Genomic DNA, 230,686 nt, shown 5'->3' with positions numbered 1-230,686 from the left:
AGGCGGGCGGCGCGCTGAAGATCCGCTCATCGGAGGAGATGCGCCGCTCGGCCGAGGCCAACGGCTACGGCGTGCCGGACCTGATCATCGACGGCGAGGTGCTGGAGGCCGACGCGCCCCGCAAGCTGGTCACGACGTGGCGGATGCTGATGGATCCGACCATGGCGGAAGAGGGGTTCACGACGCTGACCCACGAGATCGCCGAGCTGCAGGGCGGCTACTGCTCTCTCACCCTGGTCCACGACCTGACCGGCGCGCCCGGACTGGCCGCGATGGTGGCGGGCGGCGACGCCGACCCGAACCAGGGCGGCGGCGGGTGGCCGTGGGTGCTCAGCGACCTCAAGTCGCTGCTGGAGACCGGCAAGGCGCTGGCGGGCTGAGCCCGCGGCTGGGTCTGGGTGGCCCCCGGGTCCACCCAGACCCACCGGTCAGCCCAGTTTCGCGCGCAGCGCGGCCAGTTGGTCGGCGTCGAGTTCGATGCCGAACCCGGGCAGGATCTCGTCGAGCTGGTCGAGCCCGAACGGCGTGGTGCTCGTGCGGCCGTCGGCGTGCACGACCGTCAGCTCGTCACCGATCAGCCGCCTGCTGATGCCCGGTTCGAGCTGCTTGACGATCAGCTTGCCGGGGAACGGCGATTTCGCGCCGGTGGCGGCGTAGTGGTTGCCGACCTCGAAGTCCGCGGGCTGCATCGGCAGGTCCTCGAACTCGTGGTCGGGCATCCACTCGCCGTCGTCGCCGTGTGTCCACAGTGTCCACCCGATCTCGGTCGGGGTGAGCTTGCGCGGCCAGCCCGCCTGGTCGACCTCGGCACCGTCGACCAGCGGCATCGGCTGCCACATCTGCGCGCCCCAGCCGACATCGACCAGATGGTCGGCGCCGTCGATGGTGGCGACGAGCATCATGTGGGTGCGGGGCCCGCCGCGGTGCGGGGAGACCCGGGCGATCCTGCGCCGGATGGCGTACCCGAGCTGTTCGGCGGCGGCGGCGAACAAGGTGGCGTGCTCGAAGCAGTACCCGCCGCGCCGCTGTCCGACGAGCTTGTCCGCCACCGCCTTGACGGTGATTTCGGGCGTGCCGTCGAGCAGAACGGTGATGTTCTCGAACGGGATGGCCCGCACGTGGGCGCTGTGCAGGGTGCGCAGCGCCGCCAACGTGGGCGCCACCTTCGGGTGGTCGACGCGCGCGAGGTAGCTGTCGAGGTCTAAGTCCTCGACACCCCAGTCCGGCGTGGGGGTTGTGGTCATGCCGCTATGGCATCACCTCCACCGCACTGGAGGTCAAGCGACTTTCGGCGCCACCGCCCGACCGGCGATGGCGATCAGCAGCCGCTTGGGGATCAACCGGGTCAGCCGGGCCAGGGCCGAGTTCGCCGCGCCGTCGATCACGCTCGGCGCGCCGCGGCGCAGTCCGCGCAGGGTGGTCGCCACGACCTGCTCAGTGGTGCGGCGCGGGCCGACCGCGGCGTCGTCGGTGCCGACGACCTCGAAGAACTCGGTCTGGGTCGCCCCCGGGCACACCGCGATCACCCGCACGCCCTTGGGCCGCGTCTCGGCCCACAATGCCTCGCTGAACGACAGGACGAACGCCTTGGTCGCCCCATAGACGGCCATGTGCGGTATCGGCTGGAACGCCGCGGTGCTGGCGACGTTGATCACAGTGCCCCGGCCGCGCGCGGTCATGCCCGGCAGGAACCGCCGGGTCAGGTCGACCACAGCGACGCAGTTGAGCTGGATCTGCTCGACGAGCCGGTCCGGGTCGGCCGCGGCGAGCGCGCCGTGAGTGGCGAAGCCCGCGTTGTTGACCAGGATGTCCACCGTCCGCCCGAGCGCCTCGACGCGCGCGGCCACGTCGCGGCCCACGTCGGGCAGCGACAGGTCCGCGGCCACGACGTCGACCTGTCGGCCGTGCGCGGAACGCAGCTCGGCGGCCAACTCCGCCAGCTTGTCCTCGCGGCGGGCCACCAGGATCAGGTCGGCGCCCTGGGCGGCGAACGCGCGGGCGTAGTCGGCGCCGATGCCGCTGGACGCGCCGGTAACGAGAGCGGTCTGACCATTCATAGGGGTGAACTCCTTCACGCGACAGGGGCGGGGGACTTGGAGGGCCGGGCGACTCGCCCGGCGACGGCGATCGACACGCGGCGCGGCAGCACGCGGGGGAGCAGCGCGAGCAGGGCGTTGACGGTGCCGTCGACGACGCTGGGGCGGCCTCGGCGAAGGCCCGCGCGGGTGGACTTCACGACCTGCTCGGGCGTGCGGATCCCGGTGGCGGTGACGACCTCGGTGCCGTTGGCCTCGAAGAACTCGGTCCGGGTCGCCCCCGGGCACACCGCGATCACCCGCACCCCGTTGGGCCGCGTCTCGGCCCACAGCGCCTCGCTGAAGGACAGCACGAACGCCTTCGTCGCGGCGTAGACCGCCAGGTGCGGCATCGGCTGGAACGCGGCGCCGCTGGCCACGTTGATGACCGTGCCGCGGCCGCGCTCGATCATGCCCGGCAGCAGCCGCCTGGTCAGGTCGACCACGGCCACGCAGTTGAGCCGCACCTGGGCGATCAGCCGGTCGGGGTCGGTGTCGGCGACGAGGCCCTGGGTGCCGATCCCGGCGTTGTTGACCAGGATGTCCACGGTCCGGCCCAGCGCGTCGACCCGCGCGACCAGGTCCCGCGCGGCGCCGTCGACGGCGAGGTCGGCCGCCAACACGTCCACCTCGCGGCCATGGGCGGCGCGTAGTTCGACGGCCAACGCCTCCAGTTTGTCCTCGCGGCGGGCGACCAGGATCAGGTCGGCGCCGCGGGCGGCGAGGTCGCGCGCGTATCCGGCGCCGATGCCCGCCGACGCGCCGGTGATGAGCGCGGTCTGTCCGGTGTGGTCCATGGATCTCCTCCTGCAAAAAACCGACCGAGCGGTTTGTTTTGAGTTCATGCGGGTGTCATGAGGGAATCGAGCGGGGTTCAGCGGAGCAGTGCGTGTTCGGCCAGGGTCATGAGGGTGGTGGCGCGGGAGGCGAACCGGTCGGGGTCGTTCGCGTAGTCCAGGACGTCGGCCAGGGACTTGAGCCCGTCGAACGCGGCGACCAGCACCTCGGCGACGGCCTCGGGGTCCACGTCCTCGCGCAGGTCGCCCTCGGCCTGGCCGCGTCGGATGATGTCGGCCACCAGCGTCACCCACGACGCCATCGGCTTGCTGATCTCGGGCAGGTCGGGATTGGCGGCGAACTCCTTGCACAGCCGCATCACGACCCACGCGTCGGGCGCTGCGGCGAACAGGTCGAGCAGCGCGGGCACGACCGCGCGCAGCTGCGCGAGCGCCGTGGGCTCGGCCAGCACCCGTTCGGTGATGTGGGCCAGCCAGCGGCCCTCCTGCTCGGCGACCACCGCCAGCGCCAAGTCGAGCTTGGACTTGAAGTAGAAGTAGAACGCGCCCTTGGTCAGCCCGGACGCGGCGATCAGGTCGCTCTGCGTGGTCCCGGCGTAGCCGTGCTCGGCGAACATCCGCGCGGCGGTGCGCAGCAGATACGCGCGCGTCGCCTCGCCCTTCGCCGTCGCCGGGACCGTCATACCGACCACGATAGCAGAAAATACCGGGCGGTCGGTTTTATGCTGGGTCAGTTGATGGGCGCCCAGGCGCCGCGCTCGATCAGCACGTCCTTGAGCACCTGCGGCCGATCGGTCATCAGCCCGTCCACACCCAGGTCGAGCAACTCGTGCATCTGCGCGGCGTCGTCGATGGTCCACACGTGCACCTCGGCGCCGCGGTGGCGGGCCACGGCGATGAGCCGCTTGTCGACCACCGTCAGCCGACCCTGCTTCACCGGCACCTGGCACACCAGCGGCCGCGCCGACTTGCGCGCCATGACCTGCGGGAGCTTCGCCGAGGCCCAGAACCCGGCCATCGCCCGCATCCCCATCGACGTCAGCACGGCCGGGCCCGCCTGCTTGCGGACCCGCTTCATCCGCGCCTCGGAGAACGACGCCAGGCACACCCGGTCGAAGGCGTCCATGCGGCGCAGCACCGCCAGCATCGGCTCGACCACGGCGTCGGACTTCAAGTCGATGTTCACCAGCGCGTCGGGCAGCTCTTCGAGGAGGTCCTCGACGCGGGACACCGGCTCCCGGCCGCCGATCCTGGCCGCGCTCACCGTCTTCCACGGCAGCAGCGCCACCGCGCCGGTCGCATCGGTGGTGCGGTCGAGCAACTCGTCGTGGTGCACCACGACAACCCCGTCGCTGGTGGCGTGGACGTCGGTCTCGACGTAGCGGTAGCCCTCGGCGATGGCGCGCTTGAACGCGGCCAGGGAGTTCTCCATGCCCGCGAGCTCGTCGTAGTGCCAGCCGCGGTGGACGAACGCCCGCGGGTACGGGCCGCTGAGGAAACCATGGTCGGAGTGCACGGCAAGAGTGTCGCACCGAGGCGCCAAACCGGCGTGGCGTGTCGGTGCACTCAGGGTGTCCAGATAGCGTCCACCGGTATGGCGGTGGTGACCCAACCGGTGGACGTGCTGCGCAGACGCGACGAACCCCGGCACTGTGGCTGGTGCGGCAGGCAACTGCCCGGCGACCCGCGCGCGGGCAGGCCCCGCCGCTACTGTGCCCAATCGTGCAGGCAGCGCGCCTATGAGCGCCGCGCCGCGGTCCAGCGCGGCGGCCTGCCCGAGGACGCGATCGTGCTCTCGGCCACCGAACTCGCCGACCTGCAAGATCGACTTTTCCAACTCAGGTGCGCCGCTGAGGACGTCGCCACCGCGGCCCAGGACGGGGCCACCGCCGCTGAGCTGCGCGGACTCGCGGAAGCGATCAAGATCAGCGCCAAGGGGCTTGAGCGCCTGCGCTGAGCCGGGTCGGTCCACTACGCTTCGTGCGCATGTCCCCACAAGAATGGGTGAGGGAGACCGGGTGACGGACCATGAGACCGCCCCCGCGGAGATCCTGTCCGCCACGGACACCGCGTTCGCGCTGACCGACCGCGCGGGCACGGTGCGCTGGGTCAACCCCGCGATGGCGATGCTGCTCGGGCTCACCGAGGCCCAAAGCGTCGGCAGGTCGCTGTGCGCGCTGCTGTCCGGCGCACCCGACGCGCCCAGCGACAACGACGTCATGATGCCGCTGCCCGGGGTCAGCGGCGGCTACCGCTGGCTGGAGGTGCGCTGCACCGCCACCGACGACGGCCTGCTCTACCGGGCCGTCGACGTCACCCGGTGGCGCACCCGGGAGCTGGACTCGGCCGCGGTGCACCAGGAGGAGCTGCTGCGCCTGGTCGACGAGGACCCGCTGACCGGGCTGCCCAACCGCCGCGCGCTGACCAGGGAACTGGAGCGCCAGCTCGCCCTCGGGGTACGCGGCGCGTTCCTGCTGCTGGACCTGGACCACTTCAAGGACGTCAACGACCTGCACGGCCACCCCACCGGCGACAAGGTCATGTGCACGCTGGCCTCGCTGCTGCGCGACCGCATCGGCGGCGGCCAGGTGCTGGGCAGGCTCTCCGGCGACGAGTTCGCCGCGGTGCTGGCCGACACCGACGAACGCGAGGCGGTGGCGGTGGCCGACCGGCTGCGCAACGCCATCGCCGCCATCCCGATGAACGGGGTCGCCGGGGCCAGCCGGATCACCGTCAGCATCGGCGTGGCCACCTTCGACTCCGGGGTGTCGTGGCAGGAGGTGCTGGCCAACGCCGACATGGCGCTCTACGCGTCGAAGGCGGCGGGCCGCAACCGCGCCACCGTCTACGAGCCCGGCCACTACCAGGACACCCAGATGCGGGTCACGGTGATCGAGCGGGTCCGCGCCGCCCTCAAGCACGGCGGGTTCGTGCTGCACGCGATGCCGATGGTCAAACTCGGCAGCGGCCGCGTCATCGGCCACGAGCTGCTGCTGCGCCTGGAGGACGGCAAGGAGCCGCGCCTTGGCCCCGGCGAGTTCCTGCTGGCCGCCGAGCGCAGCGACCTGGTGTTCGAGATCGACCGGTGGGTGGCCGACAAGGCGATCCAGACGCTGGTGGAGCACCCGTATCCGGGGCTGCGGTTCAACGTCAACGTCTCCGGCCGCACCCTGGAGGACGAGGACTTCGGCGACTTCGTCCTCGACCGGCTCACCGCCGCGGGCGTGGCCCCCGGCCGCCTGGGTTTCGAGATCACCGAGACCGCCGCGGTCACCAACCTCGACGCCGCGCGCAGCCTGGCCCAGCAGCTGCGTGCCAGCGGCTGCCGGATCACCCTGGACGACTTCGGCTCCGGGTTCGGCTCGTTCGTCCACCTCAAGGAACTGCCGATCACCGGGTTGAAGATCGACGGCGAGTTCATCCACGGCATCGACTACGGCAGCCGCGACACCGTGCTGGTGCAGGGCATCGTCGACATCGCCCGCGGCCTGGGCCTGTCGGTGGTGGCCGAGTGGGTGGAGCGCTCCACCCAGGTCGAGGCGCTGTCCCGGCTCGGGGTGCGCGTTGCCCAGGGCTTCCACCTTGGCAAACCCGAGCCGCTGGAGTCCCTGCTGGCGCGTCCGCACGGGGTGTGGATGCGGCGCCCGACGCTGATGCACGAACTGCAGCCACTGGAAACCCATCCCTGACAGAAGGTGTCAGGGATGCGTCGTAGGTTCGAGGTCATGACGGTCCTTGAGCTGCGCCAGTACACCCTGCACCCGGGCAAGCGCGACGAGCTGATCACGTTGTTCGAACGCGAGTTCGTCGACGGTCAACTCGCCGTGGGCATGACGCTGCCGGGGCTGTTCCGCGATTTGGACGACCCGGACCGGTTCGTGTGGCTGCGCGGCTTCACCGACATGGCCGCGCGCCGCGAGGCGTTGACGGCGTTCTATTCCGGCCCGGTGTGGCAGGCGCACCGCGACCAGGCCAACGCCACCATGATCGACTCGGACAACGTGCTGCTGCTGCGCCCGCTGCGCGGCTTTCCGACCGAGCCGGTGGCCGGGCCGATCAGCGCGACGATCCACTATTTCGACGCGCCGGTGTCCGATGACGTGCTGGAGAAGGCGTTGGCCGAGCCATTCCTCGCCGTCGCGGTCACCGAGCACGCCGAGAACACGTTCCCCCAGCTGCCGGTCCGTGTGGGTGAGCACGTGGTGGTGACGTTTGGCTCAGGTGTCGACCTGTCGGAACGGGTCGAACACCTGAGCCTGGAGGCCACATCATTCAGGTGACGGTGAAGTTCGCCATCATCGCCATGTCCTCGTGTTCGAGGTTGTGGCAGTGCATGACGTAGCGGCCGCGGAACCCGCTGAACCGGGTGATCACCTCGACCGCCTCACCGGGCAGCAGGTCCACGGTGTCCTTCATGCCGAGGTCCTTGGGCGGCGGGGTGCGGTTGTTGCGCGACAGCACCTGGAAGTGCGCCAGGTGCACGTGCACGGGGTGGTGAACGTCGGTGAGGAACCGCCACACCTCGACGTCGCCCAGTCTGGGGGTGGCGACGTCGCGGTCCACGGCGAAGCTCTGCCCGTTGATGGTCCAGCGGTGCGCCGGTGAGTGCGGCCCGGTGTGTGGGTCGTTCGCGGGGGCGCGGTTGAGTTGGAAGTGGAAGTCGCGGGTGGTGGTGGCCTGGGCGCGGTCCAGCGGCTCGATCGTGGCCAGCTTCTCGGGGATGTTCGTGTCGTCTTTGGCCGAGCGCGCCACGACGAACCGCATGACCTCGGCGGTGGAGTCGCCGCCGAACCCGTTGCGCACGGTCACCTGGGTGCCGACCGGGTAGCCGGAGAAGTCGACGATCACCTCGGCGCGCTCGGCGGGCGCCAGAGTGATGTCGTCCACGGCGACCGGCTTGTCAAGCAACCCGACGTCGCTGCCGATGCGGGTGAACGCCTTGCCCGACGGCGGCGGGTCGAGGGTGAGCTGGTAGCGGCGCGCGTTGGAGCCGTTGAGCAGCCGCAGCCGGTACCTCGCGGTCGACACGTCGTGCGTGGGCCACGGGACACCGTTGACCAGGATCACGTCGCCGAGGACACCACCGAGGTAGCCCTCCTCCACCCCCGCGTGTTCCTGGGCGGCGGACAGGGCGGGGTAGCGGAACTGGGCGTCGCCGTCGAAGGCGCGGTCGGTGATCACCAGCGGCAGGTCGCGGTCCTCGCGCGGCAGCGGCAGCGCGTCGTCGGCCGCGTCGCCGACGACGAAGAACCCGGCCAGCCCGGCGTAGACGTTCGGGCCGGTGAAGTCCATCGCGTGGTCGTGGTACCAGAGCGTCGCGGCGGGCTGCCGCAGCGGATAGGTGTAGGTGCGTTCGCCCACGGTGGTCTTCCCAGGCATCTGGTGTCGGGTCAGACCGGCGGTGGGCAGGATCAGGTCGGTCGGGTAGCCGTCGCTCTCGGGCGGGGTGACCCCGCCGTGCAGGTGCACCACCGTGGCCACCGACAACTCCGAACGGACACGCACCTCGAGCTGCTCACCGGAGCGGGCCTTGATCGTCGGCCCGGGGAACGTGCCGTCGTAGCCGAGGATTCTGGTGCGCCGCCCGGGAAGGATCTCCACGTCGGCGGCGCGCTGCACCAGCTCGACCCGGCCGTCGACCATCTTCGCCACGTTCGGCAGCCGCAGTGGCTGCCGGAACCGCTCCGGCAGCGGCACCTGGCTGGCCAGCAGCGTCCCGGTCTGCCCGCCAGGGTTCGACGCGAACAGCCCCAACCCGCCCGCGACACCCACGAGCGCCACCCCGCCGCCGAAGCGCAATGCCTGCCTGCGGGTGAAGTTCACGACGGGCTCCCGACCCGCTTGCGCCACGCCCACCCGGTCACCAGCAGCGAGCCGATGATCAGGGCGGTGCCCAGCGGCAGGTGCAGGGCCATCGCCCGGGAGTGACCGGCGGTCAGCTGCACCAGCTCGGCCACCAGCAGCGCCGCGGCCACCCCGATCGGCCAGCCCGCGATCCGCCCCGGCCGCCACAGCACTACGGCCGCGACGAGTTGCAGGACGCCGGTCACCATCATGATCCCGCCGCTGGAGGAATGCATGCCCAGGGCGCTGTACTGGCCGTTGAGGAACATCCCGGCGAGGATCGGCTGCATCGCCAGCTGAATGAACTGCAGCGCGCACAGCACCCGGAACACCCACAGCGTGCTCGCCCGCAGCGGCGCTTTGGTCGTCGTCGTCACGTGTCCCGAGACTAGATCATGCGCGCTCACGCGGTCGGTTGAGGACCGCACACCTGTGTCGTCGGCATGTCTGCGACCTTGGTAGCGTTCGACCTGTCCGCGATGGCCGACCCGAGGAGGTGGGAACCCATGACCGCTAGGTCAGACCGGGCGCTCTCCCTCACCGGACCCGCGGTTCGATGACCGCCTGAGCGCCCGCCTGCTTCCCCGAAAGGCGCGCTCATGTCAGTGGTCACCATCGTCAACACCCTCCGAGCGGCGGGCTGCGTGTTCGCCGAGGACGAGGCACGGCTCCTCATCGACACCGCAAGCGGACCCGCGGATCTCGACGCCATGATCGGCAGGCGGGTCGCGGGCCACCCCCTCGAACACGTCCTGGGCTGGGCCGAGTTCGCGGGCCTGCGCGTCGCCGTGGATCCCGGCGTGTTCGTGCCCCGCCGCCGCACCGAGTTCCTCGCCGACCAAGCCGCCGCCCTTGCCCACCCCGGCGCCGTGGTCGTCGACCTGTGCTGCGGCACCGGCGCGGTCGGCGCCGCCATCCACGCCGCCGTCGCCGTCGACCTGCACGCCGTCGACATCGACCCCGCCGCGGTGGGCTGCGCCCGGCGCAACGTCACCGGCCACGTCCACGAAGGCGACCTCTACGACCCGCTGCCGCCCGACCTGCGCGGCCGGGTCGACGTCCTGGTCGCCAACGCCCCCTATGTGCCCACCGACTCGATCGGCCTCATGCCGCCGGAGGCCCGCCTCCACGAACCCCGCGTCGCCCTCGACGGCGGCACCGACGGCCTGGCCATCCAGCGCCGCGTCATCGCCGCCGCCCGCACCTGGCTGGCCCCCGGCGGACACCTGCTGATCGAGACCAGCGCCCAGCAGGCCCCACACACCGCCGCCACCTACACCCGCCACGGCCTGCGCGCCCACGTCGCCACATCGGCCGAGGTGGACGCCACCGTCGTCATCGGCACCCCGACCTAGAATCCGGCCTCATGGGGACCGACGGACCAGCCCTGATCTCCGACGACACCGCCGCCGACGTCCGCGACGCCTACCGCGACGCCCTGGCCCACGGGCGCACCGACGACGACGCCGAGGCCGCGGCGCTGCGCGAGTTCGCCGACGAAGACCAGGTCGTGGTCGTGCTCGCCCTGGCCGTGACCGAGTCGACCATGGGCAGGCTCGGCGACGACCTGCGCGCGCGGGCCTTGACCATGCTCGACGCCGGAGGCGACCTGGACCGGTGGGCCGAGGCGGGCCCGGCGGCGGTTCGGCGCCGGGCCGCGGCCCTGGCGAAGGTCCGAGCGCAGATCGAGGGCCCGCAGCCGGCACGCCGCACGGTCCGCCGACGCCGGTTGCCCACGCCCACGGTCGGCGTCGGCCAGGTCCTGGCGCACCGCGACGGCCGAGGGCGGGTCCACCTGCTGCGGGTGGTCGGCGCCGCCGCGGACACCTGCGGGGCCGAGGTGCACGTGCGGGTACTCGACCACGAAGGCACCGACGTGCCCGACGACGTCACCGCGATCCCGGCCCGCACCCGCAGACCACCGTGGAAGAAGGTCCACATCAGGATCATCGACGACACCCCCGCCCGCCGCGCCGCCGCGGGCGTCGTCGAGGTGGGCCCCGCGCCCGATCCGGTCCCGGGCGCCGCGGACACCGTCGGCGCGGTGGCGATGGACTGGGCGGGCCTGGTCTCCTACCTCGACAGCAGGCCACCGACCGAGACGGACACATGAGCGAATCATTGACACAGTGGCGCGAACGCCACCGAGCGCGCGAGGTGGCCCGATGAGCACCGACTGGACCACCCGCGCCGAGACCGACGCCGACATCCCCGCCATCCGCGCCGTCGTACAGGCCGCCTTCGACACCGGCGACGAGGCCGACCTGGTCGACCGCCTGCGCACCGATCCCTCGTGGATCGAGGGACTGTCGATCGTCGCCACCGACGACTCCGGCGCCGTCGTCGGACACACCCTGCTCACCCGCTGCCACATCGGCGACACCGAGGCCCTGTGCCTGGCGCCGTGCGCGGTCGCCCCGGACCACCAGCGGACCGGGGCGGGCTCGGCGGCCATCCGCGCGGCACTGGACGCGGCCGCGGACCTGGGGGAGCGGTTCGTCGTCGTCCTGGGCCACCCGACGTACTACCCCAGGTTCGGCTTCACCCGCGCCTCCGCGCACGGGATCCGGGTGTCCATCGAGGTGCCCGACGACGCGCTGATGGCGTTGGCCCTCAAGGATGATCCGCTGCCCGGCGGCACAATCCACTACGCCGCGCCGTTCGGAATCTAGGAGAGTTCCCCGCCCTCTTCAACGTATAGCGCACAGGGGGTCTTGCGGCAAGACCCTGGTTGTGGCGCAGAATCTCCCGCCGACGCCACAACCAGGGGAAATCGGGGGATCTCATGATCGACGTGATCGTCGCGGGCGGCGGACCGACCGGCTTGATGCTGGCCTGCGAACTGCGGCTGCAAGGCGTGCACGCACTCGTGGTGGAGAAGGACCCCGAGCCGACCAAGGTCGTCCGCTCGCTCGGTCTGCACGCGCGCACTGTCGAGGTGATGGACCAGCGCGGTCTGCTGGAACGGTTCCTCGCGCTCGGCACGAAATACCCCCTCGGCGGCTTCTTCGCGGGCATCACCAAGCCCGCCCCGGAGCGGCTGGACACCACACATCCGTATGTCCTGGGCATCCCGCAGCCCAGCACCGACCGCCTGCTCACCGAGCACGCCGCCGAGGTGGGCGTCGAGATCCGGCGCGGCTGCGAGCTGGTCGGGCTGGACCAGGACGACGACGGGGTCACCGTCGAGCTGGCGGACGGCACCCGGCTGGGCGCGCGCTACCTCGTCGGCTGCGACGGCGGCCGCAGCACGGTGCGCGGGCTGCTCGGTGTCGGCTTCCCCGGTGAGCCCTCCCGGGTCGACACGCTGCTGGGCGAGATGCGGGTGACCGCGCCACCGGAGACGCTTTCCGCGGTGGTGGCCGAGGTCCGCAAGACCCAGCTCCGGTTCGGCGCCATGCCCCTCGGGGACGGGGTGTACCGCATCGGCGTGCCCGCCGAGGGGGTGGCCGAGGACCGCTCGGTCCCGCCGACATTGGAGGAATTCCGGCGGCAGCTGCGGGTGGTCGCGGGCACCGACTTCGGCGTGCACTCACCGCGCTGGCTCTCCCGCTTCGGCGACGCCACCCGGCTGGCCGAGCGCTACCGCACCGGCCGGGTGCTGCTGGCGGGCGACGCGGCGCACATCCACCCGCCGACCGGCGGGCAGGGCCTCAACCTCGGCGTCCAGGACGCGTTCAACCTGGGGTGGAAGCTGGCCGCCGAGGTCAACGGCTGGGCTCCGGAGGGCCTGTTGGACAGCTACCACACCGAACGGCACCCGGTGGCCGCCGCCGTGCTGGACAACACCCGCGCGCAGATGCAGCTGATGTCCACCGAGCCCGGTCCCCAGTCGGTGCGCCGGTTGGTGGCGGAGCTGATGGACTTCGAGGACGTGAACCGGTACCTGATCGAGAAGATCACCGCGATCGGGATCCGCTACGACTTCGGCGAGGGGCACGAGTTGCTCGGCCGCAGGCTGCGGGACGTGGGCCTGAAGCGGGGACGCCTCTACGAGCTGATGCGCGGCGGCCGCGGGCTGCTGCTCGACCAGACCGGCACGCTGTCGGTGGCGGGCTGGGCCGACCGGGTCGACCACGTGGTCGACGTCAGCGAGGAACTCGACGTGCCCGCGGCGCTGCTGCGGCCCGACGGCCACGTCGCTTGGGTCGGCGAGGACCAGCGCGACCTGCTCAGCAGGCTCCCGACGTGGTTCGGCGCGGCCGTCGACTGAAGCACGCGGTCGCGGCTTTCGGCCGACCTGAATGTTCTCCCACATTGATAGGCCGATCGGGTACCGATCCATTCGCCGCCGGATTGGCACTGGTGGACCACCTGGGACAACCGCAGGCTGATCGGGTTCGCCGAACAGGGAGATAGCGAATGAGACGTATGCAACGAATCGCCGTGACAGCCGCGGCACTCATACTTGTGCCATTGTCGCCTGCATTGTCGGCGCAGGCGGAGCCGGACGTTCGGGGCGGCCTGGCGGAGAAGCTGGTCCGAAAAGTGACGATCGGCGCCGTCCATCGGCATCTGATCGCGTTTCAGCGTATCGCGGACCGCAATGGCGGCAATCGGGCCGATCCGTCGCCGGGAGCCAGGGAAAGTCTGGATTATGTCGCGGAAAGGGTTCGTGCCGCCGGGTTCGAGGTGACGATTCAGGAATTCGGCTATGACCGGAGGGTCATCGACGCGGAGAGTCTCACCGTGGCGGCGACTCGGGTGGTGCCCGATCACATGACCGGCTCGCCGCAGACCCCGGTGGGCGGGCTCACGGCAGGCTTGGTCGTCGTGCCGGCGGACTCGACCACCGGCTGCGAGCCCGAGGACTACACCGGAATCGACGTGGCGGGCGCCATCGTTCTGATCCGTCGCGGCGGCTGTTCGTTCGTCACCAAGGAGAGAGTCGCGGCCGACGCGGGCGCGATCGCCGGGGTGGTCTACAACAACAGCCCTGGCCCGATGGGCGGCGAGGTGAATCCCGCCACCGCGCGCATTCCGATGGTCGGGCTGGTCGGGGTCGATGGCACCGCGTTGATCGCACTGGCGGGCAAGCAGGCCACGCTGGACGCGCGACATCACATCGAGCCGACCAACAGCCGCAATCTGATCGCGTCAACGCGCACCGGGCGCCGGGACAACGCCGTCATCGTGGGGGCGCACCTGGACAGCCTTCCCGCTGTTCCCGGCATCAACGAGAACGCCACCAGCGTCGCGGCCATGCTGGAGACCGCGCTGCAGCTCGGCGGTTCACCGAAAGTGAACAACTCCGTGCGGTTCATCTGGTGGGGCGGAGACTGGGACAACACAGGTTCTGATGCCTACCTGAGATCGCTCTCCTTCGAACAGCAGCTCGACATCGCGCTGCATATCGAGCTCGAAGCGATCGGCTCACCGAACGGAGGGTATTTCGTCTTCGACGGCGACGGCTCATCGACGGGTGGTTCGGGGCCGTACGGTTCCGGGCAGATCGAACAGGCTTTCGCGGACTACTACGCCTCTCGCGGAATCGCCACCGAACCCACCAAATTTCCGGGACCGGGCGCCTACTCGGACTTCATGCCCGCCGGAATACCCACCGGCGGCCTGTTCTCCGGCTTGTTCCACACCAAGACGCAGGCGCAGGCCGAGAAGTGGGGCGGCACCGCGGGCGCGCTGTTCGACCCGTGCAACCACTCGGTCTGCGACAATCTCGGAAACATCAACCGCGACCTGCTGGACAAGAACGCCGACGCCGTCGCCCACATCACCGGCAGGTTCGCGAGATCGACGCGGGATGTCAACGGCGTGGAGTCCAGGGCGCACCGAGCGTCGGTTCGCCAGGCAGCGACCAGGCAGGCAGCCGGAATATCCGTCGTAACCGAATGACCGGCGGAGACTCCGCTGTTGTGCCCCTGTGAACGAGTTCGTCAGGACACGCGCCGCGGTCTCACACGATCTCGTTCAGCTGCCCCGTGGCCACGTCGAAGAACCTTGGGCCTGGTCGGTGTGCGGGACTGACCAGGTCGCGGGCGACGGCGTCGAGCATCCTGGCCTCGTTGTTCCTCATGGGCTGAAAGTCGCGGGCCGCCGCCCTACGGGGTGGCGGCCCGTTCGATCAGCCGGGCAGGTCGGGGCCGACGACTCGCCGGAGGTGTTCCAGGTCGTCGTTGAGCGCCTGGGTGGACAGCCGCAGCGTCGTCACTTCGGCTTCGGCCCGTTCGGCGCGGTGCTTGGCGGCCCCGAGTTCCTGGTGCAGCTTCGCTTGGGTGGCCTGGTGGGCGTCGGTCGCCGCGGCGAGGCGGGTCTCGGCCCGGTCCAATGTCCGGTCGAGTTCCGCGCGGTGCTTGTCGGCGGCCTGAGCGGCTTCGGCGTTGTGGCGCTCAGCGGCGTGAGCCGCTTCCCTGCGAGTGCCTGCGAGGTCGGCGCGGGCCGCGGTGAGGTCGGCCTCGGCGCGTTCGAGCGCGCGTGCGCCGCTGGAGCGTTCGTCCACGAGCCGCTGTTCGAGCCCGGCGAGTTCGGCGCGCAGTGACGCGGTCTCCTGGCGGGCGACGGCGGCGGCCTCGGTGGCTTGGTGTTCGCGGTGGGCGGCGTCGCGGGCTCGGTGTTCGGCGTGCTCGGCCCGCTCGTGTTCGGCGTCGCGGCGGGACTCGGCGCGGGCCTGTTTGAGTTCGGCGGCTTTCATCCGGGCGAGGGCCTCGTCGCGGGAGTGTTCGGCGGCGGCCCGCGCGGCACCGTGTTCGGCGGTCAGCGCGTGGGCTTCCCGCGCGGCCCGCTCGGCTTCGGCGGCCTGACCTTCGGCGTGTTCACGCAGCCCCCGGTCCAGGGCTGCCGCTTTCTCCGCGGCGTCGACGGCCGCCAGCGCGGTGGTCACTTCCCCGTCGAGCCGGGTGACGACCTGCTCCAGCACCGCCTTGAGCGCCTCGGCGGGCCCGAGGACGCGGTCGATGTGTTCACGAACCTCCGTGGCGACCCCACCCAGCGCAGCCGTCCCCGACTCGACGCCGAGCGCGGCCCGCAGCGCGTTCTCCGCGGCGGCCAGTTGCTTGCAGGTCACGTTTCCCGGCCAGGTCCGCTCAGGACAGAACTCGTAGGGGCGTCCACCACGGGGCCCCGGCGGGGGCAGCGGGTTTCGGCACCGGCTGAACCCGCACAACGCGTTTCCGTCGACCGTCTGCTGCATGATCTAACCCTAGTCGATCGGTTATTCAACCTACAACCGAGGTTAGAAGTTATCTCTCTATAACCGCGGTTACCTACGAAACAGACCTTTCGTTGGTAAGCCGAAGCGGCCCCTGGATCGGTGGCAAGATCAGGGGAAACACGAGCGTGGGGAGTCACCGATGGCGAAATTGAGGGTCCACAACCTGGCGATGTCGCTCGACGGCTACGTCGCCGGGCCGCGGCAGAGCCTGGAGGACCCGCTGGGGGTCGACGGTGAGAAGCTGCACGAGTGGCTCTTCGCCGATGACCGCGCGAGCATCGTCGACGACCTCATCGAACGCGGTGAGAACGGGATCGGCGCCACGATCATGGGGCGCAACATGTTCGGCCCGATCCGCGGACCGTGGGGCGAGGACACCTGGACCGGCTGGTGGGGCCCGAACCCGCCCTACCACCACCCGGTGTTCGTCCTGACCCACCACCCGCACCCGCCCATCACCATGGAGGGCGCGACCACCTTCCACTTCGTCGACGGCGGCGTCGACGCCGCCCTGGCCCTGGCCGTCGACGCGGCGGGCGGGCTCGACGTGCGGCTCGGCGGGGGAGCGGCCACCGTCCGGCAGTACCTGCGGGCGGGCCTGGTCGACGAGCTCAACGTCTCCGTGGTGCCGATCCTGCTCGGCTCCGGCGAACGCGTGTTCGAGGACGGGATCACCGCCCTCGAGTGCACCGAGTCGGTCACCGTCGACCGGGTGACCCACCTGCGCCTGGTGAAGGCCGCCAGTCCTTCGTGACCCTCGCCCGTCTGGAGACTATCCCCGCGTTCAAGTGCCGTCTGGTCCGGAACACCTTGCAGCGACATGCGCACGCGAAGATCACTGCTTCTTCATAGTCCTTCGGCAGTGTTTCCAGCGTGACCTTCCTCCGCGCGGCCCTCGCCGCTCTGATTCTGGCCCTTGTGACTGTCGCGGCGCCGCAGGCGGCGGCTGGGCAGGGTGTCGGCGTCGTCCAGTACAACCTCGGCGATCAGGCGTTCCGGCATCCCGAGGTGTCCGTGCCGATGGAGTTGGCCGCCGTCGTGCACTACCCGCGCGACCTCGGCGGCCGCACGCACCCGCTGATCGTGCAGTCGCACGGCAGTTGGTGGACCTGCGTGGACCCCATCGCGAGGACGCCACACGGCCAGTGGCCCTGCGCGCGGCGGCAGCGACCGCTGCCGAGCTTTCGTGGCTACGACTACCTTGGCGAGAAGCTCGCCGAGCAGGGTTTCATCGTCGTCTCGATCAGCGCCAACGCCATCAACGCGCACCTGCTTGGCGACGAGGGCTACTACTCCCGCGCCTATCTGGTCAACAAGCACCTGGAGCTGTGGCGCGACCTCGCGCGCGGTGAGGGGCCGCTGGCGGGCGCCCTCGGGCGTTTCCGCGGGCGCGTCGACCTCACCCGCGTCGGCACGATGGGGCATTCCCGCGGTGGCAAGGCAGTGATGTGGCAGGCCTCCGACAAGCACACCGCCAAGTGGCCCGCGGGCGTCCGGATCCGCGCGGTCGTCCCGCTCGCGCCGGTCTACTTCAACTCCGACGAGGACGACAACAGCGACGTGCTGGTCACCCGGGTGCCGTTCAAGGTCGTCATCGCCGCCTGCGACGGTGACGTCGGCGATGTGGGCCTGCAGTACGTCAAGGACGTCGCGGGCAGGAACCCCGATGCGAGCTCGGTGACGATCACCGGCGCGAACCACAACTTCTTCAACACCGAATGGTCGCCCGGCAAGATCGGCGGGGAGGACGACGCGCCGGCGGACTGCGCGGGCAAGCTGACACCGGCACAGCAGCGCGGCGACGCCGCCCGCGAGATCGTCTCATTCTTCGCGAGCCGCCTGAGGTAAGGGAAGCGGCGTTGCCCGTATGCTGATCAACCCGAACACCACGAGCGGGGGAGCCGACGTGACCGACGTGCTCGTCGCCGCGGGCGAGGACATCTGGCCCGGCGTCGACGATCCCGCCCGGCTGCTGGCCATGATCGGTGACTGGCTGCTCGGCTACGCCAACCGCGCCACCCGACACAAGTACGCCGAATCCCTCGGCCTGCCGGTCAGCGCCGCGGACCTCGCCCCCTGGCGCGACCGCCCCGAACTCGCGCCCGTCGTCCACGCCTACGCCCACACCCTCGGCCTGCCCACGCGGCCACCGGCGGTCACCGCGAACCGGCCGCCACCGGCGCGGCGCGGCAGGCTGCGGCACCTGCACTGGCTGCGCTGGTGCGGCGCGCGCGGCCTGGACCCGCTGCGCGCCAACACCACCCACGTCAAGGAATGGCTCGACGACCTCACCGACCACGGCGCCGCGAAAGCCACCCGCGACCGCATGCTCGGTACCCTCAAAGCCTTCTACGGCCACCTCGCCGAGGCGGGGGAGATCGCCGCCAATCCCGCGGCCCTGTCCCGCAGGCGTCTCAACGTCGCCACCGACCATGACACCACCCGCACCGTCACCCTCACCGCCCACCAGGTCCGCGTCCTGCTCGACGCCGCCGCCGCGCCCAGACCCGGCCGCGACCGGCTCGGCACCCTGCGCGCCACCGCCGTGGTCGCCCTGTTCACCCTCGGCGTGCGCGTCTCCGAACTGTGCGACCTGACCCGCGCCGATCTGCACTCCACCCGCGGCCGCACCGCACTGCGCGTACCGGGCAAAGGCGACAAACCGCGCGTCGTCTACCTCTCCGGACTGGCCCAGGACGCACTCAACGCCTACCTGCACCACCGCGCGGGCGACACCGCCCCCGCCCTGCGCGGCCAGGTCAAGGCGGGCACCCAACCGCTGATCGGCACCCGCGACGACAAACCCATGGCCCGCGCCGACGTGTGGGCGCTGCTGCGCCGCATCGCCGCATCGGCAGGCCCCGACCTCGCCGACGTGGCCACCCGAATCCACCCGCACGCCCTGCGCCACTTCTACGTCACCGCCGCGGTCGAGGCGGGCGCCGAACTGGTCACCGTGCAGGCCGACGTCGGCCACGCCAGCGTCGACACCACCAACCGCACCTACAACTCCGCGGCCCGCGCCCCGCAGCGCAGCGCCGTCGACCTCGTCGCCGAGGCCATCACCGGGTCAGGCTGAGCAGCATCACCACCGCGAACCCGGTCATGGTCGCGGCCACCAGCGCGTCGAGCACCTTCCACGACGACGGGCGGGCGAAGAACCCGGTGAGCAGGCGTGCCCCGAACCCGAGCGCGGAGAACCAGCACACACTCGCCGCGACCGCGCCCAGCGCGAACCCCCACCGCAGCGACCCGTGCGCCGAGGCCAGCGATCCCAGCAGCAGCACGTCGACATAGACGTGCGGGTTGAGCCAGGTCAGCGCCATCGCCGTCAGCACCGCGGGCCGCGCCGACCCGCCCGCCACCACCAGCGCCGAGGGCCGCAACGCCCGACGCGCGGCGAGAGCCCCGTAGCCGAGCAGGAAAGCGGCACCGACCAGCGTCAGCACCGTCGTCGCCCCCGGCCACGCGCCCACGACCGCGCCCACCCCGGCCACCCCCAGGGTGATCAACACCGCGTCGGATCCCGCGCAGACGGCCACGACCACGGGGACCGCGTGCCGGTGGATGCCCTGGCGCAGCACGAACGCGTTCTGCGCGCCGATCGCGACGATGAGCGAGAGACCGGTGCCGAACCCCGTGGCCACGGCGAGCATGAACTGACCCATGACCCGAGGCTATGAACCCACCGGTCAACAGTCCAGTTCAAGATTTTGACGTAACATTAGCGCTCGTGATGCCCGACCTGCCGCTGGACCTGGTCCGCACCCTGCTCGCCGTCATCGACGAAGGCACCTTCGACGCCGCGGCCGCCGCCCTGCACGTGACCCCCTCCGCGGTCAGCCAGCGCGTCAAGACCCTCGAACAGCGCACCGGCCGGGTCCTGCTCCTGCGCACCAAACCCGCCACCCCCACCGCCTCCGGCGAGATCGTCGTGCGCTTCGGCCGCCAACTGCTCCAACTCGAACGCGACACCCGCGCCGACCTCGGGATGTCCGACGAAGGCGAGCCCGCGCGGCTGCCCATCGCCGTGAACGCCGACTCACTGTCAACCTGGTTCATCCCCGCGCTCACCCGCGTCCCCGACATCCACTTCGAACTGCACCGCGAGGACGAGGGCCACACCACCGCCCTGCTGCGCGAAGGACTCGTCATGGCCGCTGTCACCTCCACCCCCGACCCCGTCCAAGGCTGCCTCGTGCGACCCCTCGGCCACATGCGCTACCTGCCCACCGCCAGCCCCGACTTCCTCGCCCGCCACCTCGACGGCCCCCTGCGCGCCCACATCGCCGACGCACCCGTCGTCGTCTTCGACCGCCGCGACGACCTGCAGGACCGCTTCGCCCGCACCCGCACCGGCGGCCGCGGCGCCAGCCACCACCGCCACCACATCCCCTCCTCGGAGGGATTCGTCGACGCCGTGGCCGCCGGACTCGGCTGGGGCATGGTCCCGCAGGTCCAAGCCCGCCCCCGCATCCGCGAAGGCACCCTGGTCGACCTCGCCCCCGACCACCCCATCGACGTCCCCCTCTACTGGCAGCAGTGGAAACTCGACTCGCCCACGCTGGCCGCGGCCGCCCGCGCCATCCACGACACCGCCGCCCAAGCCCTGGACCAGACTCGGCCCTAAAGCTCAGCGGCCACCGGCGTCCGACGCAGCCAGCGGGGCAGCAGCAACGCCACGAACGCGACCAGCGCGGCCACCCCGAACACCTCACCCACCGCCCACGCCCCGTACAGGGCCACCGCCGACACCTCGACCCCGATCTCGGCCACCGACGTCACCGTCGCCCGCGCCTGCCCCTCGATGGTGTCCTGCAGCCGCGCCTCACCGACGACCAGCACCATCCGGTACAGCCCGTAGAACACCGCGACCGCGACCAGGCCGACCGGCGCGCGCAGAACCCCGGAGAACAACAGCACCAGCACCGCGGCACCCAGCACCAGCGCCAACGTCAGCGTCGTCAGCCGGTTGGCATAGCCGCCCAGCGACGCGCCCGCCGCACCCGCCAAGGGGATCGCCGCCATGGCCACCGGCACCCAGCCCGACGGCACACCCCAGTCCTGCGCCATCAGCGGGAAGTACTCCTCGAAGGCGTCCAGCCCGCCGAGCAGCGCCACCACGATCACCGCGTGCCGCACGTTGACGCTGCGCGCGGCCTCCCGGACACCGGCTCTGAGCAGGTCCACATAACCCAGCTCGTCGTCGTCCTCGTCGCGCGGCGGTTCGGGGAAACGGGAAGCGACCACCGCGCCCGCCACGCACACACCGACGCTGACCCACCCCGCCAGCTGGTAGCCACCCACCATGAACAGCACCGTCGCCAAGCCCGCCGTCGGGATCTCGGTGACCAGGTTGAGCGCCGTCACCCGCCCGTTGACCTGCGCGAACCGGGACTCCTCACCGTGGGCGGCCAACCCGTCGTAGAGCAGCGCGTCGAACGCGCCCGACTCCAGCGCGCCGCCCAGGCCCCACAACACGAACCCCGCCGCGAACCCGGCGAACCCGGGCAGCGTCACCCACACGACATAGCCGACCGCCTGCAGCAGGCTCGCCGCCACCAGCGCCGAGCGCCGCGAGAACCGGTCCGCGAGCGCACCCAGCGGCACCTCGCCGAGGATCCCGACCGCCGACCAGATCAGGAACAGCGCCGAGATCTGCGCCCCGGACAACCCGGTGTCGGAGAACAGCACGGCGTACAGCGGATAGATCGGGACCAGATAGGTGAGCACCGCCCACCACATCGACACCCGGATCAACCCGGCCGTGGACTCAGCGTGGAAACGTCAACCGAACGGCATGCCGGGAGACTAGACCGCCCGCCCGGCCCGCGCAGCCGAGTTTCCCCACTCGCCCGGGGCGTCCCACGCCGAGAGCCGCAACGCGCTCTCGAACCGGCGCGGCACCCCGCTCACCGGGTCGGTGAACTCCAGGACCTTCGCCAGCAGCTGCAGCGGCCGGGTGAAGTCGCCCAGCGGCTTCTCCGTCAACACCGGGTAGAAGTCGTCACCCAGGATCGGCACACCCAGACCGCTCATGTGCAGCCGCAGCTGGTGGGTACGCCCGGTCTCCGGCGACAGCCGATACCGCCCGACCCCGCCCCGCACCTCGACAAGCTCCACCGTCGTGCGCGCGTTGGGCTCACCGGGGACCTCCTGCGCGGTGATCACCCCGCGCTCCTTGACGATGCGGCTGACCACCGTGCGCGGCAACTCCAGCGCCGGGTCATGCCGGGCGATCGCCTCATACTGCTTGCCCACCAACCGATCGCGGAACATCGTCTGGTACTTGCCGCGCAGCTCCGGGCGCACGACGAACAGCAACAGCCCAGCCGTGACCCGGTCCAGCCGGTGCGCCGGGCTCAGCGTCGGGATGCCCAGGTCCCGCCGCAGCCGCACCAGCGCGGTCTGCACGATGTGCTGACCGCGGGGGATGGTCGCCAGGAAATGCGGCTTGTCCACGACCAGGATGTCCTCGTCGCGGTGCACGACGCCGACCTCGAACGGCACCGGCACCTCCACCGGCAGATCCCGGTGGAACCACACGAACGACCCCGGCAGATACGGCGCGTCCACCGCCACCGGCCCGTCCACCCCGACGATCCGCTCCTCCCGCAGCATCACGTCGATGCGCCCCGGGTCGACCCGGGGCAGCCGCTCCACCAGGTGATCGCGGATCGTGGCCCACTCACCCTCGTCGGGCAGCCGCAGACGCGCGGCGTCGAGGCCGTGGCGCTGCGGCAGGGGAGAGCGAAGCTTGCGTCTCATCCCGGCCAGCCTAAGGTCCGATGGCCCGACGAAGCCAAACCGGCCCCCCGCCAAACGTGAGACCCTGAAGACCTACGCGCACCCCCACACCCCGCCGACCCACGTTCGGCCAGGCCACGGGAGCGCCACTCGGCCCAGGAGCGGACGCCGCCACATCCAGGCGCGTTTCACCGCACCCGGTCATCCCGACCAGCACAAACCCCCACCGCGCCATGCCCACATCCGGGCAGACACACCCCACAAGGGAGACACTCCATCACCACCTCCGCGCCGTCACCGACGCTCGCCGCACCCCGCACCCTCACCGACATCTACGGCCCCGACATCGCCGTCTGCGCCCGCCCCGCCCAGGAAACCGCCGTCCCCTCCAGCAGACACCGCAACACCCGCGACGTCCTCACCACCCGACCCATCGCCGTCGCCGCCGACACCACCGTCATCTGCAGCGCGGGCGGCACCGAACCCGCCCTCCTCGCCGAACTCCGCCACGGCGGCCTCCCCATCGGCACCGACCTACGCGAATTCCGCACCGAAACCGAATTCACCACCCGCGTCACCGAAGCCATGAGCGACGGCCTGCTCATCTCCATGGAATACCCACAGCCCACCGCACTGTGCCCCGACGAACGCTCCCTCAAAAGCGCCGAACTCGTCGGCTACCTCAACAACAAAGCCAGCATCAGCACCTTCGTCGACCCCCGCTTCCAAGCCCGCCGCACCATCGTCACCCTCGACGACCTCACCGACGCCGCCCCCGCCGAAAAGTCCTGGGTCCTCAAAGCCGCCACCAACGCCGCCCACGGCGCCAGCCTCGACGTCTACCTCCACCAAGCGGGCCAACCCGTCACCCTGCCCGCCTTCGCCGACATCCTCACCGAATTCGTCATCGAGGAATACCTCCACATCCACCGCAACTGGGGCATCCAGCTCTACATCGCCGCCGACGCCCAAGCCCGCCTGCTCGCCGTCACCGAACAACGCGTCGACGCCGACGGCATCTACACCGGCGGCCGCTTCGGCCACGTCACCCCACTACCGGCCGAACTCCGCACCGAATGCCTCGCCATCGCCCAACGCGCCGCCGACGTCGGCTACCGCGGCCTCTGCAGCCTCGACTGCGCCCAAACCCGCGACGGCCAACTCGCCATGCTCGACCTGAACTTCCGCATCACCAGCGGATCCATCCCCCTGCTCGCCCTGCGCTCCATCCGACCCGACGCACTCGACCGGCCCGCCGAGTCCGTCAAACTCACCGCCGACACCCCGATCGCCACCCTCCTGGACGCACTGCGCCCAGCCCTGCGCGCGGGCGGACTCCTCGTCACCGGCGGCCACGACACCCGCCGCACCGACAACCCCATCAACCAGTCCACCCTGCACCTACTCGTCTACGGCGACGACCCCGCCGACGTCGCCACCCGCCGCGACGCCATCGAAACCACATTCGGACACTGACCTACAAGTCCGACAAGTCCGCCAACACCCGATAGGTCCGGTTGCTCGCCGCCGCCGCCCGGCGGTGGGCACCGGTGGCCTCGATGTAGTTCTGACTCGTGTTCAGACTCGCGTGCCCCAACAACGCCATGATCTCCACCGCGTTCGCCCCATCCTCAGCCAACCGGGTCGCGAACGTGTGCCGCAACGCGTGCAAATTCGCCCCCGCGGGCACCCGATCATGCATCCCCGCCGCCCGAAAACACGACTTCACCAAATAATCCAACGCGCCCCGCCCGATCGCAGCCCCATCCGAACCCACCAACAACGGCGACTCACCACCGAACCGGATCCCCGGGAACCGCCCGTCACACGACCCCACATACGACTCGATCACCCGCTCCATCGGCGCCTCGATCGGGATCGACCGCTCCTGATTGCCCTTCCCGTGCACGAACAACCGCCGCTCACCGGCCCGCCCCACCACCGACGACCGCACCAACGCCCGCATCTCCGAGGACCGCAACCCCGCGACCAACCCCAACGCCAACACCAACAGATCCCGCTCCGGCCACGGCACCCGAGCCCGCCGCGCCCCACCCGCGATCGCCGACAACAACTGCTCCGGCGTCGACTCACCCCGCAACGGCTTCGGCGACAGCGGAGCCGCCCGCGGCCGACCGATCGCCCCCATCGGATTCCCCGCACACAAACCATCAGCCACACAGAACTGAAAGAACTGATTCCACGTCGACCACGCCCGCGCCACCGAACTCTTCGCGTGCGTATCGGCGAACACCCCGAACGCCGCCCGCAACACCGGCGCCGACACCTCCGCCAACCCCAGCCCCGCCACCTGCCCCACACCCACCACATCGACCACACACGCCGACACCACCGCCAGATCCCGCCGATACGCCGCCGTCGTGTGCGGCGAATCCTTCCGCGCCTTCCGCGCGACGAAGAACGCGTCCTGAGCCTCGATCAACATCACCGTACGTATATAGCGGATCACACCGACAACTCCCCGACATCAGCCCGCCACCCGAAACCTGCACCAACCCACCACGCGCCGCGAACTCCCACTCCGCCTCCGTCGGCAACCTCGTCCACCCGCAATACGCCACCGCGTCCGCCCACGACACATGCACCACCGGATGACTCTGCCGCGCCGAGACCACCGACCCCGGCCCCTCCGGCCGCCGCCAGAACGCCCCCGACGTCGCCCGCCACCACGGCGTGCGCCCGGCAGCGGGGGAGCGGTCCGACCCGTCCAGATCGCGAACGGGCTCAACGTCACATCCCGCACCGGGCCCTCACCATCACCCGGATACCCGACCCCGTCGTCGGTCCCCATCAGGAACGCGCCACCGGCCAACCCCACCATCCGCTTCGACGGCACCGACCGCGCCACCACCACCGCACCACCCGGACCGCGTCCCGTTCCGGCGTACAGCAAGACATCCCGACTCCCTCCCCACGGTGTGGGCGCGGCACCCCGCGCCCACACCTGTGCCCACCAGCTCGCGCGGTCAGCGGCCAACTGGGCGGCCAACGCCGGGACACCCCACGCCTGCTCCTGCGCGGGCGTCGCCCCATGCAGCTTGTTCACCAACTGGAACGGGTCATTGACCAGGTCGTAGTACTCACGGAACCGCACCTGACCCGTACCCACCTCATTGCCACCGGCATCGGTGTGCACGTCGTAGTACTCGACGTACTGCTCGGTCTTGCTCACATACGACGCCCACGTGTCCTTCACCGACGCGCCCGAACCCTGCTTCCACCACTCGGTGAGGAGGTGGCCGCGACCCGCCGAAGACAGCAACGACTGCCCATCCGGCGAACCCGCCGGGGTGATCCCGGCCGCGTCGAGCACCGTCGGCGCGACATCGATGTTGGCCACGATCCGGTTGTCCACCGTGCCCGCGCCCAAGCCCGCCGCGGGCCACGACAGGTAGAACGGGACCTCGTGGGCGGGGGAGTAGGGCGTGGCCTTGCCGAGCAGACCATGGCCGGCCCAGTGGTACCCGTTGTCCGGCACGTAGATCACCAGCGTGTCCTGCAGCTGCCCGAGCGCGGCCAACTTGTCCTTGAACGCCTGCACCGCGTCGTCGACCGACAGCAGGCTGCGCAGCTGCCGACGCCGCTGCGCCTTGCCGTCGGCCAACGTGCTCGTCCCGTTCCGCACGTACTGCGGCTTGTCACTTCGGTCGGCCTCGGGCACCGACGGCCTGCCGTCCCACGCCGGGACCACCGTGTCGGCGTACTTCGCCTCGGACACGTTCGGCTCGTGCGACGCGTACGGGTCAAGATCGCGAACCACGGACGCGTGTCGGTCGTCGACTGGTCGATGAAGTTCAGGGTCCGGTCGCGCAGGACGTTGGTCGTGTACCCGCCGATCGTCCTGACGGTGCCGTTGTCGTTGTACTGGCCGTCGTGAACGTCGGCTTGAGCACCAGCCAGCTGTCGAAGCCGGGCGGGTTGTCGCTCAGCGTCCAGGAGTTGAGGTACTTGCCGAACAGGCCAGTGCGGTAGCCGCCCTGCCGCAGCTGACGCTGCAGCGTGGTGCTCTGCTCCAGGTTGTACGGATGCCCGTTGTCGCGCACCCCGTGGTTGTGGGCGTACTTCCCAGAGAAGACAGTCGCCGTGGTGGCCGATCAGGATCCGTGCCCGCGCCCAAGCCCGCCGCGGGCCACGACAGGTAGAACAGGACCTCGTGGGCGGGGGAGCAGGGCGGAGGTCGCGCGGGTCGGTGGTCGCTCGTCGGTGCGGGCCGGGCCGGTGCTCGGACAGGAACAGCGGGCCGTGCTCGCGTCCGGCGATCAGCCGGGGCAGCAGGTGGGCGGTGTCGGTGCCCCAGGTGATCCACATGGTGTCGCCGCCCTTGACGGTGACGCGGGCCTGTTTGTTGGGCAAGTCCAGGTCCTCGACATTCAGGGCGAGGACCGCGCTGGCGCGGCTGGCGGACTCGTAGAGCATCCGCCACAGCGTCTTCTCGCGCAGCGGGACGTCGCGGCGTCGGCACAGCCGGTCGATCCGGGGCCGCGACACGGCTTTGGTGTCGTCGTTGTTCTCGCGTCGCCGTTCGGCGGCCGCGGGCACCGTCGGCGCGGTCCAGTGCTGCTTGTCGGCGCACCAGGTCAGCCAGGAGCCGACGGCGGCGCGGTTGCGGTTCCAGGTCGCTGGCTTCGCCGTTCCCCACAGTGAGGTGAGCGCGTCGGCGATCTCGTCGTCGACGACCTCGGCCAGCGTCCGGTTCTGTCCGAACACTTCGGCGGTCCGATCGAGCACGCCTGTGTAGGCGCGCAGGGTGTTCGGGTTGTTCTTGATGTTCGGGGTGTTGAGGAAGGCGTCGGTGGCGGCGCGGACGGTCGGCCCACCGATATGGATCACTCCACCGGATAATGGCCTATTTTCCGGTGGGTTTGGCGGGCAGGAGGAACCGGTGAAGCGGACTAGCGGCATCACCAACTAGAGCAGAGGTCGTTTTCCGGGCAGAACATGACCCACACGCTGTTGTAGCCGGGCGACACGGTCACCGGATTCGGGTCGGGATCGCCGTTGAGAAAAGACCCCGGGTCGGGTGTGGCGGTCAGGGTGACGGTCGTTCCGCTTGGGAAGTTCGCGGAGCACGCGCCGGTTGGGGGCTGTTGTGGTGTGGTCCCGTCCGGGTTCCACGCCGACTGGTGGCAGTTGATCCCGGGCGGCCGGCTGGTCACGGTGCCGCCGCCCCATCCGTCGCTGATCCACGCATACAGCTGACCTGTCCGGGTTGGGTAGCCGGATTGAGCCCAAACGGGGGCGGCGGTGCTGAGCATGGCCGCGGTAGCCAGCGCGGAGATGATCACGATCGCGCGCCGTGGTGTGGTTCTGGTCATTGCCGTTCACCTTCCTCATTCAGAAACAGCTTGGTAACTGAAAGTGAAACCAGCGCCCGGCGAATCACTGCGCGAAGGTCACGCCTGCCGCACGGAATCGGGCGAGCATTGCCGCCATCAGCTCCTCCGGCGGAGGGCCGTGCGGCGGATCGGGCACCGCGAGCGTGGCTGCCGGCTCGCTGAACTCGTCGAAGGTCGTCTCGAGCCCTGCGGGTGTGACGAGGTAGACGAAGTGAGCTTTCGGGCTGTTGATCGTGAAGTGGTGCTGCAGCCCGCGGGGGAGGTAGACGAACTGCCCGTCGGTAGCGTGCATGGTCTGCTCGCCGACGTGGAAGGTGACGTCGCCGGTGATGACGAGCGCCGCTTCGTCCTCGTAGGTGTGGGTGTGTGGTGGGGGTTCGCTGCCGGGCCGGGCCCGCACGTCGAGAAGGGAGTAGGCGCCGCCGGTGTCCTCGGCCCGGGCGAGCCAGGTGAACAGCGCGCCCGGGTACCACCGGGACTGATCGAGCGCGCGGCCGCGCTGATAGGGCGTCGTGAGGATCGCGGTTGCTTCTTTGGTCGGCGGTGTGGTCACGGTGGCCTCCTAGGTTCGATGTTTCGTCGGAATTGACGCTAGGCACGGCCATGGTGGCTCAGGTATCCCGAAAACTTGGGGTTTGCGAACCACGACGGCAGGCGCACCATCGATTGGTGCATACCGAGCAAATCGATCGGACTCGTGACCGGATCCGGGATCTGGCCAGGACGGCGTCGCACGCCGAGGAATACCGCCAGGGCATGCTCCGCCTGGTCGGCGAGGTGGTGCCCTGGGATGGTGCAGTCCTTACGGCGCTCGACCCGGCCACGCACCTGGTGACCGCGGCGACGTTGCTCGACCTGGACAGCAGCCGGTGCGCCACGGCCATAGAGATCGAACTAGCGGAATGCGACGGCAATCTCTACACCGCTCTCGCCCGGCAGACGCCCGGCGTGGCGGTGCTGAGTCATGCAGTAGGGGGCGACATGGCGCGCAGCGCCCGGTACCGAGACCTGTACCGACCAGCCGGCCTACACGACGAGCTACGGGCCGTCGCCCGGGCAGGCGGATCCTGCTGGGGCGCCCTGTCACTGGCACGCCGGCCCGGTCACAACTTCACCGACGACGACATCGCCGCGCTGGCCACACTCGAAGGCGCGATCGCTGACGGCCTACGGGTCATGTTGCTGCGCGCCGTCGGCGCCGCCGCGAGCGATCGGCAGGCGGCGGGACCCGCAGTGATCGTGCTCGACTCGGCAGGCGAAGTGGAAAGCTGCACCGCCGAGGCGCTTGACCTTCTCGCCGGGCTGAGTTGGCGAGAGGTCGACCTGCCGGCGCTGCTCCTACCTGTGCGTAGTGCCGCAGCGCGACTCCGCCGCGGCTCGCGCGACGTCGCCGGCGTCCGGCTACACGCTGTCGACGGCAGCTGGCTGTTGTTGCATGCAGCACCACTCTGTTCAACCAACGGCACCTCGCGCACCGTGGTGACCATCGAGCCAGCGCGACCGCCCGAGGTCGTCTCCATCGTCGCGGCCGTCATCGGCCTGACCGCACGCGAGACCGAAGTGCTCGAACACCTGCTCGCCGGCCACACGAGTATCGAAATTGGCCGCAAGCTGTACCTCAGCCCGTACACCGTCAACGACCACGTCCAGCACATCTTCGACAAAGCTGGTGTGCGTAACCGCAAGGAACTCATGACCTGGCTCTTCTTCAGCCACTACTCCCAGGGCGCGTGATCTGCAGGCAGGGCAGCTCATGTTGCTCCGCGCGCGACCAGATGGCCATGCGCTACTAGTTGGGTCAGAAGAGGGTGTCGCGCACGCGCAGCGGCCGGTACCCGGTGGGGCCGAGCTGGGCGAGGTCTGCGCGTCACACACCTCCAGCCAGCACCCAAGTTCCCCAGCTCAGAAGCCTACTTGGCCATATCCGCCCGAAGTTTCTTAAGTACTACGGGGACCCCAACAGAGAGCGCTGGCGGTCGCGCCGAGGTCGATGTGAATTCGCGCGGTAAGGAATTGCCCGAATGCCATGCCTCCGAGGGGATTGGCGGCCACGGAATGCCCACAAGGCGCCGATCGACTCGTCCCACATGTCGATAAGTCATATTGATGCATAATAGACGTTATGCATGAAACATACGTTCGAGTGTGGGATGTGACCGTGGGGTAGTTCCTGGCTGCCCAGGACGCCTGCGACGCTCGCACGCCCCGTGGTGCGCACGCCTCCCGCATGTCCGGGCCGAGCCGCGGACTGATCGATCCGAGCGTCGGCGAGCGAACGCGACGTACCGAACGTGCCTATGAAGGCCCCGTTCAACCGCGTCCGAATCATCGTCAATAACGTCACCGTGACGCAATCATCCGGTGTCGGTGGACGTTATCCAGCTCGATCCGTAAGTTCGATAATCGACATTATGTTAAGTAACGAGGGTGAAGGGCGACATCGACACGATGTCGGTCTCGCATGGCAGCGGGCACCACTCCCGCGTCACGGTGAACCGATACGCCTGCCCCGGCTCGACGACCGCGGTGACGGCGGGTGGTCTGAACCTGGTTACGCGATGAGCCAACTGGAGGTGCCGAACAGGGCGGGTTCGACCGCGCGCGGCAAGGTCGGGGTGATGGTGATGTCCTCGTCGAGCTGGGTCATGTGCAGGCAGGCGAGGACGGGTCCGCAGGCCAGGACGCGCAGGGTGCGGTCGCGGCGGGCGCAGGCGCGGTAGGCGCGGGAGAGCACGGCGGTGCTGGCCCAGCTCAGGAAGGTGACCGCGGTGAGGTCGATGACGACCCGTTTGGTGTCGTCGTCGGAGGTGCAGGCGGTCATGATCTGGTCGTGCCAGGGTCCTTCGGTGGCCAGGTCGATGCGGCCGGTGGCGGCGACGGCGACGGTGCGGCCGGTGCGTTCGACGGTGAGGCGCAGTTCTCGTCTGGCTTGCTCGGCCGGTGTGCGGGTGAACTTCAATGCCACTGCGTGTCCCCGTTCCTGCTGGAGGCCGTTGCCCTACTCCCCCTTGATCCGGGTTGTCGGCGAAAGGTTGCCTCGGATCGGGAAATCTGAAACCAATTGTGCGCCCCGGTAGTGTCGGTTGGGTGAAGTCCCTGGTCACACTGCCGAAAGTCCACCTCCACGTCCATCTGGAAAGCACGGTGCGACCGGAGACGGCGCGGGAGCTGGCGGCGGCCAATGGTGTCCCCTCCCCCGCCTCTGGGCCGTTCGCGTTCCAGGGGTTTCGGGAGTTCGCGGACTTCAATTCGGGGGTGCGGGCGTGTTTGGTGCGGCCGGAGGACTTTCACCGGGTCGCGGTGGAGTTCTGCGCGGACGAGGCGGCTCAGGGCGCGCGGTACGCGGAGGCGATGTTCACTGCGGCGTCGCATGGCGAGCGGCTTGGTGAGCTGGAGATGCCGTTGGCGGCGGTGATGGCGGGCCTTGCTGAGGGCAGGCGCCGCTACGGGGTCGAGGTGGGCTTGTTCTTGGACCATTCACGGCGGCGATCGGTGGCGCGGGCGCGGCGGTCGGTGGAGTTGGCGGTGCGGTTCGGCGCGGTCGGGGTGGGTTTGGCCGGGGATGAGGGGTTCCCGGCGGCGCCGTTCGCGCAGGTGTTTGAGGAGGCGCGGGCGGCGGGGTTGCGGGTGGTGCACCACGCGGGTGAGTGCGCGGGTCCGGAGAGTGTGCGGGAGGCGTTGGCGACGGGGTCGGAGCGGTTGGGGCATGGTTTTCGGGTGTTGGAGGATCCCGAGTTGACCGCGCGGGTGCGGGAGTTGGGGGTCGCGCTGGAGGTGTGTCCGTCGTCGAATGTGGTGTTGGGGTTGGTGCCGTCGTTGGCTGAGCATCCGTTGCCGCGGTTGGTTGCCGCGGGGCTGGTGGTCACGTTGAACACCGATATCCCCAATGTCACGGGCATGACGTTGGTCGACGAGTTCGAGGTGGCGCGGTCGGTGTTCGGGTTCGGTGACGATGTGTTGGCGGGGTTCGCGGCGGCGTCGGTGCGGGCGTCGTTCGCGTCGGAGGGGCTCAAGCGGGAGTTGCTGGCGGGGGTGGCCGCGTGGTCGGCGGCGTGATCACGCGGCGACGAGCACCGCGGCGGTGGGGCGGTTGTGTTCGACCCAGCGGATCGCGGGGCCCATGGCCAGGGCCGCGCCGAGGAACAGGGCGCCGAGGGTGAGCCAGCCGAGTGGGCCCCAGGTGAGGATCATGGTGGTGAGCAGCAGCGGGCCGACCATGCGGGCCACTGCGAATCCGGAGCCGAAGAATCCTTGGTACCAGGCGGGCCGGGAGTACGGGCGGCGGCACTCGTTGATCGTGGAGGTCCTCGGGCGGGACTTCGCGGGGGTGGCGTCGCTGATCCCGTCGACCGCGGGGCTGCATGTGTGCGTGGAGAGCGACGCGCCGATGGCGGAGTTCGCAGCCCGGGCGCGGGAGCGAGGTATCGGGGTGAACACGATCGAGGGTCTGTCCGGACACCGGGGGCCGGTCGGGTTTCGCGCTCGGGTTCGGCGCGGTGCGGTTCGAGGACGTCGAGGAGGGTTTGGAGCTGCTGCGGGGCTGCCTCTAGGACAGAAGGTGTCCGGTACGGGTGCGACACTGGGTGGGTGTTGGAGACCTCGGCGCGGCTGCTGCGCCTGCTGTCGCTGCTGCAGACCAGGCGGGACTGGTCGGGCGCGGACTTGGCCGACCGGCTGGGCGTGACGGACCGGACCGTGCGCCGCGACGTCGACAAGCTGCGTTCCCTGGGGTATCCGGTGCACGCGGTCACCGGCACCGCGGGCGGCTACCGGCTCGGCGCCGGGGCGGACCTGCCGCCGCTGCTGCTCGACGACGACGAGGCCGTCGCCGTGGCGGTCGGGCTGCGCACCGCGTCCGGTGGCACGATCGCGGGTATCGAGGAGACGTCGGTGCGTGCGCTGGCGAAGTTGGAGCAGGTGCTGCCCTCGCGGCTGCGGCACCGGGTGCACGCGCTGCAGTCGATCACGGTGCCCATCCCGCACAGCGGGCCCACCGTGGACTCGGCGACGCTGACCGCGATCGCCAACGCCTGCCGCGACAACGAACGCCTGCGGTTCGACTACCGCGACCACGACGGCACCGAGAGCGTGCGGTCGGTGGAACCCCATCGGCTCGTGCACACCGGCCGCCGCTGGTACCTGGTGGCGTTCGACGTCGACCGTGACGACTGGCGCACCTTCCGCGTGGACCGGGTCAGCCCGCGCGTGCCGACCGGGCCGAGGTTCGTCCCGCGCGACCCGCCCGCCGAGGACATGGCCGCCTACACCGCCCACGGGCTGTCGAACCGCGCCTACCGCTACCAGGCGGTGATCACCCTGCACCTGTCGGCGCAGGAGGCCGCCGAGCACATCACCCCGACCTCGGGGATCCTCGAACCCGTCGACGAGCACACCTGCACGCTGCACGCAGGGGCCAACCACCTCGACGGGATCGCGGTGTGGATATCGCTGATCGGCTGCGAGTTCGACGTGCGCGAACCACCTGAGCTCATCGCGAAGCTGCGGGACATGGCCGGGCGGATCGGCCGCGCCGCCGACCGGGCGGGATGATCATCACCTGAACGCGTGGGGGCTGGTCATTCATTTGGCGGTACCGGCGTGAGAGTGTTGCACCGATGGCTACGACTCTGCCCGACACATCGTGCTCCGCGGTGTCCCGCGCGCTCAACGAACCACTCGCGGGCACCGCGGCGACCGCGACCACCTGGCTGTGCCTGGAACAACCCGGCCCGTGGGGCCGCGACGCCATGGTCGACAGCCACCTCGACCCCGCTGTCGGCGCCGAACTGGTCGCCCGCACCAAAGGCACCGGCGTGCGGGTCGTGCTGATCCGCCGCCCCGGCATGCACCCCGACCGGCACGTGCCCGGCCCCTCGAAGGTCTACCTGGCCCACACCGCCCCCGGCCGCACCCGGCTGCGGCGGGCGATGGTGACCGAGCCCAAGGACCTCCTCGACCTCGACTTCACCGCCCTCGGCGCCGGCGAGGTCGTCGGGTTCGGCGACCCGATCCCCGGTCCCCTGCTGCTGGTGTGCACCAACGGCCGCCGCGACGTGTGCTGCGCGGTGCGCGGCAGGCCCATCGCCGACGAACTGGCCTTCGACCACGGCGACACCGTGTGGGAGTGCACCCACATCGGCGGGCACCGCTTCGCCCCCACCGCGCTGCTGCTGCCCACCGGCTACTCCTACGGCGCCATCGACCCCGACTTCGCCCGCGGCCTGCTCACCGGCGACGTCGTCACCGACCGCTGCCGCGGCCGCTCCACCTGGCCGCCTGCCGCGCAGGCCGCCGAACTCGCCGTGCGCGCCCACTTCGACGTCACCGACCCCGACGCGCTCACCGTGCGACCCGACGCCGACGCCTGGCTCGTGTCCCACGCGCAGGGCCGCACCTGGCGGGTCGAGGTCACCGAACACGCCGCCCGCCCCGACCGCCCCGCCAGCTGCGGCGCGCTCCCCGGACCGGCCACCACCCACACGGTCGACCGAATCACCTGAACCCCATGAACATCAGCCGCGCGCAGGTCATGGCTTACCGGATCGCCCGACACGGCCTGCACCGCGACACCACGAACCGCGACACCACGAACCTGGCCGTCCTCGACCTCGGCGTGCAGGACGCGGGCAACGGCTCCCCACAGGTGGCGCTCGCCGCCCGCGTCCCCGCCGACACCCCACTCGACGACGACGCGCTCACCACCGTGTGGACTTTCCGCGGCGCCCCCCACCTGATGCGCCGCGCCGACGTCGCCGATCTGGCCGCCCGCCTGTGGCCACGCGGTGAGACCGACGCCATCGCCCGCCTCGGTGGAGCCGGGACGGTGTTCAAGAAGGCGGGCGTGTCCGGTATGTCCGCCTTCAGCGACGCGGCGCACGCCATGCACGACGTCGTCCACACCGAGCTGCCCAGGGGCGAGGTCAGCACCGAGGTCACCCGGCGGCTGCCACCGGACGACTCCTATGACTGCCGCACCTGCCAGGCCACCCACATCTACGGCAGCCTCTTCCAGCTCGTCGGCCTAGCCGCGGGGATCGAGGTCGACGGCCGGGCCCGGCCCACCCTGCTTCGCCCGCTCCCCCACCGCCATCCCGTGCCCGACGCGGGCAGCGGCGCCGCGCCCGTCATCGAGACCTACCTGCGCCTGCACGGCCCCGCCACCACCGCCGACGCCGCCGCGTTCCTGGAGACCACCAAGAAAGAGGCCGCCGCCATGTGGCCGTCGGGGCTGGCCGAGATCACCGTGGACGGCCGCGCCACATCCCTGCCCGAGTCCGAAGTGGACACCCTGCGCGCCGCGCCCGACCCGGACCTCGTGCGGCTGCTGCCGCCACTGGACCCGTTCCTGCAGGGCCGCGACCGCGACCTGCTCGTCCCCGACGCCGCCCACCGCAAAGCCCTGTGGCGCGTCATCGGCAACCCCGGCGCCGTCCTCGCGGGCGGGGAGATCGTCGGCACCTGGCGGGCGAAGGCCTCAGGCCGCAAACTCGCCATCACGGTCGAACCGTTCACCAAACTCACCCGCGCCACCACCCGCGCCGCCAAAGCAGAGTCGCAGCGTGTCGCGGCCGCGCGCGGGTTCGCCGAGGCCACATTCGCTGTCACCGACAGCTGAACGGCACGCCCAGACCCGCCCGCGCGCCGGACATGGGCTGCGACCCATGTCCGGCAACGCGACTTCCGGGGAGGCGGACCAGCTACTTCACCTACCGGATGGTCCTTGCGGCCACTGCGGCGGAGTGATCGACTGCGTCCGCTCCGAATCCAGTTGCTGCGGTTGGGCCTGCTGCGGCATCCCGGGCGGCAGGTTCGCGGGCATCGCCGGCTGCCCGGGAGTCTGCACACCTTGCTGCACTGGCGCCGCGGGCGGCAGCGCCTGCACCGCCGCGGGCGACACCGGAGCCACTGGGCTCGACGCGCCGGGCGGTGCGACTTCTTTGCGCGCCACCGCCTCGGCCGCGGCGACCGCCTCGGCGATGCGCGGGTCGGTGGAGGTGTCGAACCAGTCGGCGACCGAGGCGTCCTCGTCCTCCGGGCGGGCCAGGCCCTGCTCCGGCGCGGGCGGCTCGTAGCGGAACACACCGTCCTCGCCGGGCGCCCCCAGCATCCGCGCGAAGCCCTCCAGGGACTTGCCGAACTCGGTGGGGATCATCCACACCTTGTTCGCGTCACCCTGCGCCAGCTGCGGCAGGGTCTGCAGGTACTGGTAGGCCAGCACCTCCGGGGTCGGGCGCCCGGCCTTGATCGCGGCGAACACCTTCTCGATCGCCTTGGCCTGACCCTGCGCCTGCAGGTAACGCGCGGCCCGCTCACCCTGGGCCTTGAGGATGCGCGACTGCCGGTCGGCCTCGGCGGCCATGATCGTGGCCTGCTTGGCGCCCTCGGCCGACAGGATCTGGCTCTGCTTCTGGCCCTCAGCGGTCTTGATCGCCGCCTCCCGCTGACCCTCCGCGGTGAGGATGATCGCGCGCTTCTCCCGGTCGGCGCGCATCTGCTTCTCCATCGAGTCCTGGATGGACGGCGGCGGGTCGATCGCCTTCAGCTCCACCCGCGCCACCCGGATACCCCAGCGGCCGGTCTCCTCGTCGAGCACCCCACGCAGCTGCCCGTTGATCTGGTCACGCGAGGTCAGCGTCTCCTCCAGCGACATGCCACCGACGACGTTGCGCAGCGTCGTGATCGTCAGCTGCTCCACCGCCACGATGTAGTTCGCGATCTCATACACCGCGCGCCGCGAGTCAGTGACCTGGAAATAGATGACGGTGTCGATCGACACCGTCAGGTTGTCCTGGGTGATCACCGGCTGCGGCGGGAACGACACCACCTGCTCGCGCAGGTCGATCCGGGCCCGCACCCGGTCCAGGAACGGCACCAGGAAATTCAGCCCCGGCTCGGCCACCCCCTTGAACCGGCCCAGCCGCTCGATCACCGCCGACTGGGCCTGCGGGATCACCAGGATCGACTTGACCACGATCGTGAGCACGAACAGCACCACGACAGCGGCGACGATGACAGTCGCGCTCACCATTCCTCCAAAATTGTCCACACCTAGAGTCGCTCGGACATGACCACCGCGGTCGCGCCGGAGATCTCCACCACGGTCACGATCGTCCCCGGCTCCAGCACTTCTGTCTCGTCGAACGCGCGCGCCGACCAGTCCGACCCGTTGAGCTTGATCCGGCCACCCGCGCTGTCCACAGTGGACGTCACGGTGGCGCGGGCGCCCGCGAGGGCGGCGACGTTGTCGCGGATGTGCTCGCCGTGCATGCGGCGCTTGAGCCACGGCCGCGCCACCGTGATCAGTCCGATCGAGACCGCGGCGAACACCGCCGAGCTGACGAACACATTGCCGAAGGCGAACTCGGCGCCCGCACCTGCCAGCGCCGCCGCGCCGATCATCAACAGGACAAAGTCACCCGAGAGAACCTCCGCCAGGATGAGGACAACGCCCGCGATCAGCCAAATCAGCGCCATGCACACATCGTGACAGAAACCCGCCGGTCACATCGCCGATCGGACCAAAAGATCGCCATCAGTTACCTGGGTCGGTGACGAAGTCGATCAACCGCTCGACCGCCCCCACCAGCGCGGGCTCCAGGTCACGGAAACCCGACACCGCAGCCCGCACCCGCCGCCACCCGTCAGCCGGTTCACCCCAGCCCAGCGCCGCACACACCCCGACCTTCCACTCCGTGCCGCGCGGCACCACCGGCCACGCCTCGATACCCACCACCGACGGCTTCACCGCCTGCCACACGTCCACGAACGGGTGCCCCGTCACCACCACGTTCGGGTCCCGCAGCCCGCCGACGATCCGCGACTCCTTGCTGCCCGCCACCAGGTGGTCGACCAACACCCCCAGGCGCCTGCCCGGGCCCGTGCCGAACTCCGCGACCCGCTCGACCAGGTGATCGATACCGTCCAACGGTTCCACCACCACACCCTCGACCCGCAGGTCATGGCCCCACACCAGCTCCACCAGCTCCGCGTCGTGGATGCCCTCCACCCAGATCCGCGACTCCCGCGCCGTGCGCGCCCGCAGACCCTCCACCCGCGTCGAGCCCGACGCCGACACCGTCTTCACCGGCGCCGCCGCCACCTTGGGCCGCACCAGCGTCACCGGGGCCCCGTCGAGCAGGAACCCCGCCGGGGTCAGCGGGAACAACCGCCGCCCACCGCGCCGGTCCTCCAACACCACATTGCCGTACTCGAAGCCGACCACCGCGCCGCAGAACCCGCTGCCCGGGTCCTCCACGACAAGACCGTTCTCGGCCGCGACCTCGGGGACCTGCTTACGGGGACGCCCGGACAGGATGTCGCCGTACTCGTGGGAACGCACGGCGAAAACCTAGCGAGACCACCCGATCGGTTGGTGCCGCCACGCCGACAGCGAGAAATCTCCGGATTCGCCCGTCGGAGTTCGGTCCCCCCGGACGACGATGGGGATGTGAGCACGCAACCGGGCGTGCGGCCCGACCCGGCGTTGGGGCTGCTCTCCCGCTACGACGAGGCACTGCCACAGGTGTACGGCTACCTGCTGGCCCGCTGCCGCGTCGCCGCACTGGCCGAGGACCTCACCGCGGAGACCTTCCTGGCCGCGGTCGCCGCCCTGCGCAAACCCGGCGCCCCCGACCTCAGCGTCGCCTGGCTCATCGGCGTCGCCCGACACAAACTCGCCGACCACTGGCGCCGCGAGGAACGCGAACGCCGCGGCCTGGCCGTGCTCGACGGCGAACCAGACCCGGTCGACGACCCATGGGACGTCCACCTCGACGCGATCATCGCCCACGACGTGCTCGCCGAACTCGGCCCACACCACCGCGCCGCGCTCACCCTGCGCTACCTCGACGGACTCCCCGTCCCCGAGGTCGCCGACTGCCTCGGCCGCACCGTCCACGCCACCGAGGCACTGCTCGTGCGCGCCAGAAGCGCGTTCCGCAAGACCTACCCGGGAAAGGAGGGCTGACCCATGACCGATCCGCTCCACGCCCTCCGCGCACCGCTCACCCCGGTGTCCCCCGACCCCACATTCGCCGACGACCTGCGCGAACGACTCCACCGCGCGATCCTCGGCCCGACAGGAGCAGAGATGACCCAGACACGCACCCCCACCGTCATCCCCGAGAACGAAACGGCCTGGCCCCCGACCATCACCCCGTACATCGCCGTGTCCGACGCGCGAGCCGCGATCGCCTGGTACATCGACGTCTTCGGCGGCCACCAGCGCGGCGAGCTGTACGTCATGGACGACGGCAAGATCGGCCACGCCGAGATCGGCATCGGCGACGCCGTGCTGATGGTGTCCGAAGGCGGTTTCGAGGGCGTCCCCGTCGCCGCACCCGACACCACCGCGCCGACCACGTACAGCCAGTCCCTCCACATCCAGGTCCGCGACGTCGACGGCACCGTCCGCCGAGCCGTCGACACCGGCGCCCGCCTCGAACGCGAACCCGCCGACCAGCCCTACGGCCGCACCGCCACCCTGGTCGACCCCTACGGTCACCGGTGGCTGCTCAACACCCCACCCATGAACGCCACCCGCCACCGCCCCGGCGACGTCTCCTACGTCACGATGGTCGTGGCCGACATCGACAAGACCAAGGCGTTCTACGGCGCGGTCCTCGGCTGGACCTACGAACCGGGATATGTGGAGAACGGCTGGGGAGTGGAAGGCAAGGAAGACTTCGGCCTGTGGGGGGACAAATCCCAGAAGCCCGAGGTGCAACTCTGCTACCGAGTCACCGACATCAACACGGCACTCACCGCAGTCCGCGACAACGGCGGCCAGACCCAGGAGATCCAGAACAAGCCCTACGGGCAACTCGCCGAGTGCACCGACAACCAGGGCGCCCGCTTCCAACTCTGGCAACCATAAGAAACAAGGCCTCCACCAGCACAAACGCAACGGGCCGAACAGGCGCCAACAGTCCATGACCGCCTAGAAAATCGGCCAGGGGATCGGCCGCAGGTCCGCGTCCGGCGTCGGATAGACGGGCGCGGCCAGCAGACGGGCTACCCGGGAGCGAAGAGCCTTGACCTCCCGAACAGTCAGGTGCGCCGCCAACGTCTCCCTCAACTCGCCGTCCAGAGCCGCGCGCAGCGTCGACAGCCCGTCGACCACCTCGTCGTCCAAGGGTTCCCCGGCCCAGCCCCACAACACAGTCCGCAACTTGTTCTCACTGTGCAGGCTGATCCCATGGTCCACCCCATACACACCACCGTCGGTGCCATGCAGGACATGCCCGCCCTTGCGATCAGCGTTATTGATCACGATGTCGAGCGCAGCCAGCCGAGCCACCGCCGGATGATCCGAATGCACCACCACAGCCGGATCCCCATGCCGATCACGCGCGTGCAACACCGGCCGCCACCCAGGCGGGAACGAACGCGGCGGCAGCACGTCCACCAGGTCGTCACCCTCCTTGGTGTCGACCCACAACTGCACCATCCCCGGACCCACCGGACCATCCCGCAACACCGTCGGCGGAATCAACGGCCACCCCGCCGCGCACGCCACCAGATACGACGCCACCTCACGCCCCGCCAGCGTCCCGTCCGGAAAATCCCACAGCGGCCGCTCCCCCGCCACCGGCTTATAAACGCACTGCGCTGACACACCGTCCAACTCGATCGCGCAGAACAGGGTCGCGTTGGAGGCGTCGACCAGCCTGCCCTCGATCTCGATGTCGCCGCGCAGCAGCAACTCGGCCGCGCCCGGGTCGGTGGGGAGCACTCAGCCCTCTTCGGTGCGGCGGTACCCGTTCTGCCGGGGACACACATGGCCCTCCGGGTCCAACGGCTCAGCACACAGCGGACACGGCTTGCGACCTGCGTTGACCACGCGGTCGGCCCGCTCAGCGAACGCGCGCGCCTCCACCGGGGACAGGAACACCCGCACCGCGTCCGGGCCCTCGTCGGTGTCGTCCAGGACCACCGACTCGTCGACCTCGCCCTCGGTGACCGCCAACAGTTCGATCACCACCGCGCGCGTCTCGGCGTCCCAGCCCAGGCCCATCGTGCCCACCCGGAACTCCTCCTCCACCGGGATCTGCAGCGGATCGGCATCGAGAACCTCATCGGGGACGTCCTCGGGCAGCTCCGCGCCGAACCGGCGGTGGACCTCCTCCAGCAGCGAGCCGATGCGCTCGGCGAGCACCGCGACCTGCGCCTTCTCGATGGTCACACTGACGGTGCGGGCGCTCTCGACGGCCTGCAGATAGAACACGCGGTCGCCGGGCTGCCCGACCGTGCCTGCAACGAAGCGGTCGGGCTGACGGAAGACATGAATGACACGAGCCATGGCACCCCAAACCCTATTGCACTTCGCGGCGGCAGGCAGACCATGCCCCCGAGGACCGGGGTCACACTCACACGGTAGCCAACACCGCACCGCCGGTCGGTACTGTCTGTGCTGTGGTGAAGATCGCTTCCTACGGGACATGGACATCGCCGATCGACGCGGCCGTCGTCGCACGATCCGGGCGCAGGCCGAGCTGGACCAGCACCCACGCGGGCAGCGTGTGGTGGACCGAGAGCAGGCCGGACGAGGGCGGCAGACTCGCCCTCATGCGCCACGACGGCGCCGGGCCGGTCGAAGTGCTCGCCGCGCCCTGGAACGTGCGCACCAGAGTCCACGAATACGGCGGCACCCCCTACGTCGTGATCGGTGACCACGTCGCGTTCACCAACTGGGACGACCAGCGCGTCTACGCCATACCCGCCGACGGCGGCGAACCCACCGCGATCACCCCCGAACCCGACCGCCACCACGGCGCCCGCTACGCCGACCTCATCGCCGGCGGCAGCGATGTGTGGTGCGTCCGCGAGACCGCCACCGGCGACCGGCCCGTCGACGTCCGCCGCGACCTCGTCGCCATCCCCCTGACCGGCGAAGGCCCCCGCGTGCTCGCCGCGACCCACCACTTCATGACCGCGCCCAAACCCAGCCCCGACGGCCGCCACGCCACCTGGATCGGCTGGGAACACCCGAACATGCCGTGGGACGGCACCGAACTGTGCGTCGCCGAAGTCCTCGCCGACGGCACCTTCGGCCCCCACCGCGTCGTCGCGGGCGGCCCCCGCGAAGCCGTGTGCCAGGTCGAATGGGAGGACAACGACTCCCTGCTCGCCCTCACCGACCCCGACGGCTGGTGGAACCTGCACCGCATCGGCCTCGACGGCAAAGCCGTCAACCTCGCCCCCGTCCAACAGGAACTCGGCGGCGCCCTCTGGGTCCTCGGGTCACGCTGGTTCACCCCACTGGGCCGCGGCCGCCACGCCGTGCTCCGCGCCGGACACCTCGCCATCCTCGACGAACGCAGCGGCACCGTCACCGATGTCGACACCGACCTGCCCACCTGGGCCAGCGACCTCAGCGTCGCCGACGGCGTCCTCACCGCCACCGCGGGCGGCCCCGTCACCGAACTCGCCGTCGTCTCACTCGACCTGTCCAACGGCGAACTCACCGTCCTGTCCGAACCCTCACCCGGCATCCCCGACGAGCGCTACCTGCCCAAACCCGTCGAACGCACCTTCCGCGCCGCCGACGGCCGCGACATCCCCGCCTACGTGTTCGCACCCACCAACCCCGACTACACCGCACCAGAAGGCGAACTGCCGCCCTACCTCGTGCACGTCCACGGCGGACCGACCTCGGCGTTCACCCCACTGCTGAGCCTGAGCCTGGCCTACTTCACCAGCCGCGGCCTCGGCGTCGTCGCGGTCAACCACGGCGGCTCCACCGGCAACGGCCGCGAATTCCGCGACGTGCTGCTCGGCCAATGGGGAGTCGTGGACGTCCACGACTGCGCCACCGTCGCCGCCGCCCTCGGCGCCGAACGCACCGCCGACCCCGAACGCCTCGCCGTGCGCGGCGGCAGCGCGGGCGGCTGGACCGCCGCCGCGTCCATGACCACCGTCGACACCTACGCCTGCGGCGCCATCCACTTCCCCATCCTCGACCTCACCGGCTGGACCAGCGGCGGCGGCGAAACCCACGACTTCGAATCCCAGTACGTCGAAGGCCTCGTCGGCTCCCTGCCTGAACACGCCGACCGCTACGCCGACCGGTCCCCCATCAACCACATCGACAAACTCGCGGGCCCCGTCCTGCTCCTGCAAGGCCTCGAAGACGAGGTCTGCCCACCGGAACAGGCCGACAGGTTCGTCGCGGGCCTCGACGGCACCGGCATCCCCCACGCCTACCTGACCTTCGAAGGCGAACAACACGGCTTCCGCCGCGCCGAGTCGATCATCGCCGCGCACGAGGCCGAAGTGTCCTTCTACGGCCAGGTGTTCGGATTCGACCCGCCAGGGCTGCCCGTGCTGGAACTGCGCCGGTGACCAGACCGAACCGGCTGGCCCCCGGCTCGACCGTCGCCGTCGTCGCACCCGCGGGCCCCGTCGACCCCGACCGGCTCGACCACGGCGTGGCCGTCCTCGAATCATGGGGACTGCGCGTCACCGTCGGCAAACACGTCCACGACCGCCACCCCACCCTGCCCTACCTCGCCGGACGCGACGCCGACCGCGCCGCCGACCTGGTCCGTGCCTGGACCGACCCCGGGGTGGACGCGGTGCTTTGCGCCCGCGGCGGCTACGGCTGCCAGCGCATGGTCGACCTGCTCGACCTCGACGCCATGGCCGCGGCAGGCCCGAAGGTGTTCGCCGGATCCAGCGACGTCACCGTCCTGCACGCCGCCATCGGCGCCGAACTGGGCCAGTCGACCCTGTTCGCGCCGATGATCGCGGGCGACCTGTTCGACCACGCCGCCCAGCGGCACTTCCGGGCGACCCTGTTCGAACCCGACACCGTCCGCGAACTGATCGGCCCCAACACCGCCACCGCCGGACACGGCGTGGCCGAGGGCATCACCGTCGGCGGCACCCTGAGCCTCATCGCCGCCGACCTCGGCGCACCCGGCTCGACGCCACCGCCCGACGGGTCGATCCTGCTGCTCGAAGACGTCGCCGAAGCGCCCTACCGGATCGACCGGCTACTGACCCAACTGCTGCGCGCGGGCTGGTTCACCGGCGTGTCCGGCATCGCCCTGGGCTCCTGGGCGGACTGCGGCGACGTGCGGCCGGTGGTCGCCGACCTGCTCGCCAGCCTCGGTGTGCCGATGGTGTGGAACCTCGGATTCGGCCACTGCCCCGGCCAGCTCACCGTCCCCCTGGGCGCGGCGGCCGTCCTCGACGCCGACAACGGCACCCTCACCATGGTCGAACCCGCCCTCGCGTGACTCCCCGGGCGGTCGGCCCGGGGAGCCGCGCCGGTCAGGCCGAGTACCCGCGCGCCGCGATCCAGTGCGCCATGCGAGTCGTGTCCATCCAGTACCAGCCATAGCCGTTGGCGTCGGCCGAGTCGGCCAGCTTCACCGTCCAGCCGTTGTTGCTGTAGCCGACGATCGTCAGATAGTGCCCGCCGCTGTAGGTGTGCCAGTCGCCGTCGGTGTCCATCGCGCTGCCCACGACATTGGCGACGATCGGATAGTTGCGATCGATGTCGTAGACGACGTCCCACTGCAGCCGGTTGATCTCGGCCTGCGTCGCCGACTGACCCGGGATCCACTTGGTCTCGTAGAAGGCGGTCGCACCCAGGTTGTTGAGCACCCGGGTGGTGTCGGCGGCCGAGTTCGTGCCGTTGGTCGTGGTGCCGAGCCTGCCCGCGATATAGGACTGGGTGAAGTACTTCCCGCGCGCTGTGAGCGCCATCCTGGTCGCGGCGGGACCGCAGAAGTAGTAGTTCTCCTGCCATTGGAACTGGTAGTTGAGGACCTTCGAGGTGGCCGCACCGGCCGGGGCCGCCGTGACGACCAGACCGCTGATCATCAGCACAGCGATGGCGAACAGGCGCAGTAATCGGGACGTTCCGAGGGGCATCGCGACTCCTGAACGTTGGGGAATTGGTGACAACGTGTCAGTGCGAATGGGGATGCGGCAACCATAACCCTAGAAGTGAACATCGGTGTTCATCTTTTAGGGGGTAAGGACGTACCGGAGGAATGCAATGATCGGCTCCCGGAGACCGGGGATGTCACCGATGCGGTCCTCCGCCAGCGCAGCCATCACCATCGAGCTGACCGCGCCGCCGATCACCGCCACCGCGAAGTCGGGATCAGGCACCCCCGCCCACCCCGGATGGCCTGCGAAGGTCTCGACGATGCGCCTGCCCATCTGCGCCTGCACCGCGAACCTGATCCGCCGGGCCCGCTCCCCCGCCGCGAAACTCTCCAGGAAGTACATCTTCGCCAACGCCGACTGCGCGACGATCGTGTTCAAGTACAGCGCCATCGCCCGATCGAACTGATCCAGCGGATCAAGGTCCGGCTCGGCCAAAGGGACCTCGACGATGTTGGTCAACAACGCCGCACACCCGTCGAGCGCGGCCAGGAAGCAGTCCTCTTTGTCCGAGAAGTGCTGGTAGAACGTGTCCCGTGAGATGTGGACCCGCTTGAGGACATCAGCCACCGACGTCGCCGCGTAACCCTTCTCCGCCACCACCATCGCCATGCCGTACAGCAGTCGGCCTCGCTGCGCCGACTCCACCTGGTCACGAGTCAGGTTGTGCCTGCCCCTGGGCAGCGCCGCGAAGTCAGCCTCATCCACGCGGGGCAGGTTATCCCGCCGCCGCCCGCAACGCCGCGCCGGCGTTGCCGATCACCGGATCACCATGCCCGAAGCACGCCGTGTCGACATCGAGCGCGGCCTGCACACGGAAGGACTCACGCGCCTGGTCCGGGTCCGCGTTGAACACCCCGAGCAACACCCGCCCCTCGAACTCGGCGACCGTGTCCCCACAGAACAGCACCCCATGCTCAGGCAGATGGATCGCGACGCTGCCCGGCGTGTGCCCGGCCACCGGGATCACCCGCGCCCCACCCCCGAAGTCCAGCACCTCCCCACCGGCGAGCTCCACATCCACCACACACGGCGGCGCCGCGGCGACCCCAGGGACCACCGACTCGAACAACGGCCGCTCCCACTCCGCCAACACCGGCTCCGGCGGCCCCACCAGCCCCCTCACCAGCGGCGCGTCGGCCTGGTGGGCCAACACCGAAGCCCCATGCCAGGCCCGCACCGCCGCCGCACCACCCGCGTGGTCGTTGTGCCCATGGGTCAACACGACCCGCCGAACCGACTCCGTCGACAACCCGAGCCCACGAACAGCCGCGGCAATCGCCGCGTCGTCGCCCGCCTGCCCGGCATCGATCAAGGTCAGCTCGTCGCCGTCCCGCCACAGGTACGCCTGACTGACCCCGAACCGAACCATCGTCAGCCGCTCAGAGATCCGCATATCCCCGACCGTAGAAGCCCACCCCCACCGGGCGCCGCCCGTTTCACCCACAGCGGACCAGGCTCCCCCGTCGTTTGCTGTCTTTGTTTTCGCCAGATCAGCTGCCCAGCTGAAAATGACCGCCCATCCATTATCTTGATAGTGGATAGTTGATAATTAGATACAAGGGGAGTGGGCTGACAGCTGGAGATCAGGGGTGCGACTGTCGAAAGTGGACGAACGAGGGACGATCCGGCGGTGTCAACTCACCGCGCGGAGCCTCAGGCGTTGACGGGCTCCCGGGGAACCAGTTCTTCCCTGTCGCTGAACAGACCCAGCGGATCGTTGCGCAGCAGCGAGAAACCCGCCAGCAGCGACACCGCCACCGCACCGGCCATGAACAGCCAGTTGTAGAGCAGGTCCTCCCCCGCGGGCGAGTACGTCAGCACGAGGAACACCGCGGCGCTCACCAGGATCGCGAGTTGGCGCTTCTGCCAGCGCAGCGCGGCGGCGATCACGAAGCCCCAGGTCAGGTACCACGGCAGCGTCGCGGGCGACAGGACGGCCAGGGCGAACAGCGCGAACGCCATCCGGCGCACGGCCTCCGGCCCGCCGTCGCGGGACTGCCACCACAGGCGGATGGCGATCACGAAGAAGATGATGCCGCCGATGCCGCGGGCGATGTTGACGAACCAGCTCTTGTTGCCGTCGATGAAGATGCCCACCAGCGTATGGACGAACTCCCCCACCGCGGTCGGCAGCGACAGCCAGTTGACGATGTTGCCCGGCGCCTGGAGGCCCTTGAGCCAGCCGAGGTCGACGTCGGCGATCACCGTCGTCAAAGCGAACGTGGCGACGAAGGTGGCGAACGCGCACGCGGTGGCGCGGACGAAGTTGCGCCAGAACGTCGAACTCAGGTGCGCGGCCCACACCCACACCAGGAACGGCAGCGCCATCACCGCCGTGACCTTCACCGCGGCGCCCAGGGTCACCAGGAACACACCGAGGACATGGCGGCGTTCCAGCACGCACACGGTCCCCGCGGCGAGCAGGCCGACCATCAGCAGGTCGTTGTGCGGGCCGCCGACCAGGTGCACGACGGTCATCGGGCCCGCGATCGCCAGCCACAGGGTGACGGCTTTGTCGCCGCCGAGGTGACGGGTCAGGCGGGGCAGCGACCACAGCAGCAGCGCGATCCCGGCGAGCATCGCCACGCGCATCAGCACGACGCCCAGGATCAGCGAGCCGTCGCTGAGCCAGGCCACGCCCTTGGCGATCAGGATGAACAGCGGGCCGTAGTTGGCGGGCTGGGCCTGCCAGAACGGGTGCACGTTCTGCACGACGTCGGGCAGGTTCAGCACGTCCGGGCCGACCGCGTACGGGTCGAAGCCGAGCAGCGGCAGGGTGCCGTAGGCGAAGTACGAGTACGGGTCGCGGGTGAACAGCGGCGGCGCGAAGACGAGGGGCGCGATCCAGGCGGTGCTCGCCCACAGGACCGCGCGGGTGCCGACCCGGCCCGCCAGCACGTGCCTGCCCAGGCGCACCCACGCCCACACCACCAGCGCGAAGCCGGTGTAGAGGACGATCGTGGCGAGCATGTGGCCGTGGCCGTAGCGGATCCACGAGAGCGGGCCCCGGCCCAGCACCGGGTCGCTGACCAGCACGCTGCCCGCGCCGAACGAGGTGATCAGGATGAGCAGGCTGCCGACGGCGCCCAGCGCGATGGTCCGGATCGGCAGGGCTCGGCCGTCGCCCGCAGGCGCCGCGATGGTCGCGGCGGGCTGCTTAGGGTGCTCAGCGACCAAGGACTCGTTCACCTCTGAGGACGGTTTCGCGGGGTATCGCCACCGAGGCTTGAGATTACACAGCACGGCCGAGTCGCTCGCGCAATGGCCAAGTTAGCGCCACTGCCTAAGGCATCCGGGCGATTACCGGGGGGTTTACGGCGCGGGCGAGGAACTCGCGGGCGCGTTCGGCGTCGAGCAGAGGGGGGCCGGACCGGCGCGGGTGGACCGTTCCGATGGACAGGGCGGCGCGGATCCGGTGGCCGGGCGCGTCGGGGTGCAGCGACCACAGCAGGGCGGCGGTCGCGGCGACCACGGCGGCGGCGACCCCGTTGCCGTTGGCCGGACCGGTCGGGCCGGGGACATTCTCCCCCGGTGCCAGCAGGCCGCGGGGGTCCTCGTCGAGGTCGGCGAACCAGCTGACCCGCCCGGACGGCGCGCAGGACACCACCGGCAGCACCCACGGGTGGCTGGTGAGCGCGGTGAGGGGCCCTCCGGGTGCGATGATCAGGACGCCGCGTTCGGCGGCTCGGTCGACGGTCTCGTCGAGTCTTGGGACGCGTTCCTCGGGTCCTGAGGAGCCCAGGACGATCACTCGCGCGGGTCCGTCCAGCAGGTCGGTCAGTGGAGCGACCAGGTCATCGGCCACCGTGCGCGGCAGGACCGGACACAGCGGGCAGATCGACAGCGGGTCGGCGCTGAGGACGCCCGCGAGCGCGGTGATGTCCGCCTCGGTGGCGACGAGTCCGACCGCGATGTCGGCTGACCCGGCGCCGCGGCGCTGGACCGAGTTCAGCCGGACGAGGTCGAGCAGTGGTGAGCGCTCGCGCCTGCGGACCCCGATCATCGCCGCACCCCTACCCGGACAAGTCGGCCGCGGGGAGGTCTCCGCCCGGCAGGAGCGAACTGTAGTGGCCCGACGCCGGTGTGTGATCACTCCAAGCGAGTGAACCTCAGCCTGCGGGTGACCACACTCGGCCACCGGAGAACTGGTGCACGGCGTCGAGGATGTCGTCGCGGTCGCGGGTGAACAGCCGGGTGTCGACGGGCAGGCCGGGGCCGGAGGCGACCGGCCAGGCGTCGCGGCGGTGCAGGCCGGTGACGCCCGGGGTGTTCGGGGTGACGCCCGCGCGGAGGCGGAAGCGCAGGGTGGGGCCGTCGACGACGACCTGGCGCAGGGTGTCCCACGGCAGGAACGCCGGTCCCTGGGCGGTGGGCAGGCACACGCCGATCACGTCGACGGTCAGCGGCGACTCGCGGCGCCTGCGCCTGGCCACGTATTCGCTGAGTTTGGCCGCGGGCATGGCCAGCGCGGCGGCCAGCGCGAGTAGTCCGGCCGCGGCGGGCAGCCAGCTCGCGATCATGGCCACTATCACCACCAGCACGGCCACGCAGCCGCCGCCGACCCAGGGAACCAGTGGCCGCCGCCACGCCTCCCAGTCGACCTCGGCAATGAACGGCACCCCTGCCCCCGACGTCATCTCCCCAGTCCTCCCACCCCGTGAATCTTGTGGGCGGGACGCTACGCGACCTGCGGGTACCGGCGGGTAACAACACGCGGATCGGTCCGGATCGAGTCGGTCACGGACATGAATCGGCGGGCGTCGCTTCCTCGTCGACACCCGCCGCCGCCCATCATGCCAACTCGACCCTCGCGCGTTCCAGTCGAATCGCCGCCTACCCTTGATCAATGATCGCCGATGGCTTCCGCACGTCGTTCGAGTCCGACGATCCGGTGCCGACGTGGACCGACGCCGTCGAGGTGGGCGACGCCGGGATCCCGCTGGCCGATGGCGTCTCGCTGCGCACCCGGGTGGGTGGCGGGCCCGCCGACGCGCCGTCGGCCCGATCGGGTGTCGGGTTCACCGGATCGAGTGCCCTGCGCTATGAGGGCGAGCACACAGCGGCAGGGTTGGCGTTCCGCACGAACCGGATCTTCTGGACCGAGCTGACCGTCGAGGCGGACACCGAGCTCAGCTACGTGATCTATCCGGAGTTGACCGGTGGCGACCTGCGGTATCCGAGCACGTACGCCGCGATCGACCTGGTCTTCACCGACGGCACCTATCTCAGCGAGCTCGGCGCGGTCGACCAGCTCGGCTTTCCGCTGACCCCGCTGGGGCAGGGCGAGTCGCGGGCGCTGCTGCCGGACCAGTGGAATCACCGGGTGGTGCGGCTGGGCGAGGTCGCGCTGGGCAAGTCGGTGTCGCGGATCCTGCTGGCCTACCGGTCGCCGCACGGGCCCGCCCAGTTCGCGGGCTGGGTCGACGACGTCGTGATCGCGTCGGTCCGGCGTCCCGCGCGGGCTCCGGTCGACCGGGTGATCACCACTCGCGGCACCCATTCGTCCGGGGCGTATTCGCGCGGCAACACCTTCCCGGCGACCGCGGTGCCGCACGGGTTCAACTTCTGGACCCCGGTGACCAACGCGGCGGTGACGAACTGGTTCTACGAGTTCCACCGCGGCTCGACGCCCGCGAACCGGCCCGCGCTGGAGGCCATCGGGATCAGCCACCAGCCCAGCCCGTGGATGGGTGACCGGCACACCTTCCACCTGATGCCGACCCAGGGCACCAGCGTCGGCCACACGGCCCGCGCGCTGACCTTCAGCCACGACAACGAGACCGCCCAGCCCCACTACTACGCCGTCGACTTCGACAGCGGTGTCCGGGTCGAGATCGCGCCGACCGACCACGCCGCCGTGCTGCGGTTCACCTTCCCGCCCGGCGCGGCGAACCTCGTGCTGGACAACGTGGGCGCGGGCGCGGTCCGGGTCGGCGGGGACGGGACGATCACCGGCTACTCCGATGTCCGCAGTGGACTGTCGGCGGGCGCGGGCCGGATGTATGTGCACGCCACGGTCGACCAGCCGTTGGCAGGCGCCCAACGCCGCTTGCGCGGGCTATCGCTGACCAGGACCGCGCTGCTGCGGTTCCAGCCCGGCCAGGACGGCACCGTGGTGACCGTGCGGATCGCGACGTCGCTGATCAGCCCCGAGCAGGCGCGGCGGAACCTGGAGGCGGAGATCGCCGCCGACGACACCGTCGAGTCGGTGAGCGAACGGGCGCGGGCGCTGTGGGCGGATCTGCTGGGCCGGGTCGAGGTCGATGGCGCGACCGACGACCAGCTGACGACCCTGTACTCGTGCCTGTATCGGCTGTACCTCTATCCGAATTCCGGATATGAGATCACCGAGTCGGGGCCGCGGTACGCCAGTCCGGTGCGCCCGCCCGCGGTGGTCGACGGCAAGGTGTTCGTCAACAACGGGTTCTGGGACACCTACCGCACCTGCTGGCCCGCCTACGCGCTGCTCACCCCGACCCGCTGCGGCGAGCTGGTCGACGGGTTCCTGCAGCAGTACCGCGACGGCGGCTGGGTGTCGCGGTGGTCCTCCCCCGGCTACGCGAACCTGATGACGGGCACCAGCTCGGACGTCGCGTTCGCCGACGCCTACCTCAAGGGCGTGCCCGGGTTCGACGTCCAGGACGCCTACGCCGCGGCCCTGCGCAACGCCACGGTCACCTCGCCGGAGGAGAGCGTGGGCCGCAAAGGGCTCGACCAGTCGATCTTCCTGCACTACACGCCGACCGCCACCACGGAGGGCCTGTCGTGGGCGATGGAGGGGTGCGTCAACGACTTCGGCATCGCGCTGCTCGCCGAGGCGCTGGGCGACGAGGACAACCACCTGTACTTCCTCGACCGCGCCCGCCACTACGCCCACCTGTTCGACCAGCGCGTCGGGTTCTTCCAGGGCAAGGACGCGGCGGGCCGGTGGCGGTGGCAGCCCAAGGACTACGACCCCAGGGTGTGGGGGCACGACTACACCGAGACCAACGGCTGGACCGCCGCTTTCGCCGTCTCGCACGACGCGCCCGGCCTGGCCGAGCTGTACGGCGGCCGCGACGAACTGGCCGCCAAGCTGGACAAGTACTTCGCCACGCCGGAGACCGCGACGCTGCCCGGTTCGTACCGAAGGCCCATCCACGAGATGCTCGAGGCCCGCGATGTGCGGATGGGCCAGTTCGGGCACAGCAACCAGCCCGCCCACCACATCCCCTACCTGTACACCGAGGCCGGGGTGCCCGCGCGCACGCAGGAGAAGGTCCGCGACGTGCTCGCCCGCCTCTACCAGGGCAGCGAGATCGGCCAGGGCTATCTGGGCGACGAGGACAACGGCGAGCTGTCGGCCTGGTTCCTGTTCAGCGCCCTGGGCTTCTACCCGCTGCGCGTGGGCAGCCCGTTCTACGCGATCGGCTCGCCGCTGTTCCCGCGCGCGGTCGTGCACCTGGAGAACGGCCGCGACCTCGTGGTCACGGCGGCGAACCAGAGTCGGACCAACGTCTACGTGCAGAGCCTGCGGGTCGACGGCGAGCCATACGACCGCACCTACATCGCGCACTCGGTGCTCGCGGCGGGCGCGCGTTTGGAATTCGAGATGGGGCCCGACCCGTCTGACTGGGGCAAGTCCACTCCCCCGCCGCTGGGCACCGGGCCGACCCTGCGCGACCTCACCCGCGGCAAGCCGGGCCCGCTGTTCGACGACACCACCCGCACGGAGTCCGAAGTGGACACCCCGGTCACGGTGCGCACCGAGTTGGCCGAGGTCACCCTCTACACGATCACCTCGGGCAGCCGCGGCCCCGACCCGTCGACGTGGGTGCTGCGCGGGTCCATCGACGGTTCCCGCTGGCACGAACTCGACCGCCGCGAGGACGAGAAGTTCCCCTGGCGCAAACAGACCCGGCCCTTCAAGGTGAAGGCACCGGGTCCGTATCGGCACTACCAGCTGGCGATCGAGGGTGTGGTGACCGTCGCCCAGATCCAGCTGCTGGCTCAGTAGCGTCCGCGCTGGGCACCCATCCATCCGCCCACACTGGACACCCAGGTTTGGACGAGGCTGATCGTCGGCAGGACCGCGAAGAACACCGCGAACAAGGTGACGGCCACCCGGGCACCTTCCGGGTCCTCCGGGTCGACGTTCGGGATCGCGTTGATCAAGATCAGGTACGTCAGGCACAGACCAAGCTGCAGGACGTTGCCCACCGTCAGCGCGACGCGGTCCTTGCCCTGCAGCGCCATCACGCCACCGAAGATCAGCAGCAGGAGACCCACCAGCTGAGCCGCGGCCAGTCCGCCGACAACCGGGAAGGCGCCGTCGCGCAGGTCGACGGCGATCCCGACGACGCCCAGTGTGGAGATGGCGGTCAGACCGGCCTGGACGAACGCCAGGACAGCCGCCGACATCACCACCCCGGGCCGCGGCACCCGGACCTGACCGGGTTCGGCGGGCGCCATGGGCAGCCCGCTGAACTGCTGGTACGGCTGCTGTGGATAGCCAGGTTGCTGATAGGCAGGGAAGCCCTCGTGCGGGCCGCCCTGCCCCCATCCCTGGGTCATCAGCGCGCGCGGCGCGACTGCAGGAACTGCGTCGTGGCGCCGCCCTGCGCCTGGATCAGGCTGATCACCGGCATCACCGCGAACAGCAGCGCGATGACGATGAGCGTGGCCTTGGCGCCTTCGACGAAATCGAAGCCCTGGGACTCGATCAGGCCGAACAGGACCGCGTACGCCAGCGAGATGAGGATCTCCAGGACGTTGCCCGCGACCAGCAGGTTGCGGCTCTTGCCCTGGATCAGCTGCACGCCGCCCATGATCAGCAAGATGATTCCGACGGTCTGGGCCAGACCGAGCGCCCAGGACCGGCCCGCGTCGGTGTTGGCGGAGTTGGCGGCCCCGGCCAGCACGAGGATCGTGGTGATCGTGGTGATGCCGCCCTGGACGAAGGCCAGCACCGCGGCCGAGGTGGCCGTGCCGGGACGAGGGATCGGCCCGCCGCCGCCGTACTCGGCGGGCGCCATCGGCAGGCCGCCCGCCTGCGGATACCCGGGGGCCTGCGGGTATCCGCCCGGCTGCTGCTGATAGCCCGGCGCCTGCGGGAAGCCGCCCTGCTGGGGGTAGCCCCCTTGCTGCGGGTAACCGGGGGCCTGCGGATAACCACCCTGCTGCGGGTCCTGGCCGTAGCCACCCTGGCCTTGGCCCTGACCCCAGTCCTGTGTCATTCGAGCTCCTCATCGATGGATCAGAAGGCCGCACTATCCCACGTAGATGATAGGAACATCGTCCGATTCCGCATTACGTGACACGGTGGGGTCTTCCCCAACCCTCAACGCCCGGTCGAGCCACCCACCACGGCGTCCTCGGCGGCCACCTCGACCTCAGGTCGAGCGTTGGGTTCCGGTGGGACGACACCCGAAAGCGCACTGCCACAGTCGTTCATCCGCAGTACGAACGGCCTGGTCTCGGTGTAGCGGACCACCGACACCGACGACGGGTCGACCATGATCCGCTGGAACGAGTCCAGGTGCTGGGCCAGCGCGTCGGCGAGGATGGCCTTGATCACGTCGCCGTGGCTGCACAGCAGCCAGACCGCGTGGTCGCCGTGCTCGGCGGTGATCTTGGCGTCGTGCGCGCGGACCGCGGCGACCGCCCTGGCCTGCACGGCGGCGAGCCCTTCGCCGCCGGGGAACACCGCGGCCGACGGGTGCTGCTGCACGACCTTCCACAGCGGCTCGCCGACCAGGTCCTTGATCGCGCGGTTGGTCCAGGTCCCGTAGTCGACCTCGGCGACCGCGTCCTCGGTGACCGGGACCAGCCCGCGCGCGGCGGCCAGCGGGGCGACGGTCTCGGCGCAGCGGGTCAGCGGGGAGGACACGATCGCGGCCAGTGGCACGTCGGCCAGGCGCGCGACGAGGCCGTCGGCCTGGGTGCGGCCGGTGTCGTCGAGGTGCACCCCCTCGGCGCGGCCGGCGAGGACGCCGGAGCCGTTGGCGGTGGAGCGGGCGTGTCGGAGCAGAACGACTGTGGCCACGACCCGAGCCTAGATGGGGTCGACGACGCCCGTCGCGAGCAGGCCGCAGAGGACGGCGCCGATGGCGATGCGGTACCAGACGAAGACCATGTAGCTGTGCTTGGAGACGTACTTCAGCAGCCAGGCCACGCACGCGTAGCCGACGACGAAGGACACGGCGGTGGCCACGATCGTCTGTGGGATGGTGGCCTGGAGGCCGGGTCCGCTGCGGTCGAGGACGTCGGGGATGGAGAAGATGCCCGCGCCGAAGACCGCGGGGATGGCGAGCAGGAACGAATAGCGCGCGGCGGACTCACGGTTGAGGCCCAGGAACAGGCCCGCGGTCAGGGTGCCGCCGGAGCGGGAGACGCCGGGGATCAGCGCCATCGCCTGGGCCAGGCCCATCAGCACGCTGTCCTTCATGGTCAGCGTGTTCCGCTCGAGTTTGGCGGTCTCGTCGGCCACGGCGAGGAACACCGCGAACACCATGAGCACGATCGCGGTGATCCACAGGTTGCGCAGGCCGCTGCGGATCTCGTCTTTGAAGATCACGCCGAGCACGCTGATCGGGATCGAGCCGATGATCACGTACCAGGCGAGCTTGTAGTCGGGGTCATGACGCGTGTCGGGCTGGAACAGGCCGCGGAACCAGGCGGTGAGCAGCCGCCAGATGTCCTTGGCGAAGTAGATGATCACCGCGGCCTCGGTGCCGAGCTGGATGACCGCGGTGAACGACGCGCCCGCGTCGCCGCCGAACCAGAGTTCGGAGACGATGCGGATGTGGGCCGACGAGGAGATCGGGAGGAACTCGGTCAGACCTTGGACGATGCCGAGGACTAGGGCTTGAAACCAGGTCAACTACCGACTCCCGCGAGATCCAGAGCATCGACGGCGGTGCGCAGCGCCGCCTTGGCTTGCTCCAGATCTTGCAGGATCGGTGAAACGGTCAGTGTGGTGACCCCCGCCGCGGCCAGGGCCTGCATCTTCTCGGCGATGCGCTCCTTGGGTCCCAGCAGCGTGGTGTCGTCGATGAAGCCCAGCGGCACCTTGGCCGCGGCGCCCGCGTAGTCCTTGGCGAGGTAGAGGTCCTGGCACTCGGCCGCCTCCTTCTCGTAGCCCATGCGGCAGGCGAGCTGGTTGTAGAAGTTCTGCTCGCGGCTGCCCATACCGCCGACGTAGAGCGCGGCGTAGGGGCGCACGGTCTCGGCGGCCTGCTGCCAGTCGTCGCCGACGACGATCGGGGTGGTCGGCACGACGTCGAAGCCCTCGAGGGTCTTGCCCGCCTTGGCCCGGCCGTTGGCGATGATCTCCAGGGACTCCTTGCCGTGTTCGGGCGAGAAGAAGATGGCCAGCCAGCCGTCGGCGATCTCGCCGGTCAGCTCCAGGTTCTTCGGGCCGATGGAGGCCAGGTAGATCGGGATCTCCTCGCGCACGGGGTGCACGGTGAGCTTGAGCGGCTTGCCGGGGCCGTCCGGGATCGGCTGCAGGAAGTGCTTGCCCGCATAGCTGACACGCTCGCGGCGCAAGGCCATGCGCACGATGTCGACGTACTCGCGGGTGCGGGCCAGCGGCTTGTCGAACTTGACGCCGTACCAGCCCTCGGAGACCTGTGGCCCGGACACGCCCAGGCCAAGGCGGAACCGGCCGCCGGAGAGAGTGTCGAGGGTGGCCGCGGTCATCGCGGTCATGGTCGGGCGCCGCGCCGGGATCTGCAGGATCGCGCTGCCGACGTCGATGCGTTCGGTCTGGGCGGCGACCCAGGCCAGCACGGTCGGCGCGTCGCTGCCGTAGGCCTCGGCGACCCAGGCCACCGAGTAGCCGAGCCGGTCGGCCTCCTTGGCCAGTTCGAGATTCGCCGAGTCGTTGCCCGCACCCCAGTAACCCATGTTCAGTCCAAGTCGCACGCCGCGACATTACTTGCCAGTAGCCATTTGGGCCAGGGGAACTCCGCGAACAGCGACCTAAGGGGACCGTGATGGCAGTCGACCCGGGTAGCAGGACGACGCATGGTTGTATGACCACGGTGACCCACCGTAAGAATTCCGGGGAGGCGGGCCAGTGGAGCAACGACAGGTCGGGCGCAGTGGGCTGCGGGTGTCCCGGATGGCGCTAGGGACGATGACCTGGGGCGGGGACACCGAGCCGGATGAGGCCGCCAGCCAGCTGACCGCGTTCGTCGACGTCGGCGGCACCTTGGTCGACACCGCCGACGTCTACTGCGACGGCGAGTCCGAACGTGTCCTGGGCACCTTGCTCGATGACGTGATGCCGCGCGAAAGCGTGGTGTTGGCCACCAAGGCGGTCGCCCGCCGCACCGATGGGCCGTTCGGCGGCGGCGCGTCGCGGGGTGCGCTGCTGAGCGCGCTGGAGCAGTCGCTGATCCGGCTTGACACCGACCATGTCGACCTGTGGCAGCTGCACGCGTGGGATCCGTCGGTGCCGCTGGAGGAGACGCTGTGCGCGGTGGACGCCGCGGTGCGCAGCGGGAAGGTCCGCTACGCGGGCATCTCGAACTACACCGGCTGGCAGACCGCCACCGCAGCGAGCCGCCAGTCGGCGACGGCGGGTGCGGCGCCGCTGGTCAGCACCCAGGTCGAGTACTCGCTGCTGGAGCGCGGCATCGAGCGTGAGGTGGTCGCGGCCGCCGACCATCACGGCCTGGGCATCTTGCCGTGGGCGCCGCTGGGCCGCGGGGTTTTGACGGGCAAGTACCGCAACAGCACCCCGGCGGACTCGCGCGGCGCGTCGGCCGCGTTCGCGCCGTATGTCGACCACCACCGGACGGACCGGGCGTCGCGGATCGTGCAGGCGGTGGTCACCGCGGCCGACGGGTTGGGCACCTCGCCGCTGGCCGTGGCGCTGGCGTGGGTGCGCGACCGGCCGGGGGTGGTGGCGCCGATCGTGGGCGCGCGTGACACCGCGCAACTGCTCGGGTCGCTGGTGGCCGAGGAGCTGGAGCTGCCGCCCGCGATCCGTGCGGCGCTCGATGACGTCAGCGATGTCGAGCTCGGTTATCCGGAGCGCAGGCTCGGATGATCTGTGACCCGGATGACGGGTGACCTGCAAGGTTGGTTAGCCTATGCTCACTTGGCTGGGGACCGCTCGAAGCCAAGGATGACCAGTGGAGACAGTCAGCGCGCCTGAACGCCTCGGCGTGCCGTTCGTCCACTCGTTGGCCGACTTCGGTGACCGGATCGCGGTCGTCACCCCCTCCGGCTCGCTGACCTATCGCGCGTTGGCTTCCCGCGTGGCGTCGGTGGGCGAGGTGCTGGGATCAACCCGGCGGCTTGTGCTGGTCGCGGCGGGCAACGACCTCGACAGCGTGGTCACCTACCTGGCCGCCCTGCGCGGCGGCCATCCCGTCTTGCTGACCTCCCCCGACGGGAAGCAGCTCGACACTCTGGTCGACGCATACGACCCTGACGTCGTCCAACTCGGCGGCGAGCTTCGGGAGCGGCGGGCGGGCACCGCCCACGAGTTGCACTCGGACCTGGCGTTGCTGCTGTCGACGTCGGGGAGCACGGGTTCGCCGAAGCTGGTGCGCCTCTCGGCGTCGAACCTGCAGTCCAACGCCACCTCGATCGCCGAGTACCTCGACATCCGCGACACCGACCGCGCGGCGCTGACCCTGCCGCTGCACTACTGCTACGGCCTGTCGGTCCTCAACAGCAACCTTTCCCGCGGCGCGGCGGTGCTGCTCAGCGACCTGTCGGTGGTCGACCCGGAATTCTGGTCGATGTTCCAGGGCCACGGCGGGACCAGCCTGCACGGGGTGCCGTACACGTTCGACCTGCTCGACCGCGCGGGCTTCGCCGACCGGGACCTGCCTGCCCTGCGTTATGTCACCCAGGCGGGCGGGCGGCTCGCTCCGACCCAGGTCCGCCGCTACGCCGGGCTGGCGTCGGCGGGCGGGTGGCGGTTCTTCGTGATGTACGGCCAGACCGAGGCCACCGCCCGCATGGCCTACCTGCCCGCCGAGTTGGCCGTCACCCGCCCGGAGGCCGTCGGCATCCCCATCCCCGGCGGCTCCTTCGAGATCCACCCGGACGGCGAACTCGTCTACCGCGGCCCCAACGTCATGCTCGGCTACGCCCGCGGGCCCGCGGACTTGGCTTTGGGCGCCACCCTGGGCGACCTGCCCACCGGCGACCTGGCCCGCCGGGCGGCGGACGGCCTCTACGAGGTCATCGGCCGCAAGAGCCGCTTCGTGAAACTGTTCGGCCTGCGCGTCGACCTCGACGAGATCGAGCGCCACCTGACCCGCGCGGGCTTCACCGCCGCCGCCGCGGGCGACGACACCGCGATCACCCTTGCCATGGTCAACGGCCAGGACACCCACGCGGCGGCCACGCTGGTCGCCACCCGCGTCGGCCTGCCCGTCGACCACGTCCGGGTCCGCGAGTACGCCGAGTTCCCCCGCCTGGCCACCGGCAAAGTCGACTACGCGGGTATCCAGAGTTGTCCACAGGCACCCCCAAACCAAGATCATCCGTCGGCCGGGCCGGATAGACTGGCCAAGGGCCGTCCCCCCGGGGATGGGTGGGGGCTGCGTGCGCTGAGGTTCGGGGCGCGGGTTCCGCGGCGGTTCGGGTTTCCGGGTCAGGGCGGGCGTTCCGAGACACGGATCGTGGACGGGTCCGCGTCGTCGCCAACTTCGGTGTCCCCGCGCGGGTCCGCGTCGTCGTCAGGTTCCCTGTTCTCGCGCGGGTCCTCGGCCGGGTCTGTTCGGCAGATCTTCCAGCGCGCGCTCAACGTCGGCGACATCCCCGACGACGCGACCTTCGTCAGCCTCGGCGGCGACTCGCTCACCTACGTACGCGCGTCCATCGACCTCGAACGACTCCTCGGCGAAGTCCCCGCCGCCTGGCACACCATTCCAGTCGCCGAGCTCGAACGGGCAGGCCCCAAGCGCGGCAGGCTGCGCTCGCTGGAGACCAACATCCTCCTGCGGGCCCTGGCCATCACCCTGATCGTGTCCACCCACGTCGGCCTCACCCAGGTCTGGGGCGGCGCCCACCTGCTGCTCGTGATCGCGGGCTGGAGCTTCGCCCGGTTCGCCCTCGCCCCGGTGGCCCCTGAGCGAATGGCGAGCCGGATCGCGAAGGCGGCGGCGCGGATCGCGGTCCCGTCGGCGATCTTCCTCACCTGGCGCGCGGCGGTGTCGGACAACGTGGCCGTGACGAACGCCTTGCTGGTCAACAACTTCATCCAACACGGCACCATCTCGTACTGGTACGTCGAAGTCCTCGTGCAGATCCTGGCCGCGCTGGCTCTGCTGTTCCTGATCCCCGGGGTACGCCGCGCCGCGGTGGAGCACGGGTTCGCGCTGGCCGCCGGTGTCCTCGCGATCACCCTCATCGCGCGGATGTCAGCGGTGCACGTGCCCATGTCGTCCGGGTACTCGGCCCGCGACATGAGCATCCACGGCGTCCTGTGGCTGTTCGTCCTCGGCTGGCTGGTGCAGCGCGCGACCACGCTCCCCCAGCGCGCCGCCGCCGCGGCCATGGCGCTGGTGCTGATCCCCGGATGGTTCGACGACCCGGTCCGCGACGCCATCGTCATCGCGGGCGTGCTCCTGGTGCTGTTCGTCCCGACGGTCCGCGTCCCAGGGGCCGTGGTCCGGGTCGCGGGGCTGGTCGCGGGCGCGTCCCTCTACATCTATTTGACGCACTACATCGTGTTCATGCAGCTGCGCCCGCTGCTGCCGCTCTGGGTGGTCGTGGCGATCACCGTCGCGGTCGGCGTCATCGTGTGGCGAGCGGTGTGCGCCCTCGGCAAACTCCGCGCCCGTTTGGCCTAACCCCGTCCATCCGCGGATTCAACACGCCTCATTGACAAAACAGATTTTTACGTCAAGACTGATTTTGCCATGAGAGAAGTCCTGTACCTCGATCAGATCGAGCAGGCCGAGACCCTGCTCAAACCGCAGCGCGTCGAGATCCTGCGGCAGCTGGCCGAACCCCGCTCGTGCACCGAGGTCGCCGCGCGGCTCGACCAGACACCGCAACGCGTCTACTACCACGTGAAACGCCTGGTCGACGCCGGTCTGGTCACCCTCATCGCCGAGCGCAAGGTGCGCGGCATCCACGAAGGCGTCTACCAGGCCACGGCCCGCTCCTACTGGCTCTCGCCCCGGCTGGTCGGCCGGGTCGGCGCGAGCCGGGGCGAACGCGGCCTGGGCTACCTGCTCGACCTCATGGAGGAAGTCCAGGCCGATATCGCCGCGCTCGACCGCACGGCCCCGGACCTGCCCTCCGTGGGTGTCTCCGGGTCCATCCGGGTCGAGCCGGAACGCCGCCAGGAGTTCCTCGACGACCTGCGCACCACGCTGCAAGACCTGTTCGCCCGCTACGGCGGCACCGAGGGCGACGCGTTCAACCTGGCCGTCGCCTGCTACCCGAAAGGAGAACCCGATGACTGACATGACGCTGCGCGTGCGGGTCCCAGCCCCGGTCGACCGTGTCCACCGCGCCCTGACCGACGCCGACGAGCTGACCGCCTGGTTCGCCGAGCACGCCGAGGTATCCCTGCCCGACACCTACACCTTCTGGGGCCGCCACACCCCCGGCGGCGACCGCCCCGCCCAGCGCCTGCTGCACGTCGACGACACCAGCCTGCGCTTCACCTGGACACTCGACGACGTCGAGACCACCGTCGACATCGCGCTCGAAGCCGAGACCGCCGACACCACCGTCCTCACACTCACCCAGTCGGACATGCCGACCTGGGACGAGATGAAGCTCGAACAGGACGCGCGGTCGGCGCTGCAGACGTTCTGGGCGATGGCGGTGGCCAACCTGGTCGATCACCTCGACGACCGCGACCTCACCGCCCTGTGCGACTTCACCGACCCGGAGATGCGCGCCGTGTTCACCATCGACGCCGAGCCCGCGCGTGTCTTCCACGCGCTCGTCGACCCGCCCACCTTCTCCCGCTGGTTCGGTGCGAGGATCGAGATCGAGCCATACGTCGGGGGCCGATTCGCCATGGGCGGATTCGACAACGACGCGGAAGCCGCGAAGATCGTCGACTTCGACGAAGGCCGCTCGCTGGCATTGGCCTGGCCGGGCACCGAGGTAGCCACCTGGGAGCTGGAAGGCACCGAGGGCAAGACCCGGCTCACCTTCACCCAGACCGGCTTCGACCCCGAACACCCGCCCTACGGCTCGTGGATGGGCTGGCTCAGCGGCTTCGCCGAGTTGCGCCGGTTCTTCGAGGTGCCCGACTGGCGCACGATCTGGCTCGGCGTCGACATGCCACAGCTGCCCGAGGGCATCCTGACCATCGGCGAGTGATCAGACCCGCTCGTCCGCCTGCTCGAAGAACTCGCGCACGTCCGCCCGATAGACCAGGTGGGCGCCGAACCCGACCGCGGTCAGCATCGGCAGGACCACGACGACGTCGAACGGGCCGCTGATCAGCCCCACCGACAGCAGCGCGGACAGACCCGACACGACGACGGCCCCGGTGCGCGCCCAGTCGCGGCCATCGGTCACGCACACCGCGAACCACAGGGTGAGGGCGAGCGGAACGAAGTAGAGGGACAGATCGACACCGGTGTTCGCCCAGCTGACGGTCAGGTGCAGCACCGACAGCGCGACCTGGGTGACGAACAGTCCGCAGGCCACGCGCACCGGGGTGGGCGCGGGCGTCGGACGGGGATCGCCGAGGATGGGCAGGTGGGCCGGGTCGATCGCCATGGTCACCTCCGTGTCCACTCCGTCGACGCCCAACCCCGATTTGTTACAGATCGGTGTCCACTCGGTGTCCATGTGTGAGACACGTGTCGGCGCGGGACGTGGCTTCCCGGGCCGACGTGCGGGATGCTGGAGGCAAGACTGTTCACCGAGGTTGCCCGGAGGAAGCTTGTTGCGACGCTTTGCCGCCGCCGTCGCCATCACCGCGCTCGCCGCGGGCTGCTCGTCCGACGCGCAGCCGCAGGACGAGCTGATGGTCTCCGCCAACCCGGTCGCCGCCACCGCCGCCCGCTCCCCCGCCCCCACCGCGACGCCCGCGGGCACGGTCATGCCGCTGTCCGGGGTCACCGCCGCGGTCGTCGACGGCCGCACCCGCACGCTCGCCGTCGCCGTCGAATCAGCCCCTGGCCTGCGGCTTTACGACATCGATGCGCTCGACAGGGCGCCGCGCGCGGTCGAACTGCCCGCCATGGCCGAGACACTGACGCTGGCCAAGGAAGGCGGCCCGCTGCTCGCCGCGACCAGCAAGGGCGTCGTCCAGGTCACCCTGCCCGACGTGCGTGTGACGACCCTCGACGGCGCCGCCGCGGGCGCGGCGGGCTACGGCGACAGCACGCTGGTGGCGGTTCGCGAGACCAAGTCGGTGGCGGTGCTCGCGGGCAACGGGACCCACCGGTCCATCAGCGGCGGCCTGCTCAGCGCCGATCAGGTCTACACCGTCGGCGAGCGCGCCGCCGTGCTCGACCGGCTGCGCAACGCGGTGTTCGAGATGGACGTCGCCAAAGGCACCATCGGCGAGGGCCTGCGCGCGGGCCAGGGCGCGACCAACGGCGTCGTCGACCGGTTCGGCCGGATCTTGGTGACCGACACCCGCGGTGGCGCGCTGCTGGCGTTCTCGCTGGACCCGCTGCTGATGCGCCAGCGCTTCCCGGTCGCGGGCGGCCCGTTCGCGATCGCCTACGACCCGCGCCGCGACCTGGCGTGGGTCACCCTGACCGAGACGAACGAGGTCGTCGGCTTCCACGTCGCGGCCGAGCAACCTGAGCAGCGGTACCGGTTCCCGACCGTCGGCCAGCCCAACGCGGTGGCCGTCGACCCGGCCAGCGGGCGCGTGGTGGTGGCGTCCGCCAACGGAGGAGGTGTCCAGGTGATCGAACCATGACAGACGGGGTGATCGACGGCGACTGGGAGTACCGGCCGCTGCGGCTGCCCCCCGGGGTGTCGCGGCTGACAGCGGCCACGCAACTGTCCATCCACGCGGAGTTCGCCGGGTGGGAGCTGTCCAACGTGCGGCTCTACTCCGACGGCACCCGCAAGATCTGGCTGCGGCGCAAGCGGCGGGCGAGCCCGCTGCCCGGCCTGATCACCTGACGGGCAGCTTGTCGAACCCGTCCCACACCGCCCGCGCCCCGGCCTCGCCGACGCGGTAGACGTGCACGGTCGCGGCCACCCCGGCGCCGACCGACAGTATCGCGACGACGATGAGTGCCGCCTTGGTCCACGACGGCGGCTGCGCGCTGTTGGCCGCGCGGTGCACCAGCATCAGCCCCAGCGCGATCACGAACACCGGCACCGTGAAGTAGATCATCAGGTCGCCGAGCCGCTCGTGGGTGTTGATCAGCTCCTGCTCGGGCAGCCTGGCGGCGAGCTTCTTGCCGCTGTTCGCGGTGAACGGCGTCAGCAGCGCGGCCAACGCCGCCGCGCCGACCACGATCCAGCCCAACCGCGCCCGCGCGGCGGGCCACAACGCGATCATTATCGTGCCCAGGGCGGCCGCCGGGATCAGGATGACGACAAGGTGGACGATCAGCGGGTGCAGCGGAAGTCCGTCGACGAACTCAGGCATGTGAGCCACCTCCACGATCCGGTACGCGAGCTGTGACAGAACGGTTCACCGCCGCGACGCCGCGTGCACCAAGCCCACCAGCCGGGGCAGCACCTGGGCCACGCCTTCGAGCGGGAGCATGTGGCCCAGGCCGGGCAGGACCACCGAGGTGCCGTCCTGCACCGCGCCGGCCAGCGCCTCGGCGTGCGATTCGGGAACCAAGCGGTCCCGGTCACCGACCATCGCCACCACCGGCGTATCCGAGGCGACGGTCAGCGCGGCCTCGCGGTCATAGCGGTCGAGGGCGGGTTTGAACAGCGCGACGGTGTCCGGCCAGTGCGCGGCCACCATCTCCGCGACCAGCCGGACATCGTCGGGATCGGGGTCCTCGCCCAGCAGCAGCCAACGCAACCCGATGGTCTTGGCCTTGTCGATGCGCTGACTCACCCGGTCGATGATCTTCGCGCCGAGGATGGCCCGCAGGTCTTGGACCAGCTTGCCGACCGAACTGGGCAGCGCGGCCTCCATGGCCGAGCCCGCCGCCGTCGACAGGAACGCCAACCCCGCCACCCGCTCGGTGAACAGCGCCGGGTGGCGGGCGGTCAGCGCCATCAGCGTCAACCCGCCCATGCCGTGCCCCACCAACACGACCCGACCCCGCGGGACCGCCCCGTCGATCACCTCGGCCAGGTCGTCACCGAGGCGCTCGACGGTCGCGGTCTGCTCGTCAGCGGCGCTGGACTGGCCATGCCCGCGATGGTCGTAGGCCACCACCTGCACCGGCCAATCCCCGGCGTCGGGCAGGGTGTCGATGATCTTGTGCCAGACCCTCTGGTCCTGCGCGTAGCTGTGCGCGAGGACAACGGTCACAGCCGCGCCAGGATCGCCCGCGCGCGACAACGCGAGCTTCGCCCCGTCGGACAGGGCGAATCGCTCGGTTGTGGGCACGGGCGAATCCTGGCATGTCCTCAGCAGCTTCGCAGGAACCGATCCAACACCCGCGTCCCGAACTGCAACGCGTCGACCGGAACCCGCTCGTCAACGCCGTGGAAGAGAGCGGAGAAGTCGAGGTCGGCGGGCAACTTCAACGGGGCGAAACCGAAGCAGCGGATCCCCAACGTGTGGAACGCCTTGGCATCCGTGCCACCCGACAGCATGTAGGGGATCGCGCGGGCACCAGGATCCTCGGCCACGATCGACGCGCTCATCGCCTCGACCAGCGCACCGTCGAACGTCGTCTCGACCGGCGGAAGACTGGCGATCCACTCGCGCTCGACGTCGGGCCCGAGGATCTCGTCGAGCTCGCGCTCGAAGGCCTCCTGCCTGCCCGGCAGCACCCGGCAGTCCACGACGGCCTCGGCCACCGAGGGGATGACGTTGGCCTTGTAACCGGCAGTCAGCATCGTCGGGTTCGCGGTGTCCCGAATCGTCGCACCCACGACCCGCGCCACCGCGCCCAGCTTGGCCACGGCCCCGTCAAGGTCGGCCTCGTCGAACTCCATCCCGGTCATCTCGGTGATCGCGGCGAGGAACTCCCTCACGGAGTCGGTCAGAACGAGCGGGAACTTGTGCGTGCCCAACCGGGCCACGGCCTGAGTCAGCTTCGTGACCGCGTTGTCCTCATGAACCATCGACCCATGCCCGGCCCGCCCCCGAACCCGCAACTTCAACCAGGCGATCCCCTTCTCCGCGGTCTCGATCAGATAGGCCCGCACATCGTCCTTGACGGTGACTGAGAAGCCCCCGACCTCGGAGATCGCCTCCGTCGCCCCCTCGAACAACTCCGGCCGATTCCGCACCAACCACTGCGACCCGTAGTCCCCCGCGGCCTCCTCATCGGCAAGGAAGGCGAAAATGATGTCCCGCGGCGGCACGATGTTGTCCCGCTTCATCCGCCGAGCCGTGGCGAGCGTCATCGCCACCATGTCCTTCATGTCGACGGCCCCCCGCCCCCACACGTAGCCGTCCTGCACCGCCCCGGAGAACGGATGAACCGACCACTCCGAGGGATCAGCGGGCACCGCGTCGAGGTGCCCGTGCACCAACAACGCCCCCCGACTCGGGTCCGCACCCTCCAACCGCGCGAAAACGTTCCCCCGCCCCTTGGCCCCAGACTCGACGTAAGTGGTCTCGAACCCCACCTCAGCCAACTTCTCAGCCACAAACTCAGCCGCCACCCGCTCCCCCACCACGGTCGCCGGATCTCCGGTGTTCGTGGTGTCGATCCTGATCAAGTCACTGGTCAACTGCACCGACTCGGCCTCAGCTAGCGCCAGGGTGTCCCTCTGCTCCACGGTCACACCGCTTTCCTACCACTCCCCGTGAGGATGGGCGCCCCCGATTTGGGACCACTGCACCCCATCCGATACTCTGTGCGCACACCAGCGGGAGACCGCAAGTCCGGGTGGCGGAATGGCAGACGCGCTAGCTTGAGGTGCTAGTGCCCTTAACGGGCGTGGGGGTTCAAGTCCCCCCTCGGACACCAGAACGTGGGAATTCTCCCGCACACAGATGGCTCGTTTGTGATCACGCAGCGAGCTCGTAGGATCGCTTTTCGACCCTTTGGTCGACCCGCCCCCCTGCTCGGCGTTGGCGGGGGTGTCGACCATGAGTGACCGCCGAATCGCCGCGCTCATCCCTCCCCGAGTGACCACCACCGTGGCCGGACGAGGGCCTGTTACCCCGAGCGCTCCACTGCCGCTGGCCGAGTTGCCGCCCCTTCCCCGCGCCGGATCTCTCCGCTACGGCATGGCGCGGGTCGATTCCAAGGGCTGGGTGTCCAACGGGCCTACCGTCACTGCGCTGGGTTGGACCCACGGGGACCGCCTGCATATCTCTGTGGTCGACGCCTCGGTCGTGATACATCGCGAGCCGACAGGGGCGTTCGGCATGGGCACCAAGCCCTACGTCATGCTCCCGGCCGTCGTGCGCCACCGCGTGGGCATCGCCGCCGGAGATCAAGTCCTCCTCGTCGCCGACCCCAACTACGACGTCCTGGTCGTGCACCCACTGGCCGCGCTCGACACGATGATCACCGCCTACCACGCCACCCTCTCCCAAGGGCGTGAGTCCCGATGACCAACGAACCCGAGGTTCTCGCCGCAGCGCGGATGCTGCTGCAGCGCATGGGCGTAGACCCCTCCGACCTCATGAACGAACCCGAAGACCGCAAACCGGTGCCGACATTCGACGCCTACATCCCAGTCGTCGAAGCCGCCATGAAGGAAAACACCGCGCGCAGCTACATGACCTACTGGAAACGAATCGCGGCCAAATGGGGATCCCGCACCCTGCTCGAACCCACCCCAAGCGAGATCGCACAACTCCGCGAAGAAATCCAGGCCAACGCCATCATCCGCCGCAACTCCCGCGGCGGCCGTAACACCGCCGAGAACTTCATCGCCGCCCTGCGATGCCTCTACAAACACGCCGAGAACGACGGCCTCATCACCGAAGCCGAGAACCCCGCACGCCGCGCCGACAAACCCCGCCGACTCCCCTCCACCCGCGGCGCACTGTCCAACCACCAACTCGCCGAGATCAACCACTACGCCGCCACCACCGGCGACGAACCCGAACTCGACGCCCTCCTCGTCCGCCTCCACACCGAGACCGCCTGCCGACGAGGCGGCGCACTCGACCTACGACCACGCGACCTCAACCCCGCCCAATGCACCATCTACCTACGCGAGAAAGCCGAAACCGCCCGCTGGCAACCCGTCTCCCCCAGCCTCATGGCCCACCTGATCGACCACGCCCAACAACGCGGCGCCACCGACCCACAATCCAAACTCCTGCGCTACCGAAACGGCGCCCCCATCACCTCCCGCCGCTACGACCACCTCTGGAACCGCATCGGCCGCTACCTCCCCTGGGTCACCACGTTGAACGTCTCCACCCACTGGCTCCGCCACACCACCCTCACCTGGGTCGAACGCAACTTCGGCTACGCCGTCGCCCACGCCTACGCAGGCCACAACGACGCAACCGACCACGCAAACGCCACCATGACCTACGTCAAAGCCACCCTCAACGACGTCGCCACCGCACTCGCCACCATGACCAACGAACCCCACCCGCTCGCCAACTAATGCCGACAACGCCACATTCAGCTGGGTGGTGGACCGCACCTCCTACGTCAACAGCGGCGACGGCCGCTCGGCCCGCTGGAGGAATCCAGCGGCATGTTGGGGTGGGTGATGACCCACCGCGCCGCTCGGGTTGACCAACGCGTCGACGGTCGGCGGCGCAGGCCCGGGTGCTGACCCGCGCCTCCCGCTCGGGCAAGGCCGACGTCACCCTGGCCGCCAACGCCACCCGGCGGGTGCTCTGGCGAGCCGACGCGGTCCTCTGCCTGGGCGTCGACCCGACCGTGTGGATCGACCGGGCGCTGACGGACTTCCGCGCCGGACTCACCATCGCGGCGCCTGCGGTGGATGCGGCGATCACCGTCCGGTTTGGCATCGGCGTCGACGAGCTCGTCGAGCGCCTGGTCGATCCGGAGCACGGACTCACCGCCCACGGCAGCCGTTTCAGCACGCACGACGCCGCGGCGGCGGTGGCGGACGCGTTGCCGTTCGGCGCGAGCCTCGGCGAGGTGGAGATTCTCACCGCCGCCGCCCTGGCCCACCCCGCGGTCATCTCCCTCGCACAAGGCGACCTGGTCGCCCGCGCCACGGGGCGACCAGGCAGCTCGCCAGCCAGCGGCGAGCTCCATACGACCGCCGACGTCCCCCACGCCGAACTCAGCGACCGCCGGCTCGACGCCGCGATCACCGCCGCCGACACCGCCCTGACCACCGCGACCACCGGCCACGCCGAGACGATCGCCCGCCGCGACGAGCACCAGGCCGCCCTCGACACCGGCCGCGGCCCCGCCGAACAAGCCGTCGACTACCGACTCGCCGCCCTGCAGGCCTCAGCCTCGGCGTTGGCCGCCCGAGCCGATGCGCAGGCCGCCGTCGACGTCGCCCGCCGCGACTACCAGCGGCACATGCGCGGCATCGCCGCCCTGCAGACCACCCAACCCGCCGCCGCGTAACCAGTCCGTGCCTGCGCCCACGTCTGGTCACGTCCGCCGCTTCGGCTGATCCTCCCGAGGCAGCAACATGTGACCCAGGTCCGCATCGAGCGCGCGCAACGCCATCCCGGTGTCGCAGGTGAGAAGGGTGACCGGCGTTCCCGCGATGGCCTGCACCGCAGCCGCCCGATCAATGATCTCCTGGTCGGCGATCGCCATGCGCGTGTGCCCGACGGGGTCGTTGAACAGCACTATCTCGACCCTGGGAGTCTCGCTGAGCACGCCGCCTGACCGGATCACCCGGTCGATCGTCGCCAGCGAGTACGCAGCGCGCCAGCGCACGTCGCTGTGCTTGGTACCGTCGAGTTCGTCGACCACGATCATCGGCACGACGAGCCGCAGCCGCGGCAACTTGGCGCCCATCGCGGCCACCCAGTCGATGGCCTCCAGCTTGTCCTGATACGCGAGGTACACGCTGGTGTCGAGCACCGCTATCGGCATGCCGTCCGACCACTGGCTGATCAGTACCTCGACTGCCGCGCACGCGGCACCGAAAGTATCGTGGCGCTCGGTGATCTCGTCGCCGACCACGTCATGCAGGATGCGTTCCTGGGCGTTCCCGCCCACAGCTGCTGCCCACGCGGGCGCCATGGCCATCAGCGCCTCGTAGCCCTTCCAGTCGAGAAGCGCCGCCGCATCCTCTCGGAAGATCACGTTGGCCAGCTGACGTTCGGCCTTGCGGATCCATTCAAGGTAGGCCCACATCTTCCCCGCAGACGAGCCAGGGCCCACGCCGCCACCGGAGTGCAGGTTGTATACGCCATCGCGCAGCTGCCGCAGCACCTCAAGGGCGTCGGGAAGGGTACGGCCGGGGTTCGGAGTGATCAGCACGCGCGGATCGTGACACAGCACGAGCACCCTGGCTGATCACCACGACGTGATCGCGGGCAGGCCGAAACCGTTCGCGACAATGAGGGGACATGTTCCCGCCACCGCAGTGGGCCGACATCATAGATCAGCAATCCGCAGTGCGCCGCCCGCTCCACCGGACCCGGCCGGTCCGCCGTCGCCACGAACGGCCCGAAACCCCTGCCCCCACGAACCTGTCGACTCACCGAACAGTGGAAGGCCCGTCACAACCAAATGAGCCAACACCCTGAGGCGTCGAACCCGCCTGTACGCCCTATACGCCCTATACGCCCGTTGTCCGCTGTGAAAGTCGCCCTGGTTGCCTTGGCAGCTGTCCTGGCCGGTGTAGCAGGGACCGTGGTGCTATGGCTGGTGGGCGCGGAGGGGCTCAGACCGAGGTCAACCACGTCAACCTGCGGCGACCGTGGTGCGCTGGCAGTGGCGCCACTCGGCCCAGTTCCGTGCGGATTGAGCTGCGACGCCGGGACGGGTAGCGGCCAGGTGGGTCCACCAGCCGCCGAGGTACGCGGCGAAGGCGTCCAGCGTCGCCGGGTCGGCGTCGCGGCCGGTGGGCAGGCCGCGCGCCCACGCTTCAGCCGCGGCCGGGTCGTGTCCAGCGATGATCAGCCTCAGCGTGATCAGGGCGGTGTCCACCCACCCGGCTCCGGCGGAGACGTAGCCCCAGTCGATGACGCGCGGCCCGGCTGCGGTGATGAGGATCTGGTCGGGGTGCAGGTCGCTGTGCACGAGCCGGTCACCGTCGGCCAGCGCGGGGACCGGCGCACTCAGCCGGGTCATCTCGTCCAGGTCCCAGCCTGCGACCACGCCGGGCGAGTGCTCGGCGCAGCGCTGCCACCAGTCCGTGGCCGCCCAGCGCCGCGCCAGCGACCAGACGCCGGGCGGTGCCTCAACCGCGGCCAAGTCCTGGAGGACGCCAGCCACGATGTCCAGGTCGGGTGAGCCGGGGGCGAGGCTGGCCGGTCGGCCGTCGACGTGCTCGGTCATGACCACCAGCCACGGCGTGCCGTCCTCGTCGTCGAGGTCGACGTGGGCCAGGACTGCGGGTACCAGGTCGGGGAGCGTGGCCGCGCCGATGAGGGTTTCGTTGCGCAGCAGGCGCATCCGGAAGTCGATGCCGCGCACGGCCTTGACGAACACACGCCCCGCTGGGGTGGTGACTACCGTGGTGAGGTCTGCGCGGCTGCCCGCGGTGATGTCGTCGGCCGCGCTGACCGGCCCGAGGTGTGTGTTCACGGCGTCGAGGACCGCGTCCGGGGCATCGGTCCACTTCATCGCGACTCCCTACGGGCCCTTCTTGCGGGTCTCGGTGTTCTCGGTGCCGTCCTCGCCGCCCGAGCTGCATCCGCCTTCCTCGTGGCAGGATGTGCATCGGGCGGTAAGCGACCACAGCTCCGGGTCCACTGTGTACCCGGCGGCCGTGATCGCCTCGATCGTACGGGCCACCGCCCCGGACGGCCCGGTTCCGCCGCTGGTGCTCTCGGCCGGGTCGTCGGGCACGTGGTCCACGAACGCGCCGACGCTGGCACAGAACGCGCGATAATCCTTGGTACGCAACAGGAATTCATGCCATGCGAGGTCGATCAACGGGCTCGGTGTGAGTCGCCGCCCGGGGTCGGCGGCCGCCGTGGCGATGAACGCGGCGGCCTGGTCCACGACGCGCATGGCCACCGCGCGATCCATGTCGTGGTGCTCAGTACAGACCCGTGCTACGAGCACCTCGAACAGGTCCGGGTCCAGAAGGTCCCGCCCCCGGCGGGTGTCCACGACGGCGGTCACGCTCTCCTCCTCGGTCAGGCGGTCGGTCACGCACTCCAGCACGATACGCATCTGCGCGATGACGGACAGTGGCCGAAAGGGTGAAGGGTTACGCGCCAGGGGCGGGATACTCACTCAGTGCTTGGCGCCGTCGGCACCAGAGCGCGTGATCAGAGCGTGTCGGCGATCGCCGAGTGCAGCATCCTCAGCAGGGCGACCTCGGTGTCGTTGAGCGGGGCCACGTCGCTGTCGGAGAGGAAGACCGCGTTCCCTTTGATCGTGGTGTCCTCCGGGGCGCGCAGTCGCACGGCCATGGCGGTCGCCAACGGGTTGTCCGGGGCGGTGGGGTCGTCCAGGTACACGACGGTGAACACACCGTCCGGGCTGGGCGCGGTCACGATCAGCCGGTCACCGAAGTGACCGGACGCGGTCAGTACCTGGGTGACCTGCCCCTTGAGACCGATCTCCTCCCGGGCGTAGAGGAACGCGCTGTTCAGGACGGTGAGCTTCCCGCCGGGGGTCACCACCACAAAGTGGACGGGATCTGGCACGTGCGTCGCTCCTTCACTCGGATGTGTGCGCTGGGCGTGGGCGAACCCGAACAGGCCAGCAGCCGACGGCGTGGCCGTGCCTGGACGTGTTCACTTGCACCGACCTGGGGCGCTCCGCTGAGTCCGCTGACCGGCCGGGTGGCAGGCGAGAGGCTAGTGGCGCGACTGCCCAGGGGGCGGCGTCGACCGAGTTGGGATCCTCACGAACCGAACGCGCCGGTCCGTGCTATCCCGCCGCTAGGCGGGAGTGGCCGCACGCCGAGTTCCGGATGCGACGCGAGCCAGCATAGAACGACCGGCCGACAATCCCGGCAGGGAGTGCCCGGCTCTCCGCGGCCGGGGTAACACAGTCGTGATCGAGTTCGACGTGTTCGACACGCGTTCCCGCTGTTCGGAGGTGGCTGTGGCCGGTGTTGTCGTGCTGTCACCACGTGCCCGGGAGACCGGGCTGTTCGTCGTCTGGGCGCTGGTGATGGTGGCGATCCCGCCGGGACTGCTGCTGGTCGTCGCCGAACCCGACGGGATGCTGGTACCGATGTTGGTGCTCAGCGGCGTGATGGCGGTCCCCGTGGCGATCTTTGTCTGGTTGATCTGGTGCCACAACCGGGCGGCGACCCGGCAGATGGCCGTGCGTCACCACCAGTTGCGCGACCTTCTCCAGCGCGCCGACGGCCTGGACGTGCTCAGTTCGGGTCCCGTGGTTCTGTTGCCTCACCACGACTTCGACGTCGACGAGGGCACGGTCGAAGGGTTTCTCCGGGTCGCGGCCACCACGACGGACCCGACGGTGGTCAGCCTGGATTCCCGGCCCACACCCCGCAGCGGCGAGCTGTTCGTGGTGCAGCGCAACCGGCCCGTCGTGCACCGGCGGGTGGTCCCGGTGACGTTCACCGCGGGCGGGCGAGCGCGCACCTCACGCCAGCGTCCTCGAGAGGACCGTCGTCGACGCACCGCGCGGCAGGTCGTCGCCGACACCCTGGCCGACGCCCGGCGAGCGCGCGCGGGCACCGGGGTCGCCACACTGCGCGAACTCGACGACCTCATCGCCCAAGCCCGCGACGCCCTGAGCTGGCCCGGATCGCCGGCGACCACGCGGCAACCCGCCGACGGCACCCGAGGCTGACCTCGGCCACCTGGCGCGTTCCACCGGGTGCTCCTGCCTCGGGCACCCAACGCCGCCGCTACGACGACGTCTGATCAAGTAAGGCCCGTCTGAACAGGAGCGCGGCTCGTGGCGGCCGGGCTTCCGAACTTGCCCGCCGCCACGAGAACGGCCCCTACCCGGCGACACCAGCGAGAACCGTATGCAGTTCCCGAGGTGTGATCCCATACTCGAACGCTGTCTGGAGAAGGCGGGTCAGGTAGATGGTCGGATCGGCGGCGGCAGCGATCTTCAGAGCGAGGTTGGCCTGCAGGCCGTCGCCGGAGAGATACTGCGCGACCGCGAGCAGGAGCGCTGGACCTGACCGTTCGGGTCCGTCGGACATCGCCTGCACCAGTCGCGTCCACAGGCTGATGGACCGGACGCGGTCCTCATCCTTGACCAGGTCGAGTAGGCACCGGTCGAGGATGCTGCGGTCGGTCAGGGCGTACCCGATTCGCGCGAGGGTGTCATCGTCGAGGTCGCCGACGCCGCTGGTTCCAGTCGAGGTCGCCTCGATCGTCGTCTCGATCGACTCGTAGCCGCCGACTGGGCTTGCACCCGCGGCGCGAAGTTCGGCGATCCGACGCGCCCGTCGTTCACGGGCCTCCGGCTGGTCGTGGTCGAGCGTGGCCCGCAGCTCCGAAATGGACTTGTAGGTGGGCAATCCCCGAAACGCCCTCGTCGCGGCCGCGGTCGTGGCGGCCGGATCAGGAACGAGGCCGTCGCAGTCTCCGGCACTGCAGGTCCACCGCTCGCCCGCGGCGATAGCCGGGACCAACCAGGCCCCGCGGGTCTCGACCCCGGCGCCCTCCAGGTCGCCGATCAACCGGTCGATCAAGTCGTGTGAGGAGGTCGTGGCGTCCTCATCGTGGCGGCCGACGACAACCAGGAAGACCTTCCGCCCATGGCGGGAGACAACGTCAGTGACGTGACGGGAGAACCCGCTGTGGCCTGCGACCCCTGGCAGGTCGACACGAAGCATCGGCCCGTCCGATACATCGACGATGAGCGAGTTGGCCGGGGTGCAGCCGAGGATGGCGGGAATGGTGGCGATGAACTCCCCAGGTTCCCGAACCTGGATCGTTGCCGCGACGTCGAACGGCTCCGCGTGGCTGAGCTCCGCAGTCGTGGGCGTCGGGGCCGACCCGTGCCCATGTTGGAACTCGTCGGTGTGCTTGTTCTCGGTCATGAGGGCCTCCGAGCCTGTGTGGGTGCGTGGACCCACCCCGGAACAGCGGATGGAGCGGGCGCACGGCAGGGATCGGCGTCAGCCGACCGCGGAGCGGCCTGCCTTGCCGTGTGCCCGCTCCATCCGCTTGCTTGGTGGGTCCTTGCCCAGCACGGCGTCGTGAGGCGCCCGAGGCGAGCCCGTGCGATGCGGCATCGAGGTCGGACGGCCACCCGCCACGGCGCGTCTACAGGGGTGTAGACAGTCTATCTACACCCCTGTAGATTGCCTACATCCGACGCGAATGGAGACCATCCATGACCACTGAGTCGTTCCCGGCGGTGTCATCGCCGTGGGAATCGCTCGCCAGGCACGCCCGCTGGTTGGCCGATCACGCCGAGCACGTGGCCACGCTGTCCCCGGCCGAGCGATACGAGCCATCCACGGATCAGGAGGCCGACGTCGACCACCTGGCCGCCATTCAGGAACGGGTCGATGCCCTGTCCTCGGTCGCCGCGGCGTGCCGCCGACAGACCTGGCAGGCCCTCGTCGATGAGGGCTGGTCACAGAAGCGGATCGCCGACCGCTGGGGAGTGACCAACAAGGCCGTGTCCGCGGCGTTGAGCCGCGGCCGCCGGCCGGTGACGACCGGATCCTCGCACCGCACGCCCGTCACGGAGGGAGCAGAGCGATGAACTTGTCGTCGATCTTCCGGCCGACGCGGATGCCCCGAGCCGCACGGCAGCGCTGGCAGACGGCCTCCACCTTGCGCGAGCTCGGGGAGCTGACCGCGTTGTGGCTGGAAGGACAGCTTGACTCTCAGCCCGGTTACGCTCCCGGCTGCGGCCCGGACGAGGAGACCGCGCCACTGGTCCCGGTTCTCGCCAAGCTCAACCGGATCGGGTACCTGACCGACTGCTCCCAGCCAGGGTGGGGGCCGCGCCCCGGCTACGACGGCGCTACCTGGTGCCAACGTGCCGGTGTGAGCGGCTTCGCCGCCGACGACCTGGCCGGCGCCATCGCGACGGCCGCGACGGAGGCCGGGATGCTGGTCAGCGCAACAAACGTCGGCCGCCGACGACGGCTCTACGACTCCGGCGCGATCACCGTCACCACTCGCTCGGGCAAGTCCTACACCGCGTTGGGCGGCCATCGCCCGACCGGTGAACTGGAGTTCTGCTACAAGGAGTGCTCCAACGCCGCGATCGATGCCGTGTGCGCCGCGGTGCAGCTCACCGTTGTCGACCCCGAGTGGGGCGCACGCGACACTCTGTGGACGCTGCTGGACGGCATCGCCACCATGGCTGGCTAGAGACCTGTCGGATCGGCCCGAAGCGAGCCGATCCGACGTCTGGTGCGGCTGGACCGGCGCGCTCTAGAGGCGGCTCAGGACGTGGTTCGCTGAGTCCACGACCGTGGCTGTCCCGTCACGCAGCAGTTCGTGGCACCCCTTCGACATAGCCGACGTGATCGGACCAGGAACCGCCAGCACAGTGTTCCCGAGAGCCTTGGCACTGAGTGCGACATTGCGGGCGCCGCTGCGAATCCCCGCCTCGGTGATCACGGTGACGGTGCTGGTGGCGAGCAACCTGCTTCGGGCCCGAATCCGGTTCTTGGCCGGCTGCGTCCCCTGCGGATACTCGCTGACCACCGCGCCGGTTTCGGCAATCCGGTCGAGCAGCCTGCCGTGGGCGGCGGGGTACCGGACATCGACTCCGCAGGCGAGCACGGCGATTGTGGTGCCCTCCGCGGTCAACGCGCCGCGAAGTGCTGCGCCATCCGCGCCGTGTGCCGCGCCGGAAACGACAGTCACTCCGGCATCGGCGAGTCCGTAGCCAAAGTCGGCGGCGACGTGTTCGCCGTACCCGGTCGCCGCCCGCGCGCCGGTCACCGAAACCGCCCGCTGCAGCGCGGATCCGAGGTCGGCTGGACCGCGGACCCACAACGCCAAGGGCGCCGCAGCCCATTCCAGGCCACGAGCGCCGCCGTTGTGCAGCGAGAGCGCCATCGCGGCGGGCCACTCCGCATCCTCGGGTGTCACCAGCCTGGCATCAACCGCGGCCGCGACGGCGAAATCGTGGTCGATCCACTCCGCGTCGCACCGGCCAGACGTCGCGTCCAACACTGGATTGGGCGCCTCGCCGGAGCGGAGACGCTCTGCCGCCTCGACCGGGCCGTGGACCTCGACGAAGGCGACCACCGTCGGCGCGGGCGGCTCGGCGACGCGGAGGAGGTACGCGCGGGCCCGCCGAACTGGATCGTCTGTCTCGTATGGACTCATGAATCGAACTTCCTGTCTGGATCGTGGACATCGGTGCCGCGCGGGCGGGACCCGGCTGTCGTGCTCTTCCGTGTTTCCTGTCGCGGCGGCCCGTGGGCGCGGCACCGACAGCAGGGGCACGAGGGCGGCGGCGAACCTCGGCGACGCCGCCGCGCGACGAGCTCGGTCGAGCCGCCCTCGTGCCCCTGCTTGACTGCGCGAACCACGGATCCGGCGCACCGGACATGGCAGGAGGCCACAACTGGCCGCCGGAGCGGCGCGGTAAACGAATCTGTTGACAGGAACGTGTCAACCGATACGTTTACAGCCATGGACGCTCCGTTGGAGAACCCCATCCCGAGCAGCGAGGCCACCGGCCCGCTCGCTCGCTACGCCCCGGCCGACGGCTCGCGATCTCCTGCCGCCGGGACGCTGATCGCCGGAGTGGTGCGGGCGGTCCGCGCTGGTAGCGAGCCCGCCCTTCCTGACCCGGCCGACGTCACCGTCAGCGATCTAGTCGCCGCGTTGAAGTTGTTCCCCGAGCACGCAGAGAATGTGAAGCGCGACGAGTGCACGTTGATCGAGGCGGCGATGGACCGCGGCAGCAGTTGGGAAGCCCTGGGCCGGGAACTCGGCGGCCGGTCGCGGCAGGCCATGTACCAGCACTACCGCCGTATCGGTGGCACGCGCACATGGGCAACCACCCGAACAGGCCTGGAGCCGCTGCTCGTCGATCGCGACGACCTCACCTGGCGACTGGGGCCCGGCGACGAACCGACTTACCACGTCAGCATCACCTCGCGGCCCCCCGAAACCCTGCCCGAGCATCTCCCCCTCACTCGGCTGAGCAGCGAGCGCGGGCCACTGCGCCACCGGATTGCCTGCCCCGACGAGCTCGATGCCCGGCTTACCGACCTGCTGGTTTCCGCCGCTGGTCGAGCGATATCCAGCCTGGCTGTCGCGCTGGACGCCACCGCGGCGCAGTTGCCACACGGAGTCAAAAGCCTGGCCGTCGGGCGCCCTGGCGCCACCGAGACCGATCTGATGGAAAGGCTCGCGTACAAAGCCGGTTCAATCCAGCCCGACGACCAAGTCCCCGAGGCCATCGCCGGCCTGGTCGAAGTGCTCCTGACACTGCAGGGTGGACCGACGACGGTCGTGGACCTGGGCGACGTGCTCTTGTCCGCGCTCGGGCAGGCAGCGGCACGCATCGGCGGCCCCCGAGCCCTGTTCACAAAGGCGTTGTGGCGCGAGGACTTCTTGCGGCACATCGTGACACGGCGCACCAAGTACTTCCTGACCGACTGAGCGCCACCCTGTCTGTTTAGGGCGTTCGACGCGGAGATCGACACCGGTTGACGGTCGTCACCCCCGCCTGGTCCAGGATCCGAGGGGCATCGGGCGCGCGTAGCGGCTGGCCCCGGTCGTGGTCGAACTGAGCGAGATCGCCGTCGCCGCCACGCAGCGAACCCGCTGACGCGCGGGGCAACGACCTATGGCAACGAGTCGACGAGATCACGAAGGCGAGGAGGAGATGCGCGAGGTGAGTGGCACCGGGAACAATTGGATGAGGCAGGCGATGATCAGGTGGATCGGCTCAGTGTTGGTAGCGGCGGCCGTCGTCGTAACCGCTCGTCGCCGCCGTAGCGCCCCTGCGGCGAAGTCTGGCCCGAGCCGCGACCCCAGCCCGGCGGCCACACCACCGATACCCAGCGGGGATTCCGTCCGCGCGCTGGCCTGGCACTTCGCCGGCATGGTCACCCTGATTTGCGCCCTCGTCGCACTTACCGCTGTGGCGGCTGTCAGGTTCCTCGACGTGTCATCGTCCCCGTCGCCGGTCGAGGCTCCCGGAAAGGTTCTGCTCTACTTCGACCAGCCGAACGTCGCGGCTCTGATGGACATGAAGATTGATGAGAGCAGCGGCAGCACCTTACTTCACTTCGGCATCACCGCGAAGGACTTCTCCGGCGACTCGGTTGGGTTCATGATCGCGCTGGTAGGCAACTCGCGAGCCGCGACGAGGTATCCGAACGGCGAGGCATCCGAGGTCGTCAGTGGCTGTTGGGCGAGCGGCTTGACCGTGCATGCCGACTCCGTTGAGTGCTACACCGCGCGGCTAGCGCCCGAATCGCTCTACGCCGCGCCGGAAGTCCGCGCGGACACGCAGGTGATCACCGGTCGGATGACGAAGGACAGCGGCTCTGATAGGCGGCTCGACCTGTGGGTCTCGACGGACGCGAGGTACTCGGTCAGCGCGGGGAAGCGCACGTACTTCGCTCTCCCCAAAATTGGTACCAGCTACCGACCTGAGAACCTCCGGGGCAAGCTGACGATCGACCTCGGTCGCGATCAAGCCAGTTTCGTCCCCTCCCCCCTGGACATCGTGGTCAATTACCGCGACCTGACGCAGGTCGAACGGGTCGACAACGTGACGCCGCAGCCGTTGACTGGGAGGTTGACTTGGGCGGAGGTCGACGCCTCGACCGTTGCGGCCAGTGGGTCCCTGGTCGACACTCAGAAGGAGGAACGCGGTCAGCAGGAGGTATTCGCGATCGGCATCTACGCGGGCTTCGTCGCAAGTGTGTTGCCACGTCGTGTCCTGGTTGGGTACCGCACGTTCCGCCGACTCGTCGCTGCAAGGCGTCGATAGAGCCGTCGTACGGCGCACCAGTGACAGCCGCGTGCTCGACGGTGAGCGTCACGGGAAATGCGCGGTGGAACGGCGCGCGGCGGCGCTACCGTGCGGGGGTGACGAACCCGCCCAGCGACCTCGACGCGGCCTTGGTGTCGTTCTTCGACGACGTCCGTCGGCGGCCTGACGACTTCGTGGGCCTGGCCGAGCGAGACGCTGCGGAGGCGATGGCAGAGCTACCCACCGCCGACCGCGTCCGCGAGGTCGCCCTCAGCACCGCTGTCGCCAACCGCTACCTGGTCGACCGTCGTAGAGCAGCCAGCACCCAGGTCGCCGCGGGACGCGAGCTCTCCGGCCCGGTGCTGCATCGTCTCGGGCTCGCGGGGCTGCTGCGCTCCGGCGAGCCTGTCGACGCGACGGTGCTCGCCGCTCAGACGGCCGCCTACCTGTCGGGACCGGCGATCCCGCTGCACCGGCATCTTGTCCTCAACGTCGACTGGGATCTCGCCGAGCCGCTCACGCTGGCGGGATGGCGGTTGTGGCGACCGAGTGAGCAGGACTGGGACGCGATGCGGCCGGTGCCGCTCGCGGCTGACTTCGCCGCGAAGCCGTCGTTCGACCCCATGCTGGCGTTCGGGGAGCACCTGGTGCTCTCGGCCGAGGACCCTGACGCCGAACCAGCCCGTCACCGGGTCCCCTTTCGGCTGTTCCGACGTCCTGTCCAGGAGTCGCCAGCCTGGGCTCCGCTGTTGTGCCTGAACCTCGCGCGGGACACCCCTGTCATGCCGGTCGCGGAGTACCTCGTCGAACCCGGCCGGGCCGTGACCGCTTACTACGAGTCGATCCCTACCAACCTCCTCGGTCCCGACGGCGACTACGAGGTTCCCCTGCTCGGCCCCTTGCGCGTGGAGGACGATCAGGCGGGCTGGTTGACGGGCTTCCTCTCGGCGCTGTCCGGCAGGCTGGATGTGTGGACCGCTTCCGAGCCGATGCCCAAGACGGGCAAGCGCCTGCGACCGATCGCGGGCAGGTTCCTCGACACGTGCGCGAAGGTCGCCTTCGACGCCGTGGTCAGCATCGGGCAGGACCCGGCCGAGGTGGCGTTCAACTACGTCGTGGCGTTGGAGAGGCTGGTATCGGCGAACGGCGACCAGGGCGACCTCAAACGGCGGACCGCCCAGCGGACAGCCGTGCTGGTTGGCCGTGACGACGCTGAACGCCTGGCGATCTACAGCCACGTCGACACGGCCTACAAGGTGCGCAACGCGGTGGCCCACGGTAGCGAGGCCAAGGAGAAGCAACTCACTGCCACCATCACCCACCTGCGGGCGATCGTGCGACGTGCCCTGATCAGAACCATCGTTCTCGGGCCACACCTGGACCCGGACACCGTGTTCGATGAGGCGCTGCTGTCCACTCAGGTGCGTCACGAGCGCATCGAGCAGGAGGTCGCCGCGTTCCTCGAGCCGCTGACGTCCCGGCCCGCGCGCATCATCTAGGCGAGGTCACCCCGCTCGACCCTTCCGGTTGTCGTCCGGGTCTCCTGAGCGGGAGGCGCCGCGGGTCCAGCGCCCTTCCAGTGGTCGGCCCGACGGCGAACCGACGTCAAGATCGGGGAGTGGCCCCGGGCCTGGGCCTTTCGCGTGGACAGTTCCTAATCGGGGCGGGTGGGCCACAAGAATGCGCATCGTGGAACCCGGAGTTTCAGGGATGCCCTATACTCGGAATGGACTCGAACCGAGTCGGCCCGGCTGCCCCGCAACAGGGGTAACCGGGCAGTGCTATATCCATCACCCCTGCGGGATTTGGCACCCCCATCAGATGGGGGTATTATTGATTTGTCGGAGCAGAGAGCCGAAACTGTCCAGGGTCAAGACTCTCCACCCCGGCTGGTCATGCGAGGTCAGGCCATAGCCTGAGCAGCAACGACAGCAGTTGCAGGAGGCGGTCCAGCAGGGCCAACGAGCGCTGCCGGTACCGCCTCCGCTCGTATTTACGGGCGGCTTCCATGGTTCACCTCCCCTCACGAAGATTAAATTCGCCGCCTGCGGGATTTGGGCTGTCCAGGCAATGTTTCAAGCATCTACCCATGCCGCTTCGGACCTAAATTCATACCCACAATGAACGGGGGTATGAATTTAGGCTCGCAGGGGTATTAGCTTGTTCGTTTGCCCAGGCTGGGAAGCCCGCCGCCGACCGTGCGCACGCTCCCGCCCTTGGGCCGGGTTCCTATGGTGCCGTCGGCCTGCCGCCACTGCCGCCCGCACAGGTGCGCGCCGCGGTTACCGCAGGCAGGGCACGCTTCCCCAGGCGTGATGGGCTGGGGAATCCCCAGATGATGGCGGGCCTGCCGGCAGGCAAGGTCGGGATCAGGTTGTCCAGTCAGTTCACACAGCTCGCTCTGGGCCTTCTGGTGCTCGATAAGCTGGCCCACTCCAAGGCCTCGACCGCGGCGACGTTCAGCCAACTGCGTGTACGTGTCCAGCGCCGCCTGGAGGCGCGCGAGATCGACGGCGTCGTCGGCGTGCTCGGAGTCCACGCGCTCAGCTCCATCCGGCCCGTGCCGCGGACCTGCGCGGCTGTGAACCGGCCCCGGCGAACCTGCGTAGTCACTGGCCACGGTAGAAGCCCGCTTGTCATCAGCCCGGACCGCCACGCAGGTCCGCCGGACGCACCACTCGACCGGCGCAGCCGCAGTGTGGTTCCGGCCGATCACCGGCCCCGCCTGTACATGCGGCCGGGCACATCTCGGGAAATGCGCCGCGCAGGTGCGCGATCTCGCCAGCCCCCGTATTGCTAGCGGATGCGGCGTGCCAGCCGCTCCGGGTCCAGGATCAGGGCGCTCTTGAACTCCAGGCGCAGCCAGCCGCGTTGGGCGAAGTCGGCCAGCGCCTTGTTGACCGTCTCGCGTGAGGCGCCGACGAGCTGGGCGATCTCCGCCTGCGTCAGCTCGTGGTTGACCCGCAGTCGGCCCGCCTCCTGAGTGCCGAAGCGCTGCGCGAGCAGGAGCAGCATCTTGGCCACGCGGCCGGGGACGTCGGTGAAGGTCAGATCGGAGACCATGGTGGTCGTGCGCCGCATCCGCCGCGCCAGGGCGCGCAGCAGTTGCTCGGCGAGTTCCGGGCGATGGGCCATCCACTGCCGCAGGGCAGCGCGCTCGACGCTGATCGCGTGGTCGTTGCGGCCGAGCGGTCGTCCCGATTCGGGACGACCGCACGGCCGCGTACGGAACTCGGCGAACTAGGGCGGCGGCCTGCGGTCGATGCCGATGCCGTCGGGGCCCAGGGTGATCAGCCCGGCCCGGTGCGCAGCCGCGCCAGCGGATCACCGCGAGCCACTCCTGGCGCCAGTACGCGCACGCCGAGCCGAGCGCGGTCAACCGGGTGTTGAGCCTTCGCTGTGCACGCGCCCCAGGCGGGGCTGAACCAGCCCTCTACCCGGTCCGGGTTCAGCAGCCACACGTTCGCATCCGCACCGAAGTCGCGCACCATCCGGCCCAACGCGATCGCGTACCCGCGGCGGGTGCTCGCCACCATGATCGTGTCCAGAAACGCGGCCACTGGTCGGCCAACCGCACACTCGCCGCGGTCGGCAACGCCCGCACCGGCCCACTCGAACCACCCCATCGCGCTACTGCAGCAAGTTCGACCAGGGCGCCCCAGTTGCCGCAAGATGTTGTCGGGTTACATCCCATTCTGGCCCCACCGTCACAGACGCGACCCATAGAATGTCATCCATGTTGACATTTCCTGCTCTGCGCGGAACCGGCGTGCCCGCTTGGCGGGCTGGGTTCGCCCATGTCAACCTCACCAGTCCCGCACTGGGGGTACCCACGACCACGGCGATCGATGACTCGATCGACGGCGGATCCGTCGATGCGGAGCGGCGATGACTGGCTCGGCCGCGGGAACGAGTCGGGATCCTCAAGCTGCGGATGGCGGCCACCATCGGCTGCGCCCGCTGCGCAATGGGCCCGATTCCGTCCCGATCACTCGCGAGCTGTACCAGTTGACGACCAACCCGTACGTACTCGCGTTTCAAGCCTCGGTCGGGTTCCACGTCACCGGCGACCCGCCATTGACACTGGCCCAACTGGCGGCGACCTGGGGAGCGTCGCGGCGGGTCGCCGCGGCCGCCCGCCGCGAACTCGTCGAACTCGGCTACTGGGCCGAGGTACGCGCCAGGCTGCCCCACGGCCACATCGAAACCGAGACCCGCCACGCACACACCCGCTACACCGACCGCGACATCGAGGAACTGGCCGCTGAATACGCCCCTTCGAGCCAGATCACCGTGGGCGGCCAGACCTACCGCGTCGCTGCCGATGGCAGGCCCGTCCCCCACCGACACACCAGATCCGGTCATTCGGCGCCACCTGCCGATCTCTCGACCGGACTACCGCGAGCGGCAACTCGGTCCGACCGGGCCACGGGCCCCACCGGCATACCGAAACTGGTCACCCGGTCCGACCAGGTGCGACGACCGCCGAACCCAGGTCGCACCGAAGGACCGGAACCGGTCGCCCTTCATGCATCAGTCCGAAGGACTGATGAGAAAGAACAAACCATGCATGACCAGTTCTGGATGGTGATCACCACCTCGATCGCCGCCGTCGACGCGGGCGGACAGCGCGCCGTGCACCGCGAAATCGACGTCGCGTTCACCCGTGGCTGGACCCCGCACACACTCGCCGACTGGATCAAGGCCCAGATCGAATCAGCGCGGGCCGCGATCGCCAACAAGGCCGGATTCGTCGTCGCTCGCCTCCGAGCCATCCCGCCACCTCCCCCGCGACCGACATCGAAGCCCACGCCCGCCGCGAACACCTGCGACCGGGTACGCGCCGACGGCGACGACCCGTGCGATGCCAGAACCCGCTTACGGACTCGGCCGGACGGCACCGTGTACCGCTGCGAGTGCAACCCACGCACCAAAGGCGCCCGCCGGCCGGAACACCCGTCGCCGCCCGATCGAGCGGACCCTACGCGAATGGGCACCGGTGATCACCGGCCCACGCCCAGACCAGTGATCACCGGGTGCCGTGATGCCGACCTCTCCTGATCATGTCGATCCCGCCGCGTTGCCGCCGCAGGACCTCACCGCCGAACAGGCGGTCCTCGGGGGAATGCTGCTGTCCCAGGACGCGATCGGTGAAGTCACCGAAATCCTGGAGGAACGCGACTTCTACCTGCCAAACCACGCCCGCGTGTTCTCCGCCATCCTGAACCTCTACACCCAAGGCGAACCCGCAGACCCGATCACCATCGCGGCCGCACTGCAGCGCGACGGAGCGCTGGCCCGCATCGGCGGACACGGGTTCCTCCACACCCTCATCACCTCAGTACCCACCGCGGTCAACGCCGCCTACTACGCCGAGATCGTCGCCCAGAAGGCAATCCTGCGGCGCCTGGTGCAAGCCGGTACCCGTATCGCCCAATTCGGTCTCCACGGCGTCGGCGGAGCCGACGTCACCGACATCGTCGACCGCGCGGAAGCGACGCTCTTCGACGCCACCGCAGGCGCCCAAGACGATTCCCGCGGACCCATCACCGGCGGGCTCGCCGCCACCACAGTTCTCGCGATGCTGGATGAGACGACGCCCCGTGACCTCGTGCGCACCGGACTGCGCGACCTCGACGACATCATCGGCGGCCTGGAACCCGGCGAGATCACCGTCGTCTGCGGACGGCCAGGCCACGGCAAGACCCTCCTAGGCCTTCAATTCGCGCGACACGCCGCCCTGGAACAGGACAAACACGTACTCATCCAGAGCCTGGAAATGTCGCAAACCTTGCTGATGCAGCGAATGCTGGCCGCCATCCCTCCCCGTGGCGTCCCCCTGGACCGCGTGTCCAAGAAACCCGGCTGCCCCCTAAGCGAGGACGACCGCCGCCAACTCACCGCCGCGCACAAGAAACTGGAGAACTCCGCCCTCTGGGTCGACGACGCCAGCTACCAGACCAGCAACACGATCCGATCCACCGTCCGCCGCCACACACAGAGGCACGGGCGCCTCGACCTCGTCATCATCGACCACCTCGGCCTCGTCGCCACCACGGGCCGCCCCGAGACCCGCGCACTGGAACTCGCCCGACTCACCCGCGAGCTGAAAATCTTCGCCGGCGAACTCGACATACCGATAGTCCTGCTCCACCAACTCAACCGGCAGTCCGCCCAGCGCGTCGACAGACGCCCCCAACTCGCCGACCTACGCGACTCCGGCGCCGTCGAACAAGACGCATTCGCCGTCATCGGCGTACACACCCCAGCCGTCGACGACCCCACCGACCCCCACGCAGGCGAATCAGACCTCTGCGTCATCAAGAACCGCCAAGGCCGCACCGGAACCGCACACACCGCATGGCAAGCCCACTACGCACGCTTCGCCAACCTGGCCATCGACTGACCTTCTCCGCCCCGCCAACTTGCCACCTCGAAGTTGTCGGCTGATCGGGTGATCACCCGCATTCCCTGATCCACCCCGACTGCTCACATTGACTGAGCCACCGGTCCCCAGTCCCGCACTTCAGTGAGCCCTGAACCCGGACACCGGACAACCGGCGGCACGCGGTGGAGGACTCGATGCCGTCGAAGATCGCGGTGGCCCAGTCCTCGGCGACCCGGGACGCGCCGACCACCGTGACGGTGACGACCCCGTCTGTCCCGCGGGCGGGCTCACCAGCGGTGGGCGGAGCGGATCGCCGCGGCGAGTCCGGAACGCAACGCCGCCGCAGGGTCGACGACCGCAGGCAGCTCATGCTTGAAGACCAGGGGCCAGAACTCAGCGGCAGGAATGTCGGACAGCGCAGGGATGTGCGCACTCGGTCGGGTGCGGGGGCGGCCACCTGCCGGCCGAGCGATGCGGATACCACCCAGCACCACCTGAAACTGGGGAGAGCCATCGCGCTGTCCTGCGACGACCAGCGACAACGGCCGCTGTCCTTGTTCGACAGCCAAATGCAACTTCGCGGTCCACCCACCCGGTGACCGGCCCAGCGCGTGATCATCCGGCTCCGACTCTCTCTCACCCCGCCCGGCGTTTCCTGCTGCGCATCCCCTTTTCCGTGCTCCGGCGGCGTGCTGGTGCGCGCGGGCGATGATCGAATCCACAGAGACATAGCCAGATCGAGGCGTCAATACCTGTGGGTTTATCGCCTCATGGGCTCCCCTTCAGCAGGTCAAGCAGGGAGCCCCAGGTCTCTCGGCAGTATTCATCTAATACCCGATCCGAGGGCAATTCACGTCCTCTAAAGCTGTTCCGAAAAAGTAGCGTCGCGATCATTAACGTCACAGATTCTTTAAATAGGGCGAACCAGCGCGCGAAATATTCTGGGTCCCAGCGCCTGTAGATGGGATCCTGGTACCTTGCCGACGTGTAGTGAACATACTGATTGAGCACGCGAATGTGTTCTTTTAGTCTAGATTTCATCGCTGGCGTCTCGGCGAATAGTTTGTCAGCAATCTTGCTACCGGAGGGCAAGTAGACATCACCCTCCTTCCACTCTTGATCATCCCCCATGAAGAAGAAATATGTGTCGAGCAGCACAATCTCGCAAAAGGACCGCAGCAATGCGCAAGCGGCTCGATAGTGACCCACGAGCACAAGGTATACGGACGATTCCAACTCATCGCCACATTCGTAGGTCAACCCTGTAGAGAGCGGGAATTCAATCATGCCAACTAGCTCGCCGAAGAATCGTTGCAACTCTACACAGCCGTGCAAGCGATCTACTTCAACTTCGAGCGTTACTAGTCGCGCTGGTACGCCCGCATCTCGCCCCGCATACTCTTCGTAGGTTGCTGGGACTCGGAGTACGTCTTCTACGATAGACTCGGCGGAATGTCCTTCGATTTTGGAAAGCCCCAGGTCTATCACGACTCGAAGAATTCGGCTCTCGATAGACTCGAAATATTCTCCATCGGTCATATTCAGCCCGTTCATTCTGCGAGAATCTGCTACGTTCCGATAGCCTATCGGCGGTCTCGAATGGCCGTGCCACTGCACCGCAACGCCGAACAGGTCCTGGCCCGCCTCACCCAGGCATGACACCGGTGGTCTGGACGAAGTCCAGGATCGCGGACAATTACAGCCGTCGTCTCCCGTTGAGTTCCGACCACGCCACCTGGGCCTTCGCCGCTCACTCCGCGCCGTCCTCGGCCAGCAGGTGCCGCAGGAACCGCTGCGGCGAGTCCAGGAACCCGCGCGTGAGCATGACCGGCTCCGCCTCGTCGTAGGTGACCCGCTCGATCTGCCCGTCACCGTCGACCTGCAGGATCCGAGCCCCGGGCACCGCCAGCAGGATCGGCGAGTGCGTGGCGATCACGAACTGGCTGCCCTGTCCGGTCAGCTCTGCGATCCGCGCGACCAGCGCCAGACAGCCCTTCACCGACAGCGCAGCCTCCGGCTCGTCGAGCAGATACAACCCGCCCGGCCCGAACCGATGCGTCACCAGGTCCAAAAAGGACTCGCCGTGGGAGCGTTCGTGCGGCGAAACGCCGCCGTAGGCGGCCAGCAGCGACGGGCCCGGCTCCTTGGCGAGTTCCTCGATCTCGGTGGCCACGTTGTAGAACGACTCCGCGCGCAGGAAGAACCCGGTACGGGGCTTGCGGGTGCCCCACCACAGGATCAAGTGATCACCGAGACTGGATTCGGTGGCGCGGGTGGCGAACCGGAACGACGCCGACCCGCCCTCCGGGTTGAACCCGGCCGCCACCGCGAGCGCCTCCACCAGGGTGGACTTGCCGGAGCCGTTGTCGCCGACCAGGAACGTCACGGCTGGGTCCAACTCCAGCCCACCCACCCGGTCGAGGTGGCGCACGATGGGCAGCGTGAACGGGTAGCGGCCGGTGCCCGCGTGCGGGTCCAGCCGCACCCGCTCGATGAACCCGCCGGTGCGGGTGCGTGCCCTGCTCACGAGGAGTCCTGTCGTGCGTCATCGGGCAGTGCGCGGGTCGGGGTCTCGCCCAGCAGGGTGAACGCCGCGCTCACCGCCAACCTGGCACGCGCGCTCTCCACCGCGATCGTGTCCAGGAACTCCGCAACCGCGTCGGCCAACGGCACCCAGGCCACCCTCGCAGGCAGTGCACCTACCGCGCCCACCCCGACCGCCTCCAGGCTGTCGCAGATACTTCCCGATTCGACCCGACGCAACGGATCATCGCGCCAGGTCGCCCCTCAAGCTACCGCAGGCAGCGGGCCGCCATCTGCGGCAACTGCTGAGCTCCGGATTCTCGAATCTGCGCCTCACGCCCCCTGGTCAAAGCCGTTGAGATCGCTGATCGAGTGGTCGCCGGAGTCATCGTGGCCGGTCCAGCCCTCGTCGACCGCCCCTCGACACCGCCGGAGCAGATATGGCACGGCCGTGGCCAACTCGGCCAAAAGACCATGGCAGGAGTACGACAAACCGGGAACGCTGGCGAGTCGGCAGCTGACATCGTCAAGAATACGACCCGCGTAGAATCGTATGCAGGCAGAAACCTATCGTGTTCCTGACGTGCTCAACGACGACGCGATTGGTGAGGTTAGGAACGTGGCATACCAGTCATATAGCAGCCAACTTCGCAGCGGCGTCATCTACGCTAAAAATAGACGGCCTCATATTTGAGCTAACCGTTTGGCCGGGGGACGTGACAAAGCTGTCCGCCCAGATCGAAGCAGCAGTGACGCGGGGCGGCGTCATACTAAAGCACCTAAAGTATCTCCCATACCCAACCAGCGCCGCCCTCGTGTTACCGCCGGAGAACTCATGGACAAGCTGAACAACGACCCAGAGTTCGTCGCCGCGGCACGTCACCGCGAACAGGTACGCCAACAGCGTCGAGAGGAGTACGCCGCGCTGGAGCGACCGTGGGTCGACCAGCTACGCGAGGCAGGGTACGACGTCGACTCCGTCTGGGACCTGTTCAACAAGAAGTTGGACTACCACGCCGCCATCCCCATGCTCATGGAGTGGTTGCCCCAAGTCACCGACCGGCGGGTGAAGGAATCCTTGGTCCGGGCACTGTCGGTGCGTTGGGCTAAACCACAGGCCGCACCGCTTCTCATCAGCCAGTTCCGCGACCTCGACGACGACGCACAGAGCGGGCTCCGCTGGGCGATCGGCAACGCACTTGAAGTGGTCGCCGATGACAGCGTGTGCGCCGATCTGGTCGAACTCGCCCGCGACCGCCGCTACGGCAAGGCTCGCGAGATGATCGTTATCGCCCTGGGCAAGATGAAGAAGACCCGGCCCGTCCAGGTACTCATCGAACTGCTCGACGACGAGGTCGTCGCCGGCCACGCGATCGTCGCACTCCGCAAACTCAAAGCACCAGAAGCGTCAGAGGCACTCGAACCATTCCTAAACCACCCTGACACTTGGATCCGCAACGAAGCCAAGAAAGCACTGGGAATAGGCAAGAAAGCCACACCGTAACCGGACTGCCCATGGCACGGTCCCTTCGACGGGCGTTCGGCGACGAGGCCGCCGGAAGCTCGTGTCGCCGAGCTGATCAGCGGCGGGCGTGCCAGGCGCGAAGAGCGTCCTCTCCGGGCTTCTCGGTGCGTGTGCGGATGGCGTAGTCCGGTATCCATTGGTCCTGCAGCCAGATCGGCGCCCGGCCGTCGATGTGGTCGACCGGGTAGGTGACCCGGCCCATGAACTCGCCGCTGTCGATCGGCTTCCACGCGCTCAGCAGGCCAGGGACTTCGCCGGCGAGCACGATCCCAGCGGGATTCAGATGCCTAGGCTTTCCGGGGCCGCGGATGTAGAGCAGCCCCAGCCGGACCCATACGGGCTTCGAGTGTTCTCGGATGCCGTGATCGATGTCGACCAGCGGGGCTTCCCAACCCTCGGTCCCAACCTCGCCATCCGAACGCATGTTCGAGACGGTAACCGCTGGTCGCGCGTCCGCCAAGTGCGATCTCGGCCACGTGATCGAGATACCGCGCGATCGATCACGGTTGCTCCCCGCGCTCGGGCGAGTTCGTCGCCACCTCCGCTTCGCAAACGTGCCGTCCCCGCACGATCGGCGGTGGTAGATCTCAGGCACTGGCCCACCCGTAACCGCCCGCCCAATGCCCGCCACATCAATACCCGTTGGAGACCAACTTGCCGACCTGAAGCATGGACACGACCCTCATCGATCGCGTCCACGTCGACGACCGAGTGATAACCGCGATCCCGTGATGGTCCCCGCCGGGCACGTCTCGACCGCCGGCCCAGGTGCGCTCCGTTCGCTGCCGCACCGGACCAACCAAAGATGGCGGCCATCGTCAGTCCCGGCAGCTCAACCTGAGTCGTTGGCCGCACGTTGGCGACGTTGCTCGATCAATGTCTGCAACATCGAGGTGACAAGAGGAACATCGTCTGGATGCAACTCGGTGAGTTGTCGCAGATGTAGACCCTTCACCTCGAGTTCCGCGAGGCCATTCACCAAACCGAGCTTCCCAAGCACGACCGCCAGTTCGATCTCGGCGTCGATCACCTTGGCTCGGTCAGAGTCAGTGAAGTAGCCGACCGGAACCTTGAAGAAGGACGCGATGGCCTCCAAGCGGGAGGCAAGAACCTCGACCGCCGCGCCTTTGCGAATCTGTCCAACCCACTGACGAGAGCAGGCAGATCCCGTCTGGCTCGTAATGTGATCGGCTAGGTCGGAGTTGGTCCACTTGCGCCCGTCCGGCCGCTTGGCCACCTCGAACAACCGATTGACCTGCCGCGCGAGTTGTGTCACGTGCTGGTTGGAACCCACCGCCGATGCACCCCTGCTGTTCGCCGGTCCCTTTCCTGGCCACAGTAGGGCATAGCCGCCCGAATGTCATGTTGCATAACATTCGATCCGAGGCGCTTCTTCCCGGCAGGTGCAGCCCTGCAGAGACCATCACCTTCTGGATTCAGCGTCAACCCACTCGACGATGGGATGCGGCCTGGCGCGGGTAGGAGCGCTGGACGGCAAGGTCACGCCGCACAAAGACACCGAGAGGCTCCAGCACCGCTTGTTGGTGAACTCCAACACCGGCGGGAGCAACTACACCCGCGACCCCCTCTCGCTGGGGTAAGCCTGGCTGGTCCGCGACAGCCAACCCGACCTCGGCGCCGTCGCGCTGGCCGTCCTCGGCCGCCGCTACTGGGCAGCGCGAGGCTGCGGCACCCACGGCGACGACGTCGCCATCGCACTCAACTGGACCAGCCGGATAGACGAGGCGATCATCGCCATCGGCGACCACGGCGGCACCGGCCCGAACAGCCAGTCCAGGATCGCCGACGGCAGGCTCGACGTCTCGATCACCCTGGGCAATTGGCCCTGAGAAACCGCCGCCGGTGTGGCCCGCGATCTGACCACCCTCGACATCGAGCCCGTCGCCGCTCGCCTGTTCAACCTGCTCGCCCGTCACCGTGAGGCCCACCTGCGACCGGCGTAGCGGTGACCGACACTCTGATCACCGCCGCCAACCGTGCGGACATCGTCGCCACCCCTGTCGATCCCGTGTTCGCCGCTGACGGCATCGTCTTGAGGACAGACGCGTGCCTGCCATGGCCTCCTGCGCACTGGCCAGCCTCCGCCGCGCCACCCACTCTGACTCGACTGGCTGGACGCCCTCATCGACCTCGACGGTCGCGCCCTACGTGCGCGCTCTGGCTGCGCATGCCCCCTGCCACCGCCGCCCACAGCTGGACCACCTGCGCTGGGTCGGCAACGCCTACACCACCCTCGCCGATTACGACCCCCACATGCGAGCGCACGACGGGACCGGCCGCGACGGCGACCAGACGCACAGCGCCATCCGCGCACTCGCCGTTCACCCGATCGGCGAACTCGTGTTCGACAGCTGCCGAGATCACGACACCGCCGCCAACGATCACACACAGCGGCTGCAGTACTAGCCGCCCCCGTGGAATCACTGGGCAACGATTGGGCCGATCGGAAGTACCAGTGAAAACACGAGTAGGCAACGAGTCGCACCGCGCCTAGCGTTGGTACCAGTCGCTCGAACCGGGACAACCGCACAGGGCAGCGGAATCCCTTGCCGCACCCGGGAGTTACCAACTCCGCCAGGCAACGGACCAGCCCTGAGCGCGACGGGACAGTGCGGCACAGGAAAGTCCCTCGCCAGCCCTCGGGTGCCACATCCGGGCAGGTCGGATGACCAGCCATTCACAGTTTCGGGGGAACACAATGAGCACGCCGGCTAAGGGACGCCCGGGACGTCGCGCTAGCGCTCGAAACCGACGCCCGTCGACGGCCGCGGTCACCTCAACGAGGACGGTTGGTTGCCCAGGCAGCCTCCTTCCTGGCCAGTCGGTCACCGTGGCGAGCGGGGCCGACCTAGTCCAGCGTGCCAATCCGCTGAAAAGACCAATCGAAACCGCACAGCCAGCACCCGACAGTCTGGGTCACGATCTGCCCGCCGCGGAGCGCTCCACCGCTTGGGTCGGCTGCTCCCAGAGCCGACAGCACCACCACTCACGGTCAAGTCACACCTAAAGGGAGATTCTCAACATGCGAAAGGTGATCATCGTCGCCGCCCTGGCGGCCGCCGCCGCTATCTGGGCGGCGGCCCCGGCGATAGCGGCGGACACGCTTCGCCCCCCGCCGCATCGGCCTGTTTCGGACTCGCAGCCCCATCTTCGGCTCCGCTGGTGGCCCCGGCAGACACCGCCAGCCATAGCCCCGATCAAAGGAAGTGCCAAGGCGCGGTCATCTGGTCGAGAAACCTGTCGAGCACGTCCTTTCTTCTTCCACACAACGACGTCACTCAGGGGATCGAGGAACGCTCGCCGTCATGGGGGTGTGGGACGACGCTGCCATTGGGTGCGTTCAACGCCACCGTCCACATCGCCGGGGATTCACCCTTCGACCCTACATACATCTCTTCGATGTGGGATCGGCCTAAGTGGATCTCTGGCCGTCGACGAGCCTGCCGAAGGGTTCCGAATTAGGAGTGGGCAGAAGGTGTCGACAACTTCAACGATAAGAGCGAAGTGCGCTGAGATTCTTGACGGGATGGATATCCCGCAACCCTTCAGCGTTACTCGCCTGCTTGCAACTGTGGCACGGCGTAGAGGAACGCGCATTCTTCTGGTTCCTACCCATTGGGGTGGTTCAGCGCCGTGCGGTGCCCTCGTAACCACTGACCATGTCGTCTATGTCTGCTACCACGCGGATACCTCGGCCGTCCATCAAACGCAGATCATCTTCCACGAACTTGGTCATCTTCTCCTTGGACACGCTGACATGCGCGTAGCGGACCAGTCGAGACAGGGACAGCTCGACGCGCCGAAGCCTCAGGCTGAAGAGATGGCCGTGCTGCAGAGGTTGGTGCCAAACCTGTCGCCCGCCTTAATCCGCGCCCTCATGGCCCGCAATTTGTACAAGGACGAACTGGAACAAGCCGCGGAGATGTTCGCCTCAACCCTGATGAGCCGAGTCGCACGCGCATCGATGCACATGCGAGCCGCTCCCGCGCTGCAACGCGCCCACACGGGTCGATCCCTGAACGCCATCACTCCCCTGTGGACCGCACTTGCGAGCATCTTGCCCGAGATCGTGCTGTCGTCCGATGACTACACGTCCGCCGACGACGTTGACCTGCTATGTCGCCGGGCTGTGGAGATCCGCGACGCGAAGTTGCGCCTTCGCGCCTACGTCGCGCCTGAGGTCTCGGAGAAGATCAATGTTCTGGTCAACCGAGTTCCGCAGTCGCGGACGGACGCGCAAGCGTTGCGAGACGCTGGTGAGCTCACCGCCGCAATCGAGGCCGTACGACTCGGCCGTCCAATGGCGATCTCGGCGTCACCGATCAACCGGCGAACCGATCGGGATTGGACTCTGGCCTACAACGACCTCGTCGAGGAGGCTCGGTGGTCGGCGCGGGTCACAGGGTGGATGGGGCACCCGTTCATGACAGACATCCGGCGCCTCGTCGCAGGCACGTGATCACCGGCTCGTGGGCGCGGCGACCGCCACCGCAGTGGCTGTGCGCGTCGGCCAGGATGCACCCGCCCGACGGCGCGCGGTGACGTTGATAGTGCATTCCGCGCTCGCCTGCGCGCCCAGCCGCAGTGCGGCAACCGACCTGGGCGGGTACCCGGGCTGTACTGGGCGCGGCCGTGTTGTGAGTCGCGGTCGCATCTAACATGCGCTGGCAGTAGCTGAGGCGCTTGCAGTCTGTCGAGATCATCGGGCGACGCGAGGGTTGCCCACATCGGACGCCGACCTGATCCCATGACCAGATGGGATTTCGTCGGCGTCGTCCTGACTGCGGGAAGTCGGAATCACTACCAGCAGCGTCGAATCTCGACAGGAGGGGGCCGGGTCAAACCGCTGGGTCGAGGACGGCGCACCGCCCGATCGGAGGGAGGATCGGCGGTGGGCCATCCTCGCGCGGTTTGCCGCGGCCACCGGAGTCGACCAGCGTGCGCGGCGCCGCCCGGTGCGCGACGCGCCCCCGGACGTCCTCGACCTCGCCCCACAAACCTGTTACTGGGCAACAAACCCACGTCGCGCCGCGCCCCGGGGAGGTGGCGCGTCGCCGTCGTCGGGCTGGACGGCGAGCACCAGTGGGGTCTCCGGTCCGATCCCGGTGGCCAGGCTGCGGGCGAGCGCTGCCTCATCGAGCAGGGTTTCCAACGCGGCGTGGATGAGGCGCGGCTTCAGGTAGCGTGCGCCGAATCCGTTGCTGAAGTATGGGTAGCTGTTGGGGCCGAAGTGGGCGTCCTGCACCCAGTAGGTTTCGTCGACCAGCCGGGACAGGTGGTAGCTGTGCGCATCCGTGGCCCCCGCGAACTGGATGAGCAGGTTCGCGTCGAGGCCGACCATGCGGCCGAGGATGCCGTTTTCCTCGCGGCGTTCGATGGTGACGACCGTGGCGGTGACAGTGGACAGCTCCGCGCCGGTATCAGGGTCGGTGATGACGACGGATCGGGCGGGGATGACAGGGTCGGCGGTGGCGTGAGGCATCGAAGCTCTCCATTCGTATCTGGTGTGACTGGCCCGCCACCGACCCAAGGGGCGTTGGCCAGGCTTTGGTGGTTGGGTATGGCGATCGCGGTGCCGCGGTTCGCGCGGGGTCGAACCGGCTACCTATCCAGCAGCGTGGCTGATGCCGGGGTACCGAGTGGTCACGAGCAAGGTCGCTACGCGGCGAGGCTTCTGAGAATTTGGTGCAGTTCCCGAGGGGAAACCCCGTGCTCGAAGGCGGTCCTGAGAAGTCGGGTCAGGTGGCGGGTCGGGTCGGCGGTGTCCGCGATCAGCAGTGCGCGGTTGGCCAGCGGGCTGTCGCCGGAGAGGTGCTTGGCGAGCGCGAGCAGGATCGCGGGAGCCGACCGCTCGCGACCTGGGATCGCTTGCACCAGTCGCGTCCACAGGGCTGTGGACTGGACGCCGCCCGTATCGCTCGCCAGGTCGAGTAGGCACTGGCCGAACACGCCGTCGTCGGCGGTCAGGGCGTACCCGATCCGCGTGAGGGTATCCTCGTCGAGGTCACCGACACTCGTGCCGGTTGAGGCCGCCTCGACAGCCGTCTTGATCAACTCGTATCCGTCATTGGCGCACCCGGTCGTCGCGCGGAGTTCGGCGAGGCGGCGCGCGCGACGTTCAAGGGCGTCGGGCGCGTCCTGGGCGAGGGTGGCCTGCAGCTCCGCGCTGGACGAATAGGTCGGCATTCCACGGAACGCCCTCTTCGCGGCGGCGACCGTCGCGGTGGGGTCAGGAACGATGCCGTGCCGGTCGCCCCTGCTGCAGGTCCACCGTTCGCCCGCTGCGATGGACGAGACCCACCAGGCCGCGCGGGTCTCGACCCCGGCGTCCGACAGGTCACCGATCAGCCTGCTGATCAGATCGCGCGCGGAAGTCGCGGTGTCGTCGTGGCCGCCGACGACGACCAGGATCACCGTGTGCCCATGGCGTGAGACGACGTCGGTGACGTGTCGGGACAACCCGCTGGTGCCGGCGGCGGTTGGTAGGTCGACCCGAAGTGTCGGCCCGTCAACGATCTGGACGACGAGCGAGTCGGACGGGGTGAATCCGAGGATGGCGGGGATGCTGGCGATGAAGTCCCCCGGATCCTGGACCCGGATCGGGGCATCGGCGTCGAAAGAGTCGTGGCTGAAGTCGGGCATTCTGTTCTCCTACGGGTTGAGTGGGACCCGCTGGCGTGGGACAAAGTTGGCGCTGTGACGTGTCGGCGCCGCGCAACCGGATCGGTGTCGAAGTCCTCGCTGTGCCGAGCCCGCTACCGATCCAGCAGCGCCAGCTGGCCGTGCAACATGTCGCCGGTGACGGGGAGCCTGGCGGGCATACTGCGCTCGGTTGCGCTCGATACACACAAACTCCTGGCCGCCGTGCGGCGGTCGCGCCCAGGGGTCCCGATTGTGGAAGGACAGGCGGCCAATGCCGGCGGCCAGGTCGATGATCCGGTTACCACCGACGTGCAGGGCCAAGCAGCCCGCCAGCCCGGCCGGGGTGAAGTACGCCCGGTCGGAGGCAGACCGGGCTGTCGACGACGCCCTCCAGTGGTCGAGGACGAATGCGCGTTCCTCCACCGTCAGGTCACGGTCGAGGTCGGTCAGCTGGCCGCCTGGGCATGCAGACGTTGCTGTTCGTGGGTCACTTTGGCCACGAGTGCCCCTTTCTGACTCGGTTCGCCCCCCGGCCGGGCTGGTCGGTCCAGCCAGTGCGCGAAAACCACGTGCTGGGATCGGCGTTCGCTCTCGAGGGAGGTCCTAGGGCTTGGCCACCAGGTGGTGGCGCTCCGCTCGGCGGGGCGCGCCCCGGTGGCGCTGGTGCCGGGGGAAGGGGGCAAGCCACGCTTTTCGGCTTGCGCCCGGCCCGGCTCCGGCGCAACGTGTGAGCGCCCCCGAGCGGGGTGACGCCGCGCTCAGTTCGTCAAGTTCGGCTGTCGCTGCGCGGAGGTCGTCGATGTCAAGCGGCGGCGACGTGGCACCGCCTATAACCTCGCAGTCGACCGAGGGACAGCGCACCGCGCGACGGTCTTGGCAGGAGACGCCCGGTTCAGCACGCCGTCACCGCCGTGGGGCAGCACCGGACCTGCGTGAACCGGCGCGCCGCAACGCTCAGGACGTACTCAACCGACGCGGCACGCATCAACCGTGTGAAGCACCCCCGTGCGCCGATGGCGAGGACATTGGCAAGCACCGAAATCAACACACGGACCGCGGCCGCTGGATCGCCGCGCCAGGTCGGCTCGTCACTGGCAACCAGTTGCTCCAGATGATCAACGAGCGTGCCATGCCTGACCCGGAAGCCGAGCTGGTCGATCAGGTTGCTGGCGAACGCGGCGGGGTCGCTGGCAAGGTCGGCCTCGAGTTGCGACGGCTCGTCGTCGGTGGCCGGATCGGCCTGGGAGAAGCCCGCCGGTAGGACACTCGGAACTGGATGCATCCGCCGACCTGACCGGGGTCGGCGTGTCGGCACCAGATGCAGTCCGTGCTGATTGGGGACCCGTCCCCAGCGCGTCCACCCCTGCTCAATGTCAACGTCGCCCCGGACTGCCGCGGCGCGCGCGGCAACGTGGACATCGACCGTGTCGACCCAGTCGTCGGGGGCGTGTTGTGGGTTGAAGGCGAGCGTGCACGCGGTGTTGGCCAAGCAGGGTCTGCATCTGCAGGTGGCCGATGTGTTCGGGGTGCGTGGGCGGGTGTTGTTGGCGGCGGCGCCGTTGGATCCGGTGTTCCGGGCCCGGGTGAACTCGTTGTGTCGGTTGATCGAGGCGGTCGATTTCGAGGTCGCCACTGTTACGGGGTTGATCATCCGCCGGGTCGCGAAGGATCCCGGTTGGCGCGCGATCCAGGCCATTCCCGGGGTGGGCCCGATCCTGGCGGCGGTGATCGTCGCCGAGGTCGGGGACGTGCACCGCTTCGGTGGGCCACGCCAGTTGTGTTCCTGGGCCGGGCTCACCCCCAGGCACCGCGAGTCCGACACCACGGTGCACCGGGGGCGGATCACCAAACAAGGGTCGCGGCTGTTGCGGTGGGCGGTGGTGGAGGCCGCGCAACGTGTCCCCTCCGACACCGGGTGGCTGACCGCGACCCGGGACGGGATCGCGGCGCGGCGGGGCCGAAACATCGCCGTCGTCGCGGTGGCCCGCAAGCTGCTCACCCTGGCGTTCTACGGGCTGCGTGATGGACACATCCGCGCGTTGAGCGTCGTCCCACGACCCCGGGTCACCGGGTGAACGGGATGGAAGGTGGTGATCGGGTGCGTGGTCGCTGCGGGTCTGCATCCCCACCCATGTCGGTGGCGTGTTCGAACCTTTGATTGATCCCCACCCGATCACCGGCCGCAACCCACCATGCCCCACCCCCCGCGCAAAGGGGGGGTGGCATCGCGAATGGATGACCGGCACCCCCACAAAGGGGCTGCCCGCCCAGCACCGGCTGGACCTGGTGAAAGCGACCGAACCACACCCCCTGCGCCCGGAAAGACCCAAGCCCTTGGAACCAGTCCGGCCAACTCCATGATCGCGTGACCCGAGGCGACAGCGTCAAGGCCAAGCCCCTCCGGGGCGGGGCCTACGGCCCCGGCCCTGACCCCGCCGCCACGATCACGCACACCCCAAACCAGGCCGAACCACAACAACAACAGTCCTTGACCGACCCCACTCCTTCATGGATGACCCGTACATGCCTTTCGATCTTGGTCCATTTGAATTTGTAGAGGTAGGCGCCGGTCTCCCGGTCGCCGAACACCCACTTGTCCTGCCGAAACGAGTTGAACTTGCCGAAGTACCTGGAGACGGCCCAGGTCATCGACTTCCTCGGGTGTGTATGTTTCGCCCCACTTCTTCGTGAGGATCCACACGTAGTGATCCAAGGACGCGAACGTCTTCGTGGATACCACCGTCCGATAGTAGGTAGCCCACCCACGGATGATCGGGTTGAGCTTCTTCACCACGGCTCGGGAGTTCACTCCTCGCAGAGCGAGCACCTCGTCGTGGAGCCTCTTTCGGACCCTCTTGACGGCCGCCTTGCTAGGTTTGATGATCATTTTGTCGCCATGTCGGCGGACGTTGAATCCGAGGAAATCAAATCCTTCGGTGAGGTGCACGACTCGCGTTTTTTCCTCATTGAAGGATAGCCCTCTGGGTTCAAGCCACCGAGACAGCTCTTCCTTGACCTTGTATGCTTCAGCTTCGCTATGACACAGTGCCACGAAGTCATCCGCATACGTCACCAGCGTCGGCTTGTCCCGGCGTGCCCAGTTAGTCTGCGACACGGTGGTACAGCCAGCGGCCATACTCATCCCGCATAAGGCGATATTGAGTAGCAACGGACTGATCACGCCGCCCTGCGGCGTTCCTTCCACAGTGGGAGCGAAACGCCCCTTGTCCATGACTCCTGCTCGCAGCCAGCCGCGGATCATGTCCCGTCCGGGGAACGATCCGATGGTGCACAGCAGGTGGTCATGGTCGATTCGATCGAATGCCGCAGACAGGTCCGCGTCGAGAACCCACAATCTCTTGGCCCGTTTCAGGGCCGTGACCTTGAAGATCGCCTCGATCGCGTCGTGGCAGCTCCGACCAGGGCGGAAGCCGTAGGTTCGTTCCTCGAACCTGGCTTCCCACTCGGGTTCCAGCGCATTCTTCGCGCGAGCTTGATACACGCGGTCACGCAGTACGGGAATCCCGAGTGGGCGTTGTTCTCCGTTTGCCTTGGGGATGTACACGCGCCGAACCGGACGGGCATCGTAAGACATCGGGTTGGCGGCAATCTCCGCCACCATCCGTCCTCGCTCGGTAGGAGTGAGGGCTGTCTCGTGGTCGATTCCCGCAGTCCGACGGCCAGCGCTCAACTGCGTCACCCTCTTGACGCTGACCAGCATGTTCGAGTGAGAACGCAGCATGAGTTTCTGCAAGTTCCGGACCTTGACCAGGTCCTCTTCCTGCGCGGCCTTGAAGATGCGCTGCCGCAGTCGCCGTACTGATGCCTCGGCCGTCGCCCAGTCGATACTGTGCCACGCCCGCGCATAGCCCTCGGGTCCGTTCGCCGACGCTGGCAGATCAGCCACGGTCGCGGTTGTTTCCACCTGAGCCTCCGGCATCTAACTTGTCCCTCGGTTCTGACTTCCCGGCACTTGGTCTTCATGGGCCTACCTGATCCGCGTCAGCTCCCTTTCGGGCCGGGCATCGCCCGTATCCGGCGGGTTATGCGGGACGGCGAGGAAGCCGCGTATCCGTTTTCCCCTGGGCTTTCGCCCCACCGGCGTTCGCTTCTCGGATCATCCTGTCCCGCTGGAGAGTTGTGCCTTTGTTGCCTCCGGCCTACCGGGCGCGCCGCCCGGACTCCAACGGGGTTTCCACGTTCCGCTCCGTCAAGATGCGATTGGGTTGGGCGCCCTCTTAACCCCGGAACCTGCGGTGTCCGTTCCACCCCAACCAAAAATAGGGAGGCCGCTTTACGCTCTTCCGCGTCAGGCCCTAGCGCCGCCGAATACACCGCCATCGGCACGACGTAAGAGTAACGAGGCGTCATCAAGGGTTCATTCACATTCGCCCGGCCAATCTTCCCCTTCACCTGTTGCAACCCGATGGCGCGGGCCGCTCTTGGGCTTTCACACTCGGCTTCACACCCCGCCGTTACCAGCGACGCATGCGAGCGTGGGGACGGACCTGGACACAGGTCCGAAACGACCCTCAACTCACTTTCTCCTCTCATAGGGCCGTTTGCTTGAATGGAGCGACTTCGTGTCGCACCTCGGTCACTCTTTCAGTTCTCGTCGGGTCGGTTTCCGCCGGTCTGTCAGCGCTCCCGGTTGGGTGGCGGCGGACGGGCGCGTACCCGGAGCTGTGTGGCGTTTCCCAAGGGCGGCAACAACATCGTGCACACTCCTCCCCTCGGTCGGGATCGGCTGTGGCTGGTCTCGCAGTCTGCTGGAGCACCCCGACAACTCGGCTGGCTATTCCAGCCGCCGGAGTCCGCGCATAACGCGGTCGAGCAGGTCGGGGTCGGCCTGGATGGGCACCGGCCGCAGCGGTTCCGGGATGCTGCCGGGCTCGCGGCGGGGCAGCTCGGCGACCGCGCTGGTGGTGCTGGGGTCTGGCATGTCGTCCTCGATCCTGGGCAGTACCCCGGTGGGCCAGTCGTCGTCGGTGGTCGTGGCCAAGCCACGCGGGTCGGTGTCGTCCGCCGACCAGTTCAGGCGCAGGGCGCGGCCCTGCTCGGCGGCGCGGATCAGCAGGTCGGCCACGGAGACGGCCTCGTCGCTGTGCCCGTCATGGCGGCCCATGGCGACCGGTGCCGGGCTGTAGAGCAGGGCCAGCCGGATGGCGGCGGCCCGGCTTCGGCGCTGGCGCAGCACATCGCGGGCCAGCCACCCGCCGAACCCGGCCAGACAGGCGGCCACGACGATCGCTGCGGCGAGTTGGGCGGACACCGGTCACGGCCGTGGTCCGGCAGCACGGCGGCGGTGTGGCCACCAGCGGGCCAGGCGCACCGCGAACGTGGCCGCCGCGACGATCTCCGCCCACGCGACGGTGCTCACGACGAACACCCGCGTTGGCTGGTGCACAGCCGCGCGGCGGCGGGCGGTAGCCCGCCGTCCATGATTCGCACGGCCGCGCCGGTCCGGCGGATCTGGGCCACCAGCTCGGTCACGACGTCGGCCTGCCACGACAGGTGCCCGCCGTCGACCAGGACCACGGCAGCGGCCCGCTTCGGCCCGGTCACCGCGCCGAGCAGGCCGCGGAACCCGACCCGGTCCTCGGTGTCCAGCGCGGAGCAGACGTCGGTGAACACCGCGCCCAGCTCCCAGCCCTCCCGGGAACACCAGGTCTCCAACGCTTCCCGGCATGCCTCCAGGAACCCGGGCCGGTCGACCCCGCTGCGTGTGTACCCGAACACCAGTTGAGGGCACTGTCCGATCGCGGTGCGCATCACGGCGCCCACAGCAGGGACTGGCTGATGACCAGGCTGGGGGCGCCGGGTTCGCCGGGTTCGGGCAGGCCGAGCAGGTCGGTGACCACCTCGGCGACGTCGGTGCCGTCGCGCATCCACACGCAGCCGCCGCCGTACTCCTCGGCCTGGACCCTCGCGGCGATGACGTGCGAGCGGTCGAACAGGTAGATCGCGTCGGTGTACTGGTCCACCGACCGGCTCCCGGCCAGGCCCATGAGCTGGTCGTGCTGGTCATGAAACGGCCGGAACACCCAGCCCGCGTCACGGATGCCCGCCAGCTGAGCCAGCTCGGGATATCGGCTCACCGCATCGGCCTCGGTGATCGGTGTCCTCGCCTCGTCCACGACAGTCCCTCCAGCACGTCGGCAGTGGGAGGCACCCGGTGCCGGGAACGATCGGGTTCTGACCGGTCCTGCCTGCCCCGCCCTCGCGGGCAGGACCCGGGGGAAGCTCGTCCGGCCGGTCTCGCACCGGCACCAGGTGCCCTGCCATCGAGCCTGCTCGCAGCAGGTCGCGGCGGGAACCGAGCCGACCACGGAGATCAAGACCGGCCGCACCCGGCGGATTGAGCAGGCCGGGCACGGAGGATTGGACGGAGGATTCGCCACTCACACCCGCGTTTTCCCAGCGGGAGAGCTACGCTGGGCAGTCGAGTCGTCGCGGAGGGATGACGGGTGTCCGGCGAACCGAACGACCTGCTGCGGGCTGCCCGCGAAGCCGCGAACCTGACCCAAGGGCAGCTCGCGGAGCTGGCGAACACCCAGGTAGAGCAGGCGACCGGCACCGCTGGGGCGATGGACGCTGACTACATCGGCAAGCTCGAACGCGGCATCCACCGCTGGCCCAACCAGCAGTACCGGGCCGCCCTGCGGCAGGCACTGCACCGGTCCAGCGATGGCGATCTGGGCTTCTTCAGTACCCGCTCTCGCGCCGCTACCGTGGAGTCACCCCGCCCGCCGCACGATGGAGGTGACGACGTGGAACGCAAAACCTTCCTGCGGGTGCTGACCGGCTCAGTCGCCGGAATGGCCTTCGCCGATCCGCTCGGCGCGTTCGCCGCCGCGGCGTCACCCGACACACCACCACGCCGGGTCGGGCAGGCCGAGGTCGACCAGGTGCGCCACCTCGCCCGCATGTTCGCCACCCAGGACCACCTGTTCGGCAGCGGCCTGTCCGCCGACGCCGTCGTCACCCAGCTGTCCACCTCCGCGCAGCTGCTGCACGGCCGCTTCGCCACCGAAACAGTGCGCCAGCACCTGTTCTCCGCGGTGGCCGACCTCGCCGACATCGCCGGCGGCATGTGCTTCGACGCCGGAGCCCACGCCAAGGCCGAACGCTGCTTCCGGTTCGGGGTCGGTGCCGCCACCGAGGCCGGCGACTGGGCCATGCGCGGCAAAGCGCTCTCCGGGCTGGCCAACCTCGCCGTGCACCAAGGGCGACCTGACGACGCGCTCAGCTTCGCCGAGACCGCCCTGGTCCGCGCCGACCGACTCACCCCGGTGGTCAAGGCCGTCATGCACACCCGCCACGCCCGCGCTCTCGGCCTCGCCGGAGGACACCGCGAAGCCGACTGCCTCACCGCCACCGGCCAAGCCCAGGACGCCTTCGCGCGCAGCGGAGGAGACGAACCGGACTGGATCGCCTACTACGGGCCCGCCCACCTCGAACGCGACCTCGGCCGCGCCCTGCTGCACCTGGCGGTCAACGGCGGCGACCACACCGCAGCCCAGGCCCACCTCGTCGCCGCGATCGACCGGTTCCCCCAGCAACAGTCACGCGGCAAGACCCTGGCCATGGCCAACCTCGCCCACCTCACCATGGCCCGCGACGACCCGAACCACGCCGCCACCCTCGGCCACAGCGCACTCGACGGCCTCGGCCCCATCCGCTCCGACCGGGTGTTCGAGGCCCTGCGGCAACTGCGCATCGCCGGACGCCGACACCGCACCATCCCCGCTGTGCGGGAACTCAACGCCCGGATCGACCGGGCTCTGAAACCGGCGTAACCGGCTCGCGACCTGATGGTCGAGCACGGGGTTCAGCGGCTGCCCGCTCGCGGCGGAAGGTGCTGGCTGTGCGGGATGCCCGCCAGGTGGGCGGAGAAGCTGCCCGGCCGCCACCGCGCCGCCTGCTGTGCCAGCGCCACGCCGACCTGGTGTTCGGTGACGAGCACCAGCCCGAGCAGCGCCCTGTTGACCAGTAGTGTCGCTGCCCATGGAGTCACGCGAGCTGCTGCAATCGTCTCGGCGCTGGACCGCGATCGGACTCGCTGCGTTCCCCCCGGGCGGGCACTCCCACGACTTCGCGGTCCACCACATCGGCATCGCACTCGAGCACCTGCTCAAGAGCTACCTCGCCTCGCTGCATCCCGCGCTCGTCGTTGACCCGAAAGACTTCGACTCGATGTTGCACGCGACCGGTCACGGAAACCGAGCCAAGCGACCGGTGACACCGACGAAGACCATCGGCCTTGCAGCGGCGTTCCAAGGCGTCAAACGCCTGCTGCCCAAGCAGATCACGGTCAGCGAACCGCAGTTCGAGCCCGTGCTCGCCGCTCGCAACGGGATCGCTCATGCGGCAACCCACGACCGTGACGAGGTGAGGGATGTCCTGACCACCTTCGTTCGAGTCGTCGACCCGGTCCTGGCCGAGTTGGGGCAAGATCCCGGGCAGTACTGGGGTGACTTCCTCGCGCTTCATGACCAGCTCGTGGACGACCACGCCAGCGAACTGAAGGTGGCGTTCGCCGCGAAGGTGGCGCGCGCGAAGGACGCCTACACCCGGCGGATTCAGGGTTTGGTGAGCCAGAAACGCATCCAGATCGTTGCCGCGTTGAGCGCGGCAAACCCTTACTCCAGCGACCATGACCATCCCGTCGGCTGCCCGGCCTGCGAGGGAAGGGGTTGGCTCCACGGAATCACCGACGTCGACTGGGGCGGGATCGACGAGGACGGCGCACCTTCCCCGATGGTCGTGTTCTACGCCGATGCCTACGACTGTGCGCTCTGCGGGCTTCACCTCGAGAATGACGAACTTGACCTCGCGGGGCTGGACACCGAGATCGAACTGCCTGACGAGGAACCATACGCCGACTACGAGCCAGACGAAGATCTCTGGCGGGGTCGCTAGAGAGACTGGTCGGGGCCAGGCAGAGCGTTCGTAACGTCGGTGATCTTGACCGCGAACGCACCGGCGTCGCCGCCCACGCCGCAGCGGAAGCAGTGGAAGGTGCCGAACGCGGGCCGGACCCGCAAGGCTTGCGAGCGGGAGAACGGGCAGGCACCACGCAACTGGCTCTCGCCGAATGGTCGCAGCACTGTGTACCGGCCCACGACCTCGACGATGTCCTGCTCACCTGGCCCCGGGAGAGGAGCCGCCACGATCCGCATACGGGCACCGTATGCCAACGCGCACCCAAATCTGGATTCAGCCAGCCTGGCGGGGCGCGCGCTGGCGGGGCGGCAGATTGAGTTCCCGCTAAATCCTGGCCAGATGGCCGGGAGACATGCCCAGGCGCCTGCCGATCTCGGTCTTGGTCAAGGTTTCGTCCCAGAGGCGGATGACCTCGCGGCGATCGCAGCGATCTCGCTGCGCCTGCGACCGCAGAGGAAGATCCATGTCGAACGCTCGGCGGTGAACGACGATGATGGACACGCCGAGTCGCTGCGCGACCGCACCCTCCCAGAGGTACAGGTTGCCTTGGCCGGCGGTGGTCAGAGTGAGTTCGTGGGCGGTGAGCCAGTCGAGCAGCACGACGGCGGCGCGGATGTTGCGTTGGGCTGCGACGGCCTGGTCGTTACGGCACCCCATGCGCGCACGAGCGTGCCTGCTTCTCTGAACTAAGTGCAGGTTGAGCTCCCGAAGGAGTTGAGGCGCGTCGGTGTCCGAGCGTGTCCGAGATGACCGGGGCCGACGCTGGTGACGCGTCCCGCAAGACCGGCTGCTATGACGTCAAGAGTCGTCAACGCAACCAGGAGATCGGGATGTGGCAGCAGATCGGCACAACCATCCGGAAGGCCATGAATAATTGGGGGATGACCGCGCGGCTGTGTGTGTGTGTGTGCGTGGGCGTTCTGACCGCCGCCGCGGTGGTCATCATCTGGGTCCAGGCGCAGGTGTGAGAAGGAGCCGGTCGTGACCGACGACGCGCAGCGCGCCGTGGCCAAGTTCCTTGCCGAGCTAGCCGAACTGCGGCTGGTAGCTGGCAATCCGTCCTTGCGCCGGATGGAGGTCTAGTCTAAGAGGGCCAAGCGCCCCCGCCTGCCGCACAGCACCGCTGGCGATGCCCTGAAGGGCTCGCGCCTGCCGCCGATCCAGGTCGTTCTGGGCATCGTGCACGCCTGCAGGGACGCCGCCCGCGAGGACGGGGTCCGCGTCGACCCCGAACTGTTCGACACGATCAAGTGGCAGGACCGCTGGTTCAAGGTTGGCCAACTCTGCGCGGAACATCAGGGACCTGCCCATCAGCCTCTGCTGGACCGGATGCCGGTGGCCACACCACCCGGCATGATGTGGCTTCCTGACCGCAAGCGCTCGGCCTATGTGATGCTCGGCAACGCCTCCTCGCCCGCAGCCCACCCCCTGCCTGGGGTCATCGACAACATCGAGCAGTTGACGGCCAGCCTGAAGTCGGCCGCGCCTTGGATGCAGGTCACCACCGTTCTTGACGCCACTATGCAGGAGGCAACGTCTGCGTTGCGGTCAGCAGCCCGGCAGACCCAAGACGTCCTTATCGTCCACGTCTTGGGTCACGGTTACCTCGATGATCAGATGGCCCTCCGCCTTCTAACCAGCGATTCCCGCCCTGATGACCTTGCAACGACGACCTTGAATCTCACCACGGTGATTGATGATGTCGAAGCGAGTTCGAACGCGGCGGCACTCGTGCTGATCGTCGACACCTGCTTCGCCGGTCAAACGATCCCGAAAAGCAGCGGAAGACTTAAGAAGCACCTTTTCGTCCTCGCCGCGACCGACGCACATAGTGTCGCCTGGGACGGGCCCAACTCGCTGACCGGGGTGATGGCCTCAGTCCTCGGCGAGGGTGTTCCGGACTGCCCGTTTCCCATGCTCTCGGTAGATCTCCTCGCTCAAGAGTGCGCTCGTGTCCACGAGCAGCGCCAGATACCAAGCCAGGTCATTACAACATTTAGCCACGGCGACGCCCATAAGATTACCTTCGGCCTCAACGCCGACGGCGCGTCCTGACGAGCCATCTCGTTGTCCTCGGTTAGTGGGTTGTTTCGATGTCCGAAACCTGCCGAGATGCTCGGGAATACCGAGGTTGACGGTGGTGGGTGCGGTGGGGGTGGGTGTCAAGCTGGGTGAGTTTGTCTGTGGCGTGGGCCAGGCTGATGCCGAGGATCTCGGCCTCCCCGAGCCAGCTCGCTTGCTCGGTCTCGCGATTCGGGCAGTCAGGTTCTCCCGAATTTCCTGCAAACGAGCCGGGTCAACGCGAATGACCGGACATCGGACGCAACTTTTCTGGCTCTACGCCACCGAGCTGGGACGGCGGGTTCTGATCCAACGGCGCTTCCTTAGATGATCTTCGGGTTATGATCTTGTTGTGGCTGGTGTGACGAGTGGGTCTGGTGTGACAGGGAGCCGGTTGCCGAAGCGGGTGGCGATCGGGGTTCTGACCAGTGTGTTTCGGCCGGATCTGGTGGATGAGGTGGTCGCCGAGGCTGGCGTGCGGGAGCAGCGGACTCGGTTGTTGCCGGCCAGATTGACGGTGTACTTCACCCTCGCGCTGTGGCTGTTCCCTCGGGTCGGTGATGACGGGGTCTTGCGGCAGCTGGTTGAGGGGCTGCGCTGGACCCGCCCTGGCTGGCAGGGGTGGACGGTTCCGTCCACGGGGTCGATCACCAAGGCCCGGGCCAAATTGGGATGGCCGGTGTTCGCGGACTTGTTCGCGCGGATAGCGGGGCTGGCGGGCGACCGAGTCGACGCCGGGAGTCCACTGGCGGCAGCACCGGGTGACCGCCATCGACGGCACGACACTGGATGTCGCTGACACGCCCGCGAACGAGGCCGCGTTCGGCCGGCCCAGGGCCATCAGCGGCCCCGGCCCGTTCCCTCAGGCTCGCGTGGTCATCCATGCCGAGTGCGGCACTCGCGCGCTGATCGGCGCGACGGTGGGCGGGCATCAGAACGGCGAGCAGACACTGGCGCTTGACCTGTTGGCAGGCATGGGGCCGGGCATGCTGGTCCTGGCGGATCGGAACTTTCCCTCCTACACCCTGTGGCGCGACACCGCGGCCACCGGCGCGGACCTGCTCTGGCGGATGAGCGCGTCGTTCACCCTGCCAGTACAACGGGTACTCCCCGACGGCACCTACCTCTCCGCGCTGCAGAAGGGACGGGGCCGCGACAAGCAGCCCATCGAGTACACCGTCACCGACGACCACGGCGGGGTATCCGAACTGTTCTGCCTGACAACGACGCTGCTCGACCCCGAACTGGCGCCTGCCGCCGAACTGGCCGACCTCTACACCCGCCGCTGGCAGGCCGAAACCCTGCTCGCCGCCCTGCAAAGCGACCGCGGCTCAGCAGGCATCGTGCTGCGCTCCCACCATCCCGACGGCGTGCGCGCGGAAATGTGGGCCGGGCTGTGCGTCTACCAAGCCATCGCAGACCTGATCTGCGACACCGCCGAGCACAGCGGTCTGGACCCTCAACGAATCAGCTTCAAACGCGCTCTGCTCGCCGCCCGCCGCACCACCAGCGGCGCATTTTCCCCCTAACCGCAACGGATTCCAAGCACTGCTCGACGCCGTACGCGCCGAACTCGCCTCCCGCCCGAAACCCCTACGGCCCAACAGAAACAGCCCAAGAACCGTCAAGAAACGCGGCGGCTAGTACAAAGTCAACGGCACCGGCCACAAACCAACCCAACGCACAACCTGGCGCATCGTCCTCCACCCACTCCGACCGACCTAAGGAAGCGCCGTTGGGTTCTGATCCGTGGTCGCGTGATCCTCGCGGATTCGGCCGTGGTTGAGCAATAGTCGCAGTCGGGGTCGCGTCAACGCCCCCAACGTCAAGCACAAGTGGCCCAACATTTACGCGTGGATGACTGGCGCGATGGCCTCCACCTTGATCGGCTGCGTGGGCTTGTTCTACATTTTCGACTGGCCCAACTGGATCATCGGCGTGGAACTCCTCCTGATCGCGGAGTTCGCAGTCTTCTGGGCAATCCAGACCAACGATCTTCGGGGTGCGGCGAACCGCAAGGAACGGGCGGAAGAACGCGGCAAGGAGACCCAAGTCAAGACTCCGCAAGTTGACCCACACCGACATGTGGACCAAATTGCTGCCCGCGACGGGCTTGCACACCGTTGATCTCGGTCTTCGTGAGACCGGCCGGGCATGCCTGTGCTACTGCGCAGCGTGCAGCGCTACGTCAAAACCCGGCTTCGCCGTCGTCCACCACGCCACCGAGGCACTGTCCAGTCCGGCGACGCGGCTGAACACGGCATCACCGCTGGTCAGGGATATCCGCCCGAAATGTCCCAGTACTACGGCGACCCCAGGACATGCACACGTTCGAGAGCCACGACATCCCGGAACGAGCAGCGAGTCGGTCGCCCTACTGGAGCGTGTAACCGCACCCCCGCGATGGCCTGCTGCCGCATGACTGGCCCGTCACCGGTCCTGTTGGGCCATCGTGGCGGCTCGATCCAGGTTGCTGCGGTTGATCTCGGTTTCGGGGTGGTCGGGGCCGAGGACCCGTTCCCGGATCGCCAGTGTGTGCCGGTGCATGTCGAGTGCTTCCTGGTGGCGGCCGAGGTGGCTCAGTGAGTTCGCGAGGTTGCCTCGGTTGGCCAGGGTGTCGGGGTGCTCGGCGCCGAGGACGCGTTCTCGGTCGGCCAGTACCTGGCGGGCCAGGTCGAGTGCTTCCTGGTGGCGGCCGAGCGAGGTCAGGCTGGCGGCGGTTGCCTCGAGTGGCCAGAGTGTCGCGGTGGTCGGGGCCGAGGACGCGCTCGCGGATGGTGAGGACGTCCTGTCGAAGTGCGAGCGCTTCCTCGTGTCTGTCGACGCAGCCGAGGGCGGTGGCGAGGTCGCAGCGGCTGAGGAGGGTCTGCGGGTGTTCTGGACCGGATACCCGGGCCATCGCTTTGGCGACCGCTTCGGCCAGGGTGAATGCCTCGTCGTAGCGCCCGAAGTTGATGAGTGCGGCCGCGAGGTCGCCCCGGCTGGTGAGGGTGTCCGGGTGGTCGGGGCCGAGTACCCGTTCGCGGTGGGCCAGGGTTCGCTGCTCCAGGTCCAGGGCGTCCTGGTAGCGGCCGAGCGAGATGAGCGCGCGGGCGAGTTCGGCCGCGCTCGACAGCGTGTCCGGGTGGTCTTGGCCGAGCACGGCGGCTTGTCTGGTCTGGATGAGGCGGGCGAGGTCGGTTCGGGCCTGCGCGCGCCCGGCGTCGCCGAGCACCCTGGCGACCTTGGCGGCCATCGCGCAGGCGGCGGCTCGCGCCGAGTCGCTGTCGGTCAGTCCCGTGAGCATCGGAATGTGTGGCGCGAGCAGTTCGACGGCGTTCCAGCCGGCTCGACCCGCGGCCATCGACTCGACGGCGTGCGCGGTCAACGCGCGGTCGGCGACGTCCCGCCAGGCGGGGAGCTGCCCGGTCTTCTCCAGGAGCGCGACCCCCGCCTCGCGCACAACCAGGTGGACCGAGACGGTGGGCAAGTCCTTGGTGAACGCGATCGCGGGCACATCGATGAGGCCGTAGCGGTGCAAGCCCGCCAGGGTGCCGTCGATCGCGGTGGCCGCGACATCGTGGCCGACGATCTCGGCGAGCGCGGCCGGGGCGATGAGTTTCCGAGGGACCGGCGCGTTGGCGAACAGGGAGAGGAAGCGCTGGATGGGCCGCGCCAGCGCCATGCCCTCCGATTCCAGCTGGTCCAACGACAGTTCCCAGGTATAGCCGACAAGCATTCTGGCGACGGCAGGATCGGACGCATCAGGACGATCGGGCAGGACGGGCAGCGTGCGGTCATCGAGCGCCCGCGTGTAGCTCGCGAGACTCTGGAACCTGCTCGTCGGTTCGTTGAGCATGGCTCCGGCGGCTCTGAGTGCCAGGGGCAGGCCGCCCAGACGCTGCGACAGTTCCCTGGCGTCGGCGACTGTGCCCGCGTTCGGGGCGATATCGGTGAGCACCTGGCAGCCCGCGTCGTCCTCCAGCGGACGCAGCTCCATCAGCTCGGCACCGGTTCCCCACGTGTCCGGATGGCGGTCCCGGCTGGTGATGAGCAGCAGCCCCCGCCGGGCGGGCCGGATCCAACCGCGGTACTCGGTCAGGATCTCGCCCGCGTCGACGACGTCCTGGGGCCGGTCGAGGTTGTCGACCACGACGAGCCAGGGCCGCTTGGCATGGTCGAGGTGGCCCCACACCAGCTCAGTCAGCGTGGCGTTGCTCTGCTGGGCCCGGCTGACCAGGTCGGGTTTGAGCCCGGTGCTCACGGCGATCTCCGCGAGCCGTGCGCCGAGGTCGGCCGCACTGTGGTGCCGGACCCAGAACACCGCGAGCCCGTCGGCCTGCGCCTGTTTCGCCGCGGCGGCCGCGGTGGTCGTCTTGCCGAGGCCGCCCGCGCCGCACAGCACCGCGAACCTCCCACCGGGAGCCCGGCTAAGTTTGCGCAGGCGCTTCAGGTGGTCGACCCTGCCGTGCAGCTCGCGGTCGAGCGCGGGTGGGCGCAGCGAGGCCGCCACGCCGCCAAATCGAGGGTATGCCGGGCCCGGCCGGTCCGGCGCGCGGTCGAGAAAGAGGGTCAGGCAGATCGTCGCCAGGACAATCATCACGATGATCAGCCAGACAACCGTTGGATTGGCGAGAAAGGCCGGCTTGCTGTCGGTGTCGGCGACATAGTTGATCAGGATTCCGACCGCGGGCCCGGCAACGACAACGCCCAGGATGGCGGCACGCGCACCTGTTCGTGACATGGCCTCGACCTCGTTTCACGCAGGCAATGCCTATGCGTGATGTCGCGTGCGCCGCGAAGAACGTTGCTCCCAATGGTCCAGCAGCGCCAGCCGGTCGTGCTCCATCCACGACTCGTAGCCCACGTCTGCGCGAATTGCAGTGCAAGGGGACTGTGGAGGGGCCTTTGACTACCGACAAGGCTGGCGAGCGACAGTTCGGCCCCGGACCGCAGCCGCACCGGCCTCGCGGAGGCGGCGGGCGACTAGCACAGATGGTGCTGAGTGGTTCGGATTCGGTGCCCCCGACCTGGGCTCCTACCAGGATCGTGCACTTCGGCGGGTACGACTAGGCCATTCGGGGTACGGTCGGCTCGCTGACGAATTTGAGGTGGGCAGCATGGCGCGCGAGTCCCGGGGCGGTCGGTCAGTGGCGCCCGCCTGGATCGAGCCGATGCTGGCCAAACCCGATGGTGGCAGGCTGCGCACAGGCCCGAACTGGTCCTATGAGTACAAGCTGGATGGGTATCGAGCGGCGATGCGGATCGCCGCAGACGGCACGACGGCGCTAACCAGCCGGAACGGCATCGACATCACGCACGAGTTCGCCTCGCTGGTCGGGGTTCTCGCGCCGACACTCGATGGGCGAGCGGCGGTGCTTGACGGGGAGATCGTCGTCTACAACGACGCGGGCCAAGTCGACTTCGGCGCGATGCAACAGCGCCGCGGCCGCTACCGATCGCACGTCAGTTCCCCGCGCCGCCACGAGGCATTCCTGGATGTGGCGGTGCGGTTCTTGGCGTTCGACCTGCTGCAGTTGGGCGACCAGTCGCTGCTGACCATTCCGTATGACGAGCGGCGGGCGCGGCTGGAACAGTTGGCGATGCCGGACCCGTCGCTTGTCTCGGTGGTGCCTGCGTTCACCTTCGCCGCGCTGGCCGCCGATCGGCGCACCCCGCAAGACTTGCTGAACAGGGCCGCGGCCGAGGGCTTCGAGGGCCTGGTCGCCAAACTCCGGACGTCTACCTACCAGCCGGGGAAGCGGCCAGACTCGTGGTTGAAGCATCCGCTGATACAGACCCGCGAGGTGATCGTCTGCGGTTGGCGGCCCGGGCAGAGCCGATTCACCGGCATCCTCGGCGGCCTGCTGCTCGGCGCCCACAACCCCGACACTGGTGACCTCGTCTACATAGGAGACGTCGGTACCGGGTTCTCCGAAGCCGATCGGAGTCAGCTGCAGACCCGTCTGGAGACACTGGAGCGGCGGGCGCACCCGTTCGCGGTGGAGCCGCCGCGGGAGGACATCCGGCGCGCCCGCTGGGTCACACCAACACTTGTGGGTGAAGTGGTCTACCGACAATTCACCCGGGATGGTCGACTCCGCCACACCGCGTGGCGCGGATTGCGCGAAGACCGTGTGCCGGCGGATGTCACCTCACCACAGTCGAACCTGTACGGCCCGACCCCAGCGGCCCCGGCGAAGCCTGCGGAGCAGGTTGTGACATCGAGTGCCCGGGTGGCCGTCCAGGTCGGGGACCGCAGGCTCACCTTGTCCAATCTGGACAAGGTGCTGTACCCGGCAGCCGGATTCACCAAGGGCGAGGTGATCCGCTACTACTCCCTCATCGCACCAGTCCTACTCCCCCACTTGGCGGGCAGACCGGTCACGACCATCCGATTCCCCGACGGCGTGCACGCCGACAAGTTCTTCGAGAAGAACGTCCCCCGCGGTGCGCCCGACTGGCTGCCCACCGTCCGACTGCCCAGCAGCGGATCCCGCGGTAGCGGTGACATGATCGACTATCCGCTGATCTACGAACTTGCAGCACTGGTGTGGGCGGCCAATCTCGCCGCGCTGGAACTCCACGTGCCACAGTGGACCGTGGCCCCCGGCCCGACACGAGGATTGCCCGACCGGCTGGTGTTCGACCTCGATCCCGGACCAGGCGCGACAGTAATCGACTGCGCCCGAGTCGCCGAACGGCTTCACGAAGCCCTCATCGACCGGGGACTCACCCCTGTCGCCAAGACCAGCGGCTCCAAAGGCATGCAGGTCTACGCCGCCGTGCGCGTCTCCCGCGCCGAGCAGACGTCGACTTACGCCAAAGACCTTGCCGAACGGTTCGCCGCGGAGACCCCCGACCTGGTCACAGCGAGAATGACGAAAACACTTCGGGCAGGCAAGGTATTCATCGACTGGAGCCAGAACCACCCCGCGAAAACCACCATCGCCCCGTACTCACTACGCGGACGCGACGACCCGACCGTGTCCACCCCGGTCGCCTGGCCCGAAGTCCGCGCCAGCCAACATGTCCACGACCTCACCTTCACCGCCGACGACGTCCTCGACCGCGTCGAACGGCTCGGTGACCCGTTTGCGGCACTACTCGACAGCTCCTACCAGATCTGACATACGCCCGGCCCAACTTGGCGCCGCCGGGCACCGCCGCAGCGCCGCGAGGCGGATCAGCCCGAGAACGCCGCCATCGTCGCCTTCTTGCCGTTACCCGCCGGAGCTGCGGCGTGGGCCTGCTCGAACGCCTTGACGACCGCGGCCGGGATGCGTCCCCGCTCTGAGATGTCGTGCCCGTTTCGCCGAGCCCAATCCCGAATGGCGCGCGTCTGCTCCTTATTGCGCGCTTCGCCGAAAGCCTTGCCGCTCAGCGCAAGCCCGCGTTTGATGCGCCCGCCACTTCGGCGCGCGGCGTCTACGAACTCCGCCAAGTTGTCGCGCAGCGTCGCGGCGTTGGACTCGGTCAGGTCAATCTCGTAGGAGATGCCGTCCAAGGCGAACTCGACCGTGCGAATGTCATCGCCGGACGTGCCGTCAAGGTCGTCAAACAACTGGACGATGGTCTTCTGAGCCACGGGAAGCACCTCGCGAGAGTGAACCGAATTGCGTACAGGTTTGAGGCTAGCAGCCACTCACCCGGTCCTCCGATAGCCGAATAGGCACCCTAACCACTACTCCACTGTGAGCGAGCCGCCTTCGCCTTGGACGACGATTGTGGAAGCGAACCCAGTGCCCGTCACCACTCGATCTCGCACGGCAAGGCGAAGCCTGAGTGGCCCACCGGTTGAATCGCTCCGCGCTCGTCCAGGTACGCAGGATGGGAACCCCGGTTGGAATCGGCTTGGTTCGCGCTTCCGCACCGGCGGGAGTAACCCCGTCCCAAAGCAGCCCCACCTTCCTCGGACCCTCCCGTCGCCGCCCTCGTTCATCCCCGAGCGCCGACCCGAACAGTGGGCAGCCCGCGCCGAAACCGTCGGTTCCTGCGGCCCGGCACGGGCACAGCAGGCGAGTCGGAACTCGGCACCTAGACACTGGTGGGCACCGCGTTGCACCGTCCGCGCCGCTACCTCGGCGCCGTACCGTACGGTACGGCATGTTGCGCCAAATGGCGGTTGGCCGACTTCCCGACCCGTTGGACGATGGCATTCCCAACCCCGACAGGGCTGGGTACTGGGGAGCAACTGTGCATAAACGCATAATCGGCGTCATCAGCGCCATGGTCGTACTGTTGATCACACTCGCCACCACCGCTTCTGCGGCACCGTATTACTATCTGGTAGGCCACCCGATGCACTTCGGATCGCCGAATAGTGCTGACTACTGCACTGGAAACTACGCCGTTCGGGGAACCTCCGGCATGTTCGTGATGACCGCCGGACATTGCTCGAAGGCCGCCGACGGCACGGGCGCAACCGGGGCCGTGGTATACGGGACAAGTCGCCGATTCGGGCAGATCATCAGAAACGATTTCCGTGGAGACTTCTACACCACCAACTCTGTAGACGCAGCGCTGGTCAAACTGGACCCAGGTGACGATGCGTATCAGATCGTCGTCGATCCACTCACGGGCCGCTCGCCTGGCGATGGCCGCGTGAAGGGCTACTACGCGAACTCGGCCCTGAGCGAGGGCTTTGTCATCGGGAAAATGGGCAGGAAAACCGGCTGGACCGAAGGCATGATCACCGGCTGGGAGACAGTTCCGTTTGCCGACGGTCGGGACTACTTGATCTGCACGACGGCGCACTCTGCCCCTGGCGACAGCGGCGGACCTGTGTGGCGTCACGACCACAACGGGGTCATGGCGATCGGCATGGTCATCGGCAGCAACGCCAGCGGCGGCATGTGCTTCAAACCGATTCAGAATCTTCTGAACCGATTCGGCGCCTGGATTCCCACGTTCGGACCGACCCTGGCAACCAATGACAGTCGATCAATGACCCTGGCAGGAGACGCCGGTCTAGTGATCACGAAGCGCACCGGTCCCGCGTTGCGCGTTCTCCCAACCGGCGGACTGGGTGTTCGGAACTAGCATTCCGACCTGCCACCGCGGCGCGCTCAGCGTCGTCGACTTCACGCCCCTCGCCGTGAGCAGGCGTCGACGACCCGAGTCCGCAGCGTTCCTACGCTAGCGAACAAGCCCCCCAGGACCTGAAACTTCAGGCCTGGGGGGCTTGGGCGTTACTACAGCGGGTCCAGCACCGACCTACCCGGTGACGCGGAGGTGCCAGTGGAGACGATCCGGGAGGCGGTCAGGCAGTTCATGTCCGATCCAAACGAACCCCCGACAGTCGCGCGCTGGCGCAAGGTGAGGTAACGGCGGAGCGGTCGGTGTCGACGTAGGGCATACCGTTGAGCTAACCCCCAGGGCTCAACGAAACGGCCCCGTCTCCCACAGGAGGACGGGGCCGATGTATGTCCATCCCGGCATCCAAGCAATCAGCTCGTGCTGTCTCTGGACGCACCAGGTACCCAGCCAGTGCGGCTGATCACCACCGCCACGGCCACTGGTCGCAGCCGTGAATGTCCACAGCAGCACTCCGCGCTCGCAAGCGTCTGTCGCGTATACCGATCAACTGGGCGAATCGGTAGGAGGATGCGTTGTCGCGACGTGCTCGTGGCTATTGCCATGTCCTGATTCGGTCGTAGACCAGTGGTCCGCGCCCCCGGGTCGCGCACACCTTGTCGGGGCTGGGCTCGGCGTCGTAGAGGTCGCTGCGACGCAGATGGATCACCGCGTTGATGGTCGGGTCGGTGTGTCGAACGGGCACCTCGTAGCCCTGGTACAGGCACGGGTCGCACACGCAGACGAAGCGCTCGACACAGTCGACGCGCAGCGGAAGCCCGAGCAGCGGGTCAGTCAGTCGGTCGATGACGAGTCCGTGCGGCAGGTCGCCTGACCACTCGACTTCGATGGCGGTCCTGTCGGTCGTGCTGTTGTTCCACAGATCGAGGAAGTTCAGCGTGCCGGTCGTGTGGAACAGCCGGGCCCGGCGAAGGACCGCGCTAAGCAACCTTCCGGTGACTTGGTCTTGTGCGACGTCAGGGTTGAGCAGGACGGAGTTGTAGCAGGCGGTCGGAACGTGGTCGTCTGGACGGGTGACTGCTCGCGACGACGCGCCCAACGTCACTAGCTCGCGGGCGATCACGGTGCACCACTCGATCTTGCTTGCACCTGTCACAGTGATGCGTCCGCCATGGATTGTGTCCATCAAGATCGTGTTCGAGTGGGTGAAGGCCAGTCGCAGACCTGCGACGCCACTGACGGTGTCTGTTTCCAGGTCGTGGATGTTGACCAGCCGGAGGACGAGTTTCGCGAAGGTGGCGGGGTCTGCGCTGGGCACCAAGGTCAGGGTGTTGCGCGTGGGCAGGCTTGCCATGATCCCGAACGGTCCGCGGCCCGCCGCTGGGACGCGGAGTCTGGTGGTGGGGTCGCCGGACAGCATCGACATGCCTAGCGCGAATAGCACGCGGGCCTCAAAGCATGCTTGGGCGAGTGAGGAAGCCTCGGGGATCAGCGGACTATCGGCGGCATCGGCGCGGACGCATCCCACGGCTTGTGCGTGGGTTTCGCCTGTGAGGCCGCATCGGCGGTTCAGGTAGTGACGGTGCCGTCGAGTGTCGATCATGAGTCTCCCTGGCACGCACCCGGTGTTGTGCCATGGCAGACGACGAAGTCGATGTCCGCAGGTCACGTGATGACTGCAATCAGTCGGCGAGGCCGTTTCGTCCGATGGTGCCGCTACCGGGCGCGGAACCGACGAGGCGGCTGAAGCCACCATCGCCACAGGATCGGGCAACCGCCCGGCGCCGGCAAGTCGACACGCTGCTGGATGGCGGGCCCCGTCTCGACGGTCTCGATCCTTGTCGGCGGAGACTTCGACACCACAACCGACGCACGCGGTCGCATGTCGCACAATCGCTGGCACAAGCAGACAGGTCGCGATCGGAGCAGGCGCCCCACAGCGACCGGCCGGCGTGTGGTTGGCAGCCCCTGGGACGGGCTAACGCTGCGCCCTCCGTCGCGCTCTTGTCGCGGCTGGCCAAGTCCGGCAGCCGCACGTTGTCGAGTGGGCGCAGGACAGCGCCGATGCGTCCTTCGATCCGACGGACAAGGACTCCGTCGGTTTCCAGAACCACCAGGCGGATCCAGCGGGCAGCGCGTCCGTTCGCGACGTGCTCCTGAACGCGGTCACCGACCGGCTACGCACCGGCGCGGACGGTGTTTCCGAGCTGCTCGACGACTTGGCGACTTCCGTGGAGATCGCCGGGTCTGCCGTCGTGCAGGCCCGCGCCTGAGGCGGCGTCAGCGGCCACCGATCACCGCGGTCGTGCAGAGCTGTCGTCGGCGCCTAGCGCGGACGCTAAGCACCTGGCCAGAAGTCTTGTCCGTAGCACCGCGTGCGTGGGTGGGTGCCGCCGGGCAGCACGGCCGAACCTGGTGAGACACCGAGGGCACGGTGTCGCTCGCCCATGACGCCATCGACGGCTACCCGGCCGCCACCTTCGGCCTGCTCACCGGCGACGCCGACACCACCACCGCAGAACCCGCCGCGGCAGCAACACAGCTCCAAGCCGGGGATCTCCTCGGAGACATCGTCTGCGAACAGAACGCGGCACTCGCTCCGCGTGGGGTGCCCGCCCTGCCCATCCCGGACCGCGTCACCGTCACCTGGCCATCCACCCTGGTCACGGCGGCGGGCTGATCGGCATACAACTACGCCCCCGCTCTCCCAGTCGCTACGCCCCCAGCGCCCACACAACCGAAGCGCCGCCCGGACCTGACGAACTCACCGTCACCCTCGACGTGCCGTCATCGGCCGAGCCGGAGCTGCACCGGGTCTGGATCGTGCACGCCGACAAGTTCAGCGTGTCGTTGGCCATCGGCCGCGTCCCCACGCTGCCGCCCCTCCACACGCCTACGATCGCCACGAAGGAGACACGACGTGACCACGCGCCTCCACGGAATCATCTGGCTCAACGGCGCATTCGGCGCTGGCAAAACCTCGGTCGCCACCTCACTGCTCGACCGCATCCCCAACGCCGCCCTCTACGACCCCGAAGAAGTCGGCTTCATGCTGCGCAAACAACTCCCCGGATGGACCGGCGACTTCCAGGACCTACCGGGATGGCGATCGCTCGTCGTGCACACCGCACGCACGCTCCTCGACCACACCGGTGGACCGCTCATCGCACCCATGAGCGTGCTTAACGAGAGGTACGCGTACGACATCTTCGGTGGCTTCGATTACGCGGGCATCGCGGTCCGCCACATCGTCCTGCATGCGGACCCACCGTCATCCGCCAGCGGATCCTCAACGACACCGCGAACAGCCATGGAAAGTGGGACTTCCGGCTCAGCAGGTTGGCCGCGTATGGCGCCGCCCACGCCAGTTGGATGCCAACGCAAGCAGAGATCATCGACAGTACTCGGAGCGATCCCGAACAACTCGCTGACATGATCGTCGCGGCACCAGCGATCACAGCGTCCCAGACTCGCGACGGCGACGTTTGATGCGTGCTCCATCCGCCGCGATGGTGGTTCTCCTCACGCTCAGCGCGTGCACGGGACCATCCGCGGAGCGGTACAGCCCACTTCCGAGGCCGCTTGATGACCGGCGGTCGGCATCGCGCCCCGCCGGCCGCCGGACTGATCAACATGTCTGAGGCGAGATCCGGCTCTGCTCACCCCCAAGAGCAGAGCCTGATCTCGTGCAAGTCACGACCCCGGTGCTAGGCGGAGGTGGTGACCAATGCCCGGTTCGGCGTATGCGTGACCGGGGCGACCTCCACCCGGTTGCGGCCGGCGTCCTTCGCCACCCTGAGCGCGCGATCGGCCAGATCGTGCAGCGTGGCGAGATCCTGGGCGTGGCGAGGTGAGGTGGCCACGCCGATGGATGCGGTGATCGGCCACGCGGTGCCCTTCCCAATCTTGAAGTTGTCCCCACCCGCCGGTCTGGTAGCGGTCGTGGTGATCTCGGCCACGGCATTGCGCAGATTGTTCGCCACGTCGACGGCATCCGCTGTACCTGTGTTGGGCAGCAGGACCACGAACTCCTCCCCGCCCCACCGAGCGATCAGGTCGCTGGACCTGATCGCTCGGCTCAAGATGCGCCCGACCTTGACCAGGACTTGGTCCCCGCCAGCATGACCAAATGCGGTGTTGAACCCCTTGAACAGGTCGAGGTCGACCAGCAGCAGCGATGTGGTTTGGTCGAGGCCTTGGTCGACGGTCAGGTGAAACTTCGCCTCGGGCTTGAAGGCGTGGCGGTTGGGCAGGCCGGTGAGGTTGTCGACCAAAGCGGCGACACGAAGCACACCGTTCTCGGTCACCAACTCGATGACCACGATCGCGCCGACCATGATGACAACCAGGAATGGCGGCGCCACGAGGTTGATCACCCCAGCGACAATGCCGACGACTATGCCGATGACGATTTGCCGATTGTCTTTGCGGGTGCCGATAGTGCGGCCCAGCGTCACGCGACGCTCGACATTGTCGGCGTCCTCGGGTCCATACCGGATGCGGATCGCGCGGTAGCCGCCGACGGGGATCGCCGCGGCCAGGAAGTAGCCGGGGATCACCAGAATCAGCAGCAGGCCGTTGCGTAGTCCGGTAATCGGGTCGGTGTTCATGCCTTCGGTGAGCCATGTGCCCCCGCTGAGGCTGTCCCTGATCCAGCCGGTGGCCAGGACCGACATCACGATCGTGCTGGTGGTGCTGATCCACAGGCCGATCGGCTTGCGCGCGACGAGGTAGCGCGCGGCCTGAATCACCAGGACCACGGCCACCGCTAGCGACATGGGCAACGTCAGTGCTGCCGCGACGCACCAGATCGTGCTCATGTCGACGTGCTCGACTTTGCGCTTCTGCAGGCGCTCGGCACGGCGGCGTTCCTCGACCGGCCGGGTCCACCAGAGGTAGACGATGGTGGCCGCCAGCAGGCAACCGAACCGCCACCAGTCGGTCAAGACCAGACTCGACTCGTCGTGGGTCCGCAGCGCCACCAGAATCGCGCCGATCATGTCGATGAGCAGCACGACAGCGATGGTGGGACCGCCCAGACCCCACAATCGGTTGCCGTTGCCGCGTTTTCGCTGTTGACGGGCTTCCGTGCCCTTGGCAGCGCGTGCCACCCTACGCATGCCCATGTACCCCCCTGGGTTCGCGGTGAGGGCCGATCGGGCCCTCGCCGGGATCGGTGCACCTTGACGAGCACTGCGGAGGTGAGTTCGCGATGCTCGACGCTGGTCGCTGTGTGTAGTCGTTCGGCTGGTATCGGTGGGCGTCACTGGTCACGCAGCGTCGTTCGACCGCCTCATCGCGGCGGTTCGTCGGTCTCCTCGCGGAAAGGAGAGCCCACGATGCGCAACCGCGACATGTGACCCCGATTCGGCGGTCTTCCCCCTGTGTCCCTGCGCCGCGCGATCGCGGCCGCCACCACAAAGTCGAGATGAGGTCGTCGTGCGCAACCGCGACATGTGAGCCCGGCCCCGCTTTCCCGGGCCCTTCCGGGGCCGTCACCCGAGCGTCGAGATGAGGTCGTCGTGCGCAACCGCGACATGTGAGCCCGGCCCCGCCGCCGTCAACGTCCCCGCGGCACCGAGCGCAGTCCCCGCCCAGCGATGGAGGAAATCCGTGCGCAACCGCGACATGTGAACTGATGATGATCACGCGGCAGCCCCCGATGGCGCTCTGCTGATCGTCCGCGCCCACGCGGCGGCGCACGCGACCGCCGCGAGGGATCCCAGCACGCCGATGACGGCGACCGCCGTCGACGGCGACCCGAGCAGGTCGGCCAGCAGGCCCCCGGCGAGGATGCCGACGCCTTGGCCTGCCCGCAGCCCGGTGCGCATCCAGCCCCAGACACGTCCGCTGGTGCCCTCGGGAGCAAGGTTGAGGGCCACCGTGACCACCGTGGGCAGGTAGGCCGCGCCCACGCCGGAGGCGAACATCGCAACGACCACAACGATCGGGCCTGGGTGCGTGGCGAACACCAGCAGTGGCGCCACCGCGCAGACGAGCATCGGGCCGACCAGCGCGACCCGCACTTGGTGGTCAACTCGGCGCAGGGTCAGTGCGGTGGTGCCGACCAGGATGCCCACGACATCAGCGGCGAGGAATAGCCCGGCCATCCACGACGGCGCGTGCATCTCGTGGGTGAGCGGCACGATCACGGCCTCGGGGAGGATCGCCACCGTGCCGACCAGGATGACCAGAGTGGCCGCGCGCAGTCGTGGGTTGTTCCAGACCAGGCCGAACCCGCGCCGGGCGTCTCTCGCCGCCGCCGCTACCGGGGGTTGACGGGTCAGGCCAAGCCGGACGAGTACCGCGACGACGACGTAGGTGCCGGCGTTGATCAGTAGGGCGGCTGTGGTGCCGATGTAGGCCACGGCCACAGCCGAGGCCGCCAAGCCCGCGAGCTGCCCGACTTCGCGGATCGTGGTCATCACGGCCTGGACCTTGTCCCGGGCGGGGCCCTCCGGTACGACCTCGCGCGCCGTGACACCTTGGGCTGCCTTGTAGGGGGCCGCCACCATCGCGATCGCGACCACGCAGGCCAGCACAACGGGAACGGGCATCCCCGGGATCGCCAGCGCCGCGGCGCACACGGCTTGCAGCGCGGCGCAGACTGCCATCACGGTCCGCCGCGGGCGACGGTCCACCAGCGGAGCGAGCAGTGGTCCCGCGACGAGGTCCGGGAGGAACGTCGCGGCCAAAGTCAGCGCGGCCGCAGCCGCGGAGCCGGTAGTGTCGAACACTCGAACGGCGACGGCGACCAGGGCGAGTTGATCGCCCAGAGTCGACACGCCTTCGCTGATCGCCAGTACGCGAAACTCCCGCCCGAAACGGTCCGCGCGCCGCCCTTCCCCCATGCCGTTCCCCCCGATGAACCCTCTACCTGCGCAGACAACTGATGTGCGTCAGATCGATGGCACCGAGCGTATGTCAGTTGCCTGTGTCGGGGCAGAAGCCCAGCGTGATCCACTCGAATGGCCTAAAGACCTAGCGGTGGGTCACCAGGTAGGGGTACGTGGCATCAACAAAACTGACATTGCTTCAGAATGGCCATGCGGGGAAACTCAGTTGCGTGGGTGAAGTGGCAAGGGGGTTCCATGGACGACGACCACCGCTCCGCCGCGGACGACGAGCACGACGCCGCGCCTGACGCAGGTGACGACTCGGCGTCCGGTCAATCTGCCGACTGGGGGGAGGCTGAGGTCAACGCCTCGTTCAGCCAACGCCTCCAGACGCTGTTCCGTCTGGGCCGGAAGGCTGAGACGGCCGCGGACGGCACGACCACAACCCGTCCCTACACCAGCGTTGACGTCGCGGCCGAGATAGGGCGGACTGCGGCCTATATCAACTACTGGCGCAATGGAACGCGGACGAACCCGGGCATCGTGGAATGTCGGAAGATCGAGAAGGTCTTCGGCGTCAGCGAGGGATACTTGACGGTCGGCGATGACGACCCGATGGTGGCCAGAGTCGAGGAGCAGCTGCAGAAGCTGCGCAAGTTCCAGGATGGGGGCGTCTTCCAGGTCGCCGAGCGCATGTCACTGATCAAGACGCCAGCCGGCATCGAGGCGGTCAACAACATGATCGAGACTGTCCTGAAACTGGAGCAGCAGTCGGTTCCGGACGGCGCCGATGACTTTGGACCGAACGAGTGACACAGGGAGCAGCCGTCGGATAGCGTGCGGTCACGTCGCCGCCGCCCGTCGGGGCTCAGGTTCGGCGCTGGCGCGGGAGCGGGAAAGGTGACCTGGGACGGCCGGACATCCAGTCGAAAGGCGCGTCGTGTGGCCACCGAGGCCGTCGACCGTCTGCTCGCTGACGTCCCGCTAGACCCGGACACACCGTTCGACCTGTGCGACTTCGTCGACCGGCTCGCCGCCCATCGCGGTAGGCCGTTGCGCCTGGTCCCCATGAGCGAGTACCTGAGCGAGGGGCAAGTCGCTCCGGCGACCGGCCTTCTGATCTCGCTGCCGCACTGCGACTACATCTTCTACGACGACACCGTGGCCGCTTCCTACAGCCGCGTGGTGTGTATGCACGAGCTCGGGCATTTGCTGCTCGGTCACCGAGCCCGCGGCGAGCTGAGCAACTCGGCCCAGCTGCTGTTGGACATCCTGTTCCCCGACCTCGACCCCGAGATGGTCCGCGCCCAGCTGGGACCGGTGCTCTGTCGCGACGCCTTCAGCGACCAACCGGATCTGGAGGAGGAGGCCGAACAGTTCGGGACAGTGCTGCTGCAGCGGGTCGCAGGCCGCGACGTGATGATCCGGGAGGAACCGGACCTCGCCCCGGCAGACCGGCAGGTCGTCGATCGGCTCGCCGAGGTCCTCGGCGAGCACCCGCACCTGGACAGCACATCGTGAACAGCAACACGCTGATGTTCGGCGCGGTCTTGGCTGGTGTGGTGGCGACGGGGACCAAGCTCCGGCTGGTGGTCCGTGGCGGCGGCAGCCCCGCGATGCGCTCGCTGCTGCTGTCGACGTTGCTGCTGCTGAGCGCACTGGCTGTCGGCCTGCCCGCCGTGCACCCGGCGATCAACAGCTCGGCGGGCTTCAACCTCGTGTGGCCGGTACAGCACACCCTCGTGATCGGCACCGGGCTCTTCACGCTCGCATTCTTCGAGTACTCGATCCAGCCTGATCTGGCCGTGGTGCGCCGCAGCCGCCGCTTGCACACCGTGATCGCGATCGCGGTCGCCGCGACGATGGTCGGCTTCTTCGCGGCCGTGCCCGCCTCGATCGACTTCGTCTACGGCCCCGGCGGCCGCAACGAGATCGGCGGACCAGCCGACCCAATGGCCAGCCTCGCGTTCCTCATATTCGGCCTCTACCTCGCCGCCGCCGAGGTCTCGGTGCTGGTGCTGTCGACACGGTGGGCACGCCGCTCGCGGCACGTGCCCTGGTTGCGCGCCGCCCTGTATCTCATCGCCGTGGGGATGTGTTTCGGCGTGATCTTCGCCGGACACAAGATCGTCTACCAGACCCTCCAGTTGATCGGCCTGACACTGCCCTGGCCGCACGCGGCGGTCGAGGGCTGGTCCATGCCGATCGGTGCGGGCCTTTGCATGATCGGCCTGGCCTTGGCCGCCTACGGCGCTCGGGTCGGCAGGCGCCCGATCGGACCCTTCCGGCTGTGGTGGGAGCACTACCGCGCTCGTCGCGCCCTCTACCCGCTGTGGTGGCGGGTCCGCGCCGCGATGCCGCAGGTCGGCCTGCAGCCATTGCCCAAGTACCTCCCCGACGTCCTTGTGTTCACCGACGTCGGACACAGGCTGCTGAGGTGCGTGACCGAGATCTGGGACGGCCACCGGCTCATCCGCGCGGCGCTGCCACCGACCCACCCAATCTCCGCCCACGCGTACCGGACCGCGACAAGGGCCGGGTACTCCGACGACCGCGCCGCGGCCGCAGTGGCCGCCGTCATCATGCTCGTCGGGCTTGACAGGTGGCCGTGCGCGGTCACCCAGGGCGCAGCAGCGGTCCGGATGCCCGGCGGGCGACTGGCCGAGGAGATCTCCTGGTGGCGCAAGATCGCCGCCGCAGTCGAGACCTGCCCAGTCGTCCGCACCGTGTATGGCGCATACCGCGCCGGAGACCTGAACCACCTGTTCACCGCCCAGGCCGTTGGCCCCGAGATCGAAGCAGTGTGATGGACCGCAGGCATTACGTGAAGCTCATCGAAACCCTCGACCCAGACGTCGACTACGAGAAGATCATCCGCTACACCGCGCTGCACGACTTCACCTTCGACACCGCGCTGTCGCTACAGATGGCCTTCTATCGCACCTACGCCATTCCCGGCATCGCTGCGGTGCTCGGCGGCAGCGGCGAGATCGCCGCACGTCCGATCAAACGGGGCGAGGACACCGGCCTCATGGTCTTCGAGATCATCGAGCACGGCTTCGACCACCCTCGTTCGCAGCGCGTGCTGAACGCGATGAACGCGATGCACAGCCGCTGGGACATCACCAACGATCAGTTCCTCTACGTGCTCGGGGTCTTCCTCATTCCCTGGATGCGCTGGCTGCGTAATTACGGCTGGCGCCAACCCACCGCGACGGAAACCGCTGCGGCCCACCGCTTCTACGCCGAGATGGGCGGGCGGATGGGGATCACCGACATCCCCGCGACCTTCGAGGCCTTCGAGCAGTGGTTCGACCGCTACGAGAGCATCCACCTGGCCCCGAACGAGCACGGCCAGCGACTGCTTCACGCCAGCCACAAGCTGTTCACCAACAGGTTCCCCCCGCGGCTGGCCTTCCTAGGCATCACCTTCGGCAACGCGCTACTCGACGACGCGCTACGGCACGCACTTGGCGTCAACGGTCCGTCGGCCCCTGCCCGCGGGCTGATCCGCCTGATCTTCAAGGTTCGCGCCAGGATCCTTCGGTGGCACAAGGCCCCCACCAACTCCGGCTTCACCCCGGACGGGGTGACCCCCGGCTACCCGGACGGATACAGCTTGGAACAGCTGGGCCCGCCGCAGTCCTGAACCGCCGGATCTCGCCCGCCGTCGGAATTCCGGACGGCGGGCGAGTCCAGCTCGCTGGGCGTAGGGGCGTGCGCGGCTCAGTTCCGACCACGTGAAGCCGCCGGATTGACCGCCAGCCCCCAAATCGCCGACGACCCACCCTCCGCTGTCCACTGCGAGCGTTCACCCGCGTAGCGGTTGGTCTGGGCATCTCCGCAATCCTCCCGCCCGTGCGCGTTTCGTCAAATCCTCACGGCCCAGCGGTTCTCACCCGGCCAAGCACCCAGCGTAGTCAGGCACCTCACCGTTGCTACTCCAATCGGGTGACAGATCAGACGAATGTCAGGAAAGGACTTGTTGTTACATAGAGCGACAGTTTAGACCTTGCAGGACCCGGTAGGGTCGGATTTGGTGACAACGTGTAGCGGGTTTCGAGTTTTGAGCCTCTGAGGGCTCGTTTGATCACTCGTCAGCACGGGTCTCTGGTCCATCGGCGGCTACATCGAGTGATCACCTCGATGGCGTAGCCGCGACGCGCGAGGAGTTGGGGGTAAGGGCCATGGCGGTGGTGAGCGAGTCGGAGACGTCGGCGCGCGACGGTGGGTTCGTGCCCGCAGCCATGACGCTGGCACCGTGGGCGGTGGCCGGGCGGGGACATGAGGTGCGGGGTCCCAACACCGACTGCGCCGGGCATGATCCGGCGCCAGGAGTGGGCGTTCCGTCCTACATGGACACGTTCATCGGGCGTGCTTCCCTGCTGGAGGAGATCGGACGCCTGCTGGGGTCCGAGCACCGGCTGGTGACGTTGACAGGCCCTGGTGGTGTGGGCAAGACCCGCGCGGGTATGCGGGCGGCCGCGTGGGCCGAGGCGTCGCAGCGTTTCGCACACGGGGTCGCGGTGGCCGAACTCGCCGATGTCCCCGGAGATGATCACGCCCAGCTCTACTCGCGGCTGCTGACCGCGGTCGGAATCCTGGACAACTCGCCGGACACGCCGCACACACGGCTGATCGAGCACCTACGCGGCCGGGACCTGCTCCTGGTGATCGACAACTGCGAGCATGCGTTGTCGCTGTTGGTTCCCATACTGCGGGCGCTGCTGCGAGCCGCGCCCCGGCTGCGTGTCCTGGCGACCAGCCGGGCCACGCTGGGGTTGCAAGGCGAGCACCGGGTCGACGTGCCGCCGCTGAACCAGGTCCCGGCCGACGGACGCCCCAGTGAGGCCGTACGGCTACTGGTGGCGCGCGCTGCCGCGGCGCAGGTGACGGTGTCGCCGGACGACCCTGACGCCGCGAGGCTGTGTGCACTTGTAGATGGGCTGCCCCTGGCCATCGAGTTGGTGGTGGGCAGGCTTCGTGTGCGTGACCTTGGCGCGGTCGTCGAGGCCGTGCGCGCGTCGCTGGACCAGGTGGGCGAGGATCCGCACGCCGAGCAGAGCCACCACAGGACCCTGCGCGCCACGATGGACTGGTCGTACTCGCTGGCCAGCGAGCACGAGCGGGTCATGTGGGCCGTGCTGGCCGAATTCCACGGGGACTTCTGCCCGCGCCTGGCCGTCGATCTGTGCGCCCAACTGGGCATCGCAGAATCCGACGCCCTCGACGGGTTGGCCCGGCTGCTGGACACCTCGATCCTGACCACGATCTCCCAGCCCTGGGGCGACACCTGGTTTCGCATGCTGGACTCCCTGCGCCGCTACGGTCGTCACCTCGATCCAACCGGGATCGACCGCGACCGCGTGCGCCGCGCGCACGCGGAATACTTCGCATTCCTGGCGCGATACACCGCGACGGACTGGTTCGGCCCGGAAGAGGTCGAACTGCTGCGAGCGCTGACCGGGTCGATATCGAGCATCACCGAGTCCATCAACTACTTCCTCGACCGGCCCGACGAAAGCGATCGCGGCCTGGCGCTCGCGGTGGACCTCGCGCGGTCCCGGGTGCACATGTACGGGTCGCTGCTGGCCACCAGTCGGCGCGCGTTGGCCCAGGCCCGCAGCCGACAACCAACTGGGCCGCCGACGCCGTTGATGGTCACGGCGACCGCGTTGGAGGCATTCGCCGCGTTCAGCCAGGGCGACACCGGGTCCGGGCTGTCGATGCTCGTCGATGCCCTCGGCCACGCCGAGGCGTTGGGCGGGCCGACGCAGTCCACGATGTTGTTCGTGACCGGCGTGGGCATGGCGCTGAGCCCGGATCGGGACACGTGGGCCCAGAGCGTCCGTGTGCTCGACCAAGCCGTGGACGCGGCCACCGCCGAGGGTGAGCGCAGCGACGCGGCACGGTGCAGGCTGTTCGCCACCATCGCAGACGGATTCCACGGCGACGCCAGGGCCATCGACAGGGCCCGCGACGTCCTCGCCGACGCCGAAGCGGCCGGCGCGGAGTGGGCTGTGAGCTGGGCGTTGTGGGCATTGGCGCTGTCGGAGCACCAACACGGCGACATCGACCAAGCCGCGCGGGTGCTCCACCGCGCTTTGCTGATCCATGACGACCTCGGCGACTTCAGCGGCATGACCTGGACGACCTGGTTGGCGGCCATGGTCGCCGCTGGTCGAGGCGACCATTCCGCAGCCGCGACACTGATCGGCGCCGTGCGCGGACTGCAGCGCCACGTCGGAGTCAGTGTCAGCGGCATCGGCCCGTTCTCGAGGGTGGAGATCACCGCGAGGTCTGCGGTGCTCAGGGCGCTGGGCGAGAACGGGTACGCCACGCGGGTTGAGGCCGGGGAAGCATTGTGCCGCAAGGATGTGGTCACCCTCGCGCTGTCCACCTTGGACACACCAGACCCGACTTCGACCGATGCCGAGGTGGCGGAAGACCAGCGCCTAAGTGGGTTGACCGCACGGGAGTCGCAGGTCGTCGCGCTCGTGGCGCGCGGATACTCCAACAGGCAGATCGCCGCGGAGCTCGTCGTGTCTGAACGCACCGTGGAATGGCATGTCAGCAACGCCCTGGCCAAGGTCGGCGCGGCAAACAGGGCAGGCCTGGCGCATTGGCATCTGACCTGCGTCGCCGACCGCAGGTAGGGCTCCCTGGGCAGGCCTCACGCGGACCGCACCGGACTGCACGCTGGCCCGCGTCAACGCGTGAGGACTGCTCGCTCTGAGCCGCGGATCGCGGCGACGATGTTGAGCAATCGGCGCGCGGCATCGGCGTAGCTGATGGCATCCATGTGTGACTCGGGCCCAGATCCCGAACCCGCGACGCCCCGGCCGTCACCGACTGCAGGGTCCGGACTGCGTGCGCGTGCCGAAGGGCACGTGGTCTCCTTCGGTCCGCGCGCGAACCGTCCGCGCTAGAAATTCCCGCGCCGCCGCGCGGGCCTCTCATGGCGCCAGGCGCCCGGGTGCGACCACGGGGGTACCGTCCCGAGTACCACGGGGTATCCGTCAACGCCACGGGGTTCCACCCTTGGTACATCGGGAATCGACACGACCTTCTGCACCCAGGCATCAAACTCCCAGGTCAAAGACTCACAGCGGCTGCGTGGTGCCGACTACTGGCAGCCACGATCGACTGCGGGTGGTGTGGTTCGACCGGGTTCCGATTCGTCGAATGGTGCCGCCCAACGCCCCCCCAGTGGAATCACCGGGGGCAAGTGTGGACCGGTCGGGAAATACAGGTGGAAGCACGAGTTCACAGCCAATGCTGCCGCGCCTAGCGTTGATCTCAGCCGCTCGAACCGGGACAACCGTGCAGGGCGAGCGGAAATCCCTCGTCACACCGGGAAGTAAATCGCGTCGGTTGGTGTGACTCACCACGCCAGATAGACGGCGACTCGGTGGACACCTTGGGCACTGCGGGGGGCGGAGCCCAGGGCGTACGAGGGGGAGCCGAAGGCCGGCGCGGTGCGGGGCAAGTCCCGCGCCGGCCCTCCGGCACCACAACCGGGCAGGTCACGGCGGCCAGCCTTCACCGTTCCGGGGGGAACACGATGAGCAATGCCCGACTCGACTCCGATGCCGCCACGGTCATGAGCGGGTGGGACCTGGGCGCCGTCGGCGACGTCGACCAACCACCTGTGGCGGATCAGCACTGACCACTCGGTCCGCGCATCGAGTCCTGCGCGGACCTGACCCCGGCGACCCATCGCGGTCTGCCCCATGAACGCCGGCCACAACCTGTGGTCGGCGGGCCCCAATGAGCGGCCGGCACCCGACCACCTCCGGGTGCCGGCCGCGGCCGGGGCCGGCACGCACCCCGAAGAAGGGATCTCCACCATGCGAAAAGCGATCATCGTCGGCGCTCTCGCGGTCGCGGCTGCGCTGGGCGCCGCCACTCCGGCCCTCGCCGCGATCTCGGCGGACGCGCCGAGCACAACCCACGGCTACGGCTACGCCTACAAGTACGGCCACAGCGAAGGGCAGGCCCCGGTCGGGCCCGCAATCCAGGACCCGTGGCCGTGATCGGCCCGATCACGCAGTCCTGACCTGTCGGTGCGCGCCTGAACAAGGCCGGCCGCGTCCGACGCCGATCACATCGTGATCGGTGGCTCGTCGTGGCCGCCGGTGCCCCACTTCCCCGGGGCACCGGCGGCCACGAGAGCCGATCCACACATCCAAGGGGGAAAATCTGTTATGCGTAAAGCAATCCTCGCCGTCGCTCTCGCGGTCACCGCCGCCGTGGCCGCTGCGGTCCCGGCCTCGGCCCAGATGGTCGCCGCCTCCCCGGCCGGCGCCACGATCAGCGTCTCCACCACCGACAACAACGTCGCGACGCCGGTCGGTGCCACCGCCGGCTACGCCTACTCGGCGTCTCTGGCGTCGATCTCGGGCGCCGCCGGTGTGCGAGCCGCGGCCGCCGGATACCTACCCGCCGCGGGCTACTCGACGGGCAACTACGTTCGGATTCGCACGAGCCCAGTCAACGGCTCACTCGTCGCATACCTGTTCAAGGGACAGCAAGTCAGCGTGCTGTGCTCCACCACCGGCAGCGACGGATGGACCTGGTACCTGGTGGCCCGGCCCTACCCATACGCGATGGGTTGGACCAGCAGCTTGTGGCTCAGGTTGTACAACTACCCCCACCTCCGGCCGACTGCCTGCAGGTAGGACACCACCGCGCTGCGGACCCGGAACCCACTCAGTCCCAGTGCATCTACCGACCTGCCGGGCAACCCGGCGGTCACCTCATCAGCCCGTGCGAGGGACGGCCGAACGTGCTGCCCCTTCGCACTCCCGGGACGCCCGCCCAACTCCCCCCTGAGGGCGGGCGTCCCGCCAACCAAGCAACACATGCGGACAAGGAAACGGCCCGCCGGTCGACGGGACCGGCGGGCCGCTTCCTGTTCCACACAACGAATTCCTACGAGGGGAACCGCATGTTGATCACTGTCATCGAGGTGGCGGGCGGGACGCTGCTACTCAGCGCGTTCGGCGCCACCACCATCGCAGCTCCAGTGGCTGACGCCGGCAGCAGCCTCGCCGGTCGCATCACCATCCGGATCATCGGTCGGGCGGCTACTCGGTCTGTCGCTCGCGTCGCCGGTGGTGTCGCCGCCCGCATCGCCGCCGCCGTGGCCACGCCGGGGGGCGCGCTGATGTGCATGAGCGCGAACGCCGCCGGCGCCGCCGGCTTGGCCGTCGCCGCCGCAGCGGAGCGTGATTGGGTGTTTCTGCTGGTGGAAGCGGTGTGGGCGCTGGTGGCGCTGTGCCGCGTCTTCCCGCTGGCACGCCGCGCGCGGCGCCGAGACCCGCGCCCGAGCGGTCCGACGATCGTGGACCGGCTCCCGGCCGACACTGCGCACCCACACGCCGTCGACCCCGCCACCGCCATGGCGCTGAGGTGGCAGCGATGACCGAGGGCCGCACCGGACAAGCCCGACTGGGCGACGACGAGCTGGGCAAGGCCCACCGAGTGATCCCGCTGTTTCGTGACACCTACCAGGTGGCACAGGGCCGCCAGTGGGTCCAGGCCCAGAGCCTGTGGTGGGTTCTGCTTTATCTGCGCGACAACGGAATCCGCCCGGACTGGGCAGTCCTCGGCGCCGACGAACTCCGCCCCACCGTGACCTCCATGGGTCTGCCCGCCGGACACGGCCCGGTCGATGACGGGATCGCCGGCAACTTCTCGATGTGGTGGACGTTGTTCGCCGATCTCGCGGGCGCGGCCTACCTCGGCGCCCCGCTGCCGGACGCCACCCGCATCGAGGCCGTTGCGTGGGAGGCCGGCCTGCGACCGTGGAACTCAAGCGGCACCTATGAGGAGATCTCCGGGGTCGTGCGGGCCATGGACGGCATCCGCGACCACATCCGGGACCATCGCGGCGATCCCGAGGATTTCCTGGCGCGGGTGCTGGCGCCGAGCCTGCTGATCACCGAGCTGGTCTGGCTGCATACCCCGGAAGGGCGACCCGGTCGTCATCGTGTGCGGGTGCTTCTGCCCGACCGCTATGGCCGGGCCCTGAACAAACTTCGTGGCGGCGGGCGGTTGAGCCCGGTGGATCACATGTACCTGAACGTCGGCGCCCTGCTCGGTCGCGTCGAGCAGGCCCAGCCGGCCGAGCCGCACCTGGTGCGCGTCGCGGAGTACATGGGCGAGTTGGCCCGCGCCCAAGCGGCCGCGCGGGCCACGCCCCCGCTGGATTCGGCGGCGGGTGAGGTGGCATGAGCGTCGCGGCGGCATCGACGACACTGTCGCCATTGGACCTCGGCGGGTCGCGGCCGGTGTTGCCGATCGCTGATCACTGCGCGCGCGTCGACCGACTGGGCCGCGACCAGGACCCGCACGGGCAGCCGCTGCTGGTGCGGCTGCGGCCGCTGGTGCCGGTGCCGATCCGCCCTGTCCCCGACCCTCGGGTGGCTCCGGTGGCCGTGTTGCCGGTTTGGGCCGCCCCGGGTTTGCCGTTGTGGGTGCCCGTGGTCGACAGGTGTCCGGGATGGGTGCTGGTGCTGCTGCCGTGTCGCCCCGACGGCGTCGTGGGATGGGTGCGGACGGACGATCGGGTCGAGCAGGTTCACCACCACACCCTTCTGGTCGTCGACACCCGGACTCGGCTGGTGACCTTGCAGCGACTCGGCGACAGGCGGACCTGGGTGGCTGGGGTCGGCAAGCCCGGTCGCCCGACTCCCTGCGGTCGCACCTTCATCCTTGGACCGGTCGAGCCCGCGCGCGGCGTGGTGGACCTGGCGTTGGTCCTCGCCGCGCACGCACCCACGCACCTGCGCCATGGCGCCGGGCTGGACGCGGTCGGAGTCCACGCGTGGCCGGGCGTCGAGCATCACCCTCCGGCCACCGACGGATCGGTCATCGTGCCCGCCGCGGCCATGACCGTCCTGACCTCAGCGGCACCGCCCGGCACACCAGTGCTCATTCACTGACTGCTCAGATTCCCAGGGGGACAAGGCATGTACGTCACGCGAGCCGAAATGCCACGGTGGACGCCGCAGGAGGTCACCGCGGTGGTGACGGTGTCGACGCCGCCACGAACACGCAGGTTATGGGGACTGGCCTTGGCCACCTGCGCAGTCGGCACCAGCGGGCATGCGGTGGCCGGTTTGCTGCCGATCATGGCCGCCGAGCTCCACACCGGGGCCATGCTCATCGGGCAGCTTGCGACGATCTTCGCGTTGGTGTGCGCGGTGTCGGCGCCGTTGCTGGCGGTGGCGACCGGCCGGTGGGAACGGCGCAGGCTGCTCGTGGTGTGCCTGCAGGTGACCGCGATCGGCAATGCGGTGGCCGCGGTCGCGCCCACGTACCTGGCGCTGGTGGCGGGGCGGGTGGTGACCGCGCTCGGCGCGGCGATGACCACGGCTGTCGCGGTCGGCATCGCCGCGGCCGCGACCCCGCCACGTCGACGTGCTCGCGCGATGGCCGCGGTGCTGTGCGGGCTGACCGTCGGTTTGCTCGTCGGGGTGCCCGGCGCGGCGGCCATCGCCTACTGGGCCGGGTATCGCCTCGCGTTGTGGGCTGTGGCCGCGGTGTGCGTGGGCGCGGCCGTCGCGGTCATCCTCACCGCGCCGACTCTGCCCGCCCCTCCCCCGGTGTCGCTGCGCGCGCGGATCGGCGTGGCCGCCCGGCCCGGGGTGCTCGGCGTGCTCGGCGGCGGGCTGCTGGCCTGGGTCTCCAGTGGGGTCGTCTACCCGTACCTGGCGGTGGTCGTCGGCGGGCCCGACTGGAGTGGGCCGACGTCGCTGTACCTGGCGGCCTACGGAGCCGGGGCCGCGGTCGGAACCCTCGGCGGCGGGCGCCTCGTCGACTGGATCGGGCCCCGCCCCACCTTGTACGCGGCCACGCTGACCGCTGCGGGCGCACTGCTCGCGGTGCCGGCGGCGGCCGGCCCGATCAGTGGCCCTGCCGTCGTGGCCGTGTGGGGAGCCGCCGCTTGGGCGACGACACCGGCTCTCAACGCGTGGCTCGACAGGATCGCCCCGGCCGGAGGGGCGGCGTTGCTGCTTGCCTTGGCCGGAAGCGCCATATATCTGGGAATGGGCCTGGGGTCCCTGCTCGGCGGGGTCGTCCTTGTGCGGTCCGGCCCTGGGGCGTTGACCACGGTGGCCGCTGTCCTCGCCGTCGCCGCAGCCGCGTTGATCGACCGCTCGAAGCCACGCCGATCACGGCCGCGGAAAGCCCGCGGCCGAGCGAGCGACCACCGCGAAGGCCAGCAGATCACGGGAATGTCGGTGACGCTGCGGAGGCCTCAGCGAGCCCGCCGATCCGCGCCTCGTCGACTCATCGGAGTAGGGTCCCTGCTCGCGATGACGTTGTCGGCCGGTTGCGGCGACAACCCGCCGCCCGACCCGTTGTCGAGCCCGACCGTGGAGACGTCGGTGGCCATGCCGCCACCGGATCAGCGCGGGCCACAGGTCACCGTGGCGGGGACGGTGACGTGGACGGGCTCCCGCCCAGGCTGTGTTCATCTGGAAACCGCGTCGGGGCAGAACTTCCAGCTGACTGGCGCGGCCGTCACCGACAACCGGCAGCGCGTCGCGGCGGGCAGGCAGCCGAACGTGCAACGCGTCACCATCACCGGATACGTGCCTGAAGCGGGGGCTTCGGTGTGCAGCTCCGGTCGCGCGTTTGTCGCTGAAGAGGTGACAACCATGGTCGGCTAATAGTCGAAAGTCGCGCTGACATCCCGTTCTTTCAGCCGGATTTCTCGTGGAGATCCGGGGCTTTGTCGTGCCCGAAATTCCATAGAGAAATCGGTTCTCAGAAATGCGGAAGAATGGTTGACAACGGCGTTTGTCGCATTGCACAGTGGACTCGACAGGCGGAGGTCCGCAGGTCGACAGCCAGCAAGGGGACGCTGGCGACATCGGAGGACGCATCGACGTCCCGCAGGGGAATTAGCGGAAGTGGCGCTTCGCGCGCCTGCTCTGCATTGTCGCTGCGCTTATCAAATGCGGCGCGAGAACGCTCGACTCGCCGGACGGTCCGATGCATCCGGTAAGCAATGAATCGGGGGCTTTTCATGGCAGTACGACCACCATCCCGTGCGGCCGCGTTGCTCGCAGGTTGTGCGGTGTTGGCCGGCATCGGCGGAGCGACTGCGGCGCAGGCGACTCCGGCGGCGCTGGCCAACGACGCCACCGCGATCGAGGGCAGTGCGCCGGACTGGGCGACACCGTCGGCCAAGGTGGGCGAGGTCGACGGCGGCGAGGTGCGGCAGATTCAGGTGGCCTTGTCGTTGAAGGATCCGCGCGGTGCCGAGGCCCTGGCGCGGGCTGTCACGACGCCGGGAAGTCCAGCGCACGGCCGGTTCCTGAGCTCTGCGCAGTTCGTCGACCGGTTCGCGGCCGACCCTGCCACCGTCGACAGGGTCGCGAAGTGGCTGCGTGGCCAGGGGCTGAAGGTCACGGGCGTCTCGGCGAACCGGCACTTCATCACCGCCGAGGCGGCGGTGTCGACGCTGCAGGCGGCGTTCAAGGTGCGGCTGTCGAAGTATCAGCACACCAGTAAGAGGGGCGCGCTCGTGCTGACCGCTCCCGACCAGGCGGTGTCGGTGCCGCGCCACCTTCGCGGGTCGGTGCAGGCCGTGCTCGGCCTCGACGACAGCGAGCTGACGATCGCCCCGAAGCAGGTCGCGATGCGCTCGCCTCAGGGCACCCGCGTCGGCGTGGCACCTGCCGCCCCGGGCGATGCCCAGTCCTGCGCGCGGTATTGGGGCGAGGCCAACAACACCGGGGTACCGCAGCGGTTCGCCGCGGGAAACCAATCGAACGTGCTCTGCGGCTACAACACCGCCCAGATGCGCTCGATCTACGGCCTGAACAGCGCCAACAGCGGTAGCGGGTCGACGGTCGCGATCGTCGGCGCCTACAACCACACCGCGATCGTCGGCGACACGAACCGCGCGGCGGCGAGCTTCGGGTCCCCGCAGCTCGCGGCCGGGCAGTACAGCGCGGTGCTGCCGCCCTCCTACGACAACCAGGACCGGTGCGCGCCGGAGAGTTGGGCCGGGGAGCAGGCGCTCGACGTGCAGGCCATCCACACGATCGCGCCGGCCGCGAAGATCGTCTACTACGGCGCATCCTCCTGCTACACGCTGCTCGACGCGCTGAACAAGGCCGTGCAGGAGAACAAGGCCTCGGTGATCAGCAACTCCTGGGGCTACGCCGGTGAGTCCGCGGTGCCCGCCGCGAACCGCCAACAGATGGACTCCATCGCGCTGCAGGCGGCCATCCAGGGACAGGCCATCACCGTCAGCTCCGGCGACGCGGGCGACAACTCCGGTGGCTCCTCGATCGGCAAGGTCGAGGCGGACTTCCCGGCCAGCCACCCGTGGGTCACCGCGGTCGGGGGTACGTCCGTGGCGCTCGGGGCCGACAACAAGGTGCGCTTCCAGGCCGGGTGGGAGATCTCCGGCTTCACCCAGTCCGGCACCAACTGGACGGCGCAGGCCGACGCCGACGGCCGCTTCGCCGGCGGCGCCGGCGGCGGCCGCAGCCTGCTGTTCGACCAGCCCGACTACCAGAAGGGCGTGGTCCCCGACGGGATCGCTGCGGGCAAGCGCGCCACCCCGGACATCAGCGCCCTGGCCGACGCCTACACCGGCTTCGCCGTGGGCTACACCGACAGCGGGCACGGCTATGTCGAGTACGCCTCGGGCGGCACGTCCGCGGCGGCGCCGATCGTGGCCGCGCTGGTCGCCAACGCCCAGCAGTCCCAGGGTGTGGCGCGGATGGGCTTCCTGAACGCGGCGATCTACCAACTCGCCGGAAAGGCCGCCGTCACCGACGTCAAGCCTGTTGCGGCCGGTGTCTGGTCGCCGTACATGGTCGGCTACGGCAAGGTCACCGTCCCCACGACGCAGGGCAGCTACCTGGCGGCGTTCGACTCCAAGCCGCAGTCGCTGCAGAGCGCTCCGGGCTGGGACACCGTCACCGGCGTCGGCACTCCGAACGCCGGGTTCCTCACAGCGCTCGGCAAGTAGCGGCCCGGCAGGCCACACGGGACTGACCAGGACCGCCCAGGTCCGCAGGTGGTGCTCACCGCCGCTCGGGGGCGAACGGCGAGCACCACCTGCTCAAACCCCCCATCCAGAAGAAAGGAGGTGCCCAGTGATCGTCGACGACGGCCGCCTCACCCCGACCGATCAGGGCGAGGCGCAGCGTGGCGCAGGCATCGGCCCGACCACCCCTTCGGGAGAGCGGCCCTCTATCGAGCAGCCGCCCGCGGTGCGGCGCCGCCCGTCCGTGCTGGTGATGGTCGGAGGGTTGGCCGTCGTCGCGGTCACTGTGCTCGTGTTCGCGCTGATCAACAGGCCCTCGCGGTCCACCGCGGTCGAGATGCCCCCGGCCGTTGATGGGCCGACCGCGGTGCACGTCGGCGACGCGCGGCAGGGTGCGCCGGTCATCGCGCCCCGGCCGGTGACTGGTGAGGATCTCGCCCGGCTTCCGCAGGCGACCACCTTCGGTGTCACGCCGGGCGCACCGCGCGATCCCGCGCCCGCGCAGATGCCGGTCGGGCGCGTCGCGCATCCGACCGTCGCCGTGGCCGCGTTCGCCGGGCCCGGGGACGCGCCGATCGCGGCCGTGCCCGCGCACCAGCCGATCGGGATCGCGCCGAACCAGGTGCTCAGCGACACGTGGCTGCCGATCCTGCAGGAGCGGCCCGGTTGGGCACTTGTCGCGCTCCCGTCGCGGCCCAACGGGTCGGTCGGCTGGCTCTACATCGACGATCCGGCGATCACGGTCGCGGCCACGCCCAGCGTGATCACCGTCGACCGGGCCCGGTTCGAGCTCACACTCACCACCGAGGGAAGCGAGCCTCGCCGCTGGACGATCGGCGTGGGCAAGCCCGGCTCGGCCACTCCAGGCGGGCGGACCTTCCTGCTCGCGGCGATCAGCGACACCAATCCCACCTTCTCCCCGATCGTGCTGCCCTTGGGTTCGCACTCGGACACCTATGAGAACTACGGCGGCGGTCCCGGGACCGTCGGCGTGCACACCTGGCCGTCGGCGGATGTCTACGGAAAGGCCAGTTCAGACGGCTGCGTCCGAGTTCCGCCGGAGGCGCTGCAAGTCCTCGCCGAAGTCCCACTCGGGACGGCGGTGTTGATCAAGTGAAGTTCCCGTCATCGGCCCGATGGGCCACACCACACCAAGGGGGACCAGTGGTCCGCACTACTACCCATCCACGCACCGTTCTGGCGGGCATCGGCGTCGGCGCGCTCACCGCGGGAGCGCTCACCATGGTGCTCGCGAGTACGCCCGCCGACGCCCAGACCGCCGCATCCACCGCCTATGGCGTGTCCGCCAGCGGGGTGGAGCCGAAGTCCGCGCAGCCCTCGGTCAGCAGCAACGCCGCGGTGCAGACCGCGTCGGGCTCGGTGTCCGGCATGGGCTGGAGCGCCAGCGGGATCACCGTGAAGGCCGGAGCAGGCACGGCCGAGGCCACCGTCGGCAACGTCACCGTGGGCGGTAAGGCCATCGGATCGGTGGCGGCGAAGTGCGTCGACGGTGTGACCACCTTCTCCCACGGGGGCAACGCGCCCACCGACGCGAAGCTGAAGGTGTCTTTCGGCGGCGGAGCGGGCGCAACCATCCAGATCCTCGGCGCCGGCGACAAGCCGGTGCAGACGATCACGGTCGCGGTCGTCACGTGCGGCAAGGGCAGCACCACGCCGCCACCGACCCAGGAACCCACGGCGACTCCCGTGCCCACGGGCACGCAGGAGCCGACAGCCACGGCGACCCCGGTGCCCACCGGCACACAGGAGCCCACGGCCACACCTACGCAGAGGCCGACCGACATCGGTGGGCCGACGATCACGCTGACGGAGGAGCCGGCCGACAAGCCGGTGAAGCCGGCGCCCAAGCCGCAGCTCAAGCCAGGGCATCACCCGGTGACCGGCTGACCCGGCGACCGATCTGGGCAGGCCCGCCCCGCATCCGACAGGGGCGGGCCGCCCACCTTCATCGACAACCAGAAGCAGGTCCACAAGGGGGACACAGTGCACACGACTACGGGACACACGGGCGGCAGGTGGGGCGCCATGGCAGCGCTGCTGCTGCTGACGCTGGCGGGCTGCGCGGACACCGTGAAGGGCGCGCCGCAGGCCGAGGCCCAGGTGCGCGACGCAGCCGCATCGGCAAGTGCCGCGGCGACGTCGGCGGCGAAGTCCGCGCCGAAGACCGGGGCGGCGAACGCAGCGCCTGGACAGGACTCGATGGCCGCGGCCTACACGGTGATGCGCAAGGTCGACCCGTGCGCGCTGCACTCGCTGGACGCGGCGGCGAAGGTCACCGGCATGCAGCCCGACGAGATCATGCCGGGCATCAGCCTCGGCGCCTGCGATCTGGACTTGGTGCCGAGCCCGCGAGAGTTGCCCGTCTGGACGCTGATCGCCCGCGTGGGCGTGACCTTCGACGAGCGCCGCAAGAAGGCCGCCGTCGAGGAGCAGATCGGCGACATTCGCTTCTACAAGCTGGCCGAACCGGCGGGGTCGGGCAGCTCGGACCGCTCGTGCAGCTACGTCATGAGGTTGGGTGAGGAGACCGGCGTCGAGCTGCAGGTGCGCCGCGGAGCCGCCGATCCGCAGCCCAAGACACCGTGCCAGGTGGCAACGGAGTACCTCGCCGAGGTCGGGCGGTACTGGAAGCAGCCCGCGATCCGCGCCGACAAGGTCACCAGTCCGACTTTGCGGGTCGCCGACGTCGACCCGTGCGCGGGCCAGGACGCGCTCGCCGCGGTCCTCGGGGCGCCGGTCCACTCGCTGTTCACCGACCCGTTCACCTGCACGACCGTTCCATCGACCGGCGGGAAGTCGAACGTCTCGGCGATGGTGAGCGCCGAGGTCGCGGTCGAAACCGACCCTCGGGGCCTGCTCGGAGGCTCGATGGGCACGGACTACCGCGCGGTGACCGTCAACGGAAAGCCGGGCGTGGCCAAGGAGTTCGTGGTGAACAAGAAGCCGACGTGCTCCTTGACGGTGATCGCCGACGAGCAGGTCGTGCTGGTGGCCGATCAGGCCAAGCCCGACGCGCAGAAGTCCTTCCAGGTCGTCAAGGCACGCGCCCAGACCTGCGACGTCGCCACGAAGGCCGCGGAAATCCTGCTGAGCGCGATGCGCTGACATCCAGCCACATCAAAGGGGGAACGACATGAATATGATCCGAAAAGGACAGTTGGCCGGACTTCTCGTCACCACGGTCGTCGTGCTGGGCGTCTCGGCATGCGGCGACTCGAACGACAACGCGACTGGGCCGGTCGGCGCGGGGGTCACTGCGGAGAACAGTGAACCGCAGACGGATCCCGGCCTTGAACAGCGCCGCGCCGGGCGAGGTGAGGGAACGATCAAGCTCGGTGACCTCAACAAGCCCAAGGACGCCACCGAAGTGGGTGCACCGTTCGATCCGTGCACGACGATCACGTGGGCCGACTTCCCGGGCGAGGTGCGGCCCACCGACGGCAAGCCGCATCCGCCTCAGCTGCGTGCCCCGGAGAAAGACGACCCGTTCGACGTGCGGTGCCTTTTCGACAACAGCGGAGCGATCACCCTCGACAGCAACGGCGACCGGACAGGGGCGCAGGGCAGTTACTTCATGGTCAGTGTCGTGTGGGGCACCAAACTCGAAGCCGACCCGGCCAAGCGCAAAGGGTCCGAGGCCAAGACCTGGACCGGCAAGTCGGGCCTGATCCACCGGATGCCTGACGACCCGAAGACGGGTAAGGGGTGCATCGGGCTGGCCACGTTGGGATCCGGCGTGGGCGGGGTGGCGGTGACCAACAGCAGGTTCGGCACCGACGCGTGCGCGGTGGTCGACGCCCTGATGGGCGCCATCACGACGAGGTCGAAGTGACCACGCCCCGGGCCGCGGCGAGCGTCGCGTCGGTGGCCGTGACCGGACCCGTCGGGCTTACCACGAGCGGTCGGCACGTCCGATGATGCCGCGCCTGTCCGTCCTGACCGGCGCGGCGGTGCTCGCCGCCGCACTTGCGGCGTGCTCGGTGCGCCCTGCCGTTGGCGGGACTGATGGGCGATCGGGCGCGGCGAGGTCGGTGCCCGTGCCGTCGAGTGGTCGTGGGACCGGGGTGGTGCTGCCGACGGTGACGCCGTACACGCCCGCGACGGGCGTGGACGCGCCATCGACCGTACCGCCCGCTCCCCCGCCACCGGACAGCTCAGCAGCGACGTACGCCGCACCGACCAGCGTCGCCACGGCCTGGATGACGCAGTGGTGCGCCACCGACTACCGCGAACCGATCAACGCGGCCATCGAACGGGCGGCGACGTTCGCCACGCCCGCGGGCACGGCCGCGGACCTCGCGAAGGGAGACACGCCCGCCACCTACCGCACGAGCGTCGAGCTGAAAGTCGGCAACCGATGCGACCACATCTCCGCCACCGTCAGCCCGGAGGCTCCGCGGGCACCCGGCGCGGTGTACGTAGTGATCACCGCGCGCCGCACTCAGCTCGCCGATGATCACCCGTTCCAGGTCGTGCCGGTCGTGACGACACGCGCTGTGCTGCGCCAGCCCGACGGACGGTGGCTCGTCGACGTGCACGTGGAGGCGGGCTGATGCTGAAGAAACTCCTGCTGCCTGCCGTGGCTGTCTTCCTCACGTTGATCTTCGCGCTCGTGCTGCTTCTCGGTGGCGGCGGAAGCTCCGAAGCCGAGTCGATCGCGCAGCCGGTGCCGACGTGCACGGTCCCCGAGCAGGGGCCGACCGCCGCGCCGCGGCAGCCGGGAACAGGCACCTACGCCGGGGTCACGCTCTCCCCTGCCCAGGTCGACGCTGTTCAGAAGGTCCTCGGCACTGCAAAGGGCATGGGCATCGTTCGTCGGGGCGCGGTGATCGCTGTCCAGACCGCGATGCAGGAGAGCACGTTGAACCCGCAGGCCACCAACGGAAACGCGGTCGGCCTGTTTCAACAGATCGCGCCCGGGCCGTGGAACGCCTACGTCGGCTACGACCGCGCCGACCCCGCTGCCGCGGCGAAGGGATTCTTCTCCGTCCTGACCAGGCGCGCGCCTGCGTACGAGACCGACCCGAGGCCAAATCACGAACTCGCCGAGGACGTCGAACGATCCGGCGAGGGATGGCGCTACGAGAAATGGCAACCGTTCGCCGAAGCGGTCACGGGCGCGTTGTTCGACGGATCGGGCCCGCCGCTGGACTGCACCAGCAAGAGCACCCAAGGGCGGATCACGGTTCAGATCCGCGGCACCGACGTGACATTGCCGCAGGAAGCCGGCATTCCGGGCGTGGTCCACACGGCCGACCCGAAGATCGCCACGGCGGTCGCCGCGGGCCTGTCATGGCTGGGCACCACCTACGCGTGGGGCGGCGGCGATGAGAACGGCCCGACACGGGGTGTCCGCGACGGTGGCGTCGCCGACGAGCACGGCGACTTCGACAAGGTCGGTTTCGACTGCTCCGGGCTGACTCTGTACGCCTACGCGCAAGCAGGGGTGCGGTTGACCAGGCCGTCGATCTCGCAGTTGACCAACGCCGCGGTGACCGTCTCGTTCCACCAGGCCCGTGCCGGGGACCTGCTGTTCTGGGGGTCGCATCACGTCGCGCTGTATCTCGGTCAGATCGCCGGGCGGTACCTGGCTTTGGAGGCGCCGCAGAGCGGTGACGTCGTCAAGGTCTCGACCGTGCGCACCGGCGGCGACTTCCGCGGTGTCGTTGCTCGACCGATTCCAGGGGGGTGAATGACCACGATGGCGATGTCAGACAACGCATCCGGATACGGGGTCGAAGCGCCGGTGGATCTTTCCCACGCGGTCGCCCCGAGCGCGGCCGCCCCACCGGCGGCCCCGCCGACGATCATCCCGTCGGATCGCGACGGTATGGGGGCATTGATGCCCGAGCCGCCGTCGGTGACAACCGACCCGGCGCTGTGGGGGTGGCGGGCCCGCGTGCGGCGGGCGACGTTCGGCCTGATCAAGCCCGGCGCAGGTCGAGATGAAGTTCGATACCGGCAGGCTGAGGTCGCGGTGCGCCAACATCTCGGAGGGGCGCGGCTGGTGATGGTGGCCAACCCGAAGGGCGGCAGTGCCGTCACCACAACGACGCTGATGCTAGCGCATGTCTTCGCGGCTCTTCGCGGCGGCAGCGTGGCCGCATGGGACAACAACGAGAGCCGCGGCACGCTGGGCGATCGAGCCGAGACAGGCGAACCGCAGACCACGGTGTGGCACCTTCTGGGCGCTTTCGAGCAGCTGGCGGGCCAGGCCGGTAGCGCTGGAGACATGAGTCACTATCTGCGCGCGCAGCCATCGCGGGCGGAGGTCCTGGCCAGCGACACCGACCCGACGCGCGTCGAGCAGGTCGGAGCGACCGAATGCGGCAAGGTCGCGCTGTTGATGTCCCGCCACTACCGAATGACGATCATGGATACCGGTAACAACGTCCGCGCCATGAACTGGCGATGGGCCGCCGGTGCCGCGCACCAACTGGTCGTGCCGCTCAGATGGGAGCCCGACACGGCGCAGGCAGCGGCGTGGATGCTCGACGTGCTCGCCCGCCGCAGGCCCGACCTCGTCGCCGGGGCGGTAGTGGTGGCCGGGCCCTGCTCAACGCCGCCGGATAGCCAGATTCGGCAGCGGATGCTGGCTTACTTCGCCTCGCGGTGCGCCGTGGTGGTGGAGGTGCCGTTCGACGCGCAGTTGGCCGGCGGCGGGCCGGTGGTGTTCTCACGAGTCGGTGAACCGACCCGACGGTCGTGGGTCGCGGCCGCGGCGGCGGTGGCCGACCGGCTCGCCGCGGTCCGCAGCACCCGGCCAGATCAACTGCATCGGCTCCACGATCACCCGCCGGCCTCCGGCGATGACGCCTCCGCTGGGGACGGCGGTCGACCAACCGAACAGCAGCCCGGTGATCACGGCCACGGAGGGTCGGTTTCGGCCCTGCCCGTCAGGAAGGCGCAGACACGATGATCCGACACCATCTGCAGACAGCCGCAAACCTGCTGGCCGTTCAGCCTCCCGAACCGGCGCCCGGTGGAGCTCAGAACCCGTTCGACGGCGTCACCCCCGACTTCGCGGTCTTCGGGGTCGAGTTCACCGAGGCGTGGCAGAAGGTGCTCGGCGGCATGTGGGGGCTCGCGTTCGTCGCGGTGGCGTTCGGGGCGATTCGCGCGGTGGTGGAGTTGCAGCACGCCAAGCGCGGCGGGCACCAAACCTCGGTGCTGGAGCACTCCGAGTCGGCGAAGCGATCCGGCCTGGCGCTGGCGGCGTTGGCCGGGCTCGGGATCATCTTCGGTGCGGTAGTCGCACTCTTCTGAGGAACCGGAGAAACACATGGCCAACCACGCTCCCACAACCACTCGCCGCCTGCCGTTGCCGTGGCTCGCCGCCCTAGTGCTCGTCGCGGTCGCCGCGTTCGCGCTTGGACGCTGGGTCCTGCCTGGCGAGGACCACCAGGGCAGCGGGACCGACCACACGGTCGGCTCGTCGACCGCTTCACCGTCGGCCGGAACGCTCGGCGCCCCGCACGGCCCGGCGAAGGTCGTCAGCGGTGTGCCTTCGGGCTACACCCGCGACAAGGCCGGTGCCGCCACGGCCGCGGGCAACGCCGTGCAGGTGCAGGTCGCGGTCGCGCACGGCCAAGCCGACCCGGGCACGGTGAAGTCCACCTGGATCGCGTCCAACGCCACCGACCAGGCCCGCGCCGCCTTGTCCGCGGGGAAGAACACCGATGGCGAGGACCAGACCAACAAGTTGCCCGTCTCCACGCGAATCACCGCGTTCACCGACACGTCGGCGACCGTGGAGGTCTGGGTCGTGGCCGTCGGCGCCGCAACCGGCGTGGGCGGCGGAACGCTGACCGCGGCGCGCTGGTCGACCGTGACCTTCCAGCTCACCTGGGAAGGCGATTGGAAGGTCACCACGTTCAAGTCGGTCTCGGGCCCACAGCCCGGTGCAAGCACCGACGGCGCTGCGCTGCCCGCGTTGACCAACGGCCTCTACACCTTCTACATCGAGTAGAACCGCTCATCTTGGGGGGAGCATGATCCAACGCCTTACCGCGCTCGTGATGGTGATCGCGGCACTTCTCACATTCTCCGCATCGGCTGCCGCTGCGCAGCCTCTGACTCCGACCGGGAAGGTGCCGGAAGGATTCCCGCCTGAGCTGACCAAATTCGTGGCAGGCACACCGGAATTCCAGAACGGGCCCTGGTTTCAGGGCGCGTGCAAGGGCCGTGGCGGCGACATCGGGCGCTACATCAACGATGTCATGGATCATGAAGCACGACTGTTGTATTGGTCCACTCCCCCACAAGCGCGGTTCAGCTACTGGTTCACCGACCCGCTGAACCCTCCGAAGAACATCGACATCACCAAAGAGCCACCGAGCCTGCCGAAACTGTTCCCCGCCGCGGCGTCCGATGGTGACGCCTACTCGGTATCCAGCGGCAGCCGGTTCTGCGTGAACGACCTCAAGCAGTTCGTGAATCCCGCGAACAACGCGTGGGGCTTCACATGGGCTCAAGCGCCTGACGGCGACTCGGTCGAGAAGATCCGCCAACAAAACGGCAGCATCTACAAGGATGACACCCTAGACGAGATCCAAAACCCCTGCGCGGAACGAAACTCCCCGTACTGCCAGAAGGCATTCTGGCTCGACTGCTCTCGAGCCGCGATGAACCCGGACACGAAAGCCGTATGCCTGGAGTGGAACTTCAACATCGGCCAACTGTTCACCGGTATCACCAATTTCATCGAAGCCAACACCACCTGGCTGGACAGGATCGGCCAATTCTTCGGGATCATCGGCGACGCCCTGTGGACAGCCGGTGTGGCCATCGTCGACGCGTTCGTCGGGATCGTCCTGTTCATCGCCGGGATCGTCATGTTCGTCATCAACCCCGCCTCCGCCGTCGACGACCTGGCCAACGCGATGCACGCGGGCGCGGTCGGGTTCACGACCTCGGTACTGCAAGGACTCGCCAGCGTCGGCCACTTCGATCCGGGCGCCCCCTGGTTCCTCAAGACCTACGCCGCCAGCACTGGAATCGGGCTCGTGGTGATGGCGTTCATGGCGGTGCTGATGATCTGGCGCACCGGCAGTGGCGGAGGCAGCCGCGAGGACCTCCACGAGTCCCTGTTCAAACAGCTACCGCTGGGGGCGTTCCTCGCCGCGTTCGCACCCGCGATCGGGGCAGTGCTCAGCGAACTCACCAGGGCGTTGACCAACGGGATCGCGGCGTGGACGGCCGACAACCTCAACGCGGCGATCGCCAAGCTCGCGCTGATGGGAATCATCACCGCCCACAAGATCCCGGGCGGCGCGTTCATCGGCATCATCCTGTTCCTGCTGATGATCTTCGGCACGCTGGCTGTGTTCGTGGGCATGGCGATCCAGTCGATCGCGCTGCCGATCGCCGGGGCGGTCGCCGGGATCTCGTGGGGCATGTGGGTGCATCCACGCTGGCGGCGCAAGGCGCTCAAGGTGCCGTTCGCCTACCTCGGCGTCCTGCTGTCCAAACCGCTGCTGTTCCTCCTGCTGGGCATCGTGTTCGCGATCATCGACGGCAACTCGAGTATTCCGGCGATGATCGGCGGCGGTCTGCCGCTGCTCGTGCAGTTGGTCCTGGCCGCTGTCGCGCTCATGGTCGCGGGGCTCGCCCCGTTCTCACTGCTCAAGCACGCCCCGTTGCTGCCGACCGCGGCCGACGCGCTCGACTCTCAACCCGGCGGCGGTTTCGGCACGGCCGCCGTGGTCGGCGCGGGTGTGAGCGCGGCCGGCGACCGAGGAACCTCACGCGGCGAGAGCGGCGCGCAGACCGCCGGATCCGGGGGACAGCACACGATCGCGCAGAACTACGCCCAACAGCAGCCCCAGGGCTCTCAGACGCCGCAGCCACGAACCGCGTCTCCCGCCGCGGGAGGCAACACGAGCGGCGGAGCCGGTGCGGGCCCAGGCGGCGCCGGGCAGAAGGCTGGGCAAGCCGCGGGCGGCGCCGGACAGCGCGGGGGCGCAGGTGCGGCGGCGGGCGGCGCGGGCGGGATGGTGGGAGCCGGAGGCGCGGCGGCGGTCGGCGCCGCGGCGAGTGCCACTCGGGGGGCGGCCGCGGCCTCCAGCGCAGCCACTGGCGCCATGCCGGTCACAGGCGCCCGCGCGACACCCGGCGGCGCTGCTGCAGGCGGTCAGGGTGCGGCGGCGGCGCAGGGAACCGCCAGCGGCGCGGCACGCGCAGGCGCGGCGTCCGGAGCCGCCGCCAGCGTGGCTGGTGTGGCCGCGCAGGTCGCGGTAGCCGGCCTCAACAAGGCCCGCAGTGCCGCCCACACGCGGCATGCCCCTGAGGTGGACGACGACGTGGTACGGGGGGATGACTGATGAGGACCGCTGTCCTGGGAGGAGAGGTCGCGCGGCGAGGATTGTTCGGGGCGCTGCCCAAACCCGCCTACGCCGCCCTCGGCGTCGCGGTCATCACCGCGTTCATCCTGTGGCTGGGCGTGGGTGGGATGACTGGCGCGATCAGCGGTTTCGTGGTGCTCGCAGCGACCTACGTGCTGGTCAATCCGTGGTCGCGGCACCGGTCGATAGCCGAGAACGGGCTGTGGGCGCTGCGATGGCGCCTGCGGCGCCGCAGTGGCCAGACGAGGTTCGCCGCACCGGGCGCCCTCGCGGTCGCGGAGCGCGAGCCCGGCGAGATCGTCGAGCCGCTGTGGGAGCTTCCGGTGCCGCTGGGGCGGGTCGAGCCGCTGGATCTGGCGGGCACCGACCATGAGCAGTTTTTCATCCTGCACCACCACAACCCCGGCGAGCCCGACTACCTCTCGGTGATGATGGAGGTGCAAGGCCAGGCCAGTGGGCTGCGCGCCGAGCGCGCCTACGACACCGTGTCGATGCGGTACGGGATCATGCTCGCGCAGTTGGCCAAGACCGGTTCCTACATCCGGGGTCTGCAGCAGATCAACCGGATCGTGCCGCACGACCCGACGCCGCACCGTGCGTTCGTGACGACGCGTGTGTCCCAGCGGGCCGGTCTGGAGGACGTCATCGCCTCCTATGAGGAGTTGGTGGACTCGACTGCCTCCACCGCCGAGCAACACCGCAACTACCTGGTCGCGCGCCTCCCGCTCACGGGCGGCTTCTTCGACGAGGCCCGCGGCTACGGCGACGGGGCCGCGGGTTGGGCAGGTTTGGTGCGCGAGGAACTGGCCCGCCTCGCCGACCTGGCCGTGCGCGCCGAACTGACCCGACCCCGCGTCCTCGGCGAGCAACGCTCCTGCGCGGTGCTGCGCTCGCTTCAAGATCCGCGCTGGCCGATCGACCGACATGAAGGAGTGCGGTGGAGCAACTGCTGGCAGAGCTACCGCGCCGAGCGGGATCGACTGGTGGTCAACGACTTGTGGCACACCCGCACGGCGTTCCTACCCCGGTCGGGCATCGCACCGGCCCAACTCGGGCCGCGGTGGCTCTCGCCACTGCTGACCAAGGTGAACCCATCGGTCGTCCGGACGCTGTCGGTGCGGATGGAGTTCGTTCCCGACGCGCTCGCCCGGGCGAAGGCCGTGATCGACGTCGCCCAGGACGGCGCATCGCTGCTGGGTGCCGACGAGAAGGGCAAGGTCGGCGACGGCACTGAGCAGGTCATGCTGTCGGCTTCAGCGCGCAGGCTGCGTGACCTCGCGCCCGGTTCCGGCCACGCTGGCGTGAACTGGTCGATGGCCATCTCGGTGACCGCCGCGGACCCCGGTGAGCTACGCCGGGCCTGCATGCGCGTGGCCAACGAAGCTGCGCAGTCGGCGTTGACCGACTTGGACTGGCAGGACACCCAGCACGACGTCGCGGTCCTGGCTACCTACCCGCTCGCGCGGGGAATGGCGGTGGCCTGATGCCCGCACCCGAATCCCTGCATTACGGACGGCTCGACGCTGCTGGTCGGTTCGCCGAAGCGGACCCGCATCAGCTCCACCGGCAGGTCGAGTCCACTGTCGAACGCGGTTGCCGCGACGCGGCGCCCGAGGAGTTCTTCCCGGCGGACGGAACCCGCTTCTCCCGCGAAGCCTTACTGGAGGAACGCGACCGCATCGACACGCTGTGCCGATCGTGCCCGGTGCGCGAGGAGTGCCTGGCTGCGGCGTTGCTGCGCGGCGAGATCTATGGCGGCTGGGGCGGGCTCACACAGCCGGACTACCAAGTGGTGCAACGGTTGTGGCGCCAACGTAAATCCGATCGGGCGGCATGATGGCCTCGCGCACCCGCGGATCTCGACCGCGGCCACCTCAGGTCGGCTGGCAGCCGACGCCGCCGCCGCACACGCCGGTCGCTCCAGCACTGCGGCCGCCGCCTCGACGGCACCGTTGGCTGGACCGGTGGGGCTGGTACGAGCCGCGTGTGGAGCCGATGCGCTCCACGACGCGGCAATGCGAAGCGCTCAACCTGGCGCTGAGTTCACCGCCGACCAGCTACCGGGGCTTGATCGTCGGTACGGACCTGTTGTCGGGCCAGTTGGTCACCCACGACCCGTTCATCGCCTACGAGGACAAGGTGATCAGCTCGGTCAACGCCGCGGTGATCGGCGACGTCGGCAAGGGCAAGTCCTCGCTGCTGAAGACCTGGGCGTGCACCCGGCAACTACTGCTGGACAACCGCCGTGTGGTGGTGCTGGACAAGAAGCTGCAGGCCGGGGTCGGCGAGTACACGGCACTGGCGGGGTTCCTGGGGGCGCCGAGCATCAGGTTCACCGTTGACGGGCGGGGCAGCAGGCTCAACCTGTTGGACCCGGCGATCACCCTCGGCGGTGACGAGCCCGACGACGCCGACGGCGAGGGCGGTGGCTCCGGTTTGTCGCGACCGACCGGCCAGATGATGCTGCTGCGCGCCGTGCTGGGCGAGGCGTTGGGTCGTCCGGTCAGCGAGCGCGAAGGCAAGGCGTTGAGGCTGGCGCTGGTGGCAGCCACACGCGACGCGCGTGAACGGCGACGAGTGCCTGTCATCGGGGATGTCGTGCACCATCTGCTGAACCCGACCCCGCAGGACGCGGCGAGCCTGGACCGGCGCCAGCGGGAGTTGCAGGAGTGGGGGTTGGACCCGGCATTCGCGCTGGAACGGATGATCGAGGAAGACCTCGCCGGGCTCGTCGACACCGAGACCTCCCTCGACGTGCACCTCGATCACCCCAGCGGGTTCACCCACTTCGACATCTCCGGGCTCCCGGTGGACGGTCCCGCGCTGCGTGTGGTCATGACTCTGATCAACACGTGGCAGTTCAACATGCTCGCGGCTCGTTCGACCCTCGCCCAGCAGACGGTCAACGTCATCGAGGAGGGCTGGCACGTCGCCGAGGGCAGCGTCGGGGCGATCTTCCGCCGCAACACCAAGCTGTCGCGTGGCTTGGGGCTGGCCACCATCGCCGGGTTCCACCACATCAGCGATCTCCCCGAGAACTCCCCTGCCAGGTCACTGCTGCAGGAGGCGGAAACGGTGTTCATTTACGGCCAAGGGTCACTCGACGACGCCGCGGCGTGCGTCGACCTTTACAACCTGCCAGCCGGCACTGAGGAGACGATCATGGCATTGGAGCAAGGCACGTGCCTGCTCAAGGTCGGGTCCCGGGACCCGGTGCTGCTGCGCCATGAACGCAGCCCTCGGGAAGTCGTGTTGACCGACACCGACGCGGCATTGACCGGGGTGGCCCATGGCCGCGCGACCTGACGAACAGCCACCGCCGCAAGCCCGGCCAGTGATCGGGGTGTTTTACCCGGCCCTGCTCGCCCTGCTCGTCGCCGTCGCCGTCGCCGCGCTGCTCGGCGCGGCTCTGTCCGGCGCGATCGGCGGAACCGGGTGGGCATGGCCCTCATGGCGCGAGTTGCCCGCGATCGTGACCAGATGGGCCTCAGCTCCCGGCGACCCCGCCACGGCGTGGCCCGCTGATCCTCGTCCCGGTCCGGCCGTGGTGACGTACCTGCTGGTCGCGGCGGTGGCCACGCTGGAGACGGCCGCGTGGATGTTGTTCGCGGCGTCGCGCAGGCGCGGGCGTGCTCGTACGGCCGAGCAACGCTCCGGGCTGGCGCAGGCCCGCGCGCTGGACGAGCGGCTGGGGCGCAAGGCTGTGGCGAAGGGCGCTGCGCGGCTCCGGCCGTCGCTGGCGGGGGCACGGCGTGTTGACCCGGACGAGGCTGGTGCGCGGTTCGCCGTGCAGCGCAGCACCGGTGCGTTGCTGTACGCCACGCACGAGGACTCGAAGTTGTGCGTCGCGCCCGTCCGCATGGGAAAGACCGGCCGTCAAGCCGTCGCCGACATCATGCGAGCACCCGGCGCGGTCCTGGCCACCAGCACCCGGTTCGACCTGCTCGAGTTGACGATGATGGAGCGCGCCCGATCCGGCCGGATCATGGTGTTCGACCCGGAGGGTCGGACCCCGTGGCATTGGCGGATGCGGTGGTCATTGATCACCGGGTGTGAGGACTACGACGTCGCCCTTCGGCGGGCGGTCGCGGTCTGCTCGGCGCGCCCGCTCGGTGACACCAAGGACTCCGGCTATTTCGGCGGCCAGGCCGAGGGTGTGATGGCCGCGCTGCTACACGCCGCCGCGTTGACCAAGGCAGGGGTCGATGAGTTGCGGCTGTGGACCAACACGCAATCGCGGAAACCAGCCGAGATCCTCGACACCGACATTCGCGCGGCGTTCGGAGTCTCCGCTGAGCTGAGCAAGATCATCGACAGCGCCTCGTCGAGCAACGACGCCTCCGGGGGCGCGGCGATCTACGCAACCCTGGCTCTTCTGCTCAGACCTCTTGCCTCCCCCGCCGTTCGCGCCGCATGCAGTCCCGGGCCCGACGATGAGCATCTCGACGTCGACGCCTTCATCCGCGGTGGCCGAGACACCCTGTATCTGGTCAGCCGGGGCCGGAAGAACTCGGCGGCGCCGATCATCAACGCGCTGGCCAAGGAGATCCTGCACCGCGCCGACGTGCTGTCCCAGCACCCGACCGCCGAACTGCTCGCCGCACCGGCTGCCGGTGACCTGCGCCTGGACCCGCCGCTGCGGGCGGTCCTGGACGAGGCCGCCAATGTCACCCCGCTCGACGACCTGGCCAGCCTGATGGCCGACTCCGGCGGCCGCGGGATCCAGCTCTACGTCTACGTGCAGTCGCTTTCACAACTGCGGCAGCGGTGGGGGCCCGAGCAGGCCACGGAGATCTGGGATAACGCCTCGATCAAGCTGGTTCTGGGCGGGTTGTCCCACAGCCGCGATCTTGAGGAGATGGCTCGGTTGCTGCCCGAGCGGGCCATCGACCAGGCCAGCATCTCCAGCGGACCAGCTCGCAGCCAAGTGACTGTCTCCCAACGGATGCGGCGCGCGCTAACCGGGAACGAGATCCGCGAGCTGCCTGACGGGCAGGCGCTGATGTTCTACCGGAACCTGGCCGGGGCAATCGTCGATCTGCCGGGATGGTGGGAGGCCGCGGACCTGCGGGAGCGGGTGCAATCCTCCCGCGACGAAACCCGGCGGCTGGTCGCCGAGCACGGCGGAGGGCCGCCGAAGGAACCCGAGGTGACCGACACGGACCACGACGCCCCGGAACCGGATGAGCAGGACGCGGCGGCCGGCGACCATGTCTGACGCGCTGGTCGATCCGGACGGCGAGGAGCCGGGTGTGTTCGAGGATGTGCCGGTCCTCGACGAGTCGATGCTGCCCGAGGTCGTCGCCGAACTGTCCGGGCAGATGCACCGGCTCGACGACCACGTCGCCGCCCACGACGAGCATCTGCGAGCGCTGCACGAGTCGTTCGAGGCGCTGGAGAACAGCCTGACCGAAAAGGTCAACCTCGCGCGCCCGAACCGGTGGGCGTGGGAGTTCCTCACCCGCGAGCAGGCGACGCAGCTGTGGGCGGAGACGCGCTGGTTCGCCGACTACCTCATCCGCCGGTATCCGCTGCCCAGCGAGGTCAGCATCCCACCGTGCTGGTACCGCCACTCCGTGGCCGTCGACGAACTCTCCGACGTCTACGCGGCCTGGCGCGAGGCGTACTGCTCGGGGGATCGGCCCTCGACGGCGATGACGGCCTGGCGCGACCGGTGGCTGTGGCCGATGCTGCACCGCTTGGCGAGCTACGCCGACTGGCGCGAGTGCAAGGAACGCCGCAGGCACGTCGACCCGACCGCGCGACAACAGAGCACCGACGACGAGTTCGCCGACTTCGTCACCGCGGACGTGGAAACGCGGCCGGAGAAGACCCCGATGGTGCTGCCGTGGCCAACCAAGCGCGGGAAGCCGCGCGCGCATGCTGCCGACTCGGCACCGTAACCGGTCGCACGCACCCTCGGCGAGTCTCATCGGTGCGCGGCCGCTTCGTCACGCTCGCCAGGAAGCTGCGCGACCTCATCATGATCCGCGACCAACTCGACATACATCCCGCTGCCCGCCCAGTGGTCACGTGCCGACGAACGCAACCTCGCGATCGTGTCGGGGCTGCTGCGTGGTCAGGAGCTACCTCTGCCTCCCCGCCATCGCCGTCTGCCACCAACTATGCACGGCCGAGGAAGCCCAGATCCTGATGGACTACCTCGAAGCCGGCCCCGGCGCCCGGCTCAGCTTCCAGCTGATCGGCCTGTCCCTGCCGGTGGCCGGCGTGCGGATCCCGGTCGACCCGCTGCATGTGACCTTCACCCGGGCCAGGATCAGCAACTCCGCCGAGGTCACCGATGCGCTTGAGCGCGGCGAGAACGTCGTACCTGTCGACATCGGCCCCGCGCCCGGCTCCCCCGTGCTCGGACGAAGCAGCCCGGACGTCGACCCGGTCACCGAGGCCGACGGGTGACCACCAGGTCGCTGATCACACGGCCCGGACAGGGACGACGATCCGCTCGACATCGAGACCCAGCAGCTCCTTGTGGGTCTGGTAGGGCAGAACGAACACCGACTGGGGCTCGGTCCGGCCCGGCCCACACCAGACGATCTTGAAGTGACACCGGCGGTGCTGCGGGCCTTGTTTGCCTGCGCCCGGCGTGATGTCGCCAGCCGCGGCCGCCGCACGCATCCGCATCAGGTTCGGTCCGAGTCGCCACCCCGTCTTGATCAACCGTGGTGGCTTGGCCGGCCGCCCGGTGGAGGTCTTGGCCTTGCCGGGCTTGCGTTTGCCCGGTCGCGCGAGGATCTCCTCGATGTCAGGGGTCTTGCTGCACAGGTACAGCAACGCGTTGACCGCAAGTTTGGTGATCTTCGCGGTCCACTCTTTCTCCGCGTCGGCGGCGATGGGGCCAAACCCGTCGGGGTTGACGGTGTAGCCGCCGAGCATCTTCTCGACGGCTTCGTCGATGGTGAATCGGCCGTCCATGGGCACCGAGACGCGGCTCATGTCGCGGTTCGATGACCTGGCCGCGGTCGTCGAGGACCTCGCAGATCGTCATCAACCCGAGCGCCTTGTTGGCTGGATCGTGCGTGGAGCACAGTCGCCGGTCGCCTCGTTGCTGGCCACCGCTGGTGCCGTAGGCGTAGAACCCGAGGATGCGGTATGGCCGTCCGTCGATACCTCGTTCGAGCACCGGGTCCGGGAAGGTGACCAGGGGGGTTCTCGTAGGGCAGGCGGTGGAACACCTGGGCGGTCATCTGGTCGGCGGCGGCGCGCATGATCTCGGCGACCAGGTCGGGGTGCATCGCGAACACTACTCTGCTGCGGCGCTACATGAGCTCGATCGCGCTGCTGACACACATCATCGACGCGCTGCGGGGGGCGATGGTCAGCGGCTGCGGGGGTGGGCGGCCGTGGATCTGGCCGCCGGAGGCCATGCTCGCCACGTCAGCCCAGACCTGCTCCCCCCGTAGAAAGCGTTCTTGGTACTTCATCCCGTCACAAATGCGCTCGGCGACACGCGTGGCCGCAGAGGCCAGCGAGAAGTCAGTGATCATCCGGTCACCCCTATGAAGAGAGCGGTCAGCGCGCACCCGGCTGCAGGATCGGATCCAGTTCGCGATCGGATGCGGTCCATTCGGCGGCGGGCGGCTGCTCATGCTTCCGCACGAACGGCGTTCACGATCGGGTGATCCCCACCGTGCTGGGGGAACAGCGAGGAAGGGGGCCGGATCCGGTGGTGGAGTGGACGCACGAGTGCGCCCCCACCCCCAGCCTGGGGGTCACCGGGGGTGAGGGCGCATTACCTCGGGTGCGACTGGGGGGTCCACACCCTCGCGCGGTTGACGTCGTCAACGCCGCAGATCGAAGTGCGGCGGCGGCCCGAGCCCCGTGTTGCGGGGTTCAACCTCGCTGGCGTCGAGGTTACCTGTTGTCCCGCGGGATTTCCTCCGAGAACGAAGCCTGTTCACTGCCCGGGGCGCGGGCCTTGAGTGGGTTTGGGGCTTCGGCGGCCCGGGTCGTGAGCCTGGTGTTGCGCTTGGCGTTGCTGTTCGGCGATCCGGGCGGCGCGGTGCCGGGCTTCGTCGGCGGCCTGGCTGACGGCCGGTGCGGGTGGCCGGTTCTTGTCGGCGGGCACCGTCGTGTGCTGGGCGGTGGTGCGGGTGTCGGATCGAGACGGCGCAGCGGCGGGCCGGGTCAGCTGTTGTCGGGCGCGTTGTGCCGCCTGGTAGGCGGTGTGGGTGTCTGAGGCGGGTGGGGGCGGGCCGAGCGGGTCAGGACCGGAGACGCCGTGCTGCTCGCGGTAGGCGGCGATCGTGGTGATGTTGGCGAGGTAGCGGGCGCGCTGCGCGGCGCCTGCGGGGGCGGGGCCGAGTTGTTCGACCCAGTCGGGCCGGTTGCGGGCGGCTTCGCGGCCGAGGTCGACGACGCGGCGGCGTATGTCGCGGGCGTCGACGCGGCCGGCTTCGGCAATCGAGCGGACGCGGCCCTCCAGCCCTGCCGGGTCGACGGGAGCCGGTAGCCAAGAGGGCCACATCGCGTCGTGGCTCGAGGGTTCAGGTGCGGTCGCGGTCTGGGCTCTGAGCCAGGAGTTGGTGCGTTCGTAGGCGGGGACCATGGTGTCCAGGGTCGGTTCCCGCGGAATCTGGTGGGACGGGTTGGCGGGGACCTGCTGTCCGCCGCGGGCGGCCACCAGGATCTCGGTCATGGTGGCCCGGTTGTCGGCATCTTGTTGTGGCGAGGACAGGAGTGGGTCGCCGGGAGCGGCGCCGATGGCGGTGAGCGCGGCGTCTACGTTGGGTGCGTTGAGCGCGGCGTGCATGGCCCTCACGTCGTCGTCATTCCATGTCACGCCGGGCGCCCGCCAGTCGTCGCCACCGGGGTTTCGCCACCAGGTGTCGAGCGCGGCGATCGCGCCGGCGACTTGGGCGGGTGTCAGCTGCTGCTCGTCGGTCATGGCGAGTTCCTTGGGTGGTATTTGGGCTGCCGGGGTTGCGGCTGGGCGTGGCTGGTCGGCGGCGCCAGCGCGGACTCGGGCTGCGAGGAACGCGCTGGGGTTGGAGATCTGTGGCCGGGCGACGGTGTCGGGGTCGATGCCGCGCAGGATGGCGCGCGGGTCGTGTCCGGCGGCGGCCGCGGTGGCGAGGTTCTGGGCGAGGGCGCCGATAGCCGGGCCGCTGATGACGCGGTCGACGACTGGGTGCTGGCCCCATTCCGCGCGCAGGAGGTTGGCCGCTGCGGCGCGCTGGGTGTTCTCGGCGGTGTCGGCGCGGGCTTGGCGTTGGGCCTTGGTCAGTGGTCGGGGGCGGGGCCTGGTGGTGGTCGGGTCGGTGAGTGCGATCTCCTTGACCAGGGACGCGGCCAAACGGCTGGCGTCGCGGACGTGCGGCGCGGTCATCTCGTCGGGGTCGATGCCGCGCAGCACGGCGCGGGGGTCGCCGCCGGCGTTGTCGATGCGGTCGAGCCAGCGGGCCAGTGTGCTGAACGCCGGGCCGTCGATGACGCGGTCGACGGCCGGGTGCTCGCCCCATTCCTTGTTCAGCAGTGCTTCGGCTTTGGCGCGGCGGACGACTTCGGCGGCGTGGTTCTTGGCGCGGAAGGCCTTCTTCCGTTCGATGTCGTCTGGGGTGGGGGTGTGCTGCCCGGGTTGCGCGGCGGTGGTGGTGTGGCGCCGGGGGTTGGGGTCGTCGAGGAGGCCGAGGTCGACGAGGACGGGGGTGTCGTTGCGGTTGATCTCGGTGGCCTTGGCGCGGTCGATGAGCTTGGTGATCACGCGGCGGGTGCGGTCCCACGCGGTGCGCGGCAGGCCGAGTAGGTACTCGTCCTGGGAGCCTTCGACGTCTCTGCGCGCGATGAACATGAACATGGCGAGTTTGTGGCGGCTGGCGGCGACGTAGCTGCCGGGGTTGTCGGCGCCTGCGGCGCTGAACAGCACCGCTCCCCCACGACGTTCGCCGTCCGGGCCGGTCCAGGTCGCGCCGTCGGAGCCGACGGTCATGCCCTGGGATTTGTGGATAGTGATGGCGTAGCCGAGGTTGAGTCCGCCCTTGGCGACGAACTGCGGCTCGAGGAGTGCGGATTCGGTGATTCGGCCGTCGCCGGTGTCGCGTTCCCATCGCACGGCGAGGCTTCCGTCGTCGTGGATGGTGTCGATGACGCCGCGGTAGCCGTTGAGGACGTCGGGTCCGGTGGTGCCGCGCTCGTTGACGCGGATCATGATGTGGTCGCCCTCGTGCAGGGTCTGGGTGTTGCCGCCAGCGAGCTGGTAGGTGCGGCTCGCGCCGAGTTCACCGGCGACGGCGCGCAGGGCCTGGGCGCCGTCGTTGAGCCGGTCGACCATCTCGTTGGTGCTGGCCACCATGAGCAGGCCGCGTTGCTCGACGAACGGGTTCGGCGCGCCCTTGCGTTGGTCGACCCAGGTGGCGAGCATCGCGGCGGTGGCTTCCTGGCCGGTCTCGGTGACGACGAGGCGGTCGCGGTCGGCCCAGGAGGTGAGTGCCTCGGCGTAGTCGCCGCGCCGCCACGCGGCGATCGCGGCGCGTTCGTCGGCTTCGGCCTGTCGCCGGTTCTCCGTGAGGGCTCCGCCACCGACGATCTTGTGCACCACGCCGAAGGAGGATCCGACCCCGACGCCGCGCAGCTGCTTGGGGTCGCCGATCTCGACGATCTTCGTGCCAGCGGCGGCCGCGGCGAAGTAGAGCCGGGCGCGGTCGCGGTCGTTGATCATGCCCGCTTCGTCGAGCACGAGGACGTCGACGCCGCGCAGGCCCGGCCCGGTGTCGATGCGCCAGAGCCACTGGGCGACGGTGCGGCTGGGGATGCCGGACTCGGCTTGCAGGGTCTGCGCGGTCACGCCCTGGGTGGCGCCGCCGGCGATGATGATGCCCTCGGCCTGGTAGGCGGCGCGGACGGCGTCCATGAGGGTGGTCTTGCCGCTGCCGGGCGGGCCGATGAGCGCGTCGAGCGCGCGGCCGGAGGTGGTGATGCGCAGCAGTTCGCTGCGTTGCTCGGCGGAGAGCTCGAAGCCGCCGGCGGCCTCGATGGTGCTGGCCGCCATCTCGGCGGTGACGGGGCTGACGCGGATGTCGGTCTGGTCGGGGTGGCTGGCTTCGGCGGCCGCGACGATGACCTTCTCGACGTCGATGACGTCTTGGGTGGTGTAGAGCGCGGCGTTGGCCATGTGCCCGGCGGCGAGCTGGCGTCGTTCGCCGTTGGTGGGTTGGGGCTCGGTGGTGCGGGCGGGTTTCTTGGAGAGTTTGACGAACCCGGCGTGCTCGAGGACGTGGTCGGTGAGTTGCTCGATCTCGGCGTGGGTGCCGCCGTTGGGCAGGGCGTCGGCGACCGCGGCGAGGGCGTCGGCGCGGGAGAACCTGCGTGTGTGCGCGGTGAGGCCGGAGTCGACGTTCTGCAGCAGTGTGGCGAGCTCGTCGAGGGTTGGGCGCGAAACCGGGGCGGTGGGGCCGCCGCCGAATGCGTCGCGGGTGATTTGGTCGGGGTCGAGTCCGGCGGCGATGGCTTCGCGCCGCCAGTGTCCGGCGAGTGTCTCGTCGGTGGCGGTGGTGCTCTCGCCTTTGCGTTCGCGGGTCTGTGACGCCGCGACGCGGCGCACTGCCTTGGTGGCTTCTTCGGGGCTCATACCCATCTTGATCAGCGCTTTGTCGATGCCTTGGCCGCGTTTGGCGTACAGGAGGATGGCCTCGTCGGAGATGGAGGCGAGCTCCCAGAGGCCGGTGCGGTCGCTGCGTCGGAACTGCGCGCCGTAGCGGCGGGTGAGCACGTCGCGGACGGCGGCCTGCAGGAGCTTGTCGACCACCTTCGCGTGGCGCATGAGGTCGCGGCCGCCCGAGGCGATGGTGGACCATTTGCCGTCCTCGCCCATGGTCATGTTGGCGATCGTGTAGTGCACGTGCCAGTGCGGGTCGCCGACCGCGGCGCCGTCGACGGGTCGGGCGGTGCGGTGGAACATCGCCCAGCCGGCGAAGCCGTTGCCTTGGGTGACGGTGGCGGTCTGGCCATCGCCGTGGTGGCCGCGCATGCCGTAGGCGGTGGCGCCTTCGAGCCAGTTGAAGGTGGCCATGGCCTGGTCGGTGTAGATGGCGTCGAGTTCGGCGCGGGTGGCGTCGTCGACCAGGCCGTAGGCGGCGCGGAAGGAGCCGTCCAGGGTGAGGGTCACGTCGTAGGCGAGGTTGCCGACGACAACCCGGTTGTCGAACGTTCTCCGGGTGCCGTCGGGCATCGTGATGGTGATGTTCAGTTGGGCGACGGCGTCGGTGAAGGTCTGCTCGCCCCACACTTCGTCGGGGGTGAGTCCGGCGGCGTCGGCGAGTTGTCCGGCGTGGTCGGCGCGCAGCGCGGCGCCTTCGCCCTCGCGGTCGACGGCGCGTTGAGCGCGCGCGTATATCTCGCGCATCCGGGCGCTGGTGAGGACTTCCTCGATGGGGACGGCGGCTTCCCGGGTGACGCCCTCGATCATCCGGACCAGTGGGGCGAGGGCGACTTTCGCGCCGCGGGGCACGCCTGTCTTGTGCGCGACGAGTTGCTCGCCGGTGTGCGGGTGGTAGCCGGCGACCACGGCGCGGGCCATGTCGAATTGCTCGGGGGTGAGCTCGGTTCCGGCTTCGATTCCGAGGTCGGCCAGCGCGCTGCCGACCCACATCAGCGGGCGCTCGCGCATATCGGTTTGTTGATCGAGTTGAGCGTCGCTGATTTCCTCGGTGACACAGCCGTGTCCGAGGCCGAGCCGGTAGTCGATCTGAGTCGGGTCCGACCCGATTGGGGTCACCCACGCCATCCAGTCACCTCCCCCAAGGTGAGCTGGGAAAACAATCCCCCTAAAGATCATTTCCCCCGAATTCCGTGACGATACCTTAGCTCAAATAAGTTGATCTTGTGGACGGTTTACCGTCCACGCAGCCCGCGAATTTGCGGGCGAGTGCACTGTCGGCCGTTCGGCCGTCCGTTGTGTTTCACCTCGATTGGGCGAGGTGGTGGCGCGGAAGGAGCTGCGGTGGGCCGCCTTGTGGCGGGTGAAAGCGTCGGTGTCCAGGGCCAAGCCGGGACGTCGCCGGGGCTGTCGCGCGCAGGCCGTGGGGCGGCGGATCCGAGGGCAGTGCCCGCCACCACCACTCCCCTGGGGGCGGATTGGGTCGTGGCCCAGTTGGGCCGCGCTGTGTGGACGGTGAGCAGCGAGAATCGGATGCTTGACGGTGGGGTGCTGGGTTAGCGTGGGGCGGGGCCGAGGGGAGGATTCGATCTAGGGGAGGTCGATGTGGCGAGTGCACGTGAGATCCGGGCGCGGCTGCGTAAGAAGGACGATGACGATCGGCGCAGGCGTGAGGATGCTGTGGTCGCTGTTGGCCACGCGGCGGCGGCTGCTGCCGGGGCCCGGTCGGCGAACGATGCTGTGTTGCGTGAGAAGGTCGAAGCGGCGCTGAGGGTGCCTGAGGGTGATGCCCGTGCGCCGAGGCTGCGGGAGGTGTTCGAGGCGGCGCTGGCCGACAGTCCGTCGGTTGTGAGGGCGGAGTTGGCGGCTGGTCGCGCGGTGCTCGCGGCGGAGGCGATGAGGGTCACGCGGGTCGAGTTGGCCGAGTTGACCGAAGTGCGGGTCGAGGACCTGCGGTTCTGGGCGCAGATGGCCCGGAGCGAGGCGGGTGCCGCCGCGGCTTTCGTTGCTTCCGAGGGCCAGGTCGCGGCTGGCAAGCCGGTGGCTGGGTATTCGGTGGTCTTGCCGAGGGCGGGCCAGCGTGAGGAAGGCGATTCGATGGCGGGCAGCGATGCCTCGGCTGTGGCCGGGAACCGTTAGGTTCACCGCGTTGTCGCAGTTGCCCGGATCTAACGGTGCCCGGATCTAACGGTGCCCGGATCTAACGGTGCCCGGATCTAACGGTGCCCGGATCTAACGGTGCCCGGATCTAACGGTGCCCGGATCTAACGGTGCCCGGATCTAACGGTGCCCGGATCTAACGGTGCCCGGATCTAACGGTGCCCGGATCTAACGGTGCCCGGCCGCCACAGGGAGGGTGTGGTGGCTGGGGCCGTCAGATGTCGAAGAGGCTGAGTTGGTCGGCGAAGGCGTCGCCGAGGGCGAGGACGGCCTCGACGACGGTGGCGAGGGCGTCGGGGTCGGTGGTGCCTTCGGTGATGGCGGCGAGGACGGCTTGGCGGATGGCGTGGGATTGGCCTGCCTGGCCGCGTTTGTCGGCGCGGTCGATGCGGTGGCTGCCGCCGCCGGTGTGGGCGAGGCGGTTGAGTTCGGCGGCCATGAGCAGGTTCTGCTGCTGGGTGCCTGCGCGTAGGTGGTCGAGTCGGACGCAGATGGGCACGTTGCAGGTGTGCATGATGACGGTGCGCGGGGGGATGGGGCCGTAGTGGGCCCACCAGATCCAGCGGCTGACACGGACGATGTCGGAGCGGACGGCGGCAGGGAGGTCGGCGTCGGTGTAGTTCGGGTCGTGGAAGCGGCCGTAGCCGTCGTCGGCGAGGCTTCGGACCCAGATGTGGTGGTTTGAGGTGATGACGATCTTGCGGCTGAAGCGTTCCCAAGCTTTGGCTGTGGCATGGAGTGGTACGGGCAGCAGTGTGCGGGTCAACGTCGCCGCCTTCCGTCACGTGCCGGCTCGGCTGGGTAGCCGGTCGTGGTCATCATGCATGCGGGCGGCGACAGAATCGGCGCGGACGACTGTGGTGGGTCGCGGTCCGGCACCGAGGCTTCCGGTGCCGGACCAAGGCGGGGTGGTCAGGCTGCTGCGGTGATCGGCTCCTGGGCGGGTGTGTTGGCGGCGAGTGCTTCGTCGGTGGCGTCGGGGCCCATCGGGACCACTGCGGCGATGGACCAGTTCAGGTCGGGGCCTGCGTAGTTGGCGACGATCGACTGGCGGGGGACGTTGTAGCCGCCGGTGGCGCGGAAGCTGTCGTTGCGCGGTTTGCCGACGACGATGAGTCGGAGGCCGACGCCCTGCTTGGGCTGGCGGGCGAAGGTGGCCATGATGTTGTGGGCGAGCTTCGTGTAGGCGACGACGGTGTAGAGGACCTTGTTCGGGTGCCATTCGTCGCCGACCTTCTCGCCGTGGTCGACGACCATGACGAACTTGAACTCGAGGTTCTTCTTGATCGTGAGGCGGTCGCCGATGATCTCCCTGACGTAGCCGATGTAGGTGCTGTTGTCGGTCATGGCGGGCTCCTTGTGGCTGGGGTTGGTGGAACGCGGCTGTGCCTCAGCGGGCCGGGTGGGAGGTCCGAAGGACGGCGGGGAATCGGGCTGGGTCATCCCAGTGGGATCGCGCGTGAGCGCGACCGAGCGCAGCGAGGCTGGTCTCACTGGGATGGCTCGGCCGGGTTCATCGGCGCGCGCCTCCCTGCCGGTTTGCTGACCTGTGGGCGGTCCACAAGTCCCGGTTGCCGCGGCTCGACGTGAACGGGAATGCGTTCGGGGGTTCGGTTGATCGACGGACGCCGGCCGGGTGGGACGCGGTTGGTCGAGCGGCGTTGGCACCGCTCTCGTGTTGGCTTGCCCTCGGCCCGGTAGTGGAGTCGGTCTCCGCCTCGTGTGCGTCGGTTCGCTAGAGGTCGAGTCCGTCTGCTGCCGGGCGTGGGATTCGGCAGCGAGTGGTCTTGCGGTGGGCGCCTGGCGCCGCGTTCGGTGCGGTTGTGCGCTGGACCGGCGCGCACGCCGAGGGCCGAGTTGCTGTGAGCGCGTGGCGGACGGGTGAAGAGTTGTCCGACGGCGCGGCCGCTTGGTGCCGCGCCGTCGGAGCGATCACTGCTCGGTGTCAGGTTCTCCGTCGAGGCGGGTGGTGGCCGACCAGTATGTGACGGCGTTCGCGTCTGCGGTGCTGATGTGCGGGGCGAGGTATTGGTCGGCTTCCAGGGCGGTGATCAGGTCGTCGGGGATGTGCGCGTAGTTCCTGACTTCGGCGATGATGTCTTCGGCGTGGGACACGGTCTCGTATGGCGGTCCGGCGGTGGCCACCATGGTTGGAAAGTCGCAGGCCTTGTAGACCTGGGACATGAAGCTGCTGGTGCGGCGGTCGTAGCCGACCCAGATGGTGTCGGCTGTGGCGGTGTCTTTTGTGGTGAGGTAGTGCCTGGTCATTGTGTGTGCCTTCCGGGCTGTGGTGGAGCTGACGCGCCCCGGTTCAGCGCGGCGGCCGGGGCCTGTTGGGCGGCGGCTGGGCGGTGCGCGGTCGTCGCGCAGCCCCGGCCGGTGTGCTGTTGTGGTGTGTCGGCTCGCTGCGGATCGGGTGGCCGCGCGGGGCGCGGCGTGGTCGTCGGTTGGTCGCCCCGGCGGTTGTGGCTGGGGCGACGGCCGGGGTCTATCGACGCAGGCCGCGGGCGAGGGTGGCCAGTTTGTTGTGGTCGGTGAGCAGCACTGCGGCGATGATGCTGGTGGCGGCGAGAATTCCTGCGAGGAGGATTTCGGGGGCGTAGCGGGTGAGGGTGGAGAGCTTGTCGCTGGACGCGGTTCTGTCCACCACTGCCGAGATCTGGATCTTGAATCCGTTGATCTCGCCGTCGTAGGCGACGGTGCCGGTGACGGCCTTGGTGGATGGGGTCAGGCCGAGCGTGTCTGCCCACTGGCGTGCGGCTCGACGGGCGGCGTCGGGTCGCCGGTTGGCGATGTAGCCGACCAGGACGGGTGGGCGTGCGGCGGGGTCGCGGAAGTCATAGTCGGTGCTCCACAACCACGTTGGGGCCTCGTATCCGAGCTGGCCGCCGAGGTCGTCGAGGTGGTCGATGACCTCGTCGGCCAAGTCGAGGAACAGGCCGGCGGCGTGAAGCAGGTGGTGGGTCGGGAATGCGCTGGGCATGTGGTCGTTGGGCACGCTGTCTCCTGAGCTGGGTGCTGGTTGATCGCGGCGCAGCCCAGCGCGCCGGGGCGGGGCCCGGAGGGGCGGCGGGGGTTGCGGCTGGTCGGGGCGGGTGGCCCGCAGCGCAGCGAGGACTGTCACCCGCGCTGATCGGGCCGTGTTCATCGCCGCGGACCCCGCTTCAGGTGTGCTGCCATCGGGCGATCTGCCGGTCCCAGCCGGGTGCAGAGACGGCACCAGGCGCGCGTTGCTCGACGACGTCGTGGGGGCCGGGCTCGGCTTCTGACACCACCCACGCGCGATGGGTTGCGGTGCGGGGCGGTCCCCTGGCGGCGATGTTCTTGGCTGTGGCGCGCGGTCCAGAAGCTGGCGCGGTTGGCTGTGAAGCGCCGCCTGGCGCGAACGGCCTCAGGGTGGTGCCGTCAGGCGCCACCACCCTGGACGGGGTGGTATTCGGGTGGAGGCGCCCCTGGCGCCGGAACCCGGATTCGATAACAGGGGTTCTTCGCGGAGCGCCGTTAGGCGCGGAGCCAGCGGGGGCGGCGCCGCCAGGCGACGACCCCGCCGTCAGCGCAGCATCCGGGTGCAGGCGCCCCAGGCGCCGGAACCCGGATTCGGTGCCCGCCGCCAGGCGGGCCGGGCGGGCGGGTGGGCGCAGGGGGAGCACGAGGGGGGCGCGAGGCCCCCTCGTATCGGTGTGGCCGGCTCGATGCCGGTCACACCGATGGCGCGACGGGCGGGCGGGTGCCTGGTGTGCGGGGATCGGCGGCCGGTGGGGTCCGGCCGCCGATCGCGGGTCACTTGCGGCTCGTGCTGATCGCGGCGTTGTACTCGTGGGCGGCGCGAATCGCCTTCGTAAGCACTTTCAGGGCGGCGGTGTTTTCCTTGCCCTGTGCCCAGGGCTTCATGTCGTCGTAGTCCTCGCCATTGCGGGTCCACGCGCGGGCGGCTGCGGCGACGCCGGCGCCGGTGACTTTGCCGTTTGCCCAGTGGGCGACGGCGGCGCGGAGTCCGGTTTCCGCCTGGTACTCGGTGAGGTGGGGAAGTGCGAACATCACCACGTCAATTCCGACCGACATTGCAGAGTTCCGGTCGGTCTTGGTCTCCCTCTCCGGGGCGGTCGCCGGGAACCTTTTCGGCTCGACGAATCGGACAGTCACTACACCGGGGGCGGGGCGCTGGGCGGCAACGGCGGGCTCGACCGCATCACGGCAGGCGGCGGAGCAGAACCGCGCTTCCGCGCGCAGGACGGAAATATCGGCGTCGCAGTTCCCGCAAACGCGGGCTTCGCCGGGGGTCCGGGCAACGGCAGGGGTGGGCGGGTACAGGAAGTCGTGCAGGCACTCGGGGCAGAACGTGATGTCCTCGGCGGTGGTGACAGCGGGTGCGCCTTCGCCCTGTTCGGTGTTGTAGGCGGCGATCAGGTCGGCGTCGGTGGCGTAGGTGCGCGTGCACTCAAAGCACACCTGAAATGGCGCCTCGGTGTCGTTGGCGCCGGTCTGGCTGTCGACGGCGGGGGCGCTGGCGCTGGGCTTCGTCGGCAGGATCAGGGCGGGAACGATAACGCCGCTCTCGTGGCAGTCCTCGCACAAGCCATTGAGCCGGACAATGCGCGAACGTTCCCGAGCGCTCAGTTCAAGGCTGCATTCCGCGTTGCGGCATACGGCGGTGAGGGCGGGGGCGTCTTCGGTGCGGTACAGGTTGAGGGATGCGGGGCGGTCGGTGAGGGTCGCAGACATGGCGTTTCCTTTGTGTCGTTCGCGGATCGTGTTCCCGGAGGTTTGGCGACTCCGGCGGGGCTTTTCCGTTCCCCTCGAACAAGGGAAATATTACCCGCGTAGCGGCCTAAAGACAATCTGTAGCCGGGCCGCCAAGATAACGGGTTCGTATCCATATTCGCAGGTCAGAGGGTGTGCGAGAGTCGCGTTTCGCCTTCCATGAGTTGCTTTGCGTACCGTTTCAAGAATAGGCGAGACCCGGACGCTATTGAATTCGCGAATTCTGGCGGGGCTTTACCCCTCCCCCAGAAGCGGTGTCCGGGTCCGGGGCGGAGCTCCGGCGGGTCCAGGGCTTGGCCCTGGTGGGTTCGGGCGACGCCCGTCCGGCCTCTGGGCCGGTGCGGTAGACCTGGGAGGTGGGCCTGGAACGGCCCTTCTCTGTGGTCTCCCCCATCGCGGCGCGAGCTGGTTTCATCCAGACCGGGCTGACGGGCGCAAGCGTGGAGCGCTGGTCCGTTCCGGTGTGATCGCGCGTCAGCGCGACCCCGAAGGGGCTTGTCTCGCCGGAACGGATTGGCGTGGAACGCTTGCGCCCGTCAGCCCGGTCTGGCTCAGCTCGTTCGTGCCGCGATGGGGGAGACCACAGGGCCGTTCCAGGCCCACCTCCCCCACCCCGTGGTCCGGAGGCCGCCGGACCCAAGGTCGGTGCCCGGCGGGCGGCGCGACGATCGCCGCCACCGGGACGTGCGCCGGGAAGTCAGAACATTCTGGGACGCCGGTGTGCTGGGCAGTGGCCATCTGAATGAGCAGGACTATCCAGGACAGCGCGACCAGGAGTGCGAGTCGCCAGGTGATGCGGGTGTCCGCAGATGCGGATGGCGCCCTTGATCAGGGCGGCGACGACTCAGAATTGGGCGATGATCTCGATCACGGGCGACTCCCGAGTGGTTGAGGGACGAGGACGGTGCCGGGCGGGCCTCGGGGGCCCGCCCGGTAGGCGCTCACCAGTCGGATCCGCCCAGCTCCGCGGTTTCGAGGTCGATGCGCACCAGGTCGGCGTAGGCATCGTGGTCGTCGAAGTCGCGCCATCCCCGATCGGCGATGAACTGGGCCCCCAGCTCGTGGTGGAGCAGCTCGAGCGCGGAGGTCTCGGCGAGGACGTCGGCGAACAAGTCGGTGTAGGTCGCGGTGATCATCGGGGTCTCCTGGGCTGGGGTGTCGGTGGAACGCGGCCCTGCCTCAGCACGGCGGGAGGGGCCCGAAGGGGCGTGCAGGTGCGCAGCGCTCGTCGGTTCCGGTGTGATCGCGCGCAGCGCGACCCCGAAGGGGCTTGTCTCACCGGAACGGATGGGCGTGGAGTGCTTGCACGCGAACCCCTCCCGTCGTGCTGACCTCTGGGCGGTCCACAGGCGCTCCACCCCCGCGGGACCAAGAGCGCGACAAGCTCCGCCCGGGCGTCAGTCACCTTCGCGACGTCGCCGGAACCGGTTCCGCGGACTGTGGTGGCCCAGCGCGCTCATGTCGGGTGCGGCTCGGCGATAGGCCCGATCGCGCGGTGACACCGGACGACGGCGTAGCGGGGCTTCCGGAAAGCGTCGACATGGAGCCGGCAGGGACATCCGGCGAGGGCCTGGTGGCGTGGCTGGAAGGTGAGACGGCGGGAGCGACTCAGGTTGACCAGGCTGGTAGTGCGCCACGAAGTTCCTTGGTGTGCAACAAGTTTGGGCTGAGCGCTTCGTGTGTGGCGGGCCGCCACGCTCAGGGCGGGAGCGAGACGGTGGGCGCCGATGCACAAGTGCGCGGCCGGGGTCGTACCGGAGAGGGTCGGTCCCGCCCGGGCAGCGGCATCGGTGACGCAGGTGGGTCAGGCCGTCAGGTTGGTGATAGCCCTCGGGGTGCTCTTGCCTGCGGCCAGTCCGTTGCGGATGTGGTGTTGGGCTTCGTGGGTGTTCCATCGGTCGATGCCGTTGTGGCCCTGGGCGGCGTCGAGCAGGACCCGCTCGGCGAGTTGTTCGTCGAGGGCTCCGGCGCCGACGAGGCTGCCCAGTGCGGCGGCGGAGCGGAACAGGACGCCTGCCCTGGTGCCCGGTGCGGCGGCGGCGACGGTGCGTGCCTCGTCGTCGAGGGCGGCGCGGATGTAGTTGGCCAGGCGCTGCCCTCCTTCCATCTGCGGGATGGGTGCGCGTGGTGCGGGTGGTGGCGGAGTCAGGCTGGTGATCAGAAACTGTGGAAGCGGCTGCAGGGTGTGCGGGCGGAGCGGGTGCGTCCGGTAGCGCCGTTTGGCGCCGTCGATCACAGTCAGCGACCCGGCCGCGACGATGAAGCCGCCGTGGGCACGGACGTCGATCAGGGGGCCGAGTCCGATTCCGAGGTGGCCGATGGTGTTGCGCAGTTGGATGTCGGGCGGCGCCTCGAAGTAGCGGTGTTCGCCGGTGGTGGGTGAAATAACCGAGTAGGTGTCGATCGGGTCGGGCTCTCCAGCGCGATCGGCGAGGATGGCGAGAACGTCGCGGCCGTGTTCGACGCCGAGGTGCGCCCAGTCGGATGGAAGGGTGCCGTGGGCGACGTCGAGGTCGATGACGACGATCCCGGCGGGTCCGCAGGGCACGCCGATGTTGTAGGGCGCGGTCGCCCACCAGCGTCGCAGTTGCCGTTCGTCAGTGGTGGCGCGCCTCTCCCAGTCGGTGATGGCGGGCTTCTTTTTGTGTTGGTAGAGCGGGAATACCGGCCAGCCACGGGCGGCCGCGGCGAGCGCCGCTCGCAGGCGTGGCGGGTCTGTGCGGTGGTGGCGGGTGGCCGGTTCGCTCCTGGTGCGGTTGGTGGTCATTGGTTCCTCCCCTGGGTCGAGGGTATGTGGAAGCGGTGCTCCCGCGCAGAGGTAGACGCTGGTCACTGGGTTGGAACGGGGTCGATGACGAGGGCGGTGACGTCAGCGGCGCCGGTTCGCGTTCCGGCAGCGACGATCAAGTGGGCGCTGGTGGTCGGGTGTGGGATGCCGACGGCCAGGGCGGTGAGCGTGTCGTGCGGCACGGCGTTGTGCAGGTCACCTGCGGTGAGAACCAGCCGGCCGCGAGGTCGGCTGGTGTGGGTGTGCCTGACCGTTGATGAGGCCGCGCGGTCGGTTGTCAGCGGCACGAGGCATTCGCCGCGCACTTCGTAGGCGCGGCAGTCGCCGATCCAGGCGATCGAGTACCCCGGCACGTCATGCCGCGCGACGACGAGAGCAACGGAGGGCGCTGGCCTGTGGGTCGGGTCGCAAGCGGGCATGGCCAGGGATAAGGCGGCCTCGGTCGGGAGGCCGCGGTCGACGATGTCGTCGGTGGCGAGGCGCGCGGCGCGTGCGGCGGCGGGGCTGCGGTCGTGGACGGCCCAGGCGGAGGCGTTGGCTCGGGCTCCCCCGACGCGCGCGGCTGCGGGGTCGGTGTGGTCGGGATCTGTTGTGTGGTAGGCGATGCCGCAGTGGAAAACGGGCCATTCGTCCGGCCAGCGCAGGTGGGCGCGGGCGAGGGCGCGGGCTTCGCTGCGGCCGCCGGGTGGGTCGATTCTCTGCGACCACCCGCAGATGATGCAGCGCGCGGCGGCTGGTTGGCCCAGCTGGGGTTTGCTGGTGACGGTCCGGTGTAGGACGCGTCCGGTCGTCTTGCTGCGCACGATGGCGCTCATGGCGGACTCCTGAGGCTCGGCGGGGCTCGTGAATGTGGTGGAGGCGTTGTGCGGGGCGCTGATGGCCCCGCCCCACGACGGTCAGCCCCGGCCGGTGATCAGAACCTGGGTGAACCTGAGGCGAAGCGGGTACCGCTTGGTGGTGTCGGCCACCGTGTACTTCGGGCTGCGCAACCAGCGGACGCGGTCGGTGGATGCCTCGTCCAACAGAACCTCGCAGGTGCGATCGGTCTTGTTCACCGACGCGACAGCGCCGATCAGTCCGGCGAGAAACTTGGGCCTGACGTCGATGACCACGACCTGGTCGCCTGTGGTCAACCCGGACGCGAGCGCCTCGATCCGTCGCTTGCGGGCGCCGTTGAGCGTCGTGAGGTCCTCAATCGTGGCGTGGTTGAGGAAGAAGTCGACGACCTGGGCGAAGCTCTGGGCAGAGTCGAGAGCTTCCAGGGCGGCCAAAGGGATTCCGTCGAGCTGCTGCTGGCGGTGTTCGGCGGCCGAGCGTTCGTCGAGCGTGATCTCCGCGGCCTTGCCGTTCATGGATCGCACCACCCCGACCAGGCCGCACAGCGTCCTCGGCCTCATGTTGTCGCGGATCTTGACCGTGCTCCCGACCGTGACCAGCGCGGTGATCCGAGCGGCGTGCTGGTCCTTGAGCAGCTTGTGCCGGGCGATCAGGGCTGTGGTGAGGGCGGCGGCCTGGGGCTGGCTGAGCGCGTCGACGTTGGCCAACGCGGTGTCGATGTTCACGACGTCTCCGTCTGTAGGGGCGGATGGAACGCCCAGAGCGGAGCGCGCCGCCGGGCCGCCGCATGGGTTGGACAAACCGGTGGCCGCTGGCCCGGCGGTGTGCTGGGCTGCGGGCGTCCTCCGCCCACTGGCACGGAGATCTCGCTACCTACGGCGCGGAGTTGCTCTCGCGGGAAAGAGACGGGATGGGCTTGCCGGGCGACGGAGGGTGCGCCGACTGATCGGGCCCGCTGTCATGCCCCTGGGCGGCGGCGCGGGGATGCGTTTCGGCTCGTCCCGGGTCCGCGACGTGAATCCGGGACGAGCCGACGACGCAGCGAGGCGATCAGCCCTCCCATCGCTGCTTGCGTGCGTACTGGCGTCCGGCCTGGCGCTCGCGGCGATTGGCGGCGGTCTTGACCGCCTTGGCCTCTCCGGCCTTGGGCCGTTCGGTTCGCCGGTGATCGAACATGTCGATCTCGGTCCCGTTCAGACGAACGCGGCGGCCGGTGCTGGGTCGCGTGCTCATCGGTGGCCTCCTGCTCGGTGGGTACTGCGTGGACGGGCGCAGCCCTGCAGCGCCGTGCCGGGGCCCGCAGGGGTGGCGGGGGTTCCGGTTGGGCCATCCCGGTGGGATCGCGCGTCAGCGCGACCGAGCGCAGCGAGGCTGGTCTCACCGGGATGGTTCGGCCGGGTTCATCGGCGCGTAGCCCCGACGCGGTGCTGCTGCCCTGAAGAGTCCTCGCCGTCCCGTCGGGCGGGTGCCACCCGGGGCGTTCGCGGTGGAGGGCCGGGTTCATACAAGGACGTCGGTTCGGGCATGGCCGCGAGCAGGTGGCTTCGCCAGGCCAGGGCGTAGGTGGGGCAGCTCGAACAGGTTGCGTGGGCTGCGGCGCAGGTCGGGTGTCGTCGCCCGGCTCGGCGGGCGCTGTAGGACCAGGTGGCGGTGTCGCAGGAGGCGATGAGGTGTCCATAGCGGCGCAACCCGCCGCCCTTGACGCCGTGCAGGACCAGCGGAGCGCGGTCGAGCAGTGATGTCACGATGGCGGCGACCTCGGGGGTCGCCTGGCGGGAGGCGATGGACCCGATGCCGACGCGCGGCAGTGTGGCCAGGTCGACGCCGTACCTGTCGAACAGGTCCCAGCACAGGTGAAAGTCGCGTTCGGTTCGCCCCTGCAGTGACGGGATGATCGGGCAGTCGCCCGGATCGCCGCCGCTCGACCAGGTCGAGGTAGTTGGTGACTGTGTTCCACAGGTGCGCGTCGACCGGCAGCCCGGTGCGGCGTAGCTGGTCGTCGCCGACCAGCCAGTCCATTTGACCGGCGAACGCGAGGTTGCCGACCTCTTCGGCCAGGCGGCGTACCCCTGTGATGTAGGTGTGCGGGGACAACGTGTCCCACCCGCCATGCGTGCTCAGGCGGTTGAAGGCGCCGGAGTCGAGCAGCCAGGGCGCCCGCGCCCGCGGCAGGGTCCGCCGTTTGGAGAGGTGGTGGTAGGCCAGGCAGAGCGGCACGTCCAGGTCGGCCAGCCACCGTGGGTTCGCGGTGCCGAGGAAGAACATCGCCGCGCGGGGAGCCGGACTGGGCGGTTTCGGCTTCTAGGAGGCGAGGTCAGACGGTCTCGTCGGTGAGGGTGAATCGCACGTCGATGGTGTGCTGATCGACTCGATGCACCCGGGCGGCGGTGAGCAGTCGGGCCTGGTGGCGGATCAGTTCGAGAGCGCCGGAGAGTCGGTGGGGTGTCGGGGTGAGTACGTCCAGAACGGTGTCGTAGTCGTTGACCTCGAGTAGGTAGGCCAGTTGGGCGTCCAGTTCACGTTGGTTGATGCGTGCGGCGTGCTGCTCGGCGTGGTCGTGCAGCGTGTCGTGTGCCGCTGCGTCGGAGAGTTCGGGAAGGGCGCCTGAGTTGTAGGCGATCGCGGCGTCTTCACCGGCGGCGTCGAGCACCGGCTCGACTAGGTCGTCGGGGGTGGTGCCGAACAGTGCGGTGGCCAGACGCAGGCGCGCCAGGTTCTCGTCGGCTGCGCCGGGTGAGATGGAGGGAAGTGACATGACCAGGTCCTTCTCGTGATCGAGGGCACCGTCGAAGGGCGGTGCGGGACGGGCCGCCGCTGGCAGCCGCCCACTGGACGACCTTCTCCGCGGTCGGGAGCCGGCGAGGGGCGGCTGCTTTGCTGGGCCCGTGCCGCACCGCGCGGGGCGGTGTGGACAGCGAGTTGTGTCACCTTCGCTGCGCCTCGTGGGCCTATCGGGGATCTCGATGGGCGGGCGCCGCGGACGACATCGCGCGAGGGAGGTCGGCGGCTCGATCTGGAGCGGGTGGCTGCGATCTGCGGATGGAGGCGAGGACCTGGCGCTGGTAGCCGATTCCGGGTGCGGCTTCGTAGACGTCGTGTATGAGCACGGTGGCTTCGGTGAGTTGGCACAGCAGGTCCACCGCGGCCCGCAAGCGCGTCCGGTAGAGGTGGGGCAGGAACGCGTAGATGTCGGTGCCGGAGGTGATCTGGTGCGTCAGCAACTGTGTGGCCAGTGAGGGCACCGGAATCGAACCTGTGTCGGTCATCGTCTGGTCGTAGGGGTCGATCTCGGTGTCGGGGGTGATCAATCCGTGACGGGCCGACAGGATTAGCACGGAGGCGGGCAGCCCCGATTCGGTGGTGAGCGCGGCTTCCCGCTCGACTACGCGTAGGGCGAGGCGGAAGGTCGACCCGGTGTAGAGCAGCCGCGCGGGGGCGCGGTGGGTGAGCTTGCTGTTGCTGCAGGGCACCACGAACAGCGCCCGTGTGGCGGTCACAGGTCTCCTCGGAGTGAGAGCGAGGACGTGGCAAAACCGCTGGTGGGCCGCCCGGTACCGGGCGGCCCACCAGGGCTGGTCAGGCGGCCAGGTCCACCTGGTCGTCGTCCTGGACCGATACGTCATCGGCATCGATCGGGGTCACCCTCGCGAGAGGCGCGTCGGCGGGCTTGTCGTCGTCGGAGTCGAGGTTCTCGTCGCCGGGCGTGGTTTCCTGGTCGTCCTGGTCGTCCTGGTCGTCCTGGTCGTCCTCGTCGTCCTCGTCGTCCTCGTCGTTCGGGCTGGCCTCGACCTCGATTTCGTCGACCACCGCGGCGGCGAGGGCCGCGTCCACCGGCTCGGACTGGTCTAGGACCAGCGCCTCGACGTCGGAGAGCACCCAGTCTTTGAGGCCGGAAGGCTCCACTGTCTGCAGCTTGAGCGTCTGTAGCTTGGCGAAGTGGGCGACCTCCTCGTCGCTGGGCCGCTCCCACGTCGTGCGGCGGCTGACGCCGTCCTCCACCGCGGCCAGCACCATGACCATGCCGATCACGCGGGCCCGTTCCGGCTTGGCCTTGAGGATCTCCTGCATGAGGGCCTTCTTGGTGCCGTAGCCGCCGAACTTGTCGTCCCAGCCGAGCAGCTTCAGTGCCAGGCGGTGTCCCCTGCCGGCGGCGTCGGCGTAGCGGCCGCTGCTGGCGCGCATCGCCTCCAGCCAGGTGTCCTCGCCCTGGGGCAGGCTGCGGCGCTTGGCGAACTGCGACAGGGCCTCCAGGCGCTTGATCGTGGCCGAGTCCCACGCCTTGCCGTTGTCGATCACCGTCTTGCGGTACTTCTTCTGCTCCTCGGTCATCGGGCCCTTCTGGACACCGCCTCCGCTGAAGTGGAGGGTGCGCTCGACGAGCGTCTTGCCTGCCTCGGCGTTGCGCTCGGCGTGCTTGTACCTCTGGAAGTCGGTGCAGACATGGATGACGCGGACGCGGCCCTCCTTGTTGAAGTACGTCGCCTGCTGGTAGGTGAGGTAGGCGGCGTGGCCGGGGCACTTGGAGTGCCGCTTGACGCTCAGTGCGCTGCCCGGCTTGGTCTTGGCCGTCGGGCGCAGGTCCGCGATCTGCCGGACCTGCGGGCCGGAGAGGGTGTCGGGGCGGTCGATGACCGCCACGCCCTCCGCAGCCAGCTTGGCTGCTTCTGCCTCGAGCGCCAGGCGCTCGGTGCGCGCGTCCCGCAGCCGCTGGGCGATCTGGTGGAGCTTGCGGGGAGTGGACTGGGCGGCCTCGGTCAGTTCCTCGACCGCCGCGGCCTCGTCGCCGTGTGCCTCGAACTCGGCGACCACCGCGCTGTCGGACAGCCCCAACACACCCTGCTGGGCCAGTTCGGCGGCATGGGTGCTCTGCGCGACCGCGACGAGCACTACGGCGTCCTTGTCCTTGAGTCGCAGGCGCTTGCCCACCTGGTCGGGTTCGACGCCCAGGTCCAGCAGCCCCTGGACGGTGCGCAGGTGGTCGGCCTCGGTCATCGCGAAACGCAGGAAGTTCGCGCCATGCTGCTCGACCAGGCGCTCGATCTCCGCGGCCCGCTCAACGGTGATGAAGAAATCCTGTGCCAGGACCAGGGCCGGGTGCCAGGTGTCCTCGCCCCGCGCGAGTGCGCGGCGCTTGGCCTCGCGCAGACCGTGGGTTCGAACCTGCCCGTCGCGTACGACCAACTGCCCGAACCTGTCGTACCTGGCGATGATGGGCACGTAGTTGCCGCGGTCGACGAGGTCGTCGACGAAGTCTGGGTCGAGGTCCTCTGGCTGAAAGGTGCGGGCGTTGTGGCCGATGACCAACTGGTCCGCGTCGACGTGCAGGAGCTTGAAGTCCTTGACCTCCTCGGCGCTGGTCGGCAGGACCAGCTCAAGCGCAGCCATGTTCACGTCGAGGTCCGAGGCCTCGGGCAACACGACGTCGGAAGGGATGTCGATCTCGGGGGCGAGTTCGGTCGTGGTCATAGCGCTTCTCCAGTTCACGAATGCCGGCAGAGTGGAACTGCCGGAGAGTCGAAGCAGTCGAGACACGAGAGGCCTGTCTGCTTGCCCCGTTGCGGGACGCACTCGCCACAGCGCCGCCGCCCGCAGACCGCGGCGAGGACACGCCGCGCTACCTGTGGATGGGATCCGTGTGGGCTCGGGGGCGTGTCCTCGGTGCGGTGCGGCCGCGGCGCTAGAGTGCGTGTCCCGCATCACGGCAAGCCGACGAATCGCGTGCTTCTGTTGCACGCGTTGCGGTCCACAACCCGCTCGGCGCGCAACCCGCGCCGCCCTGGCGGGTGGGCAAAGTGGATGCTCGGTGCCCGGTGTCCACCGGGCACCGAGCCGTTGTCAGACCCACTGGATCCCGCGCTGGTTGTCCCGGCACCACAGGGCGATCTTGTGGAGCTCTCGGACCTCGTCCTGCTCCTCCGGGATATCGGCGCCATGCCCGCTCGCGGTTACGCGCAGGGTCGGCCGGGCATGAGAACGTCCGGGTCCGCAGGGGGCAGCGCCAGGGCGATGAGGACCCGGTCGAGGAACTCTGCGCTGTCGGCGCTGCCGCTGTACTCCCCCGCCTTGAGTTCGGCGTACCCGAGCGCGTCGAGCAGCAGGTTCGCGGTGGCGTAGGAAACCTGGAGCTGGGGCCCAGCGTTGTCGTAGATCGGCTGCGTGCTGGGTCCCAGGAAGCTGCAGTTGTCGGGGCGCTCGCAGCCGGGCAGCACCGCGTAGGCGGTCTTGGTCGCACCCGCCTGCTCCCGCAGTCGCCGGACGATCTCGGCCGCTGCGGCGTAGCTGTCGTACCGGACGGCGGCGGCGGTGACCTGTGCGCACCCGCAGGTGACGACGTGCGCGGACGGGTCGAGGACCTCTGCGCAGAAGGTGATGGACATCGTGGCTCCCATGGGGCTGGTAGTGGGGACGCCACGAAGCACCGGCGGAGCGCCGCATGGGCCGGAACAGGGCTCGGCGCAGCCGATCGCGCAGCGACTCCGGCCCTTGGAGGTCCATGCGGCGCTCCGCTTGGCTGTGGGCGCCCAGCGCCGGCCCATGGGAGCCGAGCCGCCGTGGGCGACGACGAGCAACGCCCTCAGCGGGATCGTTGTCACTCGGACGCGGTGACCATCCAGCAAGGTTGCGCTGTCATGTGCGTGACGCCCAGCAACGCGAGGGCGGCAGCCAACTTGGCGTCCCAGCCCTCGGCCTGGTGCCGCCCGTGCAGGTCGAGCAGGTCGACCTGCACCGGGGTGTCGTAGTACGCCGTCGTGATGCTCGCCGCGAGCACGAACGACGGTGCTACCTCCCAGCTGTAGCACTCGAGGTGTGCACCGACGCGAGCGGCGGCGGCGGATGCAGGATCGGCGACGGCCGTGTGGTCGACCGGACGGTCGGCGCATGCGAGACGCAGATTGGCTTGGTCGCGGAAGTCGTAGATGCTGTCGGGGTCGTACCAGCTCAGCTCGTGAGGGGACTGGACACGGTGCTGGGGAGCGGCAGTGTGTCGCACTTGCCAGGGTTGGTCGCCGCCGCCGAGGTCGACACCGTAGAGCAGCGACCCGTTGATCGTGGTGGTCATAGTCTCGACCTCCTGTTCAGCGTGGGATTCGGCCGGTGGTGACAGCGCGAGCGACGCGGGCGGAGGCGACTCTGCCCTGTCGGGTATGGCTGCTGCGGCGGCTGGTCTGCAGGTAGTCGCGGACGCGGATCTTGCGCGTCGCGGGTTCGTCGACGAGTTGGTCGGGCGCCGTGGCGGGACGCGCTTCGCTGAGGTCGCGCGGCTCAGTGTTGTGTGCGTGGGCGGGTGATTTGGCCGGTGGGGTGAGGTCGGTCGTCATCGGTGGTCCTTGGTGGATGGCGGGTTGGAACAGCGCCGGTCCTATGTGGAGCGCGGCGTGGTTCCGGGACGCGCTCGCCAGGCACCGGCGCCCGTCCATCCGGCCGCCGACGTGGTGACCGCACGGGAAGCCGCGCTGTGGTCGGATGGGCGGGGGTCGGTCACAGTGCGCGGGGTCCGGTACTGCCGTGGCATGGGATGTCCATGTCCGGTTCGGACGTAGGTGTCGGCCTGCGCATGGGCAGCCGATTGTGCCTACCTTCACCGCCCGCCGCGTATTCGTCCGGCGCCCGGTGATAGGCCTGGTGTGCTGACCTCGGCGGCGCGGTCGACACGTGACTGCTGCGCACAAGCATGGTTGGCGCTGGTCAGAGCCGTGCACACGGCGCCGCGTGTGCGGACCTACTCTGTGGGTATGTAGGCAGCGATCGCGGCCCTGATGGCGTTGGTGTCCTGGACCGACACCGGGTGTTTGGCTCCCCCGAGCCGCTGTCGAGCGGGCTTCGGTGCGGGAACGGCCAAGCGCCACAGTGCCTCGCCCAACGTCTTGGTGTCCCAGCCGATGCGGGCGGCGAGGTCTGCGGTGGCGACGACACCGGTCTCGTCGTCGTGGAGCACTACCGCGAGCAGATCCAGGACCACGGGCCGCTCGTCGGCGGCGTCCTCGTCGTGGTGATCGTCGGTGAGGGCGGTCAGCAGGTCGGGATCGACGGGTTGAGGTGGTTCGGTTCCGGCGGCGTCACCGGTGAGGAGCCCCAACTCGCGGCGCCGGTGGCGTCCCTGTGTGGCGGCGGCGTCGCTGGCGGGGAGGTCGATCTTGGCGGCTCGGACGATGACGCCTTCGGCGGCGTCGACGCCGGACAGGTCATCGGCGAGCAGCCACGCGGCGCCGCGGTGGCGTTCGGTGAATTTGGTGGCGTCGACCCCGGCGGACGCCTTGCCGGTGCCCAGGGCCATGTCGTTGGACTGCTGGGTCGGCAGGCGCAGCGCGATGCGGCTGGAGATGTTGTCGCGCAGGCGGGTGGGGATGGATCCGCGGTCGGGCTTCTGGGTGGCCAGCAGCACTGTCACCCCGGCTGCCGGGCCTTTGCGGACGAGCCAGGACAGCTTGTCGACGATCATGCGACGCAGCTCGCGCACGGCCTTGGTGTCGCTTGCCAGTTCCTCGCAGGCGAGTTGACACTCGTCGATGGCCGCGACCAGCCACGGCATGGAGTCCTCGGCCAGGGCGCGGGTGATCTTGCCTTCGGGGACGTCGGCCTTGGGCATGGTCTTGAACTGCCGGTAGCGGTCGAGGACTTCGTTCTCGAGCTCGATCAGCAGGGCAAGCAACCGCAGGAGGGTTTGCTCGGTGTCCGTGCCTTCGGCGGAGGCGATGAGCAGCCGGTGCGCGACCGGGGCCAACGGGGTGAAGTCCGCGCCGTCCTTGAGGTCAACGGCGTAGATGCGCGTGTGTGGGTCCAGGCAGGCGGCGATTAGGAACAGTCGGAGCACATTGGACTTGCCGTAGCGGGGTAGGCCGGCGATCAGCCACGAGGTCCAGCACAGGGCCACTACGACATTGCGGCCCCGGGCGGTGGCGCCGAGGGGAACGCCGTCCCAGATCGACAGGGTGGGCAGGTCCTGCAGCGGCGAGCGCAGGGCTGGCTGGGCGAGCGGGTCGATGTCGGCGACCCAGCATGCCAGCCGCCCGGCGTGCCCGCCGGAGCCGCGGACGCGTTCCAGCACCAGTTGGGCCTCGTCGACGCCGAGGGCGCTGGCCAGCGCTTCCCTGGTGGCGATGGCGGCCGAGGCTTTGCGCCCGGCGGGGAGGTCCACCACTACTGCCCAACCGGCGCCGTCGCGTCGGGACCGCGACGGGAAGGTCAGCGCTTCCTTCGGCCCGATGATCTTCGCGGCGCGGAACGCTTCGACGAGGTCGGCGCCGTTGACCGTCCACGACAGACTCAGGCCACTGGGGAACACGCCGCGGCGACCGGGTGCCTGGTTCTTGCGGCGCCCTGCCCCGCGAGTGCGGCCGCTGCGGCAGCCGAGGTGTACCACCAGACCGCGGGGCCCCAGAAGCGGTCGGCGACGACCAGGGCGGTGGCCCCCGCACCGACCGCGCCTACCGTCCACCAGCGGCGGCGAGAACGGTGCCCGTGGATCTCGGAGTAGCGGTCGGCCAGCTTGTCGATGGCCTGAGCGGCGTCGTAGAGGTCTCGGACGCGGACCCATTTCCACCATGCCCGCAGGGTGACCACCAGGCCGTAGCCGACGGCGCCGCCGAGGCTGCCGGAGGCTTCCGCGGTGGCGGCGACAGCACGGAGGCCGGGGTTACGTTCGGTGGCGCGGCGCCACCGCGCGGGCAGGGCCGTCACCGCGGTGGGTAGCGCCCGCTGCAGGCGGGTGTGGCGGTACTCCTCCGCGCTGATCAGTTCGCCGTCGAGAGCGTCGACGTGGGGCGGGGACGCGGGGACGGCCGGCACCGGTGCGCTCGATCCGGGCGGGTCGTCGGAGGGCGGCGTGGTGGGCATGTCGGAACTCCCCGGTCGAACGCGTACGTGGACCGGGGACGGGCAGCAAGACATGTCGCCCCGTGCCGGTTCTGTTCCCTGGCACGGGGGCGACCGGTCTTGCTAACGTGCGCGTCCACGTTGCGGTGGTGAGCGCATCGCTCAGGGCTCGCGCGCAGCCGACGTCGAAGGCGAGGCGTGGCCGAGCGGGGCACCGTGGTCTCGGACTCGCGCGATCACTGGTTCGAGTCGCTCGGGCACGGCGGGATCCTCGGGGCCGTAGAACGCTATGGAGGTGGTCGGCCTTTCGTCGCGGCAGCGGCGTTTCGCTCTGTACATCGCCAGGTCCGCGGCGTGCATAAGACGGTCCACGCGGTGGCGCACCGCGGCTTCGGCGGCGGGATCGCGAGCTACGACGTCGACCGGGCGCACGGCGCCGAACGCCGCGCCGCAGCGCAGGTCGCCGACATCCACGGCGCAGGCGCCCGCGACCACCTCCAGGTAGTGCCGCCAGTTTCCGTCGGGCAGATCGAGCAGCACCGCGAACTCGTCGCCGCCAAGCCTGCCGATCAGCGCCGACATACCCGTCAGAACATGCAGGCGCCGGGTGATCTCGCGTAAGAGGTCGTCCCCGGCGGCGTGGCCGAGGATGTCGTTGACGGGTTTGAGGTTGTTGACATCGAGCAGAAGCAGCACCGGATCGCGCAAGGTGGGCAGCGCTTCCTTGGCGGCGTCGGTCCAGGCCAGCCGCAGCAGAACCCCTGTGACCGGATCGCGGCGCAGACGCTCGTTCTCCCGTCGCAGGCGCTCGTTCTCGGCGAGGAGCCGGATAAGCGCGGCCTGCGTGAGGTCGAGTGCGCGCCGGTCGCGGCGGCGGGCCACGAGCGCTGCGACCAGCGAACGAGGGCGGATGAGGGGCATGAGGGGCTCCGGGCGCGTGGTGACCGTCCCAAGGCGGTCACGACGAAGCAGCTCCCGGCGGGCCGGGCCTCTGCGTGGACGCGCTGGTGGTCAGCGGCCCGATCCCGGCCACGTCAAGGGAGGCGGGTCAGCACGGCGGAGCCGGTGCGCATCCCTTGACGTGACCGGGTGGCGCCGCTTGGCTGTCGCGTTCACGCAGTGGCGAGGTCAGCCGTGCGGCGGGGTGGGCGCGGGGGCGTCGGCCATGAAGGCGTCCGCGGCGCGCGCCGCGCGGGACAGGACGGCGGCGTGTGTTGGCAGATCGCGGTGGCTGGGGTCGAGCAGGATCCAGTCGCCGCCCAAGGAGGGCAGGCTGTGGGCGACGCGACCGCTGGTGTCGAGGATGCGGATCGGGTCGTCAGTGCCGAGACGGACTTGCAGCGTGGAGGGCTGGGCGTCGGCATCGTGCATCTCGAGGTCGAAGTTCGCCTGTCCCACAGGGGTTCGCTCGCGATGTCTCGTCGGTGTCACTCGCCACGCGTGCTCGACCGGTGCGTCTGGGGCGCGACGACAGTCTCCTTCCACGATCAACTGCCCTGGGCGGAGGTCGTGCAGGAACTCGATCGGCAGGTTGGGCGGGTGAGAAGAGGTCTGCGATCATTCGGGCGGCCAGCAGCAGCGCACCGGAGTGGAGGCCGTCGCGGCGGCGGGCGTCGGTGTGCGTGATGGTTTCGGCATGTTCGCGCAGTAGCGTCACCGCCTGATGTGGCTGACCGCCGAATGCCAGCACCCTGGCCAGGGTCACGACCTGGCCGGTGGTGCGGTCTTCCCGCAGATCCTGGCGGGTGCGCCAGTCGCGGTCGCGGCGAGGGCGAAGGATGCCGTGGTTGTAGTCGGAGTCCAGCCGCCGCAAGTGGAAGGCAAGCTCGCGGGCGCTGTGCCCGCGCCTGGCCGACTGGTCGCCGCCGAGACTGATGGTGTTGGCTGCCGCGCGAAGTGGGCCTCGGGCGGCGTCACGCAGTGGCTCGTCACCGACGGCGACGCTATGCAGGACGGCCGCCAGGTGCAGGCCGCTGATCCCGCCGAACCGGTTGCCCGTACCCGGGTCTGGTAGTTCGCCGTACTCGTCGTGGTCCTGCCACGAGGCGAGTGCGGCGTAGACCTGCTCGGCGCGGCGGGTCCAGTCGATCTGGGTGCCGCGCGGATCGACCGGCCCTTCCAACGCCGCCACGTAGGTGCGTGCAGACCGCGGGGTGAAGTTCAGCTCGACGTCGGCGGCCAGCCGGGTCCACCAGGCATGCCGCAAGCGGTCGGTGAAGCGGGTGACTGGGACGCCGGATTCGGCGTGACGCACGTGCCACCGCTGCGGGCTGCCGCACCGGTAGGCCAGCAGGCCGCCCCCCTCGGAGAGAAACACCTCCCGCGCGGCGGCGACGGCCGCCAGCAACCTCTGGCGGGCGTCGCCGAAGAACCCGTCGGCGGAAGGGTGGTCGGCCGAGGGTGGCATAGCGGCCCGGTGGTCGAGCACGTGCGCGGCATCGGCGAACGGCGCTTCGGCGCGCGGGGCGACAAGAGTCGGGCGATCAACTGCACGCGGCGGCCCGCGTAGCCCATGACGGGCGGGGTGCACTCCGTGGGATGGATTTGGGACGACGGATGGGTCATCTCTGCTCCTGGAAACGCTGGTACCGGCCGGACGGCCGGCGGTCGAGGCGTTACAGGGCGGCCCTGAGCCTGTTGGGGCGGCTTCGATTGGCCAGGGCCGCCCTACGCTGAGCGACCGGCGGGCCGTTCGCCGGGACTCCCGCCAGGCCCCGCGTGGAACCGGGCGGCCTGGCGTCTCGGGACTGCTGCAGGCCGCCGACCCAAGGTCGGTCATGCGATGCGTTCTGCACCCATGGCCGCCGATCAACCACGGTGCGGCGAGGTCGACGGTTCACGGGGAGCGGCTAGTCCTCGGCGTGGGTGCTGGCCTGGCACATCGCCGGGCACCGGTCGTCGACGCGGTGCGCGGCTTCACCGGAGTGCTGACACCATTGGCCGAGGTCGTTGTTGTGGTTGTTCCACGTCGCACCTTGGCGCTCGAACCAGGTATAGCCGGTGAAGTCGTGGTGGTGCTGCTGGTCGCAGTCCTCGCCAATGCAGAAGGCATTCCAACAGTTGCGAACTTCTGGCCACTCCCATACGGCTTTGATCTCTCCGGACCCGAAGGCGCCGAGCGCGGGAAGCTCCTTCGCCTCACAGATCGATAGCTTGTCCGGGTCGGTGCACTTCGGCGTGAGGTTGTTCTTGATGTACTCACGTACATCGGATGCCACGGCGTCAGGCGAGAGCCCGAAGCTGTCACACCACACCTCCGTCGGGACGTGCACGCTGAAGTTGGTGAATCGGACGTGGGTGAAGTGCTTGTCCGGGACTTCGGTCATGGCTTCTTCCTGATCACACGTGGTGGCCCGAGTCCAAAGCGGACGCGGGCCACCGAACACTTCATTTGGGTGAGGGACTGGGAACCGGCGCACTGGCGGTACAGCGGCGCCCGGCGAAAGCTGGTTCATCGTCCGCGGAGGTCACCACGTCGCTGTGCGGACGCAGGCGCAGGTGTCGGAGCCTTCTGCCTCGTCTCGGCGGGCCACCAAGCCCGCACCGGAGCAAAGGAGGCAGGACCGCAGAGCGCAGAGGTACTCGTTCGCGGCGTCGGTAAATTGCGGCAGGTACACCCACTCCCCCGTCAGCAGATCGCGCTCGGGCAGGCGAAGGACGAGGAAGTCGCCAGGCTGAACGAGTTCGCGCCACCCCAATTCCTGGAGGTCATCCAGGCGGGTGGCGGCCGCCAGGTCTTCGTCGACGACCTTCACTGCCCGCTCCCAGTCGGCGCCGTCGGCGGTGCGCCACGCCGCGAGGCTCGGCGACAGGTCGGTGTAGCGCTCCCACAGGGCGTAGCCGCTGCCGTCGAGGACCTGCTGGAGCGTCGGGCCGATCGGGTCGGCCCACCGGTGCTCGATGTCGACGACAATGACGGTGGCCGTGGGTATAGCAGCGGTGACCAGCCGCGTGGCATCGAGGATCTGGTGGAAGTGGTTCGTGCGCGTCGCGTTCTCGTACTGCGCGGCGGCGGCGTGCCGATCGCGGGTAACGGGGTTGTCGGAGTCGGGAAGAAGACTGATCACGGCCGTGTTCTCCTGAGTCGAGTGCTGGTGGACCGGCATCACCCAGCGCGGCGCGAGGGGCCGTAGGACAGGCAAGGGGGCGCGCAAAACCGGTCGGTCCGCAATCGCCCCTTGCCTGTGTCCCCTCGCGCCGTGCTGGACTCCGGCGGCCACCAGCGCTCGGCCAGGCCCGCGTGGTCGCGGTGGAACCCGCCGAAGGTGAGCAGGGTGTGCTCGACGGTTCGTGGATTCGGGGAAACAAGTACTCGCGGAGTGGGGTGTCGAGGGAGCCGACATCACGCGGCCTGCATGTCAAGGTCGTGGTCGGCCAGCAGATCCAATTCCAGGCCAAGGGCGACCCACACGTCTGGTCGGACACCGCACCCCAGGTCGCGGGCATTGTGTTCGACGTGGCGCAGCGCAGGGTGCTCGGGTCCAACGATCCTCATCGTGAGGACACCGCGGGCCGCCAGTGCGCGCAGCAAGTCCGGATCTTGGAGCCAGCTATCGGCCGAGATCATCGTCAGTGTGCTCACGGTGCCGCTGATCAGTGCGGGGATGCCGCCCTCGGTGTCGGCTGCGGTGAGCACGACGATCTCGTACCCTCCGCCGGAGGGTCGCGCCCAGGCGCCGGTCATCAACTCGCGGTAGCCCGGCGCCGGTATCCATGTGGCGGTGGCGGAACGGGCGGAGAGGGTGGTCGTCACGGGAGCTCCCAACGTGGTGGGTGCGCCGGCCCGGTGGTGGTCGGGCGGCGCGTGGATGGGGCTTCGATCTGCGGGGCCCTCCCGGTCAGGCCAAGGGGTCCGCGCCAGCGGCGCGTGAGCGCCTTGCCCTGGCCGGGAGCGGTCTGCTGTGGTTCCCGCATCCACGCACGGGGTGCGTTTCAAGATGGCCCGTCTACGCGGAACTGCCCTGTGGGCGGCGCGGTGCTCACCCGAGCGCGGCGGCGACGCGAGCGACGTTGGCGGATCGGGGCTGCTCGGGCGCCGTCTCCGCTGTTGTTCCGCCCGGCTGCTGTGCGAGCGGCTCGGTCACCGTGGAACTGGGTGGCCCGGAGTCGGTGCCGTGTGGCTCTGGCGCCACTTGCGCCCCGGCTGAGTTGATCCGCTCGATCAGCTCCTGGTTGTCGGGTTCGGCGGTCCGCGCGACGTACCACAGGTCCCGCAGCTCCTGGGCTCCCTTGGCAGCGGCGTCGGCGATCGCGGCGTCCCAGTCGAAGGGTGTCGTGTCCAGGATCGCGTGCTCGTCGTCCACGCCGGCGGCGTCGACGACCACGATGCGTTCGCGCTGTCCGGGGGCGCCATCGGCGTGCACGCGGGCAGCGGCGAGCACCTCGTCCGCGAGCATGGCCTCGTCGAAGTGGTAGTCGGCGGTATCGTCGACGTCGATCATCCGGCCAGTCGGTATGCCGTCCTGGTCGACCTCGGCACCGAGTTCCTCAGGGGTGTAGTGCAGACCGAACAGGACATCCTGGCAGGCGTCACGCGCAACCTCGGTTAGCGTGCGAGCTTTGAGCAGGGCCGGTGTGTACCGCTCCCATGGCAACGCCTTGCCCTCCTTGCTGCGGGCGATCGGCTTGCCGTTGATGAGGCGGACCAGTTGTGACTCGACGGCGCGGTGGATCGTCCAGTCGGAACGGAACACGAAGTCTGGATCGTCGGTGCGGATGATTTCGGCGTAGGCCGGGTCGTTGAACGATGAGCCGCCGCGGATGCGGAGCCTGTGGCCGGCGCGGCGCACCAGGTATCCGATGAGACTGGCCGAGGCGGTTGGCTTGCCCTCGATGACGTTCACGCCGGTGATGGCGGCCATCGTAGGGATATTCAGCATCCTGCCGAACTCGACCGCCCACAGGATGTTGGCGGGCTGGCGGCGATAGTTGCCCGGCAGCAGCACGGACTTGGACAGCCGCTCCGCGTAGCCCTCGGCGGTGTCGAGCGCGTCGGCGGTGGGCATGGTCGCTGCGGCGGAGCCCACGAGCACTAGTTCGCCGCGCCGGGCCTGATGGGTCGTTCGCAGACGCTGTTGAAGGCGTGCGGTATCCACTGGGGATCTCTCCTTGGGGTTGCAGGTCAACCGGCCCTGGTCGGCCGGGGCGTGAGGGCGCGACGTCAGACGAAGGCGGCCTTGGGCAGAAAGACCCGACCGCGGAACCGGCGGTCCTTAGGCCGGTCGGCCAGCACTGCGCGCCAGTCGACGTAGTCACAGGTGCGCGTGTAGCGGCGGACGATCTCGGGTTCGGTGGCCTTGGCCCAGGCGTAGTCGTCGAAGCGGCCGGTGTGCTTCCAGGTCGCAGCGACCGTGCCGTCAACGGTCAGGACCTCCGCGTCGCCGGTGATCGCGAACAACTCGGCGTTGACCGTGTCGAGTTGGTCTGCCAGCTCCTTGAGCTGGGCCTTGATGCGCGCCTGACGGCGCATCGCCACCGCGGCCGCGGTGCCGCCTTCGCGGGTGGGCACATCGACGGTGGGGTGCAGGGCTCGCATGACGGAGCCGGCACCGGGGTCCAGCGGCGGCGCTACCTGCGGTAGGACGTGGTGGTGCCAGAAGTCGGCGCCCATCTGCACCAGTAGCTCGATCAGCGCGTCGTCGCGCTCGACCCGGCGGTAAATGAACTCGCGGGTGTCAAGGAACAAGCAGGCGATCCAGGCGTGCGAGCGGCCGGAGACCTTGAGTTGCCACTGGACCTGCAGCAGGTAATGGTCGGGTACGGACTCCTGGCCGTGGGGGTCTTCCCACTCGAAGGCGAAATTGCTGGTGGTGGTCTTGGCCTCGACCAGGCCACCGTCGTCGGACAGAGCGTCGAGGCTGGCCAGCATCCAGGGGTGCTCGCGGCTGGCGAGCATGCCGATGCGGCGCGTGCGCAGCCCGGTCGCCTCGCGGAACCGGGACAAGACGTACGGTTCCAGGTCGCGGCCCACCCGCATGCGGTCGCTGTCGGGCGTGGTGAAGCCGTGCACCTTCTCCGCAAACAGGGTCGTCAGGTCGGACCAGGGACTGCTCCCACCGACGGTTGCCGCGTCGGAGGCGCCGAGGCCCTCGCGGCGGCGCGCGAGCCACAGCGCGTGGGGTGCCTTGGCCGGCAGGACCGTTTTCCCGGCAGGGCACCGCCATGACGGCTTGGGCGCCTGCGCGGCGGTGGCAGGTGTCGGCGGCGCGTGGGAGGTGGTTGCCACGGCAGCTCGCTTTCGGTCGGGGTCGCGCCTCCCGGTCGGGAGGCGCGCACCACACGACCGGCATGCGTGTCGTCGTCCACGAGCTGGGTTGGGCCGACCGGTGTGATCCGGGGTCGGCGCGGTGACGAAGGCGTTGCCGCATGCCGGATCACCCGTGTCGGCGTCGGCCCGGGTCGTGGACGGCGGCGCGGCTGGACGGTCAGGCTGCGCGCTGGCTCCCGCCCGGAAGGCCATCCCCGAGCCACTTGGAGGTGGCCGCGGTGATCGGGCCTCTCTATGTGCGGTGTCACGGGCCTGCGGATCAGCGGCGGTAGTAGTGGAGAAGCATCCACATGACGCCGAGGGCAGCGAGGACCATCAGGGCGAACATGGCGACGTCGGTCCAAGCGAGAGGAGCGAGGTCGCAGGTATCGGCGAGAGGATGGATGCCAGCGGCGCCAGTGGCCAGGACGGTGTTGATCACAGTGAACTCCCTGTGGTGTCGGGTGCGGACGGGCGCGTCCAGAGCAGGCCATCGACCCCGCGCAGGGTCCGCGTCAGCGGCGCGCAGCGACCTGTGCGGGGTCGATGGCCTGCTGCGCTGCAGCCGGCGCGTCGCCCAGGAACACGGCTGGGGCTGCGGGGTCGTTCCTGGGTTCATGCCGCCGTGGGTGACATAGTCAGCGCGGGCACGTCGCCGTTGCGGGCCGCTTCCCGCGCTTGCGCGGCAACCCATTCCTGCTCGAAGCCCTTGCGCTCCTTGGGCGTCACCGGGCCGGGCACGACCGCGTAGGCGTGTGTGGTGACCGGCCACTCGGCCACCTTCTTCGGCATCGGCCGAATCTCCAGGCGGGGGACGTCGCCGTGGCAGGCGACTGCGGCACCGTGTTCCCGGGCCAGTCGCTCGAGGACGGCGACCGCGTCGTCGACGGTGTCGGCCACGGTATGCGGGCGCATGGACCGCCATGCCCGGCCCTTCTTCGTGGGGTCCTTGACGGTCCTGCCGCCGCGGCCGCGGACGCTCTTTCCGGTCTCCGGGTCCTTGACCGACGCCGGCCGGTACACGCGCCGCACTTCGACCACGGTGTAGCCACAGTCGACGTTTGGGCTGAGGGCCTCGGCCTCGCGACCACGTCGGCAAGCCCGTACTCCTGGACGAACTCGGCCGCGGAGTAGGTGCCGAACAACTTCTGCTTGGGATTGAGGGCCAGTGCCCTGCGTTCCATCCGCAGCGAGATCAGAGCCGCCGCAGGCTCCTTGCGCCAGCGCAGAGCCAGATCGACGCGGCCTGTGGTGGGAGCCTGGTAGCAGCAGAACTGGCAGCAGCTGCGCGGCCAGCGGAAGTCCGGGTCGTGCTCGGTGCGGAGCAGTTCGTGCAGGAACTGGTCGCATGCCCGCCGATCCCAGTTCCACTCGACGAGCGGGTACCAGGGATCACGGGAGTTGGTGGTGTACGAGGTGTCCTTCTCGACCCTGTCCGGTTCGTCGGCGGCATATCCGATGACGTGCCGGAAGACCGGGGCGATCCGTCCGGCGACGAGTTCGTCGGCGATGGCGGCGTCAAGCACTTCCCCTTTCGCCCGATAAGTGCTTCACTGCACCACGCAAGTCGACGCACCGACGATGAGCGACGGCGAGCCGCGCTACTCCCATAGATCCGATGATGTGGAGCGCGCAGAGCATCCGCTCATGCCGATGAGCGCGCGACCCCACCGCTGTATCGCCTGGCTATATGCACATCGAGGAGCTTGATCGCCAAGTCGTGTCGGTCACCTGCGCCCACGCCATTTGGACAGGATCCAACAAGGAATTGGTACCAAGCCCCGCGACATGGTCATGGGCCGACGCTGAGAGCCTGTGGGTCAACGAAGCAACCTGGTAGATATGGCTGACCGATGCCGGGTTATCGCTGTCGACACGCACGGAGCCCGTTCACCGACAACGAGAGGGCTCACGTAATCGACCGATAGCCAAGTGGTCCCGATCGCCGGCAGACTCGGTAGCGCGATCCGAACGGCGAAGCGGATTCCGCACACCCTGGCCAATTCGGCCGTTACGGCGGGGATCGCCCCTGTGCCCTGACCCGAACAATCCGCCCGAAAGTGTGCCGTTGCGACCAACCAGTAACGGCTCAGACTAGTCGAACGACTATACCGGGGAATCGCTTTCCACTAACGACAGGAGGATGTGATGGGCGACTTGGCGGCCGTGTTCGTCCACGGACTATTTTCTGACTCGACCACGTGGGAATCTATTGCCTCACAGATTTCGCAGGACGAGGATCTTAGTAATGTCGATGTGAAGCTCTTTCAATATGATTCACCAGTGTTCAGGAGGTGGCCGACAAGGCGAATACCGAGCATGGACACTCTCGGCCTGAGACTGCGAACCTGGCTTGCGAATAGCACTTCCGAGTATAAGAAAATAGTATTGGTGTCTCACAGTATGGGCGGCTTGGTGGTGCAAAACTACTTAGCTGTCGAGGTTACGGAAGGAAGGGCGAGGAATCTTCAGAAGATCGCTTCGGTAGCCTTGATTACGTGCCCGAACGAGGGGTCTGAATTTCTGATTCTTTTGAGGAGGTTTGCCCCATTCTGGAATCAACCTCAGGAGCGATCACTACGTCCGATGCAAAAGGAGATCGACGAGACCAGGCGAATAGTCCTTCAGCGCATCGCGTATGCGCGCGACTTGACGGACAGTACTTGCCCAATCCCTATTTGGGTATATACGGCAGAGTCTGACGGCGTGGTGACGCGAAGGTCGGCGCTCAGCATGTTCAACAGCGGCAACTACGGGGCTCTACCGGGAGGGCATAGCGACGTAATTCAGGTGGCCGGTCAGGATGACGAAACATACCTTGCAATTAAGGCACGACTTTTAGATGCGGTAGCATCTGTAACCTCAGCCGACTTGGGAATGTACGCGCGGATGACACCTGATGATATTTGCCACGCCCTTCGTGCCCTACGTGAACACTGGCAAGTACAGCCGGAGATAAAGGTGTTTTTGGAAAGTGCGTATACAGATCTGCGTCATGCAATTGACCAGTTGGACCTTAGATCGAAACTTTCGAAGGAAGACTATGAGTGGCTCTTGCTGGGTGCATTACATGACGGCTACCTACCACGGTCACTCGTGCCAGAGCCAAATAATCACGCGGCACTTACGGCTTCAGAGTTCTGGCTCCGTCGAACGAGTCCTAGGTTTCCTCGGTATCGCGCCGCGTTGCTTCTAGAGAGGAGCAGTTTGGCCGAGAGGTCCACCGTTGCACGTCGAGCAATCTCAGAATCGCGGGCTCTCAACGGTGAGATCTTGACGGGAAGCATTGAGACCAAGACGGTCATCGGATTGATCAACAACGCTTCTCGACAATCGGAACTGATGCCGGACTTGAACCTCACACTTGAGCGAGACGACCGCGAGCGTCGCAAGTTGATTGACTTTTGGCACACGCTCAATGATTGACGGGTGAGGATTCCACCCTGATTCTGGTTCGGCCCGCCTGCACTCCATCCTCAACCACCGAGCTCACACGAAACCCGAATCAACTATCGCTCCCTCCCGAGCGGCATAAACCCCAACCCGTGACACAGCAAGCAACGCACATCACCCCACGTCAACCAGCACGAACACGCTCTCATGCCGCGGCGGGGTCGCTGGGCCAGCGGGCCGGGTTCACCGTCGTGGGCATGACCACTTCGGAAGTACTTCCCGACGGTGAGGTCGTGTTGCGGTTGGCGTGCTCGGCCGACCTGGCCCGGTTCACCGGCACCTCGAGGCTGCATACCGAGTCCGACCTGCGGATCTACCTCCGCCTGCTCGGCGTCGATGTCGACAGCGCACTGCGGCGCCTCATCGACCGAATACCGCCGACCCCGTAACCCCTCAGCCGCACGCGACTCCGCCTCGACGGCCGCGCCCAGGCGTCCAGCCAACGCTCGCTCGTGCCGATGAGCGGACGAATCCGGAGCGCTGCTGGTCGACGTCGCTCCCCGACTTGAGGTAACACCGTCTCCGGTAGTCCGATTCACACCGCGGGAGGTGGTTGCTCGTGATCGCACGTATCGCGGTATGGGAGCCGATGCCCGATGACGACCGACAGTGGGTGATTGACGCGGCGAAGACCGTTCCCGGGGTCGTCGACGCCTATCACCTGGTCGACCCGGTCACCGGCAACGGCCTGTCGATAGCCCTCTTCGAGGACGAGACGGATCCGGCGGCGGTGAAGGCCGCAATCGCACAACGAGCCGAGGAGATCGGCTGGAACAACGTGCCGCGTCCCGCGCCGAAGTCCGAGACGATCTATCGGGTGATCCGCAAGGGCTGACCAGGACCACCACTACCGACGTCCCCATCTGCCGCAAATCGGGCGGGTGTTGCACCGAACGCGTATGAGACAGACTGTCGTAAGCTTGGCGATAGCGTCGATTCGGGATCGTGAATTGCGGGGGAGCTAGAATCAGAGTGACTGTCGGACTTAACTGAGATTGGACAGGTCAGCATGACGTATAGCCAGGACATGGTTCATTGGTTAGCGGAGACCGGCATCCGGGGTGATAGTGTTCCGCTGAGCGACCTTGCCGCTATCCCGACCAGCGTGTCCGTGGGAGGCGTTTCGCTTGCGCTCGAGGCATGCCTGTGGCGAGACTTTCAACCAATCTGCCCGCCCAACGGTCAGCCATTGATTGCGGTGGCTCGGGTTCAGCCCCTTGGGTCAGTGGCATTGCCGGCAGATCTGTCAGCGGAACGCATTGCGATCATGTACGAGCAGATGGCATGGGTGGCGCGGCCAGTCAAAGAACATCCTGCGGATGTTGACGTTCCATTCGAGGTGGTCGCACGCAACGGTCCGGAGTGGGGGCCTGACGTTTCAGTCGATGTGGTTCTTCAGCTCAGCGATGCCGAGGGATCCATCCACCTCCTGCGCGCCTCTAATCAATTAATAGTACGCACAGACTGACGCGCATTCGTCGTTCGAGTCGCTCGAATACTCTGCTGCGGATCGCGCGAGTCCTCCGCTGGTGCCAGCGCGCATTCTTCTGCCGCCAGCAGCGTGATCGATTTGCCGGGCGAGTGGAGGTCACTACCCTTGGGGAAAGTCCAGGCTGGGGGCAGAGTCGGAGAGTCCAGGCATATCCCGGGCCTTCGTTCCCGCGACCAACGCACTCTGCTGCCGCAGGCAGCGTGGTCGAGCGCGCTTGGCCGAGAAACGAGTCGCGCGTGTCGTAGGTCCAGTGAACGCGAATGCGTCTTCGCCGTGGTCGCGGAAGACTGCGCCAGTGAGCAACAACGCAAGACGCGCCGTGGTGGCAGCGCTGATCGAACTCGCCGCAAGCCCTGACAACCGCGACAGGGCCGACGCAGGCCGGGCCCTCGCCAGCTTCGCGGAGTTGCCCAAGGCATACGGACCGTTGTCAGAACTGATCCTCGATGACCGCGACACCTTCGTCACCCGCGTGACCGCAGAAGCCCTGCTCCGACGTCAAGACTCGATCGGGCTCACGATAGTCGCCTCAGCACTCGCCGCCATCGGCCCTGACCAGCCCAACCACTCCGACTGGATCCACGCCGCCGTAGCCGACGTGTTCATGGTGTTCTCCCGCGACCGGGACGCAGCAATGCAGCTCTGCCAGGTGCTCGCTCGCGATCCCGACCAGCACTTGCGCAGCGGCGCGAACCAGATGATCGCCGCTGGTCCGCGTGCTGGTGGTGCCCGCCGCCCCGGAAACGAACTGGGCGCGGTCGAGTTCGCCGACCTCGTGCCCAGCGACGACTTGCTGCGGCGGATCGCCGACCACCTCGATGAACGCCGGGTCGTCGGCACCCGGGTGCTCATCGAACCGCCCTACTACCGCGGCCTAGCCGCCGTTGCGCGGCTGTCATCCCTGCGCGCAGAGCCCGAATCGGTGCGACAGCGCTCGAGGCGCTCTACCGCTACTACCACCCGATCACCGGCGGCCCCGACGGCGACGGATGGCCGTTCGGCCGTTCAATCACGGTGTGGGAGACCTACTCCGTGCTTCAACGCATCACCGGGGTTGATCGGGTCGACGACGTACGGCTCTTCGGCGCCAACCCAATCACCGGCGACATGGAGGCGGTCCAGCAGCTCGATCTCCAGACGAACGCGCTTGTCTACTCACTCCGCCACCAAGTCCAGGTGGTGTCATGACGGTCAGCGATGAACTGCCGCCCTGGCTCCACAGCGATCCCGGCACGGACAGCTTGATCGACGCCGTTGAGGCCATGCTAAGTCCGGTCCGGCAACTGCTCGATCATTTCGACGACCACCTCGAACCCTGGCTCGCGCCGAACCCGCTGCTCGCGTGGCTCACCTCCACGTTCGGCGTTGAAGCCGGACGCCACCAGCGCTCCGTACTCGCCGCGCTCGCGCAGATCCACGACGGCTGGGCGACCCGCCGAGGGCTGGAGACGCTGGCACGTTCGCCGAGGACGCGCGCGCGACCGTCGAGGTCACCGACAGCGGGGGCATCGCCTGGTCACCGATCCCCGGCACCGCGCCGCCCGGCGACGAATCATGCGCGCTGGTGATCCGCTCTGTCACCGCCGCACCGGAGGCGATCGACACGCACCAGCTCGACGCCATCCTCTCGACCGCGGTCCCGGTTCACGTGCGGTACCGGATCGAGGTCGTCCCTCCGACCTGAGCACGCCGGCCACGTCGGCCTCGGGACGTCCAGATCGCCGCACGCCAGCCACAGCGCGTGGGTCCATGCCATCGCGCAGAGGAAGGCAGGTTGGCCGGGCGGCGCCGAAGGGCGCTGGCTACGGGACCGGGGGAATCGCGATGACCTCCACAGTGTGTGCGGTCCGGTTGGCGACGTAGGCGCGGCGGCCGTCCGGGGTGATGGCCAGTCCGTCGGCGGTCCCTCGGAAGTCGACATGTGTCGGCGTGACCGCCTGAGTGGTGGTATCGATCATGCTGATCCGGCTCCGCGTGCGCTGGGTCACGTAGGCATGCAATCCATTCGGGGTCACCGCCACGTCGGTTGCCAGTCCGTTGACCTCGACGAGGTTGACGACTTGCTTGGTGGCGGTGTCGAGCACGGAGATGAGGGTGTCGTCGCGCGCGACATACGCGTGACTGCCACCACCTGCAAAGGCCATTCGCTGTCCGGTCAGATTGTTGAAGGGAAAGGTGGCCGCGTTGGTGGTGGTATCAATGACGGCGAAAATGCCGTCGGTGTCGAGGACATAGACTTGGGTCCCGTCTGGGGTGATCCGAGCCGCGGTCGGGAAGGCGCTGACGTCGACCGTGGTGATGATCGCGCCTTTCTCGGGGGCGTGTCACGGCAACCGTGTAAGCCGGAGGTGTACCAAGATCGACTCGCCAGTTTGGCGGTCGGAAGGGACACCGAGTGACTCAGGACACATCGTCGCGTCAGGATGACACGGCGGCGGCGCGGCGGCTCGCCGAGGCATTCTCGTCCGATGCCATCGACGCATTGTTGAAAGACGCGAAATCGTCGGGAACGCCGATCGATGGTGTGGATGGTCTGCTGAATCAGATGACGAAGGCCGTGCTGGAGCGTGCCTTGCAGGCGGAGATGACGGACCATCTGGGGTATGACTCGGGCGATCCGGCCGGTCGTGGGACCGGTAATTCGCGTAATGGCCGGTCGACCAAGACGGTGTCGACTCGGAACGGCCCGGTCGATATCGAGGTACCGCGGGACCGGAATGGTTCGTTCGAGCCGACGATCGTGCCGAAACGGGCGCGGCGGATCGGCAACATCGACGACATGATCCTGTCGTTGTATTCGCGGGGCATGACGACCCGCGATATCGAGGCACACCTGCGGGAAGTATACGGGGTGGACGCGTCCCGGGAATTGATCTCGAACATCACCGACGTGGTGGTCGACGAGATCAAGGCATGGCAATCGCGCCCGCTGGACGAGGTGTATCCGATTCTCTATGTCGACGGTATCCGGATCCGGGTCAAGGACAACGGCGTGGTGACGACCAAGGTCGCCTACCTGGCGATCGGCGTCGACGTGGACGGCCGCAAGCACGCCCTGGGCTGCTGGATCCAGGACACCGAGGGCGCGAAGTTCTGGCAGAAGGTCCTCGCGGACCTGCGAAATCGCGGCGTCAAGGACATCCTCATCGTCTGCTGCGACGGTTTGACCGGCCTGCCCGATGCGATTCACGCGATCTTCCCCGACACCGTCGTCCAAACATGCGTGGTCCACGTCATCCGCAATGCGATGCGGTTCGTGTCCTACGGCGACCGAAAGAAGATCGTCAAGGCGATGAAGGAGATCTACACCGCCCCCACCCTGGAGGCCGCCGAGCTCGGCCTGGCCGCATTCGACACACAGTTCGGTGCGCAGTACCCGGGTGCGGTCGACGTGTGGCGGAACGCCTGGGATGAGTTCATTCCATTCCTCGACTACCCGCCCGAGCTCCGGAAGATCGTGTACACCACGAATGCGATCGAGTCCATCAACTTCCAACTCCGCAAAATCACCAAGAATCGCGGCCATTTTCCCGACAAAGAAGCCGCGATGAAGCTGCTCTACCTCGGACTCCGCAACATCTCCAGCCAACGAGGAGGCGATTCAGGAACCGGAACACACGGCTGGAAAGTGGCGCTCAACACCTTGATCAACCTCTTCCCAGGTCGCATACTTTTCTGATAACCTACAGATGTAAGCATTCACCTCTGGCTTACACAGAAATCGTGACAGGCTCTTTCTCGGTGTCGATCACGCTGAGCCCGCCACGCTCGTGGCCATGGACGTGGTCGTGACACACGTAGACGCGCCGTCCGTCCGGCCCGACCGCCACCCCTTTCGGGCCTCCTCCGGGACCGCTGATGGCAATGGCGGCGACTACCTGGTCGGACGCCGTGTCGATTACGGTCAACACGCCGGACAAGCGCGACCGGTCAAAGCTTGAGACATACACCCGCCGCCCGTCCGGCGCGACCGCGACATCGCCTGGCCCCATGCCAACAGCAATCGTGGCAGCAACTTGGTCGCTCCCGGTGTCGATCACCGCCACCGCGCCAACCGGATCGCCACCAGGGAGTACGTCGTCCATGGTGACGTAGGCGCGCCGCCCGTCTGGAGTGATCGCCACCCACCGCGGCGGCAGATCCAGCGATATCGTGTTCAACGGTGGTACAGCCGAGGTCATCGCACAGTCCTCCTTGGTTCGGCCAACAATGCATCGCGCGTGATCACGCCGCAACACCGGCGACCGCCGCGCCAGCGCAGGAATTGGCCACGTCCCCCATGTCCAAGAGTCGGCATTGGCAGCGCTCTACCGCGAGTTGGGTACCTAGCCGCCTGCGCTGAACGTCCGCTCATGCCGCGAGGCGCGCAATCCAACGCCATCGGCTGGATCGCCACCGCCCCACAACGGTGGCGATCCAGCCCAGCCCGGGTTATCGGTTTGCAGGCACGGTCGGCAGGCCGAGGCTGACCTGGCGAGTGATGCGGGTGATCCGTAGCGTGTCAGCCCGCTTGTCACGCAAGCACCGCAAGGTCCGGTCGATCCCCTCAATCTCGCCCAGCCAGCCCTCGGACGCCGCGCGTTTTCGCCGCTCCTCCAGGTCGGTCTCTAGTTCGTCGAGTCGGGGCAGCATTTTCGGGTTGATGTGCAGCTGGGCACATTTCAGGCAAGCGTGCTCATGCGGGCAGTCTGTCCCGTACGGGCGCCCGCAGGAGCCGAGCTCGACTTTGCGCTTGTCGAAGTGTTCCTCGAACTCGGTCCATTCCTCCTGGGTGGTTGGTCGGTACTCCTCCTCGGGCCGCATGGCGCGGCGGCGCGCGAGGAAGTCGTGGACATGTCGGATGACGTCCTCGGCGAACACTGCGACGTAACCTTGTGTGGTCTGAAGCGACAGGTGACCGAGCAACGCCGCGCCGATGTGGATCGGCAGGCCGTTGTTGACGACGTCCGTGGCGAACAGCCTTCGGAAGTCATGGGGTGTGAAGTGCAGCCCGCAGAACTCCGGGTTGGTCTCGCCGATGATCTCGCAGCGCTTGCGCAGGTTGTTCAGGATCGTGCCTGCGGCGACCACTCGCCGGACCCCACCGATCTGTCGTTGGAACAGGTACGGCATCGGCGCGGTCCACTGTCGCTCGTGGGCGTCGTAGCGGGGAACCAACGGGATCGGCCCGTGCTGGGTCTGGCGCATCACGATCATCGCGACAACATGGAAGAGCTCCGCTGACATGGGGATGACGCGCTCCCGGTCCGTTTTGGACGGGGCGATAACCAGTAGCGCGATCACCTCTCCGTTGGGCCGCTGGTACTGGCGGACGCTTGTGTGCGCCAACTCCACCAACTCCTCAGCCCGCACCCCTGTGTGCCTCAGTACCTCCACGTAAGCGAACTCCCAGAAAGCCGATTCCTCCTCGTCTGCCAGCGACCGCACCTCGCCAGTCTGCTCGTCGCGCACCCGCACGGACGGGAACTGCGGGTCGTCGTGGTGCCGCTGGTCTTGGCGGCTGCCCATCCGCAGGTAGGAGCGGCCAGCGTGAGTGAACATCTCGCCCAGCCCGGTGGCGCGCGCAGCCTCCAGCAGCGCCTTCACGTCGGTGTAGCGCTTCTCGACGTGTGTCACCAGGGTCGGCAGCAGCGGCTGGCGCACCCGGACACGGTCGGCCATGCGCTCGTTGATCCGCCTGCGCCGTTTGCCGAAGCCCCGTAGGTCTGCTGGCGGGATCGGGCACGGTGCGGCCCACCGCGCCCACCGCTGCGGCTCCTCCAACGCCCAGCTCTGCAGGTCCATGTAGAACGAGCGCACGCTGAGCAGGATCGTGGTGCCGCCATCCGCACGAGGCTTGCCGTCCCTGCGGACCCGCACCTCCTCGCGCCATTGCTCGTAGACCGCCTGCGAGATGTCGAGGTCACGCTGCCCTGGGGCAAGCTTCTCGATCTTGACCCAGAACTCCCCCGCGAGCTGCCGCCCGAGGCCCTCGCGGGTGGGATAGTCGGTGTCGCCTTGGCGGCGCACGAGGTAATCGATGATCAGCTGCCGCACATCGGGGTCGCGGACGCCGTAGTAGTCGACCATCTCCTCAGCCGACTTCTGGCCCCGGTAAATATACGTGCGCAGGGTGGGCGGCGTCCCCGGCGGGAAGTGGCCCATGCCGTGCAGCAGGTCCCAGGCCAGCAGGCCAGCGAACCTGTTGGAATCCGGACGCGCGGACACCACCAGGTTGAGTCGGCGGCACTCGTTGGCGTAGAACAGCAGGGCCTGTGGGGTGAGGTCGGCCAGAGCGATGCCTTGGGTGGTCAGCGCGCAGCACACATCGGCCAGCGCCCGGTACTGGTGGCGCTCGGATACCCGGGCGGTCCTGGCCTCCTCGAAGAACCTGTCTAGCAGCGGGTCGCGCTGCACCTCCAGGAAGGCGAAGGGGTACTGGTTGAACTTGTTGCCCCGGAACGCGGTCAACGAAGGCGTGATCACCCGCAGACACAGCAGCGCCTTCAACCCATGGGTGAGGTTGTAACCGCGGTACTTGTCTGGGTCCAGGTCGCTGACCGGCCGCTCGCCGGCGTCCAAGCCGCTGGCCATCCACCGCTCCTGCCATGTCCGACCCTCGAACACCTCCAGGCGCTCCAGCAGGTTCCGGGCGCCCGACCTGCGCTTCTGCCTGGGCGAGTCGAGCTGGGAACCAAGCTTGTCGCCAGCCAGGCTCACCAACTCCTCGATCGGCGCCGTGGACAGGTCGCCGAACGGTCGTGGCGACACGGCGGGAACGGCGGGCACGGCCTCGATCGCGTCGATGGCGAACCGGGACCGCAGTTGCCGTTTCTCGGCGTCGCGCTCGCGCAATGCCGGGGAACGCCGGTTGCGCAACGTGTACCGTTCAGCCACCGAACACCGCCTTGACGTCCGCCTCGGCGTACCCAGCCGGGAAGGTCCGCCGCGGGCGTGGCCGGTTGTAGTGCTCCTGGAGCTTGTCGAACATGTCCTCCACCCGGACGGTCACGTAGCGGCCCGTAGTCTCGATGTTGGCGTGCCGCAGCACCGCCTGGACTTCCCTCAAGGTCATTTCCGGGTCGTTGGCCATCCTGGTCGAGGCGGTATGCCGAAGGTCGTGTAGCGACCAGTTCGTGCCCAGCTTCTCGTTGGTCCGCTGCAACACCCTCCGCATCGCCCAGTAGGACAGCGGCCGGCTCCCGCCGCGGCGCGTGCGCCACAGCGGCTCTTCAGGGCCGGGAAGACCGTCGGCGTCCAGATAGCGGGTCAGATACCGGATCGCCTCCGACGATATCGGCACCGCCTGCCGCAGACGGGTGCCCTTCGAGATCACATACAGCCGCGCGCCAGCCCAGTCCACATCACCCAGTGCCACACCGAGCAACTCGCTCGCCCTAGCTCCGCTCGTCACGTAGCACAACAGGAGCGACCGGTCTCGATCGCAGGTCATCGCCGCGAACAACTCGTCCCACATCGCGTCCGGGATCGCCCGAGGCGCCGCGTCCGCGACCCGCTGCCGCAACCGCGCCCGCTTGAACCGCTGCTTCGCCTCGATCGGGCTGCGATGCGCCAGCGCCATCCGGCGGGCGCGCGAGGACGGCACCGGGTAGACAGCCGGTCCCCGGCCGAAATGCTGGTGATAGGCGTAGAACCCATACACCGCGGTCAGACAGTGGTTGATCGTCCTCGGCGCGTACCCTTCGGCCAGAGTCGGCTTGCCCGTGCGGATGTTCACCGAGCCCGGCGGGACTCCACCCACGCGCGCCCGCCTGCGCTGTGGGTTGCGCGCGGTCTTCATCCAGCCGACCAGGACATCGACCTCCGAGGCGGTCGCGCGCTGCCAGTCAACCTCCAACGCCCACAGCACCCTGAACCACCTAAGCAGGTCGTAGCCGTAGCTACGGCTTGTCAGCGGGCTCATGTCGCTCAACGCCAAGTCGCGCAGGTACCGGGTGACCGGCTCGACCTCAGCCCCGGCTGAGTCGATGACGATGAACGGAGGGAGCTTCCCCGCCGCAGCCGTGACAGCGCCGACCCGGTCGAGGTCCACCTGCCCCTCCATGAGCAGCCGTCGTCGATCAGACATACACCAAACCCTTTCCCGTCTCGGGTGGACAGTCCATCTTTGATCAGATCGGACTTGGTGCAGTCAACTGAACACTCGCGTCTGCCGTCGACCACCTGGGGAACGGTGAGCGCGGCGTCCATCTCCGATCCCAGGTGCCAGGCGCCGCGACGGACCAAGTGTGTCGGCGCGAAAGAGTCCGCCAGCACGTCATAGCCGTCGCTGACGGCCTGTCCACCGCGCCCGACCTGCAGAAAGCGCACACCGGCCGCCGCGAGCGCGGGAATGAGGTGGGCGTCGACGGCCTCGAACGTCGAGGGGTACTCCTCGCCGGTGCAGGCGGTGATGATCAGCAGTTCGTCGAGGTCGAAGTCCCGCGTTGACGGGTCGGTGAGCCAGCCGAACAAGATCGCGGCGCTGTCGACTCCGTTGCCGTTGGACATGACCACAGTGGCCGGGCGTTGGCCAGTGAAGTCGATGTACTGGTGTACGTGCCTGCGGGCCAGGCCCCGGCGGCACAGCAGCGGGTGGACCTCGCGGGAGGACCCGGCGTCCGCCGCCGAGGGAGTGCGCAGGTCGAGGTCGAGCATCCCGTCGGTCACGAGCGGCTCTGCTCGACAGTGTCGGGAAGGGCGGTGTCGGCCAAGGTCAGCAACGTGCCGATGTGCTCGTCGTAGAGCTCGACCTTGCCTTCGCGTGTGGGGCCGCGGTGATTGGCGGGCAGGATCCGGTCGCGGAAGCGCACCTGGTCGCGTGCCCGGCGGCGCAGCATCCCGACCAGGTCCGGGTCACCGCCCTCGGGCCGGGAGTCGGTCGGCACGGGTCGGTAGGTCCAACGGGTCCAGCGGTGCCAGTGCTGCGATTCGGGCTCGTCGGCGAGTTGCGGCATCGGCAGAGTGGTCCACCTGCGGCGATCGGCGTCATCCGCGTACGCCCACTCGACGTCGTGAACGATCTGCTGGACCTGCAGCGCCATGTGGCCGACATGCCGTGACAGTTCGATCTGGTGGCGGTGCTCCCGGCTGCCCTGGTCGTACCGCTCGCCACGCTCCCGCAGGGCGATCATCCGCTGCACGAGGTAGGTAACGTAGCCGCGGGCGAGGCTGACCCGGGTGGAGTACCGCGAGAACTCGTGTACCCCTGCGGAAAACGCCGCCGTGGACCCCGTGACGGACTTGTAGATCCACGGCAGGGCCGCGTCGTCAGTGGCCTGGATGCTCCAGCGGGTCTCCGCGGCGGGACGCTTGAGGAAGTAGGTGACATCGAGCCAGTTGTGCACGTGGACGCGCCCGGCCGGGGTATCGATGAGCCACAGAGTGGAGTCCTCCGCAGGGAGGCCACCGTCGTCGACCTGCGGGAACGTCGGTGGACCGAACCGGCTGGTCAGGACCTCGTAGCTGGTGCGGACAGTGCCGCGAAGGGTCATTCCGTCGTGAGAGGTAGTGCACGGAGTGTGCTGTATGTCGAGGTCGTCACCGAGGACGGCCATGTCGGGTTCCGTTCTGCTGTGCGCCGGTCACCCGGCGGGGCGGGGCCCCTGGCGGGGCCCGCCCGCCAGGCCATCGGCGCCGCGGCGGTCGCGGTCCCGCGCTGGCCCGACCGGTGTGATCCGGGTCCACGCAGACCGGTGGGCAGTGAGAAACGGCCGGATCACCCGTGTCGGAGTCAGTGAGCGGGCGCCTCGAGCGCCGCGGCGCCGACGGCCACCGTCGGGCGCGCCGACCGGTGGGCGCATCCGTTGGTCCTTTGCGGATGAGCACGAACACAAGCGGAATCCGCCGAACACCGACAGAACCACGGGAGGAACAGGTATCCTGCAACGACGATCGCGGCAGTTCCTGCTGGCGTTCGTGGATCAACTGTCGGCGTAGTTTGGCGACCTAGTCGGCCTTCGGGCCGGTGCGCCGGCGAGACTTCGGCCCGCCCCGACGAAACGGGGCGGGCCGAAGTCGTTCACAGATACGAGTGCTCGATCAGCCGGTGCTGCCGGCGATCAGGTCAAGGACGCTCTGGACCTCGGCCAGCGCGCCCTGCGAGTGCGGCTTCGGCGGCTGCATCTCCTTGACGCGGGCCTCCAGGTGGGCGATGACCCTGGTGAGGACATCGCTGTCGGTGGGGTAAGCGACGCTGAGGAACGCGCTGTCGACGACGCGCAGAGCCGGAGCGACACCGGACACTGGCCCCTCAGCGACGGCGTCACTCAACCCGAAGACCGTGTCCGGCCACGGGCGGTCTCGCAGTTGCGCAGGCAACGTCTCAGCGGGCATGTCGATGTTCACACCGAGTCCGCGGAAAAAGTCGCTGACCAGGTTGACGAGGTCGCCGCCATTCCACCCGCCGCTGTCTTCCTGCTCCAGTGCCTTGAGCTGGTCGTACAGGTCGAGGATCGCCGCCCCTTCGACGCTGTGCGGGTTGATGCGCAAGGAACTTGTTCCGTCACCGGCGACGGCCGCGGCGTCGATACGCGCAATGACATCGCCATCCTGAGTTGACATTCCGAGGCTGGAACCGTTGTCCCAGCGGATGTGCACGGTTCCCATGTCGTCGACGAACGTGACAGTGCCCTGGTCGCCAGGTTTGAGGTCGGTATGCGCGTCGGTGGTGTTCACGAGCTCGACGCGGTCCTTCTTTTGGAACTCGCCCATCGCGGGCCTCCCTTTGTCGGCGGGGCGTACAGGCGCACCGGTGAGCAGGTCCCGGCGACGGCGGCACCCCGGCGGGTAACGGTGGGTGGAGTCCGCGGGCCTTGCCGCCGTCGCCGAGGCGTGCTGCGGTGAGGTGCGACGAGCGCATCGTCGGCGGCCCGCCTCGGTGGCGATAACTGGGTCAGCGTCCACGGCGCGGGCGGTGGCCGATGCGGTGGACGTGGCTTCTCCCTGCGGGTTCTGCAGAGAGTCGCGAACCAGGCGGGCCTGCGGGGCGGGGACACCTGATGTAGATGTCCCCGCGGAATCCGCTGGTTAGTCCCACCAGATCCGGATCCGGTACGGGTTGTCGCCGGGCTTGCCAACCACTGGGGCGGGCGTGATCGGGTGCTGCTGCACGGTGATCTCGTCGGCGCGCATCTCCCGCGCCCAGTCAATGACGCGCTGGGCGTACGCCTGCCGCTCGGAGTCGGTGAACCTGGTGTTTGTGCTGGCAGCGGAGCAGCCGATGCGCTGGTTCTCGAAGTACGGCACGTCGAGGTAGAGGACAGCCGTGCCCTCGGCGCCGAAATCAACGCGCATTGCGTCGTCGAATAGCGACCCGATAGTGCTAGCGACCCGGGACGGGTCGAAGTTGTTGCCGCCCAACGCCTCAGCCATGACCGCCTGGAAGGTGGCGCGGTTGCGAATCCCGACAGTGAAGTTCAGGCTGACCTTCTGGCCGACGCGAACGAATTCGACAACGCTGGTGTCGACTGAGTGATCCCGAGCCATGGATTCCTCCTGGTCGCGGTGTACGTGGACACCGCTTGAAGAGCCGGCGGTGCGCACCAGCGCTGGGCTCGGCGAAGCCGACCGCTCTGCGGCTCCGGCCTTGCGCTGGTGCGCACCGGCGGCTGCGCTGCGCGTCCACGACCCGGACAGCGGCGGCGCGAGTTTCAGCGGCGGAACCAGGCTGGCGCCTCGAAGTCGTCGGACGGCCGGAAACTGTGAACCGTGTGAGGTTCGCGCACGCGACACACGTCAGGCCGCGAGGTCGGATTGCTGCTCTCGTCGACGAAGTTCGGCAAGTGTCAGCGGGTAGGTAAGTCCCGCACGGCGCTCTTTGAGGATCGCGACGTCCTTGCCGGTCCTGTCACGAAATCCTTGTTCGCGGGCCTCGTAGTCGGCGTAGCGGTCGGGAAAGTGCCGCATGGTGCGCAGCCAGTGCCGCTGTCCTCCTCGCACGCACATCTGTCCGCAGTTGGCGTGGTCCCACCCGAGGGCATACGCCGCCGGCGGGATCAGGCCAAGCGCACGGGCCTCCGCCAGCATCGCTTCCTTGGTCAGGCCCGGCTCGTCGAGCAGCGGTAGCTCGACCTGCCAGGGCTGCCACCCTTGGCGGATTGCGGGGGCACGTCTCCGGTCGCGGTCGCTGTTGTCGATGCCGATGTAGAGGACGGTGTCGTTGGGGTCGGTGTTGTCGGTCAGCCAGCGTCGACACGGAAGGATCTTGAGGACGTAGGAGCAGGGTGCGAGCCTGCTGTTGCCGAGGATTCACTACCCGACACACCTGTCGAACTCTGTGGTCGATCAGGTTCAGATTGATCTGGAGTGGACGGTGGGGTTTTGGACGGGTTGCAGGAGTGGGTGTCGGAGGGCTGGTACCTCGGGTTCTACGACTTCCGGCGGGGGTTTGAGTCGGTTGAGGATCTGGTACCTGGTGGTGATGTGCTCGAGAGGGCTCGCCGGAACGGGGCTCGGGACGGTACGCCGTACCTGCTGGGTCCTGACGGCCGGGCGGATGCGCGGATCAACGCGTTCTGGCGGGCACCGGGTGTTGGCGGTCGGAGGCTGGCGAGGGACACGAAGCGGCGGTATGCGTTCTCGTTGAAGGTCTGGTTGGACTTCCTGTTCGCCGTGGGGTGCAGGTGGGACGCGGCGACGCCGAGCGTGGTTGCGGCGTTCAAGGAGTGGAGGTTGTCCGCGGAGGAGAACCCGAGGCATGTGGTGCCGGGTTCGTTCCGGGTGGACCTTGCCGCGTTGGGGAGGTTCTACAAGTGGGCCGCCGCTGAGGACCGGGTCGAGAACCCGATCCGGCTGCGGGTGATCGGCCGGACGTTCCGCGGGGAAGAGGTCACCGTGCTGGAGGCGAGCCCGTCCGGGGGTCGTCGGGCCGACGTGAAGTGGCTGACGCCGGAGGCGTTCAGGTTGTGGCGCAACCTCGGCCTGCGCGGCTTCACCTCGGAGGGGCTGCCGGCGCCGGGCTGGCGCGGGCGCACCGAGGACCGCGATGTCGCGTTCGTCGAGGGCCTCTACGGCACCGGGCTTCGGCTGGGTGAGTGGTCCAGCGTGCTGACCGTGGAACTGCCGGAGGTCGTCGACCGAGGGTTGTTCCGCTGCTGGGTGGCCACGAAGTGCGCGAAGGGCGGCAGCGGGCGGCAGTACTGGATGCGCAGGCGGGTGGCGCAGTTGGCCCGTTTCTACGTGGAGGAGGGCGGCCGCTCGGCCGCGGTCGCCCGAGCGCAACGAGCGGGTCGCTACGAGCAGGTCGTGGATCGGTGGCTGCTCACGCAAGTCCGGCCGAACGGTGTGGTCCGGGTCGTTGACGAGAAGGGTCGTGAGCGCAGCGTCCGCCTCGACACGCTGGATCCGGGGCAGCGGATGCGCCTGTTCCGGGCGGGTCCGAGCGGGTTGGAGCCGTTGTGGTTGTGGCTCAACCACGATGGCACGCCGCGCAGGAAGCAGGCCTGGCACAAGACGTTCGACCGCGCGAACCAGCGGGTCGACAAGACGCTGGCGCTGTCGGGCCAGTCCGGCCGGTTGTGGTGTCGCCCGCATATGCTCCGGCACGGGTTCGCGATGCGCTGGTACTGCATCGCGACGTTCGTGGCCTGGCAGCGCACCGGTCTGCTGACCGAGAAGGAGCGACGCGACTTCCGCAACCAGCTTGGAGACGTGTGGTTCCTGCTGGCCACCTTGCTGGGCCACAGCGACGTCCAGACCACCAGGTCGGTCTACTTGGAACCGTTCCAGGCGTTGCAGATCGAGCACCTGATCGAGTTGATGGACGCCGACGACCGGGATGCCCTGCACCGGCTGGTGGAGGCCCTCGGTGCCAGTGAGCCCAGGGTACTGACGGCGGTGCTCGCGTGAGCGGACCCGGCCAACGGGCCGCGCAACCGCCCACCGGCTGGCACCCACCCGCTCGCCGCGACGGCCTGGTGGTCCAGTTCGTCAGCGAGGACGGCACGCAGCGCAAGCCGTTCGACTTCGCCCGGCTGCCATGCCGACCGGAGATCGCCGAGGACCTGGCGGTCGCGTTCGAGGCCGCGACCGGCCCATTGGGCACCTGGAAGCGGCAGGCGGCCGCGCAGAATCTGTGGACCGCGGCACGGCAGGCCGGGCGGTGGTTGGCCGACAACCATCCGACGATGACCACGCTGGCCGACCTGGGCAGCGCCAACGCCCGACTGATGGCGCAGTCGTTCGTGCTGCCCAGCGGCGATCGGCTGGTGGGCGTGCTGCGGACGTTGCTCGGCTACAGCCCGGTCGTGTCCGACGAGGTCGTCGAGGCACTGGTTCGCCGCTGGGGCGGACGCGGCTACGATGCACGGCAGCCCTACACCGCCGAGGAGTTCCGGCGGATCACGGTCGCGGCCCGCGGGCTGGTCCGCCGGGCTCGGCAGCGGCTGCGCACGCACTGGGCGATGGTCGAGGACTACCAGACAGGCGTGTTCGACGACCTGTCGCCCCGCCACCCACGACGAGAACTCGCACAGGCCCTCGACCACTGCGCCAGGACCGGCGACATCCCGCGGTCACCAGCGACCGGGCGAGCCTCCAAGCTCAACGGCAGGGCGGTCACCGCTGCCGACGGCCAGAACTTGCTCGGGCTGCTACACCTAACCGGCAGGGACATCTGGGCGTTCGGAGTGCTGCTGACCGCGCTGACCGGCATGAACATGTCCGTGCTGGACGAGATGCCCGCGGCGCACCTGCGCGCCTCCGCACCGGGTGAGCCAGGGATCGCGCTGGTCAGCGTGAACAAGCCACGCCGGGGATCGCGCTCGGCGATGACCATGTCGTTGACTGGACTGCCCACAGAGTTGCGACCAGCCAGCGGCGGCAGCCGCTCACCGGAGGTGCTCAACACCTCGCTCACCACAGCGTTCGGAGTGTTCCGTCTGCTGACCGAACTGACCGAGCCGTTGCGCCGCCAGATCGGCAGCACCCGAGCGCTCGTCTACTACACGAAAAGCCCGGAGCGGGCGGGTGAGTCCCGGTTCCGAGAGGGGCTTCCCGGCCAGAACGACGAACAGCGGACGCGCTGGCTTCGGCCGGTGGTGTCCGGCGACTACGCCCGCGACCAGGTGCTGGTGACGCTAAGTCTGGATCGGCTGCGCAAGACCTACCTCGAGCAGAATCGCAAGCCGGTCGCCCACACCCCGGCCACCCTGGCCGGTTACCTGCGCCGGATGCGCTCGGTCACCGAGGAAGGCTTCCAGGTCGTCCGCGAAGCCCTCGACGAACAGGTCGCCGCGGCACTCGCCCGCCGCACCATGACCGTCGCCACCGACGACCACGCCGATCGCGGCCAGGACACGGTCCTCGGCCACTGCGAGGACTTCGACCACTCGCCACTCGACGACGGCGACACCTGCCGACAGTCCTTTCTGTCCTGTCTGGACTGCCGCAACGCACGCGCCTTCCCACGACACCTGCCGCTACAGCTGCTCGTGCTCGACGAGCTGCGCGCCAGCCGGGCGAGCATGCCGATCGACCGATGGGTCGGCGAGTTCGCCGGACGGGCCGCTCAGCTCGACGACTTGATCAGCGAATACGAACCCGCCCAGATCGCCCAAGCCCGCGTCCACACCACCGACGACCACCGCCACCTGGTCGCCCGCCTGTTCTCCGGAGACCTCGACCCACTATGACCAGCCCAGCCCTGACGACCGAACACATCGCCGGACTCCCGATCACCCCGACATCGCCGGTCATCGTCAACCGCACGCTGCACCCCGACGCTGACCTCACCATGCTGCCCGCGTTCGGCGACCCCTGGTGGGACCTCACCGCCGCCCTGCCCGACCGGCACAGCCCACGCCCACGCATCTACTGGGACCGCTTCCCCGAGCAGTTCATGCACGCCTGCAAGCTCTACGTCTTCGCCCTGGTCAACCTCGACGAACCGAGGATGACGCGGTCGCGCCCCACCATCCCGGCAATCAAGACCCTCTACGCCGACCTCGCAGCGTTGCAGTTCTTCCTCGCGTGGCTCGCCGACCGCGGCATCACCGCATTCGCCGAGGTCACCGACGACGACCTCAACGCCTACCTGAACCACCTCACCGACCTCACCGCGCGCACCAGCGACTGGAAGCGGAAGAAGCTGCTGGCCGTTCAACGCCTGCACGCCTACCGCGACACCCTCCCACCTCGACACCGGCTCCCCGCGCCGCGGCCCTGGGGCGGCGCCACCGCTGGCGAACTCGCCGAGCACGAAGGCCACAAACTCAGGGAGAACCGCACACCGCGAATCCACCCCGACGTGATGCACCCGCTGTTGTCAGCGGCGCTGCTGGTCAGCACGACCATCGCAGCCGACCTGCTCCCCACAGCCCGGCGGCTGGTCGCCATGCGGCACTTGGCACACCAGGTCGCTCCGGACTCCCGCAGGCAACCCGGTCTCATCGGCACGGCACGCAGGCGTGCCCTCCTCGAACACTGCCGCGGTCACCTACTGCCCGCCCTCACGGCCGCGGGTCTGCCCCTGCCTGGCCGTCGGCTGCGCGGCATGATGACGATCGACATCGACGGTCTTACCGTCGGCGGATGGCTCGACCGCGTCCAGCTGCGCAAGTTCCCGGCCCTGCGCGACGCGATCGCCGACAGTGGGCTGCCTGTCAAGGTCAACTGGCTGCGCGTCACCGGGTTCACCACGATCGGCCATCGGACATGGCGCTCGACCTCGGTCGAGGCGACCGAACTGGTCGAACTGCTGCGGCACGTCACCACCGCCTGTTTCCTGGTCACCGCCTACCTATCCGGCATCCGCACCGGCGAAGCGCTCAACCTGCGCCGCGGCTGCATCACCCACGACACCAAACTCGGGCAGATCTTCCTGTCCGGCCAACAGATGAAGACCAGCGACGACCGGCGCGAACGCTCACCGCGGACGATCCCGTGGGTCGTCACCGAGCCGGTCGCCCACGCCATCTCGGTGCTGGAAGACCTCACGCCCGGCCCGGTCCTGTTCCCACTCGGCGAGTTCTGCTCGCCGCAGTGGATCGACGCGAGCCGCCACAGCTGCCGCCGCTCCAGTTCCATCACCGCGAACATCGCCGAGTTCATCGCCTGGTTCAACAGCAGCATCGTCCCCACCACAGGCCACCCCACCATCGGCGAGGACCCCGAAGGTTCGATCACCGCACCCAGGCTCCGGCGGACACTGGCCTGGCACATCGTCCGCAAGCCCGGCGGGACTATCGCGGGTGCGACCCAATACGGGCATCTGCACACCAACATCATCCGTGGCTACGCGGGCAACGCGGCGTCCGGCTTCCTCGACGAGATCACCTTCGAGGAGTTCCTGCTACGTGCGGAAACCCTGCACGACGACCACCAACGGCTCACGCGCGGCGAGCACGTCTCCGGCCCGGCCGCGGACACCTACAAGGACAGGGTCGCGGCGGCCTCGCGCTTCGCCGGGCTGACTATCACCACACCCGCCCAAGTCAACAACGCGCTGGCCAACCCAGACCTGCAGGTCCACCACGGGGCACTCCTGACCTGCGTCTATCGCCCGGCCACCGCCGCCTGCCAAGACGACGGCACCGGCGACGGCCCGGTCTGGGGACGATGCCGCCTGACCTGCCGCAACGCGGCCCGCACCGACCGCGACATCACCGCGCTGCGCGACCACGTCCGCGGCCTCACGGCGGACCTGGACGGGCCCGTCCTCCCCGACCCACTCCGTCGACGCGTCGAGCTTCGCCTCGCCGAGCATCAACGAGCGCTGACCGAACACGAAACCACCCGACCCGCGCCCACACCGACCATCGGAGTCCCCGCATGAACGACCGCGAACAGCAGCTCGACGACGAACGCCAACGCATCCGAGACGCGGCCCAGCGACTGCTGGACGGCCACCCGCACAGAAGCAGTGGCAAGCTCACCGTCTCCACGCTCGCCACCGAAGCAGCGGTGACACGCCAACGCCTCTACGAGCACCACACCGACCTCGTCGACCAGTTCAAGACAGCCGCCGGCGGCGGCCCGATCGCCCCCGACGTCGAGGCACTACGCCATCAACTCGCCGCGGCCCACAAACTGATCACGCAGCTCGAGCACGACAACAAGCAACTCCGCGGCAAGATCGCCGCGCTCTGCGCGGTGATCACCGAACTCACCCATGAGACCTACGCCGACAACGTCGTCACGTTGCCTCAACGCCGTCGGCCACGGCCAAGCACGGCAATGCGCTCCGGGCAGACCGAGCAGACAGTCGAGTGACCTCGACTTTCTCCTGCGGATCACACCCCCTGGAACGGCCCTCGTCGGCGCGGCTGCGATGGCAGGAAACCGTCCTCGACCAGCTCATCGACGATGAACTCGGCGAGGATGGACTCCGCGAGCTCGTCCTGCGGAGGTCCCTCTGCCTTGGTGAACGACGCGATTCCTCGGCGGATCGCGGCCGCAGCCCGTTCCTCAGCGTCGGCTGGCGACTCACACTCGAACTCGTGGCGCATGCGCTGAACCTAACCCGCGGAACAACTCATTGCTCAGGGTCAGCTCGCTGCTTCCTCGGAGCGGTGCCACTCCTCGGCGAGTCGTCGATACACCGCGTCTGGCGGTTCCGACGGGTCGACATCGGGACGCTTCCGGTCCGCGACCGCGAGGATCTTGAGCACCGAGTCGCCGATCCAGTCCGGGATCGCGGTCTCGGATCCGTTGAGGTTGGTCTCCAACAGGGCGACCAGGCGTTCCCGTTCCACCTGAACCTGGCATCGCTGCATCAGATAGTGCCGCCATCGGACCGCAATCCAGTGGCGATGGTCGTCGCGCTGGCTGGCGGGAAGCGGGCTGGGCTTGCCCAGCGCCTGTTCCGCCAGCGCACGCGCTCGCCACTTGTTCTGCGGGCGCTGCCCGGTCGCGGCGAGTTGCTCGGTGAAGGTCCCGCCCAACGCGCGGACGGCATCAGGCAGCTTGCCCGGCGAACCGTCGCTCTTGCTCGGCTTCAGGCCTTCCAACAGCCACGCCTCGCCCGGGTCCTGCGGTCGAGCAGGAGCGTCGTCACTGAGGCTCATCGTCAGCCCCTCACACAGTCGAACCGAACGTCGATCATCTCGACGTTGCAGGTCAGGATAGGTTCCAAGGCCGACAACCCAACAACGACACGCCGCTCCGCTCGAACAACAGTGCGAGTTCACACGTTCAGGCTTCCGGCGGCAACGGGCCAAGCCACCTAAGCTCGCACGATGACCGCTCCCGGGCCGACGATGGACGTCGACAACCCGATGACCTGGCCCGGCACGCTCGCCGACCGGGTATTCCAGCTCGCCGAGCAAGTCCGCGGCACGGCCGACCTCTGCGTCGAACTGGACGTCTGGCAGCACGCCTGCGAACTCTGTCGCCTACTCGACGGATGGTTGGTGAGGGCGTTCCACTGCACCCGCCTACTCGACCACGAGGTCGACGCCATCCGAGCACAAGGCCTTCGCGCACTCGCAGCGGACTTGATCTCCAGCCGCTTAACCGGCGCACTGAATCATGGTCACATCTCCGAAGCCGAACACGCCGAACTCGACGAAACCCACCACTTCGCCAAGCCATTCAGCAGGCAGGCCCAGGATCTCCTCGCTGGAAAGGTCTGCCTGGCGCTGCCGCGCAGGGCCTTCGACGACCGGCCCGATGGCTTCCGTCCGTTGCTGACCCGCTGGGGCGGTGAGGCCATCTACGCCCGCCACTACAACGGGCGCGCGCCGCTGGTCGACAGGCTCAAAGCAATCGGTCGGCCGACAATCGTCGTCGCGCGGGTGGAACTGAGCGACCCGTCACGCCACTACATGAGCCCATCACTCGCACATCTCCTGGTCGGCACCGTCCTGCAGCTCCCTGACGCTCACAGCTCGCTCCACTACAAGGCCAACATCCCCGCCGAGCACATCGAACAACTGCTCCAGCCAGGAGATCCGGACTACGACCGGCACGTCGACCTGCCCACCAGCTAGAGCGCGCAGCAACATCAACTACGCTGCGCGCGTCGCTGGGTTCGACAGGTGTCGGCTGGGTGAGAGAACGATGATCTGTTTGTCCTCGAACACTTGCCACGGGGTGCGGCCGTCGGCGACTTCGACGAGCGGGACTCCGATCTGCGCCGCGGATGCGTCGACGAACTCGTAGAGGTCGCCATCCTCGATCTGAGTGTTCGCGAAAAGTAGGAGCATGTCGTCGGTGCCATGCCGAGCTGCCACGCGCTGGGCGACGGCCCAGCTGGCGATGCCGCCATCCGCAACTCCGACGGTCAGCGCGCCCAGTTAGGGCGGCGAGGTCGCTGAAGTCCGCGCCGGATGCGGATCGGAATGGACTGAACCGGGCACCCGCTTCGGGATGCGGCGAACGCGCTCGCCGCATCCCGGAACGATCGAGGGATCAAAGGATCGTGTTGATGGTCATCAGCGGGCCGGTGTGCTCGCTCCAGCCGCGTTCCTTGCAGAGGTACACCTTGTTGTCGATGACGACAGCGTCCCCGACGCTGAGGCTGCGAAGCCCCTTGGCTCGGTAGGCGGCGGCCCGCTCGTCCTCCCCCATGTTGAAGCCATCGAACGCCAGGTCACAGATCACCAGGTCGGGCTGGTCGGCGATCTCCTCGTAGGCGAATACCTCCCGCCAGAGGCCGTCGGTGTGGTGCAGGATGCGGACCTGCTTCGCTGCCCTGGGCAGGCATCGGTTCCGGACGACGTTGGAGAGTTCGTCGAGTGCGCCGGCCAGGTGCGTCATCCACACCTCCAGCGACACCAGCGCCCGGATCAACGTCCACCACTCTGGGCCCAGGAGGTCGCGGGTGACGGCGCCTTTAGGCTCGTCCGCGCTGGTGAGGTAGAGGTAGGCGCGCTGGGCGCCGATCTGGTCGATGCGCATTGAGGACGAGATCGTCCAGCTCGTGATGTTCGTGCCGTCAGGGGCGTCGGGGCGCAGCAACGGCACGCGGATGTAGCCGTCGGGCGATGCGTTCAGCTCCGGCGGGGTCACTCCGGGCAGGGCCATCAGGTCCTTGACCAGTCGACGCAGCTTCAGCCTGTCGCCGAGATTGCCCTCACCGTCCGGCACCATCAGCGTGGAGTAGCGGGCTGCATCGCCGACCGGGTGGTCAATGAAGCGAGCACCGGTGCTCGGTTGCAGGACGACCAGGGCGCGGGAGCGGACCCGTGTGAGGGCGATGGACTTGGTTTTGCCTGCGGGGAAAAGGACGTGGGAGTTGTGCACGTTCGGGGACCGCCTTGTCTGCGGGGTGGCGAGCTGACGGGCCTCGGCCTCAGCACAGAGTGAGGGGCCCGCAGGGCGGGCAAGCGCCAGCACGCTGGTCGGTCCCGGTGTGATCGCGCGCAGCGCGACCCCGCAGGGGCTTGTCTCACTGGGACCGATCGGCGCGCGTGCTTGCCCGGAACCCCTCGCGCTGTGGTGACCTCGTGCGTCAGCTCACCACGCCGCGGAGGACGGGAACGGCGTGCACATCGGGGCCGGATCCCCCGTGGTCAGCCGTCGGGGATCAGGCAACCGTCAAGGCCAGATCGGGCTTTGGGTACGGGCGGAGTTGCATCGCGATGACCGTGCGAGTGCGCTGGGCTCGGGTGCCCAAGCGCAGGGCATAGCGGAAGTTTCCGGGGTGGCGGATCCTGCGAGCACCGATCTCCCGCAGCGCGACGCGCAGCCATTGCGCGGACGTCGATCGGTCCTGCCTAGAGTCGACCGGCCCCGGCAGTCGGCCGTCGGTGGCGAAGTCGAGACTGTCGGGGGGCGGAGCGCCGAAGGCGACCAGGCGGTCGACGACACCGCGGGCACCGCGTTCCCCGCTGGTGACCTTGGCGATGGCGCGGGCGGTCAAGACGGTGGCGTCGGGCAACAGGACCAGAGTCCGCGGGCTGGAGCGGCCGATCGCGGCGAAATTCAGGGCCTGGTAGACGATTCCGACGTGGCCGGGCTTGATCAACTCGTGGCGGCCTCCGACTACCCGCCATCGCGGGATCGGATCGGCGAAGGTGACCACGCCGCGCAGGCCGTGGTCACGCGAGGCCATCCGGAACGCCGCGGCGCAGAAGAACGACTCGCCATTGGCCAGGACGTCGTCGCGCAGAACCAGTCTGTTGAAGTCCAACGTCTCGGTGTAGGGCTCCAGCGTCGGGAACACGTTGGTCAACGTGCCGCGGCTCATGGGCACACCGAAGGTGGCCACGCCCACCAGTTGTGCCATGTCGGTGCCGTGGTCGATCATGCCGTACCGGAGGGTGGTGCTGGGCAGGGTCGGGGCGTAGTGGTGGCGAGCGATAAAGCGGCGTGCTGTGAGTTCGTCGAGTTCGATGACCTCGTAGCGGTCGGGATCGAAGCCGCCTTCGTGCGCAGGGCGCCACGTCGGAATGCGGTTCGTCCACCGTTGGGTCCTGTAAGGCGGCATGGTCTGTCCTCGTTGGATGTGTTGGCGTGTGGAGCGCGCGGTCGGTTACACACGTGCCGGTCGGTTGGCCCGCGTCAGCGGGCAGTCGCGGTGATGGAAAGCAGGGCGCGCCGGGTTGGCTGGCGCCGACGCGCCCCGCTGCTGTGGATCCGGTGCCGCTGTGCGGCACCGGATACGGCCACTCATCCGCGCCACCAGCGCGCCGGGTGTGCCCTGGGACGGCGGCCTGCCTCACCCCGTCTTCGCGAGGGTGTGCGTACTCGGCGCGGTGTGCGGGGCGAATGCCTGGCAGGCCCAGCTGTGAAGTGGCCCGTGGAAGCGGGACTCGTCGGACTCGCAAATGCGTAGGCGGCCCAGGGGGCCGTAGAACCGGACGAGCCGGTGCAGAGTCCTGGCCAGGCTGGTCGCGGCCGATGAAGCGGAGCATCCATTGACGAGCACGGCGAACACGACTTGCCAGGACCGGTCGGGCAGTCGCTGGACTCGGTGGGCGGGCCAGCTCGAGAACCGGGTGCCGCTCTGCTGCAGCCGCAGCAGGATCTCTTGATCCCAGCGGTGAACCCAGCGGCGGTAAGTCATCATGGGGTGATCGGCGGCCATGTGCCAGACGCTGGCGGTGCCGAGGTCGGCGCGACGAGTGAGTTGCCCGGGGTTGGCGTGCACGCCGCCAGGCCCGAGTAGGTCTTCGACGCCCACAAGGCCGCCGACCATCAGGTCGCGGTCGTCGCCCTCGTGGTGGGCCACCACCTGGGCGAGGCCGTCACCCACGGGTTTGGCCCACACTGCGGCGGTTGCGATCTCGAGGTAGTGCGCCGCCGACGCCGATGCCAGATACCGCGGTTCGGGTGACCACACCGGCGCGTCGGCGGTGAGGTTCGGCGGCAGGGTGAGCACCGCGTCGACACGCCCGGCGCCGATCGCGGTGGCGCGCAGGTGATCGACCAGTTGCGCGCGAATGTGCTGGGACATCGGTGATCTCCGGTGTGACGACGGGCAAGGACGGGGGCCGGTCGGGCACCGCTTGGGGCAGGCGGTGCCCGACCGGGTGGGCTGCCCCTGGGGGGACAGGGCGGCCCGGCCAGATGGCTCAGAAGGGCGGTTCGCCCGTGGGGCGGGGCCGAGCAAGGTCGCCGATGCGTGCCAGCATGTCGCCGATCGCGGCGGTGGTCAGCTCCAGCTCACCGCGGCGGTACTTCCTCTGCACGTCGCAGACGAGGGAACTGATCTCCCCGAGCGCATCGGCGTTGTGTGCTGCGAGTGCCTGATCGACCTTCTCCCCGTTGACGTGGATGGCCGGTGGCTGCGCCCCGCGCGGGATGTTGATCGTTACGGTGTGGCTGGTGATCCGCGAGTCGTCGTACTGCACCCGGTTCTCCCTTGTCGGTGTTGCGCTGTGTGGACGGGCTATGCGCAGCGCGCCGGGGTGGGGCCCGCAGGGGGCGGCGGGGGTTGCGGCTGGTCGGGGCGGGTCGCCCGCAGCGCAGCGAGGACTGTCACCCGCCCCGATCCGGCCGTGTTCATCGCCGCGGACCCCACCCCGGCGTGCTGGCCTGGCGGAGTCCACGTGGCAGCACCGACCGGGAGCGGCGTTCAGTGCGCGTCGGGTGGCGCAGCGGTATCGGAGGTGATTCCGTTGAGCAGCCGATCGACGTGGCGGACGGCGTCGCGGAAGTGCGCGGTGCGCTCGGCGTCGCGGGCGACGGCGATGGTCTCCTGCCGCATCCGCAGCGCCCCGCGGGTCCAGTCGGGCTCGCATAGGGAGTCGGCAACGCCCAGCACGACGTTGTGTCCCAAGCCCCACAGGACCGCGTTGACGGCGAACCCGGCGATCGCCAGTGCGTCGATGTCGTTGCCGTACCACTCGTAGTCGGCGGGGTCGGCGCCGCGCCGCCGCAGTGACTCTGCGGCGCCGCGGATCAAGCCGCCGGTTCCGCACGCCGGGTCGTGGATCTTCGCTCCGGGAGCGGCGTCCCATGAGGTGAGGTCGCCCATCATGGTCACGTCGGCGAGGGCGTCGGCGACCGAGGTCGCGGTGTAGTACTGGCCGCGGCCCTGCAGCGCGGACCTGGGGCGCAGCAAGGTCAGCACCAAGCCCAGCAGGTCGACGTCGTGCCGGTTCTCGGTACCGGTCAAGCCGAGCAGGTCGATCCGCAAGACGGCGTCGGCGACGCGTTTTGCGGCCCGCCTGTTCTCCGGCGTCATCGGTCGGTCGCGATCGACCCAGAGCACAAGTAGCGGATAAACCGGGTTGAACAGGTCGGGTCGGATCCGGGCGAACATCGTCCAGATCCCGCGCATGGCGTCGGCGAACTCGTCGGGACCACTCTTGATCAGCTCGGCGGCGATGCCGTGTCGCTCGCCGTGCCGAGGATCGATCAAGGACAAGGCTGCGACGACTGACAACGGAATATCGAGATCACCGCTGCCGTGCGCGCCGTACCAGGCTTCGCTTGCGTGCTCGGCGATCTTGACGGCGTGATTTTGGGGGCGTCCTGCGGTGGGACTGATCCGAACAGCTGTCGTGGACATGACGTCCTCCGTGCAATTGGGTGCGTGGACGCCGTCGGTCGAGCGGGCCGCGCCGGTGCGGCGGCCGGCGTGGATGCCTGGCGGGCCTGCACCTCAGGTGCCCGGCCCCGCCGGGCTTCCGGCCGCGGTGCTGGCGGGGGTCTGCTGGGCTGGGCGGTCCACGCACGCGACGCACGGCGGGATTCGGGCTGTCGATGAGGACGGGCCCCGGCCGCAGTCACACTGCGGCCGGGCCCGGCAGGTCAGCGCTGGAACGCGGCAGCGACTGCGAGTGCCTTGAGAGCACTGCGCTCCATGTCGTAGGCAGCATCCGCGTCGGGCAGGACCTGCGCGGCACTGGTCACCGCGTGCAGGACGCCGCCTGCTGAGGAATCCGCGCCCTGGGTGAAGTGGGCGAAGATCAGGTTCTGCTCGTCCTTCGTGTAGCCGACAATCTTGCCCACGTGCTCGATGGTCGCCTGCGGGTCGGCGACCGGGATTCCGGCGCGCCTTGCGATCTCGGCGAGCTTGCGGGACATGTATGGCAGGTCGAGGAAAGTCCGGGCGGCGTCGCGCGTACGGGCGGTGGCTGACTCCAACTCCTTGCGGATGGTCTCGGCGCTGTAGCGGACGACGCCGTGCTCGAGCTTGCCGCCGGTGTGGATGGTGCGAAGCGCGTCCTCGGTGATGGTCAGGCCGTTGCTGCACACCCGGACGCGCAGCTTCGGGGTGATCGTGGACGCGCCGAAGCCCAACTCACTGTTGGTCAGCTCGAACCCTGCGGCCACCACCGGGTTGTCTCGGCCGAACTCGCCGCTGAACGGTGACCGGTAGAACTGCAGCAGTTCCGGGGCCTCAGTGGTGATGGTCGGTGCGAACACGCGCACGTACATGCGGCGCTCGGTCAGTTCACCAGTGATCCTGACCTCCGCCGCCCGGTCGGCGATGCCGTCAAGGACCGCGGTCAGCAGCGGCAGGTTGTCGCGGAAGGCATAGGAGTCCGACAGCAGGGCGCGCGCGAGACCTCGCTCCTCGGTGCCCTGCGGGCTGAAGGTCCGGACGAGGAACGGCTTGTTCGGCTCCAGCCCGAGCCAGGCGTTGACGTTGTCGGCGAACAACGACAGCATCCCGTTCTCGCGCATGCGCGCGATGTAGAGCGCCGGGACCCCCAACTTGCCTGCGATGCCGGAGTCGAACGGCCCGGACAGGTCGAACAAGCTGGTGGAGTCGACGCCGGTGGGGCTCAGGCGTGGCTCGTCCACCTCGAGGTGACCCTCGGGGGTGATCCGCATCTTGTGCGCGGGCACGACCATGTCCTTCTGGCGAGCCTGCTGCTCGCGCAACCGGCCGAGCATCTCGTCGATCGACAACTGGGGACGCTGAGTGAACGGGGTGGTCATCTCGATAGTGGTCATCGCGTGCGGGCTCCTTCGACGATGGCGGCCACCCGGGCGCGCAGCGCTTGACTGCGGTGAATTGCTGGCCGGGTGCTGACGCCCTACCCGTGGGTGGGGCGCGGCTCGACCGGACCGCCGAGGCCGGACCGGCCGGGGCTCCGCCGCTGGTCCGTCCGGGGAGTGATCGCGCGCAGCGCGACCCCGAAGGGGCTCGTCTCCCCCGGACGGGTGGGCGGCGGGCATCGGGCGCAGCCGGCGTGGCGGTCCAGAGTGCGCAGCCACCACCTGCGGAGGCGGCGAGCCCGGCTGGCCGGACACCGGTTGTCGGGTATACCTACGGCTCCGAATCAGCCGAGGTGAGGAACACCTCGATGCGTAGGCGCCCCGCGCCGGGCTGCAGCAGGACCGCCCAGGTCGCCGGTCAACGGGAATTGAGCGAGGAGGTATCGCAGATCAGCGCGCACGAGACCCGGGACCGCCGCCGAGGTCCATGACGGCGTGGAGAACCTCGAGGTCGCGTTCCTGCCGCACCACGGCTGCGTCGCTGGCACTGCGACGGGCACGACGACGCGGAGTGACTAGGAGAACCTCGGATCGGAGTTCTCCACGGCCGAGTGGACGTCATTCCGCCGCAGGGCACCGAGGCTCTACATCGACTGGGACACTGCTCGGGATCGGCAAGGCACAGCGACTGTCCCGTTCAAGTCCTTGCTTGCACGGGCTGAGCTGGTTGGGAATGGTTCGGCGGTGGCTGCGTGACGGACACTGATGTGGTGGCGACGCTGGCCGCGGCGCGGCGCGCGGCCGAGAGCTTCATGAGCGACATGCAGCGGCTGGAGCTGCCGTGGCCGGAGGAGCACGTCACTTCGGTCCTGTGGCGCGCGGCCGCCCCGGTGATCAAGACTGCCGCGTTCACCAGCGCTCAGGAGGGCGCGGTTGGCGCGGACTGGCTGTGGTGGTGGATCGACTCTGAGGGTTACTGCTTCGGAATGCTGGTGCAGGCCAAGAAACTGCACCGACGCGGTTCCCGATTCACCGTCGACTTCGGCTACCGCGACGGCAAGCAGATGGGGCGTCTATTCGAGACGGCCGAGCTGTTCGCGGTTCCTGCGGTGTACGCGCTGTACTGCGGCGATGTCGACTATCGCGCTGGGCTGAGCTGCGGGCCGCAGCACCGTGACCCGTGTGCTCGTTGCTCGAAGGCCGGAGTGTCGATGTTGGCCGGTCTGCTGGCTGAGCAGGCAGGTCATGATCCGCGGTACGCCGCGGAGGAGGCGCTGGGCCACTCGGTTGCCTTGGAGGACTTGGCCGATCCTACGGTCGCGGCCGGACCCATCGTGGACTTGAACTGGCGGGCGACCGAGCCGCAGTTGCGGGCATTCTTGGCGCAGGGGCAGCAGGGCGCTAAGCATGTGGCCAGGACGATCTTCTCGACGGTGTCACGGGCCCGGGCAGGCATGTTCAGTGTGGCCGTAGAGGACCACGTAAACACCGATGTGCCTGGTGAACCGGTGTTCCCGGTGCTGCCGATGGACCGTGGGCACCTGCGGGTGCCGTACTTCCCGCACATCCTGCGCGGGCTACGAACTACGCCTCCCGGTTACGTCCAGGACGTGCTCGCGGGTGTTGAGCCGCCCGCGTGGGTCAGGGACAAGGTCGCGGGCGTCGTGGTGGTGCCCTGCTGAACACGTCACTTGTCCAGCGGGGGACCGCAGGTCACACGGCGAGGCCGGTCCCCCGCGTGGGGACCGGCCTCGCCGCAGTGGGACCGGGGATCAGAAGGGAGGCTCGTCGTTGAAGCCGCCGCCGCCACCGCCGCCGGATGGCGGAGCGGAGGCCCACGGGTCGTCGGCGGGCGCGCCCGAGGGACCGCCGTATCCGCCGCCGCCACCACCGGTGCCTCGACTGACCTTGTTGACCTTCGCCGTCGCATATTTCAGCGACGGGCCGACCTCGTCGACCTCGAGCTCGATGACGGTGCGCTTCTCGCCCTCACGGGTCTCGAAGGACCGCTGCTTGAGCCGTCCGCTCACGATCACCCGCGCGCCGCGGGTCAGCGACTCGGCCACGTTCTCCGCGGCCTGACGCCAGATGTTGCATCGCAGGAACAGCGCCTCGCCGTCTTTCCACTCGCCGCTCGCCTTGTCGAACGTGCGGGGAGTCGACGCCACCGTGAAGCTAGCCACGGCCGCACCCGACGGGGTGAAGCGCAGCTCGGGGTCTGCGGTCAGGTTGCCGATCACGGTGATCGTGGTGTCGCCAGCCATTGTGATTCTCCCTGTCTCGCAAAGGATACAGTGTCCGTTGCGGTCGGTGGGTGGTACGTGAACGCGCGTCGGCAAGCGGGCCAGGACGGGCATGGTCAAGGTTCGGCGGAGCCGACCGCGCAGCGGTCTGCCTTGACCATGTCGGGACGGACTGCTGTCGTTCAGCGGGTCACGATTCGCCCTCTGACCAGGGACAACCTATCTGCCGAACAGGGTTGAGGCGGGCGGGAACACGCTCGCAACCGGCATGAGGTGGTTGGAGGACATCCTGGGGTCGTTCACGAGTTGACCGCCGCACTCGCACTCGGCGACCTCACCGAACCAGGTATCGGGCTCGGCGAGGTCGTCGCTGGCGCCGACGGTTCAGCGGTTGGCGATGCCAGCTTGCAGGGCGACGAACTCGTCGGCGGACATGGTCTGCACCTGGTGCTCTTCGGCCTTGGCGAGCTTGTTGCGCGTGGAGGAGCCGCTGCCCACGACAAGTAGGTTGCTGGTGCGGCTGACCGAGTTGGACACGGTCGCTCCCAGCCGGGTTGCGGCTTCCTGCGCCTGGCCGCGGCTCATCCCTGGCACCGAGCCAGTGATGACGACCGTCATGCCCGTCCACGGCAGCGCGGTCTCGTCCCCAGACACGGCGTCCTCCATCTCGGTGGTGATATCCGCCGCGATCAAGCGGTCGATCATTTCCGAGGCCGACCGCAGGCCGTCGTGGATGGACTTCGCCTTGGCCGGACCGATGCGTTCGACCAAGGCCAACTCCTCGACGCTGGCGGCCCGCAGAGCCTCCAGCGACCTGAAGTAGCTGGCCAGCCAGCGCCCGACGCTGCGGCCGGTCATCCGGATGCCCAGCGCGGTGATGTGACGGGCCAAAGGCTGCGCCTTGGCCGCCGTGATCCCGGCGACGAGTTTGGCGGCGGTGGTCTCGCCTATGCGACGCGGTGTGCCGTCGCTGTCGGCGGACCGCGAGTACGTGACCGCGGCGAGTTGGTCGACGGTCAGGCTGTAGAGGTCGGCTAGGTCGCGCACGAGGTCGCCGTCGAGCAGGGCTGTGGCGATCTCCTCCCCGAGGCCGTCGATGTCGAGTACGTCCCGCGACGCCGCGTAGGTCAGCAGCGACACCAGTGAACAGGCGGGCGTCGGGCACCGCCACAGTTGCTGGGCGGTGTCCCACGGCTCCCCGCACTTCGGGCATTCCTGCGGCGGTTGCCATGTCCGCACATCGACGGACTGTTCCCCCACCGCGGCGGTCACCCGAGGGATCACCTCGCCGGCGCGGACCACCGCGACCTTCGACCCGATGCCCAACCCTTGTGCAGTCACCCAGGCGACGTTGTGCAGCGACGCGCGGGTGATCGTGGTGCCGTCGACGGTGACCGGGTCGATCACCGCGGTCAAGCTCATGCGGCCGGTTCGCCCGACCCCGACCTCGATGTCGCGCAGGACGGAGAACGCGTGGTCTGGTGCGTATTTGAAAGCCACCGCCCAGCGCGGCGCGCAGCTGCCGCTGCCCAGTACCTTGCGGGTGGCACGCGAGTCGGCCTTGATGACGACGCCGTCGATCGGGACGCCCAGGGTGAGGCGGCGCTCGCTGATCTCGGTGATGACGGCCCGCACCGCGGCGACGGTCGTGCAGGAGATGCGGGTGGTCGGGGCCAATGTGCCGATGGTCAGCGCCGAGGCGACGTGGATGCCCATCGCCTTGAGAACAGCCATGCGCTCGAGGTGGCTGTCGATCGAGCGGAAGTCGTCTGCGGCCGCGGTGTAGGCCGCGAAGCTCATCGGCACCTTGTAGGCCAGGTCGCGCTTGCGCAGGGCGCCGGAGGCTGCGTTGCGCGGCGTCGCGAAGGCGGCCTTTCCCTGGGCGACCCGATTGGCGTTGGCCAGCGCGAAGTCATCGCCGCTCAGGTACACCTCGCCGCGGACTTCCCCGGTCCAGGGCCGCAGAAGGGCAGCGGGCAATCCGCGGATTCCGCCGTGGCGCAGCACCTGTGCGGTGATGTTCTCGCCGTGGGTGCCGTCGCCGCGCGTTGCGGCCAGAACCAGTCGTCCGCGCTCATATCGTGCGCGCACCGCCAGGCCATCGAACTTCAACTCCACCACGGCGAGCGCACCGCGGAGTCGGTCGATGAATGCGGCGACCTGGTCGAAGGTGGTGGCTTTGTCCAGGCTCAGCATCGGCATTGGGTGCTTCACATCGCCAAGGGCGGCGCCGGGGGCGATAGAGGTGAGCACGCCGTGGTCATCCCAGCCCGGGTGCAGCCGGTGGGTGACGGCGATCCGCGCGAGTAGTCGGTCGTGCTGGCCGTCGTCCATGACCGGGTCGCCGGTGTTGTGGTAGGCGGCACCGGCGGTGACGACGGCGGTGACGGCCTCGTCGAACTCGGCGCGGTTCGGAAACGGTGTGGCCGGCGGCAGGCCGGGCGAGGTCAAGGGCATGGGAACGAACTCCTTGGCGTGGTGCGGAATCGTGGGCCACGCGAGGGGCAAGCAGGCCCAGTCCGGCGGGGCAAGGGCGTCTTGCGGCGCGTCCACGCGCCGCCGACCTTGTCCCGCCGGACTGGGCCTGCTCCGCTTCGGTGGCGACGAAACCGCGCCGCGGAGCGCGGCCGGGATCAGGTGCACTCGGGAGTGACGCGTGTGTCACCACCTGGTCTGGGTGCAGTGGACAGCGCAGTGCTCTTGGCGTGCGTGCCTGGGTGGTCAGGGTTTAGGCCCAGTTTCTCGAGCCTGGAGGTGATCGCCACGGGCGTGCGCTCCATGAATGCAGCGATGGCCGCGATGACCTCATCGGGTGCGTGGACGGCCGCGGGCTGCTCGAACTGCCCCTGGACGTTGTCGATGGGCACGCCGCATATTCGGGCCAGCTCGGCCGCGATCTGGGCTGGGGATCGTGACGGATCCGCGGCCTGCCACGCCTCGGCAAGCCGGGTCTCGAGCTCATGGGTCCACGGCTGATGCGAGTTGCCCGGCTTGCCGCCGCGGCGCTGACCTCTTCCTCGGTCGCGACGTGGCGACGGTACTGCGCTGTGAAGAGCTGCCAGCGCGTTGAAGGTGCGGGTGAGCACTCGCCCGAGGTGCGGCAGGGCGCTGGTGTGCACTGTGAAGCGGCCATCGGTGGCCTCGCCACCCGGGCCCATACCTACGAGCTCAACATTGAGGGCGTCGGTCATGTCGGGCGCGGTGGTAACTCGCACACTGTACGGGCACCCGTCGATCTCGAACTCTTTGGTGAAGTCGATGCGGGTGCTGGGATTGCGCGGAGCAGACATGATCGTCTCAGGACTGGTCATCGGGCTCTCCTTGGCTGTTGGGCAGGCGGTCCGGGAAACATGAAGTAGACCCTTGGACGGGGACGTCATGGCATCGGCCGCGCAGCGGACGCATGACGTCCCCGTTCAGGTCTGCTCCGCTGCCCTGATCCGCCTGCAGGACACCCAAGCCGGGCGGGCAAGCGACCGAAGCGGCCAGGAGGGAAGGGCCTACTCATCCCCGGTGGGACGCGGGTCGATCGAGAACGGAATGTCATCGCACTAGCGGCGATGGCAACGAGCGCGCCATGCCTGTGCGGTGACCTCATGGCGGCGTTGCCGATCTACGTGCAGTCCAGGCCGCATGTGACACAGAGCAATACGACGCCTTCGGGCGCGTCGGGATCGCAAATGTCGGAGATCGGACGACCGTTGCCGTCGAACCAGCAACCCCTGAACGAGGGGTCGGTGCAGTGCTCGGGGCCGGGCGCCGGCCAGCAGTGGCCGGGGACATCAACTATCTGTCGGCCAGGGAAGACATAGCCCCGGTCCAGGCGGTGATAACGGACCAGTTGGTCGCGGTAGACCATGCCGGTGCCAGTCAGGTCGGTCCCCTGGAAGGAACCGTCCTGATCGTCGATCAGCGCGTGCGCCATCCGGTTCTCCTGCTCGATGGTAGTTCGTGGGCGGGCGCACGCCCAGCGACCCCGGTGTCGGTGGTCCAGGCTCGGCGGCAGCCGACCGCGCAGCGGCGTGGCCTGGACCACCGACAACGGGGCTGCTGCTCTACTGGCGTCCACGCGGCAGAGCAGGTGCCCGAACGCTACGAATCTGACGGCAGGGGCCGAGTCCCATTCGGGCGTTCCCGTTCCGCACGTGCCGACATGTTCGACTGTCCATCCACGCTGTCGGGTGCGGCTTCCACAGCTGTCACCCTTGGGCGGTCGCGAACGGGATCGTCGGGAGAGCCTCGCCAATGCTCCTTGATCCACATGCGGCGGCGCAGTGCGCGACCGGCCCCATAGGCCTGGTCGCGCCAGTGACCGGTCACAGGGAACCGGACGTTGACGGTGCGGCCCGACTCGGCAGGGCGAGGAGAGTTCGCGCTGACGCGGCGGTTGACACTCACCACGCGAACCGGTTGCAGCGTGCTTCCGGCGCGCGCTGCGCGTCGACGTTCCGGGCGGGATGGGTGCTGCTCGGTGATCTCGACGATCGCGGGATTCCGGACAAGGAACCAGGCCGCGAGCACCGTCTGGAGCCACGGAACGCTTCGATTCTTCGCGATGACACCCGTGATGTCCTCCGTCGCGACACAGCGGTCCGTCACAGCGATCTCAGGCGTGCCAGTGACCAGCACAGCAGCGCCTCGTCGTCCCAGACCAGAGCGGGGCCGGACTGATCGACCTGACGACGGACCTCATCGATGGTCAGGCCCGCCCAAACGCCGACGCGGATGAGCTGCTCGATGTCCGGCGCCGACCAGAACGTCAGCCACACCGCGCCACCGGGCGGGGCACAGTGCGGGGACCGACCCCAGGAGCAGGCCACGATCGGCACCGACTCCCCCGGGGCGTCGGAGTAGCCGATCGGAGCGGAGAAAACCATGAATCCCTGCGGTGAGGGCAGTTCGCTGGACTCCACCGACAGATCCGGCAGGTGGGCGCCAGCGGTGAGGGCCTCGGCGGTCATCGTCGGGTCGACTGCGTATAGGTCTGCTGCGGCCAGGCGGTCGATTTCTTCGCTGAGCAGGATGGCCGCGGCCTCCAACGGATCGACTGCGGACGGGAAGATCGTGCCGTTGCCGGCGGCGAGCGCGTCGCAGGTGACTTTGAGGAAGTACGGGTGGCCGAGCCAGCGCCGCAGACTCGCGTGCAAGGCAGGGATTTCGGCTGGTGCCGGCGCGGTCCAGGACCCCGTGCGCAGGTCGTCCAGGTCGGTTTCATCAAGCACTGTGGGCCTCCGGTCGTGTGCGTGGACGGGAGGGATCGAGCGGGCTGGGGGCACGGCACGGGGGGATGCGGCGCGTTTCGGTGGTGGCCCGTCCCTGTGCCCGTGCCGTGCGCCGGCGTGCTGGACTGGCGCGGCCACGCGCGAGACCCGCCCAGGTGTTTCCCGGATGCGCGGGCGCTGCGGACCGACGGCGTGCCCCGTGGCGAAGCACCGGCGGCAGCCGTATCGGGCAGCGGCCCGCGAAGCGGCGCGGCCGTGGTTCCGTCGACGCCGCGTGTGCTCAGCTCGTCGCGGCCGCTGGGCTGGCGGGACGCTCCAGCGCATCTCGCGCGGCGCAGTTGCCTACGCAGGCTGCGCCGCTGGCGGCGCGTGGTCCCGTCGAGAACGTCGTTCCAGTGCCTGCGCCCCCGCTGCCAGGAGGGATCGGTTGAGGCACGGCGAGTTGACCACGTCGGGCACGCTCGGCGTCGTGAGCTGGCAATTGGGCGGCATTGACGCTCGCGCGCACTCCGCGGACACAGTCCGGGAGGCAGCCGACGCCGGGACTCCTGGCCCATCGCTGCCCAGAGAAGAAGTGCACGTCGTAGAAGGCGAAGGCCAAGCCGAACATCGCGCAATACCTCCGCATGTCCTGGTAAGCGGCTTCACGCAGGTCGGTGCCCGCTGGTACTGGTCTTCGTAGGCGAACCGGGCGATATGGACCAGTGACTGTAGGTCGGTCGTCGTCCCGGGCCAGCGGCAGGCGGACTGGTGTCGGTGAAGAACTCATCAGGAGTGCCCCTCCTAGGCGCGAGTCGGACGCGTGGATTCGCGCCCGGCCGAGAAGGGCACTCCCGGCCGGGAAGGGCACGGGTGAACCGATTGCGGTCGGGTTGGCCTTGCCCCGGCCGGGGGTGGCCCTGCTGTATTGGTCCGCGGTCCGCGGCGAACAGCCCGCACGCGAGTCCTTTTTGGACGTAGTCCCATTGGTTCGGCCGAACGGCCTACCACGGAGTGAGAGGCAAGGCTGGGGCCTGGCTACAGCTGGGCTCGCCGCCAACGGGCGCGGGTTGCCCGTGCTCTCCTTGATCAGAAGGATGCAGGTCAGAAGCGCTGGTGCTGCAGCCACGGATTCGCAGCGGCAGCGTCGAGAAACGTCACAGCCTCGCCCGCGTCGGCCAGGTCTGCGGCGTTGCCGGACTCAGGCTGGGTCTCACAGGCGAGGATCGTCTGGCTTCGGCCATCGACCCCGCCGCAGGAGCCAGTGTAGGTCCCGTGCGCCGCGGTCCAGGTGGTGACGGTGGTGTCCCCGGCCCGATCACCGAAGAGCATCTCCACCCGGCACCCTGCAGCGACCTCGCAGCTGCGTGGATACTCGACTGCGCGGACCAGGTAGCCCAGGGCGGCTTTCGCAGCGCTCGCCGCTGGGGCCGAGACCGCGGTGGGGTGTGCAGGACCAGACCGCGGACCACGTCCGGTGCGGGCAGACCGTGCACCAGGGGCAGCGGCAGGTCCGCGAATCGCGCGGGTTGGTGGCGCGGATGTCCTCGATGCGGGGCGGCCGCGACGATCCGCGTAGCCGACCGTCAGCACCACCGACGCCAGCTCCCGCTCGGACACCTCCGCGCCTGCGAGCCATGGACCGGCGCCCTGGTGGCTTCACATGGCCATCGTGTCGGCCCACGCCAGGGGCGCACGCACGCCCGGCGGTGGTCAGCCGCACTCGGATCCGGTCGACCATCCCCAACGACGGCACGAGCACCTGGTCGTAGGTGACCGGGACCAGGTCGTCAGTACGACCACGAGCGTGCCGACAAAGAGACGAGTTGGCCGAGCATTCACGCCGCCACGCCGAGGCGTCTGCCGCGCTCCGTGCAGACCATGACGCGGACCTGGACGCCGCTCGCACTAGACCGCGAACGCGGCGCCTACATCCGTTCCCTCACGACCATCTCATCACCACGACCGACAAGCTCGGCCGCACCGAAACAACGTTGACCAACATCCGCCAGGCCCACCGCGTCCTGCGTCGCAGTCTCGCGGTCGCCGCCGTGGATGCCGACCAGGTCGAGGACCTACGCGCCAAAATTCAGGCCACCTGGATAGCGCTACTCGCGACGATCCAGATGCCAGCGTCCGAGGTCGCGCACGCCCCACCGGCCAGCCAGCCATCCAACCTTCGACATGGGGTTAAAGGGCGGAACCGTGTGGGCCGAACGGCCGCAGTGGCGAGGTCTACGAGCTCACCCGTTCCAGCCGCGCCAGAATGGGGTGCGGTCGGCGTCAAAGGCGATCAGGGCGTTCTTGAGCGTGGTGGGCCGGATGTCGGTGTCGGCGAGTTTGGCCAGCGGGAGCCAGTGGAATTCCAGGTGGTCTTCCTGGCTGGTGGGGTCGCCGTGGGCCAGAGCGATCTCGAAGACGAGGTTGAGTTCGTGGTGGGTGGCGCCGTCCTCGGTGTAGCCGTGTTCGACGACGCCGACGAATCCGGCGATCTTGGCGTCGGTGCCGAGTTCTTCGGCGATCTCCCGGACGAGGGCGGGTTCGACTCGTTCTCCGGGTTCGATGTGGCCGCCGGGCAGGAAGTACCAGGATTTGCCGATCTGGCGGGCCAGCAGGAGGTGGCCGTCGCGGCGGATCACGGCCCTGGCGATGATCTCGGTGGTCACGGTCATGAGGGGGTGCCTCTCGTGTCGGTGGGTAGTCGTAGTGTCGCAGCTTGTGGGTGTAGACGAACCGACGGCCGAACGTGTCGCGACGGCGGTGGAACAGCTGATGCCCGACACCGGCCCGGTTCGCCCGGTGTCGGTCCTGCGCAAGGGCCGCAGCCACGCGTCGTGGGTGTTGGACTCCGCGGTCGGTCCGTTGGTGGGCAAGGTGTTGCTGTGCGGTGATCGGGATGTGGTGCGGCGGCGGATCGCAGAGCACCAGCGGGTGTGGGAGTGCGGTGTGCCGGTGCCGCGGGTGCTCGGGGTCACTCGGTCAAGCCCAGCGGCGGGCGGGCGCCTGCTCATCGTGTCGCAGTACCGCAGCGGCCAGGACGCGCAGGACGCCGCCGCCACCGTCTCGGCGACCGCGGTGGAGGAGGTGATGCGGGCGACCGGGGCGGCGTTGAATCAGCTGCACCAGGTGCCTGTTCCGGCGTTTGGTGACCAGGCAAGCGGCCTGTTCCCGGGTCCGCGCACCTGGTCGGCCGTTGTCGACGCGCGGGTGGAGCTGCTGCACAGCGCCTACCGCGACCACGACCCCGGCGTGTCCGACGGTGTCATCGAAGCGGGCCTGACGTTGCTGGCCGAGCTGGCGACGGAGGTGTCGCCGGTGGTGCGGGCGGGCACCGCGCACCTGGACCTGTACTTGCCGAATATCCTGTGCGACCCGGATGGCCGGTTTCTGATGTTGCTGGACATGGAGCATCTGCGGTGGGTGGATCCGGTGATGGACTTCGTGAAGCCGGCGATGTGGATGTTCGATGGCCAGCCGGGCTGGGCGGAGGCGTTCGTTGACGGCTACCGGTCGGCGGGTGCTTGGCCGGATCGTTGGTCGCAGCGGCTGGCTGTGGCCTCGGGGTGGGAGTTGCTGACCGGGGTGGACTACTGGAGCCGAGTCAGGGACA

Annotated in this window: 228 protein-coding genes, 1 tRNA gene and 7 pseudogenes (3 of these 236 only partly in view); 105 read left to right on the top strand and 131 right to left on the bottom strand. The window is 68.9% G+C overall.

The genetic code is table 11. From position 1 onward, the window contains the following. Positions 1-380, top strand: the 3' portion of a protein-coding gene (locus BN1701_RS10005; protein ID WP_054047674.1) for an SRPBCC domain-containing protein. 151 nt of this gene lie to the left of the window's left edge; 380 of the gene's 531 nt are visible here — the last part of the coding sequence; the start codon falls outside the window, past its left edge; the stop codon is at positions 378-380. 48 nt (positions 381-428) lie between these two features. On the opposite strand, the gene BN1701_RS10000 is transcribed toward BN1701_RS10005, so the two are convergent. The 5 genes from BN1701_RS10000 to BN1701_RS09980 all read right to left on the bottom strand — a co-directional run bounded on the left by BN1701_RS10000 (position 429) and on the right by BN1701_RS09980 (position 4,388). Further along, positions 429-1,244 carry an arylamine N-acetyltransferase gene (locus BN1701_RS10000; RefSeq protein WP_054047672.1) on the bottom strand — a complete coding sequence of 272 codons (816 nt, stop codon included), beginning with the start codon at positions 1,242-1,244 and terminating at the stop codon, positions 429-431. Positions 1,245-1,277: 33 nt separating this feature from the next. Then, positions 1,278-2,057 (bottom strand): SDR family oxidoreductase, encoded by a 780-nt coding sequence (locus tag BN1701_RS09995; RefSeq protein ID WP_054047670.1) that lies wholly within the window; start codon positions 2,055-2,057, stop codon positions 1,278-1,280. A 14-nt stretch (positions 2,058-2,071) separates the two neighbouring features. Next, a complete protein-coding gene (locus BN1701_RS09990) occupies positions 2,072-2,872 on the bottom strand; it encodes an SDR family oxidoreductase (RefSeq protein ID WP_054047668.1) in 801 nt (266 codons plus the stop codon). Between the two features lie 77 nt (positions 2,873-2,949). After that, positions 2,950-3,555: a TetR family transcriptional regulator gene (locus tag BN1701_RS09985; protein ID WP_054047666.1), complete on the bottom strand. Its 606-nt coding sequence runs from the start codon at positions 3,553-3,555 to the stop codon at positions 2,950-2,952. Between the two features lie 47 nt (positions 3,556-3,602). Further along, positions 3,603-4,388: a glycerophosphodiester phosphodiesterase gene (locus tag BN1701_RS09980; protein ID WP_054047664.1), complete on the bottom strand. Its 786-nt coding sequence runs from the start codon at positions 4,386-4,388 to the stop codon at positions 3,603-3,605. 78 nt (positions 4,389-4,466) lie between these two features. Between BN1701_RS09980 and BN1701_RS09975 the strand changes: the two genes are divergently transcribed. The 3 genes from BN1701_RS09975 to BN1701_RS09965 all read left to right on the top strand — a co-directional run bounded on the left by BN1701_RS09975 (position 4,467) and on the right by BN1701_RS09965 (position 7,152). Further along, complete coding sequence (locus BN1701_RS09975) at positions 4,467-4,829, top strand: hypothetical protein (RefSeq protein ID WP_054047662.1); 363 nt, start codon at positions 4,467-4,469, stop codon at positions 4,827-4,829. Between the two features lie 61 nt (positions 4,830-4,890). Next, complete coding sequence (locus BN1701_RS09970) at positions 4,891-6,561, top strand: bifunctional diguanylate cyclase/phosphodiesterase (RefSeq protein WP_231949554.1); 1,671 nt, start codon at positions 4,891-4,893, stop codon at positions 6,559-6,561. Between the two features lie 15 nt (positions 6,562-6,576). Next, positions 6,577-7,152 (top strand): NIPSNAP family protein, encoded by a 576-nt coding sequence (locus BN1701_RS09965; protein WP_197672074.1) that lies wholly within the window; start codon positions 6,577-6,579, stop codon positions 7,150-7,152. On the opposite strand, the gene BN1701_RS09960 is transcribed toward BN1701_RS09965, so the two are convergent. After that, complete coding sequence (locus tag BN1701_RS09960) at positions 7,145-8,695, bottom strand: multicopper oxidase family protein (RefSeq protein ID WP_054055743.1); 1,551 nt, start codon at positions 8,693-8,695, stop codon at positions 7,145-7,147. The two genes, BN1701_RS09965 and BN1701_RS09960, sit on opposite strands and share 8 nt — an antisense overlap. Then, entirely contained in the window at positions 8,692-9,093 is a 402-nt protein-coding gene (locus BN1701_RS09955; RefSeq protein WP_054047656.1) for a hypothetical protein, read from the bottom strand. Before BN1701_RS09955 ends, BN1701_RS09960 begins: the two co-directional genes overlap by 4 nt. Before the next feature lie 222 nt (positions 9,094-9,315). Between BN1701_RS09955 and BN1701_RS09950 the strand changes: the two genes are divergently transcribed. From BN1701_RS09950 to BN1701_RS09930, 5 genes are all read left to right on the top strand, one after another. Further along, on the top strand, positions 9,316-10,071 hold the full coding sequence (locus tag BN1701_RS09950; RefSeq protein WP_054047653.1) for a putative protein N(5)-glutamine methyltransferase: 756 nt from the start codon (positions 9,316-9,318) through the stop codon (positions 10,069-10,071). An 11-nt stretch (positions 10,072-10,082) separates the two neighbouring features. Further along, positions 10,083-10,829, top strand: a complete 747-nt coding sequence (locus BN1701_RS09945; RefSeq protein ID WP_054047651.1) for a hypothetical protein — start codon at positions 10,083-10,085, stop codon at positions 10,827-10,829. A 52-nt stretch (positions 10,830-10,881) separates the two neighbouring features. Beyond that, complete coding sequence (locus tag BN1701_RS09940) at positions 10,882-11,388, top strand: GNAT family N-acetyltransferase (protein ID WP_054047649.1); 507 nt, start codon at positions 10,882-10,884, stop codon at positions 11,386-11,388. A 113-nt stretch (positions 11,389-11,501) separates the two neighbouring features. Then, entirely contained in the window at positions 11,502-12,929 is a 1,428-nt protein-coding gene (gene rox, locus BN1701_RS09935) for a rifampin monooxygenase (protein ID WP_054047647.1), read from the top strand. Positions 12,930-13,204: 275 nt separating this feature from the next. Further along, entirely contained in the window at positions 13,205-14,566 is a 1,362-nt protein-coding gene (locus BN1701_RS09930) for a M28 family peptidase (RefSeq protein ID WP_231949553.1), read from the top strand. A gap of 229 nt (positions 14,567-14,795) precedes the next feature. Here the strand turns inward: BN1701_RS09930 and BN1701_RS09925 are convergent, their stop codons facing one another. Then, positions 14,796-15,860 (bottom strand): hypothetical protein, encoded by a 1,065-nt coding sequence (locus BN1701_RS09925; protein ID WP_157367901.1) that lies wholly within the window; start codon positions 15,858-15,860, stop codon positions 14,796-14,798. Between the two features lie 160 nt (positions 15,861-16,020). On the opposite strand from BN1701_RS09925, the gene BN1701_RS09920 reads away from it, so the two are divergent. The 3 genes from BN1701_RS09920 to BN1701_RS09910 all read left to right on the top strand — a co-directional run bounded on the left by BN1701_RS09920 (position 16,021) and on the right by BN1701_RS09910 (position 18,960). Further along, positions 16,021-16,635, top strand: a complete 615-nt coding sequence (locus tag BN1701_RS09920) for a dihydrofolate reductase family protein (protein WP_054047641.1) — start codon at positions 16,021-16,023, stop codon at positions 16,633-16,635. A gap of 119 nt (positions 16,636-16,754) precedes the next feature. Next, positions 16,755-17,729, top strand: a complete 975-nt coding sequence (locus BN1701_RS09915; RefSeq protein ID WP_054047639.1) for a hypothetical protein — start codon at positions 16,755-16,757, stop codon at positions 17,727-17,729. A 58-nt stretch (positions 17,730-17,787) separates the two neighbouring features. Next, the gene (locus BN1701_RS09910) at positions 17,788-18,960 is read left to right on the top strand and encodes a tyrosine-type recombinase/integrase (protein WP_231949552.1); all 1,173 of its coding nucleotides are present in this window, start codon (positions 17,788-17,790) and stop codon (positions 18,958-18,960) included. On the opposite strand, the gene BN1701_RS09905 is transcribed toward BN1701_RS09910, so the two are convergent. Beyond that, positions 18,944-19,549 carry a LysE/ArgO family amino acid transporter gene (locus BN1701_RS09905; protein ID WP_054047635.1) on the bottom strand — a complete coding sequence of 202 codons (606 nt, stop codon included), beginning with the start codon at positions 19,547-19,549 and terminating at the stop codon, positions 18,944-18,946. The two genes, BN1701_RS09910 and BN1701_RS09905, sit on opposite strands and share 17 nt — an antisense overlap. Positions 19,550-19,614: 65 nt before the next feature. Here BN1701_RS09905 and BN1701_RS09900 point away from each other — a divergent pair, with 65 nt between their 5' ends. Continuing rightward, the gene (locus BN1701_RS09900; protein WP_054047632.1) at positions 19,615-20,511 is read left to right on the top strand and encodes a LysR family transcriptional regulator ArgP; all 897 of its coding nucleotides are present in this window, start codon (positions 19,615-19,617) and stop codon (positions 20,509-20,511) included. On the opposite strand, the gene BN1701_RS09895 is transcribed toward BN1701_RS09900, so the two are convergent. The 3 genes from BN1701_RS09895 to BN1701_RS09885 all read right to left on the bottom strand — a co-directional run bounded on the left by BN1701_RS09895 (position 20,508) and on the right by BN1701_RS09885 (position 23,138). Next, entirely contained in the window at positions 20,508-21,626 is a 1,119-nt protein-coding gene (locus tag BN1701_RS09895) for an MFS transporter (RefSeq protein ID WP_172803404.1), read from the bottom strand. The two genes, BN1701_RS09900 and BN1701_RS09895, sit on opposite strands and share 4 nt — an antisense overlap. Before the next feature lie 66 nt (positions 21,627-21,692). After that, positions 21,693-22,649: an RluA family pseudouridine synthase gene (locus tag BN1701_RS09890; RefSeq protein ID WP_054047630.1), complete on the bottom strand. Its 957-nt coding sequence runs from the start codon at positions 22,647-22,649 to the stop codon at positions 21,693-21,695. Between the two features lie 273 nt (positions 22,650-22,922). Continuing rightward, positions 22,923-23,138, bottom strand: a complete 216-nt coding sequence (locus BN1701_RS09885) for a hypothetical protein (protein ID WP_157367900.1) — start codon at positions 23,136-23,138, stop codon at positions 22,923-22,925. Positions 23,139-23,213: 75 nt separating this feature from the next. Between BN1701_RS09885 and BN1701_RS09880 the strand changes: the two genes are divergently transcribed. Next, positions 23,214-24,104 carry a hypothetical protein gene (locus BN1701_RS09880; protein ID WP_054047626.1) on the top strand — a complete coding sequence of 297 codons (891 nt, stop codon included), beginning with the start codon at positions 23,214-23,216 and terminating at the stop codon, positions 24,102-24,104. A 1-nt stretch (position 24,105) separates the two neighbouring features. On the opposite strand, the gene BN1701_RS09875 is transcribed toward BN1701_RS09880, so the two are convergent. From BN1701_RS09875 to BN1701_RS09855, 6 genes and pseudogenes are all read right to left on the bottom strand, one after another. Beyond that, positions 24,106-25,074 (bottom strand): tyrosine-type recombinase/integrase, encoded by a 969-nt coding sequence (locus BN1701_RS09875; protein WP_157367899.1) that lies wholly within the window; start codon positions 25,072-25,074, stop codon positions 24,106-24,108. A 127-nt stretch (positions 25,075-25,201) separates the two neighbouring features. Then, a pseudogene (locus tag BN1701_RS38145) lies at positions 25,202-25,264 on the bottom strand (hypothetical protein); the annotation flags it as partial. 644 nt (positions 25,265-25,908) lie between these two features. Further along, a pseudogene (locus tag BN1701_RS37820) lies at positions 25,909-26,409 on the bottom strand (sulfatase-like hydrolase/transferase); the annotation flags it as partial. A gap of 34 nt (positions 26,410-26,443) precedes the next feature. Continuing rightward, positions 26,444-26,692, bottom strand: a complete 249-nt coding sequence (locus tag BN1701_RS37815) for a hypothetical protein (protein WP_197672201.1) — start codon at positions 26,690-26,692, stop codon at positions 26,444-26,446. 858 nt (positions 26,693-27,550) lie between these two features. Next, a complete protein-coding gene (locus tag BN1701_RS09860; protein WP_054047620.1) occupies positions 27,551-27,964 on the bottom strand; it encodes a hypothetical protein in 414 nt (137 codons plus the stop codon). A gap of 64 nt (positions 27,965-28,028) precedes the next feature. Then, positions 28,029-28,538, bottom strand: coding sequence for a cupin domain-containing protein (locus BN1701_RS09855; RefSeq protein ID WP_054047618.1), 510 nt, complete (start codon positions 28,536-28,538; stop codon positions 28,029-28,031). A gap of 116 nt (positions 28,539-28,654) precedes the next feature. On the opposite strand from BN1701_RS09855, the gene BN1701_RS09850 reads away from it, so the two are divergent. Further along, positions 28,655-29,719 (top strand): LuxR C-terminal-related transcriptional regulator, encoded by a 1,065-nt coding sequence (locus BN1701_RS09850; protein WP_054047616.1) that lies wholly within the window; start codon positions 28,655-28,657, stop codon positions 29,717-29,719. Positions 29,720-30,536: 817 nt separating this feature from the next. Here BN1701_RS09850 and BN1701_RS09845 read toward each other — a convergent pair. Then, positions 30,537-30,950, bottom strand: a complete 414-nt coding sequence (locus tag BN1701_RS09845; RefSeq protein ID WP_054047614.1) for an STAS domain-containing protein — start codon at positions 30,948-30,950, stop codon at positions 30,537-30,539. Between the two features lie 122 nt (positions 30,951-31,072). Here BN1701_RS09845 and add point away from each other — a divergent pair, with 122 nt between their 5' ends. Then, positions 31,073-32,041 carry an adenosine deaminase gene (gene add, locus BN1701_RS09840; RefSeq protein ID WP_054047612.1) on the top strand — a complete coding sequence of 323 codons (969 nt, stop codon included), beginning with the start codon at positions 31,073-31,075 and terminating at the stop codon, positions 32,039-32,041. On the opposite strand, the gene BN1701_RS36815 is transcribed toward add, so the two are convergent. Beyond that, positions 32,042-32,422: a hypothetical protein gene (locus tag BN1701_RS36815; RefSeq protein WP_054047610.1), complete on the bottom strand. Its 381-nt coding sequence runs from the start codon at positions 32,420-32,422 to the stop codon at positions 32,042-32,044. It lies immediately after the preceding gene. Positions 32,423-32,572: 150 nt separating this feature from the next. Here BN1701_RS36815 and BN1701_RS09830 point away from each other — a divergent pair, with 150 nt between their 5' ends. The 3 genes from BN1701_RS09830 (at position 32,573) to BN1701_RS09820 (ending at position 35,600) form a co-directional block, all read left to right on the top strand. Continuing rightward, positions 32,573-33,535 (top strand): YafY family protein, encoded by a 963-nt coding sequence (locus tag BN1701_RS09830; protein ID WP_054047608.1) that lies wholly within the window; start codon positions 32,573-32,575, stop codon positions 33,533-33,535. A gap of 65 nt (positions 33,536-33,600) precedes the next feature. After that, positions 33,601-34,485, top strand: a complete 885-nt coding sequence (locus BN1701_RS09825) for a sucrase ferredoxin (RefSeq protein WP_054047605.1) — start codon at positions 33,601-33,603, stop codon at positions 34,483-34,485. Positions 34,486-34,490: 5 nt separating this feature from the next. Beyond that, positions 34,491-35,600: a winged helix DNA-binding domain-containing protein gene (locus BN1701_RS09820; protein ID WP_054047603.1), complete on the top strand. Its 1,110-nt coding sequence runs from the start codon at positions 34,491-34,493 to the stop codon at positions 35,598-35,600. A gap of 87 nt (positions 35,601-35,687) precedes the next feature. On the opposite strand, the gene BN1701_RS09815 is transcribed toward BN1701_RS09820, so the two are convergent. From BN1701_RS09815 to BN1701_RS09805, 3 genes are read right to left on the bottom strand one after another with little or no spacing between them, the layout of a single operon-like run. Beyond that, positions 35,688-37,013, bottom strand: a complete 1,326-nt coding sequence (locus tag BN1701_RS09815; RefSeq protein WP_082859757.1) for an SPFH domain-containing protein — start codon at positions 37,011-37,013, stop codon at positions 35,688-35,690. Positions 37,014-37,033: 20 nt separating this feature from the next. Next, entirely contained in the window at positions 37,034-37,459 is a 426-nt protein-coding gene (locus tag BN1701_RS09810) for an NfeD family protein (RefSeq protein ID WP_054047601.1), read from the bottom strand. Positions 37,460-37,517: 58 nt separating this feature from the next. Beyond that, entirely contained in the window at positions 37,518-38,324 is an 807-nt protein-coding gene (locus BN1701_RS09805) for a DUF3097 domain-containing protein (protein ID WP_054047598.1), read from the bottom strand. A 108-nt stretch (positions 38,325-38,432) separates the two neighbouring features. Between BN1701_RS09805 and BN1701_RS09800 the strand changes: the two genes are divergently transcribed. Further along, complete coding sequence (locus BN1701_RS09800; protein WP_054047596.1) at positions 38,433-38,951, top strand: RNA polymerase sigma factor; 519 nt, start codon at positions 38,433-38,435, stop codon at positions 38,949-38,951. Between the two features lie 3 nt (positions 38,952-38,954). Then, entirely contained in the window at positions 38,955-39,860 is a 906-nt protein-coding gene (locus BN1701_RS09795; protein ID WP_054047594.1) for a VOC family protein, read from the top strand. A gap of 63 nt (positions 39,861-39,923) precedes the next feature. Here the strand turns inward: BN1701_RS09795 and BN1701_RS09790 are convergent, their stop codons facing one another. Then, positions 39,924-40,718 carry an SCO1664 family protein gene (locus tag BN1701_RS09790; RefSeq protein ID WP_054047592.1) on the bottom strand — a complete coding sequence of 265 codons (795 nt, stop codon included), beginning with the start codon at positions 40,716-40,718 and terminating at the stop codon, positions 39,924-39,926. Beyond that, a complete protein-coding gene (locus BN1701_RS09785) occupies positions 40,719-41,285 on the bottom strand; it encodes a DUF3090 domain-containing protein (protein ID WP_054047589.1) in 567 nt (188 codons plus the stop codon). Between the two features lie 113 nt (positions 41,286-41,398). Between BN1701_RS09785 and BN1701_RS09780 the strand changes: the two genes are divergently transcribed. Both BN1701_RS09780 and BN1701_RS09775 read left to right on the top strand, forming a co-directional pair. After that, complete coding sequence (locus BN1701_RS09780; protein ID WP_054047587.1) at positions 41,399-43,327, top strand: prolyl oligopeptidase family serine peptidase; 1,929 nt, start codon at positions 41,399-41,401, stop codon at positions 43,325-43,327. After that, positions 43,324-44,226 carry an LD-carboxypeptidase gene (locus BN1701_RS09775; protein WP_054047584.1) on the top strand — a complete coding sequence of 301 codons (903 nt, stop codon included), beginning with the start codon at positions 43,324-43,326 and terminating at the stop codon, positions 44,224-44,226. The genes BN1701_RS09780 and BN1701_RS09775 overlap by 4 nt, the downstream gene beginning before the upstream one ends. A 34-nt stretch (positions 44,227-44,260) precedes the next feature. Here BN1701_RS09775 and BN1701_RS09770 read toward each other — a convergent pair whose 3' ends face one another. The 6 genes from BN1701_RS09770 to BN1701_RS09745 all read right to left on the bottom strand — a co-directional run bounded on the left by BN1701_RS09770 (position 44,261) and on the right by BN1701_RS09745 (position 49,524). Continuing rightward, positions 44,261-44,866 carry a C39 family peptidase gene (locus BN1701_RS09770; protein ID WP_054047583.1) on the bottom strand — a complete coding sequence of 202 codons (606 nt, stop codon included), beginning with the start codon at positions 44,864-44,866 and terminating at the stop codon, positions 44,261-44,263. Positions 44,867-44,962: 96 nt separating this feature from the next. Next, positions 44,963-45,592 carry a TetR/AcrR family transcriptional regulator gene (locus BN1701_RS09765; RefSeq protein ID WP_054047581.1) on the bottom strand — a complete coding sequence of 210 codons (630 nt, stop codon included), beginning with the start codon at positions 45,590-45,592 and terminating at the stop codon, positions 44,963-44,965. 10 nt (positions 45,593-45,602) lie between these two features. After that, complete coding sequence (locus tag BN1701_RS09760) at positions 45,603-46,280, bottom strand: MBL fold metallo-hydrolase (protein ID WP_054047579.1); 678 nt, start codon at positions 46,278-46,280, stop codon at positions 45,603-45,605. Positions 46,281-46,540: 260 nt separating this feature from the next. Further along, on the bottom strand, positions 46,541-48,076 hold the full coding sequence (gene mptB / locus BN1701_RS09755) for a polyprenol phosphomannose-dependent alpha 1,6 mannosyltransferase MptB (RefSeq protein WP_054047577.1): 1,536 nt from the start codon (positions 48,074-48,076) through the stop codon (positions 46,541-46,543). A gap of 94 nt (positions 48,077-48,170) precedes the next feature. Further along, complete coding sequence (locus BN1701_RS09750; protein WP_054047574.1) at positions 48,171-48,890, bottom strand: hypothetical protein; 720 nt, start codon at positions 48,888-48,890, stop codon at positions 48,171-48,173. 106 nt (positions 48,891-48,996) lie between these two features. Continuing rightward, positions 48,997-49,524 carry a hypothetical protein gene (locus BN1701_RS09745; RefSeq protein ID WP_157367896.1) on the bottom strand — a complete coding sequence of 176 codons (528 nt, stop codon included), beginning with the start codon at positions 49,522-49,524 and terminating at the stop codon, positions 48,997-48,999. A 209-nt stretch (positions 49,525-49,733) separates the two neighbouring features. On the opposite strand from BN1701_RS09745, the gene BN1701_RS09740 reads away from it, so the two are divergent. Further along, complete coding sequence (locus BN1701_RS09740) at positions 49,734-52,883, top strand: GH92 family glycosyl hydrolase (RefSeq protein WP_082859754.1); 3,150 nt, start codon at positions 49,734-49,736, stop codon at positions 52,881-52,883. Here the strand turns inward: BN1701_RS09740 and BN1701_RS09735 are convergent. From BN1701_RS09735 to BN1701_RS09715, 5 genes are all read right to left on the bottom strand, one after another. Further along, positions 52,877-53,440 (bottom strand): hypothetical protein, encoded by a 564-nt coding sequence (locus BN1701_RS09735; RefSeq protein ID WP_054047570.1) that lies wholly within the window; start codon positions 53,438-53,440, stop codon positions 52,877-52,879. The two genes, BN1701_RS09740 and BN1701_RS09735, sit on opposite strands and share 7 nt — an antisense overlap. Then, positions 53,440-54,102 (bottom strand): hypothetical protein, encoded by a 663-nt coding sequence (locus tag BN1701_RS36810; RefSeq protein WP_054047568.1) that lies wholly within the window; start codon positions 54,100-54,102, stop codon positions 53,440-53,442. Before BN1701_RS36810 ends, BN1701_RS09735 begins: the two co-directional genes overlap by 1 nt. A gap of 104 nt (positions 54,103-54,206) precedes the next feature. Next, complete coding sequence (locus BN1701_RS09725) at positions 54,207-54,911, bottom strand: MSMEG_4193 family putative phosphomutase (protein ID WP_054047567.1); 705 nt, start codon at positions 54,909-54,911, stop codon at positions 54,207-54,209. 9 nt (positions 54,912-54,920) lie between these two features. Beyond that, complete coding sequence (locus BN1701_RS09720; protein ID WP_054047565.1) at positions 54,921-55,748, bottom strand: undecaprenyl-diphosphate phosphatase; 828 nt, start codon at positions 55,746-55,748, stop codon at positions 54,921-54,923. Then, positions 55,745-56,794: an LLM class F420-dependent oxidoreductase gene (locus BN1701_RS09715; protein WP_054047563.1), complete on the bottom strand. Its 1,050-nt coding sequence runs from the start codon at positions 56,792-56,794 to the stop codon at positions 55,745-55,747. Before BN1701_RS09715 ends, BN1701_RS09720 begins: the two co-directional genes overlap by 4 nt. A gap of 154 nt (positions 56,795-56,948) precedes the next feature. Between BN1701_RS09715 and BN1701_RS09710 the strand changes: the two genes are divergently transcribed. The 4 genes from BN1701_RS09710 to BN1701_RS09695 all read left to right on the top strand — a co-directional run bounded on the left by BN1701_RS09710 (position 56,949) and on the right by BN1701_RS09695 (position 62,185). After that, the gene (locus tag BN1701_RS09710) at positions 56,949-57,926 is read left to right on the top strand and encodes an aldo/keto reductase (RefSeq protein WP_054047561.1); all 978 of its coding nucleotides are present in this window, start codon (positions 56,949-56,951) and stop codon (positions 57,924-57,926) included. Between the two features lie 85 nt (positions 57,927-58,011). Next, positions 58,012-60,690: a non-ribosomal peptide synthetase gene (locus BN1701_RS36805; RefSeq protein WP_054047560.1), complete on the top strand. Its 2,679-nt coding sequence runs from the start codon at positions 58,012-58,014 to the stop codon at positions 60,688-60,690. A 69-nt stretch (positions 60,691-60,759) separates the two neighbouring features. Continuing rightward, positions 60,760-61,311: a transcriptional regulator gene (locus BN1701_RS09700; protein ID WP_054047558.1), complete on the top strand. Its 552-nt coding sequence runs from the start codon at positions 60,760-60,762 to the stop codon at positions 61,309-61,311. Then, a complete protein-coding gene (locus tag BN1701_RS09695; protein ID WP_054047557.1) occupies positions 61,304-62,185 on the top strand; it encodes an SRPBCC domain-containing protein in 882 nt (293 codons plus the stop codon). Before BN1701_RS09700 ends, BN1701_RS09695 begins: the two co-directional genes overlap by 8 nt. On the opposite strand, the gene BN1701_RS09690 is transcribed toward BN1701_RS09695, so the two are convergent. Then, positions 62,186-62,590: a hypothetical protein gene (locus tag BN1701_RS09690; protein WP_157367894.1), complete on the bottom strand. Its 405-nt coding sequence runs from the start codon at positions 62,588-62,590 to the stop codon at positions 62,186-62,188. It lies immediately after the preceding gene. Between the two features lie 166 nt (positions 62,591-62,756). Between BN1701_RS09690 and BN1701_RS09685 the strand changes: the two genes are divergently transcribed. Further along, the gene (locus tag BN1701_RS09685) at positions 62,757-63,749 is read left to right on the top strand and encodes a YncE family protein (RefSeq protein ID WP_231949551.1); all 993 of its coding nucleotides are present in this window, start codon (positions 62,757-62,759) and stop codon (positions 63,747-63,749) included. Continuing rightward, positions 63,746-63,958 (top strand): DUF5703 family protein, encoded by a 213-nt coding sequence (locus tag BN1701_RS09680; RefSeq protein ID WP_054047554.1) that lies wholly within the window; start codon positions 63,746-63,748, stop codon positions 63,956-63,958. Before BN1701_RS09685 ends, BN1701_RS09680 begins: the two co-directional genes overlap by 4 nt. On the opposite strand, the gene BN1701_RS09675 is transcribed toward BN1701_RS09680, so the two are convergent. Genes BN1701_RS09675 through BN1701_RS09665 form a run of 3 tightly spaced genes read right to left on the bottom strand, consistent with a single transcriptional unit; the run spans position 63,951 to position 66,706 of the window. Continuing rightward, positions 63,951-64,433, bottom strand: coding sequence for a DUF2231 domain-containing protein (locus BN1701_RS09675; RefSeq protein WP_054047552.1), 483 nt, complete (start codon positions 64,431-64,433; stop codon positions 63,951-63,953). The genes BN1701_RS09680 and BN1701_RS09675 overlap by 8 nt on opposite strands. 45 nt (positions 64,434-64,478) lie before the next feature. Next, positions 64,479-65,360, bottom strand: coding sequence for an alpha/beta fold hydrolase (locus tag BN1701_RS09670; RefSeq protein ID WP_054047550.1), 882 nt, complete (start codon positions 65,358-65,360; stop codon positions 64,479-64,481). 20 nt (positions 65,361-65,380) lie between these two features. Then, positions 65,381-66,706: a M20/M25/M40 family metallo-hydrolase gene (locus tag BN1701_RS09665; RefSeq protein ID WP_054055738.1), complete on the bottom strand. Its 1,326-nt coding sequence runs from the start codon at positions 66,704-66,706 to the stop codon at positions 65,381-65,383. Between the two features lie 104 nt (positions 66,707-66,810). Here BN1701_RS09665 and BN1701_RS09660 point away from each other — a divergent pair. The 4 genes from BN1701_RS09660 (at position 66,811) to BN1701_RS09645 (ending at position 69,453) form a co-directional block, all read left to right on the top strand. Next, positions 66,811-66,897 (top strand) — tRNA-Leu (locus BN1701_RS09660). Between the two features lie 122 nt (positions 66,898-67,019). Beyond that, complete coding sequence (locus BN1701_RS09655) at positions 67,020-67,490, top strand: hypothetical protein (protein ID WP_231949550.1); 471 nt, start codon at positions 67,020-67,022, stop codon at positions 67,488-67,490. Beyond that, positions 67,487-68,503: a site-specific integrase gene (locus BN1701_RS09650; RefSeq protein WP_054047546.1), complete on the top strand. Its 1,017-nt coding sequence runs from the start codon at positions 67,487-67,489 to the stop codon at positions 68,501-68,503. The genes BN1701_RS09655 and BN1701_RS09650 overlap by 4 nt, the downstream gene beginning before the upstream one ends. Positions 68,504-68,670: 167 nt before the next feature. Next, positions 68,671-69,453, top strand: coding sequence for a hypothetical protein (locus BN1701_RS09645; protein ID WP_054047544.1), 783 nt, complete (start codon positions 68,671-68,673; stop codon positions 69,451-69,453). 27 nt (positions 69,454-69,480) lie between these two features. On the opposite strand, the gene BN1701_RS09640 is transcribed toward BN1701_RS09645, so the two are convergent. From BN1701_RS09640 to BN1701_RS09625, 4 genes are all read right to left on the bottom strand, one after another. Beyond that, a complete protein-coding gene (locus BN1701_RS09640; protein WP_157367893.1) occupies positions 69,481-70,323 on the bottom strand; it encodes a PIN domain-containing protein in 843 nt (280 codons plus the stop codon). A 426-nt stretch (positions 70,324-70,749) separates the two neighbouring features. Further along, entirely contained in the window at positions 70,750-71,634 is an 885-nt protein-coding gene (locus tag BN1701_RS09635) for a phosphotransferase family protein (RefSeq protein WP_054047542.1), read from the bottom strand. A gap of 9 nt (positions 71,635-71,643) precedes the next feature. Further along, on the bottom strand, positions 71,644-72,189 hold the full coding sequence (locus BN1701_RS09630) for a hypothetical protein (protein ID WP_054047541.1): 546 nt from the start codon (positions 72,187-72,189) through the stop codon (positions 71,644-71,646). Between the two features lie 98 nt (positions 72,190-72,287). Further along, a complete protein-coding gene (locus tag BN1701_RS09625) occupies positions 72,288-72,668 on the bottom strand; it encodes a hypothetical protein (RefSeq protein ID WP_157367892.1) in 381 nt (126 codons plus the stop codon). Between the two features lie 352 nt (positions 72,669-73,020). On the opposite strand from BN1701_RS09625, the gene BN1701_RS09620 reads away from it, so the two are divergent. Next, a complete protein-coding gene (locus BN1701_RS09620; protein WP_054047539.1) occupies positions 73,021-73,791 on the top strand; it encodes a hypothetical protein in 771 nt (256 codons plus the stop codon). Between the two features lie 154 nt (positions 73,792-73,945). Here the strand turns inward: BN1701_RS09620 and BN1701_RS09615 are convergent, their stop codons facing one another. Next, positions 73,946-75,001 carry a DUF4192 domain-containing protein gene (locus BN1701_RS09615; RefSeq protein WP_054047538.1) on the bottom strand — a complete coding sequence of 352 codons (1,056 nt, stop codon included), beginning with the start codon at positions 74,999-75,001 and terminating at the stop codon, positions 73,946-73,948. Positions 75,002-75,297: 296 nt separating this feature from the next. Here BN1701_RS09615 and BN1701_RS09610 point away from each other — a divergent pair, with 296 nt between their 5' ends. Both BN1701_RS09610 and BN1701_RS09605 read left to right on the top strand, forming a co-directional pair. After that, positions 75,298-75,675, top strand: coding sequence for a hypothetical protein (locus tag BN1701_RS09610; protein WP_054047536.1), 378 nt, complete (start codon positions 75,298-75,300; stop codon positions 75,673-75,675). Continuing rightward, positions 75,672-76,292, top strand: a complete 621-nt coding sequence (locus BN1701_RS09605; RefSeq protein ID WP_157367891.1) for a hypothetical protein — start codon at positions 75,672-75,674, stop codon at positions 76,290-76,292. The genes BN1701_RS09610 and BN1701_RS09605 overlap by 4 nt, the downstream gene beginning before the upstream one ends. Positions 76,293-76,355: 63 nt before the next feature. Here the strand turns inward: BN1701_RS09605 and BN1701_RS09600 are convergent, their stop codons facing one another. Beyond that, on the bottom strand, positions 76,356-77,261 hold the full coding sequence (locus BN1701_RS09600) for a DNA processing protein DprA (RefSeq protein ID WP_054047529.1): 906 nt from the start codon (positions 77,259-77,261) through the stop codon (positions 76,356-76,358). 309 nt (positions 77,262-77,570) lie between these two features. On the opposite strand from BN1701_RS09600, the gene BN1701_RS09595 reads away from it, so the two are divergent. From BN1701_RS09595 to BN1701_RS09585, 3 genes are all read left to right on the top strand, one after another. Continuing rightward, positions 77,571-78,548: a hypothetical protein gene (locus BN1701_RS09595; RefSeq protein ID WP_054047526.1), complete on the top strand. Its 978-nt coding sequence runs from the start codon at positions 77,571-77,573 to the stop codon at positions 78,546-78,548. A gap of 271 nt (positions 78,549-78,819) precedes the next feature. Then, positions 78,820-79,890 carry a hypothetical protein gene (locus BN1701_RS09590; RefSeq protein WP_157367890.1) on the top strand — a complete coding sequence of 357 codons (1,071 nt, stop codon included), beginning with the start codon at positions 78,820-78,822 and terminating at the stop codon, positions 79,888-79,890. A 98-nt stretch (positions 79,891-79,988) separates the two neighbouring features. Then, positions 79,989-81,371 carry a HEPN domain-containing protein gene (locus tag BN1701_RS09585; protein WP_054047521.1) on the top strand — a complete coding sequence of 461 codons (1,383 nt, stop codon included), beginning with the start codon at positions 79,989-79,991 and terminating at the stop codon, positions 81,369-81,371. A 656-nt stretch (positions 81,372-82,027) separates the two neighbouring features. On the opposite strand, the gene BN1701_RS36395 is transcribed toward BN1701_RS09585, so the two are convergent. From BN1701_RS36395 to BN1701_RS09570, 3 genes and pseudogenes are all read right to left on the bottom strand, one after another. Beyond that, positions 82,028-82,411, bottom strand: a complete 384-nt coding sequence (locus tag BN1701_RS36395; RefSeq protein ID WP_067520623.1) for a hypothetical protein — start codon at positions 82,409-82,411, stop codon at positions 82,028-82,030. 257 nt (positions 82,412-82,668) lie between these two features. Then, positions 82,669-83,043: pseudogene (locus BN1701_RS09575) on the bottom strand (Crp/Fnr family transcriptional regulator); the annotation flags it as partial. 119 nt (positions 83,044-83,162) lie between these two features. Continuing rightward, complete coding sequence (locus tag BN1701_RS09570) at positions 83,163-83,432, bottom strand: hypothetical protein (protein WP_197672072.1); 270 nt, start codon at positions 83,430-83,432, stop codon at positions 83,163-83,165. A 176-nt stretch (positions 83,433-83,608) separates the two neighbouring features. Between BN1701_RS09570 and BN1701_RS35435 the strand changes: the two genes are divergently transcribed. Genes BN1701_RS35435 through BN1701_RS09560 form a run of 3 tightly spaced genes read left to right on the top strand, consistent with a single transcriptional unit; the run spans position 83,609 to position 86,278 of the window. Further along, on the top strand, positions 83,609-83,764 hold the full coding sequence (locus BN1701_RS35435; protein WP_157367889.1) for a hypothetical protein: 156 nt from the start codon (positions 83,609-83,611) through the stop codon (positions 83,762-83,764). Further along, positions 83,761-84,933, top strand: a complete 1,173-nt coding sequence (locus BN1701_RS09565) for a hypothetical protein (RefSeq protein ID WP_157367888.1) — start codon at positions 83,761-83,763, stop codon at positions 84,931-84,933. Before BN1701_RS35435 ends, BN1701_RS09565 begins: the two co-directional genes overlap by 4 nt. Then, positions 84,917-86,278 (top strand): replicative DNA helicase, encoded by a 1,362-nt coding sequence (locus BN1701_RS09560; protein ID WP_067521140.1) that lies wholly within the window; start codon positions 84,917-84,919, stop codon positions 86,276-86,278. Before BN1701_RS09565 ends, BN1701_RS09560 begins: the two co-directional genes overlap by 17 nt. Before the next feature lie 269 nt (positions 86,279-86,547). Here the strand turns inward: BN1701_RS09560 and BN1701_RS35430 are convergent, their stop codons facing one another. The 4 genes from BN1701_RS35430 to BN1701_RS35420 form a co-directional block, all read right to left on the bottom strand. Continuing rightward, complete coding sequence (locus BN1701_RS35430) at positions 86,548-86,802, bottom strand: hypothetical protein (protein WP_157367887.1); 255 nt, start codon at positions 86,800-86,802, stop codon at positions 86,548-86,550. Between the two features lie 226 nt (positions 86,803-87,028). Further along, positions 87,029-87,814 carry a hypothetical protein gene (locus tag BN1701_RS35425; RefSeq protein WP_157367886.1) on the bottom strand — a complete coding sequence of 262 codons (786 nt, stop codon included), beginning with the start codon at positions 87,812-87,814 and terminating at the stop codon, positions 87,029-87,031. Between the two features lie 196 nt (positions 87,815-88,010). Then, positions 88,011-88,787, bottom strand: a complete 777-nt coding sequence (locus BN1701_RS09550; protein WP_157367885.1) for an AAA family ATPase — start codon at positions 88,785-88,787, stop codon at positions 88,011-88,013. Then, on the bottom strand, positions 88,784-88,933 hold the full coding sequence (locus tag BN1701_RS35420; RefSeq protein ID WP_157367884.1) for a hypothetical protein: 150 nt from the start codon (positions 88,931-88,933) through the stop codon (positions 88,784-88,786). The genes BN1701_RS09550 and BN1701_RS35420 overlap by 4 nt, the downstream gene beginning before the upstream one ends. Before the next feature lie 403 nt (positions 88,934-89,336). Here BN1701_RS35420 and BN1701_RS38140 point away from each other — a divergent pair, with 403 nt between their 5' ends. Beyond that, the gene (locus BN1701_RS38140) at positions 89,337-89,477 is read left to right on the top strand and encodes a putative toxin (protein ID WP_082859752.1); all 141 of its coding nucleotides are present in this window, start codon (positions 89,337-89,339) and stop codon (positions 89,475-89,477) included. Positions 89,478-89,618: 141 nt separating this feature from the next. Then, a complete protein-coding gene (locus tag BN1701_RS09540) occupies positions 89,619-90,287 on the top strand; it encodes a HEAT repeat domain-containing protein (RefSeq protein WP_054047510.1) in 669 nt (222 codons plus the stop codon). Between the two features lie 76 nt (positions 90,288-90,363). Here the strand turns inward: BN1701_RS09540 and BN1701_RS09535 are convergent, their stop codons facing one another. The 3 genes from BN1701_RS09535 to BN1701_RS35410 all read right to left on the bottom strand — a co-directional run bounded on the left by BN1701_RS09535 (position 90,364) and on the right by BN1701_RS35410 (position 92,139). Then, on the bottom strand, positions 90,364-90,732 hold the full coding sequence (locus BN1701_RS09535) for a hypothetical protein (RefSeq protein WP_054047508.1): 369 nt from the start codon (positions 90,730-90,732) through the stop codon (positions 90,364-90,366). Positions 90,733-91,140: 408 nt separating this feature from the next. Beyond that, positions 91,141-91,602, bottom strand: coding sequence for a hypothetical protein (locus BN1701_RS35415; RefSeq protein WP_157367883.1), 462 nt, complete (start codon positions 91,600-91,602; stop codon positions 91,141-91,143). A gap of 372 nt (positions 91,603-91,974) precedes the next feature. Then, positions 91,975-92,139: a hypothetical protein gene (locus BN1701_RS35410; protein WP_157367882.1), complete on the bottom strand. Its 165-nt coding sequence runs from the start codon at positions 92,137-92,139 to the stop codon at positions 91,975-91,977. 236 nt (positions 92,140-92,375) lie between these two features. Between BN1701_RS35410 and BN1701_RS09525 the strand changes: the two genes are divergently transcribed. The 3 genes and pseudogenes from BN1701_RS09525 (at position 92,376) to BN1701_RS09520 (ending at position 94,788) form a co-directional block, all read left to right on the top strand. Next, the gene (locus BN1701_RS09525) at positions 92,376-92,735 is read left to right on the top strand and encodes a hypothetical protein (RefSeq protein WP_157367881.1); all 360 of its coding nucleotides are present in this window, start codon (positions 92,376-92,378) and stop codon (positions 92,733-92,735) included. A 1,306-nt stretch (positions 92,736-94,041) separates the two neighbouring features. Continuing rightward, positions 94,042-94,095 (top strand): annotated as a pseudogene (locus BN1701_RS38135) (hypothetical protein); the annotation flags it as partial. A 54-nt stretch (positions 94,096-94,149) separates the two neighbouring features. Next, a complete protein-coding gene (locus BN1701_RS09520) occupies positions 94,150-94,788 on the top strand; it encodes a DUF6545 domain-containing protein (RefSeq protein ID WP_054047501.1) in 639 nt (212 codons plus the stop codon). Between the two features lie 543 nt (positions 94,789-95,331). Here the strand turns inward: BN1701_RS09520 and BN1701_RS09515 are convergent. The 3 genes from BN1701_RS09515 to BN1701_RS09505 form a co-directional block, all read right to left on the bottom strand. Next, positions 95,332-95,811, bottom strand: a complete 480-nt coding sequence (locus BN1701_RS09515; RefSeq protein WP_054047498.1) for a hypothetical protein — start codon at positions 95,809-95,811, stop codon at positions 95,332-95,334. A gap of 176 nt (positions 95,812-95,987) precedes the next feature. Continuing rightward, positions 95,988-96,971: a DUF4192 domain-containing protein gene (locus BN1701_RS09510; RefSeq protein ID WP_054047495.1), complete on the bottom strand. Its 984-nt coding sequence runs from the start codon at positions 96,969-96,971 to the stop codon at positions 95,988-95,990. An 892-nt stretch (positions 96,972-97,863) separates the two neighbouring features. Next, the gene (locus BN1701_RS09505; RefSeq protein ID WP_172803225.1) at positions 97,864-98,460 is read right to left on the bottom strand and encodes a hypothetical protein; all 597 of its coding nucleotides are present in this window, start codon (positions 98,458-98,460) and stop codon (positions 97,864-97,866) included. Here BN1701_RS09505 and BN1701_RS09500 point away from each other — a divergent pair. Then, positions 98,441-99,046 (top strand): IS110 family transposase, encoded by a 606-nt coding sequence (locus BN1701_RS09500; RefSeq protein ID WP_054047491.1) that lies wholly within the window; start codon positions 98,441-98,443, stop codon positions 99,044-99,046. The two genes, BN1701_RS09505 and BN1701_RS09500, sit on opposite strands and share 20 nt — an antisense overlap. Before the next feature lie 431 nt (positions 99,047-99,477). Here the strand turns inward: BN1701_RS09500 and ltrA are convergent, their stop codons facing one another. The 4 genes from ltrA to BN1701_RS09480 form a co-directional block, all read right to left on the bottom strand. Continuing rightward, positions 99,478-100,911, bottom strand: coding sequence for a group II intron reverse transcriptase/maturase (gene ltrA / locus BN1701_RS34135; RefSeq protein ID WP_197672071.1), 1,434 nt, complete (start codon positions 100,909-100,911; stop codon positions 99,478-99,480). 855 nt (positions 100,912-101,766) lie between these two features. After that, positions 101,767-102,243: a hypothetical protein gene (locus BN1701_RS09490; RefSeq protein ID WP_054047487.1), complete on the bottom strand. Its 477-nt coding sequence runs from the start codon at positions 102,241-102,243 to the stop codon at positions 101,767-101,769. Positions 102,244-102,347: 104 nt separating this feature from the next. Further along, positions 102,348-102,710 (bottom strand): recombinase family protein, encoded by a 363-nt coding sequence (locus BN1701_RS09485; RefSeq protein ID WP_172803224.1) that lies wholly within the window; start codon positions 102,708-102,710, stop codon positions 102,348-102,350. A 32-nt stretch (positions 102,711-102,742) separates the two neighbouring features. Continuing rightward, a complete protein-coding gene (locus tag BN1701_RS09480) occupies positions 102,743-103,108 on the bottom strand; it encodes a hypothetical protein (RefSeq protein WP_054047483.1) in 366 nt (121 codons plus the stop codon). 330 nt (positions 103,109-103,438) lie between these two features. Between BN1701_RS09480 and BN1701_RS09475 the strand changes: the two genes are divergently transcribed. Next, positions 103,439-104,770, top strand: coding sequence for a helix-turn-helix transcriptional regulator (locus BN1701_RS09475; protein WP_054047482.1), 1,332 nt, complete (start codon positions 103,439-103,441; stop codon positions 104,768-104,770). Between the two features lie 32 nt (positions 104,771-104,802). Here the strand turns inward: BN1701_RS09475 and BN1701_RS35405 are convergent, their stop codons facing one another. Continuing rightward, a complete protein-coding gene (locus BN1701_RS35405) occupies positions 104,803-104,988 on the bottom strand; it encodes a hypothetical protein (RefSeq protein ID WP_157367879.1) in 186 nt (61 codons plus the stop codon). On the opposite strand from BN1701_RS35405, the gene BN1701_RS09470 reads away from it, so the two are divergent. Next, a complete protein-coding gene (locus BN1701_RS09470) occupies positions 104,967-105,893 on the top strand; it encodes a hypothetical protein (protein ID WP_054047480.1) in 927 nt (308 codons plus the stop codon). The genes BN1701_RS35405 and BN1701_RS09470 overlap by 22 nt on opposite strands. Here BN1701_RS09470 and BN1701_RS09465 read toward each other — a convergent pair. Together BN1701_RS09465 and BN1701_RS09460 are read right to left on the bottom strand one after the other, a co-directional pair. Beyond that, positions 105,890-106,153 carry a CHC2 zinc finger domain-containing protein gene (locus BN1701_RS09465; RefSeq protein ID WP_054047478.1) on the bottom strand — a complete coding sequence of 88 codons (264 nt, stop codon included), beginning with the start codon at positions 106,151-106,153 and terminating at the stop codon, positions 105,890-105,892. The genes BN1701_RS09470 and BN1701_RS09465 overlap by 4 nt on opposite strands. A gap of 88 nt (positions 106,154-106,241) precedes the next feature. Further along, complete coding sequence (locus tag BN1701_RS09460; protein ID WP_157367878.1) at positions 106,242-106,517, bottom strand: hypothetical protein; 276 nt, start codon at positions 106,515-106,517, stop codon at positions 106,242-106,244. 146 nt (positions 106,518-106,663) lie between these two features. On the opposite strand from BN1701_RS09460, the gene BN1701_RS09455 reads away from it, so the two are divergent. The 5 genes and pseudogenes from BN1701_RS09455 (at position 106,664) to BN1701_RS09440 (ending at position 110,105) form a co-directional block, all read left to right on the top strand. After that, positions 106,664-106,885, top strand: coding sequence for a hypothetical protein (locus BN1701_RS09455; RefSeq protein ID WP_157367877.1), 222 nt, complete (start codon positions 106,664-106,666; stop codon positions 106,883-106,885). Between the two features lie 211 nt (positions 106,886-107,096). After that, complete coding sequence (locus BN1701_RS09450; RefSeq protein ID WP_054047471.1) at positions 107,097-107,972, top strand: caspase family protein; 876 nt, start codon at positions 107,097-107,099, stop codon at positions 107,970-107,972. A 358-nt stretch (positions 107,973-108,330) separates the two neighbouring features. Then, on the top strand, positions 108,331-108,777 hold the full coding sequence (locus BN1701_RS38130; protein ID WP_369800512.1) for a transposase domain-containing protein: 447 nt from the start codon (positions 108,331-108,333) through the stop codon (positions 108,775-108,777). Next, positions 108,716-109,507 (top strand): annotated as a pseudogene (locus BN1701_RS09445) (IS4 family transposase); the annotation flags it as partial. The gene BN1701_RS38130 and the pseudogene BN1701_RS09445, both read left to right, overlap by 62 nt. A 328-nt stretch (positions 109,508-109,835) precedes the next feature. Then, entirely contained in the window at positions 109,836-110,105 is a 270-nt protein-coding gene (locus BN1701_RS09440; protein WP_157367876.1) for a hypothetical protein, read from the top strand. Between the two features lie 303 nt (positions 110,106-110,408). On the opposite strand, the gene BN1701_RS38125 is transcribed toward BN1701_RS09440, so the two are convergent. Together BN1701_RS38125 and BN1701_RS09435 are read right to left on the bottom strand one after the other, a co-directional pair. Beyond that, entirely contained in the window at positions 110,409-110,651 is a 243-nt protein-coding gene (locus BN1701_RS38125; RefSeq protein ID WP_369800669.1) for a tetratricopeptide repeat protein, read from the bottom strand. Between the two features lie 79 nt (positions 110,652-110,730). After that, positions 110,731-112,557, bottom strand: a pseudogene (locus BN1701_RS09435) (tetratricopeptide repeat protein); the annotation flags it as partial. A 520-nt stretch (positions 112,558-113,077) separates the two neighbouring features. Between BN1701_RS09435 and ligD the strand changes: the two are divergent. Then, on the top strand, positions 113,078-115,087 hold the full coding sequence (ligD, locus tag BN1701_RS34130; protein ID WP_082859750.1) for a DNA ligase D: 2,010 nt from the start codon (positions 113,078-113,080) through the stop codon (positions 115,085-115,087). Positions 115,088-115,143: 56 nt separating this feature from the next. On the opposite strand, the gene BN1701_RS09425 is transcribed toward ligD, so the two are convergent. Beyond that, positions 115,144-115,545, bottom strand: coding sequence for an Lsr2 family protein (locus BN1701_RS09425; RefSeq protein WP_054047461.1), 402 nt, complete (start codon positions 115,543-115,545; stop codon positions 115,144-115,146). Positions 115,546-116,153: 608 nt separating this feature from the next. On the opposite strand from BN1701_RS09425, the gene BN1701_RS09420 reads away from it, so the two are divergent. Beyond that, positions 116,154-116,999, top strand: coding sequence for a trypsin-like peptidase domain-containing protein (locus BN1701_RS09420; protein WP_172803223.1), 846 nt, complete (start codon positions 116,154-116,156; stop codon positions 116,997-116,999). A gap of 156 nt (positions 117,000-117,155) precedes the next feature. After that, positions 117,156-117,284: pseudogene (locus tag BN1701_RS38120) on the top strand (Imm1 family immunity protein); the annotation flags it as partial. A gap of 304 nt (positions 117,285-117,588) precedes the next feature. On the opposite strand, the gene BN1701_RS09415 reads toward BN1701_RS38120, so the two are convergent. After that, positions 117,589-118,437 carry a hypothetical protein gene (locus tag BN1701_RS09415; RefSeq protein ID WP_157367875.1) on the bottom strand — a complete coding sequence of 283 codons (849 nt, stop codon included), beginning with the start codon at positions 118,435-118,437 and terminating at the stop codon, positions 117,589-117,591. Positions 118,438-119,143: 706 nt separating this feature from the next. On the opposite strand from BN1701_RS09415, the gene BN1701_RS37810 reads away from it, so the two are divergent. The 3 genes from BN1701_RS37810 (at position 119,144) to BN1701_RS09405 (ending at position 120,429) form a co-directional block, all read left to right on the top strand. Then, the gene (locus BN1701_RS37810) at positions 119,144-119,266 is read left to right on the top strand and encodes a hypothetical protein (protein ID WP_255364622.1); all 123 of its coding nucleotides are present in this window, start codon (positions 119,144-119,146) and stop codon (positions 119,264-119,266) included. 161 nt (positions 119,267-119,427) lie between these two features. Continuing rightward, entirely contained in the window at positions 119,428-119,673 is a 246-nt protein-coding gene (locus tag BN1701_RS09410; protein WP_054047455.1) for a hypothetical protein, read from the top strand. 240 nt (positions 119,674-119,913) lie between these two features. After that, positions 119,914-120,429, top strand: a complete 516-nt coding sequence (locus BN1701_RS09405; protein ID WP_054047453.1) for a hypothetical protein — start codon at positions 119,914-119,916, stop codon at positions 120,427-120,429. Positions 120,430-120,700: 271 nt separating this feature from the next. Here the strand turns inward: BN1701_RS09405 and BN1701_RS09400 are convergent, their stop codons facing one another. Both BN1701_RS09400 and BN1701_RS09395 read right to left on the bottom strand, forming a co-directional pair. Continuing rightward, on the bottom strand, positions 120,701-122,008 hold the full coding sequence (locus BN1701_RS09400) for a diguanylate cyclase (RefSeq protein ID WP_172803222.1): 1,308 nt from the start codon (positions 122,006-122,008) through the stop codon (positions 120,701-120,703). 630 nt (positions 122,009-122,638) lie between these two features. Next, positions 122,639-123,844, bottom strand: a complete 1,206-nt coding sequence (locus tag BN1701_RS09395; RefSeq protein WP_054047449.1) for an MFS transporter — start codon at positions 123,842-123,844, stop codon at positions 122,639-122,641. A 240-nt stretch (positions 123,845-124,084) separates the two neighbouring features. Between BN1701_RS09395 and BN1701_RS09390 the strand changes: the two genes are divergently transcribed. The 16 genes from BN1701_RS09390 (at position 124,085) to BN1701_RS09315 (ending at position 142,704) form a co-directional block, all read left to right on the top strand. Next, on the top strand, positions 124,085-124,642 hold the full coding sequence (locus tag BN1701_RS09390; RefSeq protein WP_054047447.1) for a helix-turn-helix transcriptional regulator: 558 nt from the start codon (positions 124,085-124,087) through the stop codon (positions 124,640-124,642). Between the two features lie 129 nt (positions 124,643-124,771). Beyond that, complete coding sequence (locus BN1701_RS09385; protein WP_054047445.1) at positions 124,772-125,350, top strand: hypothetical protein; 579 nt, start codon at positions 124,772-124,774, stop codon at positions 125,348-125,350. Beyond that, positions 125,347-126,636 carry an MAB_1171c family putative transporter gene (locus BN1701_RS09380; RefSeq protein ID WP_054047442.1) on the top strand — a complete coding sequence of 430 codons (1,290 nt, stop codon included), beginning with the start codon at positions 125,347-125,349 and terminating at the stop codon, positions 126,634-126,636. The genes BN1701_RS09385 and BN1701_RS09380 overlap by 4 nt, the downstream gene beginning before the upstream one ends. After that, complete coding sequence (locus BN1701_RS09375; protein WP_082859746.1) at positions 126,636-127,478, top strand: oxygenase MpaB family protein; 843 nt, start codon at positions 126,636-126,638, stop codon at positions 127,476-127,478. The genes BN1701_RS09380 and BN1701_RS09375 overlap by 1 nt, the downstream gene beginning before the upstream one ends. Positions 127,479-128,016: 538 nt before the next feature. Next, the gene (locus BN1701_RS09370) at positions 128,017-130,485 is read left to right on the top strand and encodes a LuxR C-terminal-related transcriptional regulator (RefSeq protein WP_054047438.1); all 2,469 of its coding nucleotides are present in this window, start codon (positions 128,017-128,019) and stop codon (positions 130,483-130,485) included. Positions 130,486-131,679: 1,194 nt separating this feature from the next. Beyond that, positions 131,680-131,865, top strand: coding sequence for a hypothetical protein (locus BN1701_RS35400; protein WP_157367873.1), 186 nt, complete (start codon positions 131,680-131,682; stop codon positions 131,863-131,865). 171 nt (positions 131,866-132,036) lie between these two features. Then, a complete protein-coding gene (locus BN1701_RS09360; RefSeq protein ID WP_054047433.1) occupies positions 132,037-132,510 on the top strand; it encodes a hypothetical protein in 474 nt (157 codons plus the stop codon). Between the two features lie 269 nt (positions 132,511-132,779). Beyond that, positions 132,780-133,256: a hypothetical protein gene (locus tag BN1701_RS09355; RefSeq protein WP_054047431.1), complete on the top strand. Its 477-nt coding sequence runs from the start codon at positions 132,780-132,782 to the stop codon at positions 133,254-133,256. Continuing rightward, complete coding sequence (locus BN1701_RS09350; protein WP_054047429.1) at positions 133,253-134,068, top strand: hypothetical protein; 816 nt, start codon at positions 133,253-133,255, stop codon at positions 134,066-134,068. The genes BN1701_RS09355 and BN1701_RS09350 overlap by 4 nt, the downstream gene beginning before the upstream one ends. Further along, positions 134,065-134,778, top strand: a complete 714-nt coding sequence (locus BN1701_RS09345; protein ID WP_054047427.1) for a L,D-transpeptidase — start codon at positions 134,065-134,067, stop codon at positions 134,776-134,778. Before BN1701_RS09350 ends, BN1701_RS09345 begins: the two co-directional genes overlap by 4 nt. A 27-nt stretch (positions 134,779-134,805) precedes the next feature. Next, complete coding sequence (locus tag BN1701_RS09340) at positions 134,806-136,512, top strand: MFS transporter (RefSeq protein WP_054047426.1); 1,707 nt, start codon at positions 134,806-134,808, stop codon at positions 136,510-136,512. A 410-nt stretch (positions 136,513-136,922) separates the two neighbouring features. After that, positions 136,923-138,833: a protease pro-enzyme activation domain-containing protein gene (locus BN1701_RS09335; protein ID WP_231949549.1), complete on the top strand. Its 1,911-nt coding sequence runs from the start codon at positions 136,923-136,925 to the stop codon at positions 138,831-138,833. Positions 138,834-138,960: 127 nt separating this feature from the next. After that, positions 138,961-139,968 carry a L,D-transpeptidase gene (locus BN1701_RS09330; protein ID WP_197672069.1) on the top strand — a complete coding sequence of 336 codons (1,008 nt, stop codon included), beginning with the start codon at positions 138,961-138,963 and terminating at the stop codon, positions 139,966-139,968. 47 nt (positions 139,969-140,015) lie between these two features. Next, on the top strand, positions 140,016-140,759 hold the full coding sequence (locus BN1701_RS09325; protein WP_054047424.1) for a hypothetical protein: 744 nt from the start codon (positions 140,016-140,018) through the stop codon (positions 140,757-140,759). Between the two features lie 138 nt (positions 140,760-140,897). After that, positions 140,898-141,977: a DUF3558 domain-containing protein gene (locus BN1701_RS09320; RefSeq protein ID WP_054047422.1), complete on the top strand. Its 1,080-nt coding sequence runs from the start codon at positions 140,898-140,900 to the stop codon at positions 141,975-141,977. Positions 141,978-142,005: 28 nt separating this feature from the next. Further along, complete coding sequence (locus BN1701_RS09315) at positions 142,006-142,704, top strand: hypothetical protein (RefSeq protein WP_157367872.1); 699 nt, start codon at positions 142,006-142,008, stop codon at positions 142,702-142,704. Between the two features lie 57 nt (positions 142,705-142,761). Here the strand turns inward: BN1701_RS09315 and BN1701_RS34120 are convergent, their stop codons facing one another. Then, positions 142,762-143,064, bottom strand: a complete 303-nt coding sequence (locus BN1701_RS34120; protein ID WP_054047417.1) for a hypothetical protein — start codon at positions 143,062-143,064, stop codon at positions 142,762-142,764. A 7-nt stretch (positions 143,065-143,071) separates the two neighbouring features. Here BN1701_RS34120 and BN1701_RS09310 point away from each other — a divergent pair, with 7 nt between their 5' ends. The 12 genes from BN1701_RS09310 (at position 143,072) to BN1701_RS09255 (ending at position 155,632) form a co-directional block, all read left to right on the top strand. Next, entirely contained in the window at positions 143,072-143,425 is a 354-nt protein-coding gene (locus tag BN1701_RS09310; RefSeq protein WP_054047415.1) for a hypothetical protein, read from the top strand. After that, on the top strand, positions 143,425-144,564 hold the full coding sequence (locus tag BN1701_RS37975; protein WP_054047413.1) for a C40 family peptidase: 1,140 nt from the start codon (positions 143,425-143,427) through the stop codon (positions 144,562-144,564). The genes BN1701_RS09310 and BN1701_RS37975 overlap by 1 nt, the downstream gene beginning before the upstream one ends. After that, a complete protein-coding gene (locus tag BN1701_RS09300; RefSeq protein WP_054047411.1) occupies positions 144,565-145,791 on the top strand; it encodes a hypothetical protein in 1,227 nt (408 codons plus the stop codon). Then, positions 145,788-146,138, top strand: a complete 351-nt coding sequence (locus BN1701_RS09295) for a hypothetical protein (RefSeq protein WP_231949548.1) — start codon at positions 145,788-145,790, stop codon at positions 146,136-146,138. Before BN1701_RS09300 ends, BN1701_RS09295 begins: the two co-directional genes overlap by 4 nt. Positions 146,139-146,154: 16 nt before the next feature. Further along, positions 146,155-146,841, top strand: a complete 687-nt coding sequence (locus BN1701_RS09290; RefSeq protein ID WP_054047409.1) for a hypothetical protein — start codon at positions 146,155-146,157, stop codon at positions 146,839-146,841. Between the two features lie 49 nt (positions 146,842-146,890). Then, the gene (locus BN1701_RS09285; RefSeq protein ID WP_231949547.1) at positions 146,891-149,194 is read left to right on the top strand and encodes a hypothetical protein; all 2,304 of its coding nucleotides are present in this window, start codon (positions 146,891-146,893) and stop codon (positions 149,192-149,194) included. Then, the gene (locus tag BN1701_RS09280; RefSeq protein WP_054047405.1) at positions 149,194-150,699 is read left to right on the top strand and encodes an SCO6880 family protein; all 1,506 of its coding nucleotides are present in this window, start codon (positions 149,194-149,196) and stop codon (positions 150,697-150,699) included. Before BN1701_RS09285 ends, BN1701_RS09280 begins: the two co-directional genes overlap by 1 nt. Next, complete coding sequence (locus tag BN1701_RS09275) at positions 150,699-151,052, top strand: WhiB family transcriptional regulator (protein WP_054047402.1); 354 nt, start codon at positions 150,699-150,701, stop codon at positions 151,050-151,052. The genes BN1701_RS09280 and BN1701_RS09275 overlap by 1 nt, the downstream gene beginning before the upstream one ends. Before the next feature lie 158 nt (positions 151,053-151,210). Beyond that, positions 151,211-152,521, top strand: coding sequence for an ATP/GTP-binding protein (locus tag BN1701_RS09270; protein WP_231949546.1), 1,311 nt, complete (start codon positions 151,211-151,213; stop codon positions 152,519-152,521). Positions 152,522-152,549: 28 nt separating this feature from the next. Beyond that, positions 152,550-154,433, top strand: coding sequence for a type IV secretory system conjugative DNA transfer family protein (locus BN1701_RS09265; protein WP_054047400.1), 1,884 nt, complete (start codon positions 152,550-152,552; stop codon positions 154,431-154,433). Next, positions 154,426-155,118: a hypothetical protein gene (locus BN1701_RS09260; RefSeq protein ID WP_157367870.1), complete on the top strand. Its 693-nt coding sequence runs from the start codon at positions 154,426-154,428 to the stop codon at positions 155,116-155,118. Before BN1701_RS09265 ends, BN1701_RS09260 begins: the two co-directional genes overlap by 8 nt. A gap of 172 nt (positions 155,119-155,290) precedes the next feature. Continuing rightward, positions 155,291-155,632, top strand: coding sequence for a hypothetical protein (locus BN1701_RS09255; protein ID WP_054047396.1), 342 nt, complete (start codon positions 155,291-155,293; stop codon positions 155,630-155,632). 15 nt (positions 155,633-155,647) lie between these two features. Here the strand turns inward: BN1701_RS09255 and BN1701_RS09250 are convergent, their stop codons facing one another. The 3 genes from BN1701_RS09250 to mobF form a co-directional block, all read right to left on the bottom strand. Further along, complete coding sequence (locus BN1701_RS09250) at positions 155,648-156,169, bottom strand: hypothetical protein (protein ID WP_054047394.1); 522 nt, start codon at positions 156,167-156,169, stop codon at positions 155,648-155,650. A 323-nt stretch (positions 156,170-156,492) separates the two neighbouring features. Beyond that, positions 156,493-156,720 (bottom strand): hypothetical protein, encoded by a 228-nt coding sequence (locus BN1701_RS09245; protein WP_054047392.1) that lies wholly within the window; start codon positions 156,718-156,720, stop codon positions 156,493-156,495. Between the two features lie 410 nt (positions 156,721-157,130). Continuing rightward, the gene (gene mobF / locus BN1701_RS09240) at positions 157,131-161,954 is read right to left on the bottom strand and encodes a MobF family relaxase (protein ID WP_054047390.1); all 4,824 of its coding nucleotides are present in this window, start codon (positions 161,952-161,954) and stop codon (positions 157,131-157,133) included. A 477-nt stretch (positions 161,955-162,431) separates the two neighbouring features. Between mobF and BN1701_RS09235 the strand changes: the two genes are divergently transcribed. Continuing rightward, positions 162,432-162,965, top strand: coding sequence for a hypothetical protein (locus BN1701_RS09235; RefSeq protein ID WP_157367869.1), 534 nt, complete (start codon positions 162,432-162,434; stop codon positions 162,963-162,965). A 235-nt stretch (positions 162,966-163,200) separates the two neighbouring features. Here the strand turns inward: BN1701_RS09235 and BN1701_RS09230 are convergent, their stop codons facing one another. From BN1701_RS09230 to BN1701_RS09095, 28 genes are all read right to left on the bottom strand, one after another. Further along, positions 163,201-163,752 carry an HNH endonuclease signature motif containing protein gene (locus BN1701_RS09230; RefSeq protein ID WP_054047387.1) on the bottom strand — a complete coding sequence of 184 codons (552 nt, stop codon included), beginning with the start codon at positions 163,750-163,752 and terminating at the stop codon, positions 163,201-163,203. A 146-nt stretch (positions 163,753-163,898) separates the two neighbouring features. Continuing rightward, entirely contained in the window at positions 163,899-164,333 is a 435-nt protein-coding gene (locus tag BN1701_RS09225) for a hypothetical protein (RefSeq protein ID WP_054047385.1), read from the bottom strand. Positions 164,334-164,918: 585 nt separating this feature from the next. Continuing rightward, a complete protein-coding gene (locus BN1701_RS09220) occupies positions 164,919-165,254 on the bottom strand; it encodes a hypothetical protein (protein ID WP_054047383.1) in 336 nt (111 codons plus the stop codon). A 220-nt stretch (positions 165,255-165,474) separates the two neighbouring features. After that, positions 165,475-165,984, bottom strand: a complete 510-nt coding sequence (locus BN1701_RS09215) for a hypothetical protein (RefSeq protein WP_054047382.1) — start codon at positions 165,982-165,984, stop codon at positions 165,475-165,477. 782 nt (positions 165,985-166,766) lie between these two features. After that, positions 166,767-167,708, bottom strand: coding sequence for a hypothetical protein (locus BN1701_RS09210; RefSeq protein WP_054047379.1), 942 nt, complete (start codon positions 167,706-167,708; stop codon positions 166,767-166,769). A 980-nt stretch (positions 167,709-168,688) separates the two neighbouring features. Continuing rightward, a complete protein-coding gene (locus BN1701_RS09205; RefSeq protein WP_054047377.1) occupies positions 168,689-168,883 on the bottom strand; it encodes a hypothetical protein in 195 nt (64 codons plus the stop codon). A gap of 668 nt (positions 168,884-169,551) precedes the next feature. Then, positions 169,552-170,514 (bottom strand): bifunctional DNA primase/polymerase, encoded by a 963-nt coding sequence (locus BN1701_RS09200; RefSeq protein WP_054047374.1) that lies wholly within the window; start codon positions 170,512-170,514, stop codon positions 169,552-169,554. Positions 170,515-170,576: 62 nt separating this feature from the next. Beyond that, positions 170,577-171,350 (bottom strand): hypothetical protein, encoded by a 774-nt coding sequence (locus tag BN1701_RS09195; protein WP_054047372.1) that lies wholly within the window; start codon positions 171,348-171,350, stop codon positions 170,577-170,579. Positions 171,351-171,431: 81 nt separating this feature from the next. Further along, positions 171,432-172,097, bottom strand: coding sequence for a hypothetical protein (locus BN1701_RS09190; protein WP_054047370.1), 666 nt, complete (start codon positions 172,095-172,097; stop codon positions 171,432-171,434). A gap of 325 nt (positions 172,098-172,422) precedes the next feature. Next, positions 172,423-172,605 carry a hypothetical protein gene (locus BN1701_RS09185; RefSeq protein WP_054047368.1) on the bottom strand — a complete coding sequence of 61 codons (183 nt, stop codon included), beginning with the start codon at positions 172,603-172,605 and terminating at the stop codon, positions 172,423-172,425. A 1,081-nt stretch (positions 172,606-173,686) separates the two neighbouring features. Then, positions 173,687-174,127 carry a hypothetical protein gene (locus tag BN1701_RS09180; RefSeq protein ID WP_054047366.1) on the bottom strand — a complete coding sequence of 147 codons (441 nt, stop codon included), beginning with the start codon at positions 174,125-174,127 and terminating at the stop codon, positions 173,687-173,689. A gap of 193 nt (positions 174,128-174,320) precedes the next feature. Beyond that, on the bottom strand, positions 174,321-174,869 hold the full coding sequence (locus BN1701_RS09175) for a DUF6884 domain-containing protein (protein ID WP_054047364.1): 549 nt from the start codon (positions 174,867-174,869) through the stop codon (positions 174,321-174,323). Positions 174,870-174,948: 79 nt separating this feature from the next. Beyond that, positions 174,949-176,838 carry a hypothetical protein gene (locus tag BN1701_RS09170; RefSeq protein WP_054047362.1) on the bottom strand — a complete coding sequence of 630 codons (1,890 nt, stop codon included), beginning with the start codon at positions 176,836-176,838 and terminating at the stop codon, positions 174,949-174,951. A gap of 479 nt (positions 176,839-177,317) precedes the next feature. Next, the gene (locus tag BN1701_RS09165) at positions 177,318-177,749 is read right to left on the bottom strand and encodes a hypothetical protein (RefSeq protein WP_157367868.1); all 432 of its coding nucleotides are present in this window, start codon (positions 177,747-177,749) and stop codon (positions 177,318-177,320) included. Between the two features lie 212 nt (positions 177,750-177,961). Further along, a complete protein-coding gene (locus BN1701_RS09160) occupies positions 177,962-178,432 on the bottom strand; it encodes a hypothetical protein (RefSeq protein WP_054047358.1) in 471 nt (156 codons plus the stop codon). Positions 178,433-178,448: 16 nt separating this feature from the next. Further along, entirely contained in the window at positions 178,449-178,691 is a 243-nt protein-coding gene (locus BN1701_RS09155) for a hypothetical protein (protein ID WP_054047356.1), read from the bottom strand. A gap of 401 nt (positions 178,692-179,092) precedes the next feature. Further along, entirely contained in the window at positions 179,093-180,655 is a 1,563-nt protein-coding gene (locus BN1701_RS09150) for an FtsK/SpoIIIE domain-containing protein (RefSeq protein ID WP_054047354.1), read from the bottom strand. Then, on the bottom strand, positions 180,637-181,206 hold the full coding sequence (locus tag BN1701_RS36390) for a hypothetical protein (protein WP_172803221.1): 570 nt from the start codon (positions 181,204-181,206) through the stop codon (positions 180,637-180,639). The genes BN1701_RS09150 and BN1701_RS36390 overlap by 19 nt, the downstream gene beginning before the upstream one ends. 141 nt (positions 181,207-181,347) lie before the next feature. Then, positions 181,348-182,106 (bottom strand): GGDEF domain-containing protein, encoded by a 759-nt coding sequence (locus BN1701_RS09140; RefSeq protein ID WP_054047349.1) that lies wholly within the window; start codon positions 182,104-182,106, stop codon positions 181,348-181,350. 207 nt (positions 182,107-182,313) lie between these two features. Next, positions 182,314-182,556: a hypothetical protein gene (locus BN1701_RS09135; protein WP_157367866.1), complete on the bottom strand. Its 243-nt coding sequence runs from the start codon at positions 182,554-182,556 to the stop codon at positions 182,314-182,316. Next, entirely contained in the window at positions 182,504-183,613 is a 1,110-nt protein-coding gene (locus BN1701_RS35395; protein WP_157367865.1) for a hypothetical protein, read from the bottom strand. Before BN1701_RS35395 ends, BN1701_RS09135 begins: the two co-directional genes overlap by 53 nt. Positions 183,614-184,034: 421 nt before the next feature. Continuing rightward, a complete protein-coding gene (locus BN1701_RS09120; RefSeq protein ID WP_054047339.1) occupies positions 184,035-184,511 on the bottom strand; it encodes a hypothetical protein in 477 nt (158 codons plus the stop codon). 141 nt (positions 184,512-184,652) lie between these two features. Beyond that, a complete protein-coding gene (locus BN1701_RS09115) occupies positions 184,653-185,252 on the bottom strand; it encodes a hypothetical protein (RefSeq protein ID WP_054047337.1) in 600 nt (199 codons plus the stop codon). Between the two features lie 275 nt (positions 185,253-185,527). After that, positions 185,528-185,938, bottom strand: a complete 411-nt coding sequence (locus BN1701_RS09110; protein ID WP_054047335.1) for a hypothetical protein — start codon at positions 185,936-185,938, stop codon at positions 185,528-185,530. 226 nt (positions 185,939-186,164) lie between these two features. After that, on the bottom strand, positions 186,165-187,280 hold the full coding sequence (locus BN1701_RS09105) for a hypothetical protein (RefSeq protein WP_157367864.1): 1,116 nt from the start codon (positions 187,278-187,280) through the stop codon (positions 186,165-186,167). A 65-nt stretch (positions 187,281-187,345) separates the two neighbouring features. Continuing rightward, the gene (locus tag BN1701_RS09100) at positions 187,346-188,410 is read right to left on the bottom strand and encodes a YqaJ viral recombinase family protein (protein ID WP_054047332.1); all 1,065 of its coding nucleotides are present in this window, start codon (positions 188,408-188,410) and stop codon (positions 187,346-187,348) included. A gap of 301 nt (positions 188,411-188,711) precedes the next feature. After that, on the bottom strand, positions 188,712-188,873 hold the full coding sequence (locus BN1701_RS35390) for a hypothetical protein (RefSeq protein ID WP_157367863.1): 162 nt from the start codon (positions 188,871-188,873) through the stop codon (positions 188,712-188,714). 173 nt (positions 188,874-189,046) lie between these two features. Beyond that, entirely contained in the window at positions 189,047-189,454 is a 408-nt protein-coding gene (locus tag BN1701_RS09095) for a hypothetical protein (protein WP_172803220.1), read from the bottom strand. A gap of 1,125 nt (positions 189,455-190,579) precedes the next feature. On the opposite strand from BN1701_RS09095, the gene BN1701_RS34115 reads away from it, so the two are divergent. From BN1701_RS34115 to BN1701_RS35380, 4 genes are all read left to right on the top strand, one after another. Next, complete coding sequence (locus tag BN1701_RS34115; protein WP_082859741.1) at positions 190,580-191,857, top strand: alpha/beta fold hydrolase; 1,278 nt, start codon at positions 190,580-190,582, stop codon at positions 191,855-191,857. A 224-nt stretch (positions 191,858-192,081) separates the two neighbouring features. Next, complete coding sequence (locus BN1701_RS36795; protein WP_054047328.1) at positions 192,082-192,273, top strand: hypothetical protein; 192 nt, start codon at positions 192,082-192,084, stop codon at positions 192,271-192,273. Positions 192,274-192,443: 170 nt separating this feature from the next. Beyond that, a complete protein-coding gene (locus tag BN1701_RS09085; RefSeq protein ID WP_054047325.1) occupies positions 192,444-192,719 on the top strand; it encodes a hypothetical protein in 276 nt (91 codons plus the stop codon). A 174-nt stretch (positions 192,720-192,893) separates the two neighbouring features. Further along, a complete protein-coding gene (locus BN1701_RS35380; protein WP_157367861.1) occupies positions 192,894-193,352 on the top strand; it encodes a hypothetical protein in 459 nt (152 codons plus the stop codon). Between the two features lie 553 nt (positions 193,353-193,905). Here BN1701_RS35380 and BN1701_RS35375 read toward each other — a convergent pair. Further along, positions 193,906-194,190 carry a hypothetical protein gene (locus tag BN1701_RS35375; RefSeq protein ID WP_054047323.1) on the bottom strand — a complete coding sequence of 95 codons (285 nt, stop codon included), beginning with the start codon at positions 194,188-194,190 and terminating at the stop codon, positions 193,906-193,908. A gap of 218 nt (positions 194,191-194,408) precedes the next feature. On the opposite strand from BN1701_RS35375, the gene BN1701_RS35370 reads away from it, so the two are divergent. Both BN1701_RS35370 and BN1701_RS35365 read left to right on the top strand, forming a co-directional pair. After that, complete coding sequence (locus BN1701_RS35370) at positions 194,409-194,564, top strand: hypothetical protein (RefSeq protein WP_157367860.1); 156 nt, start codon at positions 194,409-194,411, stop codon at positions 194,562-194,564. Continuing rightward, positions 194,561-194,944 (top strand): hypothetical protein, encoded by a 384-nt coding sequence (locus tag BN1701_RS35365; protein WP_157367859.1) that lies wholly within the window; start codon positions 194,561-194,563, stop codon positions 194,942-194,944. Before BN1701_RS35370 ends, BN1701_RS35365 begins: the two co-directional genes overlap by 4 nt. 234 nt (positions 194,945-195,178) lie before the next feature. Here the strand turns inward: BN1701_RS35365 and BN1701_RS09075 are convergent, their stop codons facing one another. Further along, complete coding sequence (locus tag BN1701_RS09075) at positions 195,179-195,634, bottom strand: YncE family protein (RefSeq protein WP_255364679.1); 456 nt, start codon at positions 195,632-195,634, stop codon at positions 195,179-195,181. Positions 195,635-195,771: 137 nt separating this feature from the next. Between BN1701_RS09075 and BN1701_RS09070 the strand changes: the two genes are divergently transcribed. Beyond that, a complete protein-coding gene (locus BN1701_RS09070) occupies positions 195,772-197,055 on the top strand; it encodes an IS256 family transposase (RefSeq protein WP_054047318.1) in 1,284 nt (427 codons plus the stop codon). 31 nt (positions 197,056-197,086) lie between these two features. Here BN1701_RS09070 and BN1701_RS09065 read toward each other — a convergent pair whose 3' ends face one another. From BN1701_RS09065 to BN1701_RS09035, 8 genes are all read right to left on the bottom strand, one after another. Beyond that, complete coding sequence (locus BN1701_RS09065; RefSeq protein WP_157367857.1) at positions 197,087-197,557, bottom strand: YncE family protein; 471 nt, start codon at positions 197,555-197,557, stop codon at positions 197,087-197,089. Between the two features lie 250 nt (positions 197,558-197,807). Then, positions 197,808-200,252 (bottom strand): site-specific integrase, encoded by a 2,445-nt coding sequence (locus tag BN1701_RS09060; RefSeq protein WP_157367856.1) that lies wholly within the window; start codon positions 200,250-200,252, stop codon positions 197,808-197,810. Beyond that, positions 200,245-200,808 carry a site-specific integrase gene (locus BN1701_RS36790; RefSeq protein ID WP_082860304.1) on the bottom strand — a complete coding sequence of 188 codons (564 nt, stop codon included), beginning with the start codon at positions 200,806-200,808 and terminating at the stop codon, positions 200,245-200,247. Before BN1701_RS36790 ends, BN1701_RS09060 begins: the two co-directional genes overlap by 8 nt. A gap of 476 nt (positions 200,809-201,284) precedes the next feature. Next, positions 201,285-202,025, bottom strand: coding sequence for a hypothetical protein (locus BN1701_RS36785; protein WP_082859740.1), 741 nt, complete (start codon positions 202,023-202,025; stop codon positions 201,285-201,287). Further along, complete coding sequence (locus BN1701_RS09050; protein WP_054047313.1) at positions 202,022-202,849, bottom strand: hypothetical protein; 828 nt, start codon at positions 202,847-202,849, stop codon at positions 202,022-202,024. Before BN1701_RS09050 ends, BN1701_RS36785 begins: the two co-directional genes overlap by 4 nt. Positions 202,850-203,396: 547 nt before the next feature. Beyond that, a complete protein-coding gene (locus BN1701_RS09045) occupies positions 203,397-204,068 on the bottom strand; it encodes a DUF4314 domain-containing protein (protein WP_067520617.1) in 672 nt (223 codons plus the stop codon). A 315-nt stretch (positions 204,069-204,383) separates the two neighbouring features. Then, a complete protein-coding gene (locus tag BN1701_RS09040; RefSeq protein WP_054047312.1) occupies positions 204,384-204,842 on the bottom strand; it encodes a hypothetical protein in 459 nt (152 codons plus the stop codon). A 249-nt stretch (positions 204,843-205,091) separates the two neighbouring features. Continuing rightward, on the bottom strand, positions 205,092-205,382 hold the full coding sequence (locus BN1701_RS09035) for a hypothetical protein (RefSeq protein ID WP_054047309.1): 291 nt from the start codon (positions 205,380-205,382) through the stop codon (positions 205,092-205,094). A gap of 279 nt (positions 205,383-205,661) precedes the next feature. Here BN1701_RS09035 and BN1701_RS09030 point away from each other — a divergent pair, with 279 nt between their 5' ends. The 4 genes from BN1701_RS09030 to BN1701_RS09015 are packed head-to-tail and all read left to right on the top strand — an operon-like array spanning position 205,662 to position 211,565. Continuing rightward, a complete protein-coding gene (locus BN1701_RS09030; protein ID WP_369800511.1) occupies positions 205,662-207,203 on the top strand; it encodes a site-specific integrase in 1,542 nt (513 codons plus the stop codon). Further along, positions 207,200-208,987 (top strand): hypothetical protein, encoded by a 1,788-nt coding sequence (locus BN1701_RS09025; protein WP_082859739.1) that lies wholly within the window; start codon positions 207,200-207,202, stop codon positions 208,985-208,987. Before BN1701_RS09030 ends, BN1701_RS09025 begins: the two co-directional genes overlap by 4 nt. Continuing rightward, complete coding sequence (locus BN1701_RS34095; protein WP_054047307.1) at positions 208,984-211,128, top strand: integrase; 2,145 nt, start codon at positions 208,984-208,986, stop codon at positions 211,126-211,128. The genes BN1701_RS09025 and BN1701_RS34095 overlap by 4 nt, the downstream gene beginning before the upstream one ends. Then, positions 211,125-211,565, top strand: a complete 441-nt coding sequence (locus BN1701_RS09015) for a hypothetical protein (protein WP_054047305.1) — start codon at positions 211,125-211,127, stop codon at positions 211,563-211,565. Before BN1701_RS34095 ends, BN1701_RS09015 begins: the two co-directional genes overlap by 4 nt. Positions 211,566-211,585: 20 nt before the next feature. Here BN1701_RS09015 and BN1701_RS09010 read toward each other — a convergent pair whose 3' ends face one another. Continuing rightward, on the bottom strand, positions 211,586-211,801 hold the full coding sequence (locus tag BN1701_RS09010; RefSeq protein ID WP_054047301.1) for a hypothetical protein: 216 nt from the start codon (positions 211,799-211,801) through the stop codon (positions 211,586-211,588). A gap of 39 nt (positions 211,802-211,840) precedes the next feature. Continuing rightward, entirely contained in the window at positions 211,841-212,359 is a 519-nt protein-coding gene (locus BN1701_RS09005) for a hypothetical protein (RefSeq protein ID WP_054047299.1), read from the bottom strand. 171 nt (positions 212,360-212,530) lie between these two features. Between BN1701_RS09005 and BN1701_RS09000 the strand changes: the two genes are divergently transcribed. After that, positions 212,531-213,283: a hypothetical protein gene (locus BN1701_RS09000; RefSeq protein WP_067520612.1), complete on the top strand. Its 753-nt coding sequence runs from the start codon at positions 212,531-212,533 to the stop codon at positions 213,281-213,283. 18 nt (positions 213,284-213,301) lie between these two features. Here the strand turns inward: BN1701_RS09000 and BN1701_RS08995 are convergent, their stop codons facing one another. From BN1701_RS08995 to BN1701_RS08965, 7 genes are all read right to left on the bottom strand, one after another. Then, on the bottom strand, positions 213,302-213,526 hold the full coding sequence (locus BN1701_RS08995; RefSeq protein ID WP_054047294.1) for a hypothetical protein: 225 nt from the start codon (positions 213,524-213,526) through the stop codon (positions 213,302-213,304). Between the two features lie 178 nt (positions 213,527-213,704). Then, positions 213,705-214,538 carry a hypothetical protein gene (locus tag BN1701_RS08990; protein WP_054047293.1) on the bottom strand — a complete coding sequence of 278 codons (834 nt, stop codon included), beginning with the start codon at positions 214,536-214,538 and terminating at the stop codon, positions 213,705-213,707. 283 nt (positions 214,539-214,821) lie between these two features. Then, positions 214,822-215,724, bottom strand: coding sequence for a hypothetical protein (locus BN1701_RS08985; protein ID WP_054047291.1), 903 nt, complete (start codon positions 215,722-215,724; stop codon positions 214,822-214,824). A 231-nt stretch (positions 215,725-215,955) separates the two neighbouring features. After that, a complete protein-coding gene (locus BN1701_RS08980) occupies positions 215,956-216,693 on the bottom strand; it encodes a hypothetical protein (protein ID WP_054047289.1) in 738 nt (245 codons plus the stop codon). Between the two features lie 118 nt (positions 216,694-216,811). Beyond that, positions 216,812-217,090 (bottom strand): hypothetical protein, encoded by a 279-nt coding sequence (locus BN1701_RS08975; protein WP_054047287.1) that lies wholly within the window; start codon positions 217,088-217,090, stop codon positions 216,812-216,814. 224 nt (positions 217,091-217,314) lie between these two features. Next, entirely contained in the window at positions 217,315-218,253 is a 939-nt protein-coding gene (locus BN1701_RS08970; protein WP_082859738.1) for an N-6 DNA methylase, read from the bottom strand. 242 nt (positions 218,254-218,495) lie between these two features. After that, a complete protein-coding gene (locus BN1701_RS08965) occupies positions 218,496-219,647 on the bottom strand; it encodes a hypothetical protein (RefSeq protein WP_054047282.1) in 1,152 nt (383 codons plus the stop codon). 737 nt (positions 219,648-220,384) lie between these two features. Between BN1701_RS08965 and BN1701_RS08960 the strand changes: the two genes are divergently transcribed. Next, entirely contained in the window at positions 220,385-221,314 is a 930-nt protein-coding gene (locus tag BN1701_RS08960) for a hypothetical protein (protein ID WP_054047281.1), read from the top strand. A 90-nt stretch (positions 221,315-221,404) separates the two neighbouring features. Here BN1701_RS08960 and BN1701_RS08955 read toward each other — a convergent pair whose 3' ends face one another. The 7 genes from BN1701_RS08955 to BN1701_RS08925 form a co-directional block, all read right to left on the bottom strand. Continuing rightward, positions 221,405-221,896, bottom strand: a complete 492-nt coding sequence (locus BN1701_RS08955; protein ID WP_054047279.1) for a single-stranded DNA-binding protein — start codon at positions 221,894-221,896, stop codon at positions 221,405-221,407. A 363-nt stretch (positions 221,897-222,259) separates the two neighbouring features. Beyond that, positions 222,260-224,332: an NAD-dependent DNA ligase LigA gene (ligA, locus tag BN1701_RS08950; protein ID WP_054055730.1), complete on the bottom strand. Its 2,073-nt coding sequence runs from the start codon at positions 224,330-224,332 to the stop codon at positions 222,260-222,262. Between the two features lie 176 nt (positions 224,333-224,508). Beyond that, positions 224,509-225,186, bottom strand: a complete 678-nt coding sequence (locus BN1701_RS08945; protein ID WP_054047278.1) for a hypothetical protein — start codon at positions 225,184-225,186, stop codon at positions 224,509-224,511. 302 nt (positions 225,187-225,488) lie between these two features. Continuing rightward, on the bottom strand, positions 225,489-225,800 hold the full coding sequence (locus tag BN1701_RS08940) for a hypothetical protein (RefSeq protein ID WP_054047276.1): 312 nt from the start codon (positions 225,798-225,800) through the stop codon (positions 225,489-225,491). Positions 225,801-226,470: 670 nt separating this feature from the next. Next, positions 226,471-227,097, bottom strand: a complete 627-nt coding sequence (locus BN1701_RS08935) for a hypothetical protein (RefSeq protein ID WP_054047273.1) — start codon at positions 227,095-227,097, stop codon at positions 226,471-226,473. A gap of 1,083 nt (positions 227,098-228,180) precedes the next feature. Then, the gene (locus tag BN1701_RS08930; protein WP_054047272.1) at positions 228,181-228,414 is read right to left on the bottom strand and encodes a hypothetical protein; all 234 of its coding nucleotides are present in this window, start codon (positions 228,412-228,414) and stop codon (positions 228,181-228,183) included. A 905-nt stretch (positions 228,415-229,319) separates the two neighbouring features. Then, the gene (locus BN1701_RS08925) at positions 229,320-229,748 is read right to left on the bottom strand and encodes an NUDIX domain-containing protein (RefSeq protein WP_054047269.1); all 429 of its coding nucleotides are present in this window, start codon (positions 229,746-229,748) and stop codon (positions 229,320-229,322) included. A 46-nt stretch (positions 229,749-229,794) separates the two neighbouring features. Between BN1701_RS08925 and BN1701_RS08920 the strand changes: the two genes are divergently transcribed. Then, on the top strand, positions 229,795-230,686 hold the 5' portion of the coding sequence (locus BN1701_RS08920) for an aminoglycoside phosphotransferase family protein (protein ID WP_172803219.1). It continues 89 nt past the right edge of the window; only the first 892 of its 981 coding nucleotides appear in the window; it begins with the start codon at positions 229,795-229,797; the stop codon falls past the right edge of the window. Further along, positions 230,678-230,686, bottom strand: partial view of a hypothetical protein gene (locus BN1701_RS34090; RefSeq protein WP_197672067.1) — the 3' end only. It continues 714 nt past the right edge of the window; 9 of the gene's 723 nt are visible here — the last part of the coding sequence; its start codon lies beyond the right edge, outside the window; the stop codon is at positions 230,678-230,680. The two genes, BN1701_RS08920 and BN1701_RS34090, sit on opposite strands and share 98 nt — an antisense overlap.

It is taken from the genome of Alloactinosynnema sp. L-07 (assembly GCF_900070365.1).
Lineage (GTDB): Bacteria > Actinomycetota > Actinomycetes > Mycobacteriales > Pseudonocardiaceae > Actinokineospora.
The sequence above is the reverse complement of the archived record's forward strand: the minus strand, read 5'-3'. Positions and strand labels throughout refer to the sequence as shown.

Coding starts and splice junctions, on each gene's coding strand:
- BN1701_RS09440 (WP_157367876.1), top strand. CDS start 109,836: ATGACTGGCGCGATGGCCTCCACCTTGATCGGCTGCGTGGGCTTGTTC.
- BN1701_RS09535 (WP_054047508.1), bottom strand. CDS start 90,732: ATGCGTTCGGATGGCGAGGTTGGGACCGAGGGTTGGGAAGCCCCGCTG.
- BN1701_RS09245 (WP_054047392.1), bottom strand. CDS start 156,720: ATGATCACTGACTTCTCGCTGGCCTCTGCGGCCACGCGTGTCGCCGAG.
- BN1701_RS09205 (WP_054047377.1), bottom strand. CDS start 168,883: ATGATCACCGCGACCTACACCGACTTGTTCGCCGACGTCCTCGCCGAG.
- BN1701_RS09250 (WP_054047394.1), bottom strand. CDS start 156,169: ATGAGCCGCGTCTCGGTGCCCATGGACGGCCGATTCACCATCGACGAA.
- BN1701_RS09890 (WP_054047630.1), bottom strand. CDS start 22,649: ATGAGACGCAAGCTTCGCTCTCCCCTGCCGCAGCGCCACGGCCTCGAC.
- BN1701_RS09370 (WP_054047438.1), top strand. CDS start 128,017: ATGGCGGTGGTGAGCGAGTCGGAGACGTCGGCGCGCGACGGTGGGTTC.
- BN1701_RS09875 (WP_157367899.1), bottom strand. CDS start 25,074: ATGTTGATCGAGGCTCAGGACGCGTTCTTCGTCGCGCGGAAGGCGCGG.
- BN1701_RS09590 (WP_157367890.1), top strand. CDS start 78,820: ATGATCAGGTGGATCGGCTCAGTGTTGGTAGCGGCGGCCGTCGTCGTA.
- BN1701_RS09375 (WP_082859746.1), top strand. CDS start 126,636: ATGGACCGCAGGCATTACGTGAAGCTCATCGAAACCCTCGACCCAGAC.
- BN1701_RS09750 (WP_054047574.1), bottom strand. CDS start 48,890: ATGATCGGGGTCCGCAGGCGCGAGCGCTCACCACTGCTCGACCTCGTC.
- BN1701_RS36810 (WP_054047568.1), bottom strand. CDS start 54,102: ATGACACAGGACTGGGGTCAGGGCCAAGGCCAGGGTGGCTACGGCCAG.
- BN1701_RS09680 (WP_054047554.1), top strand. CDS start 63,746: ATGACAGACGGGGTGATCGACGGCGACTGGGAGTACCGGCCGCTGCGG.
- BN1701_RS09940 (WP_054047649.1), top strand. CDS start 10,882: ATGAGCACCGACTGGACCACCCGCGCCGAGACCGACGCCGACATCCCC.
- BN1701_RS09390 (WP_054047447.1), top strand. CDS start 124,085: ATGGACGACGACCACCGCTCCGCCGCGGACGACGAGCACGACGCCGCG.
- BN1701_RS35435 (WP_157367889.1), top strand. CDS start 83,609: ATGTTGACATTTCCTGCTCTGCGCGGAACCGGCGTGCCCGCTTGGCGG.
- BN1701_RS09210 (WP_054047379.1), bottom strand. CDS start 167,708: ATGTCTGCGACCCTCACCGACCGCCCCGCATCCCTCAACCTGTACCGC.
- BN1701_RS08980 (WP_054047289.1), bottom strand. CDS start 216,693: ATGTCCCAGCACATTCGCGCGCAACTGGTCGATCACCTGCGCGCCACC.
- BN1701_RS10000 (WP_054047672.1), bottom strand. CDS start 1,244: ATGACCACAACCCCCACGCCGGACTGGGGTGTCGAGGACTTAGACCTC.
- BN1701_RS09515 (WP_054047498.1), bottom strand. CDS start 95,811: ATGCCTCACGCCACCGCCGACCCTGTCATCCCCGCCCGATCCGTCGTC.
- BN1701_RS09005 (WP_054047299.1), bottom strand. CDS start 212,359: ATGAGCCTCAGTGACGACGCTCCTGCTCGACCGCAGGACCCGGGCGAG.
- BN1701_RS09350 (WP_054047429.1), top strand. CDS start 133,253: ATGACCGAGGGCCGCACCGGACAAGCCCGACTGGGCGACGACGAGCTG.
- BN1701_RS09650 (WP_054047546.1), top strand. CDS start 67,487: ATGACCAACGAACCCGAGGTTCTCGCCGCAGCGCGGATGCTGCTGCAG.
- BN1701_RS09740 (WP_082859754.1), top strand. CDS start 49,734: ATGATCGCCGATGGCTTCCGCACGTCGTTCGAGTCCGACGATCCGGTG.
- BN1701_RS09945 (WP_054047651.1), top strand. CDS start 10,083: ATGGGGACCGACGGACCAGCCCTGATCTCCGACGACACCGCCGCCGAC.
- BN1701_RS09950 (WP_054047653.1), top strand. CDS start 9,316: ATGTCAGTGGTCACCATCGTCAACACCCTCCGAGCGGCGGGCTGCGTG.
- BN1701_RS09735 (WP_054047570.1), bottom strand. CDS start 53,440: ATGACCCAGGGATGGGGGCAGGGCGGCCCGCACGAGGGCTTCCCTGCC.
- BN1701_RS08965 (WP_054047282.1), bottom strand. CDS start 219,647: ATGACCACTATCGAGATGACCACCCCGTTCACTCAGCGTCCCCAGTTG.
- BN1701_RS09160 (WP_054047358.1), bottom strand. CDS start 178,432: ATGACCACCACGATCAACGGGTCGCTGCTCTACGGTGTCGACCTCGGC.
- BN1701_RS09860 (WP_054047620.1), bottom strand. CDS start 27,964: ATGACCAGAACCACACCACGGCGCGCGATCGTGATCATCTCCGCGCTG.
- BN1701_RS09050 (WP_054047313.1), bottom strand. CDS start 202,849: ATGACCCTTCGCGGCACTGTCCGCACCAGCTACGAGGTCCTGACCAGC.
- BN1701_RS08940 (WP_054047276.1), bottom strand. CDS start 225,800: ATGGCGCACGCGCTGATCGACGATCAGGACGGTTCCTTCCAGGGGACC.
- BN1701_RS09655 (WP_231949550.1), top strand. CDS start 67,020: ATGAGTGACCGCCGAATCGCCGCGCTCATCCCTCCCCGAGTGACCACC.
- BN1701_RS09635 (WP_054047542.1), bottom strand. CDS start 71,634: ATGAAGTGGACCGATGCCCCGGACGCGGTCCTCGACGCCGTGAACACA.
- BN1701_RS09815 (WP_082859757.1), bottom strand. CDS start 37,013: ATGGTGAGCGCGACTGTCATCGTCGCCGCTGTCGTGGTGCTGTTCGTG.
- BN1701_RS35365 (WP_157367859.1), top strand. CDS start 194,561: ATGACGGTCAGCGATGAACTGCCGCCCTGGCTCCACAGCGATCCCGGC.
- BN1701_RS09320 (WP_054047422.1), top strand. CDS start 140,898: ATGGCAGCGCTGCTGCTGCTGACGCTGGCGGGCTGCGCGGACACCGTG.
- BN1701_RS09560 (WP_067521140.1), top strand. CDS start 84,917: ATGCCGACCTCTCCTGATCATGTCGATCCCGCCGCGTTGCCGCCGCAG.
- BN1701_RS09540 (WP_054047510.1), top strand. CDS start 89,619: ATGGACAAGCTGAACAACGACCCAGAGTTCGTCGCCGCGGCACGTCAC.
- BN1701_RS09120 (WP_054047339.1), bottom strand. CDS start 184,511: ATGACCGAAGTCCCGGACAAGCACTTCACCCACGTCCGATTCACCAAC.
- BN1701_RS09770 (WP_054047583.1), bottom strand. CDS start 44,866: ATGCCCCTCGGAACGTCCCGATTACTGCGCCTGTTCGCCATCGCTGTG.
- BN1701_RS09285 (WP_231949547.1), top strand. CDS start 146,891: ATGGTGATCGCGGCACTTCTCACATTCTCCGCATCGGCTGCCGCTGCG.
- BN1701_RS09300 (WP_054047411.1), top strand. CDS start 144,565: ATGACCACGATGGCGATGTCAGACAACGCATCCGGATACGGGGTCGAA.
- BN1701_RS09690 (WP_157367894.1), bottom strand. CDS start 62,590: ATGGCGATCGACCCGGCCCACCTGCCCATCCTCGGCGATCCCCGTCCG.
- BN1701_RS09195 (WP_054047372.1), bottom strand. CDS start 171,350: ATGAGCGCCATCGTGCGCAGCAAGACGACCGGACGCGTCCTACACCGG.
- BN1701_RS09315 (WP_157367872.1), top strand. CDS start 142,006: ATGAATATGATCCGAAAAGGACAGTTGGCCGGACTTCTCGTCACCACG.
- BN1701_RS08970 (WP_082859738.1), bottom strand. CDS start 218,253: ATGTCCACGACAGCTGTTCGGATCAGTCCCACCGCAGGACGCCCCCAA.
- BN1701_RS09035 (WP_054047309.1), bottom strand. CDS start 205,382: ATGCTGGCGGAGGCCCGTGCGCTTGGCCTGATCCCGCCGGCGGCGTAT.
- BN1701_RS09785 (WP_054047589.1), bottom strand. CDS start 41,285: ATGGCTCGTGTCATTCATGTCTTCCGTCAGCCCGACCGCTTCGTTGCA.
- BN1701_RS09745 (WP_157367896.1), bottom strand. CDS start 49,524: ATGACGTCGGGGGCAGGGGTGCCGTTCATTGCCGAGGTCGACTGGGAG.
- BN1701_RS38140 (WP_082859752.1), top strand. CDS start 89,337: ATGCAGGCAGAAACCTATCGTGTTCCTGACGTGCTCAACGACGACGCG.
- ligD (WP_082859750.1), top strand. CDS start 113,078: ATGGCGCGCGAGTCCCGGGGCGGTCGGTCAGTGGCGCCCGCCTGGATC.
- BN1701_RS09340 (WP_054047426.1), top strand. CDS start 134,806: ATGTACGTCACGCGAGCCGAAATGCCACGGTGGACGCCGCAGGAGGTC.
- BN1701_RS09200 (WP_054047374.1), bottom strand. CDS start 170,514: ATGACCACCAACCGCACCAGGAGCGAACCGGCCACCCGCCACCACCGC.
- BN1701_RS09605 (WP_157367891.1), top strand. CDS start 75,672: ATGAACTTGTCGTCGATCTTCCGGCCGACGCGGATGCCCCGAGCCGCA.
- BN1701_RS35380 (WP_157367861.1), top strand. CDS start 192,894: ATGACGTATAGCCAGGACATGGTTCATTGGTTAGCGGAGACCGGCATC.
- BN1701_RS09895 (WP_172803404.1), bottom strand. CDS start 21,626: ATGTGGTGGGCGGTGCTCACCTATCTGGTCCCGATCTATCCGCTGTAC.
- BN1701_RS09275 (WP_054047402.1), top strand. CDS start 150,699: ATGCCCGCACCCGAATCCCTGCATTACGGACGGCTCGACGCTGCTGGT.
- BN1701_RS09185 (WP_054047368.1), bottom strand. CDS start 172,605: ATGAGCACGCGACCCAGCACCGGCCGCCGCGTTCGTCTGAACGGGACC.
- BN1701_RS09995 (WP_054047670.1), bottom strand. CDS start 2,057: ATGAATGGTCAGACCGCTCTCGTTACCGGCGCGTCCAGCGGCATCGGC.
- BN1701_RS09565 (WP_157367888.1), top strand. CDS start 83,761: ATGACTGGCTCGGCCGCGGGAACGAGTCGGGATCCTCAAGCTGCGGAT.
- BN1701_RS36790 (WP_082860304.1), bottom strand. CDS start 200,808: ATGACCTGCGATCGAGACCGGTCGCTCCTGTTGTGCTACGTGACGAGC.
- BN1701_RS09220 (WP_054047383.1), bottom strand. CDS start 165,254: ATGACCAGGCACTACCTCACCACAAAAGACACCGCCACAGCCGACACC.
- BN1701_RS09295 (WP_231949548.1), top strand. CDS start 145,788: ATGATCCGACACCATCTGCAGACAGCCGCAAACCTGCTGGCCGTTCAG.
- BN1701_RS09520 (WP_054047501.1), top strand. CDS start 94,150: ATGGCCGTGCTGCAGAGGTTGGTGCCAAACCTGTCGCCCGCCTTAATC.
- BN1701_RS09810 (WP_054047601.1), bottom strand. CDS start 37,459: ATGGCGCTGATTTGGCTGATCGCGGGCGTTGTCCTCATCCTGGCGGAG.
- ligA (WP_054055730.1), bottom strand. CDS start 224,332: ATGCCCTTGACCTCGCCCGGCCTGCCGCCGGCCACACCGTTTCCGAAC.
- BN1701_RS09395 (WP_054047449.1), bottom strand. CDS start 123,844: ATGGGGGAAGGGCGGCGCGCGGACCGTTTCGGGCGGGAGTTTCGCGTA.
- BN1701_RS09825 (WP_054047605.1), top strand. CDS start 33,601: ATGGCTACGACTCTGCCCGACACATCGTGCTCCGCGGTGTCCCGCGCG.
- BN1701_RS09455 (WP_157367877.1), top strand. CDS start 106,664: ATGACCGGGGCCGACGCTGGTGACGCGTCCCGCAAGACCGGCTGCTAT.
- BN1701_RS09290 (WP_054047409.1), top strand. CDS start 146,155: ATGGCCAACCACGCTCCCACAACCACTCGCCGCCTGCCGTTGCCGTGG.
- BN1701_RS09135 (WP_157367866.1), bottom strand. CDS start 182,556: ATGCACGATGCCGACGCCCAGCCCTCCACGCTGCAAGTCCGTCTCGGC.
- BN1701_RS08985 (WP_054047291.1), bottom strand. CDS start 215,724: ATGCCGCCTTACAGGACCCAACGGTGGACGAACCGCATTCCGACGTGG.
- BN1701_RS09270 (WP_231949546.1), top strand. CDS start 151,211: ATGCGCTCCACGACGCGGCAATGCGAAGCGCTCAACCTGGCGCTGAGT.
- BN1701_RS09345 (WP_054047427.1), top strand. CDS start 134,065: ATGAGCGTCGCGGCGGCATCGACGACACTGTCGCCATTGGACCTCGGC.
- BN1701_RS09165 (WP_157367868.1), bottom strand. CDS start 177,749: ATGTCCATCACCTTCTGCGCAGAGGTCCTCGACCCGTCCGCGCACGTC.
- BN1701_RS09310 (WP_054047415.1), top strand. CDS start 143,072: ATGACGCAGTGGTGCGCCACCGACTACCGCGAACCGATCAACGCGGCC.
- BN1701_RS09015 (WP_054047305.1), top strand. CDS start 211,125: ATGAACGACCGCGAACAGCAGCTCGACGACGAACGCCAACGCATCCGA.
- BN1701_RS09905 (WP_054047635.1), bottom strand. CDS start 19,549: ATGGGTCAGTTCATGCTCGCCGTGGCCACGGGGTTCGGCACCGGTCTC.
- BN1701_RS08925 (WP_054047269.1), bottom strand. CDS start 229,748: ATGACCGTGACCACCGAGATCATCGCCAGGGCCGTGATCCGCCGCGAC.
- BN1701_RS35425 (WP_157367886.1), bottom strand. CDS start 87,814: ATGAACGGGCTGAATATGACCGATGGAGAATATTTCGAGTCTATCGAG.
- BN1701_RS08945 (WP_054047278.1), bottom strand. CDS start 225,186: ATGACCAGTCCTGAGACGATCATGTCTGCTCCGCGCAATCCCAGCACC.
- BN1701_RS09045 (WP_067520617.1), bottom strand. CDS start 204,068: ATGGGCGAGTTCCAAAAGAAGGACCGCGTCGAGCTCGTGAACACCACC.
- ltrA (WP_197672071.1), bottom strand. CDS start 100,911: ATGCCGGAGGCTCAGGTGGAAACAACCGCGACCGTGGCTGATCTGCCA.
- BN1701_RS09700 (WP_054047558.1), top strand. CDS start 60,760: ATGAGAGAAGTCCTGTACCTCGATCAGATCGAGCAGGCCGAGACCCTG.
- BN1701_RS09260 (WP_157367870.1), top strand. CDS start 154,426: ATGTCTGACGCGCTGGTCGATCCGGACGGCGAGGAGCCGGGTGTGTTC.
- BN1701_RS09630 (WP_054047541.1), bottom strand. CDS start 72,189: ATGCGTATCGTGCTGGAGTGCGTGACCGACCGCCTGACCGAGGAGGAG.
- BN1701_RS34115 (WP_082859741.1), top strand. CDS start 190,580: ATGGGCGACTTGGCGGCCGTGTTCGTCCACGGACTATTTTCTGACTCG.
- BN1701_RS09925 (WP_157367901.1), bottom strand. CDS start 15,860: ATGCAGCAGACGGTCGACGGAAACGCGTTGTGCGGGTTCAGCCGGTGC.
- BN1701_RS09000 (WP_067520612.1), top strand. CDS start 212,531: ATGACCGCTCCCGGGCCGACGATGGACGTCGACAACCCGATGACCTGG.
- BN1701_RS09170 (WP_054047362.1), bottom strand. CDS start 176,838: ATGACCACGACCGAACTCGCCCCCGAGATCGACATCCCTTCCGACGTC.
- BN1701_RS36795 (WP_054047328.1), top strand. CDS start 192,082: ATGACCACTTCGGAAGTACTTCCCGACGGTGAGGTCGTGTTGCGGTTG.
- BN1701_RS09985 (WP_054047666.1), bottom strand. CDS start 3,555: ATGACGGTCCCGGCGACGGCGAAGGGCGAGGCGACGCGCGCGTATCTG.
- BN1701_RS09880 (WP_054047626.1), top strand. CDS start 23,214: ATGAGCGACGGCCTGCTCATCTCCATGGAATACCCACAGCCCACCGCA.
- BN1701_RS09140 (WP_054047349.1), bottom strand. CDS start 182,106: ATGCCCCTCATCCGCCCTCGTTCGCTGGTCGCAGCGCTCGTGGCCCGC.
- BN1701_RS09975 (WP_054047662.1), top strand. CDS start 4,467: ATGGCGGTGGTGACCCAACCGGTGGACGTGCTGCGCAGACGCGACGAA.
- mobF (WP_054047390.1), bottom strand. CDS start 161,954: ATGGCGTGGGTGACCCCAATCGGGTCGGACCCGACTCAGATCGACTAC.
- BN1701_RS09010 (WP_054047301.1), bottom strand. CDS start 211,801: ATGCGCCACGAGTTCGAGTGTGAGTCGCCAGCCGACGCTGAGGAACGG.
- BN1701_RS09280 (WP_054047405.1), top strand. CDS start 149,194: ATGAGGACCGCTGTCCTGGGAGGAGAGGTCGCGCGGCGAGGATTGTTC.
- BN1701_RS09760 (WP_054047579.1), bottom strand. CDS start 46,280: ATGCGGATCTCTGAGCGGCTGACGATGGTTCGGTTCGGGGTCAGTCAG.
- BN1701_RS09355 (WP_054047431.1), top strand. CDS start 132,780: ATGTTGATCACTGTCATCGAGGTGGCGGGCGGGACGCTGCTACTCAGC.
- BN1701_RS09920 (WP_054047641.1), top strand. CDS start 16,021: ATGGCGAAATTGAGGGTCCACAACCTGGCGATGTCGCTCGACGGCTAC.
- BN1701_RS09965 (WP_197672074.1), top strand. CDS start 6,577: ATGCGTCGTAGGTTCGAGGTCATGACGGTCCTTGAGCTGCGCCAGTAC.
- BN1701_RS09675 (WP_054047552.1), bottom strand. CDS start 64,433: ATGCCTGAGTTCGTCGACGGACTTCCGCTGCACCCGCTGATCGTCCAC.
- BN1701_RS09990 (WP_054047668.1), bottom strand. CDS start 2,872: ATGGACCACACCGGACAGACCGCGCTCATCACCGGCGCGTCGGCGGGC.
- BN1701_RS34095 (WP_054047307.1), top strand. CDS start 208,984: ATGACCAGCCCAGCCCTGACGACCGAACACATCGCCGGACTCCCGATC.
- BN1701_RS09510 (WP_054047495.1), bottom strand. CDS start 96,971: ATGCCCGACTTCAGCCACGACTCTTTCGACGCCGATGCCCCGATCCGG.
- BN1701_RS09155 (WP_054047356.1), bottom strand. CDS start 178,691: ATGACGACCGACCTCACCCCACCGGCCAAATCACCCGCCCACGCACAC.
- BN1701_RS08955 (WP_054047279.1), bottom strand. CDS start 221,896: ATGGCTGGCGACACCACGATCACCGTGATCGGCAACCTGACCGCAGAC.
- BN1701_RS36390 (WP_172803221.1), bottom strand. CDS start 181,206: ATGCCCACCACGCCGCCCTCCGACGACCCGCCCGGATCGAGCGCACCG.
- BN1701_RS09465 (WP_054047478.1), bottom strand. CDS start 106,153: ATGCGGATCGTGGCGGCTCCTCTCCCGGGGCCAGGTGAGCAGGACATC.
- BN1701_RS35400 (WP_157367873.1), top strand. CDS start 131,680: ATGCGAAAAGCGATCATCGTCGGCGCTCTCGCGGTCGCGGCTGCGCTG.
- BN1701_RS09180 (WP_054047366.1), bottom strand. CDS start 174,127: ATGTCACTTCCCTCCATCTCACCCGGCGCAGCCGACGAGAACCTGGCG.
- BN1701_RS09615 (WP_054047538.1), bottom strand. CDS start 75,001: ATGACCGAGAACAAGCACACCGACGAGTTCCAACATGGGCACGGGTCG.
- BN1701_RS09695 (WP_054047557.1), top strand. CDS start 61,304: ATGACTGACATGACGCTGCGCGTGCGGGTCCCAGCCCCGGTCGACCGT.
- BN1701_RS09600 (WP_054047529.1), bottom strand. CDS start 77,261: ATGAGTCCATACGAGACAGACGATCCAGTTCGGCGGGCCCGCGCGTAC.
- BN1701_RS09225 (WP_054047385.1), bottom strand. CDS start 164,333: ATGACCGACAACAGCACCTACATCGGCTACGTCAGGGAGATCATCGGC.
- BN1701_RS09065 (WP_157367857.1), bottom strand. CDS start 197,557: ATGACCTCGGCTGTACCACCGTTGAACACGATATCGCTGGATCTGCCG.
- BN1701_RS09820 (WP_054047603.1), top strand. CDS start 34,491: ATGAACATCAGCCGCGCGCAGGTCATGGCTTACCGGATCGCCCGACAC.
- BN1701_RS37975 (WP_054047413.1), top strand. CDS start 143,425: ATGCTGAAGAAACTCCTGCTGCCTGCCGTGGCTGTCTTCCTCACGTTG.
- BN1701_RS09795 (WP_054047594.1), top strand. CDS start 38,955: ATGACCGATCCGCTCCACGCCCTCCGCGCACCGCTCACCCCGGTGTCC.
- rox (WP_054047647.1), top strand. CDS start 11,502: ATGATCGACGTGATCGTCGCGGGCGGCGGACCGACCGGCTTGATGCTG.
- BN1701_RS09595 (WP_054047526.1), top strand. CDS start 77,571: ATGGACGCTCCGTTGGAGAACCCCATCCCGAGCAGCGAGGCCACCGGC.
- BN1701_RS09040 (WP_054047312.1), bottom strand. CDS start 204,842: ATGGCTCGGGATCACTCAGTCGACACCAGCGTTGTCGAATTCGTTCGC.
- BN1701_RS09610 (WP_054047536.1), top strand. CDS start 75,298: ATGACCACTGAGTCGTTCCCGGCGGTGTCATCGCCGTGGGAATCGCTC.
- BN1701_RS09360 (WP_054047433.1), top strand. CDS start 132,037: ATGCGTAAAGCAATCCTCGCCGTCGCTCTCGCGGTCACCGCCGCCGTG.